Raw genomic sequence first — 221,804 nt, forward strand, 5'->3', positions numbered from 1 at the left:
TCGACTGCGTCTGGGCGAGCGATCTCTGTACGTCACCGAGGGTCGTGTCGACGTCGCCGAGGGTGCTCCGTGCGGACGAGAGCGTGTTGCGGGAGGAGGCGAGACCGTCCTGCGTCTCGGCGAGGTTCGCTCGAGCCGAGGCGAGTGTCTGCGCTGCCTGGTCGAAGGCGTCGAGGGTGTTGTCCCTCGCGTTCAGCAGGCGGAGCTCGGTGGAGTCGCCGACGTCTTTGAGGGCGTTCGTCGCCGCCAGGGCGACCTGTTCCTTGAAGGCGCTCGTGACCTGCTTGTCGAGCTCGGAGGCGCCGACATCCGTGATCTTCGGGGCGATCGCCCCGGCCTTCTCGTTGACGTAGTACTTCAGCGCCGGCTGCGTGAAGTCGTCGCTGGTGATGCTGATCAGGTCTTCGCTGAACGATGCCGGGATGACGATGGCGGCGTAGACGTCGCCGCTCTTCACGGCCTCCTGGGCTTCGTCCTCGCCCATGAACGTCCACCCGAGCTGGTCGTTGTCCTCGAGCTGTGTCGTGACCTGCTCGCCGATGTCGATGTGGCCGGTGAGATCGGAGGTGGCGCCCTCATCGAGATCGACCACCGCCACGCGGATGTTCGCCGTGTTGGCGTAGGGGTCCCAGAACGCGTTGATGTTGAACCACGCGTACAGGGCCGGCGTGATGAGCACGCCGATGATGATGATCCACGCCTTGGGCACGCGGGAGAGTCTCTTGACGTCGCGCTTGTAGACCCGCCAGCTCTGTTTCACAGGACGAGTTTACACATTACGTGCACACCAACGTGCAAGTTAGCTGAAGAAACGGCGTCGCGCACATCAGTCGAGCGTGGTGACGGTCATCTCGTTGGTCGCGGTATCGCACATCGTCAGCTGCCACGACGGTGCGCCGTCCTTCATGACGCGCGCCATCTCGACGATGAGCGGACTCGGATAGGTCTCACCCGAGAGCTGGGCCGCGCTGTAGGCGCTGCTGCCGTCCATCTGCTGCTCCGCTGCGGTGAGCTCGGTCTCGCCCGTGGCGATGACCTCCAGCGTGCGGACATCGACCAGGGACTCCTTGCCGAAGCTCGGATCGTCGACCGGCTCGCCGAACATGTCGTGCCGGGTGTCGGCGCTGCGCAGGCGCCAGACGAAATCCCCGTCGACCCACTCGAGGCGAAGGCCGACGATGCGCCCGCCGATCGCCTCGGACTCCCCGGGGAGGGATTCGAGGAAGTCGGAGGGCCACGAGACCTCCGCCGGCAGGCAGGTGCCGGGGAAGCCGTCGCCGACGGCCGTCGGCGCGCTCGGGATCGCGGCGGAACACCCGGCGCACGCCAGGACTCCGGCGAGGAGGAGCGCGCTCGCGCGCAGGCGGGGGGAGCTGGGCATCGGTGCCTCCATGGTCGGTGGTGCGCGTCGTGATCGGCCGCTGACGGGCCGCGTCGTCGCGCTCCTGGGATCCTAGCCGTGGGCTCTCGCCCGGTCGGCGGCGACAGGTCTAGAGTCACCCCATGAACGACATCGCACTGATCACCGGCACTTCATCGGGCATGGGGCTGCACGCCGCCGTCGAGCTGGCACGGCACGGGCTGCACGTCGTCGCCACGATGCGCGACACGGGGAAGGCCGCAGCGCTGCGGGAGGCGGCGGCCGTGGCCGGCGTGGAGCTCGACGTGCGCGCCCTCGACGTGGTCGACCACGGGGCGGCGGCACGTCTGGTGGCCGAGGTCGAGGCCGAGCTCGGCGGTATCCGCGTGCTGGTGAACAACGCGGGGCAGGGGAGCGTCGCCACCGCGGAGCAGCTGACGATGGCGCAGATCCAGGCGCAGTTGGACGTGAACTACCTGGCACCGGTCAACCTCGCCAAACTCGTGCTGCCCGGCATGCGCGAGCGCGGCACCGGTCGCATCCTCACCGTGACGAGCGTGGGCGGGGCCGTCGGGCAGCCGTTCGCCGATGCGTACTGCGGGGCGAAGTTCGCCGTGGAGGGATTCATGCAATCGCTGGCGGTGGTCGCCGAGCGCTTCGGCGTGGGGGTCAGCGTGATCGAGCCGGCCGCAGTCGCGAGTGCCTTCGTCGAGAACGCCGTGCGTCCGGAAGGCGGTGGACCTTACGGCGCGCTGTTGGATGCGTACATCGCACGGACCGCCGGCGCCTTCGCGAACGCGCAGACAGCGGAATCGGCAGGGTCCGCCATCGCCGCCGCAGCGCTGGCGGACGAGTACCGGTGACGTCGGCGCCGAAGGCGCGTGTGCCCGGCTGCAATGCGGCTCCCGATGCCAGGGTGTCCATCACCACCGGATCGAAGCCGAGCCTGTCGATGAGCGCCGCGCCGACGGCGGTGTCCGAGGCGTCGTCCCCGGCGATGGCGATCGCCTTCCGTCCCGGCGCTCCTGCCGGTCGGGCCTCGTCTTCCAGGTCGTGGTAGCCCATGTGGTTCAGTGCCTTCACGACGCGTGCGCCCGAGAGGTGCTCCTGCACCAGCTCGCTGGTCGAGGTGCGCGGATCGCTCAGATCGTCGCGGATGCCGTCGGTCTCCCACCAATAGTTCATGGCATCGAGCACGAGCGTGCCGCGCAGCTGCTCGACCGGAAGGGTGCGGTACTTGCCGAGCGGGAGAGCGAGGATCACGGCGTCCGCTCCGGCTGCCGCCTCCTCGGCTGTCGTCGCGACCGCACCGGGGGCGAACACGTCGACGGTCAGGGCGATGCGCTCCGGAGCGCCGGAGCCGGCGATGAGCACGCGGTAGCCCGCAGCCAGCGCCAGGCGTGCGATCGTGGTGCCGACCTTGCCGGCGCCGAGGATCCCGATGGTCTCGATCGTGTCGTTCATGACGCTCTCCTTCAGGCGTGGACGGCCTTGTCGTCCTTCGTGATGCGGGCGAGACCGGGGTCGGCGAACGCGCCCTCTCCCGGGTCCTCCGCGAGCAGTTCGCGCACGCGCGGCGCGACCACCTCCCCGAAGAGACGGATGCTGCGCTCCCGCACATCCTTCGGCAGGTGCATGATGTCGTACTTCAGGTCGAACCGCGACAGGTGGTTGCTGCGAACGGCCGCCGCGACCTTGTGCGCGACCGACTCGGGGGAGCCGACGTAGAGGGCGCCGGTGTCGACCTCCTCCCGGTAGCGCTCGAGGGTGGGTGCATAGAAGCCGCGCTCCTTGCTCATCTGCGTCACGACCGGCTCCCAGAACTTCCAGTGCACGTTCTTGGCCTCGTCGTCGGTGTCGGCGATCAGGCCGATCGAGTGCTGCCCGATCGGGAGCTCGGGCCGACCGAACTGCTCCAGTGCGCGCAGGTACAGGCGTGCGTGCCCGGCGAACCGCTCAGGACGACCGCCGATGATCGCCATCATGAGGGGCAGCCCGTGCTCGGCGGCACGGATGACGGAGTCGGGGCTGCCGCCGATGCCGATCCACGCGGGGATGCCGCCCTCCGGCATCCGAGGGTGCAGTCGCACGTTCTCCAGGGGACTGCGGTAGGTGCCGTTCCAGGTGACGCTGTCCTCCCGCATCAGGCGCAGGAACAGGTCGAGCTTCTCCTCGAAGATCTGCTCGTACTCCGCGATGTCGTAGCCGAAGAGGGGGAACGACTCGATCGCCGATGCGCGCCCCAGGATGAGCTGCGCTCGGCCGTTCGAGATGCCGTCCACCGTGGCGAACTCCTGGTACAGCCGCACCGGATCCTGCGTCGACAGCACGGTCACCGACGTGCCGAGCCCGATCGTCGACGTCGCCTGCGCCGCGGCAGCCAGCAGTACGGGGGTCGCGGAATCCACCTGCCCCTCGCGGTAGTGCTCGCCGATGCTGAACACGTCGAGGCCGACGGACTCCGCCAGCTGCGCCTCGCCGATGAGCAGCCGTACCGTCTCGCCGTCGGACATGACCCGGCCTGCGTCCGTCGCCACCTCGCCGAAGGAGTTCAGTCCGAACTCGAGTTCCTTCATGTCCGCCACGACCTTTCTCGCGTCACCGGCCACTCCGGATTGACGTGTCAATAGCCTGCAACCGTAGGATTGACACATCAATTCCCGGGAGGTCGCATGACCGACGAACGTCATCGCCGTACGCCGACACCCGAGCAGCTGCGCGTCTGGCGAGGCTTCGTCGAGACGTCAGCGACGCTGCGGGAACGACTCGCCGCCCGACTGCAGACGTCTTCGGCGCTCTCCACCGGCGATTACCAGGTGCTCCTCGCCCTGAGCGAAGCGCCAGGACACACGGCGCGGTCGTCGGAGCTCGCTGCCCTCATCGACTGGGAGCGCAGCCGCCTCTCGCACCACCTCGGGCGGATGGAGAAGAGGGGCCTCGTGCGACGGGCCCCACGTGCCGATGGGGTGCACGGGGTCGAGGTGCACCTCACCGACGAGGGCGCCGCCGCGTTCCGGTCCGCGAACGTGCCGCACCTCCGCGCCATCCGCGACGTGTTCGTCGACGCGCTGTCCCCGGAGCAGCTCGCGCACCTCGACGACATCACCTCCGCCCTGCGTCGGCACCTCGACCTCGAGAGGGAGGACGGGGACGACGGGCCGGGTCGGCGGTAGCGCCGATCAGAGGTCCCGCCTGGGCGGACGACCTTCCGTCTCCTCCCGATCAGCGTGCGGGGCGCTCGTCCGTGCTCAGCGCCGACATGAGGATGGAGTCGACCCACTCGCCGTCCCAGAACAGCGTGTGGCGTTGCCGTCCTTCGTACCGGAACCCGGCCTTCTCGTAGGAGCGCTGGGCGCGGGGATTGAACGAGAAGACATCGAGACTCACGCGGTGCAGCCGGATGCGGTCGAACGCGTGGTCGAGAACGGCGTGCGTGGCCTCGGTGCCGAAGCCGCGTCCGAGGCGACCGGGGTTCAGGGCGATGCGGAAGTTCATCGCCGCATCGTCCGCCTCCAGTTCGTTGAGCACGACCTCGCCGACGTACCCGCCGGTCTCGAGGTCGATGATCGCCCAGTCCGCGCGGTCGTCTCTGCCGCCGATCGATTCGAGATGCCGCACGACCGCCTCGCGGGTGAACGTCTGGCGCGTGCCGGTGAGCCGCATGCTCTCCTCGTCGAACAGCCCCTCCCACACGCCGTCGATGTGCGCGATGCCGAGCGGTTCCAGTCGCAGCCGCGGGGTCGTCAGGGTGGCGACGTCCGTGAGCGCGGAGACGTCGACGGCCGGTGCGTCCACGCCTACGCTCCGTCGAAGACCGGGCTGAGGAAGCGGCGCTCGTATCGACGGATGCACTGCGTCCTGCGCGCGAAGTCGAAGGCCTCGATGCACTCCGGATCGGTCTTGGATGCCGTCCGATACACCTCGTACTCCGCGAGGGAGGGGAAGGTGAACAGGGCGAAGGCCTCGTCGCTGTCGCCCTCGCTCGGCAGGAAGTAGCCGTGGTGGGTGCCGCCGTGCTTCTCGACGAGACGGATCCAGGTGCGGCCGTAGTCGGTGAACTCGTCCAGCTTGTCCGGATCGATCTCGTAGCGCAGATGAACGGTGATCATGCGGATGATCTTCCCAGATCACCCGGACCGCGGGCGAACCGGACACTACGCTCGGTCTCGTGACGAACTCCCGCGACATGGTCCACATCCCCGGCGGTACGTTCCTGATGGGATCCGAGGACTTCTACCCCGATGAGCGCCCGGTGCACGAGCGCGAGGTCGCCTCGTTCTTCATCGATCGTTACCAGGTGACCAACGCCCAGTACGCCGAGTTCGTCGATGCGACCGGGTACGTCACGGTCGCGGAGCGTCCACTCGATCCCGCGGCCTTCGCCGGTGCGGATCCGGCCGACCTCGTGCCCGGGGCCATGGTGTTCACGCCGACGTCGGGCCCGACGAACCTCGGGGACTGGCGCAACTGGTGGCGCTGGCAGCCGGGAGCGTACTGGCGTCGGCCGTTCGGCCCTGACTCGTCGATCGACGACCGGCTGCAGCATCCGGTCGTGCACGTCGCGTTCGAGGATGCGGTCGCGTACGCCGACTGGGTGGGGATGCGACTGCCCACCGAGGCCGAGCACGAGTACGCGGCCCGCGGCGGTCTCGAGGGTGCACGTTTCGCATGGGGTGACGAGGCCTACCCGGGCGGCGTCGCGCAGGCGAACTCGTGGCTCGGACGCTTCCCCTACGACAACCAGGGGGTGGGCGGCACGGCCCCGGTCGGCTCGTACCCTCCGAACGGCTACGGCCTCTACGACATGATCGCGAACGTCTGGGAGTGGACGACCGACTTCTACACCCCGCGCCACCTCCGCCTTTCGGACACCCCCGTCGATGCCGGCAAGCGCACGAACCTCCTGGCCGCCGCGAGCGCGCAGGAGGGATTCCCCGACATCCCGCGCCGCGTTCTCAAAGGCGGATCGCACCTCTGCTCGCCCGACTACTGCCTGCGCTTCCGGCCGGCGGCGCGCTCGCCGCAGGCCGAGGACACGGGCATGTCGCACATCGGGTTCCGGCTCACCCGCTCCGAGTGAGACCCGCTGGGTTTCCGTGAGGGGAACTGTTTGGCTTCGACCGAGGGTGATCGCCCTCGCCTCACCGGTTGAAGCAAGGAGTCTCCCATGGCTGAGAAGCCCAACATCCTCATCATCTGGGGCGATGACATCGGCATCAGCAACCTGAGCACCTACTCCGATGGTCTGATGGGCTATCGGACCCCCAACATCGACCGGATCGCCGACGAGGGCGTGAAATTCACCGACTACTACGGCGAGCAGAGCTGCACCGCCGGGCGCGCGGCCTTCATCACGGGGCAGAACCCGTACCGCACCGGACTCACCAAGGTCGGGATGCCGGGGGCGAAGCTGGGACTGCAGCCCGAAGACCCCACGATCGCCGACGCACTCAAGCACCACGGCTACGCGACGGGACAGTTCGGCAAGAACCACCTCGGTGACCGCGACGAGCACCTGCCGACGGCGCACGGCTTCGACGAGTTCTTCGGCAACCTGTATCACCTCAACGCCGAGGAGGAGCCGGAGCACCCGGACTACCCGACCGACGAGGAGTTCCCGGGCTTCAGCGAGCGGTTCCGTCCGCGCGGCGTCATCCACTCCTGGGCGAACGGCGACGGCACCCAGCGCATCGAGGACACCGGCCCCCTGACGAAGAAGCGGATGGAGACGGTCGACGAGGAGTTCCGCGACGCGGCGGCCGACTTCATCCGTACCCAGGCAGAGGACGACACTCCCTTCTTCGTCTGGTTCAACTCCACGCATATGCACTTCCGCACCCACACCAAGGAGGAGAGCAAGGGGCGTGCCGGCCGCTGGCAGTCGAACTACCACGACACGATGCTCGATCACGACGACGTCGTCGGCAGTCTGCTCGACCTTCTCGACGAGCTCGGCCTCGCCGAGAACACCATCGTGATGTACTCCACCGACAACGGACCCCACATGAACAGCTGGCCGGACGCGGGCATGACGCCGTTCCGCAACGAGAAGAACTCCAACTGGGAGGGCGCGTATCGAGTGCCGGCGATGGTCCGCTGGCCCGGACGCATCCCGGCGGGGTCGACTCTCAACGGCATCGTCAGCCACAACGACTGGTTCGTGACGCTGCTGGCGGCCGTGGGTGACGGTGACATCGCCGAGAGGCTGGCAGCGGGGACCGAGCTGCACGGCGAGCAGTTCACAGTGCACCTCGATGGTCATGACCAGCTCGACTACATCACCGGCGCCGTCGAGCACAGTCCGCGTCGGCACTTCTTCTACGTCTCCGACGACGGCGATCTCACGGCCCTGCGCTTCGAGAACTGGAAGCTCGTGTTCCTCGAGCAGCGCGCCGCGGGAACGCTGCAGGTCTGGCAGGAGCCGTACATCGAGCTGCGATTCCCGAAGTTGTTCAACCTGCGCACCGACCCGTATGAGCGCGCGGACATCACCTCGAACACCTACTGGGACTGGGTGCTCGACCACGTCTTCCTGTTCGTGCCGGCGCAGGCCTACGTGGGCCGGATGCTGCAGTCCCTCGCCGAGTTCCCCGCCCGTCAGAAGTCGGCGTCCTTCACGATCAATCAGGTGATGTCGAAGCTGGAGTCATCGACCGCGGGCGCCTCCTGAGTGCGCGGTGGGCCGGAGGAGCCCCGCACGATCAGCTCGTGCGTGGTCTCGATCGTGCGCGCCTCATCGCTCGCGGGTCGGAGGATGAGGGACACCGCGTGCTGGCCCATGTCGAACATGGGGATCCGCGCAGTCGTGAGCGCCGGGGCCACATCGGCGGCCACGGCGATGTCGTCGAACCCGACGACGGACATCTCCTCTGGCACGCGGATGCCGTGCTGTCGCAGCTCGCTGAGGATGCCGATGGCCATGGCGTCGTTGAGCCCGACGATGGCCGTGACGTCGCGATCGAGCAGCTCCCTTGCGCCCTCGATGCCGCCTTCGCGGGTGAACGCGCGCGAGATGACGGTGAGCTCCACGCCGGTGCCGTCGGTGCCCTCGCGCAGACCGGCGATGCGGTCGGCGACCGTGTTGAGGTCGAGGGGGCCGGCGACGACGCCGATCCTGCGGTGCCCCAGCCCGGCCAGGTGACGCCCGACGGAGACGCCGGCGCCGTGGTTGTCCGGCAGCACGGCGTCGACGGGGAGGTGGTGTCGACCGATGACCGCGGCGCGTCCGCCGGCGAGGGTGAAGTCGAGGAGCGCTTCGGACATGCCCTGCTCGCGATCGGAGTCGGCGTACCCGGAACCCGCGATGATGATCGAGCCGACGCGCTGACGCAGCAGCGACTTCACCTGGGCGAGCTCGCTGTCGGGTGTGCGGTCGGCCTGCGCGATCTGCACCGAGCGGTTCTCGAGGGTCGCACTGCGGATGACGCCGCTGGCGATGTCGGAGAAGTACGGGTCGCCGATCTCGTGCACCACGAGTCCGATGGTCGGCACGAGCCCGCCGGCCAGGCCCCGTGCGTGCATGTTCGGCTCATAGCCGAGCTGCTTCGCGATCACGCGCACGTGTGCCGCCACCTCGGGGGAGATGCCCGAGCCGCCGGTCATCGCTCGGGAGGCACTCGCCAGGGAGACCCCGGCAGCCTCGGCCACGTCGATGAGTCGTGGCGCGCCCTCACGCTTCACGAAGCCTCCCCCTGAGGAGCAAGATCGACGCTGATTGCGCTGTAGGTTGCTCTTCGTTCTTCCGTCCCACTATAGTGGCGGAAGCGCTTACGAAAGCGCTTTCGCTACGATGACGTAGGAGACTCGGATGACTGCACCCAGACACGGTCGACGGATCGCTGCGGCGATCGGAACGCTCTCGATCGCCGCGCTCACGGTTACGGCCTGTTCCGGAACCGGCGACCAGGGTGGGGGAGGTGGCGCCGACGATCCCATCGTCATCGGCATCTCGCTTCCCCTCACCGGAGACTTCTCGGAGCCGGGGAAGGGCGTCGAGCGCGGGTACGAAGCCTGGCGCGACATCGTCAACGAGAACGGCGGACTGCTCGGGCGGCAGGTCGAGCTGAAGATCCTCGACGACCAGTCCAACGCCGACCGGGTCGTCTCCGACTACGAGTCGCTGATAGCGCAGGACGGCGTCGACCTCGTGTTCGGCCCGTTCTCGACTCGTCTCGTCGTCCCCTCCGCCCGCGTCGCGCAGGAGTACGGCATGTTGTTCGTCGAGCCGGCCGGTGCCGCAGAGGAGGTCTTCGAGCAGGGCTTCGACAACCTCTTCTACGCCGCCCCCGCGATCGCGAACGACCACTACAACAACCTCGCCGAGTACCTGCTGGCCCTTCCCGAGGACCAGCGTCCCGAGACCGCGGCCGTCGCGGCGATGGACGACCCCTTCGCGCAGGGCACCGCCTATGGTCTGCGCGACAAGCTCGAGGATGCGGGCGTCGAGATCCTCGTGAACGAGGTCTATCCGCCCAACACCACCGACTTCTCCACGATCGCCGCGAAGATCGCGCAGTCGAACGCCGACATCGTGATCGGCGGGACGCAGTACCAGGACGCGGTCAACCTGATCATCGCGCTGCAGCAGCTGAACTATCAGCCCGAGCTCGCCGCGTTCTCCACCGCTCCCACCAACCCGGAGTTCGCTTCGGCGATCGGCGGCGCGACCGAGGGGATCCTGGCGCCGACCGGCTACTCGCCGAAGTCGCAGTTCCCGAGCAACGTCGAGTTCGTCGAGAAGTACACCGAGATGCACGGCAACCCGCCATCCGAGGATGAGGCGAACGCCTATACGACCGGTCAGGTCGTCGCGGCGGCGGTGGAGGCCGTGGGCTGCGCCGAGCAGGGCGACTGCCAGCAGAAGCTCATCGACTGGTTGCGCGACAACGAGGTCGAGACGGTCGTCGGTCCCCTCAGCTGGGACGAGACGGGCAAGCCCACCGGCGCCCACCTCATCCAGCAGTGGATCGACGGCGAGATCCTGATCGTCCTCCCCGAGGACGTCAAGGAAGCCGACTTCCTGTACCCGAAGCCGACGTGGTGATCTGCGCGTGAGTGGAGCACTGCTGCTGCAAAGCCTGATCCTCGGCATCCTGCTGGGAGGGCTCTACGCCCTCCTGGCGGCCGGGCTCACGCTGTACTTCGGGATCATGCGCGTCGTCATGATCGCGCACTCGGCCTTCCTCATCCTGGCCGCCTACCTCGCCTGGTGGTTCAACCGGGAGACGGGCATCGATCCGCTGGTGTCGCTCGTGGTCACCGTGCCGCTGTTCTTCGTGACCGGCGTCGTGATGCAGCGTCTGCTGGTGTCGAGGCTCAAGCCCCTGACGCTGACCATGATGTCGGTGCTGCTCACCTTCGCGGTGGCGCTCATCATCGAGGGAGCGCTCGGGTTCTTCTTCTCCGGCACCCAACGCCGCATCCCGCTGCCGTACGCGAGCGCGAGCCTCGAGGTCTTCGGCGCGCAGGTTCCGGTGGTCAAGCTCATCGCCTTCGGTCTCGCGGCCGTGGCCCTCGCCCTCCTGTTCGTGCTGCTCAAGTACACCAAGTTCGGCCAGGCGCTGCGGGCGACGATCCAGCACCCCGAGGCTGCACGGCTGGTCGGCATCAACACCGACCGCGTCGCCGGCTACGGATTCGGGCTCGGACTCGCGACGGCGGCGATCGGGGGCACCGCGCTCTCGCTCGACGCCACGATCTACCCCTCGCTGCACTGGCACTGGATCGGCCCGCTCATGGCGATCATCGTCGTCGGCGGCCTCGGCAGCATCCCCGGTGCCGCCATCGCCGCCCTCGTGCTCGGGGTCGCGCAGAGCCTGCTCCAGCTCCCGCTGGGGCCGACGTGGGCGCAGACGATCTTCTACGTCGCCCTGTTCGCCACGCTCATGTTCCGTCCGCAAGGTTTCTTCGGAGGTCGTCTTGCCCAGCGTTTCTAGCCGAGAGCCGATCGCCACCGAGACGGTCGTGATCGCTCCACCCGCCCCGGTCCGCAGGACCTCCACGAAGTGGGTGAACATCGTCCTCCTGATCGTGGGGGCGGCGCTCGTCCTCTCGTTCCCCACCATCGCCCCGAACCCCTACATCCTGTCGGCGGGCGTGGTGATCCTCAACTACGCCGTGCTGTCGACCGGGTGGAACTTCATGGGCGGCTTCACGGGGTACATCTCCCTCGGCCACGCCGCCTACTTCGGGCTCGGAGCCTATGGCACCGGGCTGCTGATCAAGTACCTCGACCTCCCGGGATTCCTGGCCTGGATCCTGGCCGCGGTCCTCGTGGCGGTCATCGCGATCCCGATCGGCATCGCGGCCCTCCGCGTGCGCGGAGCCTCGTTCGTGATCGTCTCGATCGCCTTCGTGCTGATCATGCTCCTGGTGTTCCAGAGCTGGCGGGATGTGACCGGCGGATCGGAGGGACTGAACGTCCCGCGTCCGTTCGACGTGCTGCGGCCGGAGCACCACCGCATCTTCTACTATCTGTTCGCCGGCCTCCTCGCGGCGGCCCTCGTGGCGTGGTGGATCATCGACCGGTCGAAATTCGGCACGGCGCTGAAGTCCATCCGCGAAGACGAGGACAAAGCCCAGGCGCTGGGCGTGCCGACGACGAGGTACAAGCTGATCGCCTACGTGCTGTCGGCCCTGTTCGTCTCGCTCGGCGGCGGACTCTACGCCCTCTGGTTCGGCGACCTGGATCCGATCTTCCAGTTCTCGATCCTGATCGGCTCGTACATGGTGCTGATGGCGCTGCTCGGCGGGGTGCGGAACCTCTTCGGTCCCCTGCTCGGAGCGGTCGTCGTCGGCATCGCGCTGGAGTACTTCAAGCTCGAGTTCGGCGACACGCAGTTCCACCTGATCGCGACGGGCATCCTGCTCGGCATCGTCGTGCTCTTCATGCCGGACGGCATCATCCCGGCGGTGAAGGGCCTCTTCACCCGGTCGTCGAGCGCCGCCTCGATCCGTGAGGTGACCGCCGGCGAGCTGCTGGAGCAGAACAGGACGCGAACAGCGGATGCCTCGACGAAGGAGACGTCGTCATGAATGCCCCCACGGCTCAGCACACAGCCGCTCAGCCCACAGCCACGCTCGAGAGCCTCAGCACCGTCGCGATGACGAAGTCGTTCGGCGGCGTCACAGCGGTCGACGGCGCCACGGTCACGTTCCAGGAGGGCAAGGTCAACGGCCTGATCGGGCCGAACGGCTCCGGGAAGACCACCTTCTTCAACTGCGTGACCGGCATGATCAAGCCGGACTCCGGAGAAGTGCGCTATCGAGGACAGGCGATCACGCGCAAGTCACCCGACCGCATCGCACGCGCGGGCATCGGACGCAGCTTCCAGCTGTGCCGGGTGTTCCCCCGCATGACGGTGATGGAGAACCTGCTCGTGGCCGTGCGCAGCACGAGCATCCGTCAGCAGCTGCGCTCGGCCCACGACCCCGATGAGCTGGAGCGGGCGCGCGGTTGGCTGCGGCGCGTCGGCATCGACCACCTCGAGCACGCCGAGGCGCGCAACCTCAGCTACGGCCAGCAGAAGCTGCTCGAACTGGCCGGCGTGCTCATGGGCGAACCCGACACGATCATGCTCGACGAGCCGGCCGGAGGTGTGAACCCCGCCCTCATCGGACGCATCGCCACCCTGGTGCGCGAGCTCAACGACGAGGGCAAGACGTTCATCATCGTCGAGCACAACATGGAGATGGTCATGAGCCTGTGCGATCACGTCGTGGTGTTCGACCGCGGTCGCCAGATCGCCGAGGGAACGCCGGAGATCATCCAGCAAGACCCGCGAGTCCTGGAGGCCTACCTTGGAGTCTGAAACGAAGAACCTGCTCGAGCTGCGTGACATCGAGGCGGGCTACGGACGTGCCGCTCTTGTGCTCAGGGGTCTCACGGTCGAAGTGCCACCGGGATCGGTGGTGTGCCTGGTCGGCCCGAACGGCGCCGGCAAGTCGACCGTGCTCAAGGTGGCCAGCGGCATGCTCAAGCCCCGATCCGGACACATCACCGTCGACGGCCGGGACATCACGGGCGAGGGACCGCAGTCGATGCTGCGTCACGGACTCGCGCACGTCTTGCAGGGGCACAGCGTCTTCCGCGAGATGACGGTCGGCGAGAACGTGATGCTGGGTGCCTTCACCCTGAAGGACCAGAAGGTCATCCAGGAGCGCGTCGAGTTCGTGCAGAACCTCTTCCCCATCGTGGGGGAGCGGTGGAAGCAGCTCGCGGGCCTCCTGTCCGGCGGTCAGCAGAAGCAGGTGGAGTTCGCGCGGTCGCTCATGGTCAGCCCCAAGGTGGTTCTGCTCGATGAGCCGTCGATGGGGCTCGACCCGAAGACGACCGAGAAGGTGTTCGAGCAGATCGTGCGGATGCGCGACGCAGGGACCGCCGTGCTGCTCGTGGAGCAGAATGCGCGGCGGGCCCTCGAGACCGCCGACATCGGTTGCGTCCTCGACCTCGGTCGGGTGCACATCTCGGGCCCCGCATCCGAGCTGCTCGCCGACCCGACCCTGGCCGCACTGTATCTCGGCGGCAAACCTTCGGTCGCCGACGCGGGCTGATCCTCGGCGGAAGGAGGCAGTCGCTGCCTCCTTCCGCCTTTCTCGTCCATTCGGCGAAAGCGCTTGCGAGAGCGCTTCCGCCCTGAGCTGCAGTACCGCTTCACGTCTTCCCCGCTGCAGTGCCGCCCCGGGGAAGGGGCACGAACCATCGGCACGACACCGCACGACGACGACGTTGAGAGGTTTCTGATGCACGAACGAATCATGCGACCCGCAAGCTCGAGCACCCGGTCGGCGGCACCACCCCCTCGATCCTTCGAGGTGCGACGAACAGGTGCGCTGGTCGCTGCAGCGGCCGTCGTCGGAGCCCTGCTGACCGCGACGCCCGCTGCCGCAGCGGAGCCTTTCACCGAGCTGATCGATTTCGAGACGTACGAGCGCGTGGCGCTGAACGGCCAGGACGGATGGGCGGCGTCGGGCGCCCCTCGCGTGATCGCCGACCCGTTGAACGGCAACAATCAGGTCGTCGAGTCCGTCGGGGGAGGGCAGCAGTCGTACCGCGCCATCCCCGCCATCGCGGAGGGAGACACCGGCACGCTGTTCTTCCGGTTCCTGCGCACCGGCAGCGTCGACACCTCGTTCGGACTCACCGACGTGGATGCCCCGAACGACTACGCGCACAGCCGGGCCTACGTGAACAACCAGAACGACGACGTGCTGCGCGTGCGCGACGGCGGCGCCTTCAAGCCCGCCGGCGTGTGGTCGAAGGACGCCTGGCAGTGCGTGTGGATCGTCGCCGACAACGCGACTGACAAGGTCACCGTGTACAGCCAGGGTGGCGCGTACGAGGAGCAGACCCGCCTCCCGGAGGGGACAGAGCAGCAGTTCGGCTTCCGGCAGGCCGTGAACGGCGCGCTCGACCGGTTCTTCTGGAAGAACGGCGCCACGAGCACGGGGCGCCTGCTCCTCGACGATGTCGCGGTCGACAACACCGGGGAGAACCTCGCGATCGCGACGGGCAACCCCGGCGACTGCGCGCCCGGCGACACGGCGAGCGAGCCGCTGCTCAACCCGCTTCCCGACCCCGCACTCGCCGACCTCGGCATCGAGGTGACCGAGCTCGCGCAGCTGCCGAAGTCGCAGACGACGCCGGCCACGCAGGACCAGCGCCTGGTGCGCCACAACCGCATCACGCACCTCGATGAGGTGCCGGACGACTCCGGTCGGCTGATGGTCCCCGACAACAACGACATCCTCTACCTGGTCGACAAGGAATCGGGCGAGTACGTGCCGTACCTCAACGTCCGCAACGAGTTCATCGACAACTTCCACAACAGCGCGGGGCTCGGAACGGGTCTCGGATCCGCCGAGTTCCACCCCGACTTCGCCGAGAACGGGCTGTTCTACACCGTTCACACCGAGGGCGGCACGGCGCTGACCGAAGACACCCCCGACTTCCCGGCCTTCGGCACCACGGCATTCCACAGTGTGATCACCGAATGGAAGGCGAGCGATCCCTCCGCTGAGACCTTCTCGGGAACGCACCGCGAGGTCATGCGGATCCCCTTCGCCGGACGCGTGCACACCGTGCAGCAGATCGCGTTCAACCCGACTGTTTCCGCGGGCGACGCCGACTACGGCAACCTGTACATCCTCGTCGGCGACGGCGGCAACGGTGTGGGCAACGGCAACCCGCAGGACCTGGCGACGCCGCAGGGGAAGATCCTGCGCGTGAATCCGACAGGCGACGACAGCGAGAACGGCGAGTACGGCGTGCCGGGGGACAACCCGTTCGTCGACGAGTCCGGTGCTCTTCCCGAGATCTACGCCGTCGGCATGCGCGACCCGCACCGCATCAGCTGGGACACCGAGGGCGACCACACCATGTACCTCGCGCACATCGGCGAATGGCAGGTCGAGTCGATCTATGCCGTCGAACCGGGAGACAACTTCGGCTGGTCGGTGCGCGAAGGCTCCTTCCTGGCGGAGAACCGACAGATCTTCCCGCTGCCGGAGGACGATGCCGAGAACGGCTACACCTACCCGGTGGCCGCCTACGACCACAACCGCGACCCCGGTCAGACCGGCGATGCGGGAGTGGCCGTGAACGGCGGGTTCGTCTACCGCGGCGAGATCCCCGAGCTGCAGGGGCGCTACCTCTTCACCGATCTGGTGCGCGGCTGGGTGCTGTCCACCGATGCGGAGGAGATGGTGCGAGGTGACGGCGACATCGCCGACCTCGCCACGATCGAGGAGCTGCGGGTCTTCGCCGACGGCGTCGAGACCACGTTCCAGGAGCTGGTGGGCGACAAGCGTGTCGACCTGCGGTTCGGCTCCGATGCCGACGGCGAGCTCTACCTGGTGTCCAAGGCGAACGGCAAGATCTGGAAGGTGACGGGTGCGCGTTCGGTCGATGAGCCGGCCAACCCGTTCGTCCTCCCGGCGCTCGCGCCGAACCTCGTCACGCATCACGACTTCGATCACCCGGATGCCACGAAGCCGACGGTCGAGCTCGACCAGGGACGCTCCGGCACCCCCATCTCGCTGATCAACGGCGGGGTGGAGATGCGGGTCGCGGATCGCGCCTACCCGGGTGCGGGCGAGGCGCTGCAGACGCAGCAGATGAGTCCGCGCACCGCCTCGAACGACGACTGGAAGGCGGGCATCTACGACGCGAAGGGTGTGGAGTCGCTCGACCGATTCGCCGATACCGACAAGGCGTCCGTCATGGGCTGGTTCAAGCCGACCGGTGACCACCCGGCCCTGAACTCGGGGACCGCGAATCCCGACGACGTGTACAACGCCATCGGCCTCGCGGGCGTGCTCACCGGCACCTCCGACGGACATGCCGTGCGGGCGCTGCTCGAGGTCATCACCGTCGACGGCGAACTCAAGCTCGTGGCACTCGGGCGCCGCGTCGACGGTGCCGGCTCCTGGACGTTCGCGGCTGACCTGCCCTGGAACGAGATCCTCAAGAAGGGGCAGTGGGTGCATCTCGCCGCGACCTTCGACTTCGCCGCGGGTGAGATGAAGCTGTTCATGAACGGCGAGGAACTCGCGGGGAAGTACACCGCGGCGAATCCGTGGGGAGAGGGGTCCACGTCAGACACCGCGCCGGCCGGCATCAAGATCGGCGGGAGCTTCCCGCAGAACACGAAGGAGGCCAACCCGTTCAACGGACGGATGGATGACATCATGCTGCTCGACACGGTGCCGACGCCGGAACAGGTCGCCGCGCAGTACGCGCTGTACGCGGTCCCGCCCGTCGTGCCGCCGGCCCCGCCCGCGTGCACTCCGGACGGGGAGACCCTCACCGATGTGATGGCGAAGGACGACTGGGCGCCGCGGACTCCGGCGAAGTGGAGTTTCCCCGGTGACGAGGTCGTGCTCACCGAGGCGGGAACCAACCCGAACGACGGGATCCGCCGACCGTTCGAGTACGCCGTGCTCACGCAGGGTGACGAGCTCGGCTCGTTCGACCTCACCGGGCAGGTGCGGCTGGACGAGAAGGCATCGGTCAACAACCGCGACGTCATCATCGTCTTCGGGTGGAAGTCGGACACGGAGTACTACTACGCGCACCTCTCGCAGGACAACTCGATCTACCCGCACAACGGCATCTTCAAGGTGGACAAGGCCGACCGCGAGCGGATCGACGACCAGTGGGACGGCACTGTCGGTGCACCCCCGGCGGTCACCGACGAGGAATGGCACGACGTGCGCGTGCTCCGTTGTGCCGACAGCGGCGACATCGCCGTCTACGTCGACGGGCTCGACACCCCGCTGATGACCGCGAACGACAAGACCTTCCCCGAGGGGCGGGTGGGCTTCGGCTCGTTCGACAACTTCGGGCGTCTTCGCGACCTCTCGGTCACGGCCGCTGCCGAGGACACCACCGCACCCGTCGCGACCGTCAAGAGCGGGCCCGACTTCACGGTCGGACGTGACGGCGTCTACAGCAAGGTGTCGTTCAAGCTCCAGGATGCCGGCAAGATCGATCGGCTGACGCTCAACGGCGTCGAGAAGGATCTGACGAACGATGTCTGGTCCGACCTGAACGGCGTCGTGCCAGGGGCGTTCGGCGCAGTGGAAGGGTCCAACACGCTCGTTGTGCACGACGTGGCCGGCAACACGACCACCGTGAACTTCACGCTCGATGTCACCGCCCCCACGGTCACGGTCAAGGACGGCGGACAGTTCACCGTCGGGGCCGACGGCGCCCACAGTCTGGTGTCGTACAAGCTCCACGACGCGGGCAAGGTGGATCGACTGACCCTCAACGGGGTGGCGAAGGATCTGACGGACAACGTCTGGTCCGACCTCAACTTCGTGAAGCCCGGAGCCTTCGGAGCCGTCGCCGGGGCGAACACCCTGGTCGTGTACGACGTCGCGGGAAACGCTGCGACCGTCCCGTTCACGCTGACGGCCACAGCCGGATAGCGGGGGTCCGGACAGCAGCAGTCCGGACAGCAGCAGTGGAGACTCGAGCCGGCACCGCCGGCTCGAGTCTCCACGCGCTCCGTCCTCGATAGCATGGCCGTTCCCCCCTTTCGCACGGCACACGAGGATGGTTCTGCGTGGCATCTCGGCTTTCGGAGACCGCGGAATCGTCGAGCAGACCGCTGTCCGCGTCGCGCTACATCCTCCGCTCCCGGCTCCTGCGCGGAGTCTTCATCAGCCTGGTCATCTCCGGTATCGGGATCTCCGTCACCGTCCCGCAGATCACGCTGTTCCTCGTGGGAGAGCTGCATCTGTCCACGGCTCAGGCCGGCCTCTACTTCCTGACCAACCTCACCGCGCCGATCGCCGGATACCTCGTGGGCTCACTGTCCGACCGCGCCGGCTCGCGACTGCTGGTCTTCCGGCTCTCCGCCATCGCGGGGTTCCTCGGATGGGTCCTGATGGCGGTCGCCATGCAGGCGTGGATGCCGTTCGCCATCAACATGCTGCTGCTGAGCACAGCCGGAGCGGGGGCGGCGCAGTTGCAGGCCGCGGTGCGGGACGAGCTCAACCGCAGGCCGACGCCCGCCGACAACGAGGTCGTCGCCGTGATGCGGATGGCCATGGCGTTCGGGTGGATCGTCGGGCCGATCATCGGCGCCGTCCTGGGCGCTGTCATCGGTCTGCGTCCCCTGCTGCTCGTGACCGGCCTCTGCGTGCTGCTCTCGCTCGTGCCCCTCATCGGTGTGAAGTCCGACTCGGCCGCGGCACGGCGGGCGCTGCCCACGCCGATCCGTGAGCCAGGCCAGGCCGTCTCCTCGCCCACCGAGCCGCCCGTTCCGCACCAGCGCTCCATGTTGCCGCTCCTGGTCTTCACCGCGATCTACGTGCTCATCATGTGCGGTGAGACCGTGAAGCTCGCCTACCTGCCGCTGTACATGGACGGCGAGCTGCGCGTCGACGCCGGCGTGCGCGGGGCGATCATCGGCTTCCAGCCCCTCGTCGAGCTCCTCCTCATGCCGTTCGCCGCACGACTCGCGACACGCTTCGGCCTCGCCCGCGTGCTCACGGCAGGTGCGCTGATGGCGGTCGCCGCGCACATCTCCTATGCCGCGGCGGGCCAGATCACGCCGCACATCGTCCCGCTCATCGTGGGGCAGGTGCTGATGGCAGGAGTGATCGCCACCTTCGGAGTGCTGGGCATCACCGTGGCCCAACGCCTCGTCCCCACCCGCGTCGGCATGGCCACGAGCGTCTTCATGAGCTCTTATGCGATCAACGCCGCCGTCGGGGGCTTCGTGGGAAGCATCGGCTCGCTGTGGCTCGGCCTTCCCCAGCTGTTCTGGATCCCCGCCGCGATCTCCGCCGTCGGGGGCGTCGCGCTGCTCATCCTGAACTCCCGCGTTCCGCTCGATCCGCCCGCACGCGACGACTGACCAGTCGCGTAGCCGCTACCCGGCGTTCGGACGCACGCAGGTGTCCTGGGCCGCGCTCTGCCCGTCGACGTTCGACGGCAGGGTGTTCGCATCGGGCCGCGTCGTATCGGGCTGTGTCGTATCGTGCTGTGTCGTCTCCGGTGGCGTCGTCTCCGCGCCCTCGGAGTCGTCGGACGGCGGGGTGGCCGGCGGGGAGAGCTCGCTGCCACGGCCGGTGTGGTCGGAGCTGATGCTCACCGTCTCACCGGAGATCACCCGCTCCATCAGCGCGGCGGCCGACTGCTCGTCGGGGACGACGCGGTCACCCGCGGGAAGGTGCGGGTACGACACGAACGCGATGTTCTCGAGCGGCAGGTCGCTGAAGACCTTCGCCATCGAGGCGAGCGTGCCGAGGTCGGCGAGCGGGGTCGACAGCGTCATATTCCTGGTCGCCGCGTCGGCGATGCCGTACAGCTTCACCGGGTCGGTCAGGGTCGACTGGTCACGGAGCGTCCGCACGAGCGAGGAGAGGAACACCTGCTGGGTCGAGATGCGAGCCAGATCGCTCCCGTCCCCGATGCCGTAGCGCGAACGCAGAAGCGCCAGGGCCTGCTCGCCGCTGAGATCGTAGGTCCCGGCCTCGGGGATCTCCAGTCCGGAGTGGCGATCGTGGACGGGGCCGGCGAAGCAGATCGGCACGCCGCCGACGGCGTTCGAGGCATCGATCACCCCCGTGAAGCTGATCTCCGCCGCGTAGGCGAGATCGATACCGGTGAGGGCCGTGACCGTCGAGGCGACGCAGCCCAGCCCGCCGCGGGAGAGCGACTCGTTGAACTGCACCCGGTGCCCCGCAGCCCACGTCTTCCCGGTGTCGGGATCGCTGCAGGAGGGCATGTCGACGAGCAGGTCGCGGGGGAAGGAGATCACGGTCGCCGCGTCGTGAGCGTCGTTCACGTGCAGCAGCAGGGTGACGTCGTTCCGGCTGCCTTCGACGTCTCCGCCCTCTCCGTACTGCGCTCCCTGCCCCGCGCGGCCGTCCGAGCCGACGAGCAGCACATCGAATGCGCCGTCGAAATCCGCCACGACGGGAGGCTCATCCGTACGGGCGGGGTGCAGTTCGACCGTGGTGACGTTCTGGGACAGCCGGAGCGCCGCGACGGCCACCGTGCCCCCGCCGATGACCAGGACCGCGACGGCGGCCAGGGTGAGGAAGCGCCGGAGGCGCCTCCGGCGCCGTCGGCTCGGAGCTGGAAGCGGGGGAAGACTCATGGGGAAGACCTCTCGGCATCGGCGAGCAGCCAGTGTCGAGCACGAATGTCACACGAGTGTCACAGCCGAGGAACGGTCACCCGGAAGGTCGCGCCCGGGGATCCGGACAGCAGCGCGAGATCACCGCCGAGGAGGCGGGCGTTGTCACGAGCGATCGCGAGTCCGAGTCCGGTCCCGGCGCCGTCCGAGCGCGACCGATCCGTCGTGACGAACCGGTCGAACACCCGCTCGCTGTCGGCGCCGGCGATGCCGGGCCCGTGGTCGCCGACGTCGATGTGCAGCACGTCACCGTCCTCCCGCACGCGGATGACGACCGGCGGGCGCCCGTGGCGGGAGGCGTTCGTGAGCAGATTGGCCACCACGGTGTGCAGTCGCGCCGCATCGGTACGCAGTCGCAGGCTCGGCGCGACCGACAGCTCGTCGACGTCGACTCCCGTCGTGTCGACCACATCGGCGAGCAGGTCGTGCAGCACCACGGTCGTGCGGTGCACGCGTGCGACTCCGGCGTCGAGGCGGGAGAGCTCGAGCAGGTGCTCGATCAGGGTGTGCAGTCGGCGCGTCCCCATGCGCACGACCGCTGTGGCGACCACTCGCTCCTCGGCCGTCGTCTGCTCGTCGTCGTCGAGCATCTCGTCGACCGCCATCATCGAGGTGAGGGGGGTGCGCAGCTCGTGGGCGACGTCGCTCACGAGCTGCCTCGACTCCGCCTCGCGCTGTCGAAGCCGCCCGATGGTGTCGCCCAGGCGTTCTGAAGAGAGGCGGAGTGCGTCGGCCACACGGTCGACGTCGTCGAACGACGGCTTCCACGCCGGAGGGCCCTCGCCGGAGCCCACGGCCCGCGCCGTGTCGACGAGGCGGCGGAGCGGACGCGTCAGCGCACCGCCCAGCAGGCGCTCGAGCAGGACGACGAGGACCACGACGCCCGCGCTGAGGAGCACCCCGGAGACGACCAGCTCCCGCACCTGCTCCTGCTGCGGCTGCATCGAGTACGCGGTGACCACGGCGAGGCGGCCGCTCGGGTCCTGGGGGAGGTCGTCGCGGACGACGGAGACGAAGAACACCTCTCGGTCGTCGAGCGTGGTCATCAGCGAGGTCACCTCGCCGGAGCGGCGGCTGTCGTCGATGCGCAGGGCGTCCGGCACCTGATCCGGTCGGAGTTCGCCCGCGCTGCGGCCACTGCCGAGGTCGATGATGACCGTCTCGCCGGGGAGGATCTCGGCGTAGTAGCTCCACGTGTCTTCGGGAGACACCGTGGAGATGGACGTGAACAGGGCATCCGCCGTCGTCGAGAACTCGTCGAGCAGACCCTGCTGCCTGGACTCGTAGACGATCCTGCCCGCGGTGAAGACGACGACGCCGGTGACGAGGACGGAGACGGCGACCGTGCTGCCGATGAGGGCGAGGGCGATGGCGGTGCGGAGCGTGAGCCGGCGACGGGCCGTCATCGCAGCCGGTATCCGATCCCGCGCACGGTCTCCAGCTGCGGAGTCGCGACGTGCGCAGCGGTCAGCTTCGCACGCAGCCGCTGGATGGCGGTGTCGACGACGCGGGAGGTGTCGGGCGGTGACTGCGCCCAGACGGCGTCGATCAGGCGCGAACGGCTGAGGGTGTGCCCGTCGTTCAGCGCCAGCTCATGCAGCAGGCGGAACTCGGTCGCGCTCAGCGGCAGGGCCTCGCCCCCCGCCAGGGCTTCCGCCGAGTCCTCGTGCAGCTCGAGGGATCCGACCCGCAGCGGCTCCGCGGCGAGCCGGGAGCTGCGACGCAGAACCGTCCGAAGACGTGCCTCGAGCACGGCCACGCTGACCGGCTTGGCGATGTAATCGTCCGCTCCCGCGTCGAGACCGACGACGACGTCGGCATCCTCGTCACGGGCGGTCAGCATCACGGTGGGGAAGCCCCAGCGCGCCCGGATCTCCCGGCACAGCGAGAACCCGTCGCCGTCGGGGAGCATGACGTCGATGATCGCGACGTCGGGGGTCGTGCGTTCCGCGAGCAGGCGTGCGGAGGCGACGTCCTCGGCGGTCTCGACGGTGTGACCGCGACGTCGCAGCGCGGTGGTGAAACCGAGACGGATCTCCGCGTCGTCGTCCACGAGCATGATCTTCATCCCACCCCACCTCCCGGACACCGCGCGCTTGCGATGATAGACGGCGGCGCCCGTGCATAGGCTCCGAGCGGAGGCGCCGAGGCGGGTCGCAGGGGCTCGTCAGGTCGAGCGGCTAGCCTCGTGCCATGCGCCGAATCGTGGTCCTTCCTCTCGTCCTGGCTGCCGGACTCGGTGCCGGGGCGCTCGCCGGCTGCTCGCAGGTCACGCAGATGGCGGGCGACGCCGTCGGGATCGACGTGCAGGCGACCTGCACCACGATCGACGATGCCTACGGGCAGTACCAGGCGCTGCTCGATCAGGGCGCGGTCTCGGCCGAGCAGGCCGACGCCGCACGCGACGACCTCGTCGCCTCGCTCGAGGGGATCGCGGCGAACGTCGACGGACAGCTGGGCGATCTGATCCGCTCCGGCGCCACGCAGATCGGCGGCATGACAGACCTGCAGGCTCCGGAGACGGTCGAAGCGATCGAACAGCTCAAGGACTCGGCCTCGGCGTTCTGCGGCTGAGCTCCGCCGTGTGAGACGATGCCGGAGATGAGCACTGCGGCTGATGAAGAGCTTCGCGCCCTCCGGGCCCGCGCCTATGGTCCGACGGCGGACATCGAGGACGATCCCGCCGCACTCCGACGGCTCCAGCAGCTGGAGGCACGGAGACAGCCGAGGCCCAGGGCCGAGGACGTCGTCCCGCCCGCACCGGCGATGGAGACCATCGACTCGGAGCCGACGCGCGCTGCGGAACCGGTGAGCCGCACCAGACGGTCGAGGCGACAGCCCGAGGACGCGGAAGGCGATGCGCTCGGCGTCTTCGACACCTCGGACGACGACGCCGATGCGGCCCCGCCGACGGCGGAACCCGCCGAGCGGCTGGCGGCGTGGTTCTCGGTGCGCACGACGAGGATCCTGTGGGTGGTCGCGATCGTCGCGGCGGCAGCGATGTCGGCTGCCGTCACGTTCGCCCTGGTGAAGGTGACCCCCGTCGCCTCCTCCGCCGGCGCTCCGCAGATCGCCACGCTCGACGCGACCTCCGACGTGGCGATCCCGGCCGGATGGATGGGGGTGGGTCCGAGCTCCGCGGTGTTCGACTTCTACGGGTTGGTCATCGTGGAGAGCTCAGGCGGTTACTACAACGGTTCGGTCGGCTCGGACTGCCTCACGGTGGCCAGAGCGGATCAGGTGCCGGACAAGGACGACTTCGACTCGTCCAACGGCTGGACCTACGACGGGCCCATGTACACGGGGTGCGCCGTCGGCGCGTTCCCCGCGACCGTCGAGGTGCCGTTCGACACCAACATGCCCAAGGAGCTGACCGAGCGCTTCCCCGACGGGACGGCGCTGCAGTTCGTGTACGAGGCCGATCGCGTCGGGGTTTTCCTCGACAGCCAGTGACCGGCCCCCGCGAACTCACACCGCGGGCTCAGGAGACGGTCGTCGCAGCGCGCTGCTGCTCGGCGTACTGCGTGCCCCACCGCGTCAACTCGACGAGCAGGGGCGTCGCGCTCGTGCCCAGCTCGCTGAGGCGGTACTCGACCTTCGGCGGCACCTGCCGGTAGACGGTGCGGGTGATGAGGCCGTCTTCCTCCAGCTCGCGCAGCTGTCGGGTGAGCACGCGGGCTGTCGGGTTCTCCAACAGGCGGCTGAGTTCCCCGAACCGCAGCACCTCGTGCTCGCCCAGCAGCGTGAGGATGCTCGGTTTCCAGGCGCCGCCGAGCACAGCGATGGACACTTCCGCATCGCATGACTCCGACCACTCGCGCACGATCCGCTCGGTCTTCTCCCGCATCGCACGCTCCTCTGTCGTCCTTCTCGGTATCCGAAGTGTCAGTACGTGACAGAAATGACAGTACTTGCAGCTTCTGTCTGTACTTTACAGACTGAGCACGTGACTTCCACCCCCACTCAGTCCCCGTCGCGTTCGACCCTCCGTCTCTGGTTCGCGATGGTGCCCCTGCTCCTCGGAATACTCATCGGCGCCCTCGCCATCAGCAGCGTCTCCACGGCGCTCCCGGCCATCCGCGGCGAGCTGGCACTCAGCGACACCGAGGGGCTCTGGCTGGCCGACGTCTATGCACTCTCCCTCGCCGCCACCCTCATCCTCGCTGCGCGGATCGGCGACGCCTTCGGGCGCAAACGGATCGTGCTGATCGGTCTCGGCGGATTCGCCGTGCTCAACGCGGTGGGCGGATTCGCGCAGAACGGTCTGCTGCTCATCGTGATCCGGGCGCTCCTCGGTGTGGCCGAGGCGTTCGTCGTCGCCGGGGTGGTCGCCACGATCGGGGCCAAGTATCACGCCAGGGAGCGGGTGCTCGCCTATGGGCTGTGGACCGCGACCTTCGGAGTGGGCAGCGCGCTCGGTCCCGTTCTCGGCGGACTCCTGGCGGAGGGCCCAGGGTGGCGCTGGCTGCTGCTGGGGAGCGTCCCGCTGGCGGCGCTCGCCGGAGTGCTGGCCGTGTGGCTGGTGCCCGACTCCCGCAGCTCGCGGACGCCGTCGTGGGATCTCCCGAGCATCGTCACGTCGATCGTGGCCCTCGGCGCACTCGCCTTCGCACTGCATGAGGCGCTCGCCGCCCCCGTGCCGGCGGTGATCGCCGCGGTGGTCGCTGTCGGCAGCCTCGTGTACTTCATCCTGCGCCAGCGCCGACTGCCCGAACCGCTCATCGACATGCGCCTGTTCGCGATCCCCGGCTTCAGCCCCGCGATCACCCGCATCCTCGTCGCCAGCGGGGTGTCCTCGGCGTCCGTCCTGCTCGTCAGCCTGCATCTGCAGGACACGAGGGGCTGGACCGCGGCGGAGGCCGGCCTCGCGATCCTGCCGCAGGCCGCCGCGATCGCCATCGGCGGGGTGATCGCCCCGATCGCGCTCCGCTGGCTGCGGACCGAGACCCTGACCGTGGGTGCGCTCCTGCTGCAGGCGGTCGGGATGCTGTGGCTGTTCACCGACCCCGAGATCGTGGCTGCTCCGCTGGTGCTCGTCGGTCTGGGGTTCGGCATCGGCGCGACGCTCGCCGCGACGGCGCTGTTCGACGTCACCGTCGAAGACGACGCCGGACAGGTCGGAGCGATCCAGGAGGTCGGCTTCGCCCTCGGTGGAGGTCTCGGCATCGCGGTGCTCGGAACGATCGCCGTCGTCGCGACGGGCGGTTTCGGCACGGCTGCGCTCGCCGCCGCGATCGTCGTGGTGGCGTCCGCCGTCGTGCCGCTCCTGCGTCGCAGGGTTCCTCGCCCGTCGAACAGCTGAGGGGGGCGGGTCAGCCTCGATCCTCCGCCAGGGTCGAGCGCGCGAGTCGCCGTGCGACGACGAAGGGCTCCCTGAACGTCTCCATGCCGACCGTGACGATCGCGCCCTCGTAGAGCAGCATCATCGCCTTCGACATCAGCTCGGGTTCGGTGACCCCGGCCTCGCGGCACAGCTCGAGGAAGAGGTCGAGCAGCCACGCCTTCTGGCGCGACACCTCGGGGAAGACCGGGTGACCGTCGTGGCCGTCGCCGATCTCCGCCCGCGCGTTGATGGCGCTGCACCCTTTCGGGCTGTACTCGTCGGACCAGGTGATCGCGGCGTCGAATACGGCGAGCACCCGCTCGACCCCGGGTCCGGAGACGGATTCCAGGTGTCGTGCGACGTGCGCGCGCCACAGGGCATCCCGGTGCTGCAGGTAGGAGACGACGAGGGCCTCCTTCGACCCGAAGCGGTCGTAGAGCGTCTTCTTCGTGACCCCGGCCGCCTCTGCGATCGTGTCGACGCCGACGGCGTGGATGCCGCGCTCGTAGAAGAGCCGGGACGCCGCGTCGAGCACGCGTGTGGCGCCCGGCGTGAGCGGGGCGAGTTCGGGTACCGGGACGGCCATGCCTCCACTATAGCCGGTGAGTAAACCGACCTGTATAGTCGCACAGATGAGTAAACAGATCGGTCTACTTCGCGGCATGGTGACGGTTCTGGCGGCCGCGGCGTTCGTGGTGACCTGGAGCTCCGGATTCCTCGTGCCCGCGATCGCCGTCGACGCCGTCTCTCCCCTGACACTGCTCGTCTGGCGATTCGTGCCGCTGGCCGTGGTCCTGCTCGTGGCCGTCGCCGCCACAGGGGCAGCGCGAGGCGTGAGCCGGGCGGATCTCGGGCGGCAGGCGCTCATCGGCCTGTTCGCGCAGTTCGGGTACTGCGTGTCGGTCTACGCGGCGATCGCCGCGGGGGTCGCGACCGGAACGACCGCGCTGATCGATGCGGTGCAGCCGCTCATCGTCGCGGTCCTCGTCGGGCCGCTGCTCGGGTTGCGTGTGCGCGGTGCGCAGTGGCTCGGACTCGTGGTCGGAGCCGGCGGTGTCCTGCTGGTGGTGCGGTCGCAGCTCGACGATTCAGAGGCGCATCCCGCCGCTTACGTCTGGCCCGCTCTCGCGATGGCGTGCCTGATCGTCGGCACCTTCCTGCAACGGCGCTCGGCTCCGCGCACCGGAACCCTCCTGACCCTGGCCATCCACGTGACGGTGACGACCGTGGCGCTCGTGCCGATCGCCGCGGTGTCCGGGGCTCTCGTTCCTCCGGCGTCGGTATCGTTCTGGCTGGCAGCAGGGTTCGCGGCCGCCTCTCCGACGCTCGCCGCGTACGGGCTGTACTGGTGGCTGCTCCGCCGGGTGGGCATCACAGCGCTCAACGCGCTGCTGTTCCTCGTCGCACCGACCACCGCGGCAGCGGGGGCGCTACTCCTCGGCGAGCCGCTCACCGGCGTCACCCTCCTCGGATTCGGACTCTGCGCGGCGGGTGTCGCGGCCGTGCTGGTGAGCGAGACGCGAGGCGGGAGCGATGTGAGCGAGCCGGAGCCCGATGCTACGCTGGCGGCGGCAGCTGCGAGGAGTGACGACCCTCGGCCTCTCGGGGCGAGCGGCTCCCGCGCGTCCGGCGTATCGACGAGAGGCCGATGAGCGATCGGCGAAGGTGTGGTGGCACCGCGATCTAGCCCCCGCCCGCACCTCCAGGGCTTTCGCCACCTGGAGGAATCATGTCGCCATCCGACCCCGCCCGCACGCTCGCCACGGAACTCTCCACCATGCCCGATGGTGCCCGGATCACGCTCCTGGGTCACGTTCATCGGCGCAGGGAACTCGCCACCGTGTCGTTCCTGATCCTGCGCGACCGCACGGGGCTCGCGCAGATCGTGTTCCGACCCGAACAGCTGCCGGTGGATGGTCTGCCCGGTGAGGAGACGGTCGTGCGCATCGAAGGCACGGCCACCGCGAACGCCCATGCCCCCGGCGGGATCGAGGTGACGGCGCCGGAGATCACCCTGCTCTCCGAACCTGCGCACACGCCGGTCGTCGAGCTCTGGCGTCCCACGCTCGACGCGGCGCTGCCGACCGTGCTCGACCATGCCGCCGTCACCTGGCGCCACCCTGCGCAGCGGGCGAAGTGGGAGCTGGCTGCGGCGAGCCTGCGCGGATTCCGTCGCACGCTCGACGCCGAGGGGTTCACCGAGATCCAGACGCCGAAGCTCGTCGACTCCGTGACGGAGTCGGGGGCGAACGTGTTCCCGGTCGACTACTTCGGCTCGACCGCGTACCTCGCGCAGAGCCCGCAGTTCTTCAAGCAGCAACTCGTCGGCGTCTTCGAGCGCGTCTACGAGACAGGCCCGGTGTTCCGTGCGGAGCCGCACGACACGGTGAGGCACCTCGCCGAGTACGTGTCGCTCGACGCCGAGCTGGGCTTCATCGACGACCACCGCGACGTGCTCGCGCTGCTGCATCGGGTGCTGGCGGGCATGATCGACGGCATCCGCACCGAGAGCGGCGACGCCGTCGAGCGCCTCGACATCGCGCTCCCCGCGATCCCCGACGAGATCCCGGTGATCCACTTCCAGGACGCGCTTCGACGAGTCGGCGCCCCGGAAGACGAGCCCGACCTCGCGCCGGCGCACGAGCGCGCGCTGGGGGAGTGGGCGCGGGAGCGGTACGGCAGCGACGTGCTCGCCGTCGAGGGGTACCCGATGCGCAAACGCCCGTTCTACACGCACCCCCAGAGCGACGACCCGCGCTGGAGCAACAGCTTCGACCTGATCTTCCGTGGGCTCGAACTCGTCACCGGCGGACAGCGACTGCACCGGCACTCCGACTACGTCGCCGCCATCGAGGCGCGCGGTGAGTCGCCCGATGCCTACGCCTCCTACCTCTCCGCGTTCGCGCACGGCATGCCCCCGCACGGCGGCTTCGCGATCGGGCTGGAGCGCTGGGTGTCGCGGCTCATCGAGGCGTCGAACATCCGGGAGGTGACGCTGTTCCCGCGCGACCTGCACCGGCTCACGCCCTGAGCGGTCACCGGGGGCTCGCTCCGTGAACTCGTGGTCGCGGTGCGCGATAGCATCTGTTCCATGACGATCAACCGCTCTGCATGGTGGTGGCTGCGATAGCAGCCGGTTGACGTATGTTCATGGGCTGCACGGCAGTTCGTGAACAGCACCCGTGAACTCCGTGCGGCTCCCGATTCAGGGAGAGACAGATGGATTCGTTCACCGCGACCGCACACCGTTCGACGGAGGTCGCCGACGTCGTGGCCCGGCATCCGGAGAGGTTCCGTGTGCTCACGGGGGAGCGTCCCACCGGGGCGCTGCACCTCGGGCACTACTTCGGCACGATCCGGGAGCGGGTACGGCTGCAGGATGCCGGGGTCGAGACGTTCCTCGTGCTCGCCGACTACCAGGTCATCACCGATCGGGATACGACGGCGCACGTGCGCGACAACGTGCACGGCGCCGTGCTCGACTACCTCGCCGCGGGGATCGATCCAGAGCGGACGACGATCTTCACGCACTCGTCGATCCCTGCGCTGAACCAGCTGCTGTTGCCGTTCCTCAGCCTCGTCACCGAAGCCGAACTGCACCGGAACCCCACGGTCAAGTCCGAGCTCGAGGCGTCGGGTCGCGCCCTGAGCGGGTTGCTGCTGACCTACCCGGTGCATCAGGCCGCCGACATCCTCTTCTGCAAGGGGAACCTGGTGCCGGTGGGGAAGGACAACCTGCCGCACGTGGAGATGACGCGGGTGATCGCCCGGAGGTTCAACGAACGCTACGGGGCGATCTTCCCCGTTCCGGATGCGCTGATCACCGCGACCCCAGAGGTTCCAGGGCTGGACGGTCGGAAGATGTCGAAGAGCTACGGCAACGCGATCGCCCTGTCGATGACCGCGGATGAGACGGTCGCCGTGATCCGACGCACGCGGACGGATCAGGATCGGCGGATCACGTTCGACCCGGAGCACCGGCCCGGCGTCTCGGCGCTGCTGTCGACGGCCGCTCTGTGCCTGGGCGCCGTGCCCGAGGAGCTGGCCGCTGCCATCGGCGACGGTGGCAGCGGCGAGCTGAAGGCGCTGACCGCCACGGCGGTGAACGACTTCCTGGCGCCTCTGCGGGCCCGACGGCGAGAACTCGCGGCGGACGGGGACCTCGTGCGCTCCGTTCTGCAGCGCGGCAACGAGCACGCCCGTGCGATCGCGGACGTCACCCTCGACGAGGTGCGTGCGGCGATGGGGACCGTGTACTGACGCGGCGCCGGCAGCGGAGCGCAAGTCCGCTAAGGGCGGCGGGCCTCGATGAGGTGACGGGTCGAGTGCGCGACGAACGGTCCACCCTCCTGGATGAGGTCGTGCAGATCGCGGAGCCGGTCGAGATTGTCGTCGACGGTGAAGCCCGGCACCCACCAGATCACCTTGCGCAGCAGATAGACGACGGCGGCGACGTCATGGATCTCGATGCGCAGGCGAGCGGTGCGCACATCGACGACCTGGAGACCGGCGGCCTCTGCGGCGGAGACCTCGTCGTCGGGATGACGACCCCGCCGCGCGTCGGGCTGCGGCCCCAGGAAGAACTCGATCAGCTCGAACGCGCTCGCCGGACCCACGTGCTGGGCGAAGTATGTGCCGCCGTGCGTCAGCACCCGGGCGATCTCCGACCACCAGATCGTCGCGGGGTGCCGGCTGGTCACCAGGTCGAAGGCCTCCCCCGCGAAGGGGAGCGGCGGCTCATCGGGGTCGGCGACGACCACCACGCCACGAGGGTGCAGCAGCCGCGTCGCCCTGTCCACATTGGGAGGCCACGACTCTGTCGCCGCGGCGACAGGCGGGAACGAGGCGGCTTCGGCGAGCACCTCACCGCCGCCGGTCTGGATGTCGAGCGAGGCCGACGCTCCGGCGAGGCGGTCGGACAGCAGCCGGGCGTACCCCCAGGGCGGCCGTTCTTCGGTCGCCCGTCCGTCCAGCCACGCGAAGTCCCACCCTGTGACGTCTGCGGTGCGTCCGGCTTCGATCAGCGTCTCGAAGGATTCCGTCATGCGTCGATTCTCCCAGCCTCGCCCTCTGCGGGTGAGATGACGGGCTTCCTCTTCCCTTCGTCGCGGCGCTCCTGTCTACTGGTCGCGAATCGACCGGTGGGTGGGAAGGAAGATCGGCATGTATCGAAGCAACGGCAACTACGAGGCGTTCGCGCGGCCACGCAAGCCCGAGGGTGCTGACGACAAGACCGTATGGCTGGTCGGGGGAGGGCTCGCCGCGATGGCTGCGGCGATCTTCATGATCCGCGACGGCCGGATCGCCGGGGAGCGGATCACGATCCTCGAGGAACTCGGCCTTCCCGGTGGAGCGCTCGACGGCATCAAGTATCCGGAGAAGGGCTTCGTGATCCGTGGCGGGCGTGAGCTCGAGGACCACATGGAGTGCCTCTGGGACCTTTTCCGCTCGGTACCGTCTCTCGAGATCGAGGACGCCAGCGTGCTCGACGAGTTCTACTGGCTGAACAAGGATGACCCGAACTTCTCGCTCTGCCGGGTGACCGAGAAGCAGGGGCAGGATGCCCACACGAACAAGCTGTTCACGCTGTCGGAGAAGGCGCAGAAGGACATCATCGATGTGATTCTCGCCACGCGCGAGCAGATGGAGGGCAAGCGCATCGACGAAGCGTTCGGCGAGGACTTCCTCGCGAGCAACTTCTGGCTGTACTGGCGCACGATGTTCGCGTTCGAGGAGTGGCACTCCGCGCTGGAGATGAAGCTGTATCTGCACCGGTTCATGCATCACATCGGCGGGCTGCCGGATCTGTCCGCGCTCAAGTTCACCAAGTACAACCAGTACGAGTCGCTCGTGCTGCCGATGCAGAAGTTCCTCGACGATCACGGTGTGAAGTTCCGCTTCCACCACCCGGTCACCGACGTGCGCTTCGACATCACGGACGACCGCAAGCAGGCCACGCGCATCGACTGGATCGCCGACGGAGAGGCGGGCGGGGTCGACCTCGGCCCCGACGACCTGTGTCTGATGACGATCGGCTCGCTCACCGAGAATTCCGACAACGGGGACCAGCACACGCCCGCGAAGCTCAAGGACGGTCCGGCTCCGGCGTGGGACTTCTGGAAGAAGGTCGCCGCGAAGTCGCCCGACTTCGGGCACCCCGAGGTGTTCTGCAACGACATCCCCAAGACCAAGTGGGAGTCGGCGACCGTCACCACGATCGACGAGCGCATCCCCGCCTACATCGAGCGGATCGCCCAGCGGGACCCGTTCTCCGGCAAGGTCGTCACGGGCGGCATCGTCACGGCGAAGGACTCCTCCTGGCTGCTGAGCTGGACGGTCAACCGGCAGCCGCATTTCAAGTCGCAGAAGCCGAACGAGATCGTGGTGTGGGTGTACGCGCTGTTCGTCGAGACGCCGGGCGACTTCGTCAAGAAGCCGATGCAGGACTGCACGGGAGAGGAGATCGCGCAGGAATGGCTGTATCACCTGGGGGTTCCTGTCGAAGACATCCCGGAACTGGCGGCGTCGGGGGCGAAGACGGTTCCGGTGATGATGCCGTATGTCACCTCGTTCTTCTTGCCGCGCAAGGCCGGAGATCGCCCGCAGGTCGTGCCGGAGGGCAGCGTGAACTTCGCGTTCCTCGGACAGTTCGCCGAGACGACGCGTGACACGATCTTCACCACCGAGTACTCGGTGCGCACAGCGATGGAGGCGACCTACGAACTGCTCGACATCGAGCGCGGGGTGCCGGAGGTGTTCAACTCGACGTACGACATCCGCTATCTGCTGAAGGCGACCGCACGGCTGCGCGATGGCGAAGCGGTGCACATCCCCGGTCCGAACTTCGTCAAGGGCAAGCTGCTCGACCGACTCGACAACACGCAGATGGGAGAGCTCCTGACCGACTTCGGTCTGATCCCGGAGCACGGCGGCACGACGAGGCGCGAGCGAGCGGATGACGCCGTCGAGTGAGGCGCGGGGGTGGTTCAGCTGCCTGCGACGTCCACGCCCGCTTGGACGAGTCGAGCGCGCAGGTCGTCGACTCCCCGGTAGTGATGAGTGTGCATCGAGAGGGTTTGTGCTCCGACGAGCTTCGACGCCGAATCGTCGGTGAAGAAGACCTCGGCCGCCTTCACGTCGAGCGCGTCGAGCACGTGACGGAACGCCCGGGTGTCGGGCTTCGCGTATCCGATCTCGGCGGAGTTGAAGACCGCGTCGAACCGGGAGGCGATGCCGTGGGCCGCGATCTCGGCCGGGATCGTGTCCGTGCCGTTGGTGAGTACGGCGGTGCGGACTCCTGTCTCCCGGACGTCGTCGATCAGCTCCAGGACGCCGTCGTCGATCGCCGCGGGCTGCGCGCTCCACTCTTCGGCAGCAGCCGTCCCGACCCGCGCGCCGATACGGCGCACCCACTCGGCTCTCGTGATGCGGCCGGTCGTGACCTCGTCGATCAGCGGGCGGGCGAAGGCGATGCGCTCGATGTCTCCGGGGGCGAGATCGTAGCGGCGCTCGATCGTCGCCGTGTTCTCGGCGTCGAAGTGCCGGATCACGCCATCGAGGTCGAACAGGACGACACGGATCATCCGACCATCCTCGCTCAATCGCCGCGCTCGGCCGTCCACAGAGGAGACTGTGTCTGGAAACCGCCGGTCCAGGGGGAGGAGAACGATGGTGTCCGTGTTCCCGCGCTCCGTCTCGGTGGTCATCCCCGTGCGCGACGACGCCCGGCTGCTCGAGGTGTGTCTCGCCGCTCTCGCGCGGCAGACCCGGCACGCCGACGAGATCGTCATCGTCGACAACGGCAGCAGCGATGACACGGTCGACGTGGCCGAGAGGTTCGGCGCGCGGGTGGTGAGCGAGCCGATCCCGGGGATACCCCGAGCATCGGCGGCCGGTTATGACGCAGCCACGGGCGACATCATCGCGAGGCTCGACGCCGACTCCCGCCCCCACCCTGACTGGGTGGAGCGTATCGAGCGGACTTTCCGTGAGCGCCCGGACGTCGACTTCCTCACCGGCGACCCGCGCTTCTACGGATCGACGCCGCTCGTGCACTGGATGGGGGAGCACCTCTACATCGGCGGCATGTACGCGACCATGGCGCCCGTCCTCGGGCATGCGCCGCTCTACGGGTCGAACATGGCGATGCGCGCCGCGGTCTGGCGCACGCTGAGCGCCGAGGTGCACCGCGAGGAGACCAACATCCACGATGATTTCGATCTGTCGTTCCACGTGCGGCCGGAGATGACGGTGCTGCGGGACCGTGACCTCGTCGTCGAGGTGTCGGCCCGACCGTTCCAGGATTGGGCGTCGCTCCGGCGGCGGTTGAGCTACGTCGTGCCCACCGTGCGCCTGCATCTGTCGCCGGAGTCGTTGCGCCTTCGACGGCAGGCGCGTCGCGAGGTCGACCGATCGGGTGGATCGTCCGTCGGCCGGCGAAGCGGGCGGTGACGCGTGCGGCGAGTCAGTCGCGCGCGCGGGAGTACAGATCGAGCAGGTCGGCGGTGAGCTGATGCGGTGTCGTCTCGCTCGGGCTGTGCCCCGTCGCATACGCGCGGAACTCCGCGTCGATGTCGTGCGCGTACCGTTCATGCGCGGCCAGGGGCCACAGGTCGTGCGAGCCCGCGACGACGAGCTTGGGCACGGGCAGCGCCCGCACGCGGTCGCGCAGGTCGGGCGCGACCATCATGAGTCCCACGATCTCGTCGACACTGCGACGGCTCGTCAGGGCGAACCGTGAGCGCACGAACTCGAGTCGCCGCGGCGGGACGCGGTTCTTGTTCGTCACGATCCCCCAGATCATGAGTCCAGCGCCGCGCCGAGGACTCGCGATGGGCGCCAGCGGCCCCAGCCACTTCATGCTCGCGAACACGTTGCCGGAACCGGGGGGAGTGGTGAGCAGGGTGAGGGATCGGACGAGGTCAGGACGGCGGACGGCGACGACCTGGGCGATCGTGCCGGCGAAGGAGTACCCCAGCAGGTGCGCTCGAGTCCCTGCCTCGAGGAAGGCGATCAGATCGCCCGTGAACAGCTCATAGGTGTACCTCGCATTCGCACCGGCGGCGTGCGACTCGTACTGCCCCGCCAGGTCGAACGACTGCACGAAGTACCCCGCCTCCGCCAGCAGGGGGAGCATCAGGGCGAAGTCCTCCTTCGATCCCGTCGCTCCCGGCACCAGCACCACGCGCGGATTCGCGGGGTCGCCGAGGGAGATCACCGACAAGTCTCCGCTCGGTGCGGAGAACGTCGACCGCTGCGAGCCCGCAGGTGGCACCGTCCAATCGACGTCGCCGATGGCCGCGTCGAGGTCTGCCGGGGCACCGAGCGCCCGCCCACTCCTCGAATCCGTCGACACGCTCACAAGGTACTCCCCGGCGTGTTCGCGGGAGGTGCGCTCGCCGCAGCGTCGCATACGCCTTTAGTTGCACTTTGGCAACTAAAGGCGTATGGTTGACCTCGATCAACTTTCTACGCAGGAGCGTTACCCCGTGACACAGACCCCCATCCCCGCTTCCGAGACACGCTCGGCTCGCGAGGTCTTCACCGCGATCTCCGGCCTCGTCGTCGGCATGTTCGTCGCCGTGCTCTCCGGCACGGTCGTGTCGACCTCGATGCCCGTCATCATCGCCGACCTCGGCGGCACCCAGTCCCAGTACACCTGGGTCATCACCGCGAGCCTTCTCGCCACCGCCGTCTCGACCCCGATCTGGGGCAAGCTGGCCGACCTCGTTGACCGCAAGGTGCTCGTCCAGATCTCCCTCATCCTCTTCACGGTCGGAACCGTGATCGCCGGCTTCTCGACCGACACGAACATGCTCATCGCCGTTCGCGTCATCCAGGGCATCGGCGTGGGCGGCCTCATGTCGCTCGTGATGATCGCCGTCGCGCTCATCATCTCCCCGCGCGAGCGCGGCAAGTACATGGGCGTCGTCGGCGGCATCATGGCCCTCGGCACGATCGGCGGCCCGCTGCTCGGCGGACTCCTCACCGACGTGTGGGGCTGGCGCTCCAACTTCTTCGTCGGCGTGCCGTTCGCGATCCTCGCCCTCGTGCTGCTGCAGTTCACGCTGCACCTGCCGAAGCCGCAGCGTGACACCAAGGTGTCGATCGACTACTTCGGCATCGTGCTGCTCGCCGTCGGCGTCTCGACCCTGCTCATCTGGGTCTCCATGGGCGGCAACCAGTTCGACTGGGACTCCTCGACGAGCATCATGCTCATCGTCACCGCGGCGGTCGCGATCGCGGCGTTCATCACGGTCGAGTTCTTCGTCAAGGAACCGATCGTGCCGATGTCGCTGTTCCGCAACCGCACCTTCACCCTGTCGGTCATCGCCTCGATCGCGATCGGCGTCTCGATGTTCGCCACCTCGGTGTTCCTCGCGCAGTACTTCCAGCTCGCCCGCGGTGCCACGCCCACCGAGTCCGGCCTCATGACCATCCCGATGATCATCGGCCAGATGGGTGCGTCGATCATCATCGGACAGCTCGTCAGCCGTTTCGGCAAGTGGAAGGGCTGGATGCTCACGGGCTCGGTCCTCGCCACCATCGGCGTCAGCCTGATGGCCACCCTGCGCTACGACACGCCGTTCCCGCTCGTCGCCGTCTACATGTTCGTGCTCGGTGCCGGACTCGGCATGGTCATGCAGAACCTCACGCTGATCGTGCAGAACGACACTGCGCCGCAGCAGCTGGGCGCTGCGTCGTCGAACGTGAACTTCTTCCGCACGATCGCCGGCACGATCGGCGTCACCGTGATGGGGTCGCTGCTGTCCACGAGCGTCGCGAACTACATCACCGATGCGCTCGACGGTTTCGTGCCGACGACACCTGCCGAGATCGAGGCGCTCAAGCACCTCGCCTCCGGAGACGTGCCGAAGGTCGGCCAGCTGCCCGACACCATCCGCGCGATGGTCGAGGGTGCCTACGGGCACGGCATCGCGGATGCGTTCATCATCGCGATTCCGCTCGCCGTGATCGCCATCATCGCGATCGCGTTCATCAAGAACAAGCCGCTGTCGACGAAGAACGCCGCGGAGCAGATGCTCGAGCAGGCCGAGGAATCGGTGATCGAGGTCTCCGAGGCCGAGGTCGGCGCGTCACTCGCCACCGGATCCATCCGGATCGACGGCGCGGAGTCGGCGTCCCCCACCACCGGGTCGGTACGCGTGCTCGAGCGCGAAGATCGGGACCAGGAGCGCTGAGATGCTCGCCCCCGGAGCGGTGGAGTCGGCGGACGTCGACAGTGCGCTCGGTGACCTCCAGGCGCATCTGAACCTCATCTTCGCGAGGACCCGGTCGCTGTGGAGGGAGTCCGCGGCCCGGGTCCACCCGGAGTTGCAGGTGGCCGGCTACAAGCTGCTCACCTTCATCGACCGGGCGGGAACCGCGAATGCGCACGAGATCGCGGAGCGGTTCGAGATGGACAAGTCGGTCATCAGCCGGCAGGTGCGGATGCTGGAGGAGCTCGGGCTGCTCGAGTCCCGCCCTGATGAGCGGGATGGGCGCCTCCGGGTGCTGAGCGCGACCCCCGTGGCATGCACCGCGCTGGCCGAGGTCCGCCGCGAGTACGGCACCCGCCTTCAGGCCGTGATCGACGAGTTGACTCCCGAGGAGATCCGGGCGGCGTCCAAGGCCTTCCGGTTGCTCGCCGAAGTCTGAGGCGAAGTCTGAGCCGAGGCCCCGCTGTCACGATCGACAGCGGGGCTTCGCCGTACACTGGCGAGCATGAGCGCCTCTCCCGACGCCCCTGCCGATCGCCCTGCATCCGCCTCGACGACGGATCGGCTCGGCGACGAAGATCTCGATCAGGCCGTCACCAGGGTCGAGCAGGAGCTGGGCCGTCTGTTCGCGCGGATCCGCATCGGCTGGCGCGAGGCGGCGGCGACCGTCCACCCCGATCTGCAGCCCCTGGGCTATCAGGTCCTCACCTCCATCGCGACGGGCAAGGCGACCTCGGCTGGTGCGATCATCGAGCGCCTGCAGACCGACAAGTCCGCGGTGAGTCGTCAGGTGCGCCAGCTCGAACAGCTGGGACTCGTCGAGAGCGTGCCGGACCCGGACGACCGCAGGGCTCGCGTCCTCGTCGCGACCGATCTCGCCCAGGAGCGTGTGGCCCTCGCCCGCTCGCAGTATGAAGGACGCATCGGAGAGCGGCTGCGCAACTGGACCGCGGCCGACCTCGACCACTTCGCCGACCTGCTCGCCGGGCTCGGGGGCGGAGAGGCGCCTGTCGCGAGGTGAGGCGGCGGCGAGGTGAGACGGCCGGCGAGGTGAGATGCCGGAGGGAATACAGCGCTCCGCCCGTGCCTTGTCTCCCACTGTGACTCTCTACGAACCCGCCGTCTTCGGCGCCCTGCAGCTGTCCAACCGCGTCGTGATGGCGCCCCTCACGCGCACCCGCGCAGACGACGAGGGTGTGCCGACCGAGACCATGGCGCAGTACTACCGCCAGCGTGCGGGGCAGGGTCTGATCATCTCCGAAGGCACCTGGCCGGCTGCGGAGGGCAAGTCGTACCCTGGTCAGCCCGGCATCGTCACCCCGGCGCAGATCGACGGATGGAAGCAGATCGCCGACACCGTGCACGACGAGGGCGGAACCATCGTCATGCAGCTCATGCACGGGGGACGCGTGGGGCACCCCGCGATCTCGGGCGAGGCGCGCGTCGTGGCCCCGAGCGCGCTCGCCGCCCCCGGACAGACGCGCACGCCACAGGGCAAGGCCGATCTCCCGGTCGCGCATGCGCTCACCCTCGAGGAGATCCCCGTCGTCGTCGAGCAGTTCGCCCAGGCGGCGCGCAACGCGATCGCCGCGGGCTTCGACGGCGTCGAGGTGCACGGTGCGAACGGGTACCTCGTGCACGAGTTCCTGTCTCCGGTGTCGAACACGCGTGACGACGGCTACGGCGGATCACCCGCGAACCGGGCACGCTTCGCGATCGAGGTCACGGAGGCCGTCGCTGCGGCGATCGGAGCCGATCGCACCGGCATCCGCCTTTCGCCGCAGCACAACATCCAGGGTGTTCTGGAAGAGGACGCCGCAGACGTCAACGCGACCTACACCGCGGTCGCCGAAGGGCTCGCACCTCTCGGTCTCGCGTTCGTCGACGTGCTCCACGTAGACCCCGCCGGCGAGCTCGTGCAGCACATCCGCCGCACGGCCGGTGCGCCGCTGATCGTGAACACCGGCTTCGGGATCGACACGACCAGGGATGCCGCCGAGAGCCTCGTGGACGACGGGTGGGCGGATGCCGTCGGCGCCGGCCGTCCCGTGATCGCCAACCCCGACCTGGTGGAGCGCTGGACCCAGGGGGCCGAGCTCAACCCTCCGCGCCCCGAGCTGTTCTACGGTCGCACGGCCGAGGGGTACACCGACTACCCGTCGCTGGAGTCGGTGCGCGCCGGAGTCTGAGGCGGCGCGCTCGCCTCAGAGCACGATGTCCTTCGCCGTGTCGAGGGGCAGCCATCCCGTCTCACGGGCGCCCGGTCGCGCGAGCACGTCGGCCTCGGTCAGTGCGCCGAGGTCGACGCCGGTGAGGGCGGCGATGTCGATGATCGGCACCTGGAACGTGCGGAAGCCGCCGAGCGGCGGGACGGCTTTCTGCTCCTCGCGGGTGTCGACCAGGTCGGACTGATCGAGGACGAAGCCGGCTGCGGCGAGCCCATCCGGTCCTCGCCAGGCCGCCACCTTCCAGAACCGGAGCGGCACTCGGATGCCGCGGTAGGGAGGGTCGCTGTCCTCGAGCACCGGCGCGGTGAACACCGACACCCGCTGGTCGGTGCTCTCCGCATAGGCGAGCACGTGATCCTCCAGGCCGAGCCAGAGCTCCTTGGACTGGTTGAACCCGGCCGCCTGCGGAGCCGCGTTCGGGTAGAAGAAGGTCGCTTCGCTGGCCGCGCGGGCGGTGGCAGGCGGTCCCCAGCCCGGATCGCGTCGGCGCACGAGGTGTCCGCGGTCGAGATCGTTGCGGGCGTACACCTCGGGCCCGGTCTGCTCGTCGGGCCGCAGGCGTTCGTCCAGCCGCCAGTCGCCGGTGCGGGGGAGGCTCTGCAACGTGGCGCCGTCGATGTTCACGGCCGTGACCGCTGCCAGGCGCCGCTCAGGGTCGAGCAGCACCGTGAACCGGGGGTAAGGGAGTGTGCGCACGTCGTGCGCAGGGCGCGGGAGGGGGAGGGGCGTCCCGAGGAACTCCGCGTCGTAGCCGTCGCTCATGGTCCCATCGTGCACCGGGCCTCCGACGCGCACCCGTTCGATCTCGAAACAACGGGTCGAGTTTTGACATAGGTCAAACGATCCCCTACGGTCGAAGCATGGCTCAGGCACCGGATCGTGAAGAAGTCTCGGAGGCGATCGTGGGCTCGACCGCTGCGGAGATCTCCCAGAGCGTGCGCGACCTCGTCGAGCGCGGGGCCTATGCTCCGGGCGATCAGCTGCCGCCCGTGCGTTCCCTCGCGGCCCGCCTCGGCGTGAACCGGAACACGGTGCTGGCCGCCTATCGATCGCTGGTCACCGCGCGCATCGCCGCCACGGGCGGTCGCACCGGGACCACCGTGCTCGGGCCGGCGGAGAATCATGACGAGGGGTTCACCCCGGGCTCGGTGCTGCGCGACATCGGCAGCGGCAACCCCGATGCCGCGCGTCTTCCCGACCTCGCGGCCGCGTTCGCCACGGTCACCCCGGGGCACGTGCTCTACGGCGAATCGGTGATAGACCCCGACCTGGCCGAATGGGCGACCGACTGGATCGCCGCCGATCACCCGCGTCCGTTCCGGCTGTCGATCACCGCAGGAGCGGTGGACGCCGTCGAGCGTCTCCTCGCGCAGACGCTCGTGCAGGGCGACCGGGTCGGCCTCGAGGATCCGTGCTTCCTCTCCAGCATCCATACGGCGCGGCTCGCCGGATATGTGCCGGTCGCCATCCCGGTCGATCGCGAGGGCATGACCGTCGCGGGCCTGAGGGCTGCACTCGAGAGCGGTGCGCGCGCGATCGTCTGCACCCCTCGCGCGCACAACCCCACGGGCGTCGGCACCAGCGCGACCAGGGCTCTCGCGCTGCGCGAAGTCCTCGCCGACCATCCTCATGTCCTGGTCATCGAAGACGACCACTTCTCGCTGCTCGACCCCACGCCCTACGCCAGCATCATCGCGCCGACGCAGCAGCGATGGGCGCTGGTGCGTTCGGTGTCGAAGTTCCTGGGGCCGGACATGCGCCTGGCGGTCACGGCATCCGATCCGGTGACCGCGCGACGTCTCGCGTTGCGGCTCAGCCCCGGAACGATGTGGGTGAGTCATGTGATGCAGCGGCTTGCGGCAGCGATGCTGCGCGATGACGAGGTGCAGCGGTCGATCGTCGCAGCGGGCGAGCACTATGCCGGACGGAACGAGGCCTTCGTGTCGAAGCTCGATGCGCGCGGAGTCCAGGCGCAGGCGGACAGTGGCCTCAACGTGTGGGTCGATGTCCGCGACGATGCGACCAAGGTCGGTCGACGTCTCGCGTCGCGCGGGTGGCTCGTGCGGCCCGGCTCCGAGTTCGCCCTGGACACCGAGAGCGCGCAGGGCTCCACGTATCTCCGTCTGACCGTGCACGCCCTCGATGATGCCGAGGCTCAGCGACTCGTGGACGATCTCGTGGCTGTGGCCGGCGGGTCGCACTCGTCCGGAGCGGACGCATGATGGCCGGCCGGCCTCGGGGCGCCGAATCGCGCATCGGCCGCTCTTCGCGCCTGGAAGGTGTGCTGTACGACCTGCGTGGCCCGGTCGCCGACCGGGCGGCCGAGCTGGAGAAGCGCGGGGAGTCCATCCTCCGTCTCAACATCGGCAACCCGGCACCGTTCGGGTTCGATGCTCCTCCGGCCATCGTCGAGGCGCTCCGCTCAGCCCTGCCCCATGCGCACGGCTACTCCGAGTCCGCGGGGCTTCCGGAGACGCGCGAGGCGATCAGCGCGCACTATGCCCTCCGCCCGGGCTTCCCCGCGCTTGCCATCGATGACATCACCGTCGGCAACGGTGTCTCGGAACTCGTTGGCCTCACGCTGCAGGCGTTGCTCGAGCCCGGCGACGAGGTGCTGATCCCGAGTCCCGACTACCCGCTGTGGACGGCATCGACGGTGCTGGCCGGTGGGCGGGCGGTGCACTACCCGTGCATCGAAGCCGAGGGGTGGGCGCCGGACCTCGCGGCGATGGAGGCGTCGATCGGTCCTCGGACTGCGGCCATCGTCGTGATCAACGCGAACAACCCGACCGGCGCGGTGTACGGGCGACAGGTTCTCGAGCAGATCGCCGAGCTCGCGCGGCGGCATGGCCTGCTGCTGCTCTCCGACGAGATCTACGACCGCGTCGTCTACCCGGGGTTCGAGCACGTCTCAACTGCACAGGTCGCTCCTGACGTGCCCTGCGTCACCTTCGCGGGACTCTCGAAGACGCACCGGGTCGCGGGGTATCGCGCCGCGTGGATGACCGCGACCGGATTCCACTCCGACGATCCCTTCCTCTCCGGGGTGCGTCTGCTCGCCTCGATGCGCATGTGCGCCTCCGTTCCGGCGCAGCACGCGATCACCGCGGCGCTGACCCATGATGCCTCGCTCGACGAGCTGGTCGCGCAGGACGGACGGCTCACGCGGCAGCGGGATGCCGCACTCGACGCACTCGGCGGGATTGCCGGGTTGGACGTGCAGGTGGCGGGCGGGGGACTGTACCTGTTCCCCCGCCTCGACCCGGAGGTGCACGGCATCGTCGACGACGAGCGGCTGGTGCTGGACTTCCTCGACGCCGAGCGGATCCTCCTCGTGCATGGGCGGGCCTTCAATCTGCAGACTCCCGATCACCTCCGCATCGCCTTCCTCCCGGAGGCCGATGTGCTCACCGATGCACTCCGACGTCTCGGTGCCTTCCTGGACGGGTACTCACCGCCTCAGCGCTGAGCTCGTCCGACCCGGTGGAGTGACCGAGTGGCCAGGTCGCGGTCCGCAAGACCGTGCACGCAGGTTCGATTCCTGCCTCCACCTCTCAACGGCCCGGCGCCGGACGCACACCCTCAGGCGGCCAGCGTCAGCCACGTCCTCGGCGAGTGTCCGATGCGCTGGGCGAAGACCCGAGAAAAGGCGGAGGAGCTCGCGTAGCCGAGCTGCGCCGCGACCGCGCTCACCGACATGCCGCCACGCAGCTGCTCCTGTGCGATCGTGAGCCGCCACTCGGTGAGGTAGTCGCCGGGCGAGCGTCCGAGCACCTCCTTGAATCGCGCGGCGAACGCGCTGCGCGACATGTTCGCCGTGCGGGCGAGGGACTCCAGGCTCCACGCTTCCCCCGGTTCCTCGTGCATGGCGACGAGCGCGGGGGTGAGCCGCTCGTCGGCGAGGCCGGGGATGAGCCCCGGTGCGAGGTCGAGCTGCTCTGCGTGATCGAGCATCCATCGAAGCAGCTGGATGAGCACGACCTCGAACATGCGGTCCGCCACCAGCGGGCGTCCGCACCGCACATTGTCGACCTCAGAGAACATCAGGTCGAGTGCGGGGCCGAGAGTCTCGACCTCATCGAGGGGCAGCACGATCGACGATGGCAGTGTGCGGACCAGCGGGTGGGTCGCGCCGCCGTCGAAATCGAGAGTCGCGCAGGCGAAGTCGGACTCCTCGGTCGGCGCGTTCAGGAACGAGTGGTCGACCGGCCGCGGGAAGAACAGCAGGCTCGGCCGTGAGATGAGCGCGCGCTCGCTGCTGCCGTCGGCCCGACGATGCGTCACCTCCATCTCGCCTCGTCGCAGCACGTGCAGGAAACCGTGTCCACCGCTCGCCGGGAACACCGTCGTGCCGCACAGCGGCCCGTTGTGGAACAGCCGCGTGCGCACGCGGAACCGCTCGAGGAGGGGAGAGAGGCGATCGATATCGGACACGCTCCCAGTATCCAGGACGATATGTCATGAAAGCAAGACGTTATGGTGCGCATCGTCCGGTCGCTGTCGAAAGACTGGAGTCGGCTCGGATCCGGGCCGACTCGACAACCGAAGGAGCATCCCGTGCCCAACGTCCCTCTCATCGACCGCGACAACGCCACCGGAAACGTCAAGGAACAGCTTGATCAGATCGCCGGCGCCTTCGGGGCCGTGCCCGCGATGTTCCGCGCCGTCGCCAACTCTCCCGCGGCTCTCACCAGCATGTGGGGGGCGTTCGGCGCCTTCGGCGGCGGCTCGCTCGGTCCGGCCATCGGCGAGCAGATCGCCGTGGCCGTCGCCGACCGGAACTCCTGCCAGTACTGCCTCGCCGCGCACACCGCCCTCGGCAAGAAGGCGGGCCTCAGCCGTGAGGCCCTCACCGCCGCGCAGAGCGGCGAGTCCGACGACCCGCGCACCGCGGCGCTGCTCGCGTTCGCGCTCAAGCTGGTGGAGGAGCGCGGTCAGGTGTCGTCGGCGGATGTCGACGCGGTGCGCGCGCAGGGGTGGACCGACGAGCAGATCGTCGAGACGATCGCCCAGGTCGCGCTGAACCTGTTCACGAACTACGTGAACATCGCCCTCGACGTCCCGATCGACTTCCCGAGCGTGGCTCTTCGTCGCGCGAGCTGAGCGCTGTCGCAGAAGAAGGGGCCGGGTCCGCAGGGACCCGGCCCCTTCGTCGTCGCGGTCAGGCGGTGGGAGCGGGCAGTTCGACGGAATCCAACCATGTCGCGATGGCGGAACGGGCTGCCCTCTCGAGTTCCGGTCCGTAGGCCCTGGCGTCCTCGCGGATGATGCGCGGGTCGATGCCGTTGTGATGCAGCTCGTGCGCGTGGCCGATCAGCCAGCTCCCGATCGCGCGGTGGTCGGCCTCGAGGTGGAACTGCAGGGCGAGCACGGTGCCCGTGCTGAACGCCTGGTTCGGGAACCCGGGGGTGGACGCCAGCCGGCGAGATCCGGCCGGGATCGTGAACGCGTCTCCGTGCCAGTGCAGCACGGGCATGCCGTCGAGTGCGCGCAGCGGTGAATCGAGGCCGTCCTCGGTCAGATCGAGCGGTGCGTAGCCGATCTCGACCTGACCGGTCGCGTGCACCTGCGCCCCCAGCGCCTCGGCGATCAGCTGTGCTCCGAGGCATACCCCCAGCAGCGGCCTGCCGGAGCGGAGCCGATGGGCGACGGCCTCCTTCGAGGCGTGCAGGAGCGGATACCCATCGGCGTCGTGCACGCCGATCGGGCCGCCCAGCACGATCATCAGATCGGCATCGTCCACGCGTTCGATGTCGATGGCCTCGGTGCCGAGGTCGACGTACTCCACGCGAAAGCCGCGTTCGCGCAGGAGTGGCCCGAGGATGCCGAGGTCTTCGAAGTGCACGTGGCGGAACGCGAGCGCCGTGCGCTCGCGCGGCTCGGGAATCGTCATGCGGACAGCCTTTCTGCGACGTACTCGGTCAGCTCGGTGAGACGGTGCGAGTATCCCCACTCGTCGTCGTACCAGGCGGAGATCTTCACCTGCGAGCCGATCACGCGGATCAGACCGGCGTCGAGGATCGAGGAATGCGGATCGATCACGGTGCCGGCGACCGCGATCTCATCGTCGGCGCAGCGCAGGATCCCCTTGAGCGGGCCCTCCGCGGCCGTCTCGTAGGCGGTCCTGACCTCATCGGCGGTGACCGGTCGGGACGCCGTGACCGTGAGATGCGTGATCGAACCGCTGATGGCCGGCACCTGCAGAGTGTGGCTGTCGAGTCGGCCGTCGTCGAGCTCGGGCAGGACGCGACCGATCGCGGACGCGGCTCCTCCACTGCGCGGCGTGATCTTTCCGCCCTTCGCCTCCTTCCCCATCGCGGACCGCGGGTCCGCGTGGGGGGCGTCCTGCACCTGGAGGTCGGATGACTCGGCACGGATGGTCGTCATCAGTCCGGAGTCGATGCCGAACGCCTCGTGGAAGACCTTGGCGACCGGGGCCAGGCAATTGGTCGTGCAGGACGCGCTGGAGATGACGTGGTGTCGGGCCGGGTCGTAGGTGTGCTCGTTGACGCCGAGCATGATGGTGCCGTCGTCGTCCGGAGTCGGAACCGTCGTGATCACCTTCTTCGCGCCGGCCGTCAGGTGCGTGCGTGCGTCGTCGGCCCCCGCAACGGACGCCGTCGCCTCGATGACGATGTCGACTCCGAGCTCACGCCAGGGCAGCCGCAACGGATCGCGCTCGGAGAGCATGCGGACCGCGTGTCCGTTGAGGAAGAGGTGGTCGTCGTCGTACCGCACGCCGCGCGTCGACGGCCCACTGCTGCCGTCGCTGCGCAGGAGATCCGCGATGGCGCGTGGCCCCCGCGGGTCGTTCACGGCGACGAGGTCGAGCTCCGATCGACGCGCGAGCAGAAGTCGGAGCTGATTGCGGCCGATTCGGCCCAGTCCGTTGATGGCGATTCTCTTAGGCATTCGTGTCCCCTCCGCGGCGCGGTCCCCCCGTGCCGGTGCTAGCTTTGACCTATGCCAAAATTATCACACGTGCGCAGCGGGGATTCCTGGGAGTTCGGACCGGCCGGACTGCTGTTCGACTGCGATGGCGTCCTCGTGGACTCGGTCCTGGCCGCAGCGCCCGCCTGGGATGCCTGGGCCCGCCGGCATGCTCCCTCCTTCGACTTCCTGCGCGATGCGCCGCACGGCATGCGGCCGAGCGAGGTCGTGGCCGGCCTGGTGGGGCGGGAGGCCGCGGAAGAGGCCACGGCGGAACTGGTCGCGCTGGAGGTCGAGGCGGCCGTGCACACCCGGGAGGTCGGAGGAGCGTCGCGGCTGGTGGGTGCGCTTCCGCGCGACCGCTGGGCGGTGGTGACGAGCAGCAACCGCGCCGTGGCTCTGGCGCGGTTGCGCAGCTCCGGTATCGCGCTTCCACCGGCGTTGGTCGCGGCGGAAGACGTTCCCCGGGGGAAGCCGGAACCCGACCCCTATCTTCTCGGCGCCTACCTGCTGGCGCGCCGCGCTGAGGACTGCATCGTGTTCGAGGACTCCGTGCCGGGGATCCGCTCGGCGCGCGCGGCGGGTGCCGGGTTCGTCGTCGGGGTCGGAGCGGCGTCGTCGGGAGGCGACCCCGACCTGGTCGTGCCCGACCTCCACCGCGTGTGCTGGCGGGAGGGCGCACTCGTCATCGACGCGACGGGTGCACCCGGCTGAGTCGTCAGGCGAGTGTCGCCAGTGCTCGGTCGATCACGTCCATCGCGACCTCGATCTGATCGTCGGTGGTCGTGAGAGTCGGCAGGAATCGGATGACGTTCGCGTCGCTGCCGGCCGTCAGCAGCAGGATGCCGTGCTGGGCCGCGTAGGCCGCGATCGCGGAGGCGGCTCCCGCGGCGGGGCGCGAGGTGGCGGGATCGGTGAGTTCGAAGGCGTACATGGCGCCGATCCCGCGCACATCTCCGATCAAGGGGTGGTGCGAGGCGAGGGTGGTGAGGTGCTGCCGGAGGCTGCCTCCGATGCGCAGGGCTTCCGCGAAGAAGGGGCCGTGCTCGAGCTCATCGAACACGGCCAGGGCCGCGGCGATGGAGACGGGGTTGCCGCCGAAGGTTCCGCCGAGGCCGCCGGGGTCGGGGGCGTCCATGATGTCGGCGCGTCCGGTGACGCCAGCGAGTGGGAGTCCTGCTGCGATGCCCTTGGCCGTGAGGACGAGGTCGGGGACGACGTCGAAGTGCTCGCTCGCGAACCACGTCCCCGTGCGTCCGAGCCCGGTCTGGATCTCGTCCGCGATGAACACCACACCGTTGCGCGTGCACCAGTCCTGCAGTGCGGGCAGATAGCCGTCGGCGGGGACCACGAACCCGCCCTCGCCCTGGATCGGCTCTGCGATGACGGCGGCCAGGTCGGAGGTGCCGATGCGCTGCTCGAGGTGGGCGATCGTGCGCTCCGCCGCCTGCTCCCCGGAGAGGCCGTCCCGGTACGGGTAGGAGTTGGGCACGCGGTGGATGTCGGACGAGAAGGGGCCGAACCCGGTGCCGTACGCGGCCTTGTGGTTCATGGCGAGAGTGAGGTTGGTGCGTCCGTGGAAGGCATGGTCGAGGGCGGCGACCGCGCGCCTGCCGGTGTGCCGTCGAGCGATCTTGACCGCGTTCTCGACGGCCTCCGCGCCCGAGTTCACGAACACCGAGCGCTTCTCGTGATCGCCGGGGGTCTTCTCGGAGAGGCGCTCGGCCAGCCTGACGTACCCCTCGTACGGCGTGACGGTGAAGAGCGTGTGCGTCACCTGCTCGAGCTGCGCGGCGGCGGCCGCGACGGCGGCGGGATTCCCGTGTCCGATCGTGGTGACGCCGATGCCGCTGCCGAGGTCGAGGAGGCGATTGCCGTCCACGTCGGTGACCCAGGGGCCGTCCGCGTGCGCGATGTACACCGGCAGCACGCTGCCGACTCCTCGGGCGACGGTCTGCCTGCGTCGCTCGTGGAGGGCTCGACTGCGCGGTCCCGGCACATCGGTCAGCAGCAACGGGGCGGAGGAGTGATCGGGAAGCACGCGGGGCGCGGACATGGGGGCTCCTTCGGTGAGCGGCGGTGAGCGGCGGACATCGCCGACGAAACGGCCTAAGACTATGTTAGTGTTTGACCTATGTCAAAGTTGGATGCACCGATCGGCGCCGACGAGCGCTACCCCACGGCGGTCACCGTCGACGACTTCCGGCATAACCTCGCGAGCGTCGAATCGCGCATCGCCGAGGCAGCGCGGCGGGCGGGGCGCGATCCGCGTGAGGTGACCCTGCTCCCGGTGAGCAAGACGGTCCCGACCGAGCGCGTCCGCGTCGCGATCCGCTCGGGCATGCGGCTGCTGGGCGAGAACAAGGTGCAGGAGGCAGTGCGCAAGAACGGGGAGACCGCCGACCTCGATGTGTCGTGGTCGATCATCGGGCACCTGCAGACCAACAAGGCCAGAGATGTGGCCGCGTTCGCCACCGAGTTCCAGGCTCTCGATCGGTTGCGGGTGGCCGAGGCGCTCGACCGACGTCTGCAGGCCGCCGGCCGCAGCCTCGACGTCTTCGTGCAGGTGAACACCTCGGCCGAGGATTCCAAGTTCGGGATGCCACCGGAGGAGCTTCCCGCGTTCCTGGAGGCACTGCCCTCCTATGGGACGCTCCGCGTGCGGGGACTGATGACCCTCGCCATCCTCACCCCGGACGACGCCAGGGTGCGCGAGTGCTTCTCGCTGCTGCGCACGCTGCGGGACCAGGCCAGACAAGACGCGCCCGACCTCATCGGGGCGGGCGAGCTGTCGATGGGGATGTCCGGGGACTACGAGATCGCCGTCGAGGAGGGCGCCACGTGCGTGCGCGTCGGACAGGCGATCTTCGGTGCCCGCGCGCTGCCAGACAGTCACTACTGGCCGGAAGGCTGACGACACGTGCTGCGGACCGTTCGCGCCTACCTCGAACTGACCAAACCCCGCATCCTGGAACTCCTCCTCGTCACCACGATCCCCGTCATGGTGTTCGCCGCCGACGGACGGCCCGACATCGCTCTCCTGGGCGCGGTGCTCGTGGGCGGGGCACTGAGTGCCGGTTCCGCCGGGGCGTTCAACATGTACTTCGAGCGCGAGAGCGATGCGGTCATGGAGCGCACGGCCCGGCGCCCCCTGGTCACGGGCGTCGTGTCCGCGCGCGCCGGTCTGATCTTCGCGACCGTGCTCGGAATCTCCTCCGTGGGGTCGATGCTCACCTTCGTCGGCACCCTGCCCGCCGCGTTGTCCACCGCCGGCCTCGTGCTGTACGTGGTCTTCTACACCCTGCTGCTGAAGCGTCGCACCGAGCAGAACATCGTCTGGGGCGGGGTCGCTGGGTGCATGCCCGTGCTCGTCGGCTGGACCGCGGTGCGCGGCGCTCTCGAATGGCCGGCGGTGATCCTGTTCCTGGTGGTGTTCTTCTGGACGCCTGCGCACTACTGGCCGCTCTCGATCCGTTACCGAGACGACTACCGCCGGGCCGGCGTCCCCATGCTCGGTGCCACGCGCCCGCCGTCGTTCGTCGCCATCAGGGTGATCGGCTTCGCGGTGGTGACGGTCGTGTGCTCGCTCATCCTGCCCTTCGTCGCGGAGGTGAGCCTGCTGTACTGGACGGTGGCTCTGGGGCGGGCGCGGGGTTCGTGGTGTCCGCGTCGCTGATGCGGTCACGGGCTCGGCGGGGTGGCGAGCTGCGCCCGATGCTCGTCTTCCGGGCGTCGATCGTCTACCTCGCCGCACTGTTCCTCGCGGTGGGCGTCGATCCTCTGCTGACGCCCTGAGTGCGCGGCGCCTTCAGTCCTCGGTGCGGAAGCCTGCGGGCTTGTGTGTGCCGTCGCAGAAGGGCTTGAGGGCCGACAGTCCGCAGCGGCACAGCGCGACGGTGCGGCGGTGGGAGGGGATCGGCGTGCCGTCGGCGGCGTGCAGCTCGACGGCACCGCGGACGAGCAGCGGACCGTCCGGGTACGGAGTGATCGTCGCCGGTTCGTGGTCCGCGCTCATGATGACGCCCTCGTGCGCAGCGAAGAGGAATCCGCCGACCAGGCCTCCAGGATGTGTGCGCCTCCCCATCCGTCCACCGTCAAGCAGGCGGCTGCACCGAACATGATGTCTGGCAGCAGCTCCGGGTGGTCCTCGGCGAGGCTGCCTGCGAGGTCTCGGGCGGCGATCTGCTCATGCACGGCGTCGGCCTCGACGTGCTCGTCGAAGTACGCCGTGACGTCGGTGGGGAAGTCCAGGCGGCGCAGACCGTCGGCATACAGGCGGCAGGGGATGGACGAGGTCATCTCGTAGGCTGCCAGATGACCGACGATCGATCCGACGAGCCGACGGTTGAGTCCGAACATCGACATCATGTTGAGCGACGCGAGGGTGACGGCGGGGAGATCGTCGACGTACGCGCCGTAGGTGTCATCCAGGCCGGCTGCGCGCATGGCGCGCGCGAAGAGGGCGGCGTGCACGCGGTGCGGTCGGCCGCCGCCGTACTCGTCGGACTGGATCTCGACCAGAGCCGCCTTGGCCCGTCCGTCGAGTCGGGGAATCGCCCAGGAGTGCGGGTCCGCCTCGCGGAGCGTGTACGCCGAGCGCTGGATGAGCATCTCCCGCGCCTGGGACTTCGTGGCCTTCTTCACGAAGTAACGAGAGAGGCTCGGGCCGGTGTCCGCTTCGGCGAGTGCGAAGAGCGCCCGCCCGACGGCGTCCACGGTCGGCTCCGGCAGCTCCGGCATCGGGATTCTCGCGCGCAGTTCCCGCTCGAACGCCGACTCGAGCGTGCGGCGGGTCGCGAGGAGCGCCGGGTCCCACTCGAGCTCGGGATCGAGTGCCGACAGTGATCCGTAGGCGGATGCGTAGAGCACGAAGAGGGCGAGCTGGATGTCGTCGTCACGGGAGACGTCAGCGCAGGCCGCTGCGGCTTCGTCGGCGAGAGCGGCGTGGTCGGCGTGACGATCGACTCCGGTGAGATGCGAGATGACGGCGCGGCTCACCGGGCCGCGGTCGTGGAAGGGGAGTCTCGGTGCGGACGCCCGGGGTGATGCCGGTACAGTCGCCGTGGCGGAAGAGGTCATGTGTCGTGCTCCTGATCGATGCGGACCCTCGTATCCTGCGGGCTCGGATGAGATCGGGCCAGGGACTTGACGAGCGCGCATCGACCGGGCAAGCGGGGCAGGCATGGAAGCCCGCGCGGATGCACGGAGCCGGCTACCGGCAGGACTCGAATGCGTAGCCGTCGTCGTCGGGGGTGACGAGGTCGCGGTCCCGCAGCACCATCGATGCCGGCGAGGCGTCGTCCGTGCACATCTCGGCGAAGGGCCGCGGAAGCTCATCGGTGTACTCGATGTCGATCACGCGCTCGCCGTAGACATCGGTGTACGCCGCGCACTCCTCGTACGCCGCGCACTCCTCGGTCACCGCGAAGTCGAAGCCGGCGTGCTCCTGCAGCGCGGGGGCATCCTCGGCGGCGTTCTTCTGTCCCGCTGCCAGCCCCACATCGTGCGCCGCCTCGACGAGGAGTGCGGCCAGCGCGAGGTTGTCATCGAGCGAGAGGGCTCCCTTCGACCGCGAGTACGAGTCGAGGTTGTCGAACTCGACGGCATCGAACCCGTCATCCGCGCAGTGCTCGATCCAGGGGATCACGGTGTCGGCGATCTGCTCCCGGCGCTGCGCGGTCGACGTGTCGAGCAGCGCCTCGTCGGGCCAGTCCGGGTCGAAGACGACATGTCCGTCGCGCTGCAGCAGCAGATCATCGGGCCAGGTGTCGAGTTCTCCCGGTTGTGTCTGGAATCCGTTGACGTAGCAGACCGAGTACACACCGGCCGCGGGCTCCGCGGTGCGGTCGCGCCCGACCACGCCGACGCCGGAGGACGGATCGTAGGCCCCGCCGAGCTGATAGTCCGGCGTGGCGCCGGAGGGAGGAAGGGCGACGGAGGACGGCGGGTCCGCGGGCGCCGCGCACCCGCCGAGAGTGAGGAGGAGGGCGACGCCGGCCGCTGGCCAGGCACTCCGGAGCAACCGATTCAGCGTGCCGCTCCGTACAGCTCCGCGATCTCCTTCGACCCCATGCCCTGCGCATAGGTCGGATGCTGGGGCCATCCCTCCGGAACGTCCTGCCATTGCTCCTGTCGACCGTAGGGGAGCAGATCGACAAGACCCTGCAGGTAGCTCAGCCGCTCCGTGCCGCGGCCGTCGGTGTGCCAGGTGCGGTACACGGTGTCGCCGTCGCGCAGGAACACGTTCACGCCGAACCCCGCGTTCGGCGGGGCGTCCACATCGGCCCCGAACGTGCTGTCGGCGCTCGAGTACCACTGCATGCGGTTGCCCACGCGTTCGCGGTAGGCCAGGGCTTCCTCGATCGGACCGTTCGTCACGATCACGAAGCGCGCGTCGTAGTAGCGCTCGAGCACGTCGAGCCGCGTGAACTGCGAGGTGAAGCCGGTGCAGCCGGGACACTGCCATTCGCTGCCGTCCGACCACATGTGGTTGTAGACGATCAGCTGGGATCGTCCGTCGAAGATATCGGCCAGGCGTACCGGACCCTCGGCGCCGACCAGCGTGTAGTCGGGCAGCTCGACCATGGGCAGGCGTCGTCGTTGCGCGGCGATCGCGTCGAGCTCCCTGGTCGCGGCCTTCTCGCGCACGCGCAACTCGTCGAGCTCACGGCGCCAGGTCTCGGCGTCGACGACAGGGGGAAGGGGCTGTGCTGTGCTCACGGTGACCTCCGGATGCTGAGCGATGCGTCCAGTCTGCGCGCGGCCGGGGACACGGTCAATGCGGGAGCGGTCCCGTCGATGCGGTGTCGGCGGGGAGCGCCTCGCTCGGATTGCGGCGGATGCCGATCCACGACACCACGCCGCCGATCACGAGCAGGGTGGCCGTGACCCAGGCGGCGCTGTGGAACCCGTCGAGGTCGAGAGTGCCGCCGACGATGGTCGACAGCATCGCGACGACGAGCAGCCCGGCCACACGAGATACCGCGTTGTTGACGGCCGAGGCGATGCCCGAATGGTTCTCGTCGATGGCACCGAGGATCGCGGCCGTGAGCGGTGCGACCGTGAGCGAGAGGCCGAGACCCATCACGATCATCGCCGGCAGAACCTGCCACCAGTAGTCGAAGTCTGCGGACACGAGGAGCAGCATCAGAGCGCCGACGGCCATCAGCAACGGGCCGACCGTCATGAAGATGCGGGGTCCCCACCTGCCGGCCCACTGACCAGCACGCGAGCTGATCAGGATCATCAGGATCGTCATCGGCAGACTCGCCAGGCCCGCGGCGGTGGCGCTGAGTCCTGCGCCCTGCTGCAGGTAGACCCCGACCACGAAGCCGTTGAGCGACAGTGCTGCGTAGACGAAGAGCGTCGCGAGGTTGCCCCACCCGAAGTCGCGCACCCGGAACAGCCAGAGCGGCATGAGCGGCGAGGCGGAGTGCTGCTGCCGCCACAGGAACAGTCCGAACAATGCGGCGCCGGCGATCGCGGGGATCCAGATCGCGGGCGACTGCCACCCCATGTTGGGCTGCTCGATGAGTGCGAAGACGACGGCCCCGAGCCCGATCGCGCACAGGGCCCCGCTCCACCAGTCGACCTTGACGCCGCGGGGGTGCTCCGGCAGATGCAACCGGGCGAGGAGCAGCAGGGTGATCCCGATCGGGATGACGTTGATGAGGAACACGAAGCGCCACGAGAGGTAGTCGACGAACAGTCCCCCGAGCAGCGGACCGACCAGCTGCGCCCCCGTGGTGAAGGCCGTCCAGACGCCGATGGCGCGCGATTGCACGTCGGCCCGCATGGTGGCCGTGATGAGGGCGAGCGAGCTCGGTACGAGCAGGGCACCGGCGGCGCCCTGCGCGGCGCGGGCGACGATCAGCATGAGCGGATCGACAGCCGCCGCCACGGCGATCGAGGCGATCCCGAAGGCGATGAGTCCGATGCGCATGACGAGCACCCGGCCATAGGCGTCGGACACCGATCCGGCCAGCAGGATCAGGGCGCTCAACGTGATCAGGTAGGCGTCGACGACCCACTGCTGGGTGGTGATGCCGCCGCCGAGCTCGCGACTGATCGCCGGGAGTGCGACGTTCACGACCGTGCCGTCGAGGAAGGTCACGAACGACGCGAGCACCGCGATCGAGATGACGAGTCTTTGGAGCGGGGCGAAGGTGGCCACAGGCCGACACTACTCCCGGTGGCCGACGTCGGGGCCGGGCGCCTCATGGTGTGGGCGTGGAGACCGTGAGTACAGGGGGATCCGCCGGGAGCGGTGACGGCGTCCCTGCGCGCAGGAGCTCGGCGAGCTTCGACGGCCCGCCATCCGCGGCGGCCCGGCGTTGGCGATCAGCGCCCGTGCCGGACGCACGCAGCCGGGCGATCCCGTCGCGGACCCTGTCCTCGTCGTCGAGCTCGCGGAGCGCGGGAGCGATCGCTGCCAGCAGCCGGTCGGCAAGCAGCCACGCGTCCTCCGGCTTCCCGGTCGCCGGATCGAGCAGACGGGCGGCCATGCCGTGCCGCGCGGCCGTCCACATCGAGGCGTCGATGCCGTCCACGCCGATGTCCGCGTGCGGCAGATCGTCGGTGAGCACGATCGCGCGGGAGAGGAGCGCTGCGAACACCGCGTCCTGGGCGGAGAGCTGCGCGTCGAAGACCCTGAGCTCGACCGTCGGATACCGCTCCGACAACCGCGCCGACCACGACAGCGAGGCCGCATCGGCGATGGCACCCACGTCGATGAGTCGCTGCACATCCGCGCGGTAGGCGTCGTAGTCGCGGAAGTGCGGGGGCGTCCACGACGAGGGCAGCCGACGGATCAGGATGCTGCGCCAGCTGGCGAAGCCGGAGTCGCGGCCGTGCACGAACGGGCTGTTACCGGTGAGAGCCAGCAGCACGGGGAGCCACCCGCGCACGCGGTCGAGCGCACGCACCCTCTCCTCGTCGTCGGTGACCTCGACGTGCACATGGAGACCGTTGACCTCGTGGTCGCGCGTGAGGTGTCCGAGGTGCGCGGCGACCTTGTCGTAGTGCGGTGAGGGCGACACCGCTGAGGAGCGCGTCGTGGCGAACGGTGTGCCGGTGCCGGCGGCGATGGCGTGCTGGTCGCCGGCGTGCCACCCGATGAGTCCGCGCAGGTGCGACAGCTGCTCCGTGGCGGCCTCAGCCGTCGATACCGGTTCGGTGAGGCACTCGATCTGCGAGGTCAGGTACTCCTGCGTGACCTCGCCTCCCGTGCTGAGGCGGGTGATGCGCTCGCGTGTGCCGGCGGCGAGACTCACGGGCGCCAGCGAGTGCTCATCGAGGAAGAGGAACTCCTCCTCGATGCCGAAGCGGGGCATCCCCGTCCTCAGTGATTCCTGAGCGCGGAGATCAGCTCGGACTTCCGCTTGCCGCTGTAACCGGTCAGACCGAGCTCCTTCGCCCGCGCGCGCAGCTCCTTGACCGTCCAGTCCTCGTAGTCGCCGTGCTCCCCGCCGCGTCGGCCGACCGCGCTGCGACCTTCCCTCGCCGCGGCGTTCGAGATGCGCGCCGCCTTCTCCTTCGAGGCGCCGTCGTCCCTGAGCTCCTCATACAGCTCGGGATCCTTCAGCGAGTTGTTGCGTCGTCCTGGCATGAAATCTCCTCCTTCGCGCACTCGGGGGGCCGAAGTCAACCCCCTCTGACAGAAGTCCCTCCGCGGATAGCGTGAAGGCACCACAGTCGGGCGTCCGCGCCTGCCGAAAGAAGGGAAAGACCGATGAACATCCTCCTGATCATCGTCATCGTCGTCGCCGTGATCCTCGCGATCACCGGAGGACTGGTGCAGTCGCTCCAGTTCCTCCTGTGGGTCGGACTCGTCCTCCTCGCGATCGCGGTGATCGCCTGGTTGATCCGAGCGATCAGCGGCAGCCGCAAGGTCTGACAACGCAGTAGGTCTGACCCCATCGAGGTGAGGCCCGCCCATCGGCGGACCTCACCTCTTCGGTGTCCGGGGCCTGTTACTTCTCGAACGCGTCCCGGACGTTCTCGCCCGTCTTCTGGGCGGCGTCCTTCACGTTCTCCCCGGCCTGCTTCGCGGAGGCCTTGACCTGGTCGGCCTTGCCCTCCGCTTCGAGCTTCTCGTTGTCGGTGAGCTTTCCGACGCCTTCCTTGACCTTTCCGGCGGCCTTCTCGGCGGCGTTCTTGATGTCGTCTGCAGCACTCATGCGGTGCTCCTCTCCTCGTCGGATCGATTAACTCCGAGGCTCTCATGTCCCGAGGGAAGCGGCCACGGGATTGACAATCCGCCGCGCACATGACAATGTTCCGACGCCATCGACGCACGGGCGTCGAAGGACTAGCCTGGCGCCAGGCGGGTGGTCCTGCCCGCGGACTCGACCAGGAAGCGGTGTGCGATGGACTCGATGATGATGGGCGCCATGTCGAACAACATGGAGTCGATGCCCGACATGCAGATGATGGACATGGCGGTCATGCAGGCGTGCATGGATGCGTGCGCCGCCTGCGAGCAGGCCTGCACGGTGTGCTCGACGCAGCTGATGGACTGCGCACCGGCCTGCATGAACTGCGCCGACATGTGCAACACCATGATGCGGTCGATGATGCGGATGCAGGGGATGACCCCTGCCTCGATGATGGCGATGCTGAACGCCTGCATCGCGATGTGCAAGGCGTGCATGGATGCCTGCGCTCGGCACGCGGACGACAGCGAGGCGTGCCGGATGTGTGCTCAGGCGTGCGAGGCGTGCATGGACGCCTGCTCCGCCATGAAGGACATGCTGATGGCGAGCGCCTGAGACGAGCCGGTCCGGCGGTGACGCCGTCGCAGGTGGGTGCGAGTGATCAGACGGTCGCGACGTTGAACTGCGTGCCGCCGACGGCCAGCACTCCATAGCGCTGGTGCAACGCGACCGGGGTTCCCGCGGCAGCTTCGAGTGCCGCACCTGCCCCGTTCCACAGCGTGTGCGTTTCGCCGTCGAGCGTGCGCACGACGAGGTCGCCGGAGACGGCGTCGGCCTGCTCGACCAGCGCATCGATCCATTCGGACGGCGTCGCCGAGGCGATCCGCGCCTGGATGAGGTGCAGGGCGTGGCCGGGGGCGAAGGACGAGCACCGGCCGCCGTGACTGCACATGCACGCTGCACGCTCGCGCACCGGGAGGGGCGAAAGGCGGTTCAGCGGCGTGGACACGGGGGACTCCTTCTCGTTCGTCGTTCCGGAAAGACTAGGTCGGTCGTCCTGCGACGCCCAGAGGAGCCGACACGGACGGAAACAAACGGGTGTAAGCTCGCCGGGTGCTGTCGTCGATGAGCGCCCTCGCGGCGCAGAGCGGAGCTGCAGGCGCCTTCCGCGCCGCAGACAGAGGCTGAGGACCCACCGGAGGCGGAATCCCCGTCCCCGGTGCCGTGTCGTACCCGGTGGTCACTGCCGGGCCTTCCTCCTGTCGATTCGCCTTCGCGGCGACCTCTCTGAAAGCACTCACCCTCATGCGTCCCATCGACGAGCGCGCAATCCGCGCCTCCTTCCTCAACGCCTCCCGCAAAGAGGTGTCCGACCTGACCCTGCCGCCCGGTTTCGCCGAGATCGACTTCGACCGTCTCGACTTCCTCGGCTGGGCCGACCCGAAGATGCCCCGCCGTGCCTACGTCGTCACCTGGATCGACGACGCACCCGTCGGCGTCTTCCTGCAGCGCGCTGAGCAGCGTGTGATCGCCAGGGCACAGTGCTCCTGGTGCGAAGACGTGACGCTCCGCAATGATGTGCAGCTGTACGTGGCCCGGAAGGCGGGACCCGCCGGGCGCAAGGGCGACACCGTCGGCGTGCTCACCTGTGCCGAGTTCGGCTGCAACCGCAACGTGCGGATCCTGCCGCCGCTGGCCTATCAGGGGTTCGACCGGGAGTTCGCCCGCGACCTGCGCATCCTCCGGCTGCAGGAGCACGTGGCAGGCTTCCTCGCCGCAGTGGCGGGCTGAACGGGCTAGGACACCCTCGATCGCACGTGCGCCCAGGCGGGTGCCGCCAGCTCCGCCGACCGACGCGCGAACTCGTCGAAGCTGCGACGGCCGGGCCAGCCGGGCGGCAGCATCGACGGGGGAAGCCCCGGGTCGGTGTATGGCAGCACCCGCCAGCGGTCGATCAGCTGCACGTACGCGGCGAACGGCTCGCGGGGCAGCGTCGTGAGGGAGTTCTGGAAGGCGAGGTGCTCCTCGCGCAGCGCCTCCAGATCCCACCACTGCGCTGCCGCGTCGACCAGGGTGCCGGCGGGCAGCGGAGCCGATGCGGGGAACAGCGTCGCCCACCGACGCGCGTCGAGGTCGTCGAGGATCTGCTCCACCTCGGCCTGAAGGTGGCCGGGGCAGATCCACAGGGCGGGGGACACGATGCCCGCTCCGATCCACTGCAGTCTTCGCCGCAACTGGTGGCGCACGCTCCTGGCGCTCTCCGGGATCGAGAACGACACCAGGCACCAGGGGTCGGCGTCGGTCATCTCCTGCATCTCGAAGATGCGCCTGTCGCCGCGCTCCAGCATCGGGATCGCCGCCGGGTTGAGCCGGTAGCCGATCTGCCCCTCCCGTGCGCCGAGCAGCAGCCCCTTCTGCTTCAGGCGTGCGATACCCGTGCGCGCCGCGGCAGCGTCGATGCCGAGGTCACCGGCGAACGCGACCAGGTCGGCAGCGGAGATCCACCCGCCGAGCGGACGGAGGAAGACGCCGATGAAGGTCCGCAGCAACGAGGCGATGCTGCCGGGGCGTGCGTCGATGTCGTCGAGCACGGGGGTGGGAGCGATGTCAGAGGTCACCGGACTCCAGCGCATCGCGTACGGCGAGCACACCGGTGACGGTCTCGACGTGCGAGGTGCTCAGGGGGGAGAGACCCAGGCGGATGCCGTCCGGGAACCGGAAGTCGGGGATGATGCCGTCGGACCACAGCCGCCGCGTGACCTCGCGGAAGTCCGGGTGACCGATCGTCACGTGGCCACCCCGCTGCTCGGCGTCGCGAGGGCTGAGCAGGCGGACGCCGAGAGGAGCGAGCACCTCGTCGTAGGCGCGGACCGCGAGATCGGTCAACGACTGCGACTTGGCCCGCACGCCCGCGATCGTGGACTGCTCGATGAGGTCGAGCATTCCCTGCATGGCCAGCATCGAGATGACGGGAGGGGTGCCGCTGAGCAGCTGGCGGATGTCGCCGGAAGGCACGTACTCCGGTCCCATCGCGAAGATGTCCGCCGCACTCCACCATCCCTGGATCGGCTGACGCAGCACGCCCTGGAGACCGCGGCGCAGGTAAGCGAAGGCGGGCGAGCCCGGCCCGCCGTTCAGGTACTTGTAGGTGCAGCCCACGGCCATGTCGACACCCCACTCGTCGAGCTGCATCGGGATCACGCCGGCCGAGTGGCACAGGTCCCACATCATCAGGGCGCCGACGCCGTGCGCAGCCGCGGTGATGCCCGGCATGTCGGCCAGAGCCCCCGAGCGGTAGTCGACGTGGCTCAGCGACACCAGGGCGGTGCGCTCGGAGAGGACGGCCTCGACATCGGCGACCGACACCCCGTGCACGGGGTCGGGCTCGATCCAGCGCAGCGTCATCCCGGTCTCCGCCGCGACGCCTTCGGCGAGGAAGCGGTCGGTGGGGAAGTTGCCCGCCTCGATCACGAGCTCGGTGCGCGCGGGGTCGGCGGCAGCGGCGGCACGCATGAGCTTGTAGATCAGCACACTCGTCGAGTCGGCCACCACGGTCTGGCCGGCCGCGGCGCCCAGCGCGACGCGTCCGATGCGGTCACCCAGCTCCATCGGCAGCGCCATCCACTGCTCGTCCCAGGACCGGATCAACCGCGTGCCCCAGTCGTCGCGTACGAAGGCCGCGAGCTTCTCCGGCATGTCGCGCAGCGGGCGCCCGAGCGAGTTGCCGTCGAGATACGCGTCGACGCCCGGTGCCTCGGAGAAGGCGTCGAGGTGAGCGCGCAGCGGGTCGTTCCCATCGAGGGCGCGAGCGTGCTCGAGCAGGGAGGCGTCGGGAGTCGTGGTCATGTCACACCTTCAGGTCGGCGGGGGTGAGGGGGCGGGCGTCGAGGGGGTCGAACGACGAGGAACTGCTGACGGGGAGGAGCAGGAGCACCGATCCGGAGTCGAGCGGATCCACGGGGGCGAGCGCTCGCAGGAGGGCCGCGTCGTCGACTCCGGCCTCGCGAAGGGCACCGACCTCGTGCGGGTTAAGGTCGACAGGCATCGGTCCGTTGCCCAGGTCGGTGCCGTAGAGCACGGTGCCGCCCGCGGCGTGGAACCGGCGCACGTTGTCGATCGCGGTCGCACGCTCGGGGTCGTCGTGGATCGCGAGCGTCGAGATCCACGAGGCGGAGGCCGCCTGACGCACGATCTCGTCATCGTCGAGGCGCTCCGTGAACGGGGCGTGGGCGAGCCTGGCCGCGCCGAGATCTACCACCCGCTGCGCTTCACCCGCACCTTCGGCGTGCGCGACGACGGGGAGGTCGTGGTCGGCCGCGACCCGGACGATCGCGCGGAACAGCTCGTCGGTGAAGACCGGCCCTGCGCCGCTGTTGCTGGTGACCTTGATGCAGGTGGCACCCGCATCCGCCATCCCGGAGACCGTGGCTGCGGCAGAGTCCGCGTCCGTGATCTCGCGGACCGATCCCTCCGGCGCCCAGTCCCGGTCGGAGGGGTAGCCACCAGGAGCGGTCAGGAACGCCCCGGCGAAGTCGATCTCGACGTGGTGGCGGGCGGTGGGCGTGAGCTGACGCAGCACCTCGGGGTTTCCGCCGAGGTCGACCACACGGCCGAGGCGAGACCCTGCCAGCAGAGTGTGGTCCACCAGCTGCAGGTGCACGTGGTGGTCGGTGAATCCGCCCGTGATGACACCTCCGATGCGGGGGAGTCCGGGGGTGGGGCGCTCGCCGCGCAGGCGCACACGTCCGTCGACGAGCTCGACGACGCCCTCGCGCCACGCGCTCCCGTCGAAGAACGTCGCAGCGTGCATCAGCTGCCGATCTCCGTGCGCACGGTGTAGAGCTCGGGGAAGAACGTGAGATCCAGGGCGCGCTGCAGGAAGCCGACGCCGCTGGAGCCGCCGGTGCCGACCTTCATGCCGATCGTGCGAGCGACGGTCTTGAGGTGTCGGAACCGCCAGAACTGGAAGTTGTCCTCGAGGTCGACCAGGTCTTCGCAGGCCTCGTACAGATCCCAGTAACGGCTCGGGTCCTGGTAGATCTCGCGGATCGCCGGCACCAGTGCCGGTGTCTCCCGATAGGGCTCCCGCACGTCACGCTCGAGGATCTCCGTCGGGACCGGCAGTCCGCGGCGGGCGGCGAAGCGCAGGAACTCGTCGTACAGCGTCGGCTTCTCCCACTCGGCGGTGAGCAGCGCGAGGTTGGCCGGGTGGTCGGCGAACACACTCAACATCTTCGCGTTCTTGTTGCCGAGGGCGAACTCCACGGCGCGGTACTGCACGGACTGGAATCCGGAGGAGTTGCCGAGCGCCCCACGGAACTGCGCGTACTCGGTGGGCGTCAGCGTCGCGAGCACCGACCACTGCTGCGTCATCACGTCCTGGATGCGTTTCACGCGGGCGATGCGCTTCAGAGCTTCGCGCAGGTCGTCCCTGGCCAGCAGCTGACGCGCGGACGACAGCTCGTGCAGCAGCTGCTTGAGCCACAGCTCCGTGGTCTGGTGCTGGATGATGAACAGCATCTCGTCGTGGTGTTCGGGTTCGCTCACCGGGTGCTGCGCGGTGAGCAGCTGGTCGAGTGCCAGGTACGAGCCGTACGTCATGCGCCCAGACAGGTCGGTGACGATGCCGGATTCGAGGGCGCGTTCGTTCTCGGTGTGCATCTGCCGAACATATCACTTTCGTGGCGAGCGTCACAGGAGTGTTATGTCATGCCTCCGGGATTCAGAGCGCGGGAGTGCGGGGCGGCGGCGTGCGCCGTGTTCCCGGTCGGCCGAGAGCCTCGAATGCCGCGGCGAAGCGCAGCAGCCTCGTGTCGTCGTAGGCCCGTCCCGCGAACGTCAGCCCGATCGGCATGCCGATGTCGCCCATCAGCCCCATCGGCACCGTGACCGTCGGGATGCCGAGGTGGCGTATCGCGAGGTTGCCGTTCGCGATCCACACGCCGTTGCGCCACCCGAGGTCGGCCGATTCCGGGTTCACGTCCATGTCAGCCGGACCCACATCCGCGACCGCGGGGAAGACGACGGCATCGAGCCGCAGCACGTCCATCCAGACTTCGAGGTCGCGGCGACGCGTCTCCTCCAGGCCGCGCAGACCGCTTTCGAGCTCGGGCATGTCCGCGATCCCGACGCCGGGGTTGTCGCGCACCCAACCGGGGTACTCGGCGATGTCGTCGTCGAAGCCCGTGTAGCGGTCGGGGAGTGCGCCGTCCGGATGCGGGAAGATCGTCGCCCCGTCGATCTCGGTGAGCGAGTGCAGGGCCGGATCGCCGTTCGCCCGGAGGAAGTCCTCCCACGCCCATGCCGAGAGGTCGACGATCTCGCGGTGCAGGTATCCGGGTGACACGAGGCCGCGGGTGGCGATGGTGTGTGCGCCCGGTCGGTCGCCCTCGTAATTCGAGACGACGGGGAAGTCCACCTCGACCACGGTCGCTCCCGCGGCGGTGAGATCGTGGCGCGCCGCCTCCCAGCATTCGATGATGCTCGCCCGTGTCTCGATGCGCCGGCCCGTCGGGCCGCCGACTCCGGGATTCTCGGCACTGCCGGCATCCGGGTCGGCGTTGATGTACATCCGGGGGATGCCGATGCGGGCGCCGACGAGGGGGAGGGCGGATTCCGTCGCGAGCGCCGGATACGACTCCGGCCGGAGGGAGGATGCGGCGGGCAGCTGCACCCACGGCTGCGCGCGCCAGAAGTCGCCACGGACCTCCGCATCGTCGGCCACGATCACGTCGAGCACCTCGAGGAGGTCCGCCATGGTGCGGGTGTGCGGCACCACGACGTCCATCGTCGGCACGAGAGGCCAATTGCCGCGGGTCGAGATCACCCCGCGTGAGGGCGTGTAGGCGCACAGCGCATTGTTGGTGGCCGGCCCGCGTCCGCTCGACCAGGTCTCCTCGCCGAGTCCGAAGGCCGCGAAGCTCGCCGCCGTCGCCGTGCCTGATCCGTTCGACGACCCCGAGGCGAAGGGGGCCGTGAGGAAGGCGGCGTTGTAGGGGCTCTCGGCTCGGCCGTAGACACCGCGCTGCATGCCGCCGTTCGCCATCGGGGGCATGTTCGTCAGCCCGAGGCAGATCGCTCCCCCCGCGCGCAGTCGTTCGATCGTGAAGGCGTCGCGCTGAGCGACGAGCTGTGCGAATGCCGGACTCCCTGCGGCGGCCGTGAGCCCGCGTACGAGGTAGCTGTCCTTCGCGGTGTACGGGATGCCGTCGAGGGGACCGCGAGCCTCGCCCCTGGCGCGGCGTGCGTCAGAGGCCGCGGCCTCGTCCCGTGCATCCGCGTTCGCGACGATGACCGCGTTCAGGGCGGTCTCGGTGGCGGGGGCGTCGTACGCGGCGATGCGTGCGAGATACGCGTCGACCAGCGCGACGGCCGTCGTATCCCCTGTCTCGAGGGCGCGGCGCAGGTCGGCGATGGACGCCTCGACCACGTCGACCATCAGCGGAGTCCGTCGAGCGCCGGCTGCTGCTGGGTGATGCAGTGGATGCCACCGCCGCGGTCGAACAGCGGACGTGCATCCACCGTGACGACCCGGCGGCCGGGGTAGGCGTCGGCGAGGATCTCGCGTGCTGCGGCATCGGCCTTGTCCTCGCCGAAGCCGCACGCCACTACGCCGTCGTTCGTGACGAGGTGGTTGACGTAGCTCCAGTCGACGGGACCCTCGTCGTCGCTCAGCATCGACGGAGCCGGCAGCCCGATCACCTCGAAGCGGCGCCCGGCGGCATCCGTCTGCTCCGAGAGCAGGGCACGCAGCTCGCGGGTGACGGCGTGGTCGGGGTGGTCGGGGTTCTGCTGGTCGTGCAGCAGCAGTCGCCCGGGGCAGGCGATGGTGGCGACGATGTCGACATGGCCGTTGGTGCCGAAGTCGTCATAGTCGCGCGTGAGCCCCCGGGGGAGCCAGATCGCTTTCGTGGCGCCGAGCGTGCGGGACATCTCGGCCTCCACCCGCTGCTTGTCGGCGTAGGGATTGCGGCGGGGGTCGAGCTGCACGGTCTCGGTGAGGAGCACAGTGCCCTCTCCGTCGACGTGGATGCCGCCCCCCTCGTTCACCAGGGCGGAGCTCACCAGCTCGGCACCGACGGCGCCGGCCACGATGCGTGCGTGCTGTGCGGCCTTCCGCCACTCCGCCCATTCCGGGGCGCCCCACCCGTTGAAGATCCAGTCGACCGCTCCGAGGACACCAGGACGCTCGTCGTCGACCACGAACGTGGGCCCTGAATCGCGCATCCAGAACTCGTCGACGGGTGATTCCACGATGTCGATGCCGCTGCTGAGCATGCGCCGCGCCCTGGCGAGCTCGCTCGGGTCGACCAGCATCGAGACGGGCTCGAACTCGGCGACGGCATGAGCGACAGCGGTCCAGGTGGCATAGCCCTCTTCGCGCGCCGCTGCGGTGTCGCCGAGAGTCTCTCCCTCCGCGGGGAACGCCATCCACGTGCGCTCGTGACGTGCGGTCTCGGTGGGCATGCGCCAGCTCATCGTGGTCTCCTCGTGCGGCCGGTCCGACTATTGAACATGCGATCAACAGGTGTTACGGTAACCCCTGATGAAGACGACGTCAACAGGTGCGACCGCTCGGCGGATGTCGCCGCAGGAGCGCGATCACTCGATCCTCGAGGGGGCGCTCGGCCTTGCCCGCGAAAGCGGTCTGGAGAGCCTGACCGTCCGTGCGATCGCCGCCAGAGTGGGTGTCACCCCCGCCCTCGTCGCGCACTACCGACCGGGGATGGACGCCTTCGTCGCCGACGTCTTCGGATCGATCGTGGCGGCCGAGCGCGAAGAGGTGATCTCCGCCTTCGACGACCGCCCGTTCCGCGACGCCGCTGAGCTGCGCGGTGGTCTGCTGCGCCTGATCGAGACCCTTCTCGACGCCGACCGCGACGACGTCACCCTCATCTGGGTGCAGGCGTGGGCGCTCGGTGCCCGCAACGAGGCGCTCGCCGCCCGTGTGCGGCAGGAGATGGACGGATGGCAGAGCGCGCTCGAGGGGATCTTCGCCCGCGCAGCCGCCGACGGGGCGATCGAAGCGGGTCGCGCCGACACGGCCGCATGGCTGCTGCTCGCGATGGTCGACGGCATGAACGCGCACTCGCTGGTGAAGTGGGCGCCGCGCGACCGTGCCGACCTCGCCAGGCGCGCACTGTCCGCCGTGCTGGACAGTGCCGCCCCCGATGCCCTCGTCGGTGCTCGATCCTCCGACTCCCGACCTGCTGACTCCCGACCTGCTGACTCCTGACCTGCTGACACGTAAAGGAACGCCCATGGATGCTGTGCGCATGCACGCGGCCTCGCCCGAATCGACCGCGATCGTCGATGCCGTGCTCGACTACTCGCGTCGCCGCATGCTCGCCGCCGATGTGCCGCTCGACAAGCCGCAGTCCGAGGCCGAGCTGAACCGCCTCGTCGGGCCGACCATCACGGACGCGGGGTTGGGGGCGGCGCGGGCGCTCAGCGTGTTCGAGCATGTGCTCGCCCCGGCCTGCCTGACGACGAGTCATCCGCTGTACCTGTCGTTCATCCCGACGGCGCCGACCATGGCCGCCATCGCCTTCGACCTCGTCGTGTCGGCCTCCGGGCTCTACGGCGGCAGCTGGCTCGAAGGGGCCGGGGCCGTGCACGCCGAGAACGAGGTGCTGTCGTGGTTGGCCGGCGAGTTCGGGCTCCCCGACACGGCCGGTGGCGTCTTCGTGCAGGGCGGCACGATCGGGAACCTCTCGGCGCTGGTGGCCGCCCGTGAGGCGGCGAAAGCCCGTCTGGTCGCGGCGGGGAGGGAACTGCCGAGCCGGTGGAAGATCCTCTGCAGCGTCGAGGCGCACTCCTCGAACAAGTCGGCCGCGCGCGTGATGGATGCCGACGTGCTGCTGGTGCCGGCGGGAGAGGACGGCGTGCTGCGTGCCGAGGGCGTCCGCGAGGCGCTGGCCGAGCACGGGGACGAGATCTGCGCGGTGGTCGCGACCGGGGGATCGACGAACTTCGGCATCGTCGACGACATCGCCGGCATCGCCGCACTCAAGGACGAGTTCGCCTTCTGGCTGCACATCGACGGCGCCTACGGCCTCACGGCCATGCTGGCCCCGGAGGCTCGGCACCTGTTCGCGGGTGTGGAGCGCGCCGACTCGGTCATCGTCGACCCGCACAAGTGGCTGTTCGCTCCGTTCGACTGCTGTGCCCTGATCTACCGCGACCCCGACAGCGGACGTCGGGCGCACACGCAGCACGCCGAGTACCTCGACATCCTGACCGACGTCGACGAGTTCAGTCCCTCGGACTATTCGATCCAGCTCACTCGTCGACCGCGCGGTCTGCCGATGTGGTTCTCGGTCGCGACGTACGGCGTGACGGCATACCGCGAGGCCGTGAGCGCCGGTCTCGCTCTGACCCGGCGGATCGCCGACGAGATCGCCCGACGCCCCGAACTGAAGCTGGTGCGCGACCCGCAGCTGTCGATCGTGGTGTTCGAGCGCGAAGGATGGGAGCGCGCCGACTACGACCGCTGGTCGGCCGCTCTGCTCGACTCGCAGCGTGCCTTCGTGGTGCCCAGCTCCCACGCCGGTCGTCCGAACACGCGCTTCGCGATCCTGAATCCGCTCACCACGTTCGAAGACCTCGTCGGCATCCTCGACACCATGAGGTAGGCGAGGCGGACTCGACCTGCAGCGTGGGCAGGTCAGGCGGTGATTCCGGCCAGCAGACGGTGCAGGCCGTACTCGAAGGCACGATCGACGTCGCCGCCGAGGCGGAACGCCCCGGACAGCTCCATCTGCAGGAAACCCGTGGCCCACGCCGTGAAGAAGCGCGCGGCGTCGAGGGCGTCTTCCTGCCCGACCAGGGCGGACGCGGTGCGGATCAGGGGCGCGGCTGACCGTTCGAGGGCATCGTGCGGGGCCGCGATCGTGAACATGAGGCGGAAGCCCTCCGGATGCCGGTGCGCGAAGTCGCGATAGGCGTGCGCGAGCGCACCGATGTCGTCGCCCGCGGCTTCGAGACGTGCGGTGAGCGCGTCGATCGAGGCTGCGGCGACGGCGGAATGCAGTGCGTCACGGTCTCGCACGCGCTTGTACAGCGAGGGGGCGCGGACCCCCACCCGTTCTGCGACGGCCTGCATCGTGAGCCCGGAGGGACCGGCGACCTCGAGAATCTCCCGCCCGGCGGCGACGATCTCCTCGGTGGATGTGCGTTCGGGTGTCGGCATCGATCCTCCTGCGACGGCTGTGGACTGTCATGGCTATTGACATTAGCCATGATAGCTACGTATCGTAGCCATCGCAATCATCCCGAGAGGATCAGCCATGAAGCTCGCACCGCACCTGCACCGACTGGGCAACGACATCGTCGCCTCCTACCTCATCGACCTGCCGGAGGGGATCACCCTGATCGACGCCGGTCTCCCCGGGCACTGGCACGATCTGCAGCGCGAGCTCTCGACGATCGGGCGCCCTCTGTCCGATATCCGCGGTCTCGTGTTGACGCACGGCGACGGCGACCACATCGGCTTCGCCGAACGGCTGCGGAAGGAGGTCGGGGCACCGGTGTTCATCCACGAGGCCGACAGCCATCGGGTGCGCACCGGCGAGAAGCCCAAGACCCCCATGGGGCCGGCCAAGATCGGACCGACGCTCGGGTTCCTCACGTACGGACTCCGCAAGAACGCGCTGCGCACGCCACACGTGTCGGTCGTGACCGAGGTGACAGACGGCGATGTGATCGACCTGCCGGGCGCGCCGGTCGTGCTCGGGATGCCCGGCCATTCGCCGGGGAGCATCGCGGTGCACGTCCCCGCCGTCGACGCGGTGTTCGTCGGCGATGCTCTGACGACCCGTCACGTGCTCACCGGTCGCACCGGCGCCCAACCCGCACCGTTCACCGACGAGCCCGCGGAGGCACTGGCCTCGCTCGACCGTCTCGCCGACGTGTCGGCGGCGTGGGTGCTGCCGGGGCACGGAGCGCCCTGGCACGGTTCCCCCTCCGACATCGCCGCAGCGGTCCGCGCTTCCGCCTGACGCGCCGCGGTCAGGTCGGCGCGGGTCAGTGAGCCGCGAGCACCGTCGCGGTGTCACTCATCGTGATCTGCGGCGGGTAGAGACTCATCACCCGCAGGGCCGCGGCGTGATTCTCCGCGGTCGAACCGGCACAGGCGTCGGCCGCTATCGTCACGCGTGCGCCCGCGTCGGCGGCGGCCAGCGCGGTCGAGATCACGCAGCAGTCGGTCGAGACGCCCGCGAGCACGACGTGCCCGCCGCGTCCGATGATCCGCTCGAGCTCCGGACCCCACTTGCCGAACGTCGGCAGGTCGATGCTCGGGTGCGGCGAGAGCGCCTCGGCGTCGGGGACGAGGGCGAACAGGGGATCGCTCGGCGGTTGGTCCGCGAAGGGCCAGGCGTCGAAGTACGCACCCCACGACGTCGTCCGGTCGGCGGTCGGCATCCAGCGGGTCACGATCACGCGATCGCCGAAAGCATCGGCCAGGGCGCGGATGCGCGGCATCACCTCGGGGAAGAACGGCGATCCCCAGGCGGAATCCGGCGCGGCGAAGATGGTCTGCGGATCGATCACCACGAGCCAGGTGTCAGTGGTCGCGGACGCATTCACGCGGCCTCCTGCTGCCGGATCTTCGCCGCCCTCGCGAAGTAGGTCACGAGGAACGAGAGCACCAGCGCGAAGAACACTCCGAGGTTCGCATAGGCCCACTCGCCGTCGCGGCCGCCGATGAGGAACAGCAGGTAGCCCTGCCAGTTGTTCCAGGCTGCGTCCTCGGCGAAGTTGTTCACGACCAGGCCCCAGCCGATCACGCTGGTGACGACCATCGTGCCGATCGAGGTCCAGTCCCACGCGCCGTAGCGTCCGCGCTGGTCGAACAGTGCCTCTTCGTCGTAGTCCTTCCGGCGGCGCAGGATGTCGGCGATGAGGATGCCGGCCCACGAGGCGAGGGGAACGCCGAGCGTGATCAGGAAGCTCTGGAACGGTCCGAGGAAGTCGGTCGCGAAGAACACCACGAAGATCGTGCCGACCGTGAGGATGACCCCGTCGATCGCTGCGGCGGACGGGCGGGGGATCCGGATGCCGAGGCTGAGCAGCGTGAGCCCGGAGGAGTAGATGCCCAGCACCGCGCCCGAGACGAGGGCGAGTACCGCAGTGAGCAGGAATGGTACGAGCACCCACACCGGCAGTATCGAGGCGAGCGCGCCGATGGGGTCGACGGCGATCGCGTTCATGAGGTCTTCGTCGGAGCCGCCCAGCAGCAGGCCGAACACCACGAGGATCACCGGTGCCACCGATCCGCCGATCGTGTTCCAGGCGACGATCGCCCCGTCCGATGCGGTGCGCTTCTGATAGCGCGACCAGTCGGCGGCGATGTTGATCCAGCCGAGACCGAACCCGGTCATCACCATGACGAGCGCGCCGATCACCTGGCCGACGCCGCCGTCGGGTCGGGCCAGCACGACCGCGAGGTCCACCTGCGGAGCGGCGAGCACGATGTAGAGCACTGTCACGACACCGGTGATCCACGTGAGCACCGACTGCAGCTTCATGATCGTGTGATAGCCGAGCACGGACGCCGTGACGATCAGCGCTGCGACGATCACGGTGGCGACGATCTTGAGCGCGATGCTGTCTCCATCACCTCCGAGCTGGGTGATCACGGTGGCGGTGGCGAGCACGGCCATGATCGCGAGGAACGTCTCCCAGCCGATCGAGGTGAGCCACGAGACGATGCCCGGCACCTTCTGACCCTGCACGCCGAAGGCCGCCCGCGAGAGCACCATCGTCGGCGCGGAGCCGCGCTTGCCGGCGATCGCGATGAGCCCGCAGAGCAGGAACGACACGACGATGCCGATGACCGAGACGATCGTCGCCTGCCAGAACGAGATGCCGAAGCCGAGGACGAACGACCCGTACGACATGCCGAACACCGACACGTTCGCGGCGAACCACGGCCAGAACAGGTCTCGCGGCTTCGCTGTCCGCTCGGATTCGGGGATGATCTCGATGCCCGCACGCTCGATGAGGGCCGGCTTGATGTCCGTCATGCTCACATCCTGGCACTGCCGAGGCGGTCGCAGGCGGTTTCGGCGGCGGCCCCGCCGCGGTGTGCGGCCGGCGGGGGCCTAGCCGGCGAAGAAGGACTGCGCTGTGCGGGTCAGATCGTGCAGGTCCGAGACCCCTGCGAGCTCTCGCGCGGAGTGCATGGACAGGATGGGGATGCCCACGTCGACCGTACGGATGCCGAGCCTGGTCGCCGTGATCGGGCCGATGGTCGAACCGCACGGCACGCTGTTGTTGGATACGAACTCCTGCGTCGTGACCCCGGCGCGCTCGCACCAGGAACGCCACGATGCCGTGCCGACCGCATCCGTGGCGTAGCGCTGGTTGGCGTTGATCTTCAGGATCGGTCCCGATCCGAGCACCGGCTGCACCACGGGGTCGTGCTTGGCGGCGTAGTTCGGGTGCACGGAGTGTCCGACATCGCTCGACAGGCACCAGGATGACGCGTAGGCCTGGCGGCGTGCGGATCCGTCGGCACCGAGGCCGGCGTACACGCGTTCGAGCACGTCCTCGAGGAAGGGGCCCGCCGCGCCGGAGCGCGACTCCGAACCCAGTTCCTCGTGGTCGAAGGCGGCGAGCACCGCGATGGGTGCTCCGGCAGTAGGGGTGTGCGCTTCGAGGGCCACCACGCCGGCGTGCACCGAGGCGAGGTCGTCGAGGCGTCCCGACGCGAAGAACGCGCTGTCCTTGCCGAACACCGCTCCGCGGGCGGAGTCGGCGATCACCACGTCGTAGCCGCGGATGTCGGAGGCCGAGACGCCGGCGGAGGAGGCGAGCTCGGCGAGGATGTCGGCCTCGGTCGGGTCGCCGAGTCCCCACACCGGCTGGGTCTCGGTCTGCTTGTCGAGGGCGAGGCCGTTGTTCACACCGCGGTCGAGGTGGATCGCCAGCTGCGGCAGACGCAGCAGAGCTCCGGTGTCCGCCAGTACGACACGGCCGTCGGCCAGTGCCAGTCGCCCGGCGAGGCGCAGCTCGCGGTCGAGCCAGGAGTTCAGCAGCGGTCCGCCGTACACCTCGACGGCGGCCTGCAGCCAGCCCCGCGAGCCGGTCGTCGGCTGCGGCTTGAGCTTGAAGCCCGGGGAGTCGGTGTGCGCGCCGAAGATCTGCACGGGCGTCGTCGCCGCAGCATCCTCGGGGACGACCCAGGCGATCGCCGCCCCGTCGCGCACGACGACGAAGCGTCCACCGGTCGTCGGCCAGGCGTCCTCCTCGTGCAGCCTGTGGAAGCCCGCAGCGTCGAGCCGTCGGGCGACCTCCGCCGCCGCGTGGTAGCTCGACGGGGAGGCGGCGACGAAATCGGCGAGGTCCTCGGCGTGGGCGAGAGCGGCGGGGGTGACGGGCATGTCGTGACCTTCCTGGAGAGCGCGGTCCTTCGAGCGTAGTCGGGGTCTCCGTGCGTCCTCCACGACGGCGGCCCGCGCCCGCGCTGTTTCCCGGCCGTTCATCCCGGAGGGTTAGCGTGGTCCCGATAGCGCCTAGGGTTCCGGGGTTCGCGCCCGTCTGGTCCGAGCGGCGCCACGGCTCTCCTCCGCAGGAGAGCCGTCATCTGACAGGACAAAAGCCCGGAGGACCCTGTTCGTCGCGCCGTGCGCCGAACGGAAGGGTCTGTTCGTGTCTCCTCTCGCCTTCGTCCTCGTCTTCGGTGCGGCCATCGCCCACGCGGCGTGGAACATCATCGCGCACGGCATCAGCAGAGCGGGCGCGCCGTTCCTGTGGTGGGGCGCCGTCGCCAGCACCGTGGTCTGGATCGGCGCGGTGCCGTTCACGGGAGGTCTCGGCACCGACGATCTGTGGTCGTTCGCCCTCGGTGTCGTCGTCTCGTCGGTGCTCCACGTCGGCTACATGGCGGTGCTCCAGCGCGGCTATCGCGAGGGCAACCTCTCCACGGTGTACGCGACGGCCCGCGGCACCGGGCCCTTCCTCTCGGTGATCGTGGCCGTGCTGCTGCTGGGCGAGCGCCCGTCGGTGCTCGCGCTGATCGGGGTGGCGGCCGTGATCGCAGGCGTCGTCGCCATCGGACTCGTCGACCGGGGCAGAGGATCCGGCACCCGGCGGATGGATCCCGGCATCGTATTCGGCGTGCTCACCGGCGTCGCGATCGCCGTCTACACGATCTGGGATGCGCACGCGGTGCGCACGTGGAACCTCTCGCCGGTCGCCTTCATGGTGGGCACGACGCTGTTGCAGGTGCCGTTCTACTCGATCGCGGTGCGTCGGCGCTGGGACGCGGTCTGGGCGCTCTGGCGCACGCAGTGGCGCCGCATCCTCGCGTTCGGCGCCCTGTCACCGCTGTCGTACATCCTGGTGCTGACCGCGATCCAGATCGCCCCGGTGGCGCTGGTGGCGCCCCTCCGCGAGGTCAGCGTGGTGCTGGTGAGTCTGTTCGGGGTGTTCGTGCTGCGGGAGTCGCGCGGGGGCTGGCGGATCGCGGCATCCCTCGTCGTGGTGACGGGGATCGTCCTCCTCGCCGTGTGAGCCCTCGACCGCGGGATCGACGGGTGGTGTCGAGCGTATTCCGGAATGCCAGGAAAGTGCCTCTGAACAGGACTGTTCCGACCCTGCAATGTCGGTGGTGGGGTGTGGGATGGACGTATGAACCCCCTCGCGGCAGCTCTGGATCGGGTCGTCGCCGACCTCGACGCCGTGCTGTCCGCCGCACAGCTCGCCGGACTCGACGATGCCGCGCGACTGGATGTGCTCCGCGGCGCTGGCGAGGCGCTTCGTCGCGTGGAGGCCATCGTTGTGGAGACGACCGCCTCAGCCGAGCCCCGCTTCGCCGAGGCGACCGGATGCCGATCGATGAACGAGCTCCTGCAGCGGGTGCTGCGGGTGGATGCACCCGGAGCGTCTCGGGTGGTGAAGGCGGCCGAGGCGGTTCGGCGCGAGATGGCGCTGACGACGGGGGAGCGGCTCCCGGCGCGCTTCCCCGCGATCCGCGAGGCGATGCTCGACGGCGTGATCGGGGTGGCCGGTGTGCTCGCGGCGTCCGGGCCGGTCCTGCAGGCCGGCGATCGGATCGGGTCGGAGGAACGGGTGGCGGCCGATGCTGCGCTGGCCGATCTGGCACGCGGACTCCCCGAGGCGGACGGGGGTACCGAAGGTGGAGGGCCGCCCGCCACCCCTGACGACCTCCGGCAGTACGCGATGCTGCTCGCGCAGCTGCTCGATCCGGATGGTGCCGAACCGACGGACGCGAAGGCGCGGAATCGGAGATTCCTCACCATCGGGCGCCTGCGCAACGGGGTACATCCGCTCCGGGGCAACCTCCTTCCCGACGTGGCCGCTCAGCTGCAGCTCATCATCGACGCTCAGAACAATCCGAAGACCGATGGCCCGCCAGAGCCGGGCGTGTCCTTCCGGTCGGAGAGCGAGCGATCGGGCGATGGAGCCGAGTCCGGTGCAGACGTCGCCGACGCCGATCCGTGGATTTCCGACCCGCGCAACGTGATCGAACAGCGCACCGCCGCGCAGAAGCGGCACGACGCCATGGCGGCAGCACTGGCGATCGCCGCGCGTCACGAAGACATGCCCCGACTGGCCGGAGCATCCCCGACGCTCGTGGTGCACGCCGACGCGGACGACCTCGTCTCGGGCTCCGGGTGGGCGACCGTGGCCGGCTCGCAGTCGCCGGTGCCGATCGGGGTCGCGACCCAGGCCGCGTGCACGGGCGCCATTCAGCGGGTGCTGTTCGACGACGGCCGGATCGTCGGCACGACCGTCACTGATCGGGTGTTCACGGTCCACCAGCGCCGCGCGATCATCGCTCGCGATGGAGAGTGCCTGATCCCCGGGTGCCATGTGCCGGCGTCATGGTGTGAGATCCACCACGTCGTCGAGCACGCCAGGGGAGGACCGACCGATACGGACAACGGCGTGCCCCTGTGCTGGTGGCATCACCGTTCGCTGAACCGATCGGGGTGGGAGATCCGGATGGCGGGAGGTACCCCGCAGGTCCGCGGCCCGGCATGGTGGGATCCCGAGCGTCACTGGCGTGTTCCGCGGCAGCGCGAGACCGCAGCTGCGTGATAGCGCTGAAACGCGGTGGGTGATCAGCGGAAGCTGACGAGTCCGGCGTGTGCGGCCGTCACGAGGATCTGCACGCGGTCGCGCAGGTGCCACTTCGACATCATGCGCCCGAGGTGTGCCTTCACCGTGCCCTCGGAGACGATGAGCGCCTTCGCGATCTCTGCGTTCGACATTCCCTGCGCGAGGCAGTTCAGCACCTCGACCTCGCGCTCCGTGAGCGGTTCGAGCGCGGCAGCGTCGGCGGCGACCGGGGTCGAATCGCGGACGTGCTTGATCAGCATCGAAGCGATCCGCGGCGACAGCGAGCTGGCCCCGCTGTGCACCTCGCGCACACCGGTGACGATGTCCTCCGCGCTGGAGTCCTTGAGCAGGTAGCCGGAAGCGCCGGCGCTCAGCATGGGGAGCACCGTGTCGCTGCCGTCGAGCGTGGTGACAGCGAGCACGCGCACGTGCGGCCATCGCTCGGCGATGACACCCGTCGCCTCGATGCCGTCCATCTCAGGCATCTGCACGTCCATCATCACGACGTCGGGCTGTTCGCGCTCGACAGTGGAGATCGCCTCGAGACCGTCCTCTGCCTGCGCGATCACGCTGATCTCCGGGTCGCGCGAAACGAAGTGCGACAACGCCGAACGGACGAGGGGATCGTCATCGACGATCACGACACGGATTTCCTGCATAGGGGGAAGCCTAACGGCGCGGGCACCTGATGGACGTCATGTAGACCTTTGGCCAAAAAGGTCTAGACCTGAGGCAGATGTGCGCCGCTCCTGTCGCCGAGAAGATGAATACAGACATCGACGAACGACTACAAACTGGAGGTGAACGTTATGACTTTCTGGCAGCAGGTTGGCAAGTTCTTTGGTCTCCACAACTAGAATAGTTGGCAAATAGGAGATAGTGAAGCATGGCCTTCGACCACTCGAACCGGGAAACCGCGGACACTCTCCGCCTGGCCCGAGGCGAGAAGCTCAGCGCGATCGAGCGCATCGTCGTGCTGGCGATCCTCGCTATCACCGTTGCCGCAGATCTCATCGGCTTCTTCACCACTCCGGGTGTGAACCCGGCAGCTCTTCTGGTGAGCATCGCGACCACGTCAGTGTTCGCGCTCTACCTCTGGAAGCCGCTCCTCGCGACATGCGCTCTCGGCGTCGTGTTCGCGCTCTCCTTCATCCCCGGATCAGAGCTCCAGGTTCTGACCGCCGCCGCTGTCGCGGCCGGCCTGGTCATGAGGCTGGGGTGGACGTCACTGATCCTCTCCTACACCGGCGGATTCCTGGTCGCCGCGGCGATCGTCCCGTTCGCCGCCGAGCCGGGCGTCACCGTCAACGTCGGTCTCTATCTCGTCTTCGCCACCGTGGCGGGAGCCGTCGGGTTCGCTCTGCGGCTGGCGTTCGCCCGTGGCAGTCGCCTCGAACGCGAGCTCGAGGCGCGGGCTGAACAAGAACGACAGGCAGTGCTCGCCGAGCGACGTTGGATCGCCGGTGAGCTGCACGACAGCATCGCGCACCACCTCACGGTGGTGTCGCTGCACGTGCAGATGCTCGAAGACCCCGAGATGAGCACCGACTCTCGAGAGGCGATCCGCGTCGCCGCTCGCAAGGCCATGACCGATCTCCGTTTCGTGATCGAGCTCGCCGACGACGGTCCGCAGTCGTCGAGCGTGCAGACGGGCGACCTCGCCGATGCCGTCGACGAGGCGCAGAGCGAGTTCGAAGCGGCGGGCCACTCCGTGGCCCGCGTGGGCGATCCCAGCGACGAGCGTATCCCGCGTGCCGTCGAGATCGTCCTCGCGCGCATCGTGCGCGAGTCCGCCACCAACATCCTCAAATACGCAGGCCCCGGCGAGGTGCTGATCGACCTCGCCGTGGACGACGATGTCGCGCACCTCACGCTGCGCAGCCCCCTCCCCACGACCCCGCGCCGTGAACTCTCGTCGAGTCGAACAGGACTCGGCCGGATGGCGGAGCGCGTGATGGGAGCGAGTGGCGAGTTCAGCGCCGGCGAAGTCGACGGGTTCTGGGTCGTGTCGGCCCGACTTCCGGTCGTCTGATGCCCTAGAGTGTGTGAGCACCCTCTCCACGATCCGCGAGAACCTAGACGAAGGTCTAGCGAGGTCTCGACGTTCGACACTGTGGAACGAGTTGCAGTCCGCCGTATTCTGAGGGTTCCCCAGATAAAGCGTCCCCAGCGCTGCGATCGCGAGCGCGGTCTTTCTGGCTTCTGAAACACTTTGCGCGCTCGCGATCGCCTTCTGCGTTAACGGCTGTCTTCCCGGCCTTCCGCGCGACGCTCCGTACCGCGCGACTACCCGCCCACTGCGCGCATGTAGTGGCCATCGGTGGAGATCCCCGATGCGGCGACGGTGAACCGCACGACCTCGCTCAGGTACCGGTCCTCCGAGGCCTCGAAGATCCGCCCCTCCGCGTCACGCGAGGTGCGGGTGAGACGCAGGATGGGCGTCCCGCGCGGCACGCGCAGCAACTCCGCGTCCTGGTCGTCAGCGGCCACGGCGTCGATCACGTGCTGGAGGGTGACGATGGGGTGCCCGACCGACGAGAGGTACTCCGTGATCGACACCTCGTCCAGATCCACCTCGAACAGCCTCCGGCCCGCGACCTCAATGTAGTTGAGCCGCTCCAGCATGGTGGGGCGCCCGTCGAGCAGGCGCAGCCTGACCACGCTCACGATCGTGTCCCCGGCGTCGACGCCGAGTGCCGCTCCGAGCTCTCCGGCGCGTCTCAGGCTCAGCTCCTGCGTCTCGGCCCCCGGCGTGACGCCCAGCTCGCGGGCCCAGCGGGTGAACGGCACCGACACGTCGACCGCCTGGCTCGCCTTCCTGGCGACGACCCGCGCCGGCCGACCGCGACTGGTCTCGATCAGGCCTTCGCCGCGGAGCGCGGCCAGGGCGTTGCGGATCGGCCCCCGCGAGGTGTGCCATCTCTCCGCGAGGTCCGCTTCGGTGGGTACGTCATCCCCGGGGCGCAGGGCACCCGCGGCGATCTGGGCGCGCAGGTCGTCGGCGATCTGGGTGTACACAGCTTCGGCCACATAGGTACATTACTTGGTCAGCCTGAACGGCGTTGCCTCGTTCCGGGAGTGTTCACTCAGGCGAATCCCCGGTAAACGCGGCCTGAACTCTTCCGAGTTAGGTACATATCTGCACTCATCACCTGCCAGAGTCTTCCGTGGATCACCCCTCACACCCTGAAAGGTCCTCATGAAGCTTCGCGCTCTCCCCGCCCTCGCCGGCGTCGCGCTCCTCGCCCTCGGCCTCGCCGCCTGTTCCGGCTCGGCGGACGCCTCCGGCACTCCCGGCGCCGACGAGTCGTCCTCGGCCAGCGGCTTCGCGGTCGATGAGAACACCCTCGTCTTCGGCGTCGTGCCCGACTCCGTCGACACCGAGACGAACTACCAGCCGCTGATGGACTACATCGCCGAGATCACCGGCAAGACGGTCGAGTACCACGAGTCGACCGACTACGCCGCACTCATTGAAGCCGCCGTCGCCGGCAAGGTCGACGTCGCGTCGTTCTCCGGCTTCACGTACGTCACCGCCACGAACAACGGCGCCAAGCTCACCCCGATCTCCTCGATCGTCACGGAAGAGGGCCAGGAGCCCGGCTACTTCTCGCAGGCGATCGTCCCCGCGGGCAGCGACATCAAGAGCATCGATGACTTCAAGGGCAAGAAGGTCTGCTTCGTCGACCCGTCCTCCACCTCGGGCTACCTGTTCCCGTCCTACAACCTGCTGAAGGCCGGCATCGACCCCAAGACCGACATCACGCCGGTCTTCGCGGGCAAGCATGATGTGAGCGTCACCAAGGTCGGCGAGGGCGTGGAGTGCGAGGCGGGCTTCGCCGAGGACTCCGAGGTCGAGAAGTCGGACAAGGTGAAGGTCGTCGACGAGACGATGGTTCCCGGCGCGCCGCTGGTCTACTCGTCCACGCTGCCCGACGACGTCTCGAAGAAGCTCATCGACGGTCTCTCCGAGATCACGATCGACGACATCATCGCCGCAGGCATCGACGGTGCGGACACCGACGCGTTCCGCAGCGTCTTCTACGCCACCAAGCCGGTCGACGACGCGTACTACGACCTGATCCGCGACATCTGCAAGGAGACCGAAGCGGAGCAGTGCCAGGGCTGAGCCCGGCCTGACCCCTTCGCCTCACCCGGCGCCCTCCGTCTCGTCCGCCTCACCCGGACGAGACGGAGGGCACCACCGCACGACTCACGACAACACAGGAGCTACGACATGACCGCCTCGGCATCCGACGCCCTCATCCGCCTCGACGGCGTGACGAAGACCTTCGGGACGACCACCGCGCTGAAGGATGCCTCGCTCGAGGTGTCCCGCGGAGAGATCGTCGTGCTCCTGGGCCTCTCCGGCTCGGGGAAGTCGACCCTGCTGCGCCACCTCGACGGCCTCGAGATCCCCACCGCGGGCTCCGTTGAGGTGCTGGGCGCCCAGGTCCCGTCGCTGAAGGGGAGGGCGCTGCGCGACCTCCGCAGCCGCGTGGGCTTCATCTTCCAGCAGTTCGAGCTGGTTCCCTCTCTCACCGTGCTCGAGAACGTGCTCACCGGCTCTCTGTCGGGTGTGCGCGGGCCGCGTCTCGGTCTCTGGGGCTACTCGCGGGCCTCGAAGCTCACCGCCCTCGAACACCTCGACCGCGTCGGCCTGCTCGACCGCGCCTACCAGCGCAGCGACACCCTCTCGGGCGGACAGCAGCAGCGCGTGGCCATCGCTCGCGCTCTCATGCAGAAGCCCGCGATCCTGCTCGCCGACGAGCCGGTCGCCTCTCTCGACCCCGAGTCGAGCGAACAGGTCATGGCGCTGATCCGCGAGATCGCCGCCGACGAAGGACTCACGGTCGTGTGCAGCCTGCACCAGGTCGACCTCGCGATCTCGTGGGCCGACCGCATCGTCGGGCTGCGTCACGGCGAAGTGGTGCTGGACACCCCGACCGGTGACCTCACCAAGGCCGAGGTCATGGAGATCTACGGCCGTGTCGCCACCACGACCGCCGAGATCCGCGCCGTGGCCGAGGAGCTCGTGGAGGCGGCTGCGCAGGTGGCCGCATCATGACGGCCCTCGACTCCGCGACGGATGCAGCCACCCGCGGCGGTGGGCCGGTGCCTCGGGGCGGCGGGCAGACGGTCGCCGAGCGCGCTCCGAAGCGCCCGATCTCGCCCGAGCGGATCGCGGCATCGCTCACCCTGGTCGCGCTCGTGGTGCTCGGCATCCTCGCCGTCCGCGACGTCGACATCTCGATCCCGGCGATGGTGCAGAGCTGGGGCAACGCCGAGAACTTCATGGCCCGTGTCGGGGGACTCACGTTCCCGGCGCCCGGCGACCTCGCCTGGCTGATCGCCCTCACCGTTGGCCTGGTGCTCGTCGGCACGCTCCTCGCTGCCGTGCTGTCGGTGCCGATCGCCTATCTCGCCGCGTCCAACACCACTCCAGGCAACGGTTGGCGCGCGGCCGCGCGCTTCATCGGCGTCCTCACCCGCGCCCTGCCCGACGTCGTCCTCGCGATGGCGTTCGTGCTGATGTTCTCTCTCGGCACGCTTCCCGGCATCCTCGCCATCGGCATCCACTCGATCGGCATGATCTCGAAGATGTTCGCCGATGCGATCGAGCAGATCGACGAAGGACCCCGCCTCGCCATCCGCGCAGCGGGTGGGTCGAAGATGCAAGAGTTCACGTCGGGCATCCTGCCGCAGGTGCTGCCGAGCTGGGTGGCCACCGTGCTGCACCGCAACGACATCAACCTGCGCGGCAGTGTGGTGCTCGGCTACGTCGGCGTCGCCGGCCTCGGCCTCGAGATGTCCTACGCGTTCAAGTCGCTCAACTACGGCAAGGGCCTCGGCATCGCACTGGTGATCTTCATCCTGTGCGTCGCGATGGAGATCGTCTCGAGCATGGTCCGCGGAGCGATGCTCGGCGAGCAGAAGCACACCCGCTCGTGGATCGACCGGATCCTGCATCCGCGCCTCGGTGCGCACGCCGCATCCACCCAGGTCGAGTCTCCCGCCTGGGCGGCCAGCCCGGAGACCGCCGTGCGTCGCCCCTGGACCGCGCAGCGCATCCGGCACACCATCGCCGGCGTCGTCGCCGTGCTCGTGGTGATCGGAAGCGTGCTGGTCAGCCAGATCAACTGGATGGACCTCATCACATTCTGGGCCAAGCTGCCCGAGGTCGCGGCGCGCTTCTGGCCGCCCTCGTTCGGCAACTACGACGCGAGCGCCATGTTCCAGGCGATGCGGGAGACGGTCGCGATCGCCCTGGCCGCGACCGTGCTCACCCTGCTCCCGTCGCTGCTGCTCGGCTCGCTCGCGGCCCGCAACGTCGCTCCGAGCTCGGGAGCGCGGGGGACCGCACGGCTCCTGCTCGTGGGCATCCGCGGCATCCCGGAGCTGATCCTCGCGATCGTGCTCGTCGTCATCACCGGACTCGGTGCGCAGGCGGGTGTCATCGCCCTCGCGATCGGCGGCATCGGACTGCTCGGCAAGCTCATCGCCGACTCGTTCGAGGAGGTGGATCGCGGACCGGAGCGCGCACTGCGCGCCGTCGGCGCGACACGTCTGCAGACCTACACCTCGGCGACCGTGCCGCAGGGCATGCAGGCGCTCATCGGGCACAGCTTCTACATGCTCGACACGAACATCCGTGCGGCGACGATCCTCGGCATCGTCGGCGGTGGCGGGGTCGGCTACTACCTGCTCAACGCCAGCCAGGGGTCCCGCTACGAGACCGTGACGGCCATCGTGCTGATGATCCTCGCCACGGTGCTCGTGGTCGAAGGTCTCGCCATGTGGATGCGGAAGGTGTTCCGATGAATCGCGCTCTCGACACGGCGGATGTGGTCGTCGTCGGCTCCGGCATCGTCGGCCTCGGCGCGGCGTACGCGGCGGTCCGGCGTGGGCTGCGGGCGATCGTCGTCGACCGCACGGATGGGCCGGTCGGTGCGACGATCCGCAACTTCGGACACCTCTGCATCGGCGCGCAGGGTGGCGAGGCGCGGCGCTACGCCGATCTCTCGCGCGACCTGTGGCTGCGCCTCTCGCGGGATGCGGGATTCTGGCTGCGAGAGTCGGGCACGCTGGTCGCCGCCAGACACGACGACGAGCTCGCCGTGCTGGAGGCGGCATCCCGTGAGGGAGGCATCCGCATGCTCGAAGCCTCGGAACTCCTGCGGTCGGCCCCGCTCCGCGCCGAGGGACTCGTCGGCGGCGCGCACATCGAGACCGACCTGCAGACGGATCCGCGCACCGCGGCGGACGCGATCGTGCGCCACCTGGTCGCCCTCGGTGTCGAATTCCGCTTCCGCACCGCGGTCACCGCTGTGGGGGCCGGGCGGGTGGACACGACTCGGGGGCCGATCGCCTGCGGGAGCGTCGTCGTCGCCGTGAATCACGACATCGACCAGCTGCTCCCGGAGGTCGCCGAAAGGCACGGGGTCGTGCGGTGCGCGCTCGACATGATGCGGGCGGCCGTGTCGTTCCCGCGTCCGCTCGCGGCCCCCCTGCTCACCGGCTGGTCGCTCGTGCGCTACGGCCGCTTCGCGGACGGACCGGAGGCCCGTGCGGTGCGCGAGCGTCTGTACACCGAGCGGCCCGATCTCGCAGCGATCGACCTCAACCAGATGTACACGCAGCTCCCCGACGGCACGCTCATCATCGGGGACTCGCACGCCACGGCGCTCTCCCCGGCGCCGTTCCAGCCCGAGGCCGCATTCACCGCGTTCCTCGACGAGGCCGAGGCGCTGTTCGACGCACCCGCACCGCGGGTGATCGAGCGCTGGCAGGGCGTGTACGCGAAGGGCCCGCAGGAGTTCCTGATCGACCGGGGCGACGACGGTGTGCTGGTGCTCGCCGCGACGACCGGCATCGGGATGACCACGGGCCTCGGACTTGCCGAAGAGAACCTCTCCGCCGCCTTCGGGTGGACGGCAGCAATGGAAGGAACATCATGACCACTCCTCTCGAACTCGCCGTCCTCGACATGGCGGGGACCACGGTGCTCGACGACGGCGTCGTGGAGCAGGCCTTCCAGCGCGCCGCCGAGCGCACCGGCGTCGCCGACCGGATGCCGTGGGACGAGGCGCTCGACTACGTGCGCGTGACCATGGGGCAGTCGAAGATCGACGTCTTCACGCACCTCTCCGGCGGCGACGCAGAGGCCGCGGCACGTGCCACTGCCGCGTTCGAGGGCGCGTACGCCGAGATCGTCGCCGAGCAGGGCGTCTCCGAGATCCCCGGTGCCGCCGATGCGATCCAGGGATTGAAGGACGCCGGGCTGAAGGTCGTGCTCACCACCGGCTTCGCCCCGGTGACCCGAGACGCCCTGATCGACGGACTCGGCTGGCGAGACCTCGTCGACCTCGCGCTGTCGCCGATCGACGCCGGACGCGGACGCCCGGCACCCGACCTCGTGCTGGCGGCCCTGCTGCGCACGCAGGCGTCATCCGTCCAGTCGATCGCGGTCGTCGGCGACACCGTCAGCGATGTCGAGTCGGGTCGTCGAGCCGGCGCCGGATTCGTCGCGGGCGTGCTCACCGGCGCCCACGATCGTCCGGCGCTGAGCGCCGCCGGAGCCGATGCCGTGCTGAGCGATGTGAGCGCGTTGCGGGATGTGCTCGTCCAGCGCGAGCTGCTGCCGCTCGTCGCCACCTCCTGAGGGATCGCGCCATGGGAACGCTGCTGATCCGTCCGCCCGGCCACCGCCGAGACGTCGCGCTGCGCCCGGCGGCCACCGCGATGGTCTGGGTCGGCGAAGGCCACCCGCACGAGACGATCGCGGTACCGGGAGTGGCTCTCGCGGACGGGGACGCGCTCGTGGCGGTCGAGATGTCGACGATCTGCGGATCCGACGTGCACACGGTGCGGGGACGACGCGCCGCTCCGACGCCCCTGGTGCTCGGACACGAGAGCGTCGGACGGGTGATCGCCATCGGCGACGCCGGCGCGCGCACCGTGGACGGCACTCCGCTGCGGATCGGCGATCGGGTGGTGTGGTCGGTGACCGTATCCTGCGCGAGCTGCGATCGCTGCCTGCGGGGGCTGCCGCAGAAATGCCGTGATCTGGGGAAGTACGGGCACGACCGCGTCGGCGCGCACGGCGACCTCACCGGAGCGTTCGCGAGTCACGTGCAGCTGAGGGAGGGGACGGCCATCGTCAGGGTGCCCGAGGCGCTCCCCGCCGCGGTGCTCGCGCCCGCCTCGTGCGCCACGGCCACCGCGTGGGCGGCGGTCGCTCGAGCGGCGAAGGACCACGACCTCGACGGGGCCTCCGTGCGGATCCACGGCGCGGGTCTCGTGGGGCTGTCCGCCGCAGCCATCGCCGCCGAACAGGGGGCGACCGTGGAGGTGCGGGACCCGAACGTCGACAGGCAAGGTCTGGCCGCACGGTTCGGAGCGACGCGTCTCGACCGGGATCCTGATGTCGTGATCGAGGCGTCGGGGCATGCCGTGCAGGAAGCACTCGCCGGCGTGGCGGTCGGGGGGACGGTCGTGCTGGTCGGGAGCGTGTTCCCCGCTGACCCGGTTCCGTTCGACGCCGAGAGCATCGTGCGCCGGCTCGTCACCGTCGCGGGCATCCACAACTACACGGGAGCAGAGCTGGCTGAAGCGGTGGCGTTCCTCGCGGGCCGGGGGAGGGCCTATCCCTTCGCCGATGCCGTTGGCGCGGTGCGGCCGCTCTCCGAGATCGATGCGGCGCTGCGCGAGGCGACCACCTCACAGGCGCCGCTGCGGATCGGGCTCGTGCCCGGCCAGTGAAGCTGCGGCCAACGCGCCGGCGGGGGTGCTGCGGCCTGTGACGATGTGCGACTCGTGGCGATGCCGTGGTCAGCGCGGACGACGGTCTTCGCCGTCGCCCTCCTGACCGCGCCGCGGACCCAGCGGTCGCAGCCCCTCGGCGTGGAACGCCAGCAGGCCGACGGCCGCACCGACGGTCGACGCGAGCACCTCTTCCGGGTCGCCGACCAGTGCCAGTCGACGGTGGCCCACGTCGCCATCGGCCGTGGCCCAGCCCAGATAGACGGTTCCCGCCGCGTGCCCGCCCTGGGGTTCCGGGCCGCCCACACCGGTGGTCGAGACCGCAAGGTCGACATCGAACAGGGTCCGTGCACCGGCGGCGAGCTGCTCCGCGCAGGCGGCAGAGCACGGATCCGTTCCCGGCGTCAGTCCCAGCACGCGCTCCTTGACGTCGGTGAAGTAGGCCACGATGCCCCCGGCGAACCAGCCGGAGGCACCGTCGCCGGCACCGATCGTCTCCGCGAGCATGCCCGAGGTCAGCGACTCGGCCACTCCGATGCGGAGCTCCCGCTCCGCGGCGAGTTCGCTCAACCGTGCGATGTGGCTCTGCGTGTCCGAGTCGAGAGCGTCGAGAGCGGTCACCGTGCGGAGCGTCCCTTCTCGAGCGTCATCGCTCTTCGCTCTCGTCGTAGTCCGGACGAGGGGGCTGCAGCGGCTGGTCCGAGTACTCTCCGCCCGCGCGGCCGCCGTAGGGGCGTCCGTGATCGGCGAACTCGTCGCGGGCGAACACCAGGGTCCACGGACCCGCCGTGAAGTGCGCGCCCGTGCGCAGGGTCTCGGAGTTCTCATCCACGTGCGTCGCGTCCACGCCGAGGCTCGCGTTCGTCTCGCCCTCGCCGTGCAGGGTCAGCACGTACTCGTCGCGGTCGTCGTGCGTGATCGTGGCGTGCACCGGGTCGGTGTCGGCGAGGCGCAGTTCGTTGCCCTCGGCCGAGCCGACGCGGACGACATCGTCTTCGAGCGCGAACTCGGTGCGCTCGTCGTCCCTGGTGATGCGCAGACGGGGGTTTCCCGCGCCCCACGACGCGTGCGTCGTGCCCGGGGTGTTGCCCTCGTCCGGGCGGTCATCGATGTGTCGGTCGTTCATGGCAGTACCCTCCTCGGGGTCGAGTGGAATGAGGCTATGCGTCCCTCCAGATCTCGCCGAGGGGGTTGACTTCGCTGTGGCGACCCGGCATTGGATCCACCCGCCGAGGGACTGTGTGGCCGTCGGCTGTTTGGGGAACAATGGGTCGCAACCGTCGTCCCCACCGTCACGACCGAGGAGCAGTGCATGGGAAAGTTCGTCTATGAAGGCAGCGTGAAGACCGAGATCGAGGACCGGGCGCTCACGCATCTGCAGCTCGTCATCACCGCCAAGCTGCGTCGCGGTGAGCCCTTCCCGTTCAGCTGGCGAGAAGACACCAGCGTGGGCGGTGGGCGCACCACCGTCTGGATCCAGCCCGGCAGCGCGCTGGTCTTCAAGTACTTCGGCAGCAGGCAGCCCTCCATCAACCGCGCCTGGATCGAGGCCCTCGCCTTCACGGCGAACGCTCCGAGCGGGCTCTACCTCGTTCCCGAGCCCGCGGAATCGGGAACCGAGCCGGGCACCGAGGAAGTACCGGTGACCCCGCCCGTCTGATCCTCTCGACCCCTCGCACAGGGCAGACCTGTCAACCCCCCTGACGGGAGGGCGGCCCTCGGGGAGAGTCGCTCGTACGACGACACGTTCCACGAGACGACACGTTCCACGAGATGAGGAGGATCGCCATGACAGACGACACCACCGACCCCCGGCACGCGCATCGCGAGGAGGGCTTCCCCGCGCAGCACCAGGATCAGCCGGGGCTGACGGAGCGGACCCGGCCGGAGCCCGACCACGGGGAGCAGACCTACGCAGGCCACGGTCGCCTGGGAGGACGCCGTGCTCTGATCACGGGCGGGGACTCGGGCATCGGCCGCGCCGTCGCGATCGCCTTCGCCCGAGAGGGCGCGGACGTCGCCATCGCGCACATGCCCGAGGAACAGGACGACGCGGAGGACACCCTCGCCCTGGTCCGCGAGGCCGGCCGGATCGGAGTGGGATTCGCGGGCGACCTGCGCGACGAGGGGTTCGCGACCGACATCGTCGCGAAGACCCGGAGCGAGCTGGGTGGACTCGACGTGCTCGTGCTCAACGCCGGCTACCAGCACGACATCGACGGTTTCGCGTCGCTGGAGACGGAGCGGATGCGCCGGGTCTTCGACACGAACCTGGCCGGAATGCTGTTCTCGGCACGTGCGGCCTATCCCGACCTCGAACCCGGTGCGAGCATCATCGTGACCGCGTCGGTGCAGGCCTACAACCCTTCGCCGGGTCTGATCGACTACGCCATGACCAAGGCGGCACAGGTGGCGTTCGTGAAGGCGCTCGCCGAGGAGGCAGGGCCCAAGGGCATCCGAGTGAACGCCGTGGCCCCCGGCCCGATCTGGACACCGCTGATCCCCGCGACGGGCTGGGACGCCGAGCGCCTGGCGACCTTCGGTGCCGACACCCCGCTCGGGCGGGCAGGGCAACCCGCGGAACTCGCCGGGGCATATGTGTACCTGGCGTCGGACGAGTCCTCCTACACCTCGGGATCGGTCATCGCGGTCACGGGCGGTAAACACCTCTGACCCCTACGAGCATCCGTCGAGACCCATCGTCTTCGTCGACACCCACGCGCCGTCGCGCGTTCGACGGTGGGTCTCGACAGGGACGGTGGGTCTCGACAGCAGGGTGGGTCTCGACAGCACGGTGGGTCTCGACAGTCGCCGCCTAAGCTTGTCTGGTGCAGAAGCCCACCGCGTCCGGTCCCCTCGTGGGGGTCGTGCTCGTCATCGGCTCCTGCCTCTCGCTTCCCTTCGGCGCTGCTGTCGCGGCCCAGCTCTTCCCGGTGCTCGGACCGTGGGGGGTGACCTCGCTGCGCGTGGCGATCGCCGCGGTGCTGCTCGTCGTCATCGTGCGGCCGCGACCGGGGAAGTGGACCCGCGCGCAGTGGCTTGCCGCCGTGCTCTTCGGTGTCTCGCTGGCGGCGATGAACGGCTTCTTCTACGCCGCGATCGATCGCATCCCGCTGGGGCCCGCCGTCGCGATCGAGTTCCTCGGACCGCTCGTCCTCGCCGCCGTGCTCACCCGGAAGCTCAGAGATTTCGCCTGGGTCGGCATCGCCCTGCTGGGCATGGTCGTCCTCGGCATCGACGGGCTGATCGGGGCCGAGCCGCTCGATCCGCTCGGGGTCGTGTTCATCCTCATCGCCGCCGGATTCTGGGCCATGTACATCCGGATGAGCGCCCGCGTCGGCGCCCTCATCCCCGGCAGCAGCGGCCTGGCGATGGGACTCGTGGTCGCGGCCGTGCTGCTGATCCCGGTCGGCGTTCCCGCTGTGTCGACCGTGGCGATGGACCCGCAGCTCCTGCTGCTCGCGGCGATCACCGCGGTGCTGTCGTCGGTCATCCCGTACAGCTTCGAGCTCGCGGCGCTGCGGCGGCTTCCGCAGCGCGTCTTCGGGGTGCTGCTGAGCCTGGAGCCGGCGTTCGCCACCCTCGCCGGCTGGCTCATCCTCGGTCAGGATGCGACGCCGTTGCGCATGCTCGCCATCGCTCTCGTGATCGCCGCGAGCGTCGGCACCACGCTCGGCGTGCGGAGGGACCGTCGCGACGGCGGCCCCTCCGGTCCCTTCACCGCGCCGATACCGCTGCCCGATTGACCGTCGGAGTCGGCAGCGGGAAGCGCCGACGCAGGATGACGCGCTGGACGAGCGTCCACACCACCGTGACGGTGAGGTAGAGCGCAGCGGCGAGGGGCACGAATGCGGCGAAGACCGCTGTGAGGTAGTGCGTCGCCGAGACGACGCGCAGCATCGTGGGCGAGTTCAACGGGGAGTCGTCACCCTCGACCGGAGTGGGACGGAACACGCGGCGGGTGACCTCGGCGACCGCGACCATGACCGCCAGCAGCACTCCGAACACCAGGAACGTGGCGGGCGTCGCCGTGCCGCCGAAGAGCGCGGAGACCAGGCTCGTCCCCAGCGGGGCGCCGAACAGGTCGTGCGCGAGCAGTTCGTTCGGATGACCGGCGATCTCGGGACGGAGGAACAGCGTGTACAGGATGCCGACGACGGGGGCCTGCGCCAGCACCGGGAGCATCCCCGCGAACGGCGACGTGTTCTCGGCCTTGTAGAGCGCCAACGTCTCCTTCTGCAGGCGCTCGGGGTTCTTCTTGTGGCGGCGCTGCAGCTCACGCAGCTTCGGGGCGAGACGCGCCCTGGTCTGTTCGGCCTTGGCCTGGGATATGCCCACCGGGATGAGCAGCGCCCGCACCAGCAGGGTGACGAGCACCACGGCGAGTGCTGCGGCCGCGGCGCCGGCGAGAGGGGTGAGGAGGTCGGAGAGCCCGGTCATGGCGCCGTAGGCGGCGTCGAGGAGGGCGGCGAGAGGAGGGAAAGCGAAGATGTCCAAGAGAGTGTCCGTTCGTGGCGCCGGGAAGGGTCGGCGAAGGCCGCGCTGTCCCGTCGTGCGAACGGACTACGCGGCGGTCGCGACTCCCGGCGCCCGAGGGCGCGGATGCCCGGCGGCATCGGGGTCACTCTGCGTGAGGAGGGTGCCGACGTCTATGGCCCGCAGCGGATGCGGGGCGTCGGCTGTGGCCTCGGGGTGCACGCTCAGCACGATGGCGAGCGTGAGGGCGGTCACGGCGAGCAGCGCGATCGCGAGGCCGAGGGCCGTTGCGTCGGGCATCGACACGAGGCCGATCGCGGTCGCGACGAAGCTCAGCATCTGCCCGAACCACTCGCTCATGTGCGCACCCCTTCCTGCGACGAGGGTATCACCGCGGCCTCGGGGTCGCCCGCGGGCGTAACGTCGAAGCATGAGTGACCTTCGCACCCTGCTCGGGATCGAGCATCCGATCGTTCTCGGCCCGTTCGGCGGGCTCTCCTCGACCGCGCTCACCGCCGCGGTCAGCAACGCGGGTGGACTGGGGTCGTTCGGACTCTACGGTTACGACGGCGATCGCATCCGTGCGACCGGGGCCGAGCTGCGTGCCCTGACCGACCGGCCCTATGCGGTGAACGTCTGGCTTCCGATGGGAGACGAGGTCGAGCCGAACCCGCAGCACACCGTGTTCGCGCAGGCCCTGCAGCCGTTCTACGAAGCCGTGGGCATGGACGTCCCCGCGCGGCCGGAGCGGTACGCCCCGACCCTGGACGAACAGCTCGAGGCCGTCTGGGAGATCGAGCCCGCCGTGCTCAGCGTGGTGTTCGGCGTGCCGTCGGACGACCTGATCGAGGAGGCGCATCGCCGCGGCATCCTCATCGTCGGCACGGCGACCACGGTGGCTGAGGCCGTCGCGCTCGACGCAGCGGGCGTGGACGCCGTGGTGGCGAGCGGCGCCGAGGCCGCGGGTCATCGGGTCGCATTCCTGCGTTCAGCGGAGGAGTCGCTGGTCGGGACGTTCGCGCTGGTGCCTCAGATGGTCGACGCGGTCGGGGTGCCCGTGATCGCGGCAGGAGGTGTCGCCGATCGTCGCGGGGTGGCGGCGGCGTTCGCCCTGGGCGCGGCGGGAGTGCAGGTGGGGACGGCGTTCCTCGCCACCGCGGAGTCGGCCGCGAACGAAGCGCACCGCGACGCGATCCGATCCACCGCCGCCGACGAGACCGTGCTCACACGTGCGATGAGCGGACGCCTGGCTCGCGGCGCCCGCAACCGTGTGGTGCGGGCGATCGAGGCGAGCGGCACGATCGCGCCGTTCCCGATGCAGAACTGGCTGACAGGGCGCTTCCGCACCGCGGCGGGGGAGCAGAACCTGGGCGCGCTGCAGTCGCTGTGGATGGGGCAGGCCGCGCCGCTGGTGCGTCATGGCTCGGCTGCCGAGGTCTTCGCCGAGCTGATGGCAGGGCTCCCGGCGACGCCGTGACCCTCGCTGCGGCCCGGATCGCGGGCTGCTCCGAGCTGTGGACGAATGACCGACGCCTGTCAGCGGCCTCCCACGGGCTCGCGGTCGATATCCTGAGCGACCGCGACTGACCCGCGTCCTCCCGGGAACGACCGGGCTAGAGGATCACGGTGGACTTGCCGTGCACGATCACGCGATCCTCGGCGTGCCACTGCACGGCGCGGGCGAGCACGAGGCGCTCGACGTCGGCACCGCGACTCTGCAGCTCGGCGGCCGACTCGGAGTGGGTGACGCGCGTGACGTCCTGTTCGATGATCGGTCCCTCGTCGAGATCCGCCGTCGCGTAGTGCGCGGTCGCGCCGATCAGCTTGACGCCACGGTCCTTGGCGCGAGCGTACGGGTTCGCTCCGATGAACGCGGGCAGGAACGAGTGGTGGATGTTGATGACCGGAGCTTCGAGGCGCGTGATGAAGTCGTCGGAGAGGATCTGCATGTAGCGGGCGAGCACGACGAGGTCGACGTTCCCGCGCAGCAGTTCGAGCTGACGATCCTCCATGGCGGCCTTGTCGCCGGAGGGGATGTGCACGAACGGCACACCGAACGAGCGGACGGCCTCGGCCAGGTCGGGGTGGTTGGACACGACCATGGTGATGTCGATGTCGAGCTGTCCGCGCTGCGTACGCCACAGCAGCTCCATGAGGCAGTGATCGTACTTCGAGACGAAGATCGCGACGCGCTTGCGGCGGGCCACGTCGTGCAGCGACCACTCCATGCCGAAGCGCTCGGCGACGGCCGCGATGTCGGCTTCGAGTGCCGGGCGCGCCGCTGCCAGACCGTCGAGGTGGATGACCGTGCGCTGGAAGAAGCGTCCGCCCTCGGAGTCGGTCGAGTGCTGATCGAGCGAGATGATGTTCGCGCCGTGATGAGCGAGCACGCCGGCGACGGCGGCGACGATGCCGGGCTGGTCGTCGCAGGCGATGAGCAGGCGGGCGGTATCGGGCTGAGACATGGGGGCTCCTCGAGGGTGTGCATCGATTCTGCCGTGGATGCGCCGAGCGGGCGAATCGCGAAAGATCACCCGCTGCACTGCCTGCGCACTGCACCGCTCTCACCTACCCTGAGAGCATGAATGCGAGTGACCTCGGCCTCGTGCTGATCCCGCTGCTCGCCGTGGCGGCGCCGCTTCTCGCACGCGGCGTGCGACCGGTGGTCCGGGTGCCCATCGTGGTGTTCGAGCTCGTGCTCGGCATCCTCGTCGGTCCCGCTGTCTTCGGCTGGGTCGAACCGGGACCGCTGCTGGAGAAGCTCAGCGATTTCGGCCTCGCGCTGCTGTTCTTCGTCGCCGGAACCGAGATCGACTTCAAGATGGTGGCGGGCAAGCCGCTCGCGCGCGCCTCTCTGGGCTGGCTGCTCAGCGTGCTCCTGGGCATAGGCCTGGGCTTCTTCTTCGCGCCGGGAGAGGGGATGGTGGTGGTCGGCATCGCGCTCAGTTCCACGGCGCTGGGCACCCTGATGCCGATCCTGCGCGATGCCCGCGAGCTCGACACCCCCTTCGGCCGTGCCATCAGCGCGATCGGCGCGGTGGGCGAGTTCCTCCCGTTGATCGCGATCTCGATCTTCCTCAGCACGCGGACCACGCCGATCGCCACGGCCGTGCTGCTGACCTTCGTGGTGCTCGCCGGGCTCGCGGTGCTGCTGGCGCACCGCGTCCCGCACGGGCGGCTGCACGGCATCGTGCGGGCGACACTGCACACCTCGGATCAGTTCGGCGTGCGCTTCGTGATCCTGCTCATCGCCGCTCTCGTCGGGCTGAGCGTCATGCTCGATCTCGACATGCTGCTCGGGGCTTTCGTGGCCGGGGCGGTCTGGCGCATCATCATGGCGCGTGCACCGAAGAAGGACGCGGAAGAGGTCGAGAGCAAGATCGAGGCGATCGCCTTCGGTTTCCTCGTGCCGATCTTCTTCCTCTACACCGGGGTCACGTTCGATCTGCAGGCATTGCTGTCTTCGCCGACGGCGCTGGGGCTGGTGCCCGTCTTCCTGATCGCTCTGCTCGTGATCCGCGGATCCGCGGCGCAGCTCTCGGCGCCGGCGGGGATGAGCGTGCGCGACCGCGCGGCCCTCGGACTGCTCGCCGCGACGGGCCTGCCGATCATCGTGGCTGTCACCGCCATCGGTGTGGATCAGAAGATGCTCGACACCGGCACGGCTGCGGCGCTCGTCGGAGCCGGAATGCTGTCCGTGCTGCTGTATCCCCTGATCGGGATGACGCTCCGTGGCGACCGCGCGGAGGTCGTGGGCCCGCGACTGGCCGACAAGACACGACAGGGAGAGCTGTGACCACCGCATCCGCGCTGCTGACACAGGCCGTGCACGACCTGAAGGGCGCTCCGAAGGAAGGGCTCGGCGAACAGCGCGATTCGCGCTGGCGCGGGCGTCGCATCGTCAGGGTCGGTGAGGCGTGGCACCTGGGTGTGCTGCTGCTGACCGAGACACATGCGCTGGCGACGGCCGAGGTCCTGCGCGCGGCGGACCCGGGGCGTCGCGGCTACACGGCCGAGTCGGCCAGGGAGCGGGCGGAGCGCAGGGCCGAGGCGCTGCGCGGCGGCTTCGACGAGGGCGATGTCGTGCATGTGGGATGGAGTGTCGTCGACGTCGACGCCGTGGACGCCGGAGGTTCATCCGGTCCGCTCGCTCAGGTCGACGGCGTGCCCTCCGTGCGCTGGAGCACCGCGGGAGGATTCATGCCGTTGGAGGCATACCTGCGCGAGCGCGTACCGCTGCTCCGCGACTCGGCGTCGAGCTGATTCAGGCGAAGGTCTCGGCGAAGCGTCGCAGCAGGGCCGCACCCTCGGTGACCGAGGCTGCGAGAACCTGCTGCTGCACGGCGTCGAACTCGTCGGGGTCGAAGTAGCCGGTGGTGCGGTAGAACGTCATCCGGTCGGCGAAATCGCGAGGCGTGGGCTCTGGGTGGAACTGAGCGGCGTAGAGATGCGTGCCCACGCGGTACGCCTGCACGGGGCAGGCCTCGTTCGTGGCCAGCAGCACGGCGCCGGGCGGGGTCGCCGCCGCGCTCTCCTTATGGGCCGTGAAGACCGTCAGAGCGGAGCCGCTGGGTCCGAACACTGGATCGGCCGCGCCCGCCTGCGTGGTCTCGATGACCGTGGCGCTCGCGGGCTCCGGAGTGTCGGTCACCACCTCGCCGCCGAGCATGCGGGTGACGACACCGATGCTGAAGCAGGTGAAGAACACCGCGACCTCGGCGGCCATCGCCGCGTCGGCCAGCGTGCGGAGGTCGGCCTCGACGCGAAGCTGCTCGGCGGACTTCACCGCATCGGAGACGTTGAACGGCGAGCCGCCGACGACGATGCCGCGATATCCCCGCAGGCGTTCCATCGGCAACGCCCCGTGCAGCAGATCGAGCCGGTCGACCACGTCGACGCCCAGCGCCCGACGGAAGGAGGCATGCTCGGCATCCGCCGCCCCGGTCTCGGGTCGCACGCAGACGTAGAGAAGCGAGGCCATCAGGAGATTCTAACGAGCGCGCGTGGCCCAGCAGACGCGGTCACCGCGAGGAGTTCGCCGTGCGACCGCGGACGATGCCCACGAACGTCTCGACGTCGGCCGTGGTGCGCTCTCGCGGCCACACCAGCGCGACGGTCGAGGTCGGTCCGTGCGCGAGGACGCGGTGATCGGCGTCCTTGCGATGGTGCAGACGCGCGAGAGACATCGGGACGACGACGATGCCGACGCCGGATGCCGCCGTCGCGATCGCCTCGTCGGTGGGAAGGGGATCGAAGGTCGCCGGGACAGTCCCCGGGAACACGGGAGAACCCAGGACATCGTCGGTCAGCGCGATCACGACCTCGCCTTCGAGGTCGGCCGCGGTGAGCTGCTCCGCGGCCATCAGATGCGAATCGACCGCTGCGACGACGACCGGGACCTCGTCGTACAGGGGGATGATGTGCAGCGACTCGTCGGTGAGGGGCAGACGAAGGAGCGCCGCATCGACGCGGTCGAGTGCATCGCGCTGGGCGGCCGGGTCGATCGTCACGAGCTCGAGCGGCACACGCGGCATCCGCTGCTTCCAGGCGTCGATCCACTTGCCGGGGGTCGCTCCAGGCACAGCGCCGAGGCGGAAGGTGCGCGGCGCTTCCGGTTCGGGCTGCGGGGCATCGAAGACGACCTTGGAGGTGGGCTTCTTCGGCTTCTGCGGGGGATACCGCTCCGCGGGCGCTGCCTTGTTTCGGCGTACCGGTGTTCCGCGGCCTGTGCCCTTCGCGGGGCGTCTTCCCTGGTTCGCCATGCGGTCAAGGCTACTCGGCGGGAGTGCCCGGCACCTCCGTCGGCGCAGCAGGGCTCGTGGTGGAGAGCTTCCGCTGCGCGCGACGGACGAGTCCGGCGGCTCCGCCGACCAGGAGCAGCACGCCGACGGTCAGGAGCGCGACCGTGACGGCGGCCGTCGGGGTGAGGGCCAGCAGGGCGTCGGCGGCTGCATCGCGGCGGTCGGCGTCTGCCAGCATCCAGAGGGCTGTCGCCGAGATCGCGGCGAACAGGAGCCCCCAGATGATGGCCGCCCAGCGGGTGCGGGGCACGGCGGTGGTCTCGGTGATCGACGGAACGCTCATCACTGGTCTTCCTTCGCGGGCTCGGCGACGGTGATGGAGATGTCACCGCTGTTCTGATCGAGGGTGATCGGTTGGATGGTCGTCGGGGAGGCGGTGTCGGCCGAGATGCTCTGCACGATCACCGCCTCCTCTCCTGCGCGCTCGTCTCCGTCACGCGTGCCGAGCCATGTGCCGGAGTCGACGATCGTTCCCGAGTCGCCCTCCACGCGGGTCCAGGTCACGGATGCCGTGTCCACCGTCGCTCGGAGCTGCAGCTCGACGCCGGGATCGACATAGATGTACGTCCCCCCGGAGGACTTCTCGATCACGATCGGTCGCGGCGCGCCGTCGTGCTGATAGAGGGTGACGGAGAGGTCGCCGAACGGCTGACGGATGTGCTGCTCGCGGCTGTTGGTGATCGAGGCCCATCCGAAGGTCAGATCCTGCAGCGTGGAGAACGCCCCGGCCACGAGTCCGCCGACGAGGGTGATGACCGTCACGAAGGCCAGGAAACCGCTGCGCCGACGGAACGCCCCGGCGACGATCATCCCGAGCGCGAGCATCAGGGCTGCGGCGAGGAGGCCGAGAGCTCCGCCGAGCTGGGCTGCGCCGGTCGCCAGTCCCACGGCAGCACCGGTGATGATCGCGAGCCCCACCATCGTCGCCACGAACGCGAATCCGGCGCGCGGGTTCGACTCCCGGCGGATGCGACGGCGTTCGGCGGCTTCGGCGGCGAACACGGCGGCCTCGGCCTGGCGCTCACGGCGCAGCTGGTCGCGGGCGGCGCGCTCGACGTCCTGCTGCTGGCGCCGCCACGCCTGATCCTGTTCCTTCCACGCGGCATGCTGGGCGCGCCAGGCTTCGAGGGCTGCGGGATCCTGCGAACCGGGCGGCAGAGGGGCCGGCGGTGCCGGCGGGATCGCGCCGAGTGCGGGATCCGGTGACATCGGCTCTGCTGCGACGCCGGCGTCGGATTCCGCGGCGGCGGAGAGAGTGGCGTCCGCCCCCTCGGCGGTACCCGAACCGGCGAGGGGGGCGGACGCGGCCGGGGCCGTCTGATCTGCGGAAGCCGTCGGCAGATCAGACGCGGAAGCGCCCGGGGTGCGGCTGGCAGCACGCACGATCAGGAAGAGCAGGCCGGCGACGAGCACGAGCCCGACGATCCAGCTGAGGAGGGAGAGGGCCGACCAGTCGCCGTAACCGAGCCCGAACAGGCGGCCAGCGAGCGGAGCGGTCGGGAACAGCCCGATGACGGCCATCGCCAGGATGCCCCACTGCACGGGCTGGTAGTCGCGACGCAGCAGGTCGTGCAGGTGCACCCGTCCATCGATGTCGGGCAGCAGCGCCCACGCGGCGGCGTACAGGAAGATCCCCGGCAGTCCGAAGAGCGCGGCCACCACCAGCACCCCTCGCACGATGAGCGGGTCGATCCGCAGGCGTGCGGCGATACCGGCGGCGACGCCACCCAGCCAGCCCTCGGAGCGGGCGACGCCGAGACCGGCGACCCAGAGCAGGAAGCGGTCGGCGCCGCGCGGGGTGCCCGTGCCGGGACCGCCGACGGCCGGAGCGTCTGGATCGGCAGGGGGCGGAGGCGCAGTCGGAATCGTCATGCTTCGATCCTGGCGGTGGCGCGGGGCGCTGTGCCATGGGGGGAACCCCTGAGCGACCCCTGATTCTCGCCGGGGGAGCCCCCGGAGCATCGGCGCGGATGATTGGATGGCGACATGTCCTCTTCGGCGCACGCTCCCGCGCGACCTCCGCGCGTCGCCGCTCCACCGCGCCCGTCGTTGACCCGCGATCGCGACTGCCTGGTCGCCGGCGTCAGTGCCGGACTCGCACGCCACCTGGGCGCACGGCCGTGGATGGTGCGCGCTCTGTTCATCGCCCTCGCGCTGTGCGGCGGTGCAGGGGTGCTGCTCTACGCCTGGTGCTGGATGTTCACGCCGTGGGCGGAGGGTGAGGACGCACCGACCAGACGGATGCCCGTGGCGTGGCTGCTGCTGGCTCCCGCGGCCGTGGGGGTCCTCGTCGTGCTGGTGTGGCGTGGCGGCAGCGACTGGCTGACCGGGTCGATCCCTCCCGATGTCGCGGCGGTCGTCGTCGGCGGAACGGTGGTCTTCGCGACCGGCGCCGGGCTCTGGGCGACGCTGATCGACAGCACCGACACCGCACGGGGGCCACGGCACACGCTGTGCATCCGGATCCTCTCGATCGTCCTGCTGGCCCTGCTGTTCACGATCCTGCTGTCCTGGCCGGTGGCCCGGTCGGGCGTGGCGCTGGTGCTGCTCCCGCTGGTCGGGCTGGCGGCCGTGGTGTCCTCGTCGTTGATACCCCGATGGCGCGAGCTGTCCGGTGAGCGGGTGCGCCGCATCCGCGAGGAGCAGCGCAGCCAGATGGCCGCCCACCTGCACGACTCGGTGCTGCAGACACTGGCGCTGATCCAGAACAGGGCGGGAGCTTCCAGCGAAGCTGCGCGCCTCGCCAGGGCGCAGGAGCGCGAGCTGCGTGCCTGGTTGTACGACGGCGATGCTCCGGCCGACAGTGATCTTCCGACCGACCTGCGCGACTATGCCGGAGCGTTGGAGCTCGACTACCCGGTGCGCATCGACGTGGTCTCCGCCGGCCTGTCGACAGAGCGGGCGAGCGGAGAGCTCGCCGCCGCCGCCAGGGAGGCGATCCTGAACGCGGCCCGCCACGCAGGAGGCGAGATCTCGGTGTACATCGAGGGGAGCGTGTCAGGCGTCGATGTGTTCATCCGCGATCGGGGCCCGGGATTCCAGCTCGATGAGGTGCCCAGCGATCGGTTGGGCGTGCGCGAGTCGATCATCGGACGGATGCGCCGTGCGGGTGGCAGTGGAGGGGTTCGCAGCGACGAGAGCGGCACAGAGGTGCATCTGCGCATCATGACACCGTCCAACCAGGAGCGGCCGGTACCGCGTGCGACGGCTCGGGAGGAGCACCATGGCTGAGATCATCCGTGTCGTGATCGTCGACGATCACTCGATCTTCCGCTCCGGCCTGCGCGCAGACCTCGATGCGAGCGTCGATGTGGTGGGCGAAGCGGCAGACGTGCCGTCGGCGATCTCGGTGATCGGCGAGACGCGACCGGATGTCGTGCTCCTCGACGTGCATCTCCCGGGCGGCGACGGCGAGGACGCGGCCGGAGGTGAGGCGGTGATCCGCGGGTCGTCTCCGACCGATGCCCGCTTCCTCGCGTTGAGCGTGTCCGACGCCGCGGCCGACGTGGTGCGGGTGATCCGCGCCGGCGCGCGGGGTTACATCACGAAGGGCTCATCCGGCGTCGAGGTCAGCAGCGCGGTGCGGGCCGTGGCCGAGGGTGATGCGGTCTTCTCGCCGAGGCTTGCCGGCTTCGTGCTCGACGCCTTCGGGGCGGTCGCCGGTGAGACCGCGACAGCGACCGACGAACTCGACCGGCTCTCGGCACGCGAGCAGGAGGTCATGCGCCTGATCGCTCGGGGCTACGCGTACAAAGAGGTCGCGTCGGAGCTGTTCATCTCGATCAAGACGGTCGAGACGCATGTGTCGTCGGTGCTGCGCAAGCTTCAGCTCTCCTCACGACACGAACTCACGGCATGGGCCTCCGAGCGGCGGCTGTTGTGAGCGCACCGCTCGGGTGAGGTCGCTCAGGCCGCGAGCCACAGACCTTTCTGATCCGTCGCGATGGTGAGTCCGGCCGCGACCGTCTCGTCGTCGCCGATCCTGGCACCGCGGACGATGCGCGCTCCGGCACCGATGTCGGTGCGGACGCCCACGTAGGCGTGATCGCCGATCGCCGCGCCATGGCCGACGTGCGCGTGCGCGTCCACGAACGCGCCTTCGCCGATCACGGCGTCTTCGTCGATCCAGGCACCGCGGGCGATGGTCGCGCCGGCACCGACGCGCGCCCCCGGTTCGATATAGGCACCCGCCTCGATGTGTGCCTTCGGGTGCACCTTCGCGCCATGCGCGACGAGACCCCGGCCGTTCGCGTGCTTGCGATACCGCAGCGTCGCGCCCTGGTCGTTCTCGATGTCGACGTAGTTCTTGCCCACGATTCCTCCCGTGCTCCGGAGTTCTCCGGATATATCAACAACCACGACAGGGGCGGATTCATTCCCGCGGATGGATGTGGTCAGTGCTGACAGGAGGGGCACCAGAAGGTGATGCGTTCGCGGGTCGGATCGGCGCCCTGCTCGCCCCGCCGGATCAAGGTGCCGCAGCGTCGGCACGGACGTCCGGCGCGGCCGTACACCCAGGTGCCCTGGCCGGGCCGATCGACGCCGGTGAAGGTGCGGTGACGGCGGTCCCGGTTGGCGCGGATCGTGCGCACACCGAGGTCGAGGAGAGCGGCGACATCGACCTCCGGCGTCGGTCTGGTCGGCAGGATTCCTCGGAGGAACAGGAGTTCTGCGGCGTACTCGTTGCCGAATCCCGCGACGTTGCGCTGATCGAGGAGGGCGACGTGGATGCTGCGGGCGTCGGCCTCGAGACGTCGGACTGCCTCTGCCGCATCCCAGTCGTCGGCGAGCGGATCAGGTCCGAGGTAACCGACGAGCTGATCCTCGTCACGGGTGGGGACGACCTCGATCTCGGCGATGTCGACGCCCACGGCTTCGCCCCGCGGCGTACCGACGATCGCACGCACCTTGAACGCCGGGTGCCGCCACTTCTCGCCGGGGCGATAGGTGAACCACGCGCCGTCCATACGCAGATGCGAATGCAGGGTGCTGTCGCCGATGCGCATGAGCAGATGCTTGCCGCGGGGGATCACGGCATGCACCGGCTGGCCGGTCAGGTCGAGCGTGGCGAATCGGGGCACGCGCAGGTCGAATCGGGTGACCTCCGCGCCGGCCAGAGCTTCGTCGAGTCGTCGTGCCGTGCGGAAGACGGTGTCGCCCTCGGGCATCAGGGGGCGCCGATGGGAGTGGGCGGCGGCGGGGTGCGCGGCGACGCGGTGGGCGGCGCGACGGGCGGTGTGGTGGGCAGCGTGGTGGGGGACGTGGCGAATCCGGCTCGCGCGAGCATGTCTCGCGCGAGCATCGTGCTTCCGGCCACGGCGGCCGCCATGATCGCGACGGCCCCGCCAGGGATCAGGAAGCAGAGTTGTGTCGCCACTCCGAAGCCGAGAACCCGCGCCCGGCTGCCCGAGAACAGGGCAGCGCGCTGGGCGGGGCTGAGATCGCGGGCATCGAAGGCTCGACCCGTGAGCTCTCGGGCCAGCAGTCGACCGGTCAGGACGACTCCGGCGATGGGGCCGAAGAACCCGCCGACGGCAGGGATCAGACCGATGAGGAGCACGACGATCGCGATCAGGATGCCGAGCAGAACCAGGCGGAGTCCCTCGCCGAGAGTGGTCCAGAAGCTGCCACCGTCGGCTGGGGGAGCGTCGCCGAGGTCGGCCTCGACCGCATGCCAGATGCGCTGGTAGAACGGATCGCCGATGGTCAGGGTGAGGGCGCTGAAGACCACGCTGGCCAGGGCGAGCGCGGCCGCGACGATCACGAAGCTCACCGCAGACCGCAGCAGGCCGCGCCACGGTTCCAGCCACCCCTCGGCGAACGGCGTCAGCCACGTGGAGACCGACGGCAGACCGATGATCAGCGGTACGAGCGCGGCAGCGAGCAGGAGCAATGCGATGATCGCGGGGACCAGTCCGAGCAGCATGAGTCCCGGCCGGGTGCGCCACAGCCCGAAGCCGCGCAGCAGTGTGCGGATACCGGTGGCGAACTCGCGGATCATGGCTTCCAGCGTAGGCGTAGTGCTCAGACGACCTTGCGGAGCGTGTATCCGCGAGGGGTCGCCACGAAGCCGGACTCCTGCAGTGCGAGGGCGAGTTCAGTGCCGTAGACGCCCTCGCCGTTGATCTTCTCGACGGTGAGCGTGTCGAGGCGACGGGCGCGCGCGGTGGCCGCGAGGTCGGAGGCCGCGGCGCGCAGCACCTCGGCGTCGTCGCTGAACGACAGCACGGTGCGTCCGCCGCGTTCGAGGGACAGCACCAGTGCACCGTCGACGAGCACGACCAGACCGCCCGCTTTGCGCCCTGGACGATGCGAGACCCCGTCGAGCTTGGGCCAGCCGAGGGCGGCGCCGTACGGGTTCGCCGGATCGGTCGACGCGAGGGTCACGGCCTTGCGCGGCGGCGGATCCGCGAGGCCCGCATAGGTGCGCAACCGGTCGACGGTGCCGGACGCGGCGAACTGCGCAGCTCCGAGCTTCTCGATCACGTAGCCCCGGCGGCAATGCCCCGCCTCTTCGAAGCCCGCGAGCACCCGATAGGCCTGGGCGAAGCCGCCGGGAACACCCTCAGCCTGCACGGCGCCGCGCGTGACGACGCCGTAGCGGTCGAGCAGGAGCCCTGCGGTGACGGTCGCCCGGCGGGCAGGATCGGTCTCGAGCGCCGGCAGCAGCGACCAGCGGCCGCCGATCGAGGGCGGGCGGGGTGCCGCGGTCCCGGTGAAGGACACCCCGCGGTAGGTGCGGGCGCGGGGCGCACGGCGTTTGACCTTGTGCGCCTGCGAGCCGCCGGTGAGGAGCGAGCGGATGGGGGCGAAGGTGTCGTTGGTGACGTAGCCCGCCCAGGTCAGAGACCACAGCGCTTCGAGCACCGACTGCTCGTTCTCGGCCGCCGCCATGTCTTTCAGCTGTCCGGCGAAGTAGGCACCCCCGACGTCGAGCGCGATGAGGATGCGCGACTCCAGGGAGTCGGACGCGATCTCGGTGTCGCGCTCCGGGAGGGTGAAGGGCGCGATGTCGGCCGGATGCAGCGACACCCAGCCGTCCCGTCCCGGGAGGGTGCCGTGTCCGGACCAGATGACCTCCCCCGATGCCGTCAGTTCGTCGAGCATCGCCGGGGAGTAGTCGCGCACGCGGGAGGGCAGGATCAGCGACTCCCACGCACTCGCGGGGATCGGTACACCGGCGAACTGCTCGATCACGTTCAGCACGCCGTCGACGCCTTCGAGCGGACGACCGATGTGCTGCCAATCCGGGAGGAACCGTGCGTACGCCTCGGGAGAGACCGGCTCGACCGAACCGCGGATGGCCGCCAGCGAGCGCATCCGGAGCCGACGCAGCACCTCGGAGTCGCACCACTCGACCGCGTCGCCGCTGCCTGCCGCCTCGGGCAGGAAGTACCCGCTCGTGAGCCGTCCTGCCGTCTCGAGCCGCTGCAGCGTATGCCGCGCGACGGCGGCACCGAGCCCGAATCGGGAGGCGACGGCATCTGTCGTGAACGGCCCGTGCGTGCGGGCATGGCGAGCCACGAGGTCGCCGAGCGGATCTGCGACCGGTTCGAGGAACGCCACCGGGATTCCCGTGGGCAGCGCTGCGCCGAGCGCATCGCGCAGCCGACCGGCATCCTCGATCGCTGCCACCCTGGTCGCTCCGGCGATCGTGACGGGGATCGCCCGTCGCGCGGTGACGAGGTCGTCCAGCAGAGCGGCTGCCGAGGCACCTGCTGTCGATTCGGGGTCGATGCGCGCAGTGACCTCTTCGGCGTCGAGCGGGCCGAGCATCCGGAGCAGGTCCGCGACGCCCTCGAGGCCTCGTGCGCGGCGGTCGGGATCGAGACGCTGGGCCTCGCGTTCGAACTGCGCGATCACGTCGGGGTCGAGCAGTTCCCGCAGTTCGACCGTGCCCAGCAGCTCCCCGAGCAGAGCGGGGTCGACCGAGAGCGCGGCCGCCCTCCGTTCGGCGAGCGGAGAGTCTCCTTCGTACATGAACGCGCCCACGTAGCCGAACAGCAGGTCGCGGGCGTATGGCGACGGCTGGCCCGGCTCGGTCTCGACCAGGCGGATGCGTCGGTCGGCGATCGATGTCGCGAGCTTGCGCAGCGACGGCAGATCGTAGACATCCTGCAGCACCTCGCGCAGGGTCTCCAGGATCACCGGGAACGTCGGATGGCGCCTGGCGACCTCGAGCAGTTGGGCCGACCGCTGCCGCTGCTGCCACAGCGGTGTGCGCTTGTTCGGGTTCATGCGGGGCATGAGCAGCGCCCTGGCCGCGCATTCGCGGAAGCGGGAGGCGAACAGCGCGGAGCCGCCGACCTCCTGGGTGACCAGGAGTTCCAGCTCCTCGGGGTCGAACACGAACAATTCGGCCCCGGGCGGTTCCGCCTCGGCATCGGGAATGCGCACGATGATGCCGTCCTCGCTCGCGACCGCCGATCCTTCCACGCCGAGACGTTCGCGCACCCGGGCGTTGATCGCCAGAGCCCAGGGCGCGTGCACCTTCATCCCGTAGGGCGAGTGCAGGATCACCCGCCAATCGCCGACCTCGTCGCGGCCGCGCTCGACGGTGAGGGTGCGGTCGGTGGGGAGCGTGCCCGTCGCCTCGCGCTGTTCGGTCAGATGGGCCATGAGGTTCGCCCGTGCCTGCTCGTCGAGCCCCGCATCGATGAGCCGCTGTGCCGCCTTCTCGGGCGTCGCCGCCGAGACCTCGCGCGAGAAAGCCCCCAGCGCCTCGCCCAGTTCGAACGGCCGACCGATGCCGTCGCCGTGCCAGAACGGCACCTTGCCCGGCTGCCCGTAAGCGGGGATCACGTTCACGCGGTCGTGCGTGATCTCGGCGATCCGCCAGCTCGTCGTGCCGAGCGTGAACACATCGCCCACCCGCGACTCGTAGACCATCTCCTCGTCGAGCTCGCCGACCCTGGCGCCGGTCGTCTCGCCCGCGACGAACACGCCGAACAGGCCGCGGTCGGGGATCGTGCCGCCGCTGGTCACCGCGATGCGCTGTGCCCCCGGCCTTCCCGTCAGCGTGCCGGCGTCACGATCCCACACGAGGCGTGGCCGCAGTTCGGCGAACTCGTCCGAGGGGAAGCGGCCCGCCAGCAGATCGAGCGTCGCCTCGTACGCCGAACGCGGAAGCGCCTGGAACGGCGCCGATCGGCGAACGGTCTCGAACCACTCCTCGACGCCGATAGCTCCCAGCGCGCTCGCCGCGACGGTCTGCTGGGCGAGGATGTCGAGCGGGTTGCGCGGCACCTGGATCGCCTCGATCTTGCCCGCCAGCATGCGCTCGGTCACGATCGCGGTGTGCAGCACGTCGCCGCGGTGCTTCGGGAAGAGGGCGGCCCGGCTGATCTCGCCCACCTGGTGCCCGGCGCGGCCGACCCGCTGCAGACCCGAGGCCGCAGACGGCGGAGCCTCGACCTGGATCACGAGGTCGACGGCACCCATGTCGATGCCGAGCTCGAGACTGCTCGTCGCCACGACGCAGCGCAGCACTCCCGACTTGAGCTCCTCTTCGACCTGTGCCCGTTGCTCTTTCGACACCGATCCGTGGTGCGCCTTCGCGAGCACGGGATCGGCCCCCGCGGTGGCTCCGGCCTGGGCCATCATCGCGGCGGGCACGGTCGTATCGGGGAGGGGTAAGCCGATCCGCTCGGAGTAGATCTCGTTCAGTCGCCCGGTGAGGCGCTCGGCCAGCCGACGGGAATTGGCGAACACGATCGTCGAGTTGTTCTGCAGGATGCGGTCGACGATCGCTTCCTCGACGTGCGGCCATACCGAACCGGTGACCTCGGAGTATTCGGCTTCGTCGGTGTCTCCCGGAACTCCGGGCGGTGGAGGCGGATTCGTCATGTCATCCATCGGGACGACCACACCGAGCTCGAAGGTCTTGGAGGCGGGAGGTGCCACGATCTCGACCGGGGCAGAGCCGCCGAGGAACCGGGCCACCTCGTCGATCGGCCGCACCGTGGCGGAGAGGCCGATGCGCTGAGCCGGTGTCTCGACGCCGTTCGCGCGGCGCAGGGCGTCGAGCCGTTCGAGGCTGACGGCGAGGTGCGCTCCGCGCTTGGTGGCGGCGACGGCATGCACCTCGTCGATGATCACGGTGTGCACGCCACGCAGCGTCTCGCCCGCGCGGCTCGTGAGCATGAGATACAGCGACTCGGGGGTCGTGATGAGGATGTCGGGCGGATCGGACACCAGCTTTCGCCGGTCGCTCGATGTCGTGTCGCCGGAGCGCACCCCGACGGTGACCGCAGGGGCCGTCACCCCGAGCCGTCTGGCCGACTGGCCGATGCCGATCAGCGGGGAGCGGAGATTGCGCTCGACGTCGACGCCGAGCGCCTTCAGGGGGGAGATGTAGAGGATGCGCGTTCGGGGCTCGCCCTTCGCCGACGGCGTGGTCTCGCCCATGCGCTCGCGGAACACGCTGTCGATCGCCCACAGGAACGCGGACAGCGTCTTGCCCGATCCGGTCGGGGCGACCACGAGGGCGTGCTTGCCGGCGGAGATCGCGTTCCAGGCACCCGCCTGCGCGGGAGTGGGCGCGGGGAACGCCCCCCGGAACCAGTCCTGCGTGGCGGGAGTGAAGCGGTCGAGCACGTCGCTCATCCCTCCATCATCGTCGAGGCCGCAGACATCGGGGCGTGACGATGTCGGCGGGAGGGAGGATGCTGGGGGAATGGCGCACACCACGAACTACGTCGACACGTTCATCGAGGTCGCCGACGACTGCCCGATCGCGCACGCGACCGAGCCGCCGGTCGCCGAGAAGCCCTCGATCGCGGCGATGCATTACCGTCTGATCGCCGAGCAGCCCTACGCGCGCACCTCCGACGACGTGATCTTCGAGACGTATGCGCTGCGCAACGGCATCGCCGTGGACGACACTGCCGCACGGGCGTCGTTCTTCTCGAAGGGACAGCCCTGCCTGCGCTCCTCGCCGCTGGGAAAGCGCTACGGATGGGGCGTCCACCACGACGCGGAGGGTCGGGTCGCTCTGGTTCCGCGGGACTCGGCGGAGTACACGGCGCTCGCCGCAGACCCCGCGCTCGCGCACACTCGGGCGATGCGGAGTCGGCGGGCGTGAGTTCGCGGAATGAGAAGGTGGGTTGCCCGCGGTGGTAGAGGAAGCGGAGACGGACATCAACGATGACGATTTCGGTTGGGTGATCATTACCCTGACCGTCTTCGCACCGTCGACGATCGACGAGTTGTCGGCGTTCGAATGGATCGGCGACGCGAAGGACGGCGGTCGATCGTACGACCTCGGGACGATCAGGGTAGACGAACCCGACGCAGACCGACGGCTGCATGCACTCGACAGTTCCGTCTCGACCTTGCTGGACCTGTTGTCAGATGTGCCGCGCGAGGTGCTGTTCGACGAGGCGTCGTTCGTCCGGCTGTTCATGACGTTCGGACGCGGTGCGCAGACACTCCGGCCCGCACTCATCCAGAAGATCGCCGCTGTCAACGCGACCGTCTGGATCGACACCTGACTTCGCGTGCGCTCCCTGTCATCAGGGGAAGAGCAGGACGCCGAATGTGAGCGCGGCGACGCTCAGCAGGCCGAAGACTGTGGCAGTGACCCGTGCCTTCTCGAGCGCGGATGCCATGGCCGTCACGCCGCAGGTCGCGGCGAGCACGAACAGAGCGACGGTGCTCAACACCAGTGCGTGATCCCGCGCGTTCGCGTCGCCCTGGATCGTGACGACGAATGTCCAGATCAGCGCGATCACGACCATGAGGCCGAAGGCCGTCCACGAGTATCCCGCGATGTCGCCGACGACGTTGCGTCGTGCCGCAGCCGTCGCCGCTTTCAGCTTCTGCTTCACTCTCGTCTCAATCTCGATCTCGATGTCGTCGGGAAGGCGGCTGAGTTCGCGCATCCGCCGATCGTCGGCGCCGATGCCACGGAGCATCGAGGCGTAGGCCCGGAGCTCGTCGTCGGTGGCGAGATTCTCGATCGCGACGGCATACCGCCCGGCCTGGTCCTCGTGACCGTTGCGCCGATACCAGGCGACCAGAGCACGACGTGTCGAGTCATCGCGAGGTTCGACGGCAAGGCGGGACTTGAGATCTCCCAGCTCCTGCGGGCTGAGAGGGAAGTCCATGGGGTTTCGTGACACGGCCTCATTATCTCGGCGCGGCAGCCTGGACACTTCAGGGTGTCTCGTACTGAGGTACGACGACCCCTGACAGTGGGCACTTCGGGCCGACGCGACGGGGTGGCCTGCGCTTTTACCGTCGCCCTATGCCCGTCGAGAACACCCTTCCCCACCCCGCCGCCAGCGCTCTCCGTGTCATCGCCTCGATTGTCGGAAGCGTGCTCGTCGCCGCTGCTCTGAGCATCATCTGGGTCGCCCGTCTGAGCATCGACCGGGTCCTGTACGTGAGCGGCCTCGGAGCCGACGGAGAGCCGACGGCCGGATGGTTCGAGCTCGCCCTGCTGCTCCTCGTCGTGGGTGGTCTCTCGGTCGCGTGGGCGGCGCGCGGACTGCGGTCGACGGTGCCCTGGCTGAGCATCTGGACGCCGTCCTTCTCGGTGGCGATGGCGTCCGCGCTGTTCCTGGTGGCCTCCCAGGTCACATGCACGACGGGATGCCCGCTTCCCGTCGGCCCGGCCTTCACCTGGCAGGACCTCGTGCACACGACCGTCGCCGTCCTCGCCTTCGCGCTGGCCGCGTTCGCGATGCTCCAGGTGTCGTTCGTCGAGGGGAGGCGCACACTGCGGATCCTCTCCTTGGTGGCGGGTATCTCGACCGCGGTGATCGCGGCGGCCGGTGGCCTCCTCTCGCTGCTGCAGTTCCGCACCGATATCGGCAGCATCCTCGAGCTCGTCGCGACCACGATCGGCATGGGCTGGCTCGCGATCCTCGGGATGGACACCGCGTTCGCCCAGCGTGCAGGTGCGGCGCGCAGGCAGACGTGGGTCCGGGTCTCGAAGGAGAAGACCGGCGCTCTGGTGGGGGAGCGTCGCACCGCGACCGGATCGCTCCTCGTCGTCTCTCGCTGACGGAGTCCACGATGCGGTGCGTAGAGTCGACCCATGCGAGAGCCAGCACCCGTCGCCGCCGGAGAGGCCAGAGCGATGGGTCTGCCTCGGCCTCCCGGTGCGCTGGGGCGGTTCTGGAAGACGCACCCCTGGCTCTTCGACGGACTCCTCGCCGCCGGCTACCTGGTCGTGAGTGCGTTCTGGTCCCTGGTCACTCCGCTGTCCTCCGGCGCATGGTCGCCCGCGTGGCCGTACATGATCCCGCTGTTCGTGAGCGTGGTGACCTCCGCCTCCCTGATGTTGCGCTCCCATCGACCCTGGCTCACGTACCTGGTGTTCGGGGCGGGTGCGGTCGTCGCGCTCGTCACCGACACCGTCGTCGAGACGTTCGGGGTCGGCCTCGCGGTCTACGCGCTGTTCGTCTACCGGTCGAATCGCAGCGGCTGGATCGCGTTCGGCATCACCGTGGTGGGAGGGGTCCTCGTCCTCCCTGCCCTGGACTGGCTGCGCGAACCCGCTCCGGAACGTCTCTTCGTCTCGGTGCCCACGAGCGTGCTGTTCCTCGCCGTGATGCTGATCGCTGCCCTCCTCGGAGTCAACGTGGGTGACCGGCGGCGGTATATCGGAGCGATCCTCGATCGCGCCAATCAGCTCGCCCGTGAACGCGATCAGCAGGCACGGATCGCGACTCTGGCCGAGCGCGCCAGGATCACGCGCGAGATCCACGATGTAGTGGCGCACAGCGTGTCGGTGATGGTGTCGCTCGCAGACGGTGCGGATGCCCTGGCCGAGAAGGACCCGCAGCGGTCGAGGGACGCCGTGCAGGAGATCGGCGAGATCGGGCGGCAGTCGCTCGTCGAGATGCGGCAGCTGCTCGGTGCTCTGGGCGACGACACGGCGGAGAGCGAAGAAGACGGTTCGTTGCGGCCGAATCCTGGACTTGCCGAGCTCGTGCCTCTCGTCGAGACCTTCCGCACGGCGGGGCTCCCCGTGTCGGTGCGCACGGAGGGGAGTGCGCCTTCGTCGCCCGCTCTGCAGAACACGATCCACCGCATCGTGCAGGAGGCGCTCACGAACGCGCTGCGCTACGCGAAGGATCCGCGTGAGGTGCGGGTGCTGCTCGACTTCCGCGACGACGTTCTCGTGATCGAGGTCACCGACGACGGGCAGCCGGGACCACCCGCCGCCTCGGTGGGGTCCGGTCGCGGGCTCGTCGGCGTGCGTGAGCGGGCGCGGCTGGCCGGCGGAACAGTGCAGACCGGACCTCTGCCCGATGGCGGATGGCGCGTGCGGGTGGAGATCCCCGAACAGGAGGACCAGCGATGACCGAGGAACCGACCCCGATCCGGGTGCTCATCGTCGACGATCACGAGTTGATCCGGCGAGGGATGAGGATGGTGCTCGACGCCGAAGACGACATGAAGGTCGTCGGCGAGGCAGCATCAGGAGCCGAGGCTGTGCACATGGCCGCGGATCTGCGCCCCGACGTGATCCTGATGGACATCCGGATGCCGGAGATGGACGGCATCGAGGCGACCAGGCGCATCGTCAGGGGCACTCCGTCGAGCAGGGTGCTGGTGCTCACGACCTTCGACCTCGACGAGTACGCGTTCGGGAGCCTTCGTGCGGGAGCGAGTGGTTTCCTGTTGAAGAACACTCCGCCCGCGCAGCTGACGGCGGCGATCAGGGCGATCGCCGCCGGTGATGCTCTGGTCTCGCCGCGTGTCACCCGGTCGATGCTCGATCTGTTCGCCACACGCCTGCCCCGACAGGCGGAGCGTGGCGATGCGCGCCTGGACGTGCTGACCGAGCGGGAGCGCGACGTGTTCCTCGCCATCGCCAAGGGGTACAACAACACCGAGATCGGTGAGAGCCTCTTCGTGTCCGAGTCGACCGTGAAGACCCATGTCGGCAGGGTGCTGCTGAAACTCGATCTGCGTGACCGCGTGCAGGCCGTCATCCTCGCGTACGAGATCGGTCTGGTCTGACGGGGTGCGACGTCAGGGAGCTCTCTCCCCGACGTCGCACGTCCGCGTCAGGGCTCGAGCATCACCTCCTGCAGTGCGCCTTCGCCGTCGATCTCGAGCGTCAGATCGAGGTCGAGGCGACGCAGGAATGCGTCGTCGTGGCTCACGACGAGCACGGCGCCTCGGTAGGCGCGGAGGGCTTCGACGAGCTGGTCGACCGTGTCGAGGTCGAGGTTGTTCGTCGGCTCGTCGAGCACCACGAGGTGCGGTGCGGGGTCGGCGAGCAGCAGCGTCGCCAGCGCGACGCGGAACCGCTCACCGCCGGAGAGGGACGCCACAGGGCGCTCGGCCGTGGCTCCTCGGATGAGGAACCGGGCGAGCCGGTTGCGCAGCTCCTTCTCCGGCACGTGGGGTGCTGCGGCGGCGATGTTCTCGAACACCGAGCGCTGCTCGTCGAGTCCGTCGACCCGCTGCGGCAGGTAGCCGATCAGGTCGGTGTGGGCCTCGGCGTGCAGCGGATGCTCATCCGGAGCCGAGCCGCCGGCGACCAACCGCTCCAGCAGCGTGGTCTTGCCCGCCCCGTTCCGGCCGATCAGTGCGACCCGCTCCGGACCCTGGATCACCCAGGCTCGTTCGTCATCACCGACCGTCGCGATGCGGCGGCTGCGGGACACCTGCGGGTCGGGCAGTTCGATCTTCATCGATGCATCAGAGCGCACACGGCGCCCCGCTTCATCGAGGAGCGACCGCGCCGCATCCTCCTTCGCTCCGACCTCGGTGCGCAGTCGGCCCGCCGAGACCTCAGCGGCCATCTTGCGCCCGTGGGCCACGATCTTCGGGACGCGCTTCTCGATCTCCGCCTTCTTCGCGGTGCGTGCGCGGTGGGCGAGCTTCACTTCGGCTTCGATACGCTGACGTCTCTCCTTGCGGAGCACCTGGGCGGCGGTGACCTCGGCTTGCTTCGCCGCATCCTGCTCGGCGTCCAGCCACGCCCGCCACTCGGAGTACGGGCCGCCGAACACGCTCAGCGTCTGGGCGTAGAGCTCGGCGGTGTCGTCCATCAGCTCGAGCAGAGACAGGTCGTGGCTCACGACGATGAGCGTGCCCTTCCAGGCGCGCACCATCGCCGCGAGCTTCGCTCTGGCGTCGCGGTCGAGGTTGTTGGTCGGCTCGTCGAGGACCGTGATGGGCGCGCGGCGCAGACGGATGCCGGCGATCGCGACGAGCACCGCCTCCCCTCCCGAGAGCTCGCCGACCGTGCGGTCGAGGAAGTCCGGGGCCAGTCCGGCCTCGGCCAGCGACGCCTCCGCGCGCGCTTCGATGTCCCAGTCGTCCCCGACCGCATCGAAGTGGGCCGGGTCGACGTCGCCCGTGCCGATCGCCCGCACGGCATCGAGCGCTTCGGACACCCCGAGGAGGTCGCTGACGCGGCGGTCGACATCGAGTGTCAGCTGCTGCGGAAGGTACGCGACCTCGCCGGATGCGGTGACGACGCCCGAGGTGGAGTCGAGCTCGCCGGCGATCAGTCGCAGCAGCGTGGACTTGCCGGCGCCGTTTCGTCCGACAAGCCCGGTGCGTCCCGAGCCGAAGGACCCGGAGATGCCGTCGAGCGCGATCGAGCCGTCGGGCCAGGTGAAGGTGAGCCGGTCGAGGACGACCGAGGCGTGAAGAGTTGTGGGGGTTGACATGAGTGTCTCCTGTCGAGTGCGAGGGTGCACTGACACCGAGCCCCTGCCGTCCCGTGACACGCGTCACGGGATAGGGCGGAGTGGGTCTGCCGTGGAGTCGGCGATCGTCGGGTCAGCGCGCGGAAAGATGAGCGCGGAGGCGACGGATCAGATCAAAGGACTTCCAGACACGGCGGACAGGACTCCCCGACGATACCCGGGCGTGTCGCGATCGCGCAACCCCGGGCGTGTCGGATTGTCCGTCGCGCGGGGGATGCCGTCGCCTCCACCGGTGCGTAGCGTGGAGGCATGGCAGATCACGATCCGAGTCCGCAGGAGTCGCGTTCGCGTATGGGCCTGGGCGTCGGGCTCGCGCTCGGAGTGGCGATCGGGGCGTCGCTGGGCGCCGCCCTGCAGAACTGGGCCCTCGGAATCGGAATCGGAGTGGCGATCGGCGTCGCCCTCTCCGTCGCCATCACCTCGGGCGGCGGATCCGGTTCCCGCGAGCGCGAGGACGAGCGCGACGGGGGCGACGAGACCGACGGGCGCCCTGGTGACGACTTCGGTGCGTCCGAGGAGGAGCCGGAGCGCTGATCAGCTCGCGGCGATCCCCTCGACCCACTTGGTGAGGAAGCGGTGCACGTCGGTCAGTTCCTCCTCCGAGATGCTGTGCGTGAGTCCGGTGTACACCCGACCGGACAGCTCGGAGTGCGTCGGCAGCCATTGGGCCGTGTGGTCGACCAGCGCGGGCGGGATGACGTCGTCGTGCGTGCCCCGACCCCAGAACACCGGTGGGCGCAGCTCGGCCAGTGCCTCGTCGTTCGGAAGGTCTCCCGGTGCGGCGTATCCGCTCAGCGCCGCCACCGCGCCGAAGCGTTCCGGAGCCAGACGGAGGGCCTGCAGCGCCACCGCCGCGCCCTGAGAGAAGCCGAGCAGCGCCACCGAGGGGGCATCGGCGGCTGCGGAGTCGAGCCAGCGCAGGAAGGCGTCGGCTGCGGCGGTGACCGCCTCCGAGCTGCGTCCGTCGAGTCCTTCGATCGGGTACCAGGAGCGCCCCGGCATGGGCCACGGAGGGGCGAGCGGAGCGGCGACGGAGGCCACGGCGATGCCCTCGGGAAGGTAGGGGATGAGTCCGAAGAGGTCGTGTTCGTCCGCCCCGTAACCGTGCAGGAGGACCAGCAGAGGCGCCCCTGCACGGTCGGTGGACGACCATCGGGTCGCGGAGTCGTCGATCGTCAGGTTCTCGCTCACACCGTCATCCTGCCAGGGGCCACCCTCATCGTCTGCTCAGCCGTCGCGCGTCGGCCGTCCACTCGAGGTGCGCGGCCGGGCGCGGTGTCGGTTCTGAGGGACGGCTGGTAGAAAGGACACATGGCGGTCCGCACACCTGATCCTGATCCGGAACCCGACGACGACGGTCTCGGCGAGTTCCCGGATTCGAATCGCCCCGCGCCCGATGCGAACCCCGGCTGGTTGAGCGAGTTCGAGCTCGAAGAGGCTCGGCGTCGGCTGCCGATGCTCTATGTGGAGGCGATCCCGGTGCGCAGCGACGGCTCCGGCCAGGTGATCGAGATCGGCATCCTGCTGCGCTCCACCCCGATGGGGGAGATGACTCGCACGATCGTTTCCGGGCGCGTCCGCTTCGGCGAGACGATCCGCGACGCCCTCTTCCGCCACGTCGAGAACGACCTGGGCCCGATGGCCTTCCCGCTGCTTCCGCCCCAGCCGCTGCCGTTCACCGTGGCCGAGTACTTCCCGATCCCCGGCGTGAGTGCCTTCCACGACGACAGGCAGCATGCGGTGTCGCTGGCCTTCGTCGTGCCGGTGACCGGCACGTGCGAGCCACGGCAGGATGCGCTCGAGGTCACCTGGTTCTCGCCGGAGGCCGCCGGGTCCGACGCGGTCGCCGCCGAGATGGAGAACGGTCGAGGCACTCTCATCCGCCAGGCTCTCGCGAGCCTCGGTCTGCTGCGCTGAGACCTCCGGTGCTCAGGCTCCGGCTGTGGTGAGGCGCGAGAGCTCGGCGACGAAGGCGTCGACGTCGGCTTCTTCGGTGTCGAAACCGCACATCCAGCGCACCTCCTTGCGCGCCGCGTCCCAGTCGTAGAAGCGGAACGAGTCGCGCAGCCGGTCGGCGACGCCGTCCGGGAGCGTGGCGAAGACGCCGTTGGACTGCGTCGGCTGGGTGAAGTCGACGCCGCGGATGGAGCCGTCGGCGATGCCCGCCTCGATCTCCGAACGCAGACGCGCCGCCATGGCGTTCGCGTGCTTCGCGTTGCGCAGCCACAGGTCGGTCTCGAGCAGAGCGATCAGCTGCGCCGACACGAACCGCATCTTCGACGACAGCTGCATGTTGAACTTGCGCGAGTACTTCAGGCCGTCGGCGGCGTCGGGGTTCAGCACGACGATGGCCTCGCCGAGCATGGCGCCGTTCTTGGTGCCGCCGAAGGTCAGCACATCGACGCCGGCGTCGCGGGTGAACGCACGCAGCGGCAGGTCGAGGGCCGCTGCCGCGTTCGAGAGGCGCGCACCGTCGAGGTGCAGCTTCATGCCGCGCTCGTGCGCGTGGTCGGCGATCGTGCGGATCTCCTCGGCCGTGTACAGCGTGCCGAGCTCGGTGCTCTGGGTGATCGAGACGACCAGCGGCTGTGCGCGGTGCTCGTCGCCCCAGCCCCAGGCTTCGCGGTCGATCAGCTTGGGCGTGAGCTTGCCGTCGTCGGTGGGGACGGTCAGCAGCTTGAAGCCGCCGATCTTCTCCGGGGCCGCGGCCTCGTCGACGTTGATGTGGGCGGTCGAAGCGGCGATCACCGCCCCCCAACGCGGCAGCATGGACTGCAGGCCGGTGACGTTCGCGCCGGTGCCGTTGAACACCGGGAACGCCTGCACGCCCTCGCCGAAGTGCTCCTGGAAGACCTCCTGCAGGCGCGCGGTGTACGCGTCCTCGCCGTAGGCGCTCTGGTGGCCTCCGTTCGCCGCGGCGATGGCCGCGAGGACGTCGGGGTGGATACCGGAGTAGTTGTCACTGGCGAAGCCCCGGATCGCGGGGTCATGCTGGATGCTCACCGCTCAAGCCTAATCGCCCTACCGGATGTCCCCGCCCCGCTCTACCCTCGAATCCATGGAGCGCACCGTAGCGAAGCGAGCCTTCGCCAACGTCCTCGTCAACACGCTCATCGCGAACGTGACGACGAGCTTCCTGTGGTTCGCGCTGACGTTCTGGGTCTACATCGAGACGCAGTCGGTGCTGGCCACGGGCATCATCGGCGGCGCCTACATGCTGTTCGTCGCGTTCTTCGCGATGGCGTTCGGCACGATCGTCGACCGCAACCGCAAGCACACCGTCATGGTGATCTCGAGCATCATCTCCGCGGTCTCCTTCCTCGTCGCCGGGGTGCTCTACCTCTGGCAGCCCGAGGCGGCGCTGCTCGATCTGGGAGGGCCGTGGTTCTGGCTGTTCTCCGGCATCATCCTGTTCGGCGGCGTGATCGAGCAGCTGCGCAACATCGCGCTGTCCACGACCGTGACCCTGCTCATCCCCGAGGAGAAGCGCGCGAACGCGAACGGTCTGGTCGGCACGGTGCAGGGCATCGCCTTCCTGGTCACCAGTGTGTTCTCGGGATTGTCGATCGGCTTCCTCGGCATGGGATGGACCCTGGCGATCGCCATCGCCGCCATGGCGCTCACCTTCGCGCACCTGCTGTTCATCCGCATCCCTGAGGGCGCTCCGGAGCCCGACCCGAACGCCTCCAGCGCCCTCGACTTCCGGGGAAGCGTGCAGGCCATCCGACTGGCTCCCGGGCTGTTCGCCCTGATCATCTTCTCCACGTTCAACAACCTCATCGGCGGCGTCTACATGGCGCTCATGGACCCCTACGGGCTCACGCTCTTCGATGCCCAGACCTGGGGGTTCGCTTTGGCCTTCGCCTCGACCGGCTTCCTCGTCGGCGGCGGGCTGGTGGCCAAGTTCGGCCTCGGCCCCAAGCCCATGCGCACGATGCTGCTCGTGGTCATCGCGATGGGACTGCTCGGATCGGTGTTCATGCTGCGAGAGTGGTGGCCGCTCTACGTGGTCGGCATGTGGGTGTACATGGCACTGGTGCCTCCGGTCGAGGCCGCGGAGCAGACCGTGATCCAGAAGGTCGTGCCGTTCCAGCGTCAGGGGCGTGTGTTCGGGGTGGCCGCAGCGATGGAAGCGGCGGCGGCTCCGCTCACGGCCTTCCTGATCGCCCCGATCGCCGAATTCCTGATCATCCCCTACATGAGGACCGCCCAGGGGCAGCAGCAGTGGGGGTGGCTGCTCGGAGAAGGCGAGGCGCGAGGCATCGCGCTGATCTGCCTGTTCGCCGGACTGATCATGGTCGTCGCCGCCACGCTGGCCTTCTTCACGCGCTCCTATCGCAAACTCACCGAGCTCTACGCCGAGGCTCCCGAGCAGGAGATCGACGCGCCGGAACCGGAGGGGGCGGATGCTCCACCCGTGGTTCCGGGGATGCCTCCGGATTCCCGCTGACGCTGACCGCCGCGCAGGAGCGGACAGACGGCATCGAAGGAGCCTCGGTGCCGTGCCGGGCCGGGGATCAGCCCAGGTCCAGCACCCGGTCGTTGAGCGCGGTCGCGTCCTCGTCCCACAGCGCGACGATCCGGGCGGCCAGCGCATCGGGATCGAGTGCCTTGGCGCGGAGCACCACGGACGCCGTGCGCAGGGGCTCGTCGGCTTCGCGTGCGGCCTTGGCGTAGCCCTGGGCCACCGCTCGCGCCCAGGCCTCGCTCGCAGCCTTGACCGCGGCGTAGTTCGCCCCGCCGGCGAGGGGGCGCGCGACGGCGGTGGATGAGACGATCGCGAAGCGTCCGGCGTCTGAGGCGCGCACCACATCGTCGAACGCCCGGCTCGTGGCTCGCACGGCGTCGAGCGCGGGGAGCAGCGCGGCGAAGTCCTCATCGGACTGTCCGGCCAGGCCCCCGCCTCCTCTCCACCCTCCGACCAGCGGAACCACTGCATCCACGGGGCCGAGCCGCGAGGCCAGGGTGGTCATCTCGTCGAGAGAGGTCGCATCGGCGACCTCGACCTGAGCGCCGGCATCTGCGATCTCCCGCAGGCGCTCCTCCGAGCGGCCGGTCGCGAAGACCCGTGCGTTCGCGGCGACCAGCGCCCGCGTCACGGCGAGGCCGGCCGCACTGGTGGCCCCGGCGAGCAGGACGATGCGTCCGGAAGCCGTCGATTCGGTGCGCTCGGCCTCTTGTGCCACGTGTTCAGCCATGTCGTCCACTCTCCCGGATCGGAGGGGCTTCTGCGGCCGGAACCCGCGGGAGATCCCGCACGAGAGGTTCCGGCCGCAGCGCGGTGCGCCCCAGCGTCACACTCGGAACGCGCGCGGTGCGCGCGTGGTCATCAGTCGTCCGTGCCGCGGATGCCGACGGTCGACTCGATGACCGGCTTCATCTTCTTGTCGAGGGTCTCGAAGAACATCGACAGCGGGAACTCGTCGTCCATCACGGCGTCGGTGTAGCCCTTCGGCGCGCCGGCGAGGATCTCGTCGGACAAGCCGCGGGCCCACTGGGACGCCGGGTGCGGGGTGAGCGTGCCGCGGACGAGCTCGTATGCGGCGAGCCAGTGCGCGACCTTCGGACGGTCGATCGAGTGCCAGTACAGGTCGTCGATCGCATCTCCCAGAGCCACCACGGCATCCGGCACGGCGTCCCAATCGAACGCGAGAGCGGTGTCGGTCCAGTGCAGCACGCCACGCTGGTGCAGCCACGCGAACAGGAGCTGTCCGCCGACCGCGTCGTAGTTGCGCGTGCGAGTGCCCGTGATCGAGAAGCGGAAGATGCGATCGAAGATCACCGCGTACTGCACGAGGTGCGCGTAGTCGTGCGTCTCCTGCTCGATCTCGGTGAGCTCTTCGCAGGCTTCGATGCGGGCAGCGAGAGCACGCTCGATCTTCACCGACTCGCGGAACGCCGTCATGTCGCAGCGCATCTCCTCCAGCGAGTAGAGGAAGAACGGCATCCGCTGCTTGATCATGAACGGGTCGAAGGGCAGATCGCCGCGCATGTGGGTGCGGTCGTGGATGATGTCCCACATGACGAAGGTCTTCTCGGTCATCTGCTGGTCGTCGAGCATCGCGGCCGCGCGCTCCGGCAGGTCGAGGTTGGTGATCTCGGCAGCGGCACGGGTGACACGACGGTAGCGGGCCGCCTCGCGGTCCTGGAAGATCGCGCCCCACGTGAAGGTCGGGATCTCGCGCATCGCGACGGTCTCGGGGAACAGCACGGCCGAGTTCGTGTCGTAGCCGGGGGTGAAATCGACCAGACGCAGCGAGACGAACAGCTTGTTGCCGTAGTCGCCGGCTTCGAGTGCCGCGATGAACTCCGGCCAGATCGTCTCGACGATCAGCGCCTCGACCAGGCGGTCGCTCGAGCCGTTCTGCGTGTACATCGGGAAGACGACGAGGTGGCGGATGCCGTCGACGCGGTGCTGCTGCGGCTGGAAGGCCACGAGCGAGTCGAGGAAGTCCGGCACACCGAAGTCTTCCGAGACCCAGCGCTCGAAGTCGACCACGGAGGCGGCGAGGTATTCGGCGTCGTGCGGGAAGGCGGGGGCGAGGGCGCGGATCGCTGCGGTGATCGCACCGACGAGTTCACGGGCGGCGGCGTGGTGCGCGGCATCCGGGATCGAGCCGTCTTTGATCTGCATCTCGCGGATCGCGATCGCGGCGTCCTTGAGCTGAGCCCACGCGGCGGACTGCTCGGCGATCGATGCGTCCTCGACGACCTCGGGTTCGCCGACGATGGCCTGGACAGCGGAACTGTTGGCGGAAAGAAGGGACATCGGGACCTCCGATCGGAGAGTTTGGCGGAAAGATTCCGGCATATACGGAATCCTGACGATAATCTTACAGCTATGGATGACTCTGTCGACCGCGCGATCCTGACCGCCATCTCCCGCGACGGCCGTGCCACGCTCTCGCAGCTCTCCGACGCCGTGGGGCTGTCGGTGTCGGCCGTGCAGTCGCGCCTGCGCAGGCTGGAGACGCGGGGTGTCATCTCCGGCTACCGCGCGATCCTCGACCCCGAACAGGTGGGCACACCGCTCTCGGCGTTCATCGAGATCACGCCGCTCGACCCCGCCCAGCCGGACAACGCCCCGGAACTGCTCGAGCACCTCGATGCCATCGAGGCCTGTCACTCCATCGCCGGTGACGCGAGCTACATGCTGTTCGTGCGGGTGCCGTCGCCGCGCGCACTCGAAGAGCTCGTGCGCGACGTGCGCCTGGCGGCGAACGTCAGCACCCGCACGACGGTGGTGCTGCAGACGTACTACGAGCACCGGCCGATCATCCCGGTGGGCTCCGCGGAGTAGCCCGTACGGCGGGTGTCAGAGCGCGGCACCCACCAGGGCCTCGCCCAGCGGGGTGCGCAGGTGGTGCATCCTGGCGCCGTCGCGTTCGCTGGTGACCAGGCCGGCATCTCGAAGAACCGAGAGGTGATGCGACGCCGTCGATATCGCGAGGCCCGCATCGTGCGCGACTTGCGTCGTCGTGCGGGCGGCGCCGGCCTGGAGCAGGATCGCCGCCCGCGCCGGTCCCAGCAGGGCGCCGAGAGCATCCTCGATGTCGGCGGCGTCTCGGGCCCAGCCTGCGGTGACGCCGCGGGCCGGATAGAACAGCGTGGGTTGCGCCGGAGGTTCGGTGAGCACCATGCAGCCCCACGACGACATGACCGAGGGCACCAGCACCAGTCCGCTTCCGCGGCAGTCGACCTGCTCGCTGTGGCGACGCAGGGAGACGCGCACGGCGCCCGCGCCCCAGGTCACCTGGCGGTGCAGGTCTCCGGCCATGCCGGCGATACCTGCTGTAGTGATGGTGCGGGCGCGCACAGCGATGTCGGCACGGAGCAAGCGCTCGAGCTGCGGCCACACTGGGGCGAGTGCCGCCTCCCATACGGCGGCCCACCCGTCGGCGATCATGTCACGGGCGCGCTCGGGATGGTCCTGCATCTCGCGTAGGGCCTGTCGGCGGGCGCCGGTCGAACGCTGCACCATCTTCCCGAAGTCGACGCGCATCGGATCGAGAGGTGCCGCGCGCAGCTCATCGAGCTCGGCCTCGGGGGTCAGATCCCATCGGGGCGTGGTCGTGAGGAAGTCGGGCAGGTAGCCGTCGTCGCCGATCACGGTGGAGAGCAGTGCGAAGTCGCGGCGCGGGAGCTGTTCGCGAACGGCGCGCAGCCACCCCCATTGCAGCGGATGGGCGGCCGGACGCCGCAACACCCTCACCGCGTGCGCGAGCTCGTGCCCGGGGGAGATGCCGAACCGCACCGCCTCGACGTCGCCGGGGCTCAGGTGGAACTCGACACGATGATCCGGGTGCTCGACGCCCTCGATCGGGCTGGAGTTTCGATCCACATCGAAACTCTAGGAGCAGGCGAAGGGTCTGTCGAGACTGGAGCCATGAACAGCACACCGTCTCTCTCCGGCGTCGTCGCGGCCGACGACATCCGCATCGGCACGGGGCGCAGCCGGAGGTTCGTCGGGGTCGAACACGGCGCCGCCGTGTCCTACTTCTTCGTCGAGAACCAGCCGGGGGAGGGGCCGGGTCTGCACTGGCATCCCTATCCTGAGACCTGGGTCGTGATCGAGGGCATCGCCTCGATCACGGTGGGCGAGGAGACCTTCGTCGCCGGAGCAGGCGACTCCGCGACCGGACCCGCCTATGTGCCGCACCGCTTCACCAACGTCGGTGACGGGGTGCTCAAGATCATCGGCATCCACGCCTCCGCCACCATCATCCAGACGTTCCTCGACGAGGACTGACCACAGGAGCATCATGTCCTTCCAGGCATACCTCGACAACATCGAGACCAAGACCGGCCTCACTCCGCGGCAGTTCATCGAACTCGCCGCCGAGAAGGGGTTCGACCGGACGACCAAGGCGACGCCGATCGTCGCGTGGCTCAAAGAGGACTACCAACTGGGACAGGGTCACGCGATGGCCCTCGTGCACGTGATCACCAAGGGGCCGCAGATCAGCGACAAGCACGTGGGCAAGGGTGGCGCCCACGGCGACCGGTCCGACACCCTGTGGCTCGACGGCAAGGACACCAACCCGAACCCCTGATGCGCCGTCCCGCTGAGGTCCGGCATCGGGTCGGCCAGTAGGATTCCCTGCGTGGCAGCATCCTCCCAGCGCAAGAAGAAGAACCCGTCCGCGAAGCGCACGCCGGTGCACACGAGTGGCAACCCGGCGAAGCGTCCGGTGGTCGAAGCCGGGCCGGTGACGGCGGGGGACTGGATCGGCGCTGCGCGCCTGCGCACCCTGCCGCTCGCGATCGCACCCGTCGTCATCGGCACGGGCGCCGCGCGCAGCACCGGGCCCGAGTTCCACTGGGTCATCGCGCTCGCCTGCCTCGCGGTCGCGGTGCTGCTGCAGATCGGTGTGAACTTCACGAACGACTACAGCGATGGCGTCCGCGGCACCGATGCGCACAGGGTCGGACCTGCGCGCCTGACGGCCTCGGGGCGGGTGAAGCCGCGCACCGTGCTGATCATCGGCCTGGTGTTCTTCGCCCTGGCCGCTCTCGTGGGTCTGGGGATCGTGATCCGCACGGGGCAGTGGTGGATGCTGGCCGTCGGCGCCGCCTGCATCGTCGCCGCGTGGTTCTACACCGGCGGCAAGCGGCCGTACGGGTACTACGGCTTCGGCGAGGTGTTCGTCTTCGTCTTCTTCGGACTCGTCGCCACGCTCGGCACCACCTGGGTGCAGATCTTCGCCCTGCCGCAGCAGGCCTGGCTCGGCGCGATCGCGACAGGTCTGTTCGCCTGCGCCGTGCTGCTCGCCAACAATCTGCGCGACATCGACCACGACCGCGAGGTGGGCAAGCGCACCCTCACGGTGCTGATCGGGCGCAGGGCCACCCAGGTGCTCTTCACGCTCTTCGTGCTCGCGCCGTTCGGCATCGCCGCATTCCTGGCACTGGGGTTCCCGATCGCGTGGATCTCCCTGCTGGCGCTGCTCGCCGGTCTGCCGGCCATCGCCATCGTCTGGTCGTACCGGCAGCCGAAAGAGCTGGTGACCGCTCTCGCGCTCACGTCATTGACGTCGCTGCTCTACGCCGGGGCCCTGTTCTGGGCCTTCGTGGGCTGATCCGGCCGTGGGCTGATCCGGCCGTGGGCTGATCCGGCTCGTGGGAGCCTCAGGGCTTGGCGTCGCCGTCGGCGGGATCGTTCGACTCGTCGATCGCCTGGTCCTCGGCGTCCGCGTCGTCCTGACCGCCGGATGAACGGCTCTCGCGGCGCTCCTGCAGGCGGGCAGACGCGTCGGTGAGCGGCGTGCGGAGGAACAGCATCGAGATGCTCATGCCGATGAGCGCGGCGAAGATCGCTGCGAGCCACCAGAACTCCCGGAAGATCGGGAAGAAGAACCAGAGGATGGCGAGCGGGACGAGGAACGCCAGCAGCCGCAGCACGGTGTAGACGAGGAAAGGCGCGGGCTTCTTCACCCCTCCAGTCTACGTTCGCCGTCGGGAGCCCTCGTCGCCGATCCCGAGCCTGGCGAAGGGGATGCCGCGCACCACCCGTCGCCAGGGGTGCTCTCCGAGCGACCAGAGCAGTCCGGCCTCGAGGTCGAGAGCCAGGTCCTCGCACCCGACGGGGAGAGGGACGGCGTCCGGAGCGAGAGCCCCGCGTCGGCCGCTCCAGAGTGTGCCGGGGTGCATGCGGTCGGACTGCGACACGAAGTGATGCCGGCCCCAGCGGACGGCGCCCTGAATCCGTGCGATGCCGGGGGTGAAGCGGTCCAACTCGGTGAACTCGCCGGCGAGGTCGACGGGGATCGCGAACTCGCCGATCATTCCGCTCTCGTCCGGGCGATGCTCACCGATGAGTACCCGTGCGAGCGGGGAGCCGTCGTCGTCGAACACCCGCCCGAGGTACGAGCAGCGCAGGGCGATGGGATGCACCCTGGTTCGCACGGCGACGAGAGCGGTGCTGCGTCCGCCGCGGCGGTTCGACCCGGCGAGCCGCTGGGCGAGAGCACCGCGCACGGTACGGATGTCCGACAGATCGAACTCCCAGATGCCCTGGCCCGTCGCGGCGGCGAACAGTCGATCCCCGAACCACGCGAGTCCCCCGGCGTGGATCCGCGCCGGGTGCAGTTCGCCGTCGTCGTCGGCGGTCGCGAGCAGGACGTCGAGGTGACGCGAGCGCTCGAGATCGACGAGCGTCACGCGGGAGGCGAGATGCTCTCCTGACAGCTCCTGGCGGAACCAGCTCACGGCAATGGTGCGTCGGCCGCGCCATTCGCCGACGTCGACGCCCTGCGGATACCAGCGCCTGGTCCAGGTCCTCGCGCTGAGCCAGCGCAGGTCGACGGTGTCACGCCGCCGCTGTCGCACGGGGCGCCAGGTCGATCCGAATGGCCACAGCATCTCCCCATCGTCGCCGATACGGCCGGTGGGGGCGAACCGGACCACGGGAGTCGCGCGATTGAGTGCAGCCGTAGTTCTGGCATGTATTATGTTACTGTCCGGTCGCGCTCTCCTCTCATCCAGGGTGGCGCGACGACCATGAGCGTCTCGCGGCCATCTGATGGGGGTCAGTCGGCCGCGTGGCACGCGGTGTCGCATCTGCGATACCGCGTCCCGAACGTGTCTCGTTCGGCAGTGCGATGCACTGGGAGGTGTGGTTCCGTTCGGGTACGGGACCACACCTCAGTGCCTTTCTCCCGAGTGCCTTTCTCCCGAGTGCACGGTCTCTGGCGCTTCACGGACACCCGTCGTTCACCTCCGCGTCGCCGCCCGGCAAGGACCGCCTGCGACCATTCCCGCACACCGTCCCCGTTCTGGAGTCCTGTGCGCACACCCCTCGTCACCGTCATCCTGCCCGCGAAGGACGCCGGCGCGTACATCGGGACGACGCTCGAGACGCTCACTCGGCAGTTCGATGATCTCGGAGCCGTGAAGCTGGTCGCGATCGACGACGGCTCGCGCGACGACACGGGTGCTCTCATGCGGCGGTACGCGGAGCGGTTCCCCCGCGCCGAGGTGCTGCGCAACGAGTCCGCGCGCGGGTTGGCGACGGCCCGCAACCAGGGACTGCCGCACGTCGAGGGGGAGGCCTTCTGCTTCCTCGACGGCGATGACTGGATGCAGCCGCGTCGGCTCGAGGTGCTCGCGTCGCGGCTGCGAGAGCTCGACTGCGACTTCGTACGCACCGACCACGTCACGGTGAGGGGTGGGACGCGCGCCCTCGTCCGGGCGCCGTATCCGTGGCGCGACCGGGTCGCTCCTCCGCGAGACGCCATCCTGCCGGAGCACGAATCGACGATGGTCGACTACCCGTACGCCTGGGCGGGGCTCTTCCACCGCCGGCTCATCGACCGTGGCCTGGCGGCGTTCACCGAAGGGCTGTTCACCGCAGAGGACCGACCGTGGATCTGGCGACTGCATCTGCAGGCCGAGTCGTTCGCGGTGGTCGATGCGCCTGCGCTGCTCTACCGGCGGGGCGTGGCCACATCGCTCACCCAGACCCGAGATCGGAGACAGCTCGACTTCGCCAGGGCGATGGACGAGGTCATCTCGCTCGTCGAACGGGATCGCGAGGCGGAGCGGTTTCTCCCCAAGGCCGTCTGGACGGTGCTCGCCCTCAGCTCCCACCACCTCGTGCGCGCCCGCCGCATGAGCCCTCAGCTGCGCGGCGCAGTGCGCGCGGGGATCCTCCGCACGCTCCGTCGACTCCCGGCCGATGAGGTGGCCGTCGTGCTGAGCCACCTCGATGGACCGCGCCGCCGGGTCCTCGCACGCGTCCTCCGTCAGGCGGGTCGTGCCGGATGACGCAGGTCTTCGCGCTGCACAGCGCCTATGGACTCGCGACCGCGGTGGCCGCGATGGATGCCGGACTGATCGACGACGAGGTCCGTGGCGAGCGCATCCTTGTGCCCTTCACCTCCTCGACGGTGCCCGAGACCGTCACCGGGATCGCGGATGATGCGGCGCTCGGGCCGCTGCGGGCGCGGTTCGACCGCGCGGAGCCGCTGGATGAGATGCTCATGCCGCGGCATCCGCGATCCTGGGAGCCGAAGGCCGCTGATCTCCCGATGCTCGAGCGCCTGTTCGCGCGCGCGTGGGCTGTGGACCCTCGCGATCTGGAACTGTTCGTGCAGAGCCCGCAGGTGGCACCCGCCAGGACGTTGATGGCGCTGTTCCCCCGGGCGCGGATCACGATCATCGGGGACGGGCTGATGACCTATGCGCCCATGCGGGTGCGGGTGCCCTATCCCGTCGCCGCACGCATCGAGCGAGTCGTCCATGCCGACGTCGTGCCGGGCGTCGAGCCTCTCGTGGGATCGCCGGGTGCGCGGATCGTGCCGGTGCCGCCGGCGTCGTTCGCCGCGGTCCTGCGAGAGACGGACACAGGGGAGTCTTCCCTCCCTGAGGCTTCCCCATCGACGGTGCTCGTGCTCGGCCAGTACCTGTCGGCGCTCGGTCTGGTCTCGGTGGCCGAGGAGATCGACCTGCAGCAGCGTCTGATCGACCGTGCGGCGCAGTGGCGACCACGGCGCATCGTGTTCAAGCCGCATCCGGGCGCGCCGCCTCTCGTGACGGCGGCCGTCGGGGCGCGAGCGAGCGAGCAGGGCATCGACTTCGTCGAGTATCGCGGTCCGCTCGCGGCGGAGCTGCTCGCCGAACGGATCGATGCCCTGGCCGTCGTCGCCGGGTTCTCCACTGCGCTGCCGACCGTGCACACGCTCTTCGGACGCGCGATCGGGTCGGCCGGCAATGACGCGGTGCTCGCGGCACTGAAGCCGTTCGAGAACAGCAACCGGATTCCCGTGACTCTGGTGGACGCCATGACGCGCGAGGGCTCGCCCTACGCCGACCCCGCCCGGCTCCAGCTGCTGATCGACGCGGTCGGTTATGCCATGCAGCCGAAGATCGCCGGACATCTGCGTGGGCGGGCCGAGGAGCTGCTGCACGATCTCGACCCGGCCGAGCGCGATCGGTACTTCTCGCCACGAAGGCTCGCCGAGCTGCGGCTACCCGGCGCGCCGGTCGAGAACGCCGTGCGTCGTGCACTGCGACCCGCCGGAGGCGTGGGCAGGATCGAGGAGTGGCGACTGCACGCCCTCGGTGCGCGGCGGCGTGCGGGGCGCGTCTGGCGGGCGGCGCGCGGACGATGACGGCGATGGCGATGGCGATGGCGATGGCGACGATGAGGAGGACAGGGACGATGGACGAGCAGAGGCCCCTCACAGTGGCGATCATCCCGGCACGCGGCGGATCGAAGCAGGTGCCGCGCAAGAATCTGCAGCGCGTCGGCGGCGTGCCGCTGGTCGAGCGCGCCGTGCGCGCGGCCGCCCGTGCCGCGGGCATCGACCTGGTCGTGGTCTCGACCGACGATGACGAGATCGCCGCGCTGGCGACTGCCGCGGGTGCCAGAGTGGTCCGCCGCCCCGCGGAGCTCGCGGGAGACACCGCGACCTCGGAGAGCGCGATTCTGCATGCCCTCGACGCGCTCGAAGCGAGCGGCGACAGCGTCGATGTCGTGGCGTTCCTGCAGGCGACGTCGCCGTTCATCCCCAGTGATGCGCTCGCCGCCGCCGTGGAGGAGGTCCGCGCCGACCGTGCCGACAGTGTCTTCGCGGCGCATGAGACGTACGGGTTCCTGTGGCGGGAGGACGAACACGGTGAGGCTGCGGCGATCAATCACGAGGCCGCACACCGCCCGCGAAGGCAGGATCGCGAGCCCCACCACCTCGAGACCGGGGCGTTCTACGTGTTCCGGGCTTCCGGCTTCCGGGCGAGCAGACATCGCTTCTTCGGCAGGATCCGCATCGCCCCCGTGCCGGAGTGGACCGCGATCGAGATCGACGATGCAGAGCAGCTCCGTGTCGCCCGTGCGCTCGCCGCTCTGCACGACGTGCCTGAGCCCATCCCGGTGCGCGCGGTGGTCACCGACTTCGACGGCGTGCACACGGACGACACCGCCATCATCGATGCCGACGGCGGGGAGCGCGTGCGGGTCAGTCGGGAAGACGGCATGGGTGTCGTGCTCCTGCGTCGGGCCGGTGTGCCGCTGCTGATCCTGTCGACCGAGGTCAACCCGGTGGTGCGTGCTCGTGCAGACAAGCTCAGGGTGCCCGTGCTGCACGGCATCGACGACAAGGAGAGCGCACTGCGCGCCTGGTCGCGCGAGAACGGGGTGCCGCTCGCTGACATCGCGTATCTCGGCAACGACGTCAACGACCTGCCGGCCTTGCGGATCGTGGGGTGGCCGGTCGCGGTCGCGAACGCGCACCCGCTGGTGATCGAAGAGGCTCGTGTCGTCCTGCGCCGCCGGGGCGGAGAGGGCGCCGTGCGCGAGCTGATCGAACGGGTGTTGTCGAGCTGACCTATGCCGGTAACCCGGCGGTCTCCCGGTGTTCATCCTCGGCCCGTAGTCAGGAGGGAGGGGTTGCACCAACGCTCGAACACCGGAGGAATCATGACTGTCAGCATCGGCTCGCGAGTGATCGGCGGCGGTCGTCCGGCCTACGTCATCGCGGAGATCGGCCTCAATCACAACGGCGACGTCGACATCGCGAAGAAGCTCATCGACGTCGCGGCCCGGGCCGGCGCCGACGCGGTGAAGTTCCAGAAGCGGACTCCGGAGATCTCGACTCCTGAGCACATGCGCGACGTCCCCCGCGAGACGCCCTGGGGTGTGATGAGCTACCTCGACTACCGCCGGCGGGTCGAGTTCGGTCGTGAGGAGTACATCGAGATCGGCGACTACGCGACCATGCGCGGTCTGGACTGGTTCGCCTCTCCCTGGGACGTGCCCAGCGTCGAGTTCCTGGAGGATCTCAACGTCGTGGCGCACAAGGTCGCGTCGGCCAGTCTCACCGACACCGAGCTGCTGATCGCGCTGCGGGAGACCGGCAAGCCCGTGATCCTCTCCACCGGCATGTCGACCATCGAGCAGATCGACCGTGCGCTGGAGACCCTCGGCACCGACCGCGTGGTGCTCATGCACGCGACCTCGACCTACCCGCTGGAGCCCGAGGAGGCGAACCTGCGGGTGATCGCCACGCTGCGCGACCGCTACCCCGGCGTGCCCGTCGGCTACTCGGGCCACGAGCGCGGGCTGCAGATCTCGCTCGCTGCAGTGGCCATAGGAGCCGTCGCGGTCGAGCGGCACATCACGCTCGACCGCACGATGTGGGGGTCCGACCACGCGGCATCGCTCGAGCCGACGGGGCTGGAGCACCTCGTGCGCGATATCCGGGTGATCGAGCGCGCGACCGGCGACGGGGTCAAGCGGGTGTTCGACAGCGAGCGGGCGCCGATGGCGAAGCTGCGCCGCGTTCCGGCATGACGGTAACCAGCGGCATCCGCGTCGTCGCCATCGCGGACGCCGACTCGTTCGTGAAGTGGGCCGCCTCCCTTCTCGGTTCCGTGCCCGGTGTGCGCCCTCACCTGCTGCTCGTGCGCACACCGCTCACGGCCAGCGCCGAGCAGCAGCGCACGGCTCTCGCCGGCACGACGCTCGGGCCGGATGACGTCACCCGCATCGGGTTCGCGCAGACGGAGGGCTGGCTGGCCGAACAGCGCCCGGACGTGGTCCTGCTCGCGGGGCGTGGACCGTTCGTGCGGCTGATGGGGCGCGTGATCGACACGTTGGAGCATCGGCCGGTCACGGTCTCGGGGCTGCCCGGTATGGCGATCCCCGCCCAGCGCGGGGCGCTCGACTATCGCCGCCACACCGACCTGCTGGTGGTGCACTCCCACCGCGAGGTGCGTGCCTTCGAAGAGCTCGGGCGCCGGATCGGGGTGCGGACGCCCGTGGCGCTCGCGACCCTTCCGTTCGCCCGGCGACGGCAGCGGATGCTGCGCTCGGAACGACTCGCCGTCGATGCGGTGGCGGCGTGGGGCAGCGGTTTCGGGGCGCTGAGCGGCGGTATCGCGGTCGCCGAACGCCCCCCGCGGACCGCTCCGGTCAAGCCGCCGGCCACGGACATCGTCTTCGCCGCGCAGGCCCTCGTCCCCCTCGCGAAAGACCAGCGCGCCGAGATCGCGGCCATGCTCGTGCGCGCGGCCGAGGCCGAGCCGGGCCGCCGGGTGGTGGTGAAGCTGCGGTCGCGGCCGGGGGAATCCGAGACGCACCTCGAGCGCGAGCCGTACGCGGGGTTGCTGCCATCGCGCCTTCCGGAGAACCTCGTCTTCTCCTACGACTCGATGAGCACGGCGCTCGATACGGCCGCGGGCCTCGTCACGGTGAGCTCCACCGCCGCGATCGAGGCCACGGCTCTCGGTGTGCCCGTGATCGCCCTGGATGCGTTCGGTGTGAGCAAGAGTCTGCTGAACACGGTGTTCGTGGGAAGTGGGCTGCTCGGCGGTCGCAGCGAGGTCGTGGCGGGGCGCTTCCGGCACCCGCACCCCGACTGGCTGCGCGACAACTACTTCCATCCCGACGGCGAGTCGACGTGGTGGGAGCGGGTCGAGCAGCTCGTGGCGCTGCGACGCTCCGGGGCCCTGCCCTCACGGCGGGTGCCTGCGGCCCGAGGCGGTTCCCTGCACGAGGCCTGGCACCGGGCGAGCGTGCTCGGGGTCGAAGATCGCACGGTGCGGGGCTCGGTGGCGCTCGCGGTGGGCGCCCCGGCGACGCGAGCGCTCGGTGTGCTTCGACGGCGCAGGACACCCGCGGATGGCGGGACCTGGTCGGACGCCTCGACCGACTACACGCTCGAGCCGAACCCGTTCGACGACTCCCTCCGGCACTGAGTCTTCGGGGCGTTCGCTCGGTCAGCCTCCGAGGAGGTTGCCGAGCTGGGCACCGACCTCCTCGACGAGCTCGTCGACGCTCAGTTCGACGTTCGTGCTCGGCGTGAGGGTGAGGAACATGATCGAGGAGACGATCCGGGCGAGGGCGGTGGCCCGTTCGACGCCTGTCTTCTCATCGCGCTGAAGAATCCGGGCCACGGCGGTCTCTGTCTCCCCGACGATGCGGAGTGCTTCGGCGTGGTGCGGATCCGACGTGTCGGCGAACAGCATCTCGCGAAGATAGGTGCGTCCGTTCTCGACCTGGACGCGATTGCACTCGATGATCGGTCGCAGGAGAGCGAGGATCGCCTCGGCGATATCGGGAGTCGCCTCGGCGGCCGCCACGCCCTTCTCGAGGGCGACCGCGTAGTGCGCGTTCTGCACGAGGAGCAGCAGCTCGCCCTTGGTCTTCGCATAGAGGAACAGTGTGCCGGTGCCGACGTCGGCCCGCTCGGCGATCTGCTGGGTGGTGACGTCGTCGATGCCGTGCTCGGCGAACAGCTCGGCCGCTGCCGCCGTGATCCGCTCGAGCTTCTGCTGCTTGTTGCGCTCGCGACGCCCGAGGACGTTCGATGCGGAGGTGGTCATGCTCTTCTTTCAGGAATAGAAACTGACTACGCTCAGTTATGAGTGAAGTCGCTAACGTGCACACTCAGATATCGCCTATTGTCGCAAAGAAGAGAGCATTCCATGCCTTCACTCCACGGAGCCGTCGTCCTCGTCACCGGAGCGAACGGAGGCATCGGCACGCAGTTCGTCCATCAGGCGCTCGCCCGCGGAGCCGCCAAGGTGTATGCCAGCGCCCGCGTGCCACGCAGCTGGGATGACGAGCGCGTCGTCCCGCTCGCGCTCGACGTGACGGATGCCGAGTCCATCCGTCACGCGGTCGAGGCCGCGCCGGATGTGACGGTGCTCATCAACAACGCCGGTGCCTCGGCACCCACCGCGGGAATCCTCACACACTCCGACGACGACATCCGCCGGAACGTGGAGACCAACTTCCTCGGCCCGCTCTTCCTCGCGCGCGCCTACGCCCCGCTGCTCACCGGGCGGCCCGGTGCCGCGATCATCGATATCCACTCCGCTCTCTCCTGGTTCGCGGTGGCCGGTATCTACAGCGCGACGAAGGCGGCGCTGTGGTCGGCGACGAACTCGCTCCGCCTGGAACTCGCTCCGGCTGGAGTGCACGTCGTGGGCGTGCACGTCGGCTATGTCGACACCTCGATGGCCGAGCACGTCTCGGACCCGAAGACCGATCCCGCCGACCTCGTGGCCACCGTGTTCGACGCGACGGAACGCGGGGAGTACGAGGTGCTTGCCGATCAGACCTCGGTGCAGCTCAAGGCGGCGCTCAGTGCTCCGCTGGAAGCCGTCTACCCCCAGCTGCAGGCGAGCGCCTGAGTCGCCGCGAGATCGTCGGAGGAGTCGAACATCATGCGCGCATTCGTCGTCCCGAAGTACAAGCGGCCACTCGAAGAGCGGGATGTCGTCGAACCGGTCGTGGGTGACCGAGACGTCCTGGTGCGTGTGGAGGCTGCCGGTCTCAACCAGCTCGACGAGAAGATCCGGCGGGGCGAGTTCGCACAGATCCTGCCCTATGAGCTGCCGCTCGTGCTCGGCAACGACCTGGCGGGGACGGTGATCCGTGTCGGCGCACTCGTCGACGGATTCCGACCCGGCGACCGTGTGTACGCGACCGCGGACGGGGCACGTATCGGGACGTTCGCCGAGCGGATCGCCGTCGCCGAGAAGGATCTCGCCCTCATGCCGGCCGGGCTCACGATGGCGGAGGCCGGGTCCCTCCCGTTGGTGGCTCTCACGGCCTGGCAGGCCCTGGTCGAGCGCGGCAAAGTCCGGGCAGGACAGAAAGTGCTCATCCACGCGGGTGCCGGCGGTGTCGGATCCATCGCCGTCCAGCTCGCCGCCCACCTCGGAGCCACGGTCGCCACGACGGCCAGTGCGGTGAACGCCGACTTCGTCCGTGAGCTCGGCGCCGACATCGTGGTCGACTACCGTCGGCAGGACTTCGCCGAGGAGCTGTCCGGCTACGACTTCGTGTTGGACAGCCTCGGCGGCGAGAATCTCGAGAAGTCGCTGCGGGTGCTGAAGCCGGGCGGACTGGTCGTCGGCATCTCGGGACCGCCCGACCCCGCATTCGCCCGCGCGCGGGGGCTGAACGCCTTCGTGCGACTGGCCGTGGCAGGGCTGAGCCGGAAGATCCGTCGCCAGGCGAAGAAGCTCGGGGTCCGCTACGAGTTCCTCTTCATGCGGGCGGATGGCGATCAGCTCCGCGAGATCTCGGCTCTCGTCGACAGTGGGGTGATCCGGCCCGTCGTCGCGAAGACGTACCCGTTCGAGCGTGTGCCGGAAGCATTCGCCGATCTTGCCGCCGGGGGGAGCCGCGGCAAGCTCGTGATGACGAACAGCTGAGTCACGGGGCGGGTGCCGGAAGCCAGACGCATCGCGCCGTGCGCGGCGCGTCGAGGGCGGACACGCCGACGGTGCGCTGCCGCGTCTGGGTTTTCGCACGCAGCGACGCACCGCCGGGCCCCGCTCAGCTGCTGCGACGGATCGCACGCACTCCGACGATCAGCCCGACCACCGCGACCGCGAGCGCCGATACCCAGCCCCACAGCACGGTCGCGTCTCCCAGGTCTCCGGCGAACAGTGCCCGCTCGGCCTGCACCACCCAGTTCACCGGGTTGACCGAGGCGACGACCCGCATCCAGTCGGGGGCACCGTCCAACGGCAGCAGCATGCCGGAGAGGATCAGCAGCGGGAAGATCAGCGACTGCTGCACACCCCAGAACAGCCACTCCCGGTCTTTCGTCGCCAGAGCGAGCGAGTAGGACAGCGAGCCGAGGCCCACCCCGAAAACGGCCAGCAGCGCCAGGCCGACGAGGAGGCCCGGGATGTCGGCCGCGAAGCCGAACGGCCAGGCGATCAGCACGATCACCAAGGCCTGCACGACGATCGGCGCGATCTCCTTGAGGGCGCGTCCGACCAGCAGGGAAGAACGGGCGAGCGGGGCGACGAGGGTGCGCTCGTGCGAGCCGGTCATCATCTCGTACTGCAGGTTAGACCCGGTAGACCCGGTGCCGAACAGCACGATCATCACGAGTACCCCCGGCACGAACCAGGCCAGCGTCTCTCCGGCAGGCTGTCCCGAGTCGCCGATCAGCAGGGGCGCGAACAGCCCGAGGAAGATGAGCGGTTGCAGCAGGCTGAAGATCAGCGTGAACGGATCGCGGAGCACGGGCTTGAGCTCGCGCGTCAGCACATTCCGCGTGTCGCGCGCGAGGTTCGGGCGCACGAGCGTGTCGTTGGTGATCATGAGAGGACTCCTGTCGTGCTGTTCTCTGAAGCTGTGCGGGTGTCGGCGGGGGCGGAGGATTCGGGTGCTTCGCCCGCGGCATCCGCTCCTTCGCCTGCTTCGCGTAGCGTGCGCCCGGTGAGGGCGAGGAACACGTCGTCGAGCGTGGGTGGCACGCCGGTGGCCCTACGCGCGACGATCCCGGCGGCGTCGAGTTCGCGCACGATCACCGGCAGCAACCGGTCGCCGTCCTGCACCGCGACCGAGATCGAGGCATCGTCGACGGCGACCTCGGCGGAGGTGAGACGGGCGACCACGGCGCGGGCGCTCACCGCTTCGGCAGCATCCGCGAAGCCGAAGGTCAGCACGTCGCCGGCGAGGGTCGCCTTGAGGGAGGCGGCGGCGTCGTCGGCGATGATGCGTCCCTTGTCCATGACCATCACCCGCTCGGCGTAACGATCGGCTTCTTCCAGGTAGTGCGTGGTGAGGAAGACCGTGGTGCCGTGCTGGGTGCGGAGGTCGAGGATGTGCTCCCAGAGGTTCGCTCTGCTCTGCGGGTCGAGTCCGGTCGAAGGCTCATCGAGGAAGATGAGTGGCGGCGCGTGCATGAGCCCGAGCGCGATGTCGAGTCGGCGCTTCTGCCCGCCGCTCAACTGCTGCACGCTGCGGGTCGCGAAGGACGCGAGATCGAGCGACTCGATCAGCTCGTCTGCCCGTTGCACGCTGTCCCGCCGCGACAACCCGTAGAACGCGCCCTGGCTCAGCAGCTCGTCGCGCACCCGCTGCGAGAAGCTTCCGCTGGTGAGCTGTCCGACGTAGCCGATGCGGGCACGGACCCCTGCCGCGTCGGTGCGAATGTCGTGCCCGACGACCTTCGCTCGCCCCGAGGTGGGCGGGATCAGGGTCGTGAGCATCCGTAGCGTCGTCGACTTGCCCGCGCCGTTCGGCCCGAGGAAGGCGACGAGCTCTCCGCGCGCGGCGGTGAAGGAGACGTCGGTCACGGCATGCACCGGCGTCTTCTTGACGGTGAAGACCTTGGTCAGGCCTTCGGTCTCGATGAGGGATTCGTTCATGGGGAGAGAGTAGAAACCGATGCGGACAGATCCTGTCCGCATCATCTGGCAATCTGAGGCGCATGACCGACACCACCTCCCGTGCCCTCGCCCTGCTGAACCTGCTGCAGACGCACCGGCACTGGCCGGGAACCGAGCTCGCCACCCGGCTCGGAGTGACCGAACGCACCGTGCGCCGCGACGTCGACCGGCTGCGCGAGCTCGGCTATCGAGTGGAGTCGACCCCCGGTGTGGCCGGTGGCTATCGACTGGAGGCCGGAAATGCCGTGCCACCGTTGCTGCTCAACGACGACGAGGCCGTGACGATGGCGATCGGGCTGCGCGTGGCCGCGACCCAGCAGCTCGTCGGCGGACCGGAGGTCACACTCACAGCGCTGGCGAAGCTCGAGCAGGTGCTGCCCTCGGCGCTGCGGCAGCGGGTGAACGCGCTCGCCGCGTCGGTGCAGGCGCCGCGCATCGGAGAGGGACCGGTGGTCTCGCCGGAGGTGCTCGGGGAGATCGCCCTCGCCACCCGCGACACCGAGCGATTGCGTTTGAGGTACGTCGACGGCGAGGGGCAGGAGAGCGTGCGCCGGGTCGAGCCGCACGCCCTGGCCCCGGCCGGTCGCAAGTGGTTCCTGCTGTGCTGGGACCTCGACCGCGACGACTGGCGCACCTTCCGCGTCGACCGCATCGCCGCGGTCGAGCACACGCGGGTGCTGTTCACGCGCCGGGAGATCACCGAGGAGGAGATCGAAGAGCGTGTGCTGATCGCCTCGTCGTGGTCGCCGCAGAAGGTCGAGGCGGCTGCGGTGATGGAGCTGCCGCTCGCCGAGATGCAGGAGCACTTCGGGCCGTGGTGGCAGGGCGCGACGCCTGTGGGCGAGGACCGCACACGCTGGCCCGTCGGCGGCTCGGACTGGCGCGAGGCCATGTACGGACTGCTCTGGATCCCCGAGGGCGTCGAGTACGCCGTAGCGTTGTCTGATCCGCATCGGAGTGAGCTGCGCGAGGCCGTCGGGCGCCTGCTGCGTGCCCTCGACGCCCCCGAGCCGGATGACGCCGAGTGACGCAGCGACGTCATCCACAGACTCATAGGGTTATCCCAGGCAACGGTCCTGGCGGGTCAGATAACGGCCGGGTAACGTCATTCCCATCGCGGCGATCCGGGCGGTCCCGGGCCTCAGCTCATACCTGATGGCGTTGCGGGTTCGACTCCCGCCGTCGCGTCCACTCCAGAAGGTTCGGCGCAGCCTCGCGTCCGCTGAGATGCCGTCGTCACAACCCGAGCTGGTCCAGGCGCTCCTCGAAACGCACCTGCACGTCCTCGGGCTCGTCGTCCTCGGCATCGGCCCAGATCGCGTCCAACTCCTTCTGCACCGACTCGGGCAGCGCGGCGAACTTCTCCTCCCAGGCGGCGACCGGCGTCCAGTAGCCGACGACCTTGAAGCGGGTCGCGGGCAGGCCGAGCTCCTTGCGCAGATACTTGCGCACGTCTCGCAGCGCCACGGTCTCGCCGGCCACCCACACGTAGCCCTCATCGAGGGGGAGCCGGTCGTCGACGATGCCGCGCACGAGCGGGCCGAGCGCGCTGGGGCCGTGACCGTTGCCGCCCACCACCCAGGTGACCTCGACATCCGCCCCCGCCTCCAGGCCGATGCGGTCCGACTCGCTCGGCACTTCGAGCACGACCCGCGTGCGCACGCCCCGAGGTGCTTCGGCGATGATGCGCGCCACGGCCGGAAGCCCGGTGAGGTCGGCGACGAGCACCTGCCACGTGATGCCCTCCGGCGGCGAGTACAGACCGGTCGGGGAGTTCAGCCCGAGCACGTGACCCGGCTGCGCGCGGGCGGCCCAGGGACCGGCGACACCCGCCTCGTGGATCACGAAGTCGATGTCGAGCTCACCGGCGTCCGGGCGCACTCCGCTGATCGTGTAGGTGCGCATCGGTGCCTCTGGCGCTCCCTCCGGTGTCTCCCACCAGTCGCCCGCGGGCACCGGCAGCGAGACATCCATCGGGTCGTCGCCGTGTGGGAAGAAGACCCGCACGTACTCGTCGCCGATGCCGGTGCTGAGGAACTCGGCGACGCCCTCGCCGCCGAGCGTGACGCGGACCAGGGTCGGAGTGAGGGTGGTGGTGCTGCTGACGATGCCGCGGTGGATGCTCACGGAGTCTCCGTCTCTGTGGTGGGGGTGGTCTCTGTGGTGGGGGTGGTCTCTTCGGCGGGGGTGGTGTCTGTGGTGGGGGAGGGATCGGTCGGGTTCGGTGTCGCGACTGAGGCGCGAGTCTGCGCCAGCCAGGAGTCGCGATAGAGCCCGTCGGTGGCGAGGAGCTCCTCATGCGTGCCGCGCTGCGTAGCCCTGCCATCGGCGAACACGACGATCTGCTCGGCGGTGACGGCCTGCTGCAGCCGGTGCGCGATGAGCAGAGCGGTGCGTCCTTCGCGCAGCACGGCGATCGCCTCTTCCACGGCTTCTCGATGGTGGAGCCCGACGTCGGCGGTGGCCTCGTCGAGGATCACGATGTCCGGGTCGGCGAGGAAGGCCCGTGCGACGGCGAGCTGCTGGATGCGTCCCTCGTCCAAGGGCACGACAGCCTCCTCGGAAGGCTCCACGTTCTCGCGGACCATGGCATCGACGGCCCACTGCGCTCCGACAGCCTGCAGCGCCGCGATCATCTCGTCGTCGCTCGCCTCCGGAGCGATGAGCCTCAGATTGTCGGCGATCGTGCCCCGGAAGTGATGCAGCTCCTGCGACAGGTAGTACGGGGCCGACGTGCGGGAGGCGAGGTGCACGCTGCCAGAGGTCGGTGGGTGGTGGCCGGCGACCACGCGCGCGAGTGTGCTCTTGCCCGACCCCGAAGTGCCCACCAGCGCCGCCGTGGTGCCCGGCTCGACCCGCAGGTTCACGTCGTGGATCCCCCGGCCGGTGGTCGGATAGCGGAACGTCACGTCGCGCACCTCGATCCCCGCTGATGACGCTGATTCCTCCGATGCCCGTGCTGCCGCGTCCGCTCGCCGATCCGAGGCGATAGTCGACGGCGCGAGGTCGATCACGCCGACGAGTCGCGCCAGGCCGGTGGTCGCGCGTTGGATGTCGTCGAGTCCGAAGATCAACTGCCCCACGGGACCGAACAGACGGTGGAAAAGCAGCGCTGCGGTGGTGACGGCGCCCACCGTGACCGCGCCGGCCGACTGCAGCAGGAACCCGGTGCCGAGGATCGCGGCGAGGCCGACGAGCTCGCCACCGTTGATCCAGCGGAACAGCCGGTTGGTCACTCGCACGCCCTCGATCTGCTTCCGGATCGAGGCCTCTGCGCGCTCTCGCACCCGCTCCAGCGCCGGCTCCTGCTCGTTGAACGCGGTGAGTGTCTCGATACCCTCGACCGCATCGAGTACGGCCTGACTGCGCGCGGCTTCGCGCACCCGCACTTCGCGGAACACGACGCGCGACCTGCGGAGGAACGCCCCGGTGCCGAGCACGTAGAACGGTGCGGAGGCGAGTCCGGCGAGGGCGAGCCGGGGATCGAGCGCGGTCAGTGCGACCACCGACACGGCGATCGCGAATGCGGCGGACAGCAGGGTCGGGGCCACGTTCCCTCCGGCCTCGGCCACCGCATCGACATCGCCGGTCACGCGGGAGAGCAGGTCGGCGCTCTCGCCGTCGTCGACCGTGCTCACCGGAAGACTCATCGCCGAGGCGAACACGTCCTCGCGCAGTGCCGCGAGCATGTCCTGCACCAGACCGGTGAGCACCCGCACGGCCCACAGCATCACCACGGCCGCACCGATGGCGCCCAGTCCCGCTCCGACGACCCAGCCGGCGATGCTCGCGAAGCCTGCGTCTGACGAGACGGCATCGACGATGCGGCCCAGGCAGGCGGGCATCACGATTCCGAGGGCGGAGGCCGCGAGGAAGAGCGCGGCGACGGCTGCCGTGCGGCCGGGATGCCGGCGCAGAAGCGCACCGATGACGGCCCGTACCCGAGCGCTGGAGGCGATCGGCAGCAGAGGGGAGGTCGAGACCGGGTCACCCATGCTGCACCTCCGATCCGCCGGAGGGAACGTCGACGACTCGGTCGCAGGCGCCGAGCAGAATCGGCGAGGTGGTGATCACGATCACGGTCCCGGTGTGTTCTGCCAGGGCGCGGGCGATGTGCGCCTCGGTGAGGGCGTCGACGGCGGAGGTCGGTTCGTCGAGCACGAGCACGTCGGCCTGTGCGTGCAGGGCGCGGGCGATGCCGATGCGCTGCCGTTGTCCGCCCGAGAGACGTCTCCCGGCTTCCCCGACCTGCGCTTCCCAGCCGCCGACCTGCACCACCGTGTCGTGGAGGGCCGCCATCTCGATGAAGGGTGGGTGCGTGGGCTCGTCCCGCCCGTGCCCGCGCACGGCCTCGCGGAGAGAGCCGCTCACGATCGTCTGCCCATGCGGAGGGGCGACGACCCGATACCGGTATTCCACCGGGTCGAGGTCGGCCAGGTCTCGGAGTTCTCCGTCGACCGCGAGGTGGACACGGCCTCGGTCGACACGGGTCCGCAGGCCGAGCATCCGGGAGAGGGCCCTGGCCGTGTCGCTGTCGGCAGGGCGGACACCGAGGAGCTCCCGCTCGCGCACCTCGACGCGCGGCGAACCCGAGTCCGTGTGGAAAGCCAGCACCACCTGTCCCGCCGGACCTGCCGATGCGGGCGATGCGGGCGGCGGATCCAGCAGATCCTCGGCGTCGATCATCTCGGCGAGGCGCTTGGCGGAGGCGAGTTTGTGGATCCAGTTCGAGGGGAACGACCCCGCATACGCGAGGTAGCCGCTGATGAACTGGGCGAGGCCGAGCACGGTCACCAGTTCACCGATGCTGATGCGACCCTCGGCGGCGAACCATGCCGACATGCCCGCCAATGCGGTCGTCGCGATCGCGGCCAATGTGCCGCTCACCGCTTCGTAGGAGGCGAGGGATCGGCCGGCTGCCGTCGCCGCGCGTCGGGAGGTGTCGCTCGCGGCGACGTAACGCCGCACGGCCTCATCCCGGGCACCGATACCCACGAGCACGCGGAATCCGCTCATGAAGTCGGCGGCCACGGCGCCGGCCTCGGTCGCCGCGTGCTGCTCAGCGAACCCGCGACGCTCGAGCGGACGGGAGACGACCTGCATCACGAACATCATCGCGATGGTCGAGCCGAACACGACGAGTGTCGCGACGGGCGAGATCACCAGCATCGCGAGTCCGGCTCCGATGATCGCGGCGATCGTGGAGCATTGCTGCGCCACTGACCAGGCGACGCCGGCGACGCGATAGGTGTCGGATGTGACGAAGGTGAGCGCCTCGCCGGGGGTCACCGTGCGACGGGAGAGCCGGGGTCGCAGCATCCGCGACAGCGCGAGGTGACGGAGCGCCTGCTCGCCGTACCCGTAGACCGAGACCATGAGCCGGGAGGCCGACTGATAGCTCACGGTCAGCACGAGGAACGTTCCGACGAGCACGCCGAGCCAGAGGGCGAGCGCGGCGGGGTCTGCGGGAAGTACGGCGCGGTCTATCGTCGCTCCGATGATGACGGGGATCGTCGCCTCGGCGAGCGCGTGCACGATGAGCAGCGCCGTCGCTCCGGTGAGGGCGATCCCGCGACCCCCCGATCTCAGCGCGATCCCGAACAGCTTCCGCGGAGTGGACGTTTTGGGGGACGTCACGGTGTCCGCCGTCCGAGCGGCAGCACGAGCGGGGTGCCTGAGACGGGGTCGGTGATCACCTTGCAGGGCAGGTCGTACACGGCGTGCACGAGCTCGGCGGTGATGATCTCGCGCGGGTCTCCCTGCGCCACGATGGCCCCGTCGCGCATCGCCACGAGGTGCGTGGCGTAGCGAGCGGCGTGGTTGAGGTCGTGCAGCACGGCGACGAGCGTCGTGCCCTCGCGGTGCAGGTCGGCGAACAGCTCCATCAGGTCGATCTGGTGCGCGATGTCGAGGAAGGTCGTCGGCTCGTCGAGCAGCAGGTGCTTGGTCTGCTGGGCGAGGGCCATCGCCACCCAGACGCGCTGTCGCTGCCCGCCGGAGAGCTCTTCCACCAGGCGCCGTGAGAGATCCGTGACCCCGGTGGCGGCCATGGCCTCGGACACCGCACGCTCGTCGGCGCTGCTCCACGTGCGCATGGCGCTCTGATGCGGGAAGCGTCCGCGACCGACGAGATCGGCGACCGTGATGCCGTCTGGCGCGATGGACGACTGGGGGAGAAGGCCCAGCTTGCGAGCGGCTTCCTTCGGCTTGAGCGAGCGCAGCTCGTCGCCGTCGAGCAGGACGGCCCCGGTGCTCGGGCGCAGCAGCCGGGCGAATCCGCGCAGCAGGGTGGACTTGCCGCACGCGTTCGGTCCGATGATGATCGTGAACGAGTCGTCCGGTACCTCGAGGGTCAGCTCGGAGATGATGGGGGTGTCTCCGTAGCCCAGCGTGATGTCGCGAGCCAGCAGCGAAGCGGTCATGGGTGTTCCTTTCAGGTGCGGCGCGCGTACTGGGCGGCCAGCAGCCAGGCGAGGTAGATGCCGCCGACCGAGACCGTCACGACGCCGACGGGCACGGCGACGAGTTGGGCGACGGCGTCCGACACGACGACGAGCGCGGCCCCGGTCAGCATCACGGGCACGGTGCCCATCGGGGTGTTCGAGCGGGTGAGGCGCTGCGAGATCTGCGGGGCGGCGAGCGCGATGAACGAGATGGGTCCGGCGGCGGCGGTGACGAGCGCGACCAGGGCAACGCCGAACACCATCGCCGCGAGGCGGGTGCGTCCGGGACTGATGCCGAGGGCGGTCGCTGCGTCGTCGCCCATCTCGAGCACGGGGAGCGTGCGGGCGAGCGGGAGGGACAGGAGCATGACGATCGCGAACACGAGAGTCGCCGGGATCAGCTGGTCGAACCCGAGCGAGGCGATCGAACCTGCCCCCCAGGTCGCCGCCATCATCGCCTTCTCGACACTGACCGAGATCAGGATCCACGAGGTGAGGGAGCCGAGTCCTGCCGAGACGCCGATGCCGACGATGATGAGCCGGAACGACGACATCGTGTTCTTGTTCGCCAGCACGTAGACGAGAAGTGCGGTGAACAGGCCGCCGATGAGTGCGCCGACCGCCTTGAACATGTAGGTGTTCAGTTCGAGCACGACCATCACGAGCGTCACACCGAACTGGGCCCCGATGCCGAAGCCGATGATGTCCGGGGAGCCGAGCGGGTTGCGCGTGAGGGACTGGAAGATGCCACCGGCGAGGGCCAGGGCAGCGCCGCACAGCACGGCGAACAGCACCCGGGGCAGGCGCCATTCGACGACCACCTGGCGGATGTCGGGGTCGGAGGAGGGATCGAAGATCGCCCGGATGACGGCCGCGAAGTCGACCTCGTAGGCGCCGAGCGTCATGGAGAAGAGGCCGGCTCCGACGATCACGACGAGGAGGATGAGGCACACGACCACGGAGCGCACCGGGATGAGGGTCGCGACGCGCGCGGTCTCGATCCGGAACAGGCGCCGACCGTGGTCGACGGGCGCGACGTCGGTCGGCCGCGCTGGCGTGCCCGACGCGGTGACCCGCTTCTGATCGATGCTCACAGCCCGCTCACCCGCTTGCGGCGCACGAGCACGATCAGGATCGGGGCTCCGAGGAGGGCGGTGACGATCCCGACGCGCATCTCCCCGTTCGGGAGCACGATGCGGCCCAGGATGTCGGCGAGGAGCAGGAAGGCGGGGCCGATGATCATCGAGTACGCGAGTACCCAGCGTTGATCGGGTCCGGTGAACCAGCGCACGATGTGGGGGATCATGAGTCCGACGAAAGCGATGGGTCCGGCGGCGGCGACGCTGGTTCCCGCCAGCAGGGTCACCGCGATGATGACGAAAATGCGGGTCACCCGCACGCGAGCGCCGAGGGCCTGCGCCAGGTCGTCCCCGAGTGCCAGGGCGTTCAGGGAGCGCGCGCACAACAGACCGATCAGCAGCCCGGCGACGATCAGCGGCACGGCCCAGGTGAGCTGGTCGATCGTGCGTCCACCGATCGAGCCGACACCCCAGAACCGCATGACCTGAAGCGTGCTGGTGTCGCGCAGGACGATGGCGGTGGTGAACCCGGTGAAGGCGGCGCCCAGGGCCACCCCGGCGAGGGTGAGCTTCATCGGGGTCGCGCCCGAGGCGCCGAAGGAACCGAGGATGTACACGAGCATGGTGAGCACGAAGGCGCCGCCGAGGGCGAAGGGCACGTAGGCGCCGGGGGTGGTGAACCCGAGCACGCCGACGGCGAACGTGACGGCGAACGACGCACCGGCGTTGACCCCGAGGATGCCGGGGTCGGCGAGCGGGTTGCGGGTGAATGCCTGGATCAGTCCGCCGCACACGGCGAGAGCCGCGCCCACGACGATGCCGAGCAGGGTGCGGGGCACGCGCAGCTCCATGACCATCAGGTGCAGCGGGTTCTCGTCGTCGTAGGTGAAGAGCGAGTGCAGGACGGTGACGGGGTCGATCGCGCGGGCGCCGACCGCGAGCGAGGCGATGGCGGCGATCACCAGCACACCCGCGGCGATGACGAGTCCCAGAACGAGCGTCCCGTTGCGGTGCGGGGAGCCGGCGTCGCGACTCCCCGCACCCGTGTTCGAGACGTCCGTGACGTCGTCCGTCGTCAGGGACATCCCGTGCGTCACTTGCCGGTGATGGTCGGCTCGCCCTGCAGCGCGCCGGCGAGGTCGTCGACGTACTTCGGCAGGATGTACTTCAGCGAGAGCACGGTGGGTGCGCTGATGGCGGAGGCCTCGGCGTCGTCGGCGTAGATCACGTACGAACCGTTCGCGATCGGGTTCCAGCGGGAGACGACCTTGTTCTCGACGGTGTACTTCCCCTCGTCGGCGCTGCCGCCCCACGCGGCGAACAGGTCGGCCTGGACGTCGTAGAGCTTCTCGAGGCTGACGCCGGTGTACCAGTTGTCGCCCTCGGCGGTCTTGAGGAAGTTGTCCATCGCCGAGGTGGACGTGAATCCGAGGGCCTCGGTGATGCGCACGCGGGGGTCGTACTCGAGGTAGACGCCCAGGTCGGTGCCGCCCTCGTTCAGTGTCAGGCCCCAGACGAAGGTCTTGTCCTGGAACTCGGGGTGCTCGCCGGCGAGGGTGGTGATCTGCTCCTCGGTCTCAGCGATCAGCTCGTCGGCCTTCTTCTCCTCCGACAGTGCCTTGCCGACCGTGCGGGTCATGTCCTCCCACGTGCCGGGGTTCCACGGACCGTCGATGTAGGGGACGGTCGGGGCGATCTCGGTCAGGCGCTCGTACTCGATGTCGGAGATGCCCGAGTACAGGCTCAGGATCAGGTCGGGCTTGAGCTCCTTGATGGCCTCGTAGTTGGGGCCGTCTTCGAGGAAGGGGATGATCTCGGGCGTCTCGCCGTACTCTTCGGTGACGTAGTCCTCGAACCAGGGCTGGTAGCCGCTCTCGCCCGCGCCCCACACCTCTTCCATGCCCACGGGGTTGGTGCCGAGGGCGGCGACGATGTCGGCCGTCATCCAGCCGAGGGTGACGATGCGCTGCGGCTTCTCGGGGATCACGGTCTTCCCGTGGCCGTGCTCGATCACCACGCCGTCGGTTGCGGTGGGCGCCGAATCGGCAGCTTCACCGGGCGCGGTCGAGCACCCGGCCAGCGTGAGGGCGGCGGCGACGGCCGCGGCGACGAGGGCGGAGCCTCGGCGGATCTTCGGGCGCGCAGAAGCGTGCGACATGGTTCTCCTTCGGGAAGGGGGGAGGGTGTTGCCGCATCGACGCGGCGAGAAGTTAGGTAAGCATGCCCTAACAGAACGATGCTAGAACGCGGATGGCGCGCTCAGTGTTGCGGGAGCGACGACTTGTATCGCGGAACCGACAAACGCCGGTCGGATCGACCGTCGGGCGACCGGGAATGCCGTGCCCTCAGCGCCAGTACAGCTGGTGGGCGGCGTCGGAATGCACCCGCGCCACATGCTGTCGCGGGGTCAGGCCGAAGCGGTCCTTGAATGCGGCGGAGAAGGCGCTCGTCGTGGCGTAGCCGCAGCGGTGCGCGGCGGCGCCGATGGGGGTGCCGTCCACGACCAGTCGGGCTCCGAGAGTCATCCGCACTCCGGTGCGCCAGCGCCCGAAGCTCATGCCGACGTCGTTCTGGAAGATGCGCAGCACCGTGCGCTCGTGGAGGCCGTGGGCGAGGAACAGCTCGATCGCACTGCGGGGGTCGCCGGGGTCGGCGAGCACGGTCTGCACGAGAGCTGCCACGCGGTCGTCGGCGGGCATCGGCACCTCGCCCCACTCGCTCGCGGCCTCCGGCAGCGGCTGTTGGAGCATCTCGATCAGGACGGACTGGATGCGCACGCGCAGGTCGGTGGGCATGTCGTTGATGCCGAGGTGCAGCAGCATCTCCTGCACGGCGCGCGGCACGAGCACCCGGGTGATGCCGTCGATCGGGGTGATCAGCGCGGAGTCGGGGATGTAGGTGTAGCAGCCCGTCGAGTCCGCCTCGTGATGAGCGGTGTGTGGGGTGTTGGCCGGGATCCATACGCCCTGACCGGGAGCGAGTCGCCACCGCGCATCCTGCAGGTGCACCCACACCGTGCCGCGATAGCACCAGGCCAGCATCGGGTCGGCGTGGCTGTGCGGGGGAGAGAGCGGACGGGTTCCCGTGTCTTCGGCGGTGACCACACCAGTGCCCATCAGGTACGGCTCGTTCACGGTCGACGGATACGAGGGGCTCGCCGCCCAGTCGTCCTGCCGGTATGAGTTCATTCGTGCTCCGCGTGACGGGCTGCGCCGCGGGCTCGAAATCCGGCCTGCCGTCCTCGCCATGCTAACGGGGTGCGGTGCGGTGCGGTGCGGTGCGGTGCGAGTGCGACGCGAGGCCCGATGATGGAGGTATGCCCTCCGCTCATCGCCCCGGTCTGCGGGTCTCGTCGGGTCTCACGATCCCCGAGGCCGAGCTGTCGTGGCGCTTCTCGCGGTCGTCCGGTCCGGGCGGTCAGGGCGTGAACACGGCTGATTCCCGTGTGGAGCTGGTGTGGGATGCGGCGCGTTCGCCGGTGCTCTCACCGCATCAACGCGAGCGACTGCTCGACCGGTTGAGCGGTCGTCTGGTCGACGGCGTGCTGACGATCGCCGCCTCAGAACACCGCGCACAGCTGCGGAACCGGGATGCGGCGCGCGATCGACTCGTCGCTCTCGTGGAGGAGGCGCTGCGTCCGCCCGCTCCGCCGCGTCGAGCGACGAAGCCGAGTCGGGGATCGAAGGAGCGCCGGCTGAAGGCGAAGCAGCGGCGCACGGATGTCAAGAGCCTGCGTCGGCGCCCGCGCGACGACTGAACCGACAGTGAACGAGGGCGATGCCCGATCGTGATCCTCGGGCGCACCTGAAGTCCCTATGCTCGACGCCATGGTCGACCAGGTCGGGTGGGTTCCGGAGTCCCAGTACCGTCGCGCCGTGGGTCTCCTCCGTGGCTGGGTGACGGGGCTGGCGATCCTGGGCGTCGTCGGGGTGCTGATCCTCGGTGCGTTGATGTTCCGCTGGGTGTTCCAGGTCTCGCCCTTCCCCGTGGTCGTGTCGTCGCCGGCGGCGTGTCATCTTGGCGGCGATCCGCAGGACCCCAGGTTGTACGTGGCGGTCGACGTGCAGAGGATAGTTGACGGGGCGCTCGTGGACGCATCATCGTTGGGCCCTTCGGGATGGACTGTCGAGGCCGCAGGGGTCGCCGCGTCGATGCCCGAGTTCGCTGCCCTGGATGACGCGGCGTTGACGCGCATCATCGAGCGGGCGGCGGCGGATTCCTCGATGCTCAGCGCGAAGAGGCCCACCGGCGTTCTGCTCGTGGTGCTCGACACCGAGGGTGAGAGCAGCGGGAGCCTCGCCGGACTCCGCACCGAGTGGGTGTTGGGGGAGCCCGTCCACCAGCAGGATGTGCCTCTGGGAATCGAGTTCACGCCTTCCGGTTGCACGGTGACGACCGTTCGATGAGGGCTCTCTAGCTGGCGGATCCGCTGAGGCCGGCTTCGACCGGCGCCCAGCCGTTCTCGAGGATCACGAATCCCGCTTCGAGCGTTCCGAACGGGTCGTCGTTCTCGTTGACGAGCAGCTGCATCTGCAGGATGAACCGCGAGTAGACCCGGATCTCCGGGGTGGGGGTGTCGAGTCCCAGTTCGTCGGCGATCGCGTCGGAGAGGGCGTCTTCGTGTCGGAGCCACATCTTCGCCGCGTAGTCGCGCAGCGCCGGTGTCTCGTTCAGGAAGCGCATGAAGGTGCGAGTGATCTCGTCTCCGTGCTCGTCGACGTTCGCGCGGAGCTCTGAGGCGTAGAAGTCGTGGATGGCGCGGTTGATCGTGCTCCCCGACGGGCGCTCGCGGACGGCGGCCACCAGGCGGTCGCGCTGCTCGTCGTCTTCGTCGAACACCAGCGCCTCCTTCTGAGGGAAGTGCGCGAACACGGTCGTGGGGGAGACATCTGCGGCATCGGCGACCTCGCGGATGCTCACCTCATCGAAGCCGCGTTCCAGGAACATGGCCGTCGCGACGTCGGAGATCGCCTTGCGGGTCGCGGCCTTCTTCCGTTCGCGGCGACCGAGAGGTGCGGGGTTCGTCATGCCCGACAGTCTATCGTGAACCCACTATAAAACTGGCTTGACACCAAAACTGGTATGACTACACTTTCGGTATGACTTCACCCACCTCTCTCACGCGACGGGACCAGAACCGCGCGTGGATCATGCTCATCGTGCTCACGATGCTCACCGTCATCGGAATGACGGTCGTCCTCCCGGTCCTGCCCTTCGTCGTGCTCCAGTACGTCTCGCACGAGAGCGACCTGGCCATCTGGGTCGGCGTGCTCGAAGCGATCAATGGGCTCTGCGCCTTCCTGGTCGCGCCCTTCCTCGGACGTCTCTCAGACCGCTTCGGACGTCGGCCCGTGATCATCGTCGCGGCATTCGGTGCCGCCTTCTCGATGGCGCTGTTCGGATTCGGCGGAGCGCTCTGGGTGCTCGTGCTCGCCCGCGTCATCCAGGGCCTCACCGCGGGCGACCTGCCTGCCCTCTTCGCCTACCTGGCCGACATCACCCCGCCGGAGCAGCGCGCCAAGCGCTTCGGCCTCCTCGGTGCGCTCTCGGGGATCGGCACCATGATCGGCCCGGCCATCGGAGGACTGCTCGCCGCGATCAGCATCCAGCTCCCGGTGTTCCTCACCGCCGCCGTCGCCCTCACGATCGCGATCCTCAGCATCTTCCTCCTCCCGGAGAGCCTGAAGCCGGGCAACAGGATCGCCACGATCAAGCTGCGCGATGTGCAGCCCTTCGCCGTCTTCAAGGAGGCCTTCGGACGCAAGGAGCTGCGCGGGCTGATGATCGGCTTCGGTCTGCTCGCGCTGCCGTTCGGCTTCTTCGTGAACAACTTCAGCGTGCTCGCCCTGGACTCCATCCAGTGGGGACCGACCCAGATCGGACTCCTGACCGCGGCCGTCGGCATCATCGACATCCTCATTCAGGGCGTGCTGCTGGGCATCCTGCTTCCGCGCATCGGCGAGCGCGGAGTGATCGTGAGCGGCATCGTCGCGCAGATGATCGGTCTCGCGGCCCTCGCCGTCGTGGCGTCCGTCTTCGCGCAGCCGTGGGTGTTCATCGTCGGCGCCCTCATGCTGGCCGCCGGCCAGGGGGCGTCCCAGGCCGCGATGGACGGGGCGATGTCCAACGCCGTCGGCGACGACGAGCAGGGCTGGCTCGGCGGAGCCACCCAGTCGTTGAATGCGGCGATGGGCACGGCAGCCCCGCTCATCGCCGGTGCGCTCTACGCACTGGTCAGCCACGCGGCCCCGTACTGGCTCGGGGTCGCGCTCATGATCGTGGCGGTGATCGTCGTCAGCCGCGCGCACATCGCGAACACCGCGAAGCGCCCGGCCGGCGAGACGACGGGCGACGCTCCCGCGGCACTCGTGGAGACGGCCGGCTGAGGTTCAGTCCGAGGGGGTTGCCGGGCGCGGCAGCCCCCTCAGCTGTGCGATCGACGCCAGCAACTCTTCCGGCGCGGTTCCGATGCTTCCGAGCACCGCGGCGGCTGCCGCGCTGAATCCCGCCGTGTCGATCGGGAGCTGTGCCACGTTCGGCACCAGTCCCTTCTCGTTCGTCACCCACTGGCCGGCGGCCGCGTGCCAGGCATGGGCGATCAGCATGGCCGTCGTGGTTCCGCACAGCGCCACGTAGGCGGCATCGCCCGTCTTCGCGCCCTTCGTGGCTGCGTCCAGCAGGAAGTCGACCTGCCAGAGATTCTCGATGAACGCCGCGCGGAGGGCGTCGGGGTACGGAGTCACACTGCGAGCCAGCGCGACGAGGATCCCGTCCGGGTCGCAGAGCGGCACGCCGGTCGCCACCTCACCCGCATAGGCGACGTCGAGGAAGCCGAGCGGATGTCCCGGCTGGGAGTGGAAGGCGAACTCGCCACGGGCGGCGCGGGCGCACTGGTCCTCGACGCGGGTCACGTCGCGGAGGATGAGGTCGACCGGTGCGCCGTCGACGATCAGCCAGGCCCCGCTGTCGACCCAGGGTCCCCATCCGCCGCGGCCGGCGATCTCGACGTCTTCGCCGGTCCATCCGCTCGCTGCCTCCGCGAGGGCGGTCAGGTCGACGTCCGCCTCCACATACAGCCCCAGATCGATGTCGGAGTCGGGACGGTGCGTCCCGCGCGCGCGGCTGCCGCCCAACGCGACGGCTCGCACCCCTGGCACCTTTCCCAGGTCGTCGGCCATGGAGCGGAGGCGGTCTTCATCGAGCACGACACCGATCGTACTCATGCGGATTCCCCGGTGCGGATCCCGCCGGCGTCAGTCCTTGCCGCCGCGCACGAGCTCGAGCCCTGCGCCGGCGAACTGCCGCAGGGTCGCGTCCGGGAGGAAGGCTCGGGTGAGCGCTCCGCCGATGCGGGTGAGGTCGCTCTCGTCACGGAACAGCAGGTACATGGTCTCGTACCGCGGGTGGAACTTCTGCTTGAAGCGGTGCAGCGACCCGAAGCCGTACACGGGTTCCAGGGCCTCGGCGAGCCGGTCGCTGAGCGCTGCGATCATCCCGGCATCCGGTGGATAGTCGTGGGCGAGCGGTGCCCCTGAGAGCGACATGATCTGTGCGCCCTCGTCGGCGAATTGGCGGGCGGAGGATCCGATGAGGTACTCCATCACCGGCCCGAAGCCGCCCTCGCGACGCCGCATGAGGTCGAGGGTCCAGCCGCGCACGACGCCGCCTTCGCCGTAGACCGGCAGCCACGACAGGAACCCGTCGACGTCGCCGTTCGGAGCGAGGGCCAGCGCGAGTCGCACCTCCGGGTCTTCCGCCTCGTCGAGCGTGCCGAGCGTGAAACGCATCTCCGGCAGATCCTTGTCTCCCACCCAGGCCTCCGAGATCGCGCGCAGCTGCTGCTGCACACCCCACGGTTCGGCCTTCAGGTGCGTCATCCGGAACGTCATCTCCTCGCGGCCCGCCTTGTTGAGCGAGGTGCGGACGGAGTTCCAGCGCTTGCCGGTGAACTCCAGGCCGGGGAGGTCGACGATCGTGTCGTCCGCCACCACGATGCTCCGCCACGTCGAGGGCACGGCGGCGCGCGTGGCTTCGTCGGCGCTGAAGAAGCACGGCACGAGACCGGCCAGCTCGGCGGCGTGGATGAAGTCGGTCACGGCCTCGGCGCGCGTCTGTGCCGGTCCGATCGGGTCGGCGAGGGCGAGGGCGACGCCGTTGCGCCGCTGGTACGCCACGATGCCGCCGATGACCCTGGCGTAGCTGTTGCCCTCCCACGTCGTCATCCACGACAGCGTGCCGCCCCCGTGCGTGCGCAGCTGCTGCTTCATGTCCTCGACGGTGGGGGCGGGTTGCATGCCGAGCTTGGCTCGCCGCTTGGCGCGGAAAGCGCGGCGTACCCAGATCAGGTACACGAGCATGATCAGCCAGAGGAACCCGTTCGCCAGAGCGAGCTCGGTGTCTCCATCCCAACGGAAATCGACCTGAGCCTGGCTGTACACCGTGATCAGGATCAGCACGAGAGTGGCAGTGAGGACGTTGAAGATCCCCAGCAGCAACGCGAGCACCCAGGTCCAGCGGCGCCCACGCCGGAGGCCGTTCACCAACACGAGGATCACGACGAGGTCGATCGCCAGGTCGATGAATCCGCCGGACGCGGGATCGGTCTGGCCGAAGGGGCCGTCGGTCGCCACGAACGTCGTGATGATCTCCACGGCGCCGAGGACGAGCATCGCGACCACGGCGATCAGCCGCTGCTCGCGGACCGTGGTGTGCCGCACCCGCAGCGACCGGTCGACCACGAGGATCAGCAGCACCGCGAGGAGGTGTTCGAGGTCGGCGACCTTGCCCCAGAACAGCATCGCGATGAAGACGAAGCCGAGCAGGATGAGCCAGCCGCGCACTCGCCACGGCGGACGGAACAGCCCGACCGCGGCGGCGATGCAGGCCATGGTGCCGCCGGATGCCCCCACGTCGAGTGCCTGGGCCTGCTCCGTCGCCCAGGCCCAGGGGAACTGCGACAGCAGGAACAGCAGCAGCGCGGTGGCGAAGATCGCGAACAGCTGCCCGATCCAGTAGTAGGCGAGCGCGATGCGCGACCCGCGACGGAACTCCAGGTAGGCCATGCCCCAGAAGCCCGCGATGGTGAACAGATACACCCACGGCTCGTTGACGAAGAACGTGCCGGTGAGCGGAGTCCACCACTTGCCGTCGGCCAGGTTGGGAAGACCGTAGGCGACGCTCTGGAAGAGTGCGGTGTCCTCGAACGGTGTCCAGAGTCCGCGCGAGACCACCCCGACGACGAGGATCAGCAGCACCATCGTCAGCGTCGCGGGGATGCGCCGGACGACGGCGATCACGGGATGCGGAGAGGGGGAGTGCTCCTCGGTCATGCGCTCAGCGTAGCGAGGGAGGTGGCTCCGCCGCGGAGGCCGCTCCTACTCGCCGCGGAGAACCCGTCGGAGGTCGGCGATCTCCTCGGCCGTCATCCCACCGCTGCGCAGGTAGCCCGATACGTCTCCGTGATTCGCGGTGATCCACTCCATCGCCGCCTCGATCGCCGACGCCGGCGATTCGGTGGCGAGGGTCTTCAGCGCCGGGGTGAGGGGGACTCCGAGAGAGGTGATCAGCGCGGTGAGGGCCTCGGCGAATCCGCGCGCGAGGTTCTTCTCTGTGAGGGTGTAGTCGGCGACGATCTCCTCACGGGGAACCTCCGCGACGAGCAGCAGGATCGCGGCAGCGAGGCCGGTGCGGTCCTTACCCGCAGTGCAGTGGAACAGCACTCCCGGCCGCTCGGTGCGCGCGGCGGCGAGCACCGTCCTGGCGATGGTGGCGAACTGCGGGGCACTGGACTCCAGGATCGAGGTGTAGAGCTCCTCCAGCGTCGGCACCTGCTTCAGCACCTCGGTGACCTGGGTCACGGAGAGACCAGCGCTCCCGGCCGCGGGGAGGAACTTCTTGACCATCTCGTCCATCGCCCCGCCCTGCATGGGAAGTTCGATCAGTGTCACGCTGCCGTCGTCGGGCAGTCGGTCGGCGGCACGGGAGCGCTCGCCGTCCGTGCGCAGGTCGATGACCGTGCCGATACGCAGATCGGTCAGGGCCTGCATCCCCTCATCCGTCAATGCAGCCAGCGCGTCCGACCGGAAGAGGAGGCCGGAGGCGAGCGTCCCGCCGTCGGAGGTCGGGAGTCCCGTGAGTTCGCGGGCGTTGTGGGTCGTCTGCAAAGCGGTTGAGATGTCGATGGTCATTCTGGCCTCTCCTGGGTGTGCGGCCAGAATATCGGTGTGGCGGGAACGCGCGGCTTCGACACGGAAACCGCGCGTTCCCGCCCGTCGTCTCAGCCTTTCACGGCCTTCTCGATGGCCTGCTCGAGGTCGTCCCACTCCTGCAGCACGACTTTCTCCCCGGCGACGAAGAAGGTCGGCGTGCTGTTGACCCCGAGCTTCTCACCGTCCGTCTTGTCGGACTGCACCCGCTCCGCGGTGGCCGGATCGGCGATCGCGGCGTCGTAGGCGGCCATGTCGAGGCCGAGCTCTTCGGCGAAGCCTCGGAACACCTCAGGGGTCTCCTCTGGCTGCTCGCCCCACTGCGCCTGGGTCTCGAACAGGCGGTGGTACATGTCCTCGAAGCGGTCCTGACGAGCGGCCGCCTCGGCGGCCAACGCGGCCTGCGTGGAGTTGATGTGACCGGGAAGCGGGAAGTAGCGCACGACGTAGGTGATCTCTCCGTCGTACTTCTCGCGGAGATCTTCCACCACGGGGTAGAACGCACCGCACGCCTCGCATTCGAAGTCGAGGAACTCGACGACGGTCACGGCGCCGTCGCCCCCGTCGTCGAGCACATGCGAGTCGGTGCGGACGGTCTGCTGCGGTTCTCCTTCTGCCGAGGGTGCGGCGGGTTGCTGCTGGCTGATCGCGAACACGATACCGGCGATCAGCAGGACGATGGCGACGGCGATGGCGACCAGGGTCGCTTTGACAGAGTTCTTCATGGGGTCTCCAGACACACGGGTACGACGAGGGAAGGTGCCGCCGGCGGGCGGCGCGGACGCTCGTCGTGGATCAGGTGCGGGAGATGGAGAGCTGCGTGAGGGTGAGGGCGGAGACGAGGATGCCGGAGCCCGCCCGGCTCGGAGTCGCCGCGTGCGGAGAGTGGACGTCGAGTGTCCGTGTCGAACGGCCCGTGAGCCGGCGGAACAGCAGGATCAAGGCGACGGACCCCAGCACCGCGAGCAGGCAGATGCCCACGCCGGAGGACAGCACATCGACCGTCGCTGCGCTCTCGACATCGGCTGAGGTCGGGGCAGCCGCGGCCGACTCCGAGACACCGGAGGCGAGACACAGTGTCGCGTGCACGTCGGCGGAACCCCGAGACGTCGACCAGGCGCCGACGACGAGCAGGAGCGCGAGGCCGACGGCGATGATCACACGGGCGATCAGCAGCCGTTCGGCCCCCGCTCGCGGCGACGGATCAGGCGATGGGGGCAGCATTTCCCGCGCAGTCTAGCAACGCCGCCTCTGTCCTCCCCGGGGCCGGAGCGGTCGCGACACGCCTAGACTGGAGGGGTGGCGAGACTACTGATCGTCGGCGGCTTCCTCGCCGCCGTGTTCTGGGTGTTCAGCATCGTCGACTGTGCAGTGCAGCCGGCGACGCGGCACCGGGGTGTGTCCAAACCGCTCTGGATCGCGATCGTCGTGCTCCTTCCCGTGATCGGCGGCATCCTCTGGTTCGTGATCGGCCGCCGTCGGGCCAACGATCCCGGTGTCCATCCTGTCGTCGCACCGGATGACGACCCTGCTTTCCTCCGCAGCATCAGCAAGTCCGAGCAGGATGCGCGTATCCGCCGCCTCGAGGAAGAGCTGGCACGCCTCGACGACGAGACCGACGAGCCTCCTGCCACGGACCAGCGCCCGTGACGTCGTCGCCGGCGATGGACGCCGCGGCGACCCTGATCGCCGAGCTCGTCGGCCACGGTGTGCGCGACATCGTGGTGTCGCCGGGCTCGCGGTCGCAGGCACTCGCGCTCGCCGCTGTGCGTGCCGCCGATGACGGACACCTCCGCGTGCACGTCCGCATCGACGAGCGGGTCGCGGGGTTCACCGCCCTCGGCATCGCCAGGGAGACACGCATGCCCGCAGCGGTGGTGTGCACCTCGGGGACGGCCGTCGGCAACCTGCTTCCCGCGGTCATGGAGGCGTTCCACTCCGGGGTCCCGATGCTCCTGCTCACCGCCGACCGCCCCCCGGAGCTGCGCGGCGTCGGCGCCAACCAGGCGACGCTCCAGGAAGGCCTCTTCCGTCCGTGGGTGCGTGACGCGCTCGATGCTCCCGTGCCGGGCGAGGGCGACTGGGCCGGACTCGCCGAACGGGCGGTCGCCGCGTCGATGGGTGCACGCGAGGTCGAGAGCGGCCTCCGTGGCGTCGCCGGGCCCGTGCACCTGAACCTTCCCACGAGAGAGCCCCTCTCGGGGGACCTTCCCTCCATCGAACTCGTCCAGGGCGAAGTTCCCTCGGGGCTGAAGGAGGAGCCGTTCGAACTCGACCGCAGCCGGCGCACCGTCGTGATCGCCGGCGCCGATGCCGGCCCCGATGCCGAAGAGATTGCGCATGCCGGTGGGTGGCCGCTGATCGCCGAGATCGTGAGCGGTGCGCGGTTCGGACGTCAGGTCGTGCACGGCTACCGTCGCCTGCTGGTTCGCGAAGACCTCGGCGGACGCATCGAGCGGGTCGTGGTGCTGGGCCATCCCACTCTCAGCCGCGAGGTCGCCGCGCTGCTCGCGCGACAGGACGTCGAGATCGTCGCCGTGCGCCACGGCGGCGAGGAGTTGAACCTCAACCATCGCACGCGCGGAGTCGACGCGGTCGCGGTCACCCCGGGGGCCGCCGATCGCGACTGGCTCGGCGAGTGGATGCGCGCGTCCGCCGCTGAGGTCGTGGACCTGAGCGAGCACGCCCCCGACCCGGAGGCGCTGGCATCCGCCGACTTCGCTGCGCGCAGAGAAGCGGTGAAAGCCGAGCTCGACGCGGTCCGCCGCCCGCTCGATCGCGAGCTCCTCGTCGATGCCGTGTGGCGCGCCACCTGGCCGCACGATCGCCTGGTGTTCGGATCCTCGCGCCTGGTGCGCGTCGCCGATCAGGTGCTCGGCGGCAAGAAGGTCCCCGTCCACGCCAACCGCGGTCTCGCCGGCATCGACGGCACGATAGCCACCGCGACAGGTGTCGCGATCTCCAGTCAGGCGGCCGGAGCACCAGGGATCACCCGTGTGCTGCTGGGCGATCTGGCCTTCCTGCACGATGTCGGCGCTCTGCTGCTGCCGCCGGACGAGACGGAGCCTCGGCTGCAGGTCATCGTCGGGAACGACGGCGGCGGCACGATCTTCGATGCCCTCGAGGTCGCATCCTCCGCGCGGCCGGGCGACCTCGACCGGGCCTTCTACACGCCGCACACCGTCCGCCTCGAACACCTCGCCCTCGCCTACGGCTGGGGGTACCAGCGCGTCACCACCCGCACGGCACTCGATCAGGCGCTGACCTCGCCGCGCGGCGGCCGTCAGATCATCGAGGTGCCGCTGGCGCGTTGACTGGCAGGATGTGCGTATGAACGCGCACACCTGGACGCAGAAGCTGCGAGTCGGCGAGGGATTCCGTCTCGCCGATGTCGACCCCGATGCCAAGCCCGGCTACGACCACGGCAAGTCGCACGGGGTCTCCGACCTCGCGGCAGGCCTGGCGGACCTCAACGTGCTGCAGGAACGGCTGTTCGCCGAGAGCCGCGTCGGCGTGGCGAAGGACGCCGTTCTCCTGGTGCTGCAGGCGATGGACTCCGCGGGCAAGGGCGGCATCGTGCGGCACGTTGTCGGCGGTGTCGATCCGCAGGGCGTCGCGCTCGCCGCATTCAAGGCGCCGACGGCCGAGGAGCGCGCGCACGACTTCCTCTGGCGTGTCGAGAAGCGTCTGCCGGAGCCGGGGTTCATCGGGGTGTTCGATCGCTCGCACTACGAGGATGTGCTGATCGGGCGCGTGCGCGAACTCGCCCCGCCCGCGGAGATCGAGCGCCGCTACGACGCCATCAACGAGTTCGAGGCGCGCGTCGAGGCATCGGGCACCCGGATCGTGAAGGTCATGCTGCACATCTCGCCCGAAGAGCAGAAGGCGCGGCTGATGGAGCGCCTCGAACGTCCGGACAAGTACTGGAAGTACAACCCGGGTGATGTGGACGAGCGGATGCTCTGGCCGCAGTACATGGACGCGTATCAGACCGTCTTCGACCGCACGTCGACCGACGCGGCCCCGTGGTTCGTGATCCCGGCGAATGCGAAATGGTACGCGCGACTCGCGGTGCAGGAGCTGCTGCTCGCGGCACTGGAGGACATCGATCCGCAGTGGCCGAGTGCCGACTTCGACGTCGAGGCCGAGAAGAAGCGCCTCGCCGCCAGTTGAGCGTGCGCCGCGGTCAGGCCAGCGCGTCGACCAGCGGACGGAACTTCACGCGCGTCTCGAGCAGTTCGCTCTCGGGATCGGAGCCGGCGACGATACCGGCGCCCGCGTATGCGGTCACGCCGATCTCTCCCGCCCGTTCGGTGAACTGGGCGCAGCGGAGCGCGATCGCCCACTCGCCGTTGCCTGCGGCGTCCACCCAGCCGACGGGGCCCGCGTAGCGCCCGCGATCGAAGGGCTCGAGCTCGCGGATCGCCGCGATCGCCGCGGGTGTCGGGGTGCCGGCCACAGCCGCAGTCGGGTGCAGCGCGCGGACGAGGTCGAGTGCCGTCTCGCCGGACGCGAGCTCGCCTTCGACATCGGTGGCCAGATGGAACAGGTTGGGGAGCTTCAGCAGGAAGGGCTGCTCGCTCGCCGCCAGAGCCCTGGTGTGGGCGCGCAGCGAGGCGAGCACGCTCTGCACGGCGTACTGGTGCTCGTCGAGATCCTTCACGCTCGACGCGAGATGAGCGGACGCGGCGGTATCGGCATCCGCATCGGCTCCGCGGCCGATCGTGCCCGCCAGCACCCGCGCGGTCACCGTGCCCCCGTGCACGGTCACGAGCGTCTCCGGGCTCGCGCCGATCAAGCCGTCGACGGCGAAGGCCCAGGTGTCGGGGTAGCCGGTCGACAGGGCGCGCACCAGACGCCGCAGGTCCGATCCGGCGGGGATGCTGCCGGTGAGGTCGCGTGCGAGCACGACCTTGCTCACCTCGCCGTCGGCGATGCGGGTGAGGGCGCGGCGCACCGAGTCCTGGTAGCCCTGAGGCGTCTGGGCCCCCGGACCCACCGTGCCGGCCCAGTGCGGTCCATAGGGCTGCGTGACCAGGTCGACCTGATGCTCCGGCGCACCTGCCTGCGCGGCGCCGGCGAAGCGGATCGTGGTGCGCCAGAAGCGGTCGCCGTGTCGTCCGATCACCTGCGTCGGGATCACCAGCACGCTGTCGGCTGTCGAATCCTCATCGAATGCGATGGTTCCGAAGGCGACGAGCCCGGTGCCGGGAAGCTCCATCGGGTCGGACACCTCGGCATGCGCGGCCATGTCCCGCCAGGCGCTCGCGAGCGACGTGACGCGTGACGCTTCCGCATGTGCGGGAGGCCGGATCTCGCTGAGGGTCTGGCCGACGGCGACGATCCCGTCTCCGCGCCGCAACCAGGCCAGAGGACGGGCGGGGTCGGCGTACGCCAGGAGGTCTTCGACCGGGTCGATCTCTCGGGTCTCCACGACCAGGTGGGGGGTATGCACGCATCCAGCCTATGCCGCTCAGACGACAGGGATCCGCGTGGCCGTAGGGTGAGCGGATGAGCGATGCACGTCCCGCACCCGGCACCGAGATGGTCTTCCAGTGGCGCAAGTGGGACGGCTCGCCGCACTGGCGGCACGAGTGCGTGTATCTCGGTGCCGACCGGTGGGGCGATTGGCTCGGACAGCCCGTGGGGTGGCACAGCGTGCGACCGGGCGCGGAGTTCCACGCCGGGGGTCCGAACGTCACCCTGGTTCCGGCCGACGGCGACCATGCCGTGACCGTCAACCGCCGTCACCGCAGGGGCATGCGCATCTACATCGACCTGGGGTGGGACATCCACTGGTCCGACGATCCGCTCCTCGTGACCGGGATCGACATGGACCTCGACGTGGTGCGGGTCGCGGGCGAGCGCGGCACCTGGGTCGACGACCGCGACGAGTGGGCCGAGCACAGTGTGCGCTACGGGTATCCCGCGGACGTCATGGCCCATCTCGAATCCCTGGCCCTCGACCTCGAGACGCGGGTGCGTGCGCAGGTCGCCCCGTTCGACGACGCCACCGTCGACCCCTGGCTCGACCGCCTCGAAGCGCTGGGCCTCCCGCCTAGACTGGGCTCGTGACCTCGAACGAGAAGAACCGCGCCGATCTCGGCAAGGACCCCGCCCGCGTCAGCGGCATGTTCGACCAGGTCGCCGCGGGCTACGACCGCACGAACACCGCCATGACGTTCGGCAACGACGTGCTCTGGCGGGCAGCCACCACGCGAGCCGTGGCTCCGAAGCCGGGTGAGCGCATCCTCGACCTCGGTGCCGGAACGGCGTCGTCGTCGGCCTCCCTCGCGCGCAGCGGCGCCGAGGTGGTCGCAGCCGACTTCTCCCCGGGGATGCTCGCCGAGGGGGAGCGGCGGCACGGCGCGATGCGCAACCTGTCGTTCGTGCAGGCCGATGCCACCGATCTGCCGTTCCCCGACGCCTCGTTCGACGCGGTCACCATGTCTTACGCGCTGCGCAACGTGAACGATCCGAAGAAGGCGCTTCGCGAGCTGTATCGGGTCACGAAGCCCGGGGGCCGGCTCGTGATCAACGAGTTCTCGACGCCGCCGGGGAAGCTCTTCCGCAGCGCATACAGGTTCTACAACGCGCAGGTGCTGCCCCGTGTCGCCCGCGTGGCCGGCACCAACGGCGATGCCTACGACTATCTGAACGAGTCGATCAGGGAGTGGCCCGATCAGAAGCGGCTCTCCGCGTGGATCCGTGAGGCGGGCTGGAGCGAGGTCGCGTACCGCAATCTCTCGTTCGGCATCGTGGCCCTGCACAGAGCGCGCAAGCCGGAGTGAACCGTCCGGGCGAAACCGTGACATCGGACGAAGGTAGGCTGAGAACGTGACTTCGAGCCCCATCGCCCCGGGTTCGCGACTGGCGAGCCGTCTCGGCTTCAGCGATCGCGTCTTCATCGGCCCCGCTGCCCGCCGCGTCGCCCGCGCCATCGAGGAAGGGCTGGAACTCGTCGAGACCGGTCTGGCCGACGACGTCCGTGTCGCCGACCCTCTGGCCGATGCCGCGAGTCGCTATCTGTACGAGGCAGGTGGCAAGCGCATCCGCCCCGTGCTCACCCTCCTCGCCGCCCAGCTCGGCGACGGCAACACCACCCAGGTCATCGACGTCGCGAAGGCGCTCGAGATCACGCATCTCGGATCGCTCTATCACGACGATGTGATGGACGGAGCCGATCGCCGTCGCGGGGTACCGGCTGCCCACGCCGTGTGGGGCAACAACATCGCGATCCTCACGGGCGACATCCTGTTCTCCCGTGCCAGCCAGTTGATGTCCCGACTCGGTGAGCGCGCGATCCGTCTTCAGGCCGACACCTTCGAGCGGCTCGTCCTCGGTCAGATGCACGAGACCCTGGGCCCGCAGGAGGGCGACGACCCGATCGAGTTCTACATCCAGGTGCTCGCCGACAAGACGGGTTCGCTGATCGCCGCGGCCACGCAGGGCGGTGTGATCTTCTCGAACGCTCCGTCGGAGTACGAGGAGCCGCTGCGCGTGTACGGCGAGAAGATCGGCGTGGCTTTCCAGCTGCTCGACGATGTGATCGACCTCTCGGCGAAGCCCGAGGAGACCGGCAAGGTGCCGGGCACTGACCTGCGCGCCGGCGTTCCGACCATGCCCTACCTCCTGTTGAAAGCGGAGGACGACGCGGGTGCGGTCGATCTCGCGGCGCGCATCGACGACGGTGTGGCCCTGATCGCCGACGGCGCGGACTCCGCGATCCTCGACGGCCCGCTGGATGAGCTGCGCGATCACGCGGTCACGCAGAAGACCCTCGAGCTCGCGCACGCCTGGACACAGGATGCGATCGATGCCCTCACGCGCCTGCCGCGGGGGACCGTGCGCGAGGCACTGACCCGCTTCGCAGAGACCCTCGCCGAACGCTCCAGCTGAATCCGCGCGGGCGGCCCGTCGGGTCGCGCGCCTGTTGCGACGGCATACGAAAGGACCTCCCATGACCAAGCTCAGACTGGCCATCGTCGGTGCGGGCCCCGCCGGCATCTACGCCGCGGACATCCTGCTGAAGGCGGAGCGCAAGTTCGACGTCTCGATCGATCTGTTCGAGCAGCTTCCCGCGCCCTACGGTCTGGTGCGCTACGGTGTGGCCCCCGACCACCCTCGCATCAAGGGGATCATCACGGCCCTGCGCGACGTTCTCGACCGCGGTGACATCCGCCTGTTCGGCAACGTGCGCTTCGGCGAGGACATCACCCTCGAAGACCTGAAGAAGCACTACAACGCGGTGATCTTCGCCACGGGTGCCATCCGCGACACGTCTCTGGACATCCCCGGCATCGACGCTGTCGCCTCTTACGGAGCGGCCGACTACGTCAGCTGGTTCGACGGACACCCTGACGTTCCGCGCGAATGGCCGCTGGATGCGGCATCCGTCGGTGTGCTGGGCAACGGCAACGTGGCGCTCGATGTCGCACGCATGCTGGCCAAGCACGCGGAGGATCTGCTGGTCACCGAGGTGCCGTCGAACGTCTACGAGGGCCTCAAGGCCAGCGAGATCACCGACGTGCACGTGTTCGGCCGCCGTGGGCCGGCGCAGGTGAAGTTCACGCCGCTCGAGCTGCGCGAGCTCGGCGAACTGCGGGACGTCGACATGGTCGTCTACGACGAGGACTTCGACTACGACGATGCGGCGAAGGATGCCGTCGCCAGCAACAAGCAGGTCATGGTCATCGACCGCATCCTGCAGTCGTGGCGCAAGCGCGATTCGGTGAACAACGCCGGCGGCACGGCCTCGCGACGCCTGCACCTGCACTTCTGGGCGAAGCCGGTCGAGGTCCGCAAGGACGAGAACGGTCGCGTCGCGGCGCTCGTCTACGAGCGCACCCAGCCCGACGGCCAGGGCGGGGCGATCGGCACCGGTGAGCTGCGCGAGGTGCCCTTGCAGGCCCTGTACCGCGCCATCGGCTACTTCGGCTCGCCCCTTCCCGGCGTCCCGTTCGACAAGAAGCACGGCGTGATCCCCAACCGTGAGGGCCAGGTGCTCGCGAAGGACTCGAACGAGCGCGTCCCCGGCATCTACGCCACGGGGTGGATCAAGCGCGGGCCGGTGGGTCTGATCGGGCACACCAAGTCCGATGCGATGGAGACCGTGCGCCACATCATCAATGACCAGGGCTCCTGGTGGCACCCGGAGGACCCCTCCGAGGAGGCCATCGTCGAGCTCCTGCAGGAGCGCGGTGTGCGCTGGACCGATCTGGACGGATGGCACCGCCTCGACGAGCACGAGATCGCTCTCGGCGCGCCTGAAGAGCGGGCCCGCGTCAAGGTGGTCCCGCGCGACGAGATGGTCCGCGTCTCCCGCGGCGAGTAACGCCGCCTCGGTCGGGCCTCCCCGTCCCTTCGGCATGCTCCGCTAGCCTGGCGTGAACGGGGGAGGAATGCATGGCCGACTGGATTCCCGATGTGCTCGGTGACGAGTTCCAGCAGCGCACTCTCGACCTCGGTGTCGACGATCAGGGTCCGGTCGTGGCCACCCTGGTGCGCGCGCTGCCGACAGAGCCGGGCCTCTGGGAAAGGGTGCGCGGACACCGTCCGCTCCTCGACGGAGTCGATGTGCTGTACGTGCACGGCTGGTCCGACTACTTCTTCCAGAAGCGTCTCGCCCGCTTCTGGACCACGCGGGGCGCCCGTTTCTTCGCGCTCGATCTGCGCAAGTACGGCCGCAGCCTCCGCGACGGGCAGACGCCGGGATACATCGCCGATCTCGCGATCTACGACGAGGACATCGCTGCGGCACTGGACGCCATGGGGCGTGGGGAAGGAGGCGTCGAATCCGACCGGCGCCTGATCCTGCTCGGACACTCCACCGGCGGTCTGACACTGAGCCTGTGGGCGTCTCGGCATCCGGGAGCGGCCGACGCGGTGATCCTCAACAGTCCCTGGCTGGAGTTCCAGTTCGCCCCGGCGAGAGCGGCGATCGCCCCGATGGTCGAACTGCAGGCGAGGATCCGTCCGATGGAGGTGGCACCGCAGGTCGACCTCGGCTTCTACACGCGAGCACAGCAGGAGGTGGCCGACCCTGACGATCCGATGGAGGTGAACCCGGTCTGGCGCCCGGCGCAGACCATGGCCGTGTACGCGGGGTGGCTGCACGCCATCCTGTCGGGGCACAAGGCCGTGGCATCGGGCCTGTCCATCACGGCGCCGGTGTGCGTGCTGCTCTCCGCGAGATTCGTGCCCCCGACGCGATGGTCGGAGGACCTCACCTCAGCCGATTCCGTGCTGGTCGTCGACGACATCGCCCGTGCGGCACTCCGTCTCGGACCCAGCGTCACCGTGGAGCGCATCGACGGTGCCCTGCACGACGTGTTCCTCTCCCGGCACGAGGCACGGGAGGACGCCTATCGGCGGCTGGACCGGTGGGTCACCGCATGGCGAGCGGTGCAGTGAGCTCTCACAGGTAGTACATCGCCCGGACGAGGCGCTCTGCGGTGTCGCCGTCCGCACTTCGAACGGCATCGCCGAAGTCGGAGTACACCTGACCCATGCGTGCGCGATCCGACGGCGGCACCACCCAATCGCGGAGGTTGCGGAACAGCACCATGCTCGCGTCGTCGATCAGCGTGCGATGCTGCGAGTTGCCGCTGTGATCGCCGAGGTAGGAGAACACCGCCCAGCGCGCGTTCGACGTCTCGGTGCCGTCCTCGAGTGATGCGTGCAAGCCCTCGACCAGGGCGACGACGTGCTCGCGCTGGGCCATCGTGATCCTCGGTACGGCCAGTCTCGCGGCGATGCCCGCCTGGTAGCCGGCGAACTCGAGCGACTGCGCCACGGTCTCCGGGGTCACCGCCGTCACCTCCGTGTACCGGCTCGGATACATCGTCACCATCCCGAGGCGTTCCAGTCGCTGGAGCGCCTCCCGCACCGGTGTCCGTGACACGTGCAGCTCCTCCGCCACGTCGACGTCACGGATGCGCTCACCCGCGGCCAACGTGCCGTCGATGATCTGTCCGCCGATGTGGTGGAAGACTTCTTCGGCCAGGAGCTGCTTGCTCTCGCCGATGTTCGTCGATCCGGTACTCCCCATGGATCCGCCCCCAGTTGCCCTTCTGATCCCGAGCGCCCCATGATTCGCCCGGGAGGGCAACTACATCATGAAGTCGCTTCGGATGCCAACATCCCCCACCGGAGTCCGCGGTCCGCGTGGGGGCGCGCAGCGCGGGCCCCGGTGGGCTCTTCTTACGTGTGGTCGCCCGCTCGCGGTTTCCGTGGCCGGCGGATGCTCAGCATCCGCCGGCCACCGAAGACGCGAGCGCATGGAACTGCCGCGGCCTCGTCCCCACGAGGGCAAGCTCGCAATACCGAAATCGCGCAGCCCTACGACGGCAGTGCGTCACGCGGCGTTCGCGTCGTCGGTCGAGTCGACCGCTTCCCAGTCTTGGGTACCGAAACCCATATATTGGTATGCAATTCAACAATCTGGCACGCAGTCCAGAAATCACGACGGAGGGGCCGGAAGCGATCGCATCCGGCCCCTCCGTCGTCGAGCGCGACGCTTACCGGTAGTTGATGAACTGCAGGTCGAGATCGAGGTCGGCGCCCTTCAACAGCGCGATGACCGACTGCAGGTCGTCGCGGCTCTTGGACTGCACGCGCAGCTCGTCGCCCTGGATCTGGCTCTTCACGCCCTTGGGGCCCTCGTCCCGGATGATCTTGTTGATCTTCTTCGCGTTCTCGGAGGAGATGCCGTCCTTGAGCGTCGAGACGATGCGGAACTCCTTGCCGCTGGCGAACGGGTCGCCGGACTCGAGGCTCTTCAGCGAGATGCCGCGCTTGATGAGCTTGGACTGGAACACGTCGAGCACGGCCTTGGCGCGCTCCTCGGTGTTCGCGATGATGAGGATGCTCTCGCCGCTCCAGGCGATCGACGCACCGGTGCCCTTGAAGTCGTAGCGCTGCTCGATCTCCTTGCGGGCCTGGTTCAGAGCGTTCTCCGCTTCCTGGTGGTCGACCTTCGAGACGATGTCAAATGAGCTGTCAGCCATGGTTTCATCCTACTCAGGGGCTCAGCGCGTAGACGTTGTCGGAGACCCGGGTGGCTCCGTCCGGCGTGGGGTAGTCGTCGGGGACGGTCACGAAGTGCCCGGCGGGACCACTCATCTCCACGGGGGCGCCTTCTCCGCCGCACGCCATGCCCCACTCGCCATCCTCGGGGAAGGCGAGCACGCATACCGCTCCGTGTTCGACGCCGCGCAGCAGCCAGATCGAGCTGCCGGAGTGTTCACCCACCAGGCGGGCCGACGACAGGTCGGCGACGTCTCCGGAGTCCTGCTCCGCCACCGCGTCCGGGACGGCGTCTTCCGGCTCGGCTTCTCGATCCAGGACGCCATAGCTCGGGGCGAACACGGTGCACCCGCTCAGCGCCATCGCCGTGAGCGCCAACGCGAGCGCTGCCGTGATCCTGCGGATGCGAAGTGTGCCACCAGCCATGACCACAGTCTACGGAGCGGGTTTCGTCGGACCCGTGGAAGCGTTTCCATCCGAGTGAAGCGGATTTCGGTGCATCACGGGTTGATATCGACGGCCTCTCTCATTGCGAACACCCCTGATTTCGATGCATACTGTAAGCGCTTGCAGTCCTTGCAGGTGATCAGCACTGAGAGAGGCACACACCAATGAAGGTGAACAAGAGGGGCATCGTCGCCGCGGGCGCGATCGCCATCGTTTCGACTCTGACGCTTGCCGGCTGCTCCACGGGGACCAGCAACGACGACACCTCCGGCTCCGACGACAGCAGTGCGCTGGTCGTCTGGGTCGACGCCGAGCGGGTCGACGCGCTTCAGGGCGCCGCAGATGCCTACGAGGAGAAGACTGGCGTCAAGGTCCAGCTCACGGGCAAGTCGGTCGACGACATGAAGGACGACTTCATCCAGCAGGTCCCGACCGGCAAGGGCCCCGACATCGTCATGGGCGCGCACGACTGGCTGGGCGAGCTCTCCACGAACGGCGTGGTCGCTCCGATCGAGCTGGGCGACAGCTCCGAGGACTACCTCCCCGTCGCGCTGCAGGCGGCGACGTACGACGGCACCGTCTACATGCTCCCGTACGCCGTGGAGAACATCGCCGTGCTCCGCAACGCCGACCTGGTTCCGGCTCCCGCGACCAGCTTCGACGACATGATCTCCAAGGGGAAGTTCGTCGTCGAGCAGGGGACCGAGGGCAACCCGTACCACCTGTACCCGTTCCAGACCGCGTTCGGCGCCCCGGTGTTCGGCACCGACGACACCGGCAGCTACGACTCCACCGACCTCCAGCTCGGCAGCGAGGGCGGCTTCGCCTTCGCCGACTGGCTGGGCGCGCAGGGCGCAGCCGGCGTGCTCAACACCGACGTCGACGGTGAGATCGCCAAGCAGCAGTTCCTCGACGGCACGGCCGCCTTCTGGCTGACCGGTCCGTGGAACGTGGGTGCGGCCACCGACGCCGGCATCAACGTCGCGATCGACCCGATCCCGAGCCCGACCGGTGAGACCGCATCGCCGTTCGCCGGAGTGAAGGGCTTCTTCGTGAGCGCGGAGTCGAAGAACAAGGTCGCCGCGAACGACTTCCTCGTGAACTACATCGGCACCGAAGACGTGCAGCTCGAGCTGTTCAAGGCCGGCAACGTGCTTCCCGCGCTCACCGCTGCGGCCGACACCGCGGCCGCCGACCCGATCATCGCCGGCTTCCAGGCCGTCGGTGCCGACGCCGTGCCGATGCCCGCCATCCCGGCCATGGGTGCGGTCTGGCAGTACTGGGGCGTGGCCGAGGCCGCGATCATCAACGGCGAGGACCCGGCGACGACGTGGCAGAAGCTCGTCGACGACGTGACCGCCGCGATCAAGTAACAGCCAGGACACTGACTCTGCCGGGGTGGGCGCCTTCGCCCGCCCCGGCAGGATCATGACGAGGACGACATGACTGACACCGAAGAGCGCACAGCTCCTCCGACCAAGCGCCAGCGCCAGGCCGCCAAGATCGCCGAGGCTGCATCAGGGCCGATCGGCTGGATGCTGCTGAAGATCCTCCTGCTGGCGGTCGTCGATGCGATCGCGCTGTATGCCGCGTTCGTCCTCTTCGCCCACCAGGAGTGGTTGATCCTCGGCATCGTCGTCGTGGTCGCGGTCCTCGTCAACTACATCTACTTCTCCCGCAAGCGCATCGCGGCGAAGTACCTGACGCCCGGCATCATCTTCCTGATCGTGTTCCAGGTCTTCACGCTGCTCTACACCGGGTACATCGGCTTCACGAACTACGGCACCGGCCACAACGGAACCAAGGACCAGGCGATCTCGTCGCTTCTCGCATCGGCGCAGGAACGGGTCGAGGACTCGCCGACGTACCCCGTCACCGTGGTCGAGCAGTTCGGCACCTACGGCCTGCTGGCGACAGACCCGGACACCGGCGATGCACTCCTCGGCACGGCGGAGCAGCCGCTCGCAGAGGTCGACGCGCAGTTCGAAGGTGACAAGGCCGTCGCGGTCGACGGGTGGACCACGCTTCCCCTCGCCACCGTCTTCACGCTGTCGGAGGAGCTGGAGCAGCTCTCCGTCCCGTTCAGCGACGACCCCAACGAGGGCAGCCTGCGCGCTCCCGACGGGCAGAAGGGCTACCTCTACGTCTCGACGCTCGAGTACGACGAGGCTGCAGACACGATCACCGACACCACCACAGGGATCGTCTACTCCGACACGGGTGACGGTGCGTTCACAGCCGAAGGCGGAGAGCAGCTCCTCCCCGGATGGCAGACGACGGTCGGTTTCGACAACTTCGTGCGCGCTGTCACCGACTCCTCCATCCGCGGTCCGCTCATCTCGGTGACGCTCTGGACCTTCGCGTTCGCCCTGATCTCGGTCGCGACCACGTTCTTCCTCGGTCTGCTGCTCGCGCTGGTGTTCAACAACACCCGTATGCGCTTCCGCAACGGCTACCGCATCATCCTGATCCTCCCGTACGCGTTCCCCGCGTTCCTGTCCGCGCTGGTCTGGGCGGGCATGATGAACGAGAGCTTCGGCTTCATCAACCAGGTGATCTTCGGCGGGGCCGCGATCCCGTGGCTGACCGATCCCACGCTCGCCAAGGTGTCGGTGCTGCTGGTGAACCTGTGGCTCGGGTTCCCGTACATGTTCCTGGTCTGCATGGGGGCGCTGCAGGGCATCCCGGAGGACGTCAACGAAGCCGCCGTGATGGACGGCGCGAACCCGTGGCAGGTCTTCCGCCGCATCAAGCTGCCGCTGCTGCTCGTGACCGTGGCGCCGCTGCTGATCTCGTCGTTCGCGTTCAACTTCAACAACTTCAACCTGATCTACATGCTCACCAAGGGCGGGCCGCGCTTCAGCGATGTGTCCATCCCCGTGGGCCACACCGACATCCTGATCTCGATGGTCTACAAGGTGGCCTTCACGGGTCAGACCCGCGACTACGGTCTGGCGTCGGCCTTCACGATCCTGATCTTCATCGTGGTCGCGACGATCTCCATCATCAGCTTCCGCAAGACCAAGGCCCTCGAGGAGCTGAACTGACATGAGCACCGACAGCCCCATCACCGAGCGTCCCGCCACAACCCGGTCCGCCGAGAAGGCGCAGACCCTCGCTCCGCGCCGCCGCAGCTTCGGCGCCTGGTTCGCCGACACCGGATGGCGTCACCTCGTGGCGATCGTCGTGAGCGCGTTCGCGCTGTTCCCGCTGCTGTACGTCGTCTCGGCCTCGCTGAACCCGAAGGGGACGCTGACGGGCTCGAACCAGCTGTTCTCCGCGATCGGGATCGACAGCTACGTGCGCATCCTCAGCGACCCGCAGAACCCGTACGGCACGTGGTTCCTCAATACGCTCCTGATCGCCGTCGTCACCGGCGCGGTCACGGTCTTCATCGGAGCGTGCGCCGCCTACGCCTTCTCGCGCATGAGGTTCGCCGGGCGCCGCGTGGGCCTCGTGACGATCGTGGTCGTGCAGATGTTCCCGCAGCTGCTCGCCGTGGTCGCGATCTTCCTCCTCATGTCGACCCTGGGGGACTGGTTCCCGGCCATCGGTCTGAACACCCACACGGGTCTGATCCTGGTGTACCTCGGTGGAGCGCTCGGTGTGAACACCTACCTGATGTACGGCTTCTTCAACACGATCCCCAAGGAGATCGACGAGGCTGCCCGCATCGACGGTGCCGGTCATGCACGCATCTTCTTCACGATCATCCTTCGTCTGGTCGCGCCGATCCTCGCGGTGGTCGGACTGCTCTCGTTCATCGGCACCGTCAACGAGTACGTCATCGCGAGCGTCATGCTCGTCGACGTCGATCAGCAGACGCTCGTGGTCGGTCTGACGAAGCTCGTCGCGAACCCGCGGTATGCGGACTGGTCGGCGTTCTCGGCGGGGGCCGTGATGGCCGCGATCCCGGTGATGATCCTGTTCCTGTTCCTGCAGAAGTACATCGTGGGCGGTCTGACGGCCGGAGCGACGAAGGGCTGAGCCGCTGGTCTGCCCGCCGGCGTCGTGATCCGGTGGGCACGGGTGCCCGCACGGTCGGACTCCGCACGCTCTCTTGTCTCGCATGCTACCTTGTCTTGCATGACAGCTGATGTTGGCGCTCAGATGCGCAAGGGAGTGGTCGAGTACTGCGTGCTCGGGCTGCTCGCGCGCGAGCCGATGTACGGCTGGCAGCTGGCGGATGCGCTCACCGGCGCGGGCCTGATCGCCAGCATCGGCACGCTGTACCCGCTGCTCGGGAGGCTGAAGGACAACGGGTGGGTCACCACGTTCGATCAGCCCTCCGACAGTGGTCCGGTGCGCAAGTACTACCGGCTCACCGGCAGCGGGATCGATCAGTTGGACCGTTTCCGCGCCCAGTGGACACCATTCGCCCGTGTCGTCACGGGCATCGTCGGAGAGGGACGACCATGACAGAGCTCACCGCAGACGACCTCCGCACCGAGTACCTCGCGCGGCTCGACGAGGCCATGCGCAACCTGCCGCACGGTGTCGCGAGCGATATCCGTGCCGGCATCCTCGAGGAGCTGCAGGGGCTCGATGCCGAAGCGACGGCGGCACGCATCGCGGATCTCGGCGATCCTGTCGCGATCGCCGATGGGGCTCAGGCGGAAGTCCCGTCCGGGCCGACGATCATCGGCGCGCCCGCGGTCGCCGCGCCCCCGGTGCCGCGTCCGCCGGCGACCTCGACGAGAGGGTTCGCGATCGCTGCGGCGCTGACGTTGAGCTTCGGAGGGATCGTCGTGCCCGTACTCGGCTGGTTCGTCGGCGCCGCGCTCGTGAGCGCGAGCTCGCTCTGGAGGACGTGGGAAAAGGTGGTCGCGATCGTCGTACCCTTCGTCGTCACCGGCATCTCGTTCCTCACGGTCTCCACGCTGACGGCCTTCTCCTCGACGGAGTCGGGTGGGAGCTCCTCGGGGACCGGGACGCCCCCGGAGGTCCCCGCCGTCAACCCGCTCGTGCCCGGCGTGGGGGAGTGGCACGTCCTCATCCTCCTCGGATTCCTCCTCGTCCCGCTCTCCGGGCTGTGGCTGCTGTGGCGACTCCGGGGGCGCGCCGCAGGATGAAGCGGGTGCCGCGCACCGGATATCGGCGTTGCTCCTCGGGGGATCGGTGCTTCGGGCCTAGCGTGGAGTCATGGCACGGGTGGGGGGTCGCAACCTCGGGATGAGCTGGTTCGCCGGCATCGTGTGCGTCGGCGTCATCGGCGCCCTCGTGTGGCTGTCGCTTCCGATGGTCCCCGTGCTCGCCCAGTTCGCCGGGGATGCGCTTCGCACCGCTCTTCCCTGACCTGGGACGACGTATCCGCATGAATGCCGACACGTCGGCACGCCTCCGCGAGCGTCCGTTCGCGCGGAGGTACCCTCGCAATGCACGATTCCGATGAGAGGCGCACCCCATGAGTGACCCCGACGTTCCCCAGCCCGAGAAGCCGGCTGACGTTGACGACGTCGTCGGCAGCGCGAACGCGGGTCTGGATGCCGCCGCGGCCGCAGGTGCGGATGTTCCCGGCTCCGGCGAGACCGTGGCAGACGGTGGCGACGTCACGCCGGCCGCCGCACCCGTGGATCCCGACCTCGCCGCTTTCGAAGCGGCCGAGCGCGAACACCCCGGAACCTTCGCTTCGCCGCCCCCCGCGGTGACCCCCGCTTCCTCCGCTGCATCGTACGACCGCGCCGAAGAGATCAGGGCTCAGGCCGACGCCGAGACCACCTCCTTCTACCCGGAGCCCGTCGTGGGCGAGCCCGTGCCCTTCGGTCACGAGCAGTCCGGCATGGCGGGAGCCGCCTACGCCCAGTACGGCGATGAGGCCGAGACGCGTGTCGTCCCCTCGGAGCCGCTGGTGGTCGCGGCCGCAGCGCAGCCGCAGCCGATCTTCGTCCAGGCTCCCGAGCCTCCCCGTGACCGGGGCAACCGCGGCACGGCAGGGGCCATCGGGCTTCTCGCCACCCTCGTCTTCGCGGTCCTGTACCTCGGTGCATGGCTCGGTCTCGGCGCGATCGCCGGTGACGTGACCGGAGAGAACATCGGTCAGAGTGCTGTCGCCCCGCTGTCCACCTGGGGGTTCTGGACGCCCGTCGTCGTGTTCTTCCTCGGGTTCTGGCTGCTCGGCGCGATCATCAACCGCGGTCGCTGGGGACTCTGGGTCGTCTTCGGTCTCATCGTCGGCGTCATCGCGTACGGCGGCCACATCCTCGGGCAGCTCTTCGAAGCCCCGTTCTGGAAGCTCAGCTCGAGCCAGGGGCTCGATCTCGTCGGCGAGCAACTGCTCGCTCCGCTCGCGATCGCGGCATTCGTGTTCGCCCGCGAGCTCACGATCTGGTTCGGCGCGTGGGTCGCACGCAGTGGCGCCCGCAAGACCGAGCTGAACGCCGAGGCGCAGCGCGAGTACGAGCGCACGCTCGAAGCCGGCCCGACGCTGGCGAGGTAATCACGAACTCCACCACGCCGAACCCCCGCGGACCCGAGTCCGCGGGGGTTTCGGCCATCCTGGCGGTGGTCCTCGCCACCATCGGCTTCTTCGCGCTCGCCGTCTTCGGGCTCGGAGCGGTGAGCGTCGCCACGGACACCGACATCATCGCGGTCCCGAACCTGGGCCAGGTGCCGGGAGTGGCCGGGATGATCGCCGCCGTCGTCTCCTTCGCCCTCGTCCTGTGGTCGACGCTGCGTCGGTCGCAGCCCTCCTATGTGGCGACGGTCGCGATCGCCCTGACGGCGGGACTCGCCCACCTCGTCGTGGTCTGGTTCGCCGTACTCATCGGCGACGGAGATCTCGTGCTCGCGACTGCGGTCGCCGGAGACCTGGTGCGAGGCGGTGCGAGCGCTGTCATCGTGCTGGCTGCGCTGATCGCCGGGTGGGGCGGTATCGCCCTGCGGCGCACCCGTGCGGAGCATCCACGCTGGCCCTGGGAGCGCGAAGAGGAGGAGTGACCTTCGGGCGCTCGTCCGTCTTCGCCCCGCCGGGCTGGGGAAATCGCGACGGCGAGGGGCGACGCGCCGTACGCTGGTGGAGTGGAGCGCTCGTTGGAGACGCAGGTCGACCAGGCCGTCGAAGCCTGGTTGCGCTGGGTGCCGCGCTGGGAGCCGGCGACCCACCGCGGTCGCGTCGCGCCGTGTCGTCGGTGTCTCGGCTCTCCGATCCTCTCGGCGGCCGGCATCGGGGCGAACGTGCCGCACGGGGTGCAGCACGGGCTGTCGACCAGGATCAAGACCATCGTCGATCATGCCGTCGCGGAGTACACGGCGAGGAACCTGCCGATGCTGCAGCGCGAACTCGACCAGCAGGCCGCGCGCAACCGTGCCCGCAGCTATCGCCCGGCGGAGGATCTCGACCCCGAGTTCGACGGCCTCCCGCTCGATCCCGATCCGGTTCCTGGCGCCCCGTTCCTGTTCACCATCGCCGGGCTCGCGGACGAATCTGCCGCGGAGCTCCCCGCGCTGCCTCCGCTCACGGAGGAGGCCAAGATCGCGCTCCGGCAGGAGGTGGCACTCGCCGACGAGTACGCCAACCTGGTGGGCCGCGAGATCTGCGGCATCCTGCTGCGGCATCGGATCTCGATCCAGGCCGCGGTCTCGCAGCACGTCGAGCCGCAGATCGAGGCTCTGCTGGCCGAGCTGACCGAATCGCTCGACTCGCCGTTCGACCCCGACCTGCCCTGACGTGCGAGCGCAGGCACGCCCATTTGACCGCTACGTTACGCGGCATTACACTTGATCAGGTGTGTGCACGCCTCCGCGTGCGCACTGGGCGCCGGCACCTGTCGGTCTGCCCCCACGGCATACCCATCACACCAAAAGCTCGTCGGTTCCGGCGTGCCGGTGGGTCATGATGTGAAACCCATCACGCTGTCACCGTGCAGCACTATGAGGAGAGAACGTGCCAACCATTCAGCAGTTGGTTCGCAAGGGTCGCTCGCCCAAGGTCACCAAGACCAAGGCGCCGGCGCTCAAGTCGAACCCGCAGCAGGCCGGGGTCTGCACCCGCGTCTACACCACCACGCCGAAGAAGCCGAACTCCGCGATGCGCAAGGTCGCTCGTGTGAAGCTCCGCAACGGCACCGAGGTCACCGCGTACATCCCCGGTGAGGGCCACAACCTGCAGGAGCACTCGCTCGTGCTCGTGCGTGGCGGTCGTGTCAAGGACCTCCCCGGTGTGCGTTACAAGATCGTCCGCGGCGCCCTGGACACCCAGGCAGTCAAGAACCGTAAGCAGGCTCGTTCCCGCTACGGCGCGAAGAAGGGTTGAGTTAGATGCCTCGTAAGGGACCAGCCCCCAAGCGCCCCGTCGTCAACGACCCGGTATACGGCGCACCGATCGTCACCTCGCTGGTGAACAAGATCCTCGTCGACGGCAAGAAGTCGCTGGCCGAGTCGATCGTCTACGGCGCCCTCCGCGGTGTCGAGGCGAAGAACGGTCAGGACGCCGTCGCCACCCTGAAGAAGGCGCTCGACAACGTGCGCCCGACCCTCGAGGTCCGCAGCCGCCGCGTCGGTGGCTCGACCTACCAGGTGCCGGTCGAGGTCAAGCCTCACCGCGCCAACACGCTCGCACTGCGCTGGCTCGTGAGCTACGCGAAGGGCCGTCGTGAGAAGACGATGACCGAGCGTCTGCAGAACGAGATCCTCGACGCGTCGAACGGCCTGGGTGCCGCGGTCAAGCGCCGCGAGGACACGCACAAGATGGCCGAGTCGAACCGCGCGTTCGCTCACTACCGCTGGTAAACAGCTCCGCCGGCCCCTCGGCCACCCGCCGAGGGGCCGGCACCCCCTCTTCGCAGTACACCTGCTCCAAAAGATAAGGACACTCCTGTGGCACAAGACGTGCTCACGGACCTGAGCAAGGTCCGCAACATCGGCATCATGGCGCACATCGATGCCGGCAAGACCACGACGACCGAGCGCATCCTGTTCTACACGGGCGTCAACCACAAGCTCGGCGAGACGCACGACGGCGCCTCGACCACCGACTGGATGGAGCAGGAGAAGGAGCGCGGCATCACGATCACGTCTGCCGCCGTGACCTGCTACTGGAACAAGAACCAGATCAACATCATCGACACCCCCGGCCACGTGGACTTCACGGTCGAGGTGGAGCGTTCGCTCCGCGTGCTCGACGGTGCGGTCGCCGTGTTCGACGGCAAGGAGGGCGTCGAGCCCCAGTCCGAGACCGTCTGGCGTCAGGCCGACAAGTACAACGTCCCGCGCATCTGCTTCGTCAACAAGATGGACAAGCTCGGCGCCGACTTCTACTTCACGGTCGACACCATCATCAACCGCCTCGGCGCCAAGCCGCTCGTGATCCAGCTGCCGATCGGCGCGGAGAGCGACTTCATCGGCGTGGTCGACCTGATCGAGATGCGTGCACTGGTCTGGGCCGGAGACTCCAAGGGTGACGTCACCATGGGCGCCTCCTACGAGATCCAGGAGATCCCGGAAGACCTCAAGGAGAAGGCGGCGGAGTACCGTCAGCAGCTCCTCGAGACCGTCGCCGAGACCGACGACGCGCTGCTGGAGAAGTTCTTCGGTGGCGAGGAGCTCACGGTCGCCGAGATCAAGGGCGCCATCCGCAAGCTGACCGTCGCGAGCGAGATCTACCCGGTGCTCTGCGGCTCCGCGTTCAAGAACCGCGGCGTCCAGCCGATGCTCGACGCGGTCGTCGACTACCTCCCGAACCCGCTCGACGTGGGCTCGATCGAGGCGCACGACCCGAAGGACTACGACACGATCATCGAGCGTCACCCCGACGCCAATGACCCGTTCGCAGCTCTCGCGTTCAAGGTCGCCGTTCACCCGTTCTTCGGTCGCCTCACCTACGTGCGCGTCTACTCGGGCCACCTCGACTCCGGTTCGGCCGTCGTCAACTCGACCAAGAACAAGAAGGAGCGCATCGGGAAGATCTTCCAGATGCACGCCAACAAGGAGATCCCGGTCCCCTCGGTCACCGCCGGCAACATCTACGCGGTCATCGGCCTCAAGGACACCACCACGGGTGACACCCTCACCGACCCGACGGCGCCCGTCGTCCTCGAGTCGATGACGTTCCCGGAGCCCGTCATCGAGGTCGCGATCGAGCCGAAGACCAAGGCCGACCAGGAGAAGCTGGGTGTCGCCATCCAGAAGCTCGCTGAAGAGGACCCGACCTTCCGCACGGAGCTCAACCCCGAGACCGGTCAGACGACCATCAAGGGCATGGGCGAGCTGCACCTCGACATCCTCGTCGACCGCATGAAGCGCGAGTTCAACGTCGAGGCCAACGTCGGCAAGCCGCAGGTGGCGTACCGCGAGACGATCCGCAAGACCGTCGAGAAGCACGACTACACGCACAAGAAGCAGACCGGTGGTTCTGGACAGTTCGCCAAGATCCAGTTCACCATCGAGCCGCTCGACCTCGACTCCGAGAAGACCTACGAGTTCGTGAACGCCGTCACCGGTGGTCGCATCCCTCGTGAGTACATCGGCTCGATCGACGCCGGTTTCCAGGACGCGATGAACGTCGGTGTGCTCGCGGGCTACCCGATGGTCGGCGTCAAGGCGACCATCGTCGACGGTGCGGCCCACGACGTCGACTCCTCGGAGATGGCGTTCAAGATCGCGGGCTCCATGGGCTTCAAGGAGGCCGCGCGTCGTGCCAACCCCGTGTTGCTCGAGCCGCTGATGGCCGTCGAGGTCCGTACTCCTGAGGAGTACATGGGCGACGTCATCGGCGACCTGAACTCGCGTCGTGGCCAGATCCAGTCGATGGAAGACGCTGCCGGCGTCAAGGTCGTCCGCGCTCAGGTCCCGCTGTCCGAGATGTTCGGCTACATCGGCGACCTGCGCTCGAAGACCTCGGGCCGTGCCGTCTACTCGATGGAGTTCCACAGCTACGCTGAGGTGCCCCGCGCTGTGGCCGACGAGATCGTCCAGAAGACCAAGGGCGAGTAATCGCTCTTCTGGGAGCCCTGGGTCGCTGAGCCTGTCGAAGCACCCGGGGTTCCCAGGTCACCTACAACTTCACATTCCCTCTCTACTAAACTGAGAACCTAACCCGTAGAGAACCGGTCGCAAACCAGTGCCCGGTCACCTCTACAACGACGTCCTGAGGAGGACCCAGTGGCTAAGGCCAAGTTCGAGCGGACCAAGCCGCACGTCAACATCGGAACGATCGGTCACGTCGACCACGGCAAGACCACGCTCTCCGCAGCGATCTCGAAGGTGCTTGCTGACAAGTTCCCGTCCGACACCAACGTGCAGCGTGACTTCGCTTCCATCGACTCGGCGCCGGAAGAGCGCCAGCGTGGAATCACCATCAACATCTCGCACATCGAGTACGAGACCCCCAAGCGCCACTACGCGCACGTTGACGCTCCCGGCCACGCCGACTACGTCAAGAACATGATCACCGGTGCGGCTCAGATGGACGGCGCGATCCTCGTGGTCGCCGCCACCGACGGCCCGATGGCTCAGACGCGTGAGCACGTGCTGCTCGCCAAGCAGGTCGGCGTTCCGTACCTGCTGGTCGCGCTGAACAAGTCCGACATGGTCGACGACGAGGAGATCCTGGAGCTCGTCGAGCTCGAGGTCCGCGAGCTGCTCGCAGGCCAGGGCTTCGACGAGGACGCTCCTGTCGTCCGCGTCTCGGCTCTCAAGGCCCTCGAGGGCGACGAGAAGTGGACCCAGGCGATCCTGGACCTGATGCAGGCTGTCGACGACAGCGTTCCGGACCCGGAGCGTGACCGTGACAAGCCGTTCCTGATGCCCGTCGAGGACGTCTTCACGATCACCGGTCGTGGCACCGTCGTCACGGGTCGCGCCGAGCGTGGCACGCTGGCCATCAACTCCGAGGTCGAGATCGTCGGACTCCGTCCGACCGTCAAGACCACGGTCACGGGTATCGAGATGTTCCACAAGCAGCTCGACGAGGCCTGGGCCGGCGAGAACTGTGGTCTGCTGCTCCGCGGCACCAAGCGTGAGGACGTCGAGCGCGGCCAGGTCATCGTGAAGCCGGGTTCGGTCACGCCGCACACCGACTTCGAGGGCACCGCTTACATCCTGTCCAAGGACGAGGGTGGGCGTCACAACCCGTTCTACACGAACTACCGCCCGCAGTTCTACTTCCGCACCACCGACGTCACCGGCGTCATCTCGCTGCCCGAGGGCACCGAGATGGTCATGCCCGGCGACACCACCGACATGACGGTCGAGCTGATCCAGCCGATCGCCATGGAGGAGGGCCTCGGCTTCGCCATCCGTGAGGGTGGACGCACCGTCGGCGCCGGTACGGTCACGAAGATCATCAAGTAAGCACCTGCTTCCTCGCAAAGGGGTCGGACCTTCGGGTCCGGCCCCTTTGTCGTGCACCGGGCGCTCACGACGGCGTCGGGCTCGGGCGATGTCGGCATGGGGTGCGACATTTCATCCAATAGAATGACTAGACCGCGCAGGAGCGGCAGCGTCGTACATCGGGATTGTTGGCGTGTTTTGACCGTCCGACTCCGATGTATTGGGATGCTGGATTACAGAGTCGTTCCGTGCCCATGTGGTTCGAAGAGGAGAAGCATGTCGCCGGAGGAGTGGTTCGGCGCGTTCAGACGCGCATGGGTGGGCATGACGGCCGTCTTCCTGCTGAGCGTGCTCGCTTCGACGGCGGTGCTCGTCTTCACGCCTCCGACCTATGAGGCGGAAGCGGAGATCGTGTTCAGCGCGGGCGACACCCGGGAGACCTTCGTCCCTCGCACAGTGGCTTCGAATGCTGCCGTCCGCGCCCGTTCGGAGAGCGTCCTCGCCCCGATCGCCGAGGACTTCGGCGTATCGCGGAGCGAACTCGCCGACCGCGTCTCCGCAACGTGGCGTCCGGAGACTTCGATCACCGCGGTGACCGTCTCGCACACGGACCCTCGGACGGCGGCGGCCATGGCGACCGCGATCGCCGAGTCCGCGGCGGAGCAGGCCGGATCCGGCGTCAGCGCGGAGACGTTCGAAGCGGTGACGCCGGTGGCGCCCGTCCAGCCGCTCGCGGTGACCGTGCTCCCGGTGGGGGCACTCATCGGCCTGGCGCTGGCCGTCGCATACGCCGGTCTCCGCTTCGTGATGGGGGGCCGCACGACGGTCGGAGCGACGGCTGACCGACACGGAGGGAACGAATGAGCATCGGAGAAGGTACGGGTATCCGTACGGTCAATCGGCTGATCCCGGACGCGGTGGCGTGGGCCATCGCCGCGTTGCTGGTGGTGCTGCTGCGCTATGACTTCCTCGTCCCGCTGACGGTGTGGCCGTTCGCGTTGATCGTGATCGCGGGCCTCATCGCCGCGCAGTTCGCTGCCGGGTTCGTCCTTCACTTGTATCGCGGGCGCTACCTGTACGGCTCCATCGAGGAAGTCCGCGCACTGGGGCTCGCCGCGCTCCTCGTGGGTGTCCTCATGGGGGTCGTGCTGCTCGTCTGGATGCGTCAGCCGGCGGAGGCCCTTCGAACCGCCCTCTCCGTGACGGCGATCGCGTTGGTCCTGATGCTGGTCTTCCGCTACGTGCCGCTCGTCTTCAGCCGGAAGAGCGATGACGTTCCGGGAGGATCGCGCAAGGTGCTGGTGTTCGGCGCCGGGTGGGTGGGCCAGCAGCTGATCAGCCGAATGCTCAACGAGACGAAGGAGCCGGTCTTCAGTCCCGTCGGTCTGATCGACGATGACCTCAAGAAGCGGAACCTGCGGGTCAAGGGGGTTCCCGTCCTCGGGACGCTCGCTCAGCTGAGGGCTGCCGTCGAGCTGAGCGGCGCGACGGAGCTCATCATCGCGGTAGGACGCGCCGACGCCGCACTGCTGCGTCGCGTCACCGACGCGGGCAACGCTGCCGGTCTCAACGTGCTCGTGCTCCCCGAACTCGACAAGGTCCTGCAGGGCGCGAGCCGCATCCGGGACCTGAGGGATGTCAGCATCGAAGACCTCATCGGCCGTCAACCCGTCGACACCGATGTCAAGTCGATCGCGGGATACGTGACGGGGAAGCGTGTGCTCGTCACCGGGGCCGGCGGGTCGATCGGCGGCGAGCTCTGCCGCCAGCTCTCGCAGTTCGGTCCGGACGTGCTCGTCATGCTCGACCGCGACGAGAGCGGCCTGCAGGGAAGTCAGCTCAGCATTTCCGGCCACGGCCTTCTCGACACCGAGGATGTCGTCCTCGCCGACATCCGCGATGTCGAATCGCTCCGCGAGATCTTCCGTCGTCATCGCCCCGAAGTCGTCTTCCACGCTGCGGCGCTGAAACATCTGCCCATGCTCGAGCAGTATCCCGAAGAGGCCTGGAAGACGAACGTGCTCGGCACCCGGAACGTGCTCGAAGCCGCCCTCGACGTCGATGTCGAGACGTTCGTGAACATCTCCACCGACAAGGCGGCGAACCCCTCGAGCGTCCTCGGACACTCCAAGCGCGTGGCGGAGAAGCTCACGGTGTGGGCCGCGAAGAGCTCGCATCGGCGGTACCTCTCCGTGCGCTTCGGCAACGTGATCGGCAGCAGGGGCTCCATGCTCCCCATGTTCCGGACCCTGATCGAGGCAGGCGGGCCCGTGACCGTGACCCACCCGGAGGTCACTCGATACTTCATGACGATCTCCGAAGCGTGCCAACTGGTGATCCAAGCCGGAAGCATCGGCCGGCCGGGCGAAGTGCTCATCCTCGACATGGGTGAGCCGGTGAAGATCCTCGACATCGCGCAACGCATGATCGCGATGTCCGGCGAGTACATCGAGATCGTCTACACCGGTCTGCGCCCAGGCGAGAAGCTGCACGAGGAACTGGTCGGTGAAGACGAGGTCGTCGAACGACCCTTCCACCCCCAGATCCAGCACACGTCGATCGGGAGCATCAGCCCGGAGGCGCTCGACCTCGGCGGCTGGATGCGCCGGCTCGTTCCCGCAGAGGCTGCCGTGTCCGCCCATGGTCGAGAAGGAGACCTCCCGCGATGAACGACCGGATCTACATGTCGTCTCCCGATGTCGGCGAGCTCGAGGAGAAGGCGATCGTCGCCGCACTGCGGTCCGGATGGGTCGCTCCGCTCGGTCCGGACGTCGACGCCTTCGAGCGCGAGATGTGCGACAGGGTCGGAGTGCGCCACGCGGTCGCGCTGAGCTCGGGGACGGCCGGGCTCCACCTCGGACTTCTCGCGCTCGGGGTCGGTGCCGGCGACATCGTCGTCACGTCGAGCTTCACGTTCGCTGCCACCGCCAATGCGATCGCCTACACGGGCGCGACGCCGTACTTCATCGACGCGGACCCGGTGACGGGCAACATGGATGTGGGCCTGCTCCGCGAGGTCATCACGGAACTCGAGGCGAAGGGCACACTGCCGAAGGCGATCGTCCCCGTCGACCTGCTCGGCAAGGTCGCCGATCTCGAGGCGATCGAGCAGATCGCCGACGCGTACGGGATCCCGGTGCTCGCCGATGCCGCCGAGTCGCTCGGAGCCCGCCGCGGCGGCCGACCCGCAGGCAGCTTCGGGCGCGCGTCGGTCTTCTCCTTCAACGGCAACAAGATCATGACGACCTCCGGCGGCGGCATGCTGGTGACCGATGACGCGGAGATCGCAGATCGCGTCCGCTATCTCGCGACGCAGGCGCGACAGCCGGTCGCGCACTACGAGCACACCGACATCGGCTACAACTACCGGCTCAGCAACCTCCTCGCCGCGCTCGGTCGCGCACAGCTGTCCCGCCTCGACGACATGATCCGCCGACGTCACCGCTGGCGCGACGAGTACCGCGCGCTGTTCGCGGACGTCGACGGCGTCTCGGTGTTCGGCGGAGACCACGATGCCGAGGACAACGCGTGGCTCACCGCCGTGCTCGTCGACGAGGACGTCACCGGCTGGAGTGCCTCCGAGCTCTCCGCGCACCTCGGTTCTCATGACGTCGAATCCCGACCGCTGTGGAAGCCGATGCACCTGCAGCCCGTCTTCGCCGAGGCCCCGGCCGCGGTGAACGGGGTCTCGGAGCGCTTCTTCCGCGTGGGCATCACGCTGCCGTCGGGGTCGGCGCTGTCCGAGGAGCAGATGGAGCGTGTGCAGACCCTGATCCGCGGTTTCCTGGCTGAGCGCGCATGAGCAGAGTCTTCTTCGATGCGGCCAAACGCACGCTCGACCTCGGTGTCGCCGCCGTGGTCCTGATCCTCTCCCTTCCCCTGCAGATCATCGTGGCTGCGCTGGTGCTGGTGAACCTCGGTCGCCCGGTGATCTTCCGGCAGCCGCGGCCGGGACGCGAGGGGAAGGTCTTCACCCTCTACAAGTTCCGCACCATGCGCCCCGCCGATCCTGCGGTCGGCACCGCCGACGACGCGGCGCGGCTGACCGCGTTCGGGCGTCTGCTGCGCGGCACCAGCCTCGACGAGCTGCCGACCTTCTGGAACGTGCTGCTCGGCGATATGAGCCTGGTGGGTCCACGCCCTCTCCTCGTCTCCTACCTCGACCGGTACACGCCAGTGCAGGCTCGTCGGCATGAGGTGCGACCAGGGGTCACCGGGTTGGCGCAGGTGAGCGGTCGGAACACCGTCGACTGGGATGAGCGGTTGCAGCTCGACGTGAAGTACGTCGACACACGATCGATGAGGCTCGACCTCTGGATCCTGTGGCGCACGGTCGCCGTCGTGGTGCGCCGTGACGGGGTCAGCGCCGACGGGCACGCGACGATGCCGGAGTTCCGAGGTCTGAAGGATGCCGATGCGTGAGCTGATCATCCTCGGCGCCGGAGGCTTCGCGCGCGAGACGCTGGACGTCGTCGAAGCCCTGAACGCGGTGTCGCCCCGCTTCGACGTGCTCGGTTTCGCCGACGACGCCCCCAGCCCTCTCGCTCTGGAGCGTCTGGCCGATCGGGGCCATCGCCATCTCGGCACCATCGATGCGGCACTCGCCGCGCACCCGGCGTCGTCATTCGTCATCGCGGTGGGGTCGCCCGAACATCGCGCGCACATCGCCGCGCGGGTGGGAAGCGACCGGGCGGAGACGCTGGTGCACCCCGGCGCGTCGATCGGGTCCCTGACGACGATCGGCGTCGGCACGGTCGTGTGCGCCGGTGTGCTGGTGTCGACGAATGTCCGGGTCGGACGACACGCTCACTTGAATCCGGGAGCCATCGTCGGCCATGACAGTGTCCTCGCGGATACGGTGTCCTTGAATCCGGGATCGGTGGTGTCGGGGGACGTGCGCATCGGAGAGCGCGTGCTCATCGGCGCGAAATCGGTGGTGCTGCAGGGATTGAGCATCGGTGCGGACGTCACGGTCGGTGCGGCTGCGTGCGTGACCAAGGACGCCCCTGCACGGGTGACACTGGTGGGAGTGCCCGCTCGTATCCACAGAACAACAGAAAAGAGTCACAGCTCGTGAAGGTAGTCATCACCGGCGGTGCCGGGTTCATCGGTTCGAACCTCGTGCGACGGTTCAACGACGAGGCGCCCGATGTCGATGTCCACGTGCTGGACGACTTCAGCACGGGACGCGAATCCAACCTCGCCGGAACGCGGATCACGCTGCACCGCGGGTCCGTCGCCGATGCCGAAGCGGTCGCCGCCGCCACGGTCGGCGCGGACGCGGTCGTCCACCTGGGCGCGCTCGGCAGCGTCCCGCGGTCCATCGACGACCCCGTCGCCTCTCACGTCGCCAACCTGACGGGGACGCTGACCGTGCTCGAAGCGGCCCGGCGCGAGAACGCCTACGTGGTGATGGCATCCTCGAGCTCCGTGTACGGCGCCAACCCCGCTCTGCCGAAGTCGGAGTTCGACTGGACGCGGCCGATGAGCCCGTACGCGGCGACCAAGCTCGGGGGAGAGGCCTACGTGCTGGCGTACCAGTACTCCTACGGTCTTCCGACCTTGGCGTTCCGCTTCTTCAACGTCTACGGTCCCTACCAGCCGGCCGATCATGTGTACGCCGCCGTGATCCCGAGGTTCGTCGACGCGGCCCTCGCCGGACGGGCGCTCACCATCCACGGCGACGGCCTGCAGTCGCGGGACTTCACGAGCGTCGACACGGTGACGCATGCGCTCATGGTCGCCGTCCGAGACCGCGTGACGTCGGGACATCCCGTGAATCTCGCGTTCGGAACCAACACCACGCTGCGCGAGCTGGTGACCGTCATCGAAGATCAGACCGGCCGCACGGTGAGCGTCGAGCACGTCGATCCGCGTCCTGGCGATGTACGTGCCTCCCAGTCCGACGGCGTTCGTCTGCGGGAGCTGTTCCCCGACGTGCAGCCCGTCCCGCTCGAGGAAGGAATCGCGAAGACCGTCGCGTGGTTCCGGAGCAAGGACTCGTGACCCCGGCCGCGACCGCTCGCATACTGATCGGTGTCACGGCGGACGTCTCCATCGGCCTGCTGTCCGGGCTGCCGCAGCGGCTGGTCGCTGACGGATGGGAGGTGCACGTCGCGAGCTCGCCCGGCGAGAGACTCGAGGCGCTCGCAACGTCTCCCGGCGTCTCGGTGCATCCGCTCCCTATGGCCAGAGAGATCGACATCGTCGGGGACGTCCGAGGGCTGCGGGACTGGATGCGGCTGATCCGCCGCCTCCGGCCCGACGTCGTCTTCGTCGGCACTCCGAAAGCAGGCCTGCTCGGCATCACCGCCGCCCGACTGCTCGGCGTTCGCACTCGCGTGTATCACCTGCGCGGGCTCCGACTGGAGACCGCAGCGGGGATGACTCGGCGGGTGCTGACGATCATGGAGCGTCTGACGATCCGCCTCGCGACCACCACGCTGGCGGTGAGTCCGAGTCTCCGACAGCGCGTCGTGTCCCTGCGGCTCGCGCCGGCCGCACGCATCACCGTGCGCGGCAGAGGCAGCTCCAACGGTGTGGATGTGGATCGCTTCGCCCCCGGCAACACGGCGGCGCAGGTCGATGGCCTCCTGCCCGGTGTCCCCGTCATCGGCTTCGTCGGCAGACTCAACCACGACAAGGGCCTCGAGGTCCTCGCCGAGGCCTGCCGCCTCCTGGACGATCGCGGGGCGGCATACCAGCTGCTGATCGTGGGCGGCGTCGACGGTGCGGAACTGGGTTCCTTCTCTCGACTGCGGCGGGCCCCGATCGTGCTCGGGGCCGTGCCGGACACATCGATGTACTATCCCCTGATGCGATCCCTCTGCCTCCCGACCCTGCGCGAGGGCTTCCCCAACGTCGTGCTGGAGGCGGGGGCGACGGGGATCGCCGTCGTCACGACGGATGCGACCGGAGCGGTGGATTCCGTGATCCCCGAGCGCACCGGACTCATGGTGACGGCGGGGGACGCGGGTCAGCTCGCCGACGCTCTGCAGCGGGTGATCGAGGATCCGCATCTCGCGGCGGACCTGGGCGCGAACGCCCGCGACTTCGTGGTCGAGCATTTCCGACGTGACGCGGTCCATGCCTCGGTGTCCGACTTCCTGCGGAGTGAGATGGAGCGAGGTCGGCGATGACGGACGTCTCCAACGGTGTCGGCGCGCTCGTCGTCGTCGCCGTGCTCATCGGACTGACCGTCCTGACCTGGTTCATCGCGCGACGAGCGTTCCTTCCCGTGGTCGTGCACAACGCGGTGTGGGCGGTGACGCTGGTCCTCGTCGGGTCGGGGCTCATCGCCTATCACGGTGCATCGATCGCCGCGTGGGGCGTGCTGCTGGTCGGTATCGCGTTCTTCTCCGTCGGGGCGTGGGGAGGTATCGCGCTCGCAGCCCGCAAGGCACGCAGCGCCGACCTGGCACCGCGGGACCATGCGCTCGTCAGCCGACGAGTCCTGCTGATCCTCGCCGGCGCCTACGCGCTGGGTTTCGGGGTGTACATCTGGACCATCCTCCAGCGCTTCGGGTGGGAGACCTTCTGGTTCCATCCCGGAACGATCCGTGGGGCTGCCGAGTCGTACCTCGCCGGGGTGCCCCTGTGGGCACGTCTGCTGATGTACGTCGGACCTCTTCTGCTCGCGATCCTCATCGTCCCGGGGTCGGTCCGGAACGGACTCGCGTGGTGGTGGCGCGTGCCGGCTGCGGTCCTGCTCGCCGCCTCGATGCTCGCCCTGCTGCAGCGGACGAACCTCTTCGCTGGGGTTCTGCTCGCGATCGCTGCCCTTCTCCTCCTCTACGCGCGCTCCTGGCGCGGCGGCCGCGTGCGGGCGTGGTACCTCCGCCCCTGGGTGATGATGATGTCGATCGCAGCCATCGGCGCCGGTGCGCTACTCGCCTTCCAGGTGCTCGCGGGTGCGCTGGGCAAGACGGGTGATGTCGGCAGCAACGTCTCGCCATTGCTGAGCGCCTCCGGGCTGTCCAGCCCGTTCATCTATCTGACCGCGGGCGTGCCCGCGTTCCTGTCCCTGGTGGATTCCACCAACGGCGCGTGGCCCCCGGTGGGCGGGCCTCGCATCGTCTACGGCGATTTCAACCCGCAGACATTCGGAACCGCCTTCTTCGAACCCGTCCTGAGTCTGATCCCCGGACTGCGCACCTGGAACCCAGTAGCGCCGTTCGTCAACGTGGGGACTCTGACGAACGTGTATACATGGCTGGAGCCGTTCTATCGGGACTGGCGGGTCGTCGGCGTCGCCCTCGGCGCGGCGGCGATCGGTGCGCTCGTGGCCTACCTCTACTCCACGCGGCGAGCATCCCCGGCGCGCTGGTGGCTTTCGGCCCTGCTGGTGTCGACGCTGTTCCTGGTCACGTTCACGCAGAAGACCAACAACACGCTGTACCTCGTCACAGCCGCGATCATCGTGGTGCTCGGGGTGATCGGCTCTCGCCGGCGGGCGGCATCATGACGGCGCTGCACACGTACACCAGCTACGGGCGCAGTGCGGGAAGCGCACGGGTCCGCGTCTTCGACTGGCTCGACAGGCTGGAGGTGCCCGCGGTCACGCACTCGTATCTCGACGGGGCGACCAACTCCGGACGGTCTCTCCTGAAGTCTCCTCGGCGGCTGCTCGCGGCCGAGGCGGAGCTGCGTCGCAGGCCTCCGCGCGACGCGCGAGTGCTGGTGTCGCGGCAGGCGAGTCCGCTGAGCCGCGGTGGTGTGGAGAGACGTCTGCTGAGTGGCGAGCGCGTCGGGATCTATGATTTCGACGACGCCCTCCACCTCGACCGCCGGGGCCCGTTCCCGAAGGCGGCGATCTGGCGAGCGGCGGTCGGCGCGGCCGATGTCGTCATCGCGGGAAACGCCGCACTCGCCGAGGCGGCGAGTCGGATCAACCCTCGCGTGACCGTGATCCCGAGCTGCGTGGATCCGGCAGACTACTCGCGCAAGACGAGCTTCGACATCGGGGAGACGCCGCGCGCGATATGGATCGGCTCGCCCGCCACGGAGCGCTATCTGCGCGACATCGAGTCTGCGCTGCTGTACGCGCATGAGCGGACGGGCATGCGGCTCACCGTCGTCAGCGCGGGGGACGCGGAGCTCGGACCGCTGGACGCGATCGTCGACCGGGTGGCGTGGTCGCCGCAGACCTTCGGTGCCGTGCTCGCCGACGCCGATCTCGGGCTGATGCCGACACCGGATTCCGCCTGGTCGCGAGGCAAGTGCGGCTACAAGCTGCTGCAGTACGGCGCGGCCGGGATTCCGATGATGGGCGACCCGGTCGGGGTGAACGCCGAGATCCTCCGCAGAGGAGACGGCATCGCGCCCGAGAGCGCGGACGACTGGGCGGACGCTCTCACCGGCTTCTTCTCGGAGAGCGCGACGCGACGTGCTGAGCGGGGAGCCGCAGGTCACCGCACAGTCCGGGATCACTACAGCTTCTCGGCGTGGGAGTCGGTCTGGCGTCAGGCGGTGACCGGCAGCTGATCCGCGCGGCGGGCGACGAGCAGCCAGAAGAGCGACGACAGCAGGGTGGAGAGGGCGTATGCCCATATCGCTCCGCTCAGCCCGCCCAGCAGAGCACCCGCCAGCGGCCCGACGACGCCCAGCGCGGTCTGGACGAGCCGCGCCGCGAGCAGGCCGCGTCGTGAGGCCCGCAGCCTGGACACGATGTAGAAGGTGTGCCCCACCATGTTCGCCATGACGAAGATCGCGGTCGGTGCGGCGAACGGAATGAGGTCCCGGAGAGTGCCGAGCGGCCAGGACGTCTCGCCGAGCAGCAGCAGCACCCCGGCGGCGAGACCGCCGAGCACGATACCGCCGGCCACGACCGCGCCGACGGTCGCCGCAGACATCCGCAGTCGGGCGATGCGCGGCCGGATCGGATTCAGCAGCAGGCGCACCGGTGCGGCGACGTTCGACACGGCCCGGTAGACACCGAACGGGCCCACTCCTAAGATCGGGGCCAGCGCGTAGGGGGTACCGATCGACGAGGCATCCATGATCAGGGAGTCGCGCACGAGGGGAGCGATGGCGGTCCAGCGCTGACGGGTCCAGCGCACGAGCACGCCAGGTCGACTCAGAGCCGGCCACCTCGAGAACACGGCGGCGACGACGCTCGACGCCGCCCAGGTGCCGAGGACCCAGGAGAGCTCGCCGCTGTGGAGGGTGAGGGTCACGACGCTGAGGACGACGGCGACGATGGCGGCGATGGCGTCACCGAGGACCGACCCGCGTGTGTCGCCGTTCTCGACCGCGTAGAACCGTGCGGTCGAGCGGTAGGCGCTGCCGCCGATGGCGAGCGCGATCAGCCACCAGTACGGCGTCAGGGGCGAGTTCGTCAGGGAGACGACGAGTGCGGAGACGGCGGCGAAGATCAGGGCGAACTCCGTCGACGCACCGCTGAAGTCCGGCCAGGAGGTGGGGACGTCCTGGCGTGAACGGGTCGCCGCCTCGCAGATGAGGGAGAGTGCGAGCGACAGCGCGAAGGCGCCGGCGAGATAGACGATCGAGAAGAGCCCGAAGTCCGTGGGGGCGAGGGTGATGAGGCCGAGGACCTGAACGGAGAGTGTCGCGACCGCGGCAGCCGAGGACGTGAGGATCAGGCGCAGCGAGCTCACAAACGAACGACCCTGGGTCCCGAGAGCCGGCCCTTGGTGTCGAGCACCGGCGTCGGGGACTCGTGCAGCAGCGTCAGGTCGAAGTCGGAGTGATCGGTCACCAGGATGACCAGATCAGCGGCCTCGACTTCCGCAGCGGAGAGCTCCACGCGCTCGACGGCGGTCGGCCACCGGTGCGACTCGACGTGGCGGTCCGCGCCGCGGATGGACGCACCGAAGGAGGTGAGCAGCTCGATGAGGCGCAGGGAGGGGGACTCGCGGATGTCGGCGGTGTCGCGTTTGTACGCGAGTCCGACCAGCAGGATCGTCGACCCGTTCAGCGAGCGCCGGTCTTCGTTGAGCAGTTCCATGGAACGCTGGGCGACGTAGTCCGGCATGTGGTCGTTGACATCGTTGGCGAGTTCGACGAAGCGGAAGCTACGTCCGAGCTTGCGCCGCACCTGCCACGAGAGGTAGCTCGGATCCACGGGAAGGCAGTGGCCGCCGACACCGGGGCCCGGGGTGAACTTCATGTACCCGAACGGCTTGGTCGCCGCGGCATCGATCGATTCCCAGATGTCGACGCCCAGCTCGTGCGCGAACACGGCGAGTTCGTTCACCAGGGCGATGTTGACGTGGCGGAACGTGTTCTCGAGAAGCTTGGTGAGCTCGGCCTCCTTGGGCGTGGTCACGCTCACCGTTCGGTCCACGAGGAGGTCGTAGAAGGCCTTCACCTTGCCGAGTGACTGCTCGTCGATGCCGGAGACGACCTTCGGTGTGTTGACGAAGCCCCACGTGGGGTTGCCTGGGTCGATCCGCTCCGGGCTGTATCCGACGGCGAAGTCCTGTCCTGCCCGGAGCCCGGACCCGGCCTCGAGGAGGGGGACGAGGATCTCCTCTGTCGTGCCCGGGTAGGTCGTGGACTCGAGCACGACCGTCGCCCCGCGGGTGAGTCGGGTCGCCAACGATGCTCCCGCCGACTCGATGTAGGAGATGTCGGGGAGGCCCTCGCGGAGCGGGGTGGGGACCGTGATCACCGCGACGTCGAAGCCCTCGGTGTCGTCGTAGTCGGAGGACGCGAGATAGCGACCGGAAGCGATCGCCTCCTTCAGCTGCTCCGACGAGATGTCATCGACGTACGACTCACCGGCGTGCAGAGCGGCGATCCGCACGCTGTCGACATCGAGTCCGACGACGGTCATGCCCACCTGCACGGCGCGCATGGCTACCGGAAGCCCGACATATCCCTGACCGACGATGACAGCTTTCACGTGCACTCCTCCATGGTGTGGGCGAACCCCCGCCATGGGCGTGCGTCGCGGTCTGCGACGCTGCTCAGGTCCACCTCGGTAGTATATTGCGGTGACCCGAGACTCCAGACGCGCGCGTCGAGCCCAGAACGAGCAGCAGCGTCGAAAGAGTCGCCGCACCCGGATCATCCTGTGGGTGGTGGGCGTCGTGCTCGCACTGCTCATCGCCGTCGCCGTGATCGCGGCGATCCTCATTCCGAAGGCGCTCGACGCCAAGGACAAGCTCGAGGCTTCGGTGCCGCTGGCCCAGAGCATCCCCGGGCTGATCGCCTCCGGCGACACTGCGGGCGCGCAGGCCGCGGCGGAGGAGCTGACGAAGACCGCCGCTTCCGCGCACGAGCAGACCAGCGGATTCCTCTGGGAATCGCTGGAGTGGGTGCCGGTGATCGGCCCCAACCTCCATGGCGTCCGCATGGCGACCGCGGCCGTCGACGAGCTGGCCACCAAGGCGCTCCTTCCCGCTTCGGGGATCGACATCGCAGCACTTCGTCCTTCCGACGGCGGGCTCGACCTCCAGGCGATCCACGGCATCGGGGACATCGCGCGGTCGGCCGACCAGGCCGTGCGCGATGCCTCATCGATGCTGGCGGGCGTCGATCATGACGCGCTCCTCGGGCCCGTGGCATCCGGTGTGGAACGCATCGAGAAGGTTCTGAAGCCGGCTGCGAGCACACTCGCCGGCGTCATGCCGCTTGTCGAAGCCCTCCCCGAGATGCTGGGAGAGGGGGGACCCCGCGACGTGCTGGTCATCTTCCAGAACAATGGAGAGGTGATGTCCGGTGGCGGCACGATCGGCTCCATGGCCCAGGTGCACATCGACAACGGCGCCATCTCGATCGTGAACCAGTCGTCGGCTTCCGGTCGCGACTTCCCGAACTTCCGTCCACCGGTCGGGGGAGTGACGCAGGAGGAGACCGACCTGTACGGCTCGCTGTTCGGCAGCTACGTTCAGGCGCTCACCCGCTCGCCCCGTTTCGACAGGACGTTCGAGATCGCACGCGACATGTGGCGAGAGGCCAAGGGCGTCGAGGTCGACGCGGTCGTCTCCCTCGATACCGTCGCCCTGAGCTACCTCCTGGTCGCGACCGGGCCGGTCGCTATCCCCGGCGGTCCGGAGATCTCGAACTCCAACGCGGTGGCGATGCTGCTCGGCGACCTCTACAAGACGTACGAGCCCGCAGAGGTCGACATGATCAACCAGGTCTTCGCTGGGCTGACACTGCAGAAGCTGATGGGCGGTCAGGTCGATTTCGCCAAGCTGTCCTCTGTGCTCGGGCTCGCAGCGAAGGAGGGCCGGATCGCGATCTGGAGCGCCCGCGAGTCGGAGCAGCAGCTCATCGCCGGCACGGACCTCGATCGTCGCGGGCCGAGGGCGGCGGAAGGTACGGAGGCGTTCGGCGTCTACTTCATCGACTGGACGCCCGGGAAGATGCAGCGGTACATGACCCAGTCGATCGACGTGAGTCAGCCGGTCTGCGCCGCCGACGGACGCCGTCACGTGTTCGTGACGGTGACGCTTGCCAACACCGTCGATCCCGCTTCGGTGCGAGGGCTTCCCGAGTACGTCACCGGCGTCGGGATCGAGACGCCGAAGGGATCGATGCAGGTGGAGACCCTCGCCTTCGCCCCTCCGGGATACTCGCCGGTCGGGCAGAGGGCAGACGCCGAGCTCGCGCAGTCGGAGGTGCGCAAGGACCAGGAGTTCACCGTCGGAACGATGCGGTTGACGCTGGCGCCGCAGGAGAGCAGGACGCTCACCTACGAGTTCGTCGCCGACTCCGACGCCCCCACGAAGATCGAGCTCGACAGCACCCCGGTCGTCACTCCGACGGTCCTCACGCAGGACGCCGTCACCTGCCAGTGACCGACGCCACGGGATGCTGCTCTGCCGCAGCTGATCCCCCTGGTGATAGCGCGGCGGTTCGTGCAGACTAGACGCACATCGCACATCGCACACCGCCTCCGAAGGGGAATCATGGGTATCGAGGACGCCGTCAACAAGGGCAAGGACCTGTACGAGCAGAACAAGGACAAGATCGCCGAGGCGGTCAAGAGCGAGCAGGCCGAGGACATCAGCGACAAGGTGCTCGACGGCGTGGCCGACTTCGCCAAGAAGATCGCTCCCGGCGCCGCAGACAAGATCGACGAGATCCGCGACAGCGCCGACAAGGCCGTCGGCAACGAGTAGCACGCAGCACAGCATCTGAGCGGCGAACCACTCCGGTGGGGCGCCGCTCTTCTGTTCCTGTCCAACGGCTTCGGCTTCGGAATGTCGTCGGATGTGGCGCATCCACAGATGTATCCAGTAGGATCATCGAGACCGCCTGGGGATCTTGCGGTCGGGGAAGCCGAAGGGGTTCGGTTTCCCGAAGCACGCGGACTTCCGCGTACGAAACTGGGGATAAGCGATCTTGGGGATCATCGTGCGACGCGCGCCGTCACGGCGCCTGAGCGTCTCCCTGCCTGCGCGGCGGGTCTTCCGCCGCGCCCTCGGTCGAGGAGTTCGGCGTCCCTTCACGCCGGGCTACTCGCGTTCGGTGTGCCCCCTCGCACTGAACGCCCTCCCCAAGCGGGGCGAGGCATGGGGATGCCTCGCCCCGCTATCTCCTGGGATCTGAGCCCTCTCGGACGCGTCACCGGGACTGCCGGAGGAGCGCGACACGCCCGGGTTTGCGCAAGTGAAATCAGCCGTGGCAGAATAGACAGGTTCGATATTCCGTCGCCGCTGTGCGCGCGAGGGATCACTGCCAGGGCAGTGCATAGACGGCGCCTCCTCCGGGACGGTGCAGGGTTCTAGGCCGCGGGTAGCAGAACACAACCCCGACACCCCTCTACATGAAGGGTTCTGCCGTGCGCGGCGGAAGGTCGGCATCCGGTCGCTTCACGGCGTCCGGCTGACAGAAGAACAGTGGTGCAGCAGATCGACTCGCAAGAGCCGTTCTCGTGCCGAGGCGCGAACAGCGCCGACGTGCGTCCAATGCCCCAGGGCCACCCGGTCCCGGACGGTAAGACGCTTAAAGAGAGAGAGCAGACAATGGCGGGACAGAAGATCCGCATTCGCCTGAAGTCGTATGACCACGAGGTCATCGACACGTCCGCACGCAAGATCGTCGACACCGTGACCCGTGCGGGCGCAACCGTCGTCGGCCCCGTGCCCCTTCCGACCGAGAAGAACGTCGTGTGCGTCATCCGGTCGCCGCACAAGTACAAGGACAGCCGCGAGCACTTCGAGATGCGCACCCACAAGCGTCTGATCGACATCGTCGACCCGACGCCCAAGGCCGTCGACTCGCTGATGCGTCTCGACCTGCCGGCCGATGTCAACATCGAGATCAAGCTCTGAGGTTCGACATGGCTGACATCAACTCCAAGGTTTCCAAGGGCATGCTGGGCACGAAGCTCGGCATGACCCAGGTGTGGAACGAGAGCGGCAAGCTCGTTCCCGTCACCGTCATCGAGCTGGCACCCAACGTGGTCACCCAGGTCCGCACGCCCGAGAAGGACGGCTACAACGCCGTGCAGATCGCGTACGGCCAGATCGACCCCCGCAAGGTGAACAAGCCGCTCTCCGCCCACTTCGAGGCAGCAGGCGTCACGCCGCGTCGTCACGTCACCGAGATCCGCACCGCGGACGCCGGCGACTACAACCTGGGCCAGGAGCTCACGGTCGACGGCACCTTCGAGGCCGGCCAGCTCGTCGACGTCGTCGGCACGAGCAAGGGCAAGGGCTTCGCCGGTGTCATGAAGCGTCACAACTTCAAGGGTGTCTCGGCTTCGCACGGTTCGCACCGCAACCACCGCAAGCCCGGCTCCATCGGCGCATCGTCGACCCCGAGCCGCGTCTTCAAGGGCATGCGCATGGCCGGCCGTATGGGTGGCGAGCGCGTGACCGTCCTCAACCTCACGGTGCACTCCATCGACATCGAGAAGGGACTCATGCTCGTCAAGGGCGCCGTCCCCGGTGCTCGTGGCCGCATCGTCTATGTCCGCAACGCAGTGAAGGGTGCCTGATCATGGCTGACTCCACTCTCGCGCTCGACGTCCTCAAGGCAGACGGCAAGAAGGCAGGCTCGATCGAGCTTCCCGCCGCGCTGTTCGACGCCAAGACGAACATCCCGCTCATCCACCAGGTCGTCGTCGCGCAGCTCGCGGCGGCTCGCCAGGGCACGCACTCGACCAAGCGTCGTGGCGAGGTCTCCGGTGCCGGCCGCAAGCCCTTCAAGCAGAAGGGCACGGGTAACGCCCGTCAGGGTTCCATCCGCGCGCCGCACATGACCGGTGGTGGCATCGTGCACGGCCCCAAGCCGCGCGACTACTCGCAGCGCACCCCCAAGAAGATGATCGCCGCCGCCCTGCTGGGCGCGCTCAGCGACCGCTTCCGCGGTGACCGCATCCACGCCATCGAGTCCTTCGGGATCGACGGCACGCCTTCGACCAAGACCGCGGTGAACTTCCTCACCAACGTCGTCTCGTCGAAGAACGTGCTCGTCGTGATCGAGCGCAACGACGACGTGACGCTGAAGAGCATCCGCAACCTGTCGAACCTGCACGTGCTGACGTTCGACCAGCTCAACGCATACGACGTGCTCGTCTCCGACGACATCGTCTTCACCCAGGCCGCGCTCGAGGGCTTCATCGCCTCCAAGTCCGGCGCCAACCAGGAGGTCTCCGCATGAGCGAGCAGGCATCTGTTCTCCAGACGGCCCTGAACAAGGACCCGCGCGACATCATCCTGAAGCCGGTCGTGTCCGAGAAGAGCTACGGTCTCATCGATGAAGGCAAGTACACCTTCCTCGTCGACCCGCGCGCTTCGAAGACCGAGATCAAGCTCGCCATCGAGAAGATCTTCGGCGTCAAGGTCGCAGGGGTCAACACCCTCAACCGCGTCGGCAAGGCTCGTCGCACCCGCTTCGGCACCGGCAAGCGCAAGGACACCAAGCGCGCCATCGTCACCCTGAAGTCGGGCACCATCGACATCTTCACGGCAATCGGCTGATCCGGGGGATAAGGACAATAATGGCTATTCGCAAGTACAAGCCCACGACCCCGGGCCGTCGCGGCTCGTCGGTGGCTGACTTCGCCGAGATCACTCGATCGACGCCGGAGAAGTCGCTGCTGCGCCCGCTCTCGAAGACCGGTGGTCGCAACAACCAGGGCCGCATCACGACCCGTCACATCGGTGGTGGCCACAAGCGCCAGTACCGCGTCATCGACTTCCGTCGTAACGACAAGGACGGCGTCAACGCCAAGGTCGCTCACATCGAGTACGACCCCAACCGCACCGCGCGCATCGCGCTGCTGCACTACTTCGACGGTGAGAAGCGCTACATCCTCGCTCCGGCGAAGCTGAAGCAGGGCGACATCGTCGAGTCGGGTGCCGGGGCTGACATCAAGCCGGGTAACAACCTCCCGCTGAAGAACATCCCCACGGGTACCGTGATCCACGCGATCGAGCTCCGCCCCGGCGGCGGCGCGAAGATGGCACGTTCGGCCGGCGCGTCCGTCCGTCTCGTCGCCAAGGACGGCCCCTACGCCCAGCTGCGTCTGCCCTCGGGCGAGATCCGCAACGTCGATGCGCGCTGCCGCGCGACCATCGGCGAGGTCGGCAACGCCGAGCAGTCGAACATCAACTGGGGCAAGGCCGGCCGCATGCGCTGGAAGGGCGTCCGCCCGACCGTGCGTGGTGTCGCGATGAACCCGGTCGACCACCCGCACGGTGGTGGTGAGGGTAAGACCTCTGGTGGTCGTCACCCCGTCTCCCCCTGGGGCCAGGCTGAGGGTCGTACCCGTCACGCCAACAAGGAAAGCGACAAGTACATCGTGCGTCGTCGTAACGCCGGCAAGAAGCGTAAGTAGGAGTAAGAGAAGATGCCTCGCAGTCTTAAGAAGGGCCCCTTCGTCGACGATCACCTGCTTCGCAAGGTGGTCGTGCAGAACGAAGCCGGCACCAAGAACGTCATCAAGACCTGGTCCCGTCGGTCCATGATCATCCCGGCCATGCTGGGTCACACGATCGCGGTCCACGACGGACGCAAGCACATCCCTGTGTTCGTGTCCGAGACCATGGTCGGTCACAAGCTGGGCGAGTTCGCGCCCACCCGCACCTTCCGCGGCCACGAGAAGGACGACAAGAAGGGGCGGCGCCGCTAATGGTCGAATCGATCGCACGCGTGAAGCACATTCGCGTGACCCCTCAGAAGGCTCGTCGTGTCGTCGCGCTCATCAAGGGCAAGCAGGCCCAGGAGGCTCTGGCGATCCTGAAGTTCGCTCAGCAGTCCGCCAGTGAGCCGATCTACAAGCTCGTCGCGTCGGCCATGGCCAACGCGCAGGTGAAGGCAGATCGCGACGGCGAGTTCCTCGACGAGAAGGACCTGTACGTGGCCAACGCGTACGTCGACGAGGGCACCACGCTCAAGCGTTTCCAGCCCCGTGCACAGGGTCGCGCTTTCCAGATCAAGAAGCGCACGAGCCACATCACGGTCGTGCTCTCGACGCCTGAGGTGGCTCCGGCCGCCGCGGGCGACAGCAACAAGAAGGCGAGCAAGTAATGGGACAGAAGGTAAACCCGTACGGCTTCCGTCTCGGCATCACGACGGACCACGTCTCGCGTTGGTTCTCTGACTCGACGAAGCCGGGTCAGCGCTACGCCGACTACGTCGCCGAAGACATCAAGATCCGTAACCTGCTCAAGACGCAGCTCGACCGCGCCGGTGTCTCGAACATCGAGATCGAGCGCACCCGTGACCGCGTCCGCGTCGACATCCACACCGCCCGTCCGGGCATCGTGATCGGTCGTCGTGGAGCCGAGGCCGAGCGCATCCGCGGCGACCTCGAGAAGCTCTCGGGCAAGCAGATTCAGCTGAACATCCTCGAGGTCAAGAACCCCGAGGCCGATGCACAGCTCGTCGCACAGGGCATCGCCGAGCAGCTCTCTGCTCGTGTGGCGTTCCGTCGTGCGATGCGCAAGGGTCTGCAGGGCGCTCAGCGCGCCGGCGCCAAGGGCATCCGCATCCAGGTCTCCGGCCGCCTCGGCGGCGCCGAGATGAGCCGTTCGGAGTTCTACCGTGAGGGTCGTGTGCCGCTGCACACGCTGCGCGCGAACATCGACTACGGCTTCTACGAGGCGAAGACCACCTTCGGCCGCATCGGCGTGAAGGTCTGGATCTACAAGGGCGACCTGACCGCGAAGGAGCTCGCTCGCGAGCAGGCCAACGCACCCAAGGCTCGTCGTGACGACCGTGGTGGCGACCGCCGCCGTGCCCCGCGCAACGAGGCACCTGTCGCAGAAGGAGCGTCGGCATAATGCTCATCCCCCGTAAGGTCAAGTTCCGCAAGCAGCACCACCCGGGTCGCTCGGGTCAGGCCACCGGCGGCACGAAGGTCTCCTTCGGCGAGTACGGTATCCAGGCCCTCACGCCCGCTTACGTGACGAACCGTCAGATCGAGTCCGCTCGTATCGCGATGACCCGTCACATCAAGCGTGGTGGAAAGGTGTGGATCAACATCTACCCCGACCGTCCGCTCACGAAGAAGCCGGCCGAAACCCGCATGGGTTCCGGTAAGGGTTCCCCCGAGTGGTGGGTCGCCAACGTCAAGCCGGGCCGTGTCCTCTTCGAGGTCGCGGGTGTCGACGAGGAGCTCGCTCGCGAAGCTCTGACCCGTGCAATTCACAAGCTGCCGCTCAAGGCACGCATCATCAAGCGCGAGGAGGGCGACGCGTAATGGCGATCGGCACCAAGGAGCTCGCCCCGGCAGAGCTCGACACATTCGAAGACCAGCGCCTCGTCGAGGAGCTGCGCAAGGCCAAGGAGGAGCTGTTCAACCTCCGTTTCCAGTCGGCCACCGGCCAGCTGGAGAGCCACGGCCGCATCCGCGCCGTCAAGCGCGACATCGCGCGCCTCTACACCGTGATCCGCGAACGCGAGCTGGGCATCCGTGCGACGCCCGCTCCGGTCGAGGCTCCGGCGAAGAAGGCGACCAAGTCGAAGGCGAAGAAGGCGGACTCCGCCGACGACGCCGTGAAGGAAGAGGCTGAGTGATGGCCACCAAGAAGGAAGCGACTGTGGAGACGCAGGCCGCAGGACACGAGTCGTCCGAGCACGACGTCCGCGACGCCGCTGCCCGCGGTTACCGCAAGGCACGCCGCGGCTACGTCGTCAGCGACAAGATGGACAAGACCATCGTGGTCGAGGTCGAGGACCGCGTGAAGCACCCGCTTTACGGCAAGGTCATCCGCCGCACCTCGAAGGTCAAGGCGCACGATGAGGCGAACTCCGCAGGCATCGGCGACCTGGTCCTGATCAACGAGACCCGCCCGCTGAGCGCCACGAAGCGCTGGCGTCTGGTGGAGATTCTGGAGAAGGCCAAGTGATCCAGCAGGAATCCCGACTCAAGGTCGCCGACAACACCGGCGCCAAGGAGCTGCTCACCATCCGCGTTCTCGGTGGCTCGAAGCGCCGTTACGCGGGCCTCGGCGACACCATCGTCGCGACCGTCAAGGACGCGATCCCCGGTGGAAACGTCAAGAAGGGCGACGTCGTCAAGGCGGTCATCGTCCGCACCAAGAAGGAGGTCCGTCGTCCGGACGGCTCCTACATCAAGTTCGACGAGAACGCCGCAGTGATCCTGAAGAACGACGGGGAGCCCCGCGGCACCCGTATCTTCGGGCCGGTCGGTCGTGAGCTTCGCGACAAGAAGTTCATGAAGATCGTCTCGCTGGCGCCGGAGGTCATCTAATCATGGCGAAGATCAAGAAGGGTGACCTGGTTCAGGTCATCACCGGTGCCACGCAGGAGCGTGGCGGCGACCGTGGCAAGCAGGGCAAGGTCCTGGATGTCCTCGCCGACAAGAACCGCGTGATCGTCGAAGGCGTGAACTACGTCACCAAGCACACGCGCGTCGGCCAGACGCAGCGTGGCACCAAGACCGGAGGCATCGAGACCGTCGAAGCCTCCATCCACATCTCGAACGTCGCACTCGTCGACCCCTCGACCAAGAAGCCGACCAAGGTCGGCCACCGGGTCGAGGAGCAGACGAAGGACGGCGTGAAGCGCACCGTCCGTGTGCGCTACGCGAAGAAGAGCGGTAAGGACCTCTGATGAGCACCGACACTGCCGCGCCGGCTGGCAAGATCCAGCCGCGCCTGAAGCAGAAGTACAACACCGAGATCAAGAAGGCTCTGCAGGAAGAGTTCGGCTACGCGAACGTCATGCAGATTCCCGGACTGGTCAAGGTCGTCGTGAACACCGGTGTCGGCGAGGCAGCTCGCGACAGCAAGGTGATCGATGGCGCGGTCGACGATCTCACCAAGATCACCGGCCAGAAGCCGATCGTCACGAAGGCTCGCAAGTCCATCGCGCAGTTCAAGCTGCGCGAGGGACAGGCCATCGGCGCGCACGTCACCCTCCGTGGTGACCGCGCGTGGGAGTTCGTGGATCGCCTCGTCTCGCTCGCACTGCCCCGTATCCGCGACTTCCGCGGTCTCTCGGGCAAGCAGTTCGACGGCAACGGCAACTACACCTTCGGTCTCCAGGAGCAGAGCGTGTTCCACGAGATCGATCAGGACAAGATCGACCGGGTTCGCGGTTTCGACATCACCGTCGTCACCACCGCGAAGACGGATGACGAGGGCCGGGCACTGCTCCGCCACCTCGGCTTCCCGTTCCGCTCGGAAGACGCACAGGCGTAACACCCTCGACGGGCTCAGTGGTCTCGTGTCACTGAGCCCGTCGATGTGCACGTACAATTGAAAATTGCGTGTCATCGCAGGCCGTCTGTCGTGTAACGGCAGCCGGAACCTCATGAACAAAGGAAAACAACAATGACAATGACAGACCCGGTCGCAGATCTGCTGACCCGTCTGCGCAACGCGAACTCGGCGCACCACGATTCCGTGACCCTGCCGTCGAGCAAGCTCAAGACGCACATCGCTCAGATCCTCCAGCAGGAGGGCTACATCGCCGGCTGGGAGACCTCTGACGCCCGCGTCGGACAGAACCTCACGCTGACGCTGAAGTACGGTCCCAACCGTGAGCGCTCCATCGCTGGCATCAAGCGCGTCTCGAAGCCCGGTCTCCGCGTGTACGCGAAGTCGACCGAGCTCCCCACGGTCCTCGGCGGCCTTGGCGTGGCGATCCTGTCCACCTCCTCCGGTCTTCTCACCGACCGTCAGGCAGAGCAGAAGGGCGTGGGCGGAGAAGTTCTCGCCTACGTGTGGTAATTCGAAATGTCGCGTATTGGACGACTTCCCATCGACGTTCCTGCGGGCGTGACCGTTTCGGTCAACGGCCGTGAGGTCGCGGTGAAGGGCCCCAAGGGTGAGCTCACCCTCACGGTGGCCAGCCCCATCGAGGTCGCGGTCGAGGAGAACCAGGTTCTGGTCTCCCGTCCCGACGACGAGCGCGAGTCGCGGTCGCTTCACGGCCTGACCCGCACGCTCATCAACAACAACATCATCGGCGTGACCCAGGGCTACACCAAGGGTCTCGAGGTCGTCGGTACCGGTTACCGCGTGCAGCAGAAGGGCAGCTCGGTCGAGTTCGCCCTCGGCTTCTCGCACCCGGTCCTGATCGACCCGCCCGCCGGCATCACGCTCACGGTCGAGGGCACCACGAAGCTCACCGTCAGCGGGATCGACAAGCAGGCTGTCGGCGAGGCAGCTGCCAACATCCGCAAGATCCGCAAGCCCGAGCCGTACAAGGGCAAGGGTGTGCGCTACGCCGGCGAGAACGTGCGTCGCAAGGCCGGAAAGAGTGGTAAGTAACCATGGCTCTCAAGTCAAAGTCTGACGCCCGCGCGCGTCGTCACGCCCGCCTTCGCAAGAAGGTCGTCGGCACCGAGGCGCGTCCGCGTCTCGTCGTCAACCGCTCGGCCCGCCACGTCTTCGTGCAGCTGGTCGACGACAGCAAGGGTCACACCGTTGCGTCGGCTTCGACGCTCGAGACCGACCTGCGCTCGCTCGAGGGTGACAAGACCGCCAAGGCCCGCAAGGTCGGCGAGCTCCTCGCCGAGCGTGCGAAGGCTGCCGGCGTTTCCGAGGCAGTGTTCGACCGTGGCGGCAACCGCTACGCCGGTCGTGTCGCCGCCATCGCCGACGGCGCCCGCGAGGGGGGTCTGGCACTGTGAGTGACAACAAGGAGAACGAAGTGACCGAAGCGGCTGCTGCCACTTCCGAGACGGCTGCCGGCACCACGCAGGCCGAGCCGGCTCGCGACTCGCGTGACGGCCGCCGCGGCGGCCGTGGCGACCGCAACCAGGGTGGCGGTCGTGACCGCAACTCCCGTGACCGCGGCGACAACCAGTTCCTGGAGCGCGTCGTCACCATCAACCGCGTCTCGAAGGTCGTGAAGGGTGGTCGTCGCTTCAGCTTCACCGCCCTCGTGGTCGTCGGTGACGGCAACGGTCTGGTCGGTGTCGGCTACGGCAAGGCCCGCGAGGTCCCTCTGGCGATCTCGAAGGGTGTCGAAGAGGCCAAGCGCAACTTCTTCCGCGTTCCGCGCGTCGGCAGCACCATCCCGCACCCCGTGCAGGGTGAGGCGGCCGCCGGTGTGGTCCTGCTCCGTCCGGCTGCCGCCGGTACCGGTGTCATCGCCGGTGGTCCGGTCCGCGCCGTGCTCGAGTGCGCCGGTATCCACGACGTGCTGTCGAAGTCGCTCGGCTCGTCGAACACGATCAACATCGTGCACGCGACGGTCACCGCCCTGAAGCAGCTCGAGGAGCCTCGTGCGGTCGCCGCACGTCGTGGCCTCGAGTTCGACCAGGTTGCCCCTGCGCGTCTCGTGCGCGCCGAGGCAGACGCCATCGCCGCACAGAAGGTAGGTGCCTGATGGCCGCGCGACTGAAGGTCACGCAGATCAAGTCCAAGGTGAGCGAGAAGCAGAACCAGCGCGACACGCTGCGCAGCCTCGGTCTGAAGCGGATCGGTGACACCACCGTCCGCCCCGACGACGCGCAGACGCGTGGTTACGTCAAGACCGTCGCCCACCTCGTCAAGGTTGAGGAGATCGACTAATGGCCGAGAAGAACGAGGCCGTCGAGGCTGAGAAGGCCCCGAAGAAGGCTGCGGCTCCCAAGGCTGCCGCCGAGAAGAAGCCGGCTGCGAAGAAGGCTCCGGCCAAGACCGCTGCCGCCGACGCGAAGGCTGAGGGCGCTGCCAAGAAGCCTGCCGCCAAGAAGGCGACGCCGGCGAAGGATGCTCCGGCATCCCGCCCCGGCGTGCTGAAGGTGCACCACCTGCGTCCGGTCCCCGGATCCAACACCGCCAAGACTCGCGTCGGCCGTGGTGAGGGTTCCAAGGGTAAGACCGCTGGTCGTGGAACCAAGGGCACCAAGGCGCGCAACACCGTTCGCGTCGGCTTCGAGGGTGGGCAGATGCCGCTGCACATGCGCACCCCGAAGCTGCGCGGGTTCAAGAACCCGTTCCGCGTGGAGTACCAGGTCGTGAACCTGGAGAAGCTCGCGGAGCTGTACCCGAAGGGTGGCGACGTCACCGTCGGCGACCTGGTCGCCAAGGGTGCCGTTCGCAAGAACGAGAAGGTCAAGGTTCTCGGAAACGGCGACATCGCCGTGAAGCTCACCGTTTCGGTCGACAAGGTCTCGGGTTCTGCCGAGCAGAAGATCGTCGCGGCCGGCGGATCCGTCAAGTAACCGCACAGCAAGAGGGGCCGGAGATTCTCCGGCCCCTCTTGTGGTTTCACACTCCGAGACCTTGCTCTGGGGCCGCATCCGGCGGGCCTGGTATCGGTGGCGAATTCCGGGAAGCCCGGTTTGCGTTACCCTGGTCTTTCAGCCGTCCTTCGGGAATCGGCAACCTTTTCAGGAGGAACGTCCTTGTTTAGCGCCATCGCGCGGATCTTCCGCACCCCAGACCTGCGGCGGAAGATCGGTTTCACTCTCGCCATCGTCGCGATCTACCGACTCGGCTCCAACGTCCCGGCTCCGTTCGTGGACTTCCCGAACGTCGAGGAGTGTCTCGCCGCCAACGCCGGCACCGATGGGCTGCTCGGGCTGGTCAACCTGTTCTCCGGTGGTGCACTGCTGCAGCTGTCGATCTTCGCGCTCGGTGTCATGCCGTACATCACCGCGACGATCATCACGCAGCTCCTGCGCGTGGTCATCCCGCACTTCGAGGCGCTGCACAAGGAAGGACAGGCCGGTCAGGCCCGTCTGACGCAGTACACGCGTTACCTCACGATCGCCCTCGCGCTGCTGCAGTCGACGACTCTCGTCACGGTGGCGCGCAGCGGCCAGCTCTTCGGAACCACCGACCTCGCGGCCTGCCAGCAGCTTCTGACGAACGACGTGTGGTGGGCGCAGCTGCTCATCATCATGGCGATGACGGCCGGTACCGGTCTGATCATGTGGTTCGCAGAGCTCGTCACCGAGCGCGGCATCGGCAACGGCATGTCGCTGCTCATCTTCACCTCGATCGCCGCGACGTTCCCCGGCGCCATGGGTCTGATCTGGCAGACCAAGGGCTTCGAGGTCTTCCTGCTCGTGCTGCTGGTCGGGATCATCGTGATGGGGCTCGTCGTGTTCGTCGAGCAATCCCAGCGACGGATCCCCGTGCAGTACGCCAAGCGCATGGTCGGTCGACGCACCTACGGCGGCACGAACACCTACATCCCGATCAAGGTGAACATGGCGGGTGTGATCCCCGTGATCTTCGCCTCGTCGCTGCTGTACATCCCGGCCCTCATCGCGCAGTTCAACACCCCGCAGGACGGATCTACTCCGGCGGCCTGGGTGACCTGGATCACGACGAACTTCACGACCGGCAACAGCCCCGTGTACATGGCGGCCTACTTCCTGCTGATCATCGGGTTCACCTACTTCTACGTGGCGATCACCTTCAACCCGGTCGAGGTCGCCGACAACATGAAGAAGTACGGCGGGTTCATCCCCGGCATCCGTGCGGGGCGTCCGACGGCCGAGTACCTCGACTACGTGCTCACCCGCATCACGCTCCCCGGCTCCCTCTACCTCGGTCTGATCGCGCTCATCCCGCTCATCGCCCTGGCCACCGTCGGCGCCAACCAGAACTTCCCGTTCGGCGGCGCCTCGATCCTCATCATCGTCGGTGTGGGTCTCGAGACGGTCAAGCAGATCGATGCGCAGCTGCAGCAGCGACACTACGAAGGGCTCCTCCGATGACAGCTTCCGCACGTCTTCTCATCGTCGGCCCGCAGGGCTCGGGCAAAGGCACGCAGGGCGTGCGGATCGCCGAGTCCTACGGCATCCCGGTCGTGTCGACCGGCGACATCTTCCGCGCGAACATCAAGGAGGGAACGCCGCTCGGCCAGCAGGTCACGGCGATCCTCGACAAGGGTGACCTCGTTCCGGACGAGCTGACCAGCGAGATCGTGCGCGACCGTCTGTCGCAGGAGGACGCCGCGCAGGGTTTCCTCCTCGACGGCTACCCGCGCAACACCGCACAGGTCGACCACCTCGAGTCGTTCCTCTCCGAACGGGGTGAGGCGCTCGACGCCGTCATCCTCCTCGACGTGCCCCGCGAGGAGAGCCTGGAGCGCCTGACGCTCCGTGCGACCGAGCAGGGACGCTCCGACGACACCCCCGAGGCCATCGGTCACCGTCTCGACATCTACGAGAACGAGACCGCCCCGATCCTTGAGGTCTACGGCGCCAAGGGCATCGTCGACCGCATCGACGGCGTCGGCTCGCTCGACGAGATCACCGAGCGCATCGCACAGGCTCTGGCCGCGCGCGGCCTGCGTCCCGCGGTCTCCACCTCCTGAGATGTTCCGCCGGTCGATCTACAAGACCCCGGCTCAGTTGCGGGCCATGGTGGAGCCCGGGCTGATCACGGCAGCGGCACTGGACGCCGTCCGCCCGCTGATCAAGGCCGGGGTCACCACCCTCGAACTCGACACCGTGGCGAACCGCACCATCCTCGCCCGCGGCGCCGAGTCGAATTTCCAGCTGGTGCGCGGCTACCACCACACGACCTGCATCTCGGTGAACGAGCAGGTCGTGCACGGGATCCCGGGGGAGCGGGTGCTCCAGCCGGGAGACATCGTGTCGGTCGACTGCGGTGCGCAGTTCCGCGGGTGGAACGGCGACAGCGCCATCACGGTCGTCGTGCCCGACCCGGAGCGCCCGGAGCTCGTCGCCCAGCGCGAAGAGCTCTCCCGCGTCACCGAGGGGTCGATGTGGGCCGGGATCGCCGCCATGGCCTCGGTCTCGTCCATCGACGAGATCGGCGCGGCCATCCAGGACTACATCGAGGCTCAGGGGCCCTCAGCGGTCTCGGGCGAGCCCTACGGCATCCTGCGCGAGTACGTGGGTCACGGCATCGGGCGCAAGATGCACGAGGCCCCCAGCGTCTTCAACTACCGCACGCCCGATCGTGGCGAAGACGTGAAGCCCGGTCTGGTGCTCGCGATCGAGCCCATGGTCACCGCCGGCGGAGATGCGACCTTCATCGAGGAGGACGACTGGACCGTCACGACGGTGGACGGTACGGACGGCTCCCATTGGGAACATAGCGTCGCCCTGCATGATGGGGGTATCTGGGTGCTCACCGCGCCCGATGGAGGAAGAGCCGGACTCGCCCCGTTCGGGGTAGAGCCTCGAGAGATCGGAAAGTAATGGCAGCGGCGAAGAGCAACACCAACTGGTTCGCGATCGGCGTCTCGATCGCCGTCGTCGTGGTGCTGGTGGCGATCGGCGGTCTCGTGGTGTTCCTCAACAACCAGGCCACCGCGCCCGGTGCGACGCCCAAGGCCAACGACACGTTCAACTCCGAGACCGGGGCGATCTCGTTCGGGGACGGCGAAGACACGATCGCGGTGTTCGTCGATTTCCAGTGCCCGGTCTGCAAGACCTTCGAGGGCCAGTTCGGTGGACAGCTGGAGGCTGCGGCCGCCGACGGTCGTATCACCCTCGAGTACCACCCCATCGCGATCCTCGACCGGTTCTCGCAGGGGACCGAGTACTCGTCGCGCTCGGCCGGTGCCGCGGTGTGCGTCGCCGAGTCGAACCCGGAGCTGTACCTCGACTTCGCCAAGACGCTGTTCGAGAACCAGCCCGCGGAGAACACCTCGGGTCTCACCAACGACCAGCTCGCGGGCTTCGCGACGCAGGTCGGCGCAGACGACGCCGTGTCGTGCATCACCGATGAGACGTACCGCAAGTTCGGGGCAGCCCAGGCGAAGTCGCACGAGATCGCGGGAACACCGACGGTCGAGATCAACGGAACGCGCCTCAACCTGCAGGACCAGGCCGACCTCAAGAAGTTCACCGACCTGATCAGCTGAGCCCGCTGCTCGTCCGCCGCGCGCGGTCGAGTTGCCGGATGGCTCCGGAGCGTCTAACATAGATCTTTGGTGCTTTGTGCCTTGATTCGGCGTGTCCGTCGGCGCAGTACCGCAATCCCATCACCCACCGCAGATCGACCGATCTGCAGAAGCGTCAGCGAGGCTATGGCTAAGAAAGACGGTGTCATCGAGATCGAGGGCGTGATCTCCGAGGCTCTGCCCAACGCGATGTTCCGCGTTGAGCTCAGCAACGGACACAAGGTCCTTGCAACGATCTCCGGCAAGATGCGGCAGAACTACATCCGCATCATCCCCGAGGACCGCGTGGTCGTGGAGCTCAGCCCCTACGACCTCACCCGCGGCCGTATCGTCTACCGCTACCGCTGATCGGTCGAGAAGTAACGGCCTGCCCCTGCCGGGGGCGGTACGAAGACAGCGAACAGGAAACATCATGAAGGTCAACCCCAGCGTCAAGCCCATCTGCGATCACTGCAAGGTGATCCGCCGTCACGGCCGCGTCATGGTGATCTGCAAGAGCAACCCGCGTCACAAGCAGCGCCAGGGCTGAGTCCCTGGCGGGCCCGCCGGTCTGATCGACGGGCCCGCGCTGTGCGGTATCGCTCACGCACATCTCACAACTGAATACACAACGGCAGGATCAGAACCCGCGCATGCGGGGGACACCTCGGGGCGGAGGCCCGGGCACCGATCCTGTTCCACACCTCCACAACACCCAGGAGAACCGCATGGCACGTCTTGCCGGCGTTGACATCCCGCGCGACAAGCGCGTGGTGATCGCCCTTACCTACATCTACGGCGTCGGCCGTACCCGCTCGGTCGAGATCCTCAAGGCGACGGACATCGACGAGAGCATCCGCGTGAAGGACCTCAGCGACGACCAGCTGATCGCCCTCCGCGACCACATCGAAGGCAACTACAAGGTGGAGGGTGACCTGCGCCGCGAGGTTGCAGCAGACATCCGCCGCAAGGTCGAGATCGGCTCCTACGAGGGCATCCGCCACCGTCGTGGTCTCCCGGTCCGTGGTCAGCGCACCAAGACCAACGCCCGTACCCGCAAGGGCCCGAAGCGCACCGTCGCAGGCAAGAAGAAGGCCCGCTAAGCGCGGCCCCAGGGACTAGGAGAACACTTTCATGGCTGCACCCAAGGCCGCCGCGCGCAAGCCGCGCCGCAAGGAAAAGAAGAACATCGCGCTGGGCCAGGCCCACATCAAGTCGACGTTCAACAACACGATCGTCTCGATCACCGACCCGTCCGGCGCCGTCATCGCCTGGGCATCGTCGGGTGGCGTGGGCTTCAAGGGCTCCCGCAAGTCGACCCCGTACGCCGCCGGCATGGCTGCCGAGTCCGCTGCCCGTCAGGCTGCGGAGCACGGCGTCAAGAAGGTCGACGTCCTCGTGAAGGGTCCGGGCTCCGGCCGCGAGACCGCGATCCGCTCGCTCCAGGCCGCAGGCCTCGAGGTCGGCTCGATCCAGGACGTCACCCCGCAGGCACACAACGGCTGCCGTCCGCCGAAGCGTCGCCGCGTCTGATTCGCGTGTCGAGCCGCTCGGTCCCTTCGCGGTCTGAGCGGCTCGACGCCCGCGTGCGGGCATCGACTTCCACAACTCAAAACCTCACCCCACCACATGTCATATAGCGGGCATGTGATCGAAAGGAACACAGAGTGCTTATTGCACAGCGTCCCACACTGACCGAGGAAAAGATCGTCGAGAACCGTAGCCGGTTCATCATCGAGCCTCTGGAGCCCGGCTTCGGTTACACGATCGGCAACGCGCTGCGCCGCAGCCTGCTGTCGTCGATCCCCGGTGCTGCTGTCACCAGCGTTCGCATCGACGGCGTGCTGCACGAGTTCAGCACCATCCCCGGCGTGAAGGAGGATGTCACCGAGATCATCCTCAACATCAAGCAGCTCGTCGTCTCGTCGGAGCGCGATGAGCCCATCACCGCGTACCTGCGCAAGACCGGTGCGGGCGAAGTCACCGCCGCTGACATCTCGGCTCCGGCCGGTGTCGAGGTGCAGAACCCCGAGCTCGTCATCGCGACGTTGAACGACACCGCGAAGTTCGAGCTCGAGCTCACCATCGAGCGTGGCCGTGGCTACGTCTCGGCGACGCAGAACCGCAACGAGTACGCCGAGGCCGGTCAGATCCCGATCGACTCGATCTACTCGCCGGTCCTCAAGGTCAGCTACCGCGTCGACGCGACCCGTGCCGGGGAGCGCACCGACTTCGACAAGCTCGTCCTGGATGTCGAGACCAAGTCGGCGATCAGCCCCCGCGACGCCGTCGCTTCGGCTGCGAAGACGCTCACCGAGCTGTTCGGTCTCGCCCGCGAGCTGAACGTCGAGGCCGAGGGCATCGAGATCGGCCCGGCGCCGGTGGAGGCAGTGAACTCCAGCGAGCTGTCGATGCCGATCGAGGACCTCGACCTGTCGGTCCGCTCGTACAACTGCCTGAAGCGTGAGGGCATCAACACCGTTTCCGAGCTCGTCGCCCTGTCGGAGACGCAGCTCATGAACATCCGCAATTTCGGCCAGAAGTCGGTCGACGAGGTGCGCGACAAGCTCATCTCGCTCGGTCTGTCGCTCAAGGATTCGGTGCCCGGTTTCGACGGCGCCCACTTCTACGGCGGCAGCGAAGACGAGTCCTTCTGATACCCGACCTTTCTGACCAGGAGTTAGACGATTATGCCCAAGCCCACTAAGGGTCCCCGCCTCGGAGGCGGCCCCGCCCACGAGCGCCTGATGCTTGCCAACCTCGCGGCGGCGCTCTACACCCACAAGTCGATCAAGACGACCGAGACCAAGGCGAAGCGCCTTCGTCCGCTCGCCGAGCGACTGATTACGTTCGCCAAGCGTGGCGACCTGCACGCGCGTCGTCGCGTGCTCTCGGTCATCGGTGACAAGGAAGTCGTGCACGTCCTGTTCTCCGAGATCGCGCCGCTCGTCGCGGACCGTGAGGGTGGCTACACCCGCATCACGAAGGTCGGCAACCGCAAGGGCGACAACGCTCCGATGGCCGTGATCGAGCTCGTCCTCGAGCCCGTCACCCCGAAGGCGAAGTCGACCAAGAAGGCTGCTGCTCCGAAGGCCGAGAAGCCGGCTGAGGTCGTCGAGGAGGCTCCCGCTGAGGAGGCTCCCGCCGACGAGACCGTCGAGGCCGGCGCCGAGTCGCAGGCCGAAGGCGAAGCCGCTGAGGCTGCTGCCGAGGACGCTGTCGAGAAGAAGTCCGAGTAAGCACTCGCTCACGAAGAAGCCCGCCGCCCTTTCGGGGTGGCGGGCTTCTTCGTGTTCCGGGCGACGTCGTCAGCGCGCGCGCAGATCCTTGCGCAGGATCTTCCCCGAGCTCGATTTGGGGATCACATCGATGAACTCCACTTGCCGGACTTTCTCGTGCGGTGCCACGTGCGCGGCCACGTGCGCCATGACCGATTCTGCATCGAGGTCGGCGCTCGGCTGACGGACGACGAACGCCTTCGGCACCTCCTGCCCGTCTTCATCGAAGGCACCGATGACGGCCGCATCGGCGATGGCGGGGTGCTCGAGCAGCACGGCTTCCAGCACGGCGGGTGCCACCTGATAGCCCTTGTACTTGATGAGCTCCTTGAGCCGGTCGACGATCCGGTAGATGCCGTCGTGCGTGACAGTCGCCACATCGCCGGTGTGCAACCAACCATCGGCGTCGAGCATCTCCGCCGTGGCATCCGGGCGATTGAGGTACCCGACCATCACCTGGGGGCCGCGCACCCACAGCTCACCGGGCTCGCTCGTTCCCGACTCGGGCACCGTGACGTCCTCGCCCGACTCGGGGTCGACGAGGCGTGCTTCCGTGTTCGGAACGAGGGGACCGATGCTCGAGCGGTCGATGTCGGTGCGTGTCTCGGAGGTGAGGTTCACGGCGGGACTGGTCTCGGTCATGCCGTAGCCCTGGGTGACGATACAGCCCAGCCGGGTGGCCACCGCCGAGGCCAGCGCTCCGTCGAGAGGGGCGGCGCCGGAGAAGATGACCTTCACAGAGGAGAGGTCGTACTGGTCGATGATCGGGTGCTTCGCAAGGGCGACCGCGATCGGGGGAGCGACGAACACCCACGTGGTGCGGTGCTCGGCGATGATGCGCAGGAACTCGGGAAGGTCGAACTTCGGCATCGTGACGAGTCCGGCGCGCTGTCGCAGTGCGAAGTTCAGCAGCACCGTCATGCCGTAGATGTGGAAGAAGGGCAGGACGGCGAGCACCCGGTCGCTCGCATCGACGCCGAGCACCGGGCCGCACTGCGACACGTTCGCGACCAGGTTGCGGTGCGTGAGCATCACGCCCTTCGGGCGTCCGGTCGTTCCCGAGGAGTAGGGGAGCACGGCGAGGTGGGTGGACGGGTCGAAGGACACAGCCGGTGCCGGGTGCCCTTCGCCGAGGAGCGCAGCGAGCGATGGGTGTCCGTCCGCGCCGTCGAGCACGATCACATGATCGGCGTCGAAGCCGAGCTTCTCGGCAGCGGCCTGAGCTCCGGGGAGGAGCGGGGAGACCGTCACGAGCCAGGTCGCGCCGGCATCTGTGAGCTGATTCGCGATCTCCTCCGCCGTGTAGAGGGAGTTGATCGTGGTGGCCGTCGCCCCCGCGCGGAGGATGCCGTGGAACACGGTCGCGAAAGCGGGGACGTTGGGGCAGAGCACCCCGACCGTCGTGCCGACTCCCACCCCACGCGCCGCGAGAGCGCCGGCGAACAGATCGATCTGCCCGACGAGTTGACGATAGGTCGTGGTCGCGCCGCTCACGCCGTCGACGAGCGCGACGGTGTCGAGTTCGGCGTCGGTGAGGTCGCCGAAGAGGAACTGGTGGATGGAGACCTCGGGGATCTCCACATCGGGATAGGTACTGCGAACCATGAGATCTCCTTCGATCCGGGCAGGCTGACGACGTCGTCGGATGCGATCCAGTGTCGCACACAATGGCACTGCGTCCCAGGGGAATGGCGTACGTCCGAGAGTCAGACGGCGGCGCGATACCGGGTGCTCGGGCGGCCCTTGGTCGAGTAGTCGAGGGAGCGCGTCGCACTGCCGGACGCGGCGAGGTGCTCGAGGTAGCGGCGGGCACTGACGCGCGAGATGTCGAGGTCTTCGCCGATCTCGGTCGCCGACGCATCGGGGCGGGCGACGAGGGCGGCGGAGACCCGGTCGAGCGTCTCCGCGCTGAGGCCCTTGGGCAGGCCGAGCCGCTGTCGGAAGGCGATGATGGCATCCGCCGCCTCCACGCGGCGGACCACGTCGTGCAGCTCGGTGTGATCGCGCAGCAGGAGCGTCGCGCCGATGCCACCGGTGCCCGCATCGCTTCCGGTGCTCCGGGCGACGAGCACGTGCGACCCCACGATCACCGGCCGTCCGGCCGACTCGCCCTCTCGGAGCACGGTCGTGAGCTCCTCGCCGAGCGCGTCGGCGGCGGGCTCACCGTCGAGGTCAGCCGCGTCTCGGCCCAGGAAGCGGGCGGCGGCGTCGTTCACGAGCGTGATCCGTCCGCCGTCGTCCACCGTGATGACCCCTTCGCTGAGACCGTGCAACGTCGTCTCCTGGTTCTTGACGAGGGCGGCGATCTGATGCGGCTCGAGACGGTAGATGCGCCGACGGATGATCGAGGTCACCCACGCGGATCCGAACACTCCGAGCACCGCGGCGGCCAGCATGGCGGAGATCAACCACACCAGGTTGGACGAGAACTCCTCGCTGAGCTCCGACTCGAGGATGCCGACGGACGCGGTGCCGATCACGTCGCCCTCGTCGTCGCGGATGGGCACCTTGACCCGCCAGGAGGTGCCCAGCGTGCCGGTCTGCGTGCCGACGTAGATCTCGCCCGAGAGCGGGATCGACGGGTCGGTGGAGACCTTCTCGCCGATGCGGTCGGGGTTCGGGTGGGAATAGCGGATGCCCTCTTCGTTGGCGACGACGACGTAGGCGAGATCGGATGCCTCGCGGATGACCTCGGCGATCGGCTGGATCACGGCGGACGGCTCGACGTCGTCGAAGGCCGCGTGCACCGTGGGGAGGGCGGCGACCGATTGCGCGACGGCCTGCATCCGATCCTTGTAGGCCTCGCGGAGCGCCTGTTCCTGGAACGCTCCGGCCACGATGCCGGTCGCCAGGGTCACCAGGAACACGATCAGCGCTTGCAGCACGAGCAACTGCACGCGGAGCGTCATCTTCGAGGCCACGTGCTCATTCTGGCCTCTCCACGAGTGGGGCGCGAGCGGGGTCGGGAGCCGCTCGCGACCAATAGTTCCGAAACTCCGACCAATGGTTTCCGAAGCTGGAGCACCGGTACTCCGACCTCCATGGTGGATCCACAGCATCACGAACGCTCAAGGAGGAGCGCACATGAAGAACGCACGCATCGGAACGTGGACCGCCCTGGCCGCGGTGGCCGCACTCACACTCACCTCGTGCGCCGGAGGCAGCGCAGCGACCGACGACGCGGGAGGGGAAGCGGAGGTCGCCGCGATCACCGACGTGTCGATCGTCGTGCCGGCGGACCCCGGTGGTGGATGGGATCAGACCGGACGTGCCCTCTCGCAGGTGCTCACCCAGGACGACCTCGTGACCTCCGCTCCCGTGACCAACGTCGGCGGTGCAGGCGGCACCGTCGGCCTCGCGCAGCTCGCGAACGAGAAGGACCCGAACACGCTGATGGTGATGGGTCTGGTCATGGTCGGCGCGGTCGAGACCAACGCCTCGGCGGTGCGGATCGAGGACACCACCCCGATCGCCCGGCTCACCGACGAGCCGCTCGTCGTGGTGGTGCCGGCCGACTCGAAGTACGACACCCTGGAAGACCTCGTGGACGACATCGTCGACAACGGCCAGTCCGTCACGATCACGGGCGGCTCCGCGGGCGGCGCCGACCACATCCTCGCCGGACTCATGCTCGAGGAGGCCGGGCTCGACGGCGCCGAGATCGCGGAGAAGCTCAACTACACTCCGAACTCCGGCGGCGGGGAGGCCGTTCCGCTCCTCATCGGCGGCAAGGTCGCTGCGGGCATCTCGGGGGTGGGCGAGTTCGCCCAGCACGTCGAGAGCGGCGCGCTCAAGGCCCTGGCGGTGTCCAGCGACGAGCCGGTGTCGCAGCTTCCCGATGTACCGACCATCACAGAAGAGGGTTACGATGTGGTGCTCACCAACTGGCGCGGGGTGATCGCTCCCGGCGGCATCTCCGACGGCGAGAAGGACGAGCTCGTGCGGGTGATCACCGAACTGCACGAGTCCGAAGCCTGGACGGAGCAGCTCGAGACCAAGGGCTGGACCGACGCGTTCCTGGTGGGCGAGGAGTTCGACGAGTTCCTCACGGGGAACATCGAAGAGGTCACCGCGACGCTGAAGAACATCGGTCTGGTGCAGTGACATGACGGTCCCCGCATCGTCGGGGACAGGGGAGCAGGGGGTGCGGGTCGACCACGGCGGTCGGCCCGCACGCCGCTCTCCCTCCGTCCCCGTCGGCGAACTCGTGTTCGCCGGAATCATGGTCGCGCTCGGTGTCTTCGCCGTCGTCGGCATCTTCCTGATCCATGTCCCCGTCGGCATGAAGGCCGGCCCCACGGTCTTCCCGATCTTCGTCTCCGTGATCCTGCTCGCCTCCGCGGTCGCTGTGCTCGTCGGCGTGCTGCGCGGGGAGCGCGGCGGTGCCGAGGAGGCGGAAGACATCGATGAGAGTCTGCCCACCGACTGGGTCACCCTCGCCAAGCTGGCCGGCCTCGTCGTCGCGCACCTGCTCCTGATCGAACCCCTCGGCTGGGCACCCGCTGCAGCCCTGCTGTTCGGCGGGGTGGCGTGGTCGCTCGCCGCCAAGCGGTGGTGGATGGCGTTCCTCGTCGGCATCGTCGTGGCGCTCGTGATCCAGGTCGTCTTCGGCGGTCTGCTCGGTCTGTCGCTGCCGTGGGGACCGGCCCTCGGCTGGCTCGGAAGGATGTTCTGATGGACAGCTGGACTCTGCTCCTGGAGGGCTTCGCGACCGCGCTGCAGCCCGAATACCTCGCGTTCGCCTTCCTCGGAGTCTTCGTGGGCACCGCGGTCGGCGTGCTCCCCGGTATCGGCCCCGCCATGACGGTGGCGCTGCTGCTGCCCCTCACCTACACGCTCGACCCCGCCGCCGCGTTGATCACCTTCGCGGGCATCTACTACGGCGGCATGTACGGCGGCTCGACCACGAGCATCCTCCTGAACACCCCGGGGGAGTCGGCCTCGATCGTCACGGCCATCGAGGGCAACAAGATGGCCAGGATGGGACGCGGTGCCGCCGCCCTCGCCACCGCCGCCATCGGATCGTTCATCGCCGGCACGCTGGCGACCCTCGGGCTGACCCTCCTCGCTCCGCTGCTCGCGCAGTTCGCGGTGAACCTCGGACCCGCCGACTACGTGGCCCTCATCGTGATCGCGTTCATCACGGTCGGTGCGCTGATCGGCAGCTCGATCTCGCGCGGCATGCTCTCGCTCGGCGTCGGCCTGTTCCTCGGGCTCGTCGGCACCGACTGGCTCTCCGGTCAGCAGCGCTACACGCTGGGCCTGCCCGCGCTCTCCGACGGCGTCGACATCGTGTTGGTCGCGGTCGGGCTGTTCGCGGTCGGTGAGACGTTCTACATCGCGGCCCGACTGCGACACGGCGGCATCGACGTGATCCCGGTCACCCGTGGGTGGCGGTCCTGGATGACGAAGTCCGATTGGCGCAGGTCCTGGAGGCCCTGGCTGCGGGGCACCGCGATCGGGTTCCCGATCGGGACGATCCCCGCCGGTGGCGCGGACGTGGCCACGTTCCTGTCCTACGCGACGGAGCGGAAGCTGTCGAAGCACAAGGACGAGTTCGGGCGCGGCGCGATCGAGGGGGTCGCCGGGCCCGAGTCGGCCAACAACGCCGCCGCGGCCGGTGTGCTGGTGCCTCTGCTCACCCTGGGCCTGCCGACCACGGCGACCGCGGCGATCATCCTCACCGCGTTCCAGTCCTACGGCATCCAGCCGGGGCCGCTGCTGTTCGAGAGCCAGTCGAATCTGGTGTGGGCGCTCATCGCGAGCCTCTACATCGGCAATGTCATCCTGATCGTGCTCAACCTTCCGCTCGTGGGCATGTGGGTGAAGCTGCTGCAGATCCCGCGGCCGTACCTGTACGCGGGCATTCTGCTGTTCGCGGTGTTCGGTGCGTATGCGCTGCACAGCTCACCGTCGGACATCGTGATCCTGCTGATCGTCGGCATCCTCGGTTACTTCATGCGCAGATACGGATACCCCGTCGCGCCGCTCGTGGTCGGGATGATCCTCGGACCGATGGCGGAGGAGCAGCTGCGCAAGGCACTGCAGCTGAGCCAGGGCGACCTGAGCACGCTGGTCATGCAGCCGTTCGCCGCCATCGCCTACGGGGTGCTCGCACTGCTGATCGTCGGGGGCCTGTGGCTGCGACGCCGTCAGCGCCGGTACGAGCAGGCTCTCACCGAGTCGATCGCCGTGCCGATCAAGGCCGACTCCGAGGTCTGATCCGGGAGCGGATTCGAGCGGACAGGAGGCCGCGAGTAGGCTGATCCGGTGAATGATGCCCAGGCTCCCGCACGAGGGCCTCGTGCCTACACGGCGTTCATCGGGATCGGCCTTCTCGCAGGCCTCCTCTCCGGTCTCTTCGGCGTGGGAGGCGGCACGGTCATCGTCCCGCTGCTGGTGCTCCTGCTGCACTTCGATCAGCGCCTTGCAGCCGGCACCTCGCTCGCTGCGATCGTGCCGACCGCCGGCGTGGGAGTGATCTCGTACGCGACGACCGGATCGGTGGCCTGGATCCCTGCGATCATCCTCGCCGCAGGTGCCGTGGTGGGGGCGCAGATCGGCACACGACTGCTGCCGCGCATCTCGCAGACCGCCCTGCGCTGGGGCTTCGTCGGCTTCCTCGTCGTCGTGATCGTCAGCCTCTTCCTCGTGATCCCGTCGCGCGATGCCGTGTTCGAACTCTCCTGGCTGAGCGGCCTCGCCCTCGTCGGAGTCGGCGTCGGCACCGGTATCCTCGCCGGGCTGATCGGCGTCGGCGGCGGAGTGATCGTCGTCCCCGTGCTGATGCTGGCCTTCGGCACGAGCGACCTGGTCGCCAAGGGCACCTCGCTGCTCATGATGATTCCGACGGCGATCTCGGGCACCGTGGGGAACTTCCGCAACCGCAACGTCGATCTGCTCGCGGCGCTGCTCATCGGCGTCTCCGCCTGCACGACGACAGCTCTCGGCGCGTGGCTGGCCACCATCGTCGACCCCACCCTGGGCAACATGCTGTTCGCGGCATATCTGGTCGTGATCGCGGCGCAGATGGCCATCAAGGCGATCAAGGGTCGTAAGCGCGCCTGAGCCCCGCGTGGATGAAAGGATCTTCATCCACGGCTCATCTGCGCATCATCATCGACGGGCATCATTGGGGACATGACCACCCCACGACGCCTTCTCGCCACCGGCGCGCTGATCGCGATCCCGGTCGCCTTCGCGGTCGGAAGCGTCGTGCTGGCGCAGATGCCGCCGTCACCGCAGATCCCCTCCGAGCCCGTCACGGTGCAGCTGGCACCGCCGGCGCCGAGCGAGGAACCGGCACCCGCACCAGCTCCGGTCGTACCGGCTCCCGCACCTGCCCCACCCCCTGCTCCGGCCCCTGCTCCCGCGCCACCAGCGCCGCCCGCAGGTGACGACGATGACGACGACGGCGGCGACGATGACTGATGCGCCCACGCTGCCCCTCGACCTCGAGGGCGCCGGCTCCGCGGCGCCGCGGAATGCGCGAGCGATCCCCCACGTCTCCGCATCGACCGGTGCGCCGCTGCGCACGCTGCGCCGCCGCACCCTGCCCGCGCGCTGGCGGATCACCCTGTGGATCATCCTCAGCACCGCGATCACGCTGCTCGCGGTCGGCATGATCGGTCGGAGCATCTTCCTCGCGGGTGTCGAGCAGTCGGCCAATGCGGAGATCGAGCAGGAGGCCGCGGAGTTCGCCCGTTTCGCGGAGGACGCCGCGGTCAGCGGCCACACCACCCCGGAGGAACTGGTCAGCGAGTACGTCGCCCGGCAGTCCGTGCACGAGAACGAGGTCGTCGTCGCGTCGGTCGGCGGCGAGGTGATCGCCGTCGCGAACGGACGGGTGGAGGCGACGGATCCTGCCGCGCTCTCCGCCGTGCCAGGGGGAGAAGCGCTCGTGACCGGTCTGCTCGGCCAGTCGGCGTCCTCCGGTGCGATGGAGGCGCCGGACGCGGGGCCCCTGCGCTGGGGGAGGCTGGAATTCACCGCAGGCGACCGCGCCGGTGCCGTCCTGATCGTGCAGTACACGCAGGAAGCGCGATCCCAGGTCGATGCCGGGTTCACCACGATCGCGTGGGTCGCGTTGATCGGCATCGTGCTCAGCTCAGGCGTCGCCTGGCTCGTGGCCGGCCAGATCCTCGCCCCCGTGCGTGAGGTCTACCGCGTCGCCCGCGACATCGGCGAGCACGATCTCTCCGCGCGGGTGCCGGTCGACGGGACGGATGACATCGCCGCCGTGGCCACCACCTTCAACCAGATGCTCGACCGCCTCGAAGCCGTGCACGCCACGCAGCAGCGGTTCGTCGACGACGCCGGGCACGAGCTGCGCACGCCGATCACGATCGTCCGCGGGCAGCTGGAGCTCTTGAGCGAGGAGCCGGAGGAGCGGGCGGCGACCCTGCGACTCGTGAGCGACGAGCTCGATCGGATGAGCCGCATCGTCACCGACCTGCTCGTCCTCGCCCGTGCCGAGCAGCCCGACTTCGTGCGCGTCGCCGACTGCGACGTCGCCGCCCTCACCCTCGACATCGAGGCCAAGGCGCAGAACCTCGGTGATCGCCGCTGGCAGCTCATGGAAGTGGCGGAAGGCACAGCGCCTCTCGACCCGCAGCGGGTCACCCAGGCCGTGCTGCAACTCGCGGCGAACGCGGTGCAGGTCACGGAGCAGGGTGACCGCATCCTGATCGGCTCGCGCTTCGACGGCGAGGGCGGCGAACGCCGACTGCGGCTGTGGGTGCGCGACAGCGGCCCCGGGGTCGCAGCGGCTGACGCCGAGCGCATCTTCGAGCGTTTCGCCCGCGGAGACAGCTCCGGCGCACGCCGCGGTTCGGGCCTCGGACTCGCGATCGTGCGGGCGATCACCGACGGGCACGACGGCTCAGCCTGGGTCGACAGCGTCTTCGGGGAAGGGGCCACTTTCGGCATCGACCTCCCCGCCCCGACCACCGCCCCGACCACCGTGCGGCCACAGTCCGCATCAGAGAGGAGCGAGTGAGATGCGCAGCATCCTGATCGCCGAAGACGACCCGCACATCACCTCGTTCGTGCGGCGGGGTCTGCGCGCAGCCGGCTACGAGACAGCCGAGGCCGCTGACGGACACACCGCCCTGCTGATGGCGCGCAGCGGCACGTTCGACCTGGTGCTGCTGGACATCGGGCTCGGGGGCATGGACGGATTCGACGTGCTCGCCAACCTTCGTGGCGAGGGCGTCGCGACGCCGGTGATCATCCTCACCGCCCGCGATTCTGTCATCGACACCGTGCGCGGCCTGGAGAGCGGGGCCAACGACTACGTCACCAAGCCGTTCCAGTTCGCTGAACTCATCGCACGTGTGCGGTTGCGGATCGGCGACGGCGAGGGGCGGACTGCCGGTCCGGTGCTCACTCACGGCGATGTGCGGGTCGATGTGCGGGCCCGTACCGTCACGGTCGACGGAGACATGCGCGAACTCACCTCGCGTGAGTTCGCGCTGCTCGAGGTGTTCCTGCAGAACGCCGGTCAGGTGCTGTCGCGCGACCAGCTGATCGGTCACGTCTGGGGGATGGACTTCGATCCGGCCTCCAATGTGGTCGACGTGTACGTGCGGGCGCTGCGCGGCAAGATCGGCGTCGACCGCATCGAGACCGTGCGCGGGGCGGGATACCGGTTCCGATGAACACTCGTTCCGAGAACACGTCGCCCGTGGGGGAGGCGGTGGTCGAGCGGGCACGCTTCGCGACCATGCCGCCCGAGCGCCGACCGCTGCCCGTCGAACGCCGATCCGTGCGCCGGCGGCTCGGGCGCGCGGGTGCGCTCCGCGTGGTCGCGCTCGGGCTCGTGCTGACGGCCGGGGGCGCGATGCTCCTGGCCGCGCTGACCCGATCGCCGGGGAGCGGCGCGCCCACCCTGCCGATCGCGGTGACGCTCGCGGTCTTCCTGCTCGCCGTATGGGCATGGACCTCGACGCGTCTGGACGACACACTCGTCGCCTTCCTCGCCGCGATCGCCCTCATCGTCACCGGGGTACTGCCGGCACGCGACTTCTTCGCCTCGCTCGGCGACGAGACGATCTGGCTGCTCATCGGGGCGTTCGTGATCGCCTCCGCGGTGGCCACCTCGGGACTGGCCCTGCGTGGCGCCGCCCACCTGCTGCGATTCGCGCGGGGTCCACGGAGCCTGTTCCACCTCATGACGGTCGCGCTCACGCTCACCGCTTTCGCCGTGCCGGCGACGTCAGGGCGGGCGGCGCTCGCCGTCCCCGTGCATACCGCGGTCGCCACCGCGCTTCCCGGACGCGACAGGGTGATCCGTGCGCTGGCGCTCCTGATGCCGACCGTGGTGCTGCTGTCGGCTGTCGGCTCGCTGCTCGGGGCCGGAGCTCACATCGTCACGGACCAGCTGCTGCGCGCCGCAGGGGAGGAGGGCTTCACGTTCTCGAGCTGGCTCTGGCTCGGACTGCCGCTCGCCGTGGTGTCGTCGCACCTGGCGTGCGAGATCATCCTCTGGCGCTTCACCCGGAGCGAAGACCGCACCACACGTCTTCGACTGAGCACTGCGGAGATCGGCCGCTCCGCGTCGACGGCCGTGACCGGGCCGCTCAGCACCCTGGAGCGACGAGCTGCCCTGCTGCTGGGGGCGGTGATCCTGCTCTGGGCCACCGAGCCGCTGCACCATCTGTCGCCCGCCCTGGTCGCGCTCCTCGGGGCCGTCGCCGCCGTGACGCCGGGGATCGGCTGCCTGACGTTCCCCGCCGCGATCAAGCGCGTGCCGTGGTCGCTGCTGCTGTTCCTCGCGGCCACCCTCGCGCTGGCGTCCGCGCTCACCACCACGGGCGCTGCCGCGTGGCTGAGCTCGTCCGCGCTCGCACCGCTGCGTGGACTCGGCGCTGCAGGGGCCGTGGCCTTCGTGCTCGTCGTCATCGCGATCTCGACGGCGGCGCATCTGCTGATCCCCTCGCGGTCGGCCCGTTCCGCGGCGATCATCCCCGTCGTGGTCGCGCTCGCTCCCGCCCTCGGCGTCTCACCGATGGCTGCAGCCTTCGCCTCGACCGCGGCTGCCGGGTTCTGCCACACGCTTCCCAGTTCGGCGAAACCCGTCGCGATGTTCGCTGACCCCGACATCGTCAGCGGTGGTTTCAGTCCGCTGGATCTGCGTCGACTCTCGGTGGTACTGGCTCCCGCGATGTTCGTGCTCGTCGCGGTGTTCGCCCTCTGGGTATGGCCGTCGATGGGGCTGCCTCTGTTGCTCTGACCCGCAGCGTCCCGTTCACCCACCCGCTTCACTCCGCGTGCGCCGCCGGTGCACCGGTGCTCGTCGTGCCCGCACACCGGGCGCTCGTCGCCCGTTCGGGCGCAGAAGGAGGAATCATGTCCATCCACATCCCGCAGCGCATCCTGGTCGCACCCAGCGGATTCAAGGAGAGCCTGAGCGCCGAGGCCGTCGCGCAGGCGATCGCCGCCGGTGTGCGCCGGGTCATCCCCGGCGTGCAGGTGGACGAGTATCCGGTGCCGGACGGCGGGGAGGGCACGGCAGCCGCGCTCGCCGCGGCGACGGGCGGCGAACTCATCGCCGCCCGGGTGACGGGGCCCGTCGGCGACGCGGTCGATGCGCAGTGGGCGCGGCTCGGAGGGCGCGGCTCGGGAACCGCCGTGGTGGAGATGGCATCCGCCGCGGGGCTGCGACTCGTGCCGCGCGACCGCCGCGACCCCGGTGCGACCACGACCCACGGTGTCGGCGAGCTGATCGCGGCCGCGTTGGACTCGGGTGCCGAGCGGATCGTGGTCGGCTGCGGCGACTCGGGGACGAGCGATGGGGGCGCGGGCGCACTCGAAGCCCTCGGGGCCCGCATCCTCGATCGCGATGGCGCGCCGGTGGCTGCGGGCGGTCGGCACCTCCGGGACGCGGTGCACCTCGATCTGTCAGGCCTCCATCCGCGCATCGGCGAAGTCGAGATCGTGCTCGCGTGTAACATCCACAACGTGCTGTGCGGTCCGCGCGGCGTCGCCAGGGTGTTCGGACCGCAGAAGGGGGCGACACCGGAGCAGGTGGAGCAGTTGGCCGAGGCGCTCGACATCTGGGCTGCTCTCCTCGAGGAGCAGAGCCCGTTCGGTGCCGCGATGGATGTGCGCACCGGCGGAGGCACTGGCGCATCGGGCGGTCTCGGGGCCGGGCTGGCCGCAGTGCTCGGCGCCCGCCTCGCTCCGCGCTTCGAGGTGCTGCTGGACAGCGACCTGCTGCCGGAGCCGATCGACGGATTGATGGCCATGGCCGACCTGGTCATCACGGCGGAAGGCGCCATCGACTTCCAGACTCCGCGCGGAAAGGTGCCGGCCGAGATCGCCATGCGCGCCCGCGTCGCCGGCGTCCCCGTGCTCGGAATCGCCGGGTCTCTGGGCGTCGGTGCTCCGACCGTGCACGACATCGGCATCGACGCGATCGCCTCGATCCTCACCGTGCCGATGCCCCTCGAGCAGGCGGTGGAGCAGGGCGAGGCGTTGCTGCGAGACGCCGCGGAGCGCAGCATGCGGATGGTCCTGCTCGGATCGGCGATGTCGGCGCGGGCCGCCTGAAGCGTGCCCGAGCGCCGGCTGCGGGCCTGACGCACGGCGCGGCCTCGGTAGGATCGAGGGGTGGCAGTGAACCAAGATCTGGTCGGCCGGGAGTTCCCGCCGACGGCCCCGTACCTCGTCGGCCGGGAGAAGGTGCGCGAGTTCGCTCGTGCCGTCTTCGCCGACGCCCCGCAGCACACCGACGTCGAGGCGGCCCGCGCAGCCGGCTTCTCCGACGTCGTGGCGCCGCCGACGTTCGCGATGGTCATCCAAGACCTCACGCTTCAGCAGCTGCTGGGTCAGGAGGACTCCGGCATCGCGCTCGAGCGCACCATCCACGCAGAGCAGCGCTTCACCTACACGCGCCCGATCGTCGCAGGAGATGAGCTCACCGCCCAGCTGCGGGTCACCGGCATCCGCATGATGGGCGGGAACGCGATGATCACCAGCGAGGCCGAGATCACCGACCCGGCGGGAGCCCACGTCGTGACCGCCACCAGCGTGCTGCTCGTCGGAGCCGAGCCGAGCGCCGAGGAAGAGGGGGCCGCCTGATGGGCTACACCGTCGGAGACGTGGTCGCCGAGCGCACCGTGCACCTCACCCGCGAATCGCTCGTCCGCTACGCGGGAGCATCCGGGGACTTCAACCCCATCCACTACCGCGACGACGTGGCGGCCTCTGTCGGGCTCCCCGGCGTGCTCGCGCACGGCATGCTCACGATGGGCATCGCCTCGTCGGTGGTCGTCGCCGCACTCGCACCGGAGACGCGCATCCTCGATTACGGGGTGCGCTTCACCAAGCCCGTCGTGGTCGACCCGGTCGAGGGCGCCGATGTCACCGTCGTGGCCACCGTCGGCGCTGTCGACGAGGAGGTCGCCCGCATCGACCTCAAGGTCACGTTCGGCGACACCACCGTGCTCGTCAAGGCGCAGTTGCGCGTCGCCGTCTGATGAGGACGGTCTGATGCGGGAGATCGAGGCGGTCCGGCTCGCGGAGCTGACCACACTGCGCACGGGCGCGGCGCCGGAGCGGATGTTCGAGGCGACGACGACTTCCGGACTGGTCGAGGCTCTGCGCGAGACCTGGGCGCGGGGCGACGAGTGGTTCGTCCTCGGTGGCGGATCCAATCTCTTCGTGGGCGACGAGCCGTTCGAGGGCACGGTCATCCGCGTGCGCACCGAGGGCATCGACGAGCTGCCGTCCCCCCACGCGGGTCGCATCCGTCTGCGTGCGCAGGCCGGACACGGCTGGGACGACTTCGTCGCGTACGCCGTCGCGCACGGCTACGCGGGTCTCGAGGCGATGAGCGGGATCCCCGGTACCGTCGGCGCGGCCCCCGTGCAGAACATCGGCGCGTACGGCCAGGAGATCCAGGAGACGCTGGTCGAGGTCGAGCTGATCGACGAAGCGACCGGCGAGGTCTCGACCGTTCCCGCCGCGGAACTCGGGCTGGGCTTCCGCACCTCGGTGCTCAAGCATCACCACGGCAGCGTGCCGCTGCGCCGTGCCG

At 68.7% G+C, this 221,804-nt stretch carries 235 protein-coding genes, 2 tRNA genes and 2 pseudogenes (2 of these 239 cut by a window edge); 151 read left to right on the top strand and 88 right to left on the bottom strand.

The window, feature by feature from the left end:
• Positions 1 to 760: the beginning of a YhgE/Pip domain-containing protein gene (locus tag ILP86_RS19870; RefSeq protein ID WP_193761299.1), read on the bottom strand. It extends 2,192 nt beyond the left edge of the window; only the first 760 of its 2,952 coding nucleotides appear in the window; its start codon is at positions 758 to 760; its stop codon lies beyond the left edge, outside the window.
• 66 nt (positions 761 to 826) lie between these two features.
• Positions 827 to 1,381 (bottom strand): hypothetical protein, encoded by a 555-nt coding sequence (locus tag ILP86_RS02710; protein ID WP_058630715.1) that lies wholly within the window; start codon positions 1,379 to 1,381, stop codon positions 827 to 829.
• A 122-nt stretch (positions 1,382 to 1,503) separates the two neighbouring features.
• On the opposite strand from ILP86_RS02710, the gene ILP86_RS02715 reads away from it, so the two are divergent.
• Positions 1,504 to 2,223 carry an SDR family NAD(P)-dependent oxidoreductase gene (locus ILP86_RS02715; protein WP_193761300.1) on the top strand — a complete coding sequence of 240 codons (720 nt, stop codon included), beginning with the start codon at positions 1,504 to 1,506 and terminating at the stop codon, positions 2,221 to 2,223.
• 325 nt (positions 2,224 to 2,548) lie between these two features.
• Here ILP86_RS02715 and ILP86_RS19560 read toward each other — a convergent pair.
• Together ILP86_RS19560 and ILP86_RS02725 are read right to left on the bottom strand one after the other, a co-directional pair.
• Positions 2,549 to 2,824: pseudogene (locus ILP86_RS19560) on the bottom strand (NAD(P)-binding domain-containing protein); the annotation flags it as partial.
• Positions 2,825 to 2,835: 11 nt separating this feature from the next.
• Positions 2,836 to 3,936: an LLM class flavin-dependent oxidoreductase gene (locus ILP86_RS02725; RefSeq protein ID WP_193761301.1), complete on the bottom strand. Its 1,101-nt coding sequence runs from the start codon at positions 3,934 to 3,936 to the stop codon at positions 2,836 to 2,838.
• A 96-nt stretch (positions 3,937 to 4,032) separates the two neighbouring features.
• On the opposite strand from ILP86_RS02725, the gene ILP86_RS02730 reads away from it, so the two are divergent.
• A complete protein-coding gene (locus ILP86_RS02730; RefSeq protein ID WP_193761302.1) occupies positions 4,033 to 4,533 on the top strand; it encodes a MarR family winged helix-turn-helix transcriptional regulator in 501 nt (166 codons plus the stop codon).
• Positions 4,534 to 4,582: 49 nt separating this feature from the next.
• Here ILP86_RS02730 and ILP86_RS02735 read toward each other — a convergent pair whose 3' ends face one another.
• The gene (locus ILP86_RS02735; RefSeq protein ID WP_193761303.1) at positions 4,583 to 5,155 is read right to left on the bottom strand and encodes a GNAT family N-acetyltransferase; all 573 of its coding nucleotides are present in this window, start codon (positions 5,153 to 5,155) and stop codon (positions 4,583 to 4,585) included.
• A 2-nt stretch (positions 5,156 to 5,157) separates the two neighbouring features.
• Positions 5,158 to 5,469 (bottom strand): NIPSNAP family protein, encoded by a 312-nt coding sequence (locus tag ILP86_RS02740; RefSeq protein ID WP_046747632.1) that lies wholly within the window; start codon positions 5,467 to 5,469, stop codon positions 5,158 to 5,160.
• 77 nt (positions 5,470 to 5,546) lie between these two features.
• On the opposite strand from ILP86_RS02740, the gene ILP86_RS02745 reads away from it, so the two are divergent.
• Both ILP86_RS02745 and ILP86_RS02750 read left to right on the top strand, forming a co-directional pair.
• Positions 5,547 to 6,440 carry a formylglycine-generating enzyme family protein gene (locus ILP86_RS02745; RefSeq protein ID WP_179516081.1) on the top strand — a complete coding sequence of 298 codons (894 nt, stop codon included), beginning with the start codon at positions 5,547 to 5,549 and terminating at the stop codon, positions 6,438 to 6,440.
• Between the two features lie 87 nt (positions 6,441 to 6,527).
• Complete coding sequence (locus tag ILP86_RS02750) at positions 6,528 to 8,030, top strand: arylsulfatase (RefSeq protein WP_193761304.1); 1,503 nt, start codon at positions 6,528 to 6,530, stop codon at positions 8,028 to 8,030.
• Here the strand turns inward: ILP86_RS02750 and ILP86_RS02755 are convergent.
• Positions 7,985 to 9,040 (bottom strand): LacI family DNA-binding transcriptional regulator, encoded by a 1,056-nt coding sequence (locus ILP86_RS02755; protein ID WP_193761305.1) that lies wholly within the window; start codon positions 9,038 to 9,040, stop codon positions 7,985 to 7,987. The genes ILP86_RS02750 and ILP86_RS02755 overlap by 46 nt on opposite strands.
• A gap of 127 nt (positions 9,041 to 9,167) precedes the next feature.
• Between ILP86_RS02755 and ILP86_RS02760 the strand changes: the two genes are divergently transcribed.
• From ILP86_RS02760 to ILP86_RS02790, 7 genes are all read left to right on the top strand, one after another.
• Complete coding sequence (locus ILP86_RS02760; RefSeq protein ID WP_058630709.1) at positions 9,168 to 10,403, top strand: amino acid ABC transporter substrate-binding protein; 1,236 nt, start codon at positions 9,168 to 9,170, stop codon at positions 10,401 to 10,403.
• A 7-nt stretch (positions 10,404 to 10,410) separates the two neighbouring features.
• Positions 10,411 to 11,295, top strand: a complete 885-nt coding sequence (locus ILP86_RS02765; RefSeq protein WP_046747637.1) for a branched-chain amino acid ABC transporter permease — start codon at positions 10,411 to 10,413, stop codon at positions 11,293 to 11,295.
• Positions 11,279 to 12,394 carry a branched-chain amino acid ABC transporter permease gene (locus ILP86_RS02770; protein WP_227750897.1) on the top strand — a complete coding sequence of 372 codons (1,116 nt, stop codon included), beginning with the start codon at positions 11,279 to 11,281 and terminating at the stop codon, positions 12,392 to 12,394. The genes ILP86_RS02765 and ILP86_RS02770 overlap by 17 nt, the downstream gene beginning before the upstream one ends.
• Entirely contained in the window at positions 12,391 to 13,170 is a 780-nt protein-coding gene (locus ILP86_RS02775) for an ABC transporter ATP-binding protein (protein ID WP_046747638.1), read from the top strand. The genes ILP86_RS02770 and ILP86_RS02775 overlap by 4 nt, the downstream gene beginning before the upstream one ends.
• Entirely contained in the window at positions 13,160 to 13,912 is a 753-nt protein-coding gene (locus tag ILP86_RS02780) for an ABC transporter ATP-binding protein (protein WP_046747639.1), read from the top strand. The genes ILP86_RS02775 and ILP86_RS02780 overlap by 11 nt, the downstream gene beginning before the upstream one ends.
• 261 nt (positions 13,913 to 14,173) lie before the next feature.
• A complete protein-coding gene (locus ILP86_RS02785) occupies positions 14,174 to 18,292 on the top strand; it encodes a PQQ-dependent sugar dehydrogenase (RefSeq protein WP_308431871.1) in 4,119 nt (1,372 codons plus the stop codon).
• Between the two features lie 137 nt (positions 18,293 to 18,429).
• Complete coding sequence (locus ILP86_RS02790) at positions 18,430 to 19,728, top strand: MFS transporter (protein WP_193761307.1); 1,299 nt, start codon at positions 18,430 to 18,432, stop codon at positions 19,726 to 19,728.
• A 15-nt stretch (positions 19,729 to 19,743) separates the two neighbouring features.
• Here ILP86_RS02790 and ILP86_RS02795 read toward each other — a convergent pair whose 3' ends face one another.
• Genes ILP86_RS02795 through ILP86_RS02805 form a run of 3 tightly spaced genes read right to left on the bottom strand, consistent with a single transcriptional unit; the run spans position 19,744 to position 23,083 of the window.
• Positions 19,744 to 20,976, bottom strand: a complete 1,233-nt coding sequence (locus tag ILP86_RS02795; protein WP_193761308.1) for an LCP family protein — start codon at positions 20,974 to 20,976, stop codon at positions 19,744 to 19,746.
• Positions 20,977 to 21,035: 59 nt separating this feature from the next.
• The gene (locus ILP86_RS02800) at positions 21,036 to 22,421 is read right to left on the bottom strand and encodes a HAMP domain-containing sensor histidine kinase (protein ID WP_193761309.1); all 1,386 of its coding nucleotides are present in this window, start codon (positions 22,419 to 22,421) and stop codon (positions 21,036 to 21,038) included.
• Positions 22,418 to 23,083 (bottom strand): response regulator transcription factor, encoded by a 666-nt coding sequence (locus ILP86_RS02805; RefSeq protein ID WP_193761310.1) that lies wholly within the window; start codon positions 23,081 to 23,083, stop codon positions 22,418 to 22,420. Before ILP86_RS02805 ends, ILP86_RS02800 begins: the two co-directional genes overlap by 4 nt.
• Positions 23,084 to 23,208: 125 nt before the next feature.
• Here ILP86_RS02805 and ILP86_RS02810 point away from each other — a divergent pair, with 125 nt between their 5' ends.
• Both ILP86_RS02810 and ILP86_RS02815 read left to right on the top strand, forming a co-directional pair.
• Complete coding sequence (locus tag ILP86_RS02810) at positions 23,209 to 23,589, top strand: hypothetical protein (protein WP_046747641.1); 381 nt, start codon at positions 23,209 to 23,211, stop codon at positions 23,587 to 23,589.
• A 27-nt stretch (positions 23,590 to 23,616) separates the two neighbouring features.
• On the top strand, positions 23,617 to 24,468 hold the full coding sequence (locus tag ILP86_RS02815; protein ID WP_193761311.1) for a hypothetical protein: 852 nt from the start codon (positions 23,617 to 23,619) through the stop codon (positions 24,466 to 24,468).
• 28 nt (positions 24,469 to 24,496) lie between these two features.
• On the opposite strand, the gene ILP86_RS02820 is transcribed toward ILP86_RS02815, so the two are convergent.
• Positions 24,497 to 24,862 (bottom strand): helix-turn-helix domain-containing protein, encoded by a 366-nt coding sequence (locus ILP86_RS02820; RefSeq protein ID WP_193761312.1) that lies wholly within the window; start codon positions 24,860 to 24,862, stop codon positions 24,497 to 24,499.
• 99 nt (positions 24,863 to 24,961) lie between these two features.
• Between ILP86_RS02820 and ILP86_RS02825 the strand changes: the two genes are divergently transcribed.
• The gene (locus ILP86_RS02825) at positions 24,962 to 26,317 is read left to right on the top strand and encodes an MFS transporter (protein ID WP_193761313.1); all 1,356 of its coding nucleotides are present in this window, start codon (positions 24,962 to 24,964) and stop codon (positions 26,315 to 26,317) included.
• Between the two features lie 10 nt (positions 26,318 to 26,327).
• On the opposite strand, the gene ILP86_RS02830 is transcribed toward ILP86_RS02825, so the two are convergent.
• The gene (locus tag ILP86_RS02830; RefSeq protein ID WP_193761314.1) at positions 26,328 to 26,924 is read right to left on the bottom strand and encodes a TetR/AcrR family transcriptional regulator; all 597 of its coding nucleotides are present in this window, start codon (positions 26,922 to 26,924) and stop codon (positions 26,328 to 26,330) included.
• A gap of 46 nt (positions 26,925 to 26,970) precedes the next feature.
• Between ILP86_RS02830 and ILP86_RS02835 the strand changes: the two genes are divergently transcribed.
• The 3 genes from ILP86_RS02835 to trpS all read left to right on the top strand — a co-directional run bounded on the left by ILP86_RS02835 (position 26,971) and on the right by trpS (position 30,598).
• Positions 26,971 to 27,990, top strand: coding sequence for a DMT family transporter (locus ILP86_RS02835; protein ID WP_227750898.1), 1,020 nt, complete (start codon positions 26,971 to 26,973; stop codon positions 27,988 to 27,990).
• A 77-nt stretch (positions 27,991 to 28,067) separates the two neighbouring features.
• Complete coding sequence (gene aspS, locus ILP86_RS02840; RefSeq protein WP_193761315.1) at positions 28,068 to 29,369, top strand: aspartate--tRNA(Asn) ligase; 1,302 nt, start codon at positions 28,068 to 28,070, stop codon at positions 29,367 to 29,369.
• Between the two features lie 188 nt (positions 29,370 to 29,557).
• On the top strand, positions 29,558 to 30,598 hold the full coding sequence (trpS, locus tag ILP86_RS02845) for a tryptophan--tRNA ligase (protein ID WP_193761316.1): 1,041 nt from the start codon (positions 29,558 to 29,560) through the stop codon (positions 30,596 to 30,598).
• 29 nt (positions 30,599 to 30,627) lie between these two features.
• On the opposite strand, the gene ILP86_RS02850 is transcribed toward trpS, so the two are convergent.
• Positions 30,628 to 31,383, bottom strand: coding sequence for a methyltransferase domain-containing protein (locus ILP86_RS02850; protein ID WP_193761317.1), 756 nt, complete (start codon positions 31,381 to 31,383; stop codon positions 30,628 to 30,630).
• Between the two features lie 118 nt (positions 31,384 to 31,501).
• Between ILP86_RS02850 and ILP86_RS02855 the strand changes: the two genes are divergently transcribed.
• Positions 31,502 to 33,310 (top strand): oleate hydratase, encoded by a 1,809-nt coding sequence (locus ILP86_RS02855; RefSeq protein ID WP_193761318.1) that lies wholly within the window; start codon positions 31,502 to 31,504, stop codon positions 33,308 to 33,310.
• A 14-nt stretch (positions 33,311 to 33,324) separates the two neighbouring features.
• On the opposite strand, the gene ILP86_RS02860 is transcribed toward ILP86_RS02855, so the two are convergent.
• Complete coding sequence (locus tag ILP86_RS02860) at positions 33,325 to 33,921, bottom strand: HAD family phosphatase (RefSeq protein ID WP_193761319.1); 597 nt, start codon at positions 33,919 to 33,921, stop codon at positions 33,325 to 33,327.
• An 85-nt stretch (positions 33,922 to 34,006) separates the two neighbouring features.
• On the opposite strand from ILP86_RS02860, the gene ILP86_RS02865 reads away from it, so the two are divergent.
• Entirely contained in the window at positions 34,007 to 34,789 is a 783-nt protein-coding gene (locus ILP86_RS02865) for a glycosyltransferase family 2 protein (protein WP_193761320.1), read from the top strand.
• Positions 34,790 to 34,802: 13 nt separating this feature from the next.
• Here the strand turns inward: ILP86_RS02865 and ILP86_RS02870 are convergent, their stop codons facing one another.
• Positions 34,803 to 35,693 (bottom strand): alpha/beta fold hydrolase, encoded by an 891-nt coding sequence (locus tag ILP86_RS02870; RefSeq protein WP_231728730.1) that lies wholly within the window; start codon positions 35,691 to 35,693, stop codon positions 34,803 to 34,805.
• A gap of 91 nt (positions 35,694 to 35,784) precedes the next feature.
• On the opposite strand from ILP86_RS02870, the gene ILP86_RS02875 reads away from it, so the two are divergent.
• The 4 genes from ILP86_RS02875 (at position 35,785) to ILP86_RS02890 (ending at position 39,746) form a co-directional block, all read left to right on the top strand.
• Positions 35,785 to 37,539 (top strand): MDR family MFS transporter, encoded by a 1,755-nt coding sequence (locus ILP86_RS02875; protein ID WP_218867287.1) that lies wholly within the window; start codon positions 35,785 to 35,787, stop codon positions 37,537 to 37,539.
• 1 nt (position 37,540) lies between these two features.
• A complete protein-coding gene (locus ILP86_RS02880; protein ID WP_046747651.1) occupies positions 37,541 to 37,996 on the top strand; it encodes a MarR family winged helix-turn-helix transcriptional regulator in 456 nt (151 codons plus the stop codon).
• 66 nt (positions 37,997 to 38,062) lie between these two features.
• Complete coding sequence (locus tag ILP86_RS02885) at positions 38,063 to 38,578, top strand: MarR family winged helix-turn-helix transcriptional regulator (protein WP_058630691.1); 516 nt, start codon at positions 38,063 to 38,065, stop codon at positions 38,576 to 38,578.
• A 79-nt stretch (positions 38,579 to 38,657) separates the two neighbouring features.
• Positions 38,658 to 39,746, top strand: a complete 1,089-nt coding sequence (locus ILP86_RS02890; RefSeq protein ID WP_308431872.1) for an alkene reductase — start codon at positions 38,658 to 38,660, stop codon at positions 39,744 to 39,746.
• A gap of 15 nt (positions 39,747 to 39,761) precedes the next feature.
• Here ILP86_RS02890 and ILP86_RS02895 read toward each other — a convergent pair whose 3' ends face one another.
• Positions 39,762 to 40,547 carry a DNA/RNA non-specific endonuclease gene (locus tag ILP86_RS02895; RefSeq protein ID WP_141368561.1) on the bottom strand — a complete coding sequence of 262 codons (786 nt, stop codon included), beginning with the start codon at positions 40,545 to 40,547 and terminating at the stop codon, positions 39,762 to 39,764.
• 98 nt (positions 40,548 to 40,645) lie between these two features.
• Here ILP86_RS02895 and ILP86_RS02900 point away from each other — a divergent pair, with 98 nt between their 5' ends.
• From ILP86_RS02900 to ILP86_RS02910, 3 genes are all read left to right on the top strand, one after another.
• Positions 40,646 to 42,007 carry an aminotransferase class I/II-fold pyridoxal phosphate-dependent enzyme gene (locus ILP86_RS02900; protein WP_193761323.1) on the top strand — a complete coding sequence of 454 codons (1,362 nt, stop codon included), beginning with the start codon at positions 40,646 to 40,648 and terminating at the stop codon, positions 42,005 to 42,007.
• Complete coding sequence (locus ILP86_RS02905) at positions 42,004 to 43,254, top strand: aminotransferase class I/II-fold pyridoxal phosphate-dependent enzyme (RefSeq protein WP_227750899.1); 1,251 nt, start codon at positions 42,004 to 42,006, stop codon at positions 43,252 to 43,254. The genes ILP86_RS02900 and ILP86_RS02905 overlap by 4 nt, the downstream gene beginning before the upstream one ends.
• A 13-nt stretch (positions 43,255 to 43,267) precedes the next feature.
• Positions 43,268 to 43,338 (top strand) — tRNA-Cys (locus ILP86_RS02910).
• A gap of 29 nt (positions 43,339 to 43,367) precedes the next feature.
• On the opposite strand, the gene ILP86_RS02915 is transcribed toward ILP86_RS02910, so the two are convergent.
• Positions 43,368 to 44,219 carry an AraC family transcriptional regulator gene (locus tag ILP86_RS02915; protein ID WP_193761324.1) on the bottom strand — a complete coding sequence of 284 codons (852 nt, stop codon included), beginning with the start codon at positions 44,217 to 44,219 and terminating at the stop codon, positions 43,368 to 43,370.
• 123 nt (positions 44,220 to 44,342) lie between these two features.
• Here ILP86_RS02915 and ILP86_RS02920 point away from each other — a divergent pair, with 123 nt between their 5' ends.
• The gene (locus tag ILP86_RS02920) at positions 44,343 to 44,888 is read left to right on the top strand and encodes a carboxymuconolactone decarboxylase family protein (protein ID WP_046747658.1); all 546 of its coding nucleotides are present in this window, start codon (positions 44,343 to 44,345) and stop codon (positions 44,886 to 44,888) included.
• A 58-nt stretch (positions 44,889 to 44,946) separates the two neighbouring features.
• On the opposite strand, the gene ILP86_RS02925 is transcribed toward ILP86_RS02920, so the two are convergent.
• Positions 44,947 to 45,678 carry a glutamine amidotransferase gene (locus ILP86_RS02925; RefSeq protein WP_193761325.1) on the bottom strand — a complete coding sequence of 244 codons (732 nt, stop codon included), beginning with the start codon at positions 45,676 to 45,678 and terminating at the stop codon, positions 44,947 to 44,949.
• The gene (locus ILP86_RS02930; RefSeq protein WP_193761326.1) at positions 45,675 to 46,697 is read right to left on the bottom strand and encodes a type I glyceraldehyde-3-phosphate dehydrogenase; all 1,023 of its coding nucleotides are present in this window, start codon (positions 46,695 to 46,697) and stop codon (positions 45,675 to 45,677) included. The genes ILP86_RS02925 and ILP86_RS02930 overlap by 4 nt, the downstream gene beginning before the upstream one ends.
• Before the next feature lie 51 nt (positions 46,698 to 46,748).
• Between ILP86_RS02930 and ILP86_RS02935 the strand changes: the two genes are divergently transcribed.
• Positions 46,749 to 47,429 (top strand): HAD-IA family hydrolase, encoded by a 681-nt coding sequence (locus ILP86_RS02935; RefSeq protein WP_193761327.1) that lies wholly within the window; start codon positions 46,749 to 46,751, stop codon positions 47,427 to 47,429.
• 4 nt (positions 47,430 to 47,433) lie between these two features.
• On the opposite strand, the gene gabT is transcribed toward ILP86_RS02935, so the two are convergent.
• Complete coding sequence (gabT, locus tag ILP86_RS02940; RefSeq protein WP_193761328.1) at positions 47,434 to 48,771, bottom strand: 4-aminobutyrate--2-oxoglutarate transaminase; 1,338 nt, start codon at positions 48,769 to 48,771, stop codon at positions 47,434 to 47,436.
• Between the two features lie 78 nt (positions 48,772 to 48,849).
• Between gabT and ILP86_RS02945 the strand changes: the two genes are divergently transcribed.
• Together ILP86_RS02945 and ILP86_RS02950 are read left to right on the top strand one after the other, a co-directional pair.
• Entirely contained in the window at positions 48,850 to 49,629 is a 780-nt protein-coding gene (locus ILP86_RS02945; protein WP_193761329.1) for a YggS family pyridoxal phosphate-dependent enzyme, read from the top strand.
• Positions 49,630 to 49,635: 6 nt separating this feature from the next.
• Positions 49,636 to 50,510, top strand: a pseudogene (locus tag ILP86_RS02950) (heme o synthase).
• Between the two features lie 13 nt (positions 50,511 to 50,523).
• Here the strand turns inward: ILP86_RS02950 and ILP86_RS02955 are convergent.
• The 7 genes from ILP86_RS02955 to ILP86_RS02985 form a co-directional block, all read right to left on the bottom strand.
• Positions 50,524 to 50,730 (bottom strand): CDGSH iron-sulfur domain-containing protein, encoded by a 207-nt coding sequence (locus tag ILP86_RS02955; protein WP_061015425.1) that lies wholly within the window; start codon positions 50,728 to 50,730, stop codon positions 50,524 to 50,526.
• Positions 50,727 to 51,794: an iron-containing redox enzyme family protein gene (locus tag ILP86_RS02960; RefSeq protein ID WP_193761330.1), complete on the bottom strand. Its 1,068-nt coding sequence runs from the start codon at positions 51,792 to 51,794 to the stop codon at positions 50,727 to 50,729. The genes ILP86_RS02955 and ILP86_RS02960 overlap by 4 nt, the downstream gene beginning before the upstream one ends.
• 133 nt (positions 51,795 to 51,927) lie before the next feature.
• The gene (locus ILP86_RS02965; RefSeq protein ID WP_227750900.1) at positions 51,928 to 52,737 is read right to left on the bottom strand and encodes an endo alpha-1,4 polygalactosaminidase; all 810 of its coding nucleotides are present in this window, start codon (positions 52,735 to 52,737) and stop codon (positions 51,928 to 51,930) included.
• A 5-nt stretch (positions 52,738 to 52,742) separates the two neighbouring features.
• On the bottom strand, positions 52,743 to 53,435 hold the full coding sequence (locus ILP86_RS02970) for a DUF899 family protein (protein ID WP_061015427.1): 693 nt from the start codon (positions 53,433 to 53,435) through the stop codon (positions 52,743 to 52,745).
• A gap of 55 nt (positions 53,436 to 53,490) precedes the next feature.
• A complete protein-coding gene (locus tag ILP86_RS02975; RefSeq protein ID WP_179515801.1) occupies positions 53,491 to 54,888 on the bottom strand; it encodes an MFS transporter in 1,398 nt (465 codons plus the stop codon).
• Positions 54,889 to 54,931: 43 nt separating this feature from the next.
• The gene (locus tag ILP86_RS02980; protein ID WP_193761332.1) at positions 54,932 to 56,047 is read right to left on the bottom strand and encodes a YbdK family carboxylate-amine ligase; all 1,116 of its coding nucleotides are present in this window, start codon (positions 56,045 to 56,047) and stop codon (positions 54,932 to 54,934) included.
• Positions 56,048 to 56,055: 8 nt separating this feature from the next.
• Positions 56,056 to 56,322, bottom strand: coding sequence for a Rho termination factor N-terminal domain-containing protein (locus ILP86_RS02985; RefSeq protein ID WP_061015430.1), 267 nt, complete (start codon positions 56,320 to 56,322; stop codon positions 56,056 to 56,058).
• Positions 56,323 to 56,445: 123 nt separating this feature from the next.
• Here ILP86_RS02985 and ILP86_RS02990 point away from each other — a divergent pair, with 123 nt between their 5' ends.
• Complete coding sequence (locus tag ILP86_RS02990; RefSeq protein ID WP_017201713.1) at positions 56,446 to 56,610, top strand: hypothetical protein; 165 nt, start codon at positions 56,446 to 56,448, stop codon at positions 56,608 to 56,610.
• Between the two features lie 76 nt (positions 56,611 to 56,686).
• Here ILP86_RS02990 and ILP86_RS02995 read toward each other — a convergent pair whose 3' ends face one another.
• Complete coding sequence (locus ILP86_RS02995; protein ID WP_046747714.1) at positions 56,687 to 56,893, bottom strand: CsbD family protein; 207 nt, start codon at positions 56,891 to 56,893, stop codon at positions 56,687 to 56,689.
• 213 nt (positions 56,894 to 57,106) lie between these two features.
• Between ILP86_RS02995 and ILP86_RS03000 the strand changes: the two genes are divergently transcribed.
• The gene (locus ILP86_RS03000) at positions 57,107 to 57,484 is read left to right on the top strand and encodes a hypothetical protein (RefSeq protein WP_227750901.1); all 378 of its coding nucleotides are present in this window, start codon (positions 57,107 to 57,109) and stop codon (positions 57,482 to 57,484) included.
• A gap of 46 nt (positions 57,485 to 57,530) precedes the next feature.
• Here ILP86_RS03000 and ILP86_RS03005 read toward each other — a convergent pair whose 3' ends face one another.
• Complete coding sequence (locus ILP86_RS03005) at positions 57,531 to 57,878, bottom strand: hypothetical protein (RefSeq protein WP_046747716.1); 348 nt, start codon at positions 57,876 to 57,878, stop codon at positions 57,531 to 57,533.
• Positions 57,879 to 58,174: 296 nt separating this feature from the next.
• On the opposite strand from ILP86_RS03005, the gene ILP86_RS03010 reads away from it, so the two are divergent.
• Entirely contained in the window at positions 58,175 to 58,660 is a 486-nt protein-coding gene (locus tag ILP86_RS03010; protein WP_058630742.1) for an FBP domain-containing protein, read from the top strand.
• A gap of 5 nt (positions 58,661 to 58,665) precedes the next feature.
• Here the strand turns inward: ILP86_RS03010 and ILP86_RS03015 are convergent, their stop codons facing one another.
• The 6 genes from ILP86_RS03015 to ILP86_RS03040 all read right to left on the bottom strand — a co-directional run bounded on the left by ILP86_RS03015 (position 58,666) and on the right by ILP86_RS03040 (position 65,347).
• Positions 58,666 to 59,487 (bottom strand): PaaX family transcriptional regulator C-terminal domain-containing protein, encoded by an 822-nt coding sequence (locus tag ILP86_RS03015; protein WP_113680951.1) that lies wholly within the window; start codon positions 59,485 to 59,487, stop codon positions 58,666 to 58,668.
• The gene (locus ILP86_RS03020; RefSeq protein ID WP_193761334.1) at positions 59,477 to 60,715 is read right to left on the bottom strand and encodes a kynureninase; all 1,239 of its coding nucleotides are present in this window, start codon (positions 60,713 to 60,715) and stop codon (positions 59,477 to 59,479) included. Before ILP86_RS03020 ends, ILP86_RS03015 begins: the two co-directional genes overlap by 11 nt.
• 1 nt (position 60,716) lies before the next feature.
• On the bottom strand, positions 60,717 to 61,679 hold the full coding sequence (locus ILP86_RS03025; protein WP_193761335.1) for a hydrolase: 963 nt from the start codon (positions 61,677 to 61,679) through the stop codon (positions 60,717 to 60,719).
• Positions 61,679 to 62,530, bottom strand: coding sequence for a tryptophan 2,3-dioxygenase (locus ILP86_RS03030; protein WP_058632347.1), 852 nt, complete (start codon positions 62,528 to 62,530; stop codon positions 61,679 to 61,681). The genes ILP86_RS03025 and ILP86_RS03030 overlap by 1 nt, the downstream gene beginning before the upstream one ends.
• A 61-nt stretch (positions 62,531 to 62,591) precedes the next feature.
• Entirely contained in the window at positions 62,592 to 64,307 is a 1,716-nt protein-coding gene (locus tag ILP86_RS03035; RefSeq protein ID WP_193761336.1) for an amidase, read from the bottom strand.
• Positions 64,307 to 65,347, bottom strand: coding sequence for an agmatine/peptidylarginine deiminase (locus ILP86_RS03040; RefSeq protein WP_193761337.1), 1,041 nt, complete (start codon positions 65,345 to 65,347; stop codon positions 64,307 to 64,309). The genes ILP86_RS03035 and ILP86_RS03040 overlap by 1 nt, the downstream gene beginning before the upstream one ends.
• Before the next feature lie 67 nt (positions 65,348 to 65,414).
• Here ILP86_RS03040 and ILP86_RS03045 point away from each other — a divergent pair, with 67 nt between their 5' ends.
• On the top strand, positions 65,415 to 66,104 hold the full coding sequence (locus tag ILP86_RS03045; protein ID WP_193761338.1) for a TetR/AcrR family transcriptional regulator: 690 nt from the start codon (positions 65,415 to 65,417) through the stop codon (positions 66,102 to 66,104).
• A 25-nt stretch (positions 66,105 to 66,129) separates the two neighbouring features.
• Entirely contained in the window at positions 66,130 to 67,503 is a 1,374-nt protein-coding gene (locus ILP86_RS03050; protein ID WP_193761339.1) for a pyridoxal-dependent decarboxylase, read from the top strand.
• A 32-nt stretch (positions 67,504 to 67,535) separates the two neighbouring features.
• Here the strand turns inward: ILP86_RS03050 and ILP86_RS03055 are convergent, their stop codons facing one another.
• Positions 67,536 to 68,060, bottom strand: coding sequence for a TetR/AcrR family transcriptional regulator (locus ILP86_RS03055; protein WP_058632351.1), 525 nt, complete (start codon positions 68,058 to 68,060; stop codon positions 67,536 to 67,538).
• A 97-nt stretch (positions 68,061 to 68,157) separates the two neighbouring features.
• Between ILP86_RS03055 and ILP86_RS03060 the strand changes: the two genes are divergently transcribed.
• Positions 68,158 to 68,868, top strand: a complete 711-nt coding sequence (locus tag ILP86_RS03060; RefSeq protein WP_046747725.1) for an MBL fold metallo-hydrolase — start codon at positions 68,158 to 68,160, stop codon at positions 68,866 to 68,868.
• Between the two features lie 25 nt (positions 68,869 to 68,893).
• Here the strand turns inward: ILP86_RS03060 and ILP86_RS03065 are convergent, their stop codons facing one another.
• From ILP86_RS03065 to ILP86_RS03075, 3 genes are all read right to left on the bottom strand, one after another.
• On the bottom strand, positions 68,894 to 69,457 hold the full coding sequence (locus ILP86_RS03065; protein WP_193761340.1) for a cysteine hydrolase family protein: 564 nt from the start codon (positions 69,455 to 69,457) through the stop codon (positions 68,894 to 68,896).
• Positions 69,454 to 70,896 carry a cytosine permease gene (locus tag ILP86_RS03070; RefSeq protein ID WP_193761341.1) on the bottom strand — a complete coding sequence of 481 codons (1,443 nt, stop codon included), beginning with the start codon at positions 70,894 to 70,896 and terminating at the stop codon, positions 69,454 to 69,456. The genes ILP86_RS03065 and ILP86_RS03070 overlap by 4 nt, the downstream gene beginning before the upstream one ends.
• A 78-nt stretch (positions 70,897 to 70,974) precedes the next feature.
• Positions 70,975 to 72,255: a M18 family aminopeptidase gene (locus tag ILP86_RS03075; protein WP_193761342.1), complete on the bottom strand. Its 1,281-nt coding sequence runs from the start codon at positions 72,253 to 72,255 to the stop codon at positions 70,975 to 70,977.
• Between the two features lie 268 nt (positions 72,256 to 72,523).
• Between ILP86_RS03075 and ILP86_RS03080 the strand changes: the two genes are divergently transcribed.
• Positions 72,524 to 73,387: an EamA family transporter gene (locus ILP86_RS03080; protein ID WP_193761343.1), complete on the top strand. Its 864-nt coding sequence runs from the start codon at positions 72,524 to 72,526 to the stop codon at positions 73,385 to 73,387.
• 117 nt (positions 73,388 to 73,504) lie between these two features.
• Positions 73,505 to 74,938, top strand: a complete 1,434-nt coding sequence (locus ILP86_RS03085; RefSeq protein ID WP_193761344.1) for an HNH endonuclease signature motif containing protein — start codon at positions 73,505 to 73,507, stop codon at positions 74,936 to 74,938.
• Between the two features lie 23 nt (positions 74,939 to 74,961).
• On the opposite strand, the gene ILP86_RS03090 is transcribed toward ILP86_RS03085, so the two are convergent.
• Positions 74,962 to 75,618, bottom strand: coding sequence for a response regulator transcription factor (locus tag ILP86_RS03090; RefSeq protein WP_218867291.1), 657 nt, complete (start codon positions 75,616 to 75,618; stop codon positions 74,962 to 74,964).
• Between the two features lie 227 nt (positions 75,619 to 75,845).
• Here ILP86_RS03090 and ILP86_RS03095 point away from each other — a divergent pair, with 227 nt between their 5' ends.
• Positions 75,846 to 76,991 (top strand): sensor histidine kinase, encoded by a 1,146-nt coding sequence (locus ILP86_RS03095; RefSeq protein ID WP_193761345.1) that lies wholly within the window; start codon positions 75,846 to 75,848, stop codon positions 76,989 to 76,991.
• Between the two features lie 254 nt (positions 76,992 to 77,245).
• Here ILP86_RS03095 and ILP86_RS19875 read toward each other — a convergent pair whose 3' ends face one another.
• Complete coding sequence (locus tag ILP86_RS19875; protein WP_308431875.1) at positions 77,246 to 77,989, bottom strand: GntR family transcriptional regulator; 744 nt, start codon at positions 77,987 to 77,989, stop codon at positions 77,246 to 77,248.
• A 169-nt stretch (positions 77,990 to 78,158) separates the two neighbouring features.
• On the opposite strand from ILP86_RS19875, the gene ILP86_RS03105 reads away from it, so the two are divergent.
• The 6 genes from ILP86_RS03105 (at position 78,159) to ILP86_RS03130 (ending at position 84,721) form a co-directional block, all read left to right on the top strand.
• Positions 78,159 to 79,088 carry a phosphate/phosphite/phosphonate ABC transporter substrate-binding protein gene (locus ILP86_RS03105; protein WP_058632360.1) on the top strand — a complete coding sequence of 310 codons (930 nt, stop codon included), beginning with the start codon at positions 78,159 to 78,161 and terminating at the stop codon, positions 79,086 to 79,088.
• A gap of 108 nt (positions 79,089 to 79,196) precedes the next feature.
• The gene (gene phnC, locus ILP86_RS03110; protein WP_058632361.1) at positions 79,197 to 80,027 is read left to right on the top strand and encodes a phosphonate ABC transporter ATP-binding protein; all 831 of its coding nucleotides are present in this window, start codon (positions 79,197 to 79,199) and stop codon (positions 80,025 to 80,027) included.
• The gene (gene phnE / locus ILP86_RS03115; protein WP_193761346.1) at positions 80,024 to 81,781 is read left to right on the top strand and encodes a phosphonate ABC transporter, permease protein PhnE; all 1,758 of its coding nucleotides are present in this window, start codon (positions 80,024 to 80,026) and stop codon (positions 81,779 to 81,781) included. Before phnC ends, phnE begins: the two co-directional genes overlap by 4 nt.
• Entirely contained in the window at positions 81,778 to 82,917 is a 1,140-nt protein-coding gene (locus ILP86_RS03120) for a TIGR03364 family FAD-dependent oxidoreductase (protein ID WP_193761347.1), read from the top strand. The genes phnE and ILP86_RS03120 overlap by 4 nt, the downstream gene beginning before the upstream one ends.
• A complete protein-coding gene (locus ILP86_RS03125) occupies positions 82,914 to 83,621 on the top strand; it encodes a phosphonatase-like hydrolase (RefSeq protein WP_046747737.1) in 708 nt (235 codons plus the stop codon). Before ILP86_RS03120 ends, ILP86_RS03125 begins: the two co-directional genes overlap by 4 nt.
• Before the next feature lie 11 nt (positions 83,622 to 83,632).
• On the top strand, positions 83,633 to 84,721 hold the full coding sequence (locus ILP86_RS03130; protein WP_193761348.1) for an alcohol dehydrogenase catalytic domain-containing protein: 1,089 nt from the start codon (positions 83,633 to 83,635) through the stop codon (positions 84,719 to 84,721).
• Between the two features lie 69 nt (positions 84,722 to 84,790).
• Here the strand turns inward: ILP86_RS03130 and ILP86_RS03135 are convergent, their stop codons facing one another.
• Positions 84,791 to 85,342 carry a CinA family protein gene (locus tag ILP86_RS03135; RefSeq protein ID WP_193761349.1) on the bottom strand — a complete coding sequence of 184 codons (552 nt, stop codon included), beginning with the start codon at positions 85,340 to 85,342 and terminating at the stop codon, positions 84,791 to 84,793.
• A 25-nt stretch (positions 85,343 to 85,367) separates the two neighbouring features.
• Positions 85,368 to 85,847 (bottom strand): hypothetical protein, encoded by a 480-nt coding sequence (locus ILP86_RS03140; protein WP_046747739.1) that lies wholly within the window; start codon positions 85,845 to 85,847, stop codon positions 85,368 to 85,370.
• A 186-nt stretch (positions 85,848 to 86,033) separates the two neighbouring features.
• Between ILP86_RS03140 and ILP86_RS03145 the strand changes: the two genes are divergently transcribed.
• The 3 genes from ILP86_RS03145 to ILP86_RS03155 all read left to right on the top strand — a co-directional run bounded on the left by ILP86_RS03145 (position 86,034) and on the right by ILP86_RS03155 (position 88,467).
• Complete coding sequence (locus ILP86_RS03145; protein ID WP_058632365.1) at positions 86,034 to 86,381, top strand: hypothetical protein; 348 nt, start codon at positions 86,034 to 86,036, stop codon at positions 86,379 to 86,381.
• 128 nt (positions 86,382 to 86,509) lie between these two features.
• Entirely contained in the window at positions 86,510 to 87,394 is an 885-nt protein-coding gene (locus ILP86_RS03150; protein ID WP_046747741.1) for an SDR family oxidoreductase, read from the top strand.
• 155 nt (positions 87,395 to 87,549) lie between these two features.
• Positions 87,550 to 88,467 (top strand): DMT family transporter, encoded by a 918-nt coding sequence (locus ILP86_RS03155; RefSeq protein ID WP_127012629.1) that lies wholly within the window; start codon positions 87,550 to 87,552, stop codon positions 88,465 to 88,467.
• Here ILP86_RS03155 and ILP86_RS03160 read toward each other — a convergent pair.
• Together ILP86_RS03160 and ILP86_RS03165 are read right to left on the bottom strand one after the other, a co-directional pair.
• Positions 88,439 to 89,218, bottom strand: coding sequence for a membrane protein insertase YidC (locus tag ILP86_RS03160; RefSeq protein ID WP_046747743.1), 780 nt, complete (start codon positions 89,216 to 89,218; stop codon positions 88,439 to 88,441). The two genes, ILP86_RS03155 and ILP86_RS03160, sit on opposite strands and share 29 nt — an antisense overlap.
• Before the next feature lie 66 nt (positions 89,219 to 89,284).
• Entirely contained in the window at positions 89,285 to 89,557 is a 273-nt protein-coding gene (locus ILP86_RS03165; protein ID WP_046747744.1) for a DUF6412 domain-containing protein, read from the bottom strand.
• 70 nt (positions 89,558 to 89,627) lie between these two features.
• On the opposite strand from ILP86_RS03165, the gene ILP86_RS03170 reads away from it, so the two are divergent.
• The gene (locus ILP86_RS03170; protein WP_193761350.1) at positions 89,628 to 90,674 is read left to right on the top strand and encodes a nitronate monooxygenase family protein; all 1,047 of its coding nucleotides are present in this window, start codon (positions 89,628 to 89,630) and stop codon (positions 90,672 to 90,674) included.
• Positions 90,675 to 90,810: 136 nt separating this feature from the next.
• On the opposite strand, the gene purU is transcribed toward ILP86_RS03170, so the two are convergent.
• Positions 90,811 to 91,662 (bottom strand): formyltetrahydrofolate deformylase, encoded by an 852-nt coding sequence (gene purU / locus ILP86_RS03175; protein ID WP_046747746.1) that lies wholly within the window; start codon positions 91,660 to 91,662, stop codon positions 90,811 to 90,813.
• Between the two features lie 116 nt (positions 91,663 to 91,778).
• Here purU and ILP86_RS03180 point away from each other — a divergent pair, with 116 nt between their 5' ends.
• Together ILP86_RS03180 and ILP86_RS03185 are read left to right on the top strand one after the other, a co-directional pair.
• Positions 91,779 to 92,993 (top strand): cation:proton antiporter, encoded by a 1,215-nt coding sequence (locus ILP86_RS03180; protein WP_113680414.1) that lies wholly within the window; start codon positions 91,779 to 91,781, stop codon positions 92,991 to 92,993.
• On the top strand, positions 92,990 to 93,460 hold the full coding sequence (locus ILP86_RS03185; RefSeq protein ID WP_046747748.1) for a hypothetical protein: 471 nt from the start codon (positions 92,990 to 92,992) through the stop codon (positions 93,458 to 93,460). Before ILP86_RS03180 ends, ILP86_RS03185 begins: the two co-directional genes overlap by 4 nt.
• A 1-nt stretch (position 93,461) precedes the next feature.
• Here the strand turns inward: ILP86_RS03185 and ILP86_RS03190 are convergent, their stop codons facing one another.
• The 4 genes from ILP86_RS03190 to ILP86_RS03205 are packed head-to-tail and all read right to left on the bottom strand — an operon-like array spanning position 93,462 to position 96,870.
• On the bottom strand, positions 93,462 to 94,178 hold the full coding sequence (locus ILP86_RS03190; RefSeq protein WP_127012625.1) for a GMP synthase: 717 nt from the start codon (positions 94,176 to 94,178) through the stop codon (positions 93,462 to 93,464).
• 40 nt (positions 94,179 to 94,218) lie between these two features.
• Positions 94,219 to 94,959: a substrate-binding domain-containing protein gene (locus tag ILP86_RS03195; RefSeq protein WP_113680106.1), complete on the bottom strand. Its 741-nt coding sequence runs from the start codon at positions 94,957 to 94,959 to the stop codon at positions 94,219 to 94,221.
• Positions 94,960 to 94,969: 10 nt separating this feature from the next.
• A complete protein-coding gene (locus tag ILP86_RS03200) occupies positions 94,970 to 95,281 on the bottom strand; it encodes a hypothetical protein (RefSeq protein ID WP_058632370.1) in 312 nt (103 codons plus the stop codon).
• A complete protein-coding gene (locus tag ILP86_RS03205) occupies positions 95,281 to 96,870 on the bottom strand; it encodes a PspC domain-containing protein (RefSeq protein WP_193761351.1) in 1,590 nt (529 codons plus the stop codon). Before ILP86_RS03205 ends, ILP86_RS03200 begins: the two co-directional genes overlap by 1 nt.
• Positions 96,871 to 96,984: 114 nt before the next feature.
• Between ILP86_RS03205 and ILP86_RS03210 the strand changes: the two genes are divergently transcribed.
• Together ILP86_RS03210 and ILP86_RS03215 are read left to right on the top strand one after the other, a co-directional pair.
• Positions 96,985 to 98,229, top strand: coding sequence for an ATP-binding protein (locus ILP86_RS03210; protein ID WP_193761352.1), 1,245 nt, complete (start codon positions 96,985 to 96,987; stop codon positions 98,227 to 98,229).
• On the top strand, positions 98,222 to 98,881 hold the full coding sequence (locus ILP86_RS03215) for a response regulator transcription factor (protein ID WP_061015694.1): 660 nt from the start codon (positions 98,222 to 98,224) through the stop codon (positions 98,879 to 98,881). Before ILP86_RS03210 ends, ILP86_RS03215 begins: the two co-directional genes overlap by 8 nt.
• Positions 98,882 to 98,904: 23 nt before the next feature.
• Here the strand turns inward: ILP86_RS03215 and ILP86_RS03220 are convergent, their stop codons facing one another.
• The 4 genes from ILP86_RS03220 to ILP86_RS03235 form a co-directional block, all read right to left on the bottom strand.
• Positions 98,905 to 99,312, bottom strand: coding sequence for a DapH/DapD/GlmU-related protein (locus tag ILP86_RS03220; protein ID WP_017829277.1), 408 nt, complete (start codon positions 99,310 to 99,312; stop codon positions 98,905 to 98,907).
• 80 nt (positions 99,313 to 99,392) lie between these two features.
• Entirely contained in the window at positions 99,393 to 100,166 is a 774-nt protein-coding gene (locus ILP86_RS03225; protein WP_058632373.1) for a DNA-formamidopyrimidine glycosylase family protein, read from the bottom strand.
• Positions 100,166 to 100,999, bottom strand: a complete 834-nt coding sequence (locus ILP86_RS03230) for an EI24 domain-containing protein (protein WP_193761353.1) — start codon at positions 100,997 to 100,999, stop codon at positions 100,166 to 100,168. Before ILP86_RS03230 ends, ILP86_RS03225 begins: the two co-directional genes overlap by 1 nt.
• A 23-nt stretch (positions 101,000 to 101,022) precedes the next feature.
• Entirely contained in the window at positions 101,023 to 105,603 is a 4,581-nt protein-coding gene (locus ILP86_RS03235) for an ATP-dependent helicase (protein WP_193761354.1), read from the bottom strand.
• Positions 105,604 to 105,673: 70 nt separating this feature from the next.
• On the opposite strand from ILP86_RS03235, the gene ILP86_RS03240 reads away from it, so the two are divergent.
• Positions 105,674 to 106,081 carry a DUF6157 family protein gene (locus ILP86_RS03240; RefSeq protein WP_061015686.1) on the top strand — a complete coding sequence of 136 codons (408 nt, stop codon included), beginning with the start codon at positions 105,674 to 105,676 and terminating at the stop codon, positions 106,079 to 106,081.
• Positions 106,082 to 106,103: 22 nt separating this feature from the next.
• Positions 106,104 to 106,490: a hypothetical protein gene (locus tag ILP86_RS03245; RefSeq protein ID WP_193761355.1), complete on the top strand. Its 387-nt coding sequence runs from the start codon at positions 106,104 to 106,106 to the stop codon at positions 106,488 to 106,490.
• 21 nt (positions 106,491 to 106,511) lie between these two features.
• Here ILP86_RS03245 and ILP86_RS03250 read toward each other — a convergent pair whose 3' ends face one another.
• On the bottom strand, positions 106,512 to 107,120 hold the full coding sequence (locus ILP86_RS03250) for a hypothetical protein (RefSeq protein WP_193761356.1): 609 nt from the start codon (positions 107,118 to 107,120) through the stop codon (positions 106,512 to 106,514).
• Positions 107,121 to 107,245: 125 nt separating this feature from the next.
• Here ILP86_RS03250 and ILP86_RS03255 point away from each other — a divergent pair, with 125 nt between their 5' ends.
• The 3 genes from ILP86_RS03255 to ILP86_RS03265 are packed head-to-tail and all read left to right on the top strand — an operon-like array spanning position 107,246 to position 109,974.
• Positions 107,246 to 108,007, top strand: a complete 762-nt coding sequence (locus ILP86_RS03255; RefSeq protein ID WP_156172627.1) for a DUF998 domain-containing protein — start codon at positions 107,246 to 107,248, stop codon at positions 108,005 to 108,007.
• A 33-nt stretch (positions 108,008 to 108,040) separates the two neighbouring features.
• Positions 108,041 to 109,312, top strand: coding sequence for a sensor histidine kinase (locus ILP86_RS03260; RefSeq protein WP_193761357.1), 1,272 nt, complete (start codon positions 108,041 to 108,043; stop codon positions 109,310 to 109,312).
• Positions 109,309 to 109,974 (top strand): response regulator transcription factor, encoded by a 666-nt coding sequence (locus ILP86_RS03265; RefSeq protein ID WP_127012618.1) that lies wholly within the window; start codon positions 109,309 to 109,311, stop codon positions 109,972 to 109,974. The genes ILP86_RS03260 and ILP86_RS03265 overlap by 4 nt, the downstream gene beginning before the upstream one ends.
• Positions 109,975 to 110,021: 47 nt before the next feature.
• Here ILP86_RS03265 and ILP86_RS03270 read toward each other — a convergent pair whose 3' ends face one another.
• Positions 110,022 to 111,641: an ABC-F family ATP-binding cassette domain-containing protein gene (locus tag ILP86_RS03270; protein ID WP_193761358.1), complete on the bottom strand. Its 1,620-nt coding sequence runs from the start codon at positions 111,639 to 111,641 to the stop codon at positions 110,022 to 110,024.
• 288 nt (positions 111,642 to 111,929) lie between these two features.
• Between ILP86_RS03270 and ILP86_RS03275 the strand changes: the two genes are divergently transcribed.
• The gene (locus ILP86_RS03275) at positions 111,930 to 112,214 is read left to right on the top strand and encodes a hypothetical protein (protein ID WP_193762036.1); all 285 of its coding nucleotides are present in this window, start codon (positions 111,930 to 111,932) and stop codon (positions 112,212 to 112,214) included.
• Here the strand turns inward: ILP86_RS03275 and ILP86_RS03280 are convergent, their stop codons facing one another.
• Positions 112,215 to 112,871: an alpha/beta hydrolase gene (locus ILP86_RS03280; protein WP_058633244.1), complete on the bottom strand. Its 657-nt coding sequence runs from the start codon at positions 112,869 to 112,871 to the stop codon at positions 112,215 to 112,217.
• Positions 112,872 to 112,991: 120 nt separating this feature from the next.
• Between ILP86_RS03280 and ILP86_RS03285 the strand changes: the two genes are divergently transcribed.
• A complete protein-coding gene (locus ILP86_RS03285; protein ID WP_193761359.1) occupies positions 112,992 to 113,597 on the top strand; it encodes an NUDIX hydrolase family protein in 606 nt (201 codons plus the stop codon).
• Positions 113,598 to 113,609: 12 nt separating this feature from the next.
• On the opposite strand, the gene ILP86_RS03290 is transcribed toward ILP86_RS03285, so the two are convergent.
• Positions 113,610 to 114,683: a low specificity L-threonine aldolase gene (locus ILP86_RS03290; protein WP_193761360.1), complete on the bottom strand. Its 1,074-nt coding sequence runs from the start codon at positions 114,681 to 114,683 to the stop codon at positions 113,610 to 113,612.
• Between the two features lie 55 nt (positions 114,684 to 114,738).
• Here ILP86_RS03290 and ILP86_RS03295 point away from each other — a divergent pair, with 55 nt between their 5' ends.
• A complete protein-coding gene (locus ILP86_RS03295) occupies positions 114,739 to 116,130 on the top strand; it encodes an MFS transporter (protein ID WP_113680603.1) in 1,392 nt (463 codons plus the stop codon).
• A 67-nt stretch (positions 116,131 to 116,197) separates the two neighbouring features.
• Here the strand turns inward: ILP86_RS03295 and ILP86_RS03300 are convergent, their stop codons facing one another.
• Both ILP86_RS03300 and ILP86_RS03305 read right to left on the bottom strand, forming a co-directional pair.
• Entirely contained in the window at positions 116,198 to 116,878 is a 681-nt protein-coding gene (locus tag ILP86_RS03300; RefSeq protein WP_193761361.1) for an SDR family oxidoreductase, read from the bottom strand.
• Between the two features lie 131 nt (positions 116,879 to 117,009).
• On the bottom strand, positions 117,010 to 118,449 hold the full coding sequence (locus ILP86_RS03305; RefSeq protein WP_193761362.1) for a DUF6421 family protein: 1,440 nt from the start codon (positions 118,447 to 118,449) through the stop codon (positions 117,010 to 117,012).
• A gap of 72 nt (positions 118,450 to 118,521) precedes the next feature.
• Here ILP86_RS03305 and ILP86_RS03310 point away from each other — a divergent pair, with 72 nt between their 5' ends.
• Positions 118,522 to 118,980, top strand: a complete 459-nt coding sequence (locus ILP86_RS03310) for an Lrp/AsnC family transcriptional regulator (protein WP_046747768.1) — start codon at positions 118,522 to 118,524, stop codon at positions 118,978 to 118,980.
• A gap of 15 nt (positions 118,981 to 118,995) precedes the next feature.
• Here the strand turns inward: ILP86_RS03310 and ILP86_RS03315 are convergent, their stop codons facing one another.
• The gene (locus ILP86_RS03315) at positions 118,996 to 120,021 is read right to left on the bottom strand and encodes a DUF5937 family protein (RefSeq protein ID WP_193761363.1); all 1,026 of its coding nucleotides are present in this window, start codon (positions 120,019 to 120,021) and stop codon (positions 118,996 to 118,998) included.
• A gap of 45 nt (positions 120,022 to 120,066) precedes the next feature.
• Between ILP86_RS03315 and ILP86_RS03320 the strand changes: the two genes are divergently transcribed.
• Genes ILP86_RS03320 through ILP86_RS03330 form a run of 3 tightly spaced genes read left to right on the top strand, consistent with a single transcriptional unit; the run spans position 120,067 to position 121,759 of the window.
• On the top strand, positions 120,067 to 120,429 hold the full coding sequence (locus tag ILP86_RS03320) for a cupin domain-containing protein (protein ID WP_193761364.1): 363 nt from the start codon (positions 120,067 to 120,069) through the stop codon (positions 120,427 to 120,429).
• A gap of 13 nt (positions 120,430 to 120,442) precedes the next feature.
• Positions 120,443 to 120,733 (top strand): DUF4287 domain-containing protein, encoded by a 291-nt coding sequence (locus tag ILP86_RS03325; protein WP_061015665.1) that lies wholly within the window; start codon positions 120,443 to 120,445, stop codon positions 120,731 to 120,733.
• Between the two features lie 51 nt (positions 120,734 to 120,784).
• A complete protein-coding gene (locus ILP86_RS03330) occupies positions 120,785 to 121,759 on the top strand; it encodes a 1,4-dihydroxy-2-naphthoate polyprenyltransferase (RefSeq protein ID WP_193761365.1) in 975 nt (324 codons plus the stop codon).
• A gap of 49 nt (positions 121,760 to 121,808) precedes the next feature.
• Here the strand turns inward: ILP86_RS03330 and ILP86_RS03335 are convergent, their stop codons facing one another.
• Positions 121,809 to 122,114: a DUF4229 domain-containing protein gene (locus ILP86_RS03335; RefSeq protein WP_061015661.1), complete on the bottom strand. Its 306-nt coding sequence runs from the start codon at positions 122,112 to 122,114 to the stop codon at positions 121,809 to 121,811.
• A 9-nt stretch (positions 122,115 to 122,123) separates the two neighbouring features.
• Positions 122,124 to 123,041 carry a hypothetical protein gene (locus ILP86_RS03340; protein WP_193761366.1) on the bottom strand — a complete coding sequence of 306 codons (918 nt, stop codon included), beginning with the start codon at positions 123,039 to 123,041 and terminating at the stop codon, positions 122,124 to 122,126.
• Between the two features lie 423 nt (positions 123,042 to 123,464).
• Here ILP86_RS03340 and ILP86_RS03345 point away from each other — a divergent pair, with 423 nt between their 5' ends.
• The 5 genes from ILP86_RS03345 (at position 123,465) to ILP86_RS03365 (ending at position 129,374) form a co-directional block, all read left to right on the top strand.
• Positions 123,465 to 124,445 (top strand): glycosyltransferase family 2 protein, encoded by a 981-nt coding sequence (locus ILP86_RS03345; protein WP_193761367.1) that lies wholly within the window; start codon positions 123,465 to 123,467, stop codon positions 124,443 to 124,445.
• Complete coding sequence (locus ILP86_RS03350) at positions 124,442 to 125,791, top strand: polysialyltransferase family glycosyltransferase (protein ID WP_193761368.1); 1,350 nt, start codon at positions 124,442 to 124,444, stop codon at positions 125,789 to 125,791. Before ILP86_RS03345 ends, ILP86_RS03350 begins: the two co-directional genes overlap by 4 nt.
• Before the next feature lie 50 nt (positions 125,792 to 125,841).
• Entirely contained in the window at positions 125,842 to 127,002 is a 1,161-nt protein-coding gene (locus ILP86_RS03355) for an acylneuraminate cytidylyltransferase (protein ID WP_193761369.1), read from the top strand.
• 93 nt (positions 127,003 to 127,095) lie between these two features.
• Entirely contained in the window at positions 127,096 to 127,968 is an 873-nt protein-coding gene (locus tag ILP86_RS03360) for an N-acetylneuraminate synthase family protein (RefSeq protein WP_058632547.1), read from the top strand.
• Positions 127,965 to 129,374, top strand: a complete 1,410-nt coding sequence (locus tag ILP86_RS03365) for a DUF6716 putative glycosyltransferase (RefSeq protein ID WP_193761370.1) — start codon at positions 127,965 to 127,967, stop codon at positions 129,372 to 129,374. The genes ILP86_RS03360 and ILP86_RS03365 overlap by 4 nt, the downstream gene beginning before the upstream one ends.
• Before the next feature lie 21 nt (positions 129,375 to 129,395).
• Here ILP86_RS03365 and ILP86_RS03370 read toward each other — a convergent pair whose 3' ends face one another.
• Positions 129,396 to 130,001 carry a TetR/AcrR family transcriptional regulator gene (locus ILP86_RS03370; RefSeq protein ID WP_113680600.1) on the bottom strand — a complete coding sequence of 202 codons (606 nt, stop codon included), beginning with the start codon at positions 129,999 to 130,001 and terminating at the stop codon, positions 129,396 to 129,398.
• A gap of 102 nt (positions 130,002 to 130,103) precedes the next feature.
• On the opposite strand from ILP86_RS03370, the gene ILP86_RS03375 reads away from it, so the two are divergent.
• Positions 130,104 to 130,814 (top strand): SDR family oxidoreductase, encoded by a 711-nt coding sequence (locus ILP86_RS03375; RefSeq protein WP_113680601.1) that lies wholly within the window; start codon positions 130,104 to 130,106, stop codon positions 130,812 to 130,814.
• Between the two features lie 33 nt (positions 130,815 to 130,847).
• Positions 130,848 to 131,843, top strand: coding sequence for an NADP-dependent oxidoreductase (locus ILP86_RS03380; RefSeq protein WP_193761371.1), 996 nt, complete (start codon positions 130,848 to 130,850; stop codon positions 131,841 to 131,843).
• Positions 131,844 to 131,967: 124 nt separating this feature from the next.
• Here the strand turns inward: ILP86_RS03380 and ILP86_RS03385 are convergent, their stop codons facing one another.
• Both ILP86_RS03385 and ILP86_RS03390 read right to left on the bottom strand, forming a co-directional pair.
• Positions 131,968 to 132,747: an ABC transporter permease gene (locus ILP86_RS03385; RefSeq protein ID WP_193761372.1), complete on the bottom strand. Its 780-nt coding sequence runs from the start codon at positions 132,745 to 132,747 to the stop codon at positions 131,968 to 131,970.
• Positions 132,744 to 133,799 carry an ABC transporter ATP-binding protein gene (locus tag ILP86_RS03390; protein WP_193761373.1) on the bottom strand — a complete coding sequence of 352 codons (1,056 nt, stop codon included), beginning with the start codon at positions 133,797 to 133,799 and terminating at the stop codon, positions 132,744 to 132,746. The genes ILP86_RS03385 and ILP86_RS03390 overlap by 4 nt, the downstream gene beginning before the upstream one ends.
• Before the next feature lie 62 nt (positions 133,800 to 133,861).
• Between ILP86_RS03390 and ILP86_RS03395 the strand changes: the two genes are divergently transcribed.
• Positions 133,862 to 134,848, top strand: coding sequence for a YafY family protein (locus ILP86_RS03395; RefSeq protein WP_113681119.1), 987 nt, complete (start codon positions 133,862 to 133,864; stop codon positions 134,846 to 134,848).
• 87 nt (positions 134,849 to 134,935) lie between these two features.
• A tRNA-Met gene (locus ILP86_RS03400) sits at positions 134,936 to 135,011 on the top strand.
• 45 nt (positions 135,012 to 135,056) lie between these two features.
• On the opposite strand, the gene ILP86_RS19880 is transcribed toward ILP86_RS03400, so the two are convergent.
• The 8 genes from ILP86_RS19880 to ILP86_RS03440 all read right to left on the bottom strand — a co-directional run bounded on the left by ILP86_RS19880 (position 135,057) and on the right by ILP86_RS03440 (position 144,530).
• On the bottom strand, positions 135,057 to 135,947 hold the full coding sequence (locus ILP86_RS19880) for a siderophore-interacting protein (RefSeq protein ID WP_046747779.1): 891 nt from the start codon (positions 135,945 to 135,947) through the stop codon (positions 135,057 to 135,059).
• The gene (locus ILP86_RS03410) at positions 135,944 to 137,815 is read right to left on the bottom strand and encodes an ABC transporter ATP-binding protein (protein ID WP_193761374.1); all 1,872 of its coding nucleotides are present in this window, start codon (positions 137,813 to 137,815) and stop codon (positions 135,944 to 135,946) included. Before ILP86_RS03410 ends, ILP86_RS19880 begins: the two co-directional genes overlap by 4 nt.
• A complete protein-coding gene (locus tag ILP86_RS03415) occupies positions 137,808 to 139,457 on the bottom strand; it encodes an ABC transporter ATP-binding protein (protein ID WP_193761375.1) in 1,650 nt (549 codons plus the stop codon). The genes ILP86_RS03410 and ILP86_RS03415 overlap by 8 nt, the downstream gene beginning before the upstream one ends.
• On the bottom strand, positions 139,454 to 140,242 hold the full coding sequence (locus tag ILP86_RS03420; protein ID WP_061016883.1) for an ABC transporter ATP-binding protein: 789 nt from the start codon (positions 140,240 to 140,242) through the stop codon (positions 139,454 to 139,456). The genes ILP86_RS03415 and ILP86_RS03420 overlap by 4 nt, the downstream gene beginning before the upstream one ends.
• A gap of 11 nt (positions 140,243 to 140,253) precedes the next feature.
• Entirely contained in the window at positions 140,254 to 141,357 is a 1,104-nt protein-coding gene (locus ILP86_RS03425) for an iron chelate uptake ABC transporter family permease subunit (RefSeq protein ID WP_193761376.1), read from the bottom strand.
• Entirely contained in the window at positions 141,354 to 142,427 is a 1,074-nt protein-coding gene (locus ILP86_RS03430; RefSeq protein WP_227750902.1) for an iron ABC transporter permease, read from the bottom strand. Before ILP86_RS03430 ends, ILP86_RS03425 begins: the two co-directional genes overlap by 4 nt.
• Before the next feature lie 8 nt (positions 142,428 to 142,435).
• A complete protein-coding gene (locus tag ILP86_RS03435) occupies positions 142,436 to 143,500 on the bottom strand; it encodes an ABC transporter substrate-binding protein (RefSeq protein WP_193761378.1) in 1,065 nt (354 codons plus the stop codon).
• A gap of 187 nt (positions 143,501 to 143,687) precedes the next feature.
• Positions 143,688 to 144,530: an AraC family transcriptional regulator gene (locus ILP86_RS03440; RefSeq protein WP_193761379.1), complete on the bottom strand. Its 843-nt coding sequence runs from the start codon at positions 144,528 to 144,530 to the stop codon at positions 143,688 to 143,690.
• Positions 144,531 to 144,658: 128 nt separating this feature from the next.
• Here ILP86_RS03440 and arfB point away from each other — a divergent pair, with 128 nt between their 5' ends.
• Positions 144,659 to 145,099 (top strand): alternative ribosome rescue aminoacyl-tRNA hydrolase ArfB, encoded by a 441-nt coding sequence (arfB, locus tag ILP86_RS03445; RefSeq protein WP_141368663.1) that lies wholly within the window; start codon positions 144,659 to 144,661, stop codon positions 145,097 to 145,099.
• 70 nt (positions 145,100 to 145,169) lie between these two features.
• The gene (locus ILP86_RS03450; RefSeq protein ID WP_157543587.1) at positions 145,170 to 145,748 is read left to right on the top strand and encodes a hypothetical protein; all 579 of its coding nucleotides are present in this window, start codon (positions 145,170 to 145,172) and stop codon (positions 145,746 to 145,748) included.
• 7 nt (positions 145,749 to 145,755) lie between these two features.
• Here ILP86_RS03450 and ILP86_RS03455 read toward each other — a convergent pair whose 3' ends face one another.
• Positions 145,756 to 146,370, bottom strand: coding sequence for a TetR/AcrR family transcriptional regulator (locus ILP86_RS03455; protein ID WP_046747787.1), 615 nt, complete (start codon positions 146,368 to 146,370; stop codon positions 145,756 to 145,758).
• A gap of 71 nt (positions 146,371 to 146,441) precedes the next feature.
• Between ILP86_RS03455 and tet(42) the strand changes: the two genes are divergently transcribed.
• Positions 146,442 to 147,728 carry a tetracycline efflux MFS transporter Tet(42) gene (gene tet(42), locus ILP86_RS03460; RefSeq protein ID WP_227750903.1) on the top strand — a complete coding sequence of 429 codons (1,287 nt, stop codon included), beginning with the start codon at positions 146,442 to 146,444 and terminating at the stop codon, positions 147,726 to 147,728.
• Positions 147,729 to 147,731: 3 nt separating this feature from the next.
• Here tet(42) and ILP86_RS03465 read toward each other — a convergent pair whose 3' ends face one another.
• From ILP86_RS03465 to ILP86_RS03485, 5 genes are all read right to left on the bottom strand, one after another.
• Positions 147,732 to 148,565 (bottom strand): nucleotidyltransferase family protein, encoded by an 834-nt coding sequence (locus ILP86_RS03465; protein ID WP_193761380.1) that lies wholly within the window; start codon positions 148,563 to 148,565, stop codon positions 147,732 to 147,734.
• Positions 148,566 to 148,595: 30 nt separating this feature from the next.
• Positions 148,596 to 150,671, bottom strand: coding sequence for a bifunctional lysylphosphatidylglycerol flippase/synthetase MprF (locus ILP86_RS03470; protein ID WP_061016893.1), 2,076 nt, complete (start codon positions 150,669 to 150,671; stop codon positions 148,596 to 148,598).
• A gap of 45 nt (positions 150,672 to 150,716) precedes the next feature.
• On the bottom strand, positions 150,717 to 151,529 hold the full coding sequence (locus ILP86_RS03475) for a tyrosine-protein phosphatase (protein ID WP_058632556.1): 813 nt from the start codon (positions 151,527 to 151,529) through the stop codon (positions 150,717 to 150,719).
• 89 nt (positions 151,530 to 151,618) lie between these two features.
• Complete coding sequence (locus ILP86_RS03480) at positions 151,619 to 152,272, bottom strand: thioredoxin domain-containing protein (RefSeq protein WP_193761381.1); 654 nt, start codon at positions 152,270 to 152,272, stop codon at positions 151,619 to 151,621.
• A gap of 70 nt (positions 152,273 to 152,342) precedes the next feature.
• A complete protein-coding gene (locus tag ILP86_RS03485; RefSeq protein ID WP_193761382.1) occupies positions 152,343 to 152,771 on the bottom strand; it encodes a hypothetical protein in 429 nt (142 codons plus the stop codon).
• Positions 152,772 to 152,846: 75 nt separating this feature from the next.
• Between ILP86_RS03485 and ILP86_RS03490 the strand changes: the two genes are divergently transcribed.
• The 3 genes from ILP86_RS03490 to ILP86_RS03500 are packed head-to-tail and all read left to right on the top strand — an operon-like array spanning position 152,847 to position 155,720.
• Complete coding sequence (locus ILP86_RS03490; RefSeq protein ID WP_193761383.1) at positions 152,847 to 153,197, top strand: PLD nuclease N-terminal domain-containing protein; 351 nt, start codon at positions 152,847 to 152,849, stop codon at positions 153,195 to 153,197.
• A 14-nt stretch (positions 153,198 to 153,211) separates the two neighbouring features.
• A complete protein-coding gene (gene menD / locus ILP86_RS03495; protein ID WP_193761986.1) occupies positions 153,212 to 154,861 on the top strand; it encodes a 2-succinyl-5-enolpyruvyl-6-hydroxy-3-cyclohexene-1-carboxylic-acid synthase in 1,650 nt (549 codons plus the stop codon).
• A 16-nt stretch (positions 154,862 to 154,877) separates the two neighbouring features.
• Positions 154,878 to 155,720 (top strand): polyphosphate kinase 2 family protein, encoded by an 843-nt coding sequence (locus tag ILP86_RS03500; RefSeq protein ID WP_193761384.1) that lies wholly within the window; start codon positions 154,878 to 154,880, stop codon positions 155,718 to 155,720.
• 13 nt (positions 155,721 to 155,733) lie between these two features.
• Here ILP86_RS03500 and ILP86_RS03505 read toward each other — a convergent pair whose 3' ends face one another.
• Positions 155,734 to 157,002, bottom strand: a complete 1,269-nt coding sequence (locus tag ILP86_RS03505; RefSeq protein ID WP_061016897.1) for an isochorismate synthase MenF — start codon at positions 157,000 to 157,002, stop codon at positions 155,734 to 155,736.
• Between the two features lie 56 nt (positions 157,003 to 157,058).
• Here ILP86_RS03505 and ILP86_RS03510 point away from each other — a divergent pair, with 56 nt between their 5' ends.
• The 5 genes from ILP86_RS03510 to ILP86_RS03530 all read left to right on the top strand — a co-directional run bounded on the left by ILP86_RS03510 (position 157,059) and on the right by ILP86_RS03530 (position 161,960).
• The gene (locus ILP86_RS03510; RefSeq protein WP_193761385.1) at positions 157,059 to 157,622 is read left to right on the top strand and encodes a DUF402 domain-containing protein; all 564 of its coding nucleotides are present in this window, start codon (positions 157,059 to 157,061) and stop codon (positions 157,620 to 157,622) included.
• Positions 157,619 to 158,338 carry a class I SAM-dependent methyltransferase gene (locus ILP86_RS03515; protein ID WP_058632562.1) on the top strand — a complete coding sequence of 240 codons (720 nt, stop codon included), beginning with the start codon at positions 157,619 to 157,621 and terminating at the stop codon, positions 158,336 to 158,338. Before ILP86_RS03510 ends, ILP86_RS03515 begins: the two co-directional genes overlap by 4 nt.
• A gap of 46 nt (positions 158,339 to 158,384) precedes the next feature.
• Positions 158,385 to 159,446, top strand: coding sequence for a polyprenyl synthetase family protein (locus tag ILP86_RS03520; RefSeq protein ID WP_193761386.1), 1,062 nt, complete (start codon positions 158,385 to 158,387; stop codon positions 159,444 to 159,446).
• 61 nt (positions 159,447 to 159,507) lie between these two features.
• Positions 159,508 to 160,881: an FAD-dependent oxidoreductase gene (locus tag ILP86_RS03525; protein WP_046747798.1), complete on the top strand. Its 1,374-nt coding sequence runs from the start codon at positions 159,508 to 159,510 to the stop codon at positions 160,879 to 160,881.
• Between the two features lie 71 nt (positions 160,882 to 160,952).
• Positions 160,953 to 161,960: an alpha/beta hydrolase gene (locus tag ILP86_RS03530; protein WP_061016903.1), complete on the top strand. Its 1,008-nt coding sequence runs from the start codon at positions 160,953 to 160,955 to the stop codon at positions 161,958 to 161,960.
• Positions 161,961 to 161,964: 4 nt separating this feature from the next.
• Here the strand turns inward: ILP86_RS03530 and ILP86_RS03535 are convergent, their stop codons facing one another.
• The 3 genes from ILP86_RS03535 to ILP86_RS03545 form a co-directional block, all read right to left on the bottom strand.
• A complete protein-coding gene (locus ILP86_RS03535; RefSeq protein WP_046747800.1) occupies positions 161,965 to 162,597 on the bottom strand; it encodes a GntR family transcriptional regulator in 633 nt (210 codons plus the stop codon).
• A gap of 469 nt (positions 162,598 to 163,066) precedes the next feature.
• Complete coding sequence (locus ILP86_RS03540; RefSeq protein ID WP_017829222.1) at positions 163,067 to 163,555, bottom strand: YajQ family cyclic di-GMP-binding protein; 489 nt, start codon at positions 163,553 to 163,555, stop codon at positions 163,067 to 163,069.
• A gap of 13 nt (positions 163,556 to 163,568) precedes the next feature.
• Positions 163,569 to 164,000 carry a hypothetical protein gene (locus tag ILP86_RS03545; protein ID WP_046747801.1) on the bottom strand — a complete coding sequence of 144 codons (432 nt, stop codon included), beginning with the start codon at positions 163,998 to 164,000 and terminating at the stop codon, positions 163,569 to 163,571.
• 185 nt (positions 164,001 to 164,185) lie between these two features.
• Between ILP86_RS03545 and ILP86_RS03550 the strand changes: the two genes are divergently transcribed.
• From ILP86_RS03550 to ILP86_RS03655, 22 genes are all read left to right on the top strand, one after another.
• Complete coding sequence (locus tag ILP86_RS03550; RefSeq protein WP_193761387.1) at positions 164,186 to 165,394, top strand: maltose ABC transporter substrate-binding protein; 1,209 nt, start codon at positions 164,186 to 164,188, stop codon at positions 165,392 to 165,394.
• Between the two features lie 69 nt (positions 165,395 to 165,463).
• Complete coding sequence (locus tag ILP86_RS03555) at positions 165,464 to 167,068, top strand: ABC transporter permease subunit (protein WP_127012587.1); 1,605 nt, start codon at positions 165,464 to 165,466, stop codon at positions 167,066 to 167,068.
• A gap of 1 nt (position 167,069) precedes the next feature.
• Entirely contained in the window at positions 167,070 to 168,008 is a 939-nt protein-coding gene (locus ILP86_RS03560) for a sugar ABC transporter permease (protein ID WP_046747804.1), read from the top strand.
• A 99-nt stretch (positions 168,009 to 168,107) separates the two neighbouring features.
• A complete protein-coding gene (locus ILP86_RS03565; RefSeq protein ID WP_046747805.1) occupies positions 168,108 to 168,440 on the top strand; it encodes a PadR family transcriptional regulator in 333 nt (110 codons plus the stop codon).
• Positions 168,437 to 169,093 (top strand): hypothetical protein, encoded by a 657-nt coding sequence (locus ILP86_RS03570; RefSeq protein WP_058632567.1) that lies wholly within the window; start codon positions 168,437 to 168,439, stop codon positions 169,091 to 169,093. Before ILP86_RS03565 ends, ILP86_RS03570 begins: the two co-directional genes overlap by 4 nt.
• 70 nt (positions 169,094 to 169,163) lie before the next feature.
• On the top strand, positions 169,164 to 169,316 hold the full coding sequence (locus ILP86_RS03575) for a hypothetical protein (protein ID WP_164734115.1): 153 nt from the start codon (positions 169,164 to 169,166) through the stop codon (positions 169,314 to 169,316).
• Between the two features lie 109 nt (positions 169,317 to 169,425).
• On the top strand, positions 169,426 to 170,457 hold the full coding sequence (locus ILP86_RS03580; RefSeq protein WP_179515821.1) for an ABC transporter: 1,032 nt from the start codon (positions 169,426 to 169,428) through the stop codon (positions 170,455 to 170,457).
• Positions 170,458 to 170,522: 65 nt separating this feature from the next.
• Entirely contained in the window at positions 170,523 to 170,957 is a 435-nt protein-coding gene (locus ILP86_RS03585; protein WP_113680394.1) for a hypothetical protein, read from the top strand.
• 81 nt (positions 170,958 to 171,038) lie between these two features.
• Positions 171,039 to 171,686 (top strand): spermidine/putrescine ABC transporter substrate-binding protein, encoded by a 648-nt coding sequence (locus ILP86_RS03590; protein ID WP_193761388.1) that lies wholly within the window; start codon positions 171,039 to 171,041, stop codon positions 171,684 to 171,686.
• A 217-nt stretch (positions 171,687 to 171,903) separates the two neighbouring features.
• Positions 171,904 to 172,272, top strand: a complete 369-nt coding sequence (gene rpsL / locus ILP86_RS03595) for a 30S ribosomal protein S12 (RefSeq protein ID WP_017201609.1) — start codon at positions 171,904 to 171,906, stop codon at positions 172,270 to 172,272.
• A gap of 5 nt (positions 172,273 to 172,277) precedes the next feature.
• A complete protein-coding gene (gene rpsG / locus ILP86_RS03600) occupies positions 172,278 to 172,748 on the top strand; it encodes a 30S ribosomal protein S7 (protein ID WP_017201608.1) in 471 nt (156 codons plus the stop codon).
• A gap of 87 nt (positions 172,749 to 172,835) precedes the next feature.
• Positions 172,836 to 174,950, top strand: a complete 2,115-nt coding sequence (fusA, locus tag ILP86_RS03605; RefSeq protein ID WP_046747809.1) for an elongation factor G — start codon at positions 172,836 to 172,838, stop codon at positions 174,948 to 174,950.
• Between the two features lie 168 nt (positions 174,951 to 175,118).
• Complete coding sequence (gene tuf, locus ILP86_RS03610) at positions 175,119 to 176,309, top strand: elongation factor Tu (protein ID WP_046747810.1); 1,191 nt, start codon at positions 175,119 to 175,121, stop codon at positions 176,307 to 176,309.
• A 255-nt stretch (positions 176,310 to 176,564) separates the two neighbouring features.
• Positions 176,565 to 177,152, top strand: coding sequence for a hypothetical protein (locus ILP86_RS03615; RefSeq protein WP_061016826.1), 588 nt, complete (start codon positions 176,565 to 176,567; stop codon positions 177,150 to 177,152).
• Entirely contained in the window at positions 177,149 to 178,957 is a 1,809-nt protein-coding gene (locus tag ILP86_RS03620) for a nucleoside-diphosphate sugar epimerase/dehydratase (RefSeq protein ID WP_113680396.1), read from the top strand. Before ILP86_RS03615 ends, ILP86_RS03620 begins: the two co-directional genes overlap by 4 nt.
• Positions 178,954 to 180,090, top strand: a complete 1,137-nt coding sequence (locus ILP86_RS03625) for a DegT/DnrJ/EryC1/StrS aminotransferase family protein (RefSeq protein ID WP_193761389.1) — start codon at positions 178,954 to 178,956, stop codon at positions 180,088 to 180,090. The genes ILP86_RS03620 and ILP86_RS03625 overlap by 4 nt, the downstream gene beginning before the upstream one ends.
• Positions 180,087 to 180,710: a sugar transferase gene (locus ILP86_RS03630; RefSeq protein ID WP_193761390.1), complete on the top strand. Its 624-nt coding sequence runs from the start codon at positions 180,087 to 180,089 to the stop codon at positions 180,708 to 180,710. Before ILP86_RS03625 ends, ILP86_RS03630 begins: the two co-directional genes overlap by 4 nt.
• Positions 180,703 to 181,365 (top strand): NeuD/PglB/VioB family sugar acetyltransferase, encoded by a 663-nt coding sequence (locus ILP86_RS03635; protein WP_193761391.1) that lies wholly within the window; start codon positions 180,703 to 180,705, stop codon positions 181,363 to 181,365. The genes ILP86_RS03630 and ILP86_RS03635 overlap by 8 nt, the downstream gene beginning before the upstream one ends.
• Positions 181,362 to 182,294: an NAD-dependent epimerase/dehydratase family protein gene (locus ILP86_RS03640; protein WP_113680399.1), complete on the top strand. Its 933-nt coding sequence runs from the start codon at positions 181,362 to 181,364 to the stop codon at positions 182,292 to 182,294. The genes ILP86_RS03635 and ILP86_RS03640 overlap by 4 nt, the downstream gene beginning before the upstream one ends.
• On the top strand, positions 182,291 to 183,427 hold the full coding sequence (locus ILP86_RS03645) for a glycosyltransferase family 4 protein (protein WP_193752217.1): 1,137 nt from the start codon (positions 182,291 to 182,293) through the stop codon (positions 183,425 to 183,427). The genes ILP86_RS03640 and ILP86_RS03645 overlap by 4 nt, the downstream gene beginning before the upstream one ends.
• Positions 183,424 to 184,752 carry an oligosaccharide repeat unit polymerase gene (locus tag ILP86_RS03650; protein ID WP_113680401.1) on the top strand — a complete coding sequence of 443 codons (1,329 nt, stop codon included), beginning with the start codon at positions 183,424 to 183,426 and terminating at the stop codon, positions 184,750 to 184,752. The genes ILP86_RS03645 and ILP86_RS03650 overlap by 4 nt, the downstream gene beginning before the upstream one ends.
• On the top strand, positions 184,749 to 185,771 hold the full coding sequence (locus ILP86_RS03655; RefSeq protein ID WP_193761392.1) for a hypothetical protein: 1,023 nt from the start codon (positions 184,749 to 184,751) through the stop codon (positions 185,769 to 185,771). Before ILP86_RS03650 ends, ILP86_RS03655 begins: the two co-directional genes overlap by 4 nt.
• Here the strand turns inward: ILP86_RS03655 and ILP86_RS03660 are convergent.
• Positions 185,750 to 186,904 (bottom strand): hypothetical protein, encoded by a 1,155-nt coding sequence (locus tag ILP86_RS03660; protein WP_193761393.1) that lies wholly within the window; start codon positions 186,902 to 186,904, stop codon positions 185,750 to 185,752. The genes ILP86_RS03655 and ILP86_RS03660 overlap by 22 nt on opposite strands.
• Positions 186,901 to 188,154, bottom strand: a complete 1,254-nt coding sequence (locus ILP86_RS03665; RefSeq protein ID WP_220151072.1) for a nucleotide sugar dehydrogenase — start codon at positions 188,152 to 188,154, stop codon at positions 186,901 to 186,903. Before ILP86_RS03665 ends, ILP86_RS03660 begins: the two co-directional genes overlap by 4 nt.
• Positions 188,155 to 188,245: 91 nt before the next feature.
• On the opposite strand from ILP86_RS03665, the gene ILP86_RS19885 reads away from it, so the two are divergent.
• From ILP86_RS19885 to rplQ, 32 genes are all read left to right on the top strand, one after another.
• Positions 188,246 to 190,057, top strand: coding sequence for a DUF4012 domain-containing protein (locus tag ILP86_RS19885; RefSeq protein ID WP_147251191.1), 1,812 nt, complete (start codon positions 188,246 to 188,248; stop codon positions 190,055 to 190,057).
• Positions 190,058 to 190,168: 111 nt separating this feature from the next.
• On the top strand, positions 190,169 to 190,381 hold the full coding sequence (locus ILP86_RS03675; protein WP_045264638.1) for a hypothetical protein: 213 nt from the start codon (positions 190,169 to 190,171) through the stop codon (positions 190,379 to 190,381).
• A gap of 846 nt (positions 190,382 to 191,227) precedes the next feature.
• Entirely contained in the window at positions 191,228 to 191,536 is a 309-nt protein-coding gene (gene rpsJ / locus ILP86_RS03680) for a 30S ribosomal protein S10 (protein ID WP_017201594.1), read from the top strand.
• Between the two features lie 8 nt (positions 191,537 to 191,544).
• Positions 191,545 to 192,204 carry a 50S ribosomal protein L3 gene (gene rplC / locus ILP86_RS03685; RefSeq protein ID WP_021201123.1) on the top strand — a complete coding sequence of 220 codons (660 nt, stop codon included), beginning with the start codon at positions 191,545 to 191,547 and terminating at the stop codon, positions 192,202 to 192,204.
• A 2-nt stretch (positions 192,205 to 192,206) separates the two neighbouring features.
• On the top strand, positions 192,207 to 192,869 hold the full coding sequence (gene rplD / locus ILP86_RS03690; RefSeq protein ID WP_021201122.1) for a 50S ribosomal protein L4: 663 nt from the start codon (positions 192,207 to 192,209) through the stop codon (positions 192,867 to 192,869).
• Complete coding sequence (rplW, locus tag ILP86_RS03695; protein WP_017829206.1) at positions 192,866 to 193,189, top strand: 50S ribosomal protein L23; 324 nt, start codon at positions 192,866 to 192,868, stop codon at positions 193,187 to 193,189. The genes rplD and rplW overlap by 4 nt, the downstream gene beginning before the upstream one ends.
• Before the next feature lie 20 nt (positions 193,190 to 193,209).
• Positions 193,210 to 194,049: a 50S ribosomal protein L2 gene (gene rplB, locus ILP86_RS03700; RefSeq protein ID WP_017201590.1), complete on the top strand. Its 840-nt coding sequence runs from the start codon at positions 193,210 to 193,212 to the stop codon at positions 194,047 to 194,049.
• A 12-nt stretch (positions 194,050 to 194,061) separates the two neighbouring features.
• Positions 194,062 to 194,343, top strand: coding sequence for a 30S ribosomal protein S19 (gene rpsS / locus ILP86_RS03705; protein WP_017829205.1), 282 nt, complete (start codon positions 194,062 to 194,064; stop codon positions 194,341 to 194,343).
• Positions 194,343 to 194,741 (top strand): 50S ribosomal protein L22, encoded by a 399-nt coding sequence (gene rplV, locus ILP86_RS03710; protein WP_045264641.1) that lies wholly within the window; start codon positions 194,343 to 194,345, stop codon positions 194,739 to 194,741. Before rpsS ends, rplV begins: the two co-directional genes overlap by 1 nt.
• Complete coding sequence (rpsC, locus tag ILP86_RS03715; protein ID WP_017201587.1) at positions 194,741 to 195,496, top strand: 30S ribosomal protein S3; 756 nt, start codon at positions 194,741 to 194,743, stop codon at positions 195,494 to 195,496. The genes rplV and rpsC overlap by 1 nt, the downstream gene beginning before the upstream one ends.
• Positions 195,496 to 195,915, top strand: coding sequence for a 50S ribosomal protein L16 (gene rplP / locus ILP86_RS03720; RefSeq protein WP_017829203.1), 420 nt, complete (start codon positions 195,496 to 195,498; stop codon positions 195,913 to 195,915). The genes rpsC and rplP overlap by 1 nt, the downstream gene beginning before the upstream one ends.
• Complete coding sequence (gene rpmC / locus ILP86_RS03725; protein ID WP_017829202.1) at positions 195,915 to 196,232, top strand: 50S ribosomal protein L29; 318 nt, start codon at positions 195,915 to 195,917, stop codon at positions 196,230 to 196,232. The genes rplP and rpmC overlap by 1 nt, the downstream gene beginning before the upstream one ends.
• On the top strand, positions 196,232 to 196,564 hold the full coding sequence (gene rpsQ, locus ILP86_RS03730; RefSeq protein ID WP_017829201.1) for a 30S ribosomal protein S17: 333 nt from the start codon (positions 196,232 to 196,234) through the stop codon (positions 196,562 to 196,564). Before rpmC ends, rpsQ begins: the two co-directional genes overlap by 1 nt.
• Entirely contained in the window at positions 196,561 to 196,929 is a 369-nt protein-coding gene (rplN, locus tag ILP86_RS03735; protein ID WP_017201583.1) for a 50S ribosomal protein L14, read from the top strand. Before rpsQ ends, rplN begins: the two co-directional genes overlap by 4 nt.
• A gap of 2 nt (positions 196,930 to 196,931) precedes the next feature.
• Positions 196,932 to 197,291 carry a 50S ribosomal protein L24 gene (gene rplX, locus ILP86_RS03740; protein ID WP_045264644.1) on the top strand — a complete coding sequence of 120 codons (360 nt, stop codon included), beginning with the start codon at positions 196,932 to 196,934 and terminating at the stop codon, positions 197,289 to 197,291.
• The gene (gene rplE, locus ILP86_RS03745; protein ID WP_045264645.1) at positions 197,291 to 197,881 is read left to right on the top strand and encodes a 50S ribosomal protein L5; all 591 of its coding nucleotides are present in this window, start codon (positions 197,291 to 197,293) and stop codon (positions 197,879 to 197,881) included. Before rplX ends, rplE begins: the two co-directional genes overlap by 1 nt.
• A 132-nt stretch (positions 197,882 to 198,013) precedes the next feature.
• Positions 198,014 to 198,412, top strand: coding sequence for a 30S ribosomal protein S8 (gene rpsH / locus ILP86_RS03750; RefSeq protein ID WP_021201117.1), 399 nt, complete (start codon positions 198,014 to 198,016; stop codon positions 198,410 to 198,412).
• A 6-nt stretch (positions 198,413 to 198,418) separates the two neighbouring features.
• Positions 198,419 to 198,955, top strand: a complete 537-nt coding sequence (rplF, locus tag ILP86_RS03755) for a 50S ribosomal protein L6 (RefSeq protein ID WP_045264646.1) — start codon at positions 198,419 to 198,421, stop codon at positions 198,953 to 198,955.
• 2 nt (positions 198,956 to 198,957) lie between these two features.
• Positions 198,958 to 199,317 (top strand): 50S ribosomal protein L18, encoded by a 360-nt coding sequence (gene rplR, locus ILP86_RS03760; RefSeq protein WP_017201578.1) that lies wholly within the window; start codon positions 198,958 to 198,960, stop codon positions 199,315 to 199,317.
• Positions 199,318 to 199,337: 20 nt separating this feature from the next.
• Positions 199,338 to 200,018 carry a 30S ribosomal protein S5 gene (rpsE, locus tag ILP86_RS03765; RefSeq protein ID WP_269430495.1) on the top strand — a complete coding sequence of 227 codons (681 nt, stop codon included), beginning with the start codon at positions 199,338 to 199,340 and terminating at the stop codon, positions 200,016 to 200,018.
• Positions 200,018 to 200,203 (top strand): 50S ribosomal protein L30, encoded by a 186-nt coding sequence (rpmD, locus tag ILP86_RS03770; protein WP_017201575.1) that lies wholly within the window; start codon positions 200,018 to 200,020, stop codon positions 200,201 to 200,203. Before rpsE ends, rpmD begins: the two co-directional genes overlap by 1 nt.
• Positions 200,203 to 200,838: a 50S ribosomal protein L15 gene (gene rplO / locus ILP86_RS03775; protein ID WP_061016850.1), complete on the top strand. Its 636-nt coding sequence runs from the start codon at positions 200,203 to 200,205 to the stop codon at positions 200,836 to 200,838. The genes rpmD and rplO overlap by 1 nt, the downstream gene beginning before the upstream one ends.
• A gap of 183 nt (positions 200,839 to 201,021) precedes the next feature.
• The gene (secY, locus tag ILP86_RS03780; protein ID WP_046747821.1) at positions 201,022 to 202,344 is read left to right on the top strand and encodes a preprotein translocase subunit SecY; all 1,323 of its coding nucleotides are present in this window, start codon (positions 201,022 to 201,024) and stop codon (positions 202,342 to 202,344) included.
• On the top strand, positions 202,341 to 202,946 hold the full coding sequence (locus ILP86_RS03785; RefSeq protein WP_058632584.1) for an adenylate kinase: 606 nt from the start codon (positions 202,341 to 202,343) through the stop codon (positions 202,944 to 202,946). The genes secY and ILP86_RS03785 overlap by 4 nt, the downstream gene beginning before the upstream one ends.
• A gap of 1 nt (position 202,947) precedes the next feature.
• Positions 202,948 to 203,799: a type I methionyl aminopeptidase gene (gene map / locus ILP86_RS03790; protein ID WP_058632585.1), complete on the top strand. Its 852-nt coding sequence runs from the start codon at positions 202,948 to 202,950 to the stop codon at positions 203,797 to 203,799.
• Positions 203,799 to 204,467, top strand: a complete 669-nt coding sequence (locus tag ILP86_RS03795; RefSeq protein WP_193761394.1) for a thioredoxin domain-containing protein — start codon at positions 203,799 to 203,801, stop codon at positions 204,465 to 204,467. Before map ends, ILP86_RS03795 begins: the two co-directional genes overlap by 1 nt.
• A gap of 165 nt (positions 204,468 to 204,632) precedes the next feature.
• Entirely contained in the window at positions 204,633 to 204,854 is a 222-nt protein-coding gene (infA, locus tag ILP86_RS03800) for a translation initiation factor IF-1 (RefSeq protein ID WP_017201569.1), read from the top strand.
• 64 nt (positions 204,855 to 204,918) lie between these two features.
• Positions 204,919 to 205,035, top strand: a complete 117-nt coding sequence (rpmJ, locus tag ILP86_RS03805; protein WP_005050492.1) for a 50S ribosomal protein L36 — start codon at positions 204,919 to 204,921, stop codon at positions 205,033 to 205,035.
• Between the two features lie 178 nt (positions 205,036 to 205,213).
• Positions 205,214 to 205,588, top strand: coding sequence for a 30S ribosomal protein S13 (gene rpsM, locus ILP86_RS03810; protein WP_017201568.1), 375 nt, complete (start codon positions 205,214 to 205,216; stop codon positions 205,586 to 205,588).
• Positions 205,589 to 205,619: 31 nt separating this feature from the next.
• Positions 205,620 to 206,018: a 30S ribosomal protein S11 gene (gene rpsK / locus ILP86_RS03815; RefSeq protein ID WP_017829189.1), complete on the top strand. Its 399-nt coding sequence runs from the start codon at positions 205,620 to 205,622 to the stop codon at positions 206,016 to 206,018.
• A gap of 134 nt (positions 206,019 to 206,152) precedes the next feature.
• The gene (locus ILP86_RS03820) at positions 206,153 to 207,142 is read left to right on the top strand and encodes a DNA-directed RNA polymerase subunit alpha (RefSeq protein WP_021201111.1); all 990 of its coding nucleotides are present in this window, start codon (positions 206,153 to 206,155) and stop codon (positions 207,140 to 207,142) included.
• Between the two features lie 33 nt (positions 207,143 to 207,175).
• Entirely contained in the window at positions 207,176 to 207,724 is a 549-nt protein-coding gene (gene rplQ, locus ILP86_RS03825; protein WP_061016852.1) for a 50S ribosomal protein L17, read from the top strand.
• Positions 207,725 to 207,793: 69 nt separating this feature from the next.
• On the opposite strand, the gene ILP86_RS03830 is transcribed toward rplQ, so the two are convergent.
• Positions 207,794 to 209,368, bottom strand: coding sequence for an AMP-binding protein (locus tag ILP86_RS03830; RefSeq protein ID WP_193761395.1), 1,575 nt, complete (start codon positions 209,366 to 209,368; stop codon positions 207,794 to 207,796).
• A gap of 101 nt (positions 209,369 to 209,469) precedes the next feature.
• Entirely contained in the window at positions 209,470 to 210,684 is a 1,215-nt protein-coding gene (locus ILP86_RS03835) for a PAS domain-containing protein (RefSeq protein WP_141368707.1), read from the bottom strand.
• 163 nt (positions 210,685 to 210,847) lie between these two features.
• Here ILP86_RS03835 and ILP86_RS03840 point away from each other — a divergent pair, with 163 nt between their 5' ends.
• From ILP86_RS03840 to ILP86_RS03895, 12 genes are all read left to right on the top strand, one after another.
• Positions 210,848 to 211,867, top strand: a complete 1,020-nt coding sequence (locus ILP86_RS03840) for a tripartite tricarboxylate transporter substrate binding protein (RefSeq protein WP_113680411.1) — start codon at positions 210,848 to 210,850, stop codon at positions 211,865 to 211,867.
• A gap of 1 nt (position 211,868) precedes the next feature.
• Entirely contained in the window at positions 211,869 to 212,438 is a 570-nt protein-coding gene (locus tag ILP86_RS03845) for a tripartite tricarboxylate transporter TctB family protein (protein ID WP_218867297.1), read from the top strand.
• Complete coding sequence (locus ILP86_RS03850; protein ID WP_113680412.1) at positions 212,438 to 213,985, top strand: tripartite tricarboxylate transporter permease; 1,548 nt, start codon at positions 212,438 to 212,440, stop codon at positions 213,983 to 213,985. The genes ILP86_RS03845 and ILP86_RS03850 overlap by 1 nt, the downstream gene beginning before the upstream one ends.
• A 48-nt stretch (positions 213,986 to 214,033) precedes the next feature.
• A complete protein-coding gene (locus ILP86_RS03855) occupies positions 214,034 to 214,831 on the top strand; it encodes a sulfite exporter TauE/SafE family protein (RefSeq protein ID WP_193761396.1) in 798 nt (265 codons plus the stop codon).
• Positions 214,832 to 214,903: 72 nt separating this feature from the next.
• Complete coding sequence (locus tag ILP86_RS03860) at positions 214,904 to 215,194, top strand: hypothetical protein (protein ID WP_179515824.1); 291 nt, start codon at positions 214,904 to 214,906, stop codon at positions 215,192 to 215,194.
• Positions 215,187 to 216,761 carry an ATP-binding protein gene (locus tag ILP86_RS03865; protein WP_193761397.1) on the top strand — a complete coding sequence of 525 codons (1,575 nt, stop codon included), beginning with the start codon at positions 215,187 to 215,189 and terminating at the stop codon, positions 216,759 to 216,761. Before ILP86_RS03860 ends, ILP86_RS03865 begins: the two co-directional genes overlap by 8 nt.
• Position 216,762: 1 nt before the next feature.
• Positions 216,763 to 217,422: a response regulator transcription factor gene (locus ILP86_RS03870; RefSeq protein ID WP_046747831.1), complete on the top strand. Its 660-nt coding sequence runs from the start codon at positions 216,763 to 216,765 to the stop codon at positions 217,420 to 217,422.
• Positions 217,419 to 218,996, top strand: a complete 1,578-nt coding sequence (locus tag ILP86_RS03875; RefSeq protein ID WP_227750904.1) for an SLC13 family permease — start codon at positions 217,419 to 217,421, stop codon at positions 218,994 to 218,996. Before ILP86_RS03870 ends, ILP86_RS03875 begins: the two co-directional genes overlap by 4 nt.
• Positions 218,997 to 219,112: 116 nt before the next feature.
• Positions 219,113 to 220,315 (top strand): glycerate kinase, encoded by a 1,203-nt coding sequence (locus ILP86_RS03880; protein ID WP_179515826.1) that lies wholly within the window; start codon positions 219,113 to 219,115, stop codon positions 220,313 to 220,315.
• A 60-nt stretch (positions 220,316 to 220,375) separates the two neighbouring features.
• Positions 220,376 to 220,846, top strand: coding sequence for a MaoC family dehydratase N-terminal domain-containing protein (locus ILP86_RS03885; protein WP_061018537.1), 471 nt, complete (start codon positions 220,376 to 220,378; stop codon positions 220,844 to 220,846).
• Positions 220,846 to 221,244: a MaoC/PaaZ C-terminal domain-containing protein gene (locus ILP86_RS03890; RefSeq protein WP_061018535.1), complete on the top strand. Its 399-nt coding sequence runs from the start codon at positions 220,846 to 220,848 to the stop codon at positions 221,242 to 221,244. Before ILP86_RS03885 ends, ILP86_RS03890 begins: the two co-directional genes overlap by 1 nt.
• 13 nt (positions 221,245 to 221,257) lie before the next feature.
• A protein-coding gene (locus tag ILP86_RS03895) for a UDP-N-acetylmuramate dehydrogenase (protein WP_061018533.1) crosses the window boundary here: on the top strand, positions 221,258 to 221,804 show its beginning. It continues 587 nt past the right edge of the window; 547 of the gene's 1,134 nt are visible here — the first part of the coding sequence; its start codon is at positions 221,258 to 221,260; the stop codon falls past the right edge of the window.

The sequence above is a fragment of the Microbacterium sp. R1 genome, from assembly GCF_015159725.1.
Classification (GTDB): Bacteria; Actinomycetota; Actinomycetes; order Actinomycetales; family Microbacteriaceae; genus Microbacterium; species Microbacterium oxydans.

Bases quoted from the DNA above. Each gene is read 5' to 3' on its own strand.
- ILP86_RS02710 (WP_058630715.1), bottom strand. From the start codon at position 1,381: ATGCCCAGCTCCCCCCGCCTGCGCGCGAGCGCGCTCCTCCTCGCCGGA.
- ILP86_RS02715 (WP_193761300.1), top strand. From the start codon at position 1,504: ATGAACGACATCGCACTGATCACCGGCACTTCATCGGGCATGGGGCTG.
- ILP86_RS02725 (WP_193761301.1), bottom strand. From the start codon at position 3,936: ATGAAGGAACTCGAGTTCGGACTGAACTCCTTCGGCGAGGTGGCGACG.
- ILP86_RS02730 (WP_193761302.1), top strand. From the start codon at position 4,033: ATGACCGACGAACGTCATCGCCGTACGCCGACACCCGAGCAGCTGCGC.
- ILP86_RS02740 (WP_046747632.1), bottom strand. From the start codon at position 5,469: ATGATCACCGTTCATCTGCGCTACGAGATCGATCCGGACAAGCTGGAC.
- ILP86_RS02745 (WP_179516081.1), top strand. From the start codon at position 5,547: ATGGTCCACATCCCCGGCGGTACGTTCCTGATGGGATCCGAGGACTTC.
- ILP86_RS02750 (WP_193761304.1), top strand. From the start codon at position 6,528: ATGGCTGAGAAGCCCAACATCCTCATCATCTGGGGCGATGACATCGGC.
- ILP86_RS02760 (WP_058630709.1), top strand. From the start codon at position 9,168: ATGACTGCACCCAGACACGGTCGACGGATCGCTGCGGCGATCGGAACG.
- ILP86_RS02775 (WP_046747638.1), top strand. From the start codon at position 12,391: ATGAATGCCCCCACGGCTCAGCACACAGCCGCTCAGCCCACAGCCACG.
- ILP86_RS02795 (WP_193761308.1), bottom strand. From the start codon at position 20,976: ATGAGTCTTCCCCCGCTTCCAGCTCCGAGCCGACGGCGCCGGAGGCGC.
- ILP86_RS02800 (WP_193761309.1), bottom strand. From the start codon at position 22,421: ATGACGGCCCGTCGCCGGCTCACGCTCCGCACCGCCATCGCCCTCGCC.
- ILP86_RS02805 (WP_193761310.1), bottom strand. From the start codon at position 23,083: ATGAAGATCATGCTCGTGGACGACGACGCGGAGATCCGTCTCGGTTTC.
- ILP86_RS02810 (WP_046747641.1), top strand. From the start codon at position 23,209: ATGCGCCGAATCGTGGTCCTTCCTCTCGTCCTGGCTGCCGGACTCGGT.
- ILP86_RS02815 (WP_193761311.1), top strand. From the start codon at position 23,617: ATGAGCACTGCGGCTGATGAAGAGCTTCGCGCCCTCCGGGCCCGCGCC.
- ILP86_RS02820 (WP_193761312.1), bottom strand. From the start codon at position 24,862: ATGCGGGAGAAGACCGAGCGGATCGTGCGCGAGTGGTCGGAGTCATGC.
- ILP86_RS02830 (WP_193761314.1), bottom strand. From the start codon at position 26,924: ATGGCCGTCCCGGTACCCGAACTCGCCCCGCTCACGCCGGGCGCCACA.
- ILP86_RS02835 (WP_227750898.1), top strand. From the start codon at position 26,971: ATGAGTAAACAGATCGGTCTACTTCGCGGCATGGTGACGGTTCTGGCG.
- aspS (WP_193761315.1), top strand. From the start codon at position 28,068: ATGTCGCCATCCGACCCCGCCCGCACGCTCGCCACGGAACTCTCCACC.
- trpS (WP_193761316.1), top strand. From the start codon at position 29,558: ATGGATTCGTTCACCGCGACCGCACACCGTTCGACGGAGGTCGCCGAC.
- ILP86_RS02850 (WP_193761317.1), bottom strand. From the start codon at position 31,383: ATGACGGAATCCTTCGAGACGCTGATCGAAGCCGGACGCACCGCAGAC.
- ILP86_RS02855 (WP_193761318.1), top strand. From the start codon at position 31,502: ATGTATCGAAGCAACGGCAACTACGAGGCGTTCGCGCGGCCACGCAAG.
- ILP86_RS02860 (WP_193761319.1), bottom strand. From the start codon at position 33,921: ATGATCCGTGTCGTCCTGTTCGACCTCGATGGCGTGATCCGGCACTTC.
- ILP86_RS02865 (WP_193761320.1), top strand. From the start codon at position 34,007: ATGGTGTCCGTGTTCCCGCGCTCCGTCTCGGTGGTCATCCCCGTGCGC.
- ILP86_RS02875 (WP_218867287.1), top strand. From the start codon at position 35,785: ATGGTTGACCTCGATCAACTTTCTACGCAGGAGCGTTACCCCGTGACA.
- ILP86_RS02880 (WP_046747651.1), top strand. From the start codon at position 37,541: ATGCTCGCCCCCGGAGCGGTGGAGTCGGCGGACGTCGACAGTGCGCTC.
- ILP86_RS02885 (WP_058630691.1), top strand. From the start codon at position 38,063: ATGAGCGCCTCTCCCGACGCCCCTGCCGATCGCCCTGCATCCGCCTCG.
- ILP86_RS02895 (WP_141368561.1), bottom strand. From the start codon at position 40,547: ATGAGCGACGGCTACGACGCGGAGTTCCTCGGGACGCCCCTCCCCCTC.
- ILP86_RS02900 (WP_193761323.1), top strand. From the start codon at position 40,646: ATGGCTCAGGCACCGGATCGTGAAGAAGTCTCGGAGGCGATCGTGGGC.
- ILP86_RS02905 (WP_227750899.1), top strand. From the start codon at position 42,004: ATGATGGCCGGCCGGCCTCGGGGCGCCGAATCGCGCATCGGCCGCTCT.
- ILP86_RS02925 (WP_193761325.1), bottom strand. From the start codon at position 45,678: ATGACGATTCCCGAGCCGCGCGAGCGCACGGCGCTCGCGTTCCGCCAC.
- ILP86_RS02930 (WP_193761326.1), bottom strand. From the start codon at position 46,697: ATGCCTAAGAGAATCGCCATCAACGGACTGGGCCGAATCGGCCGCAAT.
- ILP86_RS02935 (WP_193761327.1), top strand. From the start codon at position 46,749: ATGCCAAAATTATCACACGTGCGCAGCGGGGATTCCTGGGAGTTCGGA.
- gabT (WP_193761328.1), bottom strand. From the start codon at position 48,771: ATGTCCGCGCCCCGCGTGCTTCCCGATCACTCCTCCGCCCCGTTGCTG.
- ILP86_RS02945 (WP_193761329.1), top strand. From the start codon at position 48,850: ATGTCAAAGTTGGATGCACCGATCGGCGCCGACGAGCGCTACCCCACG.
- ILP86_RS02955 (WP_061015425.1), bottom strand. From the start codon at position 50,730: ATGAGCGCGGACCACGAACCGGCGACGATCACTCCGTACCCGGACGGT.
- ILP86_RS02960 (WP_193761330.1), bottom strand. From the start codon at position 51,794: ATGACCTCTTCCGCCACGGCGACTGTACCGGCATCACCCCGGGCGTCC.
- ILP86_RS02980 (WP_193761332.1), bottom strand. From the start codon at position 56,047: ATGCCCCGCTTCGGCATCGAGGAGGAGTTCCTCTTCCTCGATGAGCAC.
- ILP86_RS02985 (WP_061015430.1), bottom strand. From the start codon at position 56,322: ATGCCAGGACGACGCAACAACTCGCTGAAGGATCCCGAGCTGTATGAG.
- ILP86_RS02990 (WP_017201713.1), top strand. From the start codon at position 56,446: ATGAACATCCTCCTGATCATCGTCATCGTCGTCGCCGTGATCCTCGCG.
- ILP86_RS02995 (WP_046747714.1), bottom strand. From the start codon at position 56,893: ATGAGTGCTGCAGACGACATCAAGAACGCCGCCGAGAAGGCCGCCGGA.
- ILP86_RS03000 (WP_227750901.1), top strand. From the start codon at position 57,107: ATGTCGAACAACATGGAGTCGATGCCCGACATGCAGATGATGGACATG.
- ILP86_RS03010 (WP_058630742.1), top strand. From the start codon at position 58,175: ATGCGTCCCATCGACGAGCGCGCAATCCGCGCCTCCTTCCTCAACGCC.
- ILP86_RS03020 (WP_193761334.1), bottom strand. From the start codon at position 60,715: ATGACCACGACTCCCGACGCCTCCCTGCTCGAGCACGCTCGCGCCCTC.
- ILP86_RS03025 (WP_193761335.1), bottom strand. From the start codon at position 61,679: ATGCACGCTGCGACGTTCTTCGACGGGAGCGCGTGGCGCGAGGGCGTC.
- ILP86_RS03030 (WP_058632347.1), bottom strand. From the start codon at position 62,530: ATGCACACCGAGAACGAACGCGCCCTCGAATCCGGCATCGTCACCGAC.
- ILP86_RS03035 (WP_193761336.1), bottom strand. From the start codon at position 64,307: ATGGTCGACGTGGTCGAGGCGTCCATCGCCGACCTGCGCCGCGCCCTC.
- ILP86_RS03040 (WP_193761337.1), bottom strand. From the start codon at position 65,347: ATGAGCTGGCGCATGCCCACCGAGACCGCACGTCACGAGCGCACGTGG.
- ILP86_RS03045 (WP_193761338.1), top strand. From the start codon at position 65,415: ATGAAGACGACGTCAACAGGTGCGACCGCTCGGCGGATGTCGCCGCAG.
- ILP86_RS03050 (WP_193761339.1), top strand. From the start codon at position 66,130: ATGGATGCTGTGCGCATGCACGCGGCCTCGCCCGAATCGACCGCGATC.
- ILP86_RS03055 (WP_058632351.1), bottom strand. From the start codon at position 68,060: ATGCCGACACCCGAACGCACATCCACCGAGGAGATCGTCGCCGCCGGG.
- ILP86_RS03060 (WP_046747725.1), top strand. From the start codon at position 68,158: ATGAAGCTCGCACCGCACCTGCACCGACTGGGCAACGACATCGTCGCC.
- ILP86_RS03070 (WP_193761341.1), bottom strand. From the start codon at position 70,896: ATGACGGACATCAAGCCGGCCCTCATCGAGCGTGCGGGCATCGAGATC.
- ILP86_RS03075 (WP_193761342.1), bottom strand. From the start codon at position 72,255: ATGCCCGTCACCCCCGCCGCTCTCGCCCACGCCGAGGACCTCGCCGAT.
- ILP86_RS03085 (WP_193761344.1), top strand. From the start codon at position 73,505: ATGAACCCCCTCGCGGCAGCTCTGGATCGGGTCGTCGCCGACCTCGAC.
- ILP86_RS03090 (WP_218867291.1), bottom strand. From the start codon at position 75,618: ATGCAGGAAATCCGTGTCGTGATCGTCGATGACGATCCCCTCGTCCGT.
- ILP86_RS03095 (WP_193761345.1), top strand. From the start codon at position 75,846: ATGGCCTTCGACCACTCGAACCGGGAAACCGCGGACACTCTCCGCCTG.
- ILP86_RS03105 (WP_058632360.1), top strand. From the start codon at position 78,159: ATGAAGCTTCGCGCTCTCCCCGCCCTCGCCGGCGTCGCGCTCCTCGCC.
- phnC (WP_058632361.1), top strand. From the start codon at position 79,197: ATGACCGCCTCGGCATCCGACGCCCTCATCCGCCTCGACGGCGTGACG.
- phnE (WP_193761346.1), top strand. From the start codon at position 80,024: ATGACGGCCCTCGACTCCGCGACGGATGCAGCCACCCGCGGCGGTGGG.
- ILP86_RS03120 (WP_193761347.1), top strand. From the start codon at position 81,778: ATGAATCGCGCTCTCGACACGGCGGATGTGGTCGTCGTCGGCTCCGGC.
- ILP86_RS03125 (WP_046747737.1), top strand. From the start codon at position 82,914: ATGACCACTCCTCTCGAACTCGCCGTCCTCGACATGGCGGGGACCACG.
- ILP86_RS03130 (WP_193761348.1), top strand. From the start codon at position 83,633: ATGGGAACGCTGCTGATCCGTCCGCCCGGCCACCGCCGAGACGTCGCG.
- ILP86_RS03140 (WP_046747739.1), bottom strand. From the start codon at position 85,847: ATGAACGACCGACACATCGATGACCGCCCGGACGAGGGCAACACCCCG.
- ILP86_RS03145 (WP_058632365.1), top strand. From the start codon at position 86,034: ATGGGAAAGTTCGTCTATGAAGGCAGCGTGAAGACCGAGATCGAGGAC.
- ILP86_RS03150 (WP_046747741.1), top strand. From the start codon at position 86,510: ATGACAGACGACACCACCGACCCCCGGCACGCGCATCGCGAGGAGGGC.
- ILP86_RS03165 (WP_046747744.1), bottom strand. From the start codon at position 89,557: ATGAGCGAGTGGTTCGGGCAGATGCTGAGCTTCGTCGCGACCGCGATC.
- ILP86_RS03170 (WP_193761350.1), top strand. From the start codon at position 89,628: ATGAGTGACCTTCGCACCCTGCTCGGGATCGAGCATCCGATCGTTCTC.
- purU (WP_046747746.1), bottom strand. From the start codon at position 91,662: ATGTCTCAGCCCGATACCGCCCGCCTGCTCATCGCCTGCGACGACCAG.
- ILP86_RS03180 (WP_113680414.1), top strand. From the start codon at position 91,779: ATGAATGCGAGTGACCTCGGCCTCGTGCTGATCCCGCTGCTCGCCGTG.
- ILP86_RS03190 (WP_127012625.1), bottom strand. From the start codon at position 94,178: ATGGCCTCGCTTCTCTACGTCTGCGTGCGACCCGAGACCGGGGCGGCG.
- ILP86_RS03195 (WP_113680106.1), bottom strand. From the start codon at position 94,959: ATGGCGAACCAGGGAAGACGCCCCGCGAAGGGCACAGGCCGCGGAACA.
- ILP86_RS03200 (WP_058632370.1), bottom strand. From the start codon at position 95,281: ATGAGCGTTCCGTCGATCACCGAGACCACCGCCGTGCCCCGCACCCGC.
- ILP86_RS03205 (WP_193761351.1), bottom strand. From the start codon at position 96,870: ATGACGATTCCGACTGCGCCTCCGCCCCCTGCCGATCCAGACGCTCCG.
- ILP86_RS03210 (WP_193761352.1), top strand. From the start codon at position 96,985: ATGTCCTCTTCGGCGCACGCTCCCGCGCGACCTCCGCGCGTCGCCGCT.
- ILP86_RS03215 (WP_061015694.1), top strand. From the start codon at position 98,222: ATGGCTGAGATCATCCGTGTCGTGATCGTCGACGATCACTCGATCTTC.
- ILP86_RS03225 (WP_058632373.1), bottom strand. From the start codon at position 100,166: ATGCCCGAGGGCGACACCGTCTTCCGCACGGCACGACGACTCGACGAA.
- ILP86_RS03230 (WP_193761353.1), bottom strand. From the start codon at position 100,999: ATGATCCGCGAGTTCGCCACCGGTATCCGCACACTGCTGCGCGGCTTC.
- ILP86_RS03235 (WP_193761354.1), bottom strand. From the start codon at position 105,603: ATGAGCGACGTGCTCGACCGCTTCACTCCCGCCACGCAGGACTGGTTC.
- ILP86_RS03240 (WP_061015686.1), top strand. From the start codon at position 105,674: ATGGCGCACACCACGAACTACGTCGACACGTTCATCGAGGTCGCCGAC.
- ILP86_RS03255 (WP_156172627.1), top strand. From the start codon at position 107,246: ATGCCCGTCGAGAACACCCTTCCCCACCCCGCCGCCAGCGCTCTCCGT.
- ILP86_RS03260 (WP_193761357.1), top strand. From the start codon at position 108,041: ATGCGAGAGCCAGCACCCGTCGCCGCCGGAGAGGCCAGAGCGATGGGT.
- ILP86_RS03265 (WP_127012618.1), top strand. From the start codon at position 109,309: ATGACCGAGGAACCGACCCCGATCCGGGTGCTCATCGTCGACGATCAC.
- ILP86_RS03270 (WP_193761358.1), bottom strand. From the start codon at position 111,641: ATGTCAACCCCCACAACTCTTCACGCCTCGGTCGTCCTCGACCGGCTC.
- ILP86_RS03275 (WP_193762036.1), top strand. From the start codon at position 111,930: ATGGCAGATCACGATCCGAGTCCGCAGGAGTCGCGTTCGCGTATGGGC.
- ILP86_RS03285 (WP_193761359.1), top strand. From the start codon at position 112,992: ATGGCGGTCCGCACACCTGATCCTGATCCGGAACCCGACGACGACGGT.
- ILP86_RS03295 (WP_113680603.1), top strand. From the start codon at position 114,739: ATGGAGCGCACCGTAGCGAAGCGAGCCTTCGCCAACGTCCTCGTCAAC.
- ILP86_RS03300 (WP_193761361.1), bottom strand. From the start codon at position 116,878: ATGGCTGAACACGTGGCACAAGAGGCCGAGCGCACCGAATCGACGGCT.
- ILP86_RS03305 (WP_193761362.1), bottom strand. From the start codon at position 118,449: ATGTCCCTTCTTTCCGCCAACAGTTCCGCTGTCCAGGCCATCGTCGGC.
- ILP86_RS03310 (WP_046747768.1), top strand. From the start codon at position 118,522: ATGGATGACTCTGTCGACCGCGCGATCCTGACCGCCATCTCCCGCGAC.
- ILP86_RS03320 (WP_193761364.1), top strand. From the start codon at position 120,067: ATGAACAGCACACCGTCTCTCTCCGGCGTCGTCGCGGCCGACGACATC.
- ILP86_RS03325 (WP_061015665.1), top strand. From the start codon at position 120,443: ATGTCCTTCCAGGCATACCTCGACAACATCGAGACCAAGACCGGCCTC.
- ILP86_RS03340 (WP_193761366.1), bottom strand. From the start codon at position 123,041: ATGCTGTGGCCATTCGGATCGACCTGGCGCCCCGTGCGACAGCGGCGG.
- ILP86_RS03350 (WP_193761368.1), top strand. From the start codon at position 124,442: ATGACGCAGGTCTTCGCGCTGCACAGCGCCTATGGACTCGCGACCGCG.
- ILP86_RS03355 (WP_193761369.1), top strand. From the start codon at position 125,842: ATGGACGAGCAGAGGCCCCTCACAGTGGCGATCATCCCGGCACGCGGC.
- ILP86_RS03360 (WP_058632547.1), top strand. From the start codon at position 127,096: ATGACTGTCAGCATCGGCTCGCGAGTGATCGGCGGCGGTCGTCCGGCC.
- ILP86_RS03365 (WP_193761370.1), top strand. From the start codon at position 127,965: ATGACGGTAACCAGCGGCATCCGCGTCGTCGCCATCGCGGACGCCGAC.
- ILP86_RS03370 (WP_113680600.1), bottom strand. From the start codon at position 130,001: ATGACCACCTCCGCATCGAACGTCCTCGGGCGTCGCGAGCGCAACAAG.
- ILP86_RS03375 (WP_113680601.1), top strand. From the start codon at position 130,104: ATGCCTTCACTCCACGGAGCCGTCGTCCTCGTCACCGGAGCGAACGGA.
- ILP86_RS03380 (WP_193761371.1), top strand. From the start codon at position 130,848: ATGCGCGCATTCGTCGTCCCGAAGTACAAGCGGCCACTCGAAGAGCGG.
- ILP86_RS03385 (WP_193761372.1), bottom strand. From the start codon at position 132,747: ATGATCACCAACGACACGCTCGTGCGCCCGAACCTCGCGCGCGACACG.
- ILP86_RS03390 (WP_193761373.1), bottom strand. From the start codon at position 133,799: ATGAACGAATCCCTCATCGAGACCGAAGGCCTGACCAAGGTCTTCACC.
- ILP86_RS03395 (WP_113681119.1), top strand. From the start codon at position 133,862: ATGACCGACACCACCTCCCGTGCCCTCGCCCTGCTGAACCTGCTGCAG.
- ILP86_RS03410 (WP_193761374.1), bottom strand. From the start codon at position 137,815: ATGGGTGACCCGGTCTCGACCTCCCCTCTGCTGCCGATCGCCTCCAGC.
- ILP86_RS03420 (WP_061016883.1), bottom strand. From the start codon at position 140,242: ATGACCGCTTCGCTGCTGGCTCGCGACATCACGCTGGGCTACGGAGAC.
- ILP86_RS03430 (WP_227750902.1), bottom strand. From the start codon at position 142,427: ATGTCCCTGACGACGGACGACGTCACGGACGTCTCGAACACGGGTGCG.
- ILP86_RS03435 (WP_193761378.1), bottom strand. From the start codon at position 143,500: ATGTCGCACGCTTCTGCGCGCCCGAAGATCCGCCGAGGCTCCGCCCTC.
- ILP86_RS03440 (WP_193761379.1), bottom strand. From the start codon at position 144,530: ATGAACTCATACCGGCAGGACGACTGGGCGGCGAGCCCCTCGTATCCG.
- arfB (WP_141368663.1), top strand. From the start codon at position 144,659: ATGCCCTCCGCTCATCGCCCCGGTCTGCGGGTCTCGTCGGGTCTCACG.
- ILP86_RS03450 (WP_157543587.1), top strand. From the start codon at position 145,170: ATGGTCGACCAGGTCGGGTGGGTTCCGGAGTCCCAGTACCGTCGCGCC.
- ILP86_RS03455 (WP_046747787.1), bottom strand. From the start codon at position 146,370: ATGACGAACCCCGCACCTCTCGGTCGCCGCGAACGGAAGAAGGCCGCG.
- ILP86_RS03465 (WP_193761380.1), bottom strand. From the start codon at position 148,565: ATGAGTACGATCGGTGTCGTGCTCGATGAAGACCGCCTCCGCTCCATG.
- ILP86_RS03470 (WP_061016893.1), bottom strand. From the start codon at position 150,671: ATGACCGAGGAGCACTCCCCCTCTCCGCATCCCGTGATCGCCGTCGTC.
- ILP86_RS03475 (WP_058632556.1), bottom strand. From the start codon at position 151,529: ATGACCATCGACATCTCAACCGCTTTGCAGACGACCCACAACGCCCGC.
- ILP86_RS03480 (WP_193761381.1), bottom strand. From the start codon at position 152,272: ATGAAGAACTCTGTCAAAGCGACCCTGGTCGCCATCGCCGTCGCCATC.
- ILP86_RS03485 (WP_193761382.1), bottom strand. From the start codon at position 152,771: ATGCTGCCCCCATCGCCTGATCCGTCGCCGCGAGCGGGGGCCGAACGG.
- menD (WP_193761986.1), top strand. From the start codon at position 153,212: ATGGACGCCGCGGCGACCCTGATCGCCGAGCTCGTCGGCCACGGTGTG.
- ILP86_RS03500 (WP_193761384.1), top strand. From the start codon at position 154,878: ATGAACGCGCACACCTGGACGCAGAAGCTGCGAGTCGGCGAGGGATTC.
- ILP86_RS03510 (WP_193761385.1), top strand. From the start codon at position 157,059: ATGAGCGATGCACGTCCCGCACCCGGCACCGAGATGGTCTTCCAGTGG.
- ILP86_RS03525 (WP_046747798.1), top strand. From the start codon at position 159,508: ATGACCAAGCTCAGACTGGCCATCGTCGGTGCGGGCCCCGCCGGCATC.
- ILP86_RS03530 (WP_061016903.1), top strand. From the start codon at position 160,953: ATGGCCGACTGGATTCCCGATGTGCTCGGTGACGAGTTCCAGCAGCGC.
- ILP86_RS03535 (WP_046747800.1), bottom strand. From the start codon at position 162,597: ATGGGGAGTACCGGATCGACGAACATCGGCGAGAGCAAGCAGCTCCTG.
- ILP86_RS03540 (WP_017829222.1), bottom strand. From the start codon at position 163,555: ATGGCTGACAGCTCATTTGACATCGTCTCGAAGGTCGACCACCAGGAA.
- ILP86_RS03545 (WP_046747801.1), bottom strand. From the start codon at position 164,000: ATGGCTGGTGGCACACTTCGCATCCGCAGGATCACGGCAGCGCTCGCG.
- ILP86_RS03550 (WP_193761387.1), top strand. From the start codon at position 164,186: ATGAAGGTGAACAAGAGGGGCATCGTCGCCGCGGGCGCGATCGCCATC.
- ILP86_RS03555 (WP_127012587.1), top strand. From the start codon at position 165,464: ATGACTGACACCGAAGAGCGCACAGCTCCTCCGACCAAGCGCCAGCGC.
- ILP86_RS03560 (WP_046747804.1), top strand. From the start codon at position 167,070: ATGAGCACCGACAGCCCCATCACCGAGCGTCCCGCCACAACCCGGTCC.
- ILP86_RS03565 (WP_046747805.1), top strand. From the start codon at position 168,108: ATGACAGCTGATGTTGGCGCTCAGATGCGCAAGGGAGTGGTCGAGTAC.
- ILP86_RS03570 (WP_058632567.1), top strand. From the start codon at position 168,437: ATGACAGAGCTCACCGCAGACGACCTCCGCACCGAGTACCTCGCGCGG.
- ILP86_RS03575 (WP_164734115.1), top strand. From the start codon at position 169,164: ATGGCACGGGTGGGGGGTCGCAACCTCGGGATGAGCTGGTTCGCCGGC.
- ILP86_RS03580 (WP_179515821.1), top strand. From the start codon at position 169,426: ATGAGTGACCCCGACGTTCCCCAGCCCGAGAAGCCGGCTGACGTTGAC.
- rpsG (WP_017201608.1), top strand. From the start codon at position 172,278: ATGCCTCGTAAGGGACCAGCCCCCAAGCGCCCCGTCGTCAACGACCCG.
- ILP86_RS03615 (WP_061016826.1), top strand. From the start codon at position 176,565: ATGTCGCCGGAGGAGTGGTTCGGCGCGTTCAGACGCGCATGGGTGGGC.
- ILP86_RS03620 (WP_113680396.1), top strand. From the start codon at position 177,149: ATGAGCATCGGAGAAGGTACGGGTATCCGTACGGTCAATCGGCTGATC.
- ILP86_RS03625 (WP_193761389.1), top strand. From the start codon at position 178,954: ATGAACGACCGGATCTACATGTCGTCTCCCGATGTCGGCGAGCTCGAG.
- ILP86_RS03630 (WP_193761390.1), top strand. From the start codon at position 180,087: ATGAGCAGAGTCTTCTTCGATGCGGCCAAACGCACGCTCGACCTCGGT.
- ILP86_RS03635 (WP_193761391.1), top strand. From the start codon at position 180,703: ATGCGTGAGCTGATCATCCTCGGCGCCGGAGGCTTCGCGCGCGAGACG.
- ILP86_RS03650 (WP_113680401.1), top strand. From the start codon at position 183,424: ATGACGGACGTCTCCAACGGTGTCGGCGCGCTCGTCGTCGTCGCCGTG.
- ILP86_RS03655 (WP_193761392.1), top strand. From the start codon at position 184,749: ATGACGGCGCTGCACACGTACACCAGCTACGGGCGCAGTGCGGGAAGC.
- ILP86_RS03675 (WP_045264638.1), top strand. From the start codon at position 190,169: ATGGGTATCGAGGACGCCGTCAACAAGGGCAAGGACCTGTACGAGCAG.
- rpsJ (WP_017201594.1), top strand. From the start codon at position 191,228: ATGGCGGGACAGAAGATCCGCATTCGCCTGAAGTCGTATGACCACGAG.
- rplC (WP_021201123.1), top strand. From the start codon at position 191,545: ATGGCTGACATCAACTCCAAGGTTTCCAAGGGCATGCTGGGCACGAAG.
- rplD (WP_021201122.1), top strand. From the start codon at position 192,207: ATGGCTGACTCCACTCTCGCGCTCGACGTCCTCAAGGCAGACGGCAAG.
- rplW (WP_017829206.1), top strand. From the start codon at position 192,866: ATGAGCGAGCAGGCATCTGTTCTCCAGACGGCCCTGAACAAGGACCCG.
- rplB (WP_017201590.1), top strand. From the start codon at position 193,210: ATGGCTATTCGCAAGTACAAGCCCACGACCCCGGGCCGTCGCGGCTCG.
- rpsS (WP_017829205.1), top strand. From the start codon at position 194,062: ATGCCTCGCAGTCTTAAGAAGGGCCCCTTCGTCGACGATCACCTGCTT.
- rplV (WP_045264641.1), top strand. From the start codon at position 194,343: ATGGTCGAATCGATCGCACGCGTGAAGCACATTCGCGTGACCCCTCAG.
- rpsC (WP_017201587.1), top strand. From the start codon at position 194,741: ATGGGACAGAAGGTAAACCCGTACGGCTTCCGTCTCGGCATCACGACG.
- rplP (WP_017829203.1), top strand. From the start codon at position 195,496: ATGCTCATCCCCCGTAAGGTCAAGTTCCGCAAGCAGCACCACCCGGGT.
- rpmC (WP_017829202.1), top strand. From the start codon at position 195,915: ATGGCGATCGGCACCAAGGAGCTCGCCCCGGCAGAGCTCGACACATTC.
- rpsQ (WP_017829201.1), top strand. From the start codon at position 196,232: ATGGCCACCAAGAAGGAAGCGACTGTGGAGACGCAGGCCGCAGGACAC.
- rplX (WP_045264644.1), top strand. From the start codon at position 196,932: ATGGCGAAGATCAAGAAGGGTGACCTGGTTCAGGTCATCACCGGTGCC.
- rplE (WP_045264645.1), top strand. From the start codon at position 197,291: ATGAGCACCGACACTGCCGCGCCGGCTGGCAAGATCCAGCCGCGCCTG.
- rpsH (WP_021201117.1), top strand. From the start codon at position 198,014: ATGACAATGACAGACCCGGTCGCAGATCTGCTGACCCGTCTGCGCAAC.
- rplF (WP_045264646.1), top strand. From the start codon at position 198,419: ATGTCGCGTATTGGACGACTTCCCATCGACGTTCCTGCGGGCGTGACC.
- rplR (WP_017201578.1), top strand. From the start codon at position 198,958: ATGGCTCTCAAGTCAAAGTCTGACGCCCGCGCGCGTCGTCACGCCCGC.
- rpmD (WP_017201575.1), top strand. From the start codon at position 200,018: ATGGCCGCGCGACTGAAGGTCACGCAGATCAAGTCCAAGGTGAGCGAG.
- rplO (WP_061016850.1), top strand. From the start codon at position 200,203: ATGGCCGAGAAGAACGAGGCCGTCGAGGCTGAGAAGGCCCCGAAGAAG.
- ILP86_RS03785 (WP_058632584.1), top strand. From the start codon at position 202,341: ATGACAGCTTCCGCACGTCTTCTCATCGTCGGCCCGCAGGGCTCGGGC.
- map (WP_058632585.1), top strand. From the start codon at position 202,948: ATGTTCCGCCGGTCGATCTACAAGACCCCGGCTCAGTTGCGGGCCATG.
- ILP86_RS03795 (WP_193761394.1), top strand. From the start codon at position 203,799: ATGGCAGCGGCGAAGAGCAACACCAACTGGTTCGCGATCGGCGTCTCG.
- infA (WP_017201569.1), top strand. From the start codon at position 204,633: ATGGCTAAGAAAGACGGTGTCATCGAGATCGAGGGCGTGATCTCCGAG.
- rpmJ (WP_005050492.1), top strand. From the start codon at position 204,919: ATGAAGGTCAACCCCAGCGTCAAGCCCATCTGCGATCACTGCAAGGTG.
- rpsM (WP_017201568.1), top strand. From the start codon at position 205,214: ATGGCACGTCTTGCCGGCGTTGACATCCCGCGCGACAAGCGCGTGGTG.
- rpsK (WP_017829189.1), top strand. From the start codon at position 205,620: ATGGCTGCACCCAAGGCCGCCGCGCGCAAGCCGCGCCGCAAGGAAAAG.
- rplQ (WP_061016852.1), top strand. From the start codon at position 207,176: ATGCCCAAGCCCACTAAGGGTCCCCGCCTCGGAGGCGGCCCCGCCCAC.
- ILP86_RS03830 (WP_193761395.1), bottom strand. From the start codon at position 209,368: ATGGTTCGCAGTACCTATCCCGATGTGGAGATCCCCGAGGTCTCCATC.
- ILP86_RS03840 (WP_113680411.1), top strand. From the start codon at position 210,848: ATGAAGAACGCACGCATCGGAACGTGGACCGCCCTGGCCGCGGTGGCC.
- ILP86_RS03845 (WP_218867297.1), top strand. From the start codon at position 211,869: ATGACGGTCCCCGCATCGTCGGGGACAGGGGAGCAGGGGGTGCGGGTC.
- ILP86_RS03850 (WP_113680412.1), top strand. From the start codon at position 212,438: ATGGACAGCTGGACTCTGCTCCTGGAGGGCTTCGCGACCGCGCTGCAG.
- ILP86_RS03860 (WP_179515824.1), top strand. From the start codon at position 214,904: ATGACCACCCCACGACGCCTTCTCGCCACCGGCGCGCTGATCGCGATC.
- ILP86_RS03865 (WP_193761397.1), top strand. From the start codon at position 215,187: ATGACTGATGCGCCCACGCTGCCCCTCGACCTCGAGGGCGCCGGCTCC.
- ILP86_RS03870 (WP_046747831.1), top strand. From the start codon at position 216,763: ATGCGCAGCATCCTGATCGCCGAAGACGACCCGCACATCACCTCGTTC.
- ILP86_RS03875 (WP_227750904.1), top strand. From the start codon at position 217,419: ATGAACACTCGTTCCGAGAACACGTCGCCCGTGGGGGAGGCGGTGGTC.
- ILP86_RS03880 (WP_179515826.1), top strand. From the start codon at position 219,113: ATGTCCATCCACATCCCGCAGCGCATCCTGGTCGCACCCAGCGGATTC.
- ILP86_RS03890 (WP_061018535.1), top strand. From the start codon at position 220,846: ATGGGCTACACCGTCGGAGACGTGGTCGCCGAGCGCACCGTGCACCTC.